Here is a 208,620-nt window from a genome sequence, read left to right as displayed (position 1 = left end):
GGGGGGGGGGGGGGGCGGCGCCGCCCCCCCCCCCCCCGCCCCCCCGGGGGGGGGGGGCACCGCCGCGACAAGCCACGACGACAGCCGCAGCCTGCAAGACATGGCACGGGGCAGCCCCTGTCCAGCCCTGATCCGCCGGACACGGCCTAGCCGAGCGCCGCCTCCGTGGCCAGTCGTACGGCGAGGGCTCGGGCCAGCAGCACCGGGAGCCCGGCGGCCTCGGCCGCGGCCGTACGCAGCGCCTCCGTGTAGCCGATGCAGTCGAGGACGAGCCAGCGGCTGCCGCCCTCCGCGAGCGCGCGGGCCGCGGCGGCGACCTGGGCCGTGGCGTCCCCGGCGTACGGGTCGGCGGGCTCGGCGCGGACCGCGCCGGGGAGCAGCAGGGACCAGCGGCGCTCGACGTCCGCGCGCTGCGCGGGCAGCGGGCAGACGACGCCGACCGGGTCGTCACCGGTGAGGGCGCGCACGCCGTGCTGGACGAGCGGCTCCGCGTACAGCACGGGGCGGGCCGCCGGTACGGGCGGGAAGTTGCCGGTGCAGAGCAGGAGCGTGGCGCCCGCGCCGTCCGCCTCGCAGCGGGCGACCGCGTCCGCCATGCGGGGCGCGAGCGCGTCGTGTCCGAGCAGCACGGAACGGCCGTCCCTGAGCCGTGAGATGAGCGGGGCCTCGCCCGGCTCGGGCCCGACCGCTTCTCGCGTACGGTCGCCTTCGGGGCCGTCGAAGATGTCGGCGTCCAGCGCTCCGTGCTCCACGGCTCGTACGCCCGCGAGGTACGGCCCGATGTCACCGGCCAGGTCCGTCCTGGGCGCCTGCCCGATGGTGACAAGCCCAAGAGTTGCGCTCACAGTGCTGGTTCCTCTCTTCCGTGGGCTGCGCAGGGGCTGCCCCTGCCGGTGCGTCGCAGACCGCGGGTGCGTCGTGGCTTGGCGCGCAGTTCCCCGCGCCCCTTCGGGGCTCAGGGGCGCGGGACTGTGTCAATATGCGGCTCCGCCGCGCGGGCGCGAGCACGCGAGACGGGGCCGTTCCGGGCACGGACAGTGCCCCGTCAGGGGCGCGGGGAACTGCGCGACCAGCCACAGCGCACCCGCAGCCCGCGATGCACGGCAAGGGGCTCCCCTTATATGGCCTTGTAGATCTGGCTGACGTCGTTCAGCGAACTGCCCGCGACCAGGCCCGCGCCGACCAGCGCGAGGTCGTTGTCGGCCTCAAGCTGGGCCTCCTTGGCGGCGAGCGAGCCCGTACCAGCTGTTCGACGGCGGTACCGGCTGTAAGCCACCCGCACCGCGAGGGCGATCAGCACCAGCCACCCCGCCTGCGGAGTGGCGACCAGCAGGCCCGTGGCGAGCAGTACGCCCATCTGGCGCGACGAACCCCCGAAGAACTGGATGAGCGCACCGGGGATCGCCCAGAGCCCCATCATCGCCAGCGCATGCGTATCCGTCAGGCCCGCCTTGATCGTGTCGACGTAGACCTGTGCGACCGGCGGCACCCGGCCGTCCTCGAAGAACGGCTTCCAGGCGATGACGACGACCAGGATCGCGACCGCGAAGCCCACGAGCTGGGCGATGTACTGCTGACGGCGCCCGGCCATCTCGTACGGGTGCCACGGCACCGCGCCCTTGCGGAGCAGCCAGCCCGCCTTGAAGTCGAAGCCGACGTCGGCGAAGGCGGGGCCCGTGGAGGCCGCGTAACCGACGAGGAGGGCGAGCGGCACCATCGGGATGCCCAGCACGAGGCCGAGGATCAGGAAGATCAGTGTCACGGCGAAGGCGGGGAACCAGCCCGAGTGCATCGCCGCGAGCCCCACGATGAGCTGGTGGATCAGCGCCGCCACGCCCGCGAGCAGGACCCAGCCGACGAGGCCGAGGCCGCCCATCTCGGAGTAGACGCCGCCCATCAGCGCGATCAGCATCGCGCCCGCGACGAAGAGGACGAGCCCCTCCAGCAGGCCGCGGCGCAGCCGCCGGGTGTCGACCGTACGGGCGTCCGGGTCGAAGCGGTCGCCGCGGTACGCCGCGTCCGTCCCCTCCCCGGGCGCCGCGTCACCGCCCTCCCGCTTCGCCTTGCGGTCCCGCATCATCAGCACGGCCTGGACGAGGGCGACGAGGCCCGCGCCGATCATGACGCCGTGCGGCACGTAGTTCGCGGACAGGTCGGTGTCGAAGATCCCCGGCGCGTACTGCGCGACGAGCAGGCCGATGCCGAACATCAGCAGCGCCCAGATGTTGCCGAGGAAGGCGACGCCGGCGGCGCTCGTCGGCAGCTTGAAGAGCGAGCCGACGAAGCCGACGACGGCGCTGACGCCGAGCAGCTTGGCCTTGCGGCCGCCCTCGTCGCCCGCCTTGATCGTCTCGGCCGCCGCGATGCCCGCGGGCCAGGCAGCGGAGGCGGGCAGCAGCTTGGAGTCGAAGACGCGGTAGAGCACCCAGCTGTCCACGGCGAGCCCGATGACCGCGCCGCCCAGCATCGGCCACACCAGCCCGGGGCGCCCGAGCAGGAACGGCACGGCGATGGGCGTGACGAGCGAGTTCGCGGCGGCGAACGTCGAGCCGGAGATCGCCGACTGGACGAGGTTCTGCCGGTGCGGGTCGCGCATCTTGGTGAGCGCGGCGAACGAGATCCGCCCGATGAGCATCGCGATGAGCGCGCCGATGACGGAGGTGTTCGGCGCGATGCCGAGGGTCGTGATGAGGACGAGGCCGATCACCGCGCCCAGTACGGAGAGGAGGACCGTCACCACGAGGGTGATCGGCTCCAGCGCTCTGGGGTGGGCCTTCTGCTCCGGTTCCGTGACCGGTGGGACCGGTGGGGAGGTGCTCATAGGGGATCCGTCTTTCGGGGTGCGCCTGCGCGGGGTGGGTGGTGCGGTCAGTCCTCGACCGCTCCTTCCGTGGACTGGAGCCGGGTCATCGGGCCGTACAGCTCGACCAGGCGGGCGAACTCGTCCTGGTCGTGGAAGCGGACGACTCCCCGTCCGTACTCCTTCGCGGTCTCGATCGCGAAGCGACCCGCCGCCGCGATGTCCGACTCGTGGCTGGCGCCCGTCGCGCAGCCCGCGACGGCGGACTGGGCGGTGAGGGCGAGGCCGACGACCGGCGCGGCGGTGGCGACGCAGGGCTGCATGATCGAGTTGATGTGGTGGACCCCGTTGCCGTACGGGGTGATGTCCTGCGTGGTGATCGGCAGGACGTGCGCGGCCTCGCCGGTCACCGTCTCCAGGACGCCGAGGAGGCTGTCGCTGACGCGGAGGATCCAGCCCTCCTTGACGGTGGGCGAGAGGGCGATGCCGCGGTGGTTGAGGAGCCGGTTGCCCTTGGTGGTGTCGATGGAGACGACGGCGTCCATGGCCTCGTCGATCTCCTCGCGGTTGCAGTCGAGGATCGAGACCGGGGAGTCCATGAACGGCACCGGGTCGTGCGGCCGGGTCGGCGCGTCGGGGCAGACGTGGGTGGAGACGATCACGTCGCCGTCCAGCACGTCCCCGCGGCCGTACATGTCGAGCAGCTTGGCGGCGGCCGAGAGCGCGGCGACCGCGCCGTCGGCGTCGGAGACGATGCCGGTGCGCTCGGGGCGGGCGCCGACGCCGCCGAGGCGGCCGAGGACACCGAGGGTCGGGGCCTCGCCGCCCGCGCGCCTGCCGCCGCGGCCCGGCACGACGACCTTCACGAAGTCGGTGCCGCCCTTGGCGCCCTCGACGCGGGTCACGGTGATCTCGGGCCCTGCGTCGCCCGCCGGGCCGCCGCCCGCCGCTTCGAGGACGCCGCGCAGGTGGTCGGCGAGGAGCTTGCCGCTGGTCTGCGGGCGGTCGAGGAGTTCGAGAACGTCGAGAACGTGCTTGAGCACTGCGGCTCCCTGGTGCGAGTGGTGCGTACGTTGCGTGTGATGCGTGCGTGATGCACGCGTCTTGCGTTTCCCGCAGGTTCTCTCCGCCGTTCCCATAACCGCAAGCTTTTCTCTATATGAGGGACGCCGTCTCACGAAGCGGTAGGGTGCGGTGCGTGACTACCGAAAGCGGAGCGCCGCCGCTCCAGACCGCCGACCGCGTGCTCCAGGTGCTGCTCGCCTTCTCCCACGACCGGGAGGAGTGGGGAGTGACCGATCTGGCCGCCGAGTACGGCTGGGACAAGTCCGTGGCCCAGCGGCTGCTGGCCTCGCTCGCCCACCGCGGCTTCCTGGTCTCCGACCCGGTGACCCGCCGCTACCGGCTCGGGCCCGCCGTCTGGCACATGGCCACGGCCTGGGAGCGGCACGGCGGCATGGCGGGGCTCGTGCGGCCCGCACTGCGCGAGCTGGCGGCGGCCACCGGCGTGACCGCGCTCTTCGCCGTGCCGGACGGCGCGCACCTGCGCTGCGTCGACTCGGCCTCCGGCTCCTCGGGGCCGCTGCGCGCCTACCGGCTCGCGGACGAGCTGTATCCCGGGCACGCGGGCGCCACCTCGCGCGCGTACTTCGGGATGCTCGCCCCCGGCGCCCGCGCCGCGCTGCTCTACGGGCGCCCGATGGCCCGCTTCAGCGAGCTGACGGTCACCGACCCCGGCGAGCTGGAGAAGCTGATGAGCCAGGTGCCGGCCCAGGGTTACGCGTACTCGGAGGGCGAGTACGACCCGGCCACCGCCGCGCTCGCCGTGCCCGTGCTCGTCCGTGCGCAGCCGGTCGGCTCGCTCACGCTCGTCGGCCCGCACGAGCTGCTGTCGGGCAAGCAGGAGCAGCTGCTCGTCCCCCTGCGCTCCGCCGCCGAAGGCCTCGGCGAACTGCTCACCCCCCGCCGCACCACCGTGTCCCGCGACAAGAAAGGCTGAACCACCCGATGTCCACGACGGCCACCATGCGTCTTCTGCTGCTCTCCAACTCCTCCGCGCCCGGCCGCTCCTACCTGGAGCACGCCCGCGACGTGATCGCCGGGCATCTGCGCGGCGTGGACGAACTCCTCTTCGTGCCGTACGCGCTCGCGGACCACGACGGCTACACGGCCAAGGTCGCCGCGTTCATGGAGGGCCTCGGCATCCGTGTCCGGGGCATCCACACGGCCGACGACCCGCGCGCCGCCGCGGCTTCGGCGCAGGCCGTCTTCATCGGCGGCGGCAACAGCTTCCGGCTGCTCAAGTCCCTCCAGGAACGCGGCCTGGTGGAGGCCGTCTCCGCGCGGGTGCGCGAGGGCGTCCCGTACATGGGCTCCAGCGCGGGCACCAACATGGCCTGCCCCACGCTCCGTACGACCAACGACATGCCCATCGTGCAGCCCGCCTCCTTCGACGCGCTGGGCCTCGTCCCCTTCCAGATCAACCCGCACTACCTCGACCCGTCGCCGGAGAGCGCGCACATGGGCGAGACGCGCGAGGAGCGGCTGACGCAGTTCCTGGAGGAGAACGACGTGCCGGTGCTCGGCCTGCGCGAGGGCACCTGGCTGCGCCGCGAGGACGGCACGCTCACGCTCGGCGGCATCGAGGCGGGCGCCCGCCTCTTCGCACCGGGCGCCGACCCGGTCGAGCACGGCCCGGGCACGGACCTGTCGCAACTCCTCGCGGCCAGGGCGACGTTCGACAGCCGCGGGGATCGGTCCTAGGGCAGCGGAGTGGCGGTGAACACCTGCTCGGGGTCGTAGGCGCGCTTGGCCTCGGTCAGGCGCGGCGCGTGGGCGCCGTAGGCGTGCGCGACCTGGTCCCGCTGCTCCGGCAGGAGGAAGTTGGGGTAGCCGCCGGGCAGGGCGTGCGGCTCCAGTGCGGACCGGACGCCTTCGGCCCACTTCCGGTACGTGTCCGCCGTGTCGTCCGCGTCGTCCGGTCCCCGCCCGGCGGAGATCTCGACGACGACGTGCGGGGCGCGCGTCCCGAAGGCCGTGTCGTCGGCGCCGACCCAGGTGGCGGCGCCGTGGAACTGCCGTACGCCGATCCCCGCTCCCGGCCCGGGGCGTGACTCCGCGGCGTCGAGCAGGACGCGGATGATTTCGGGCGTCAGCGCGGCGACGGTGCGGGTGCGCAGGTCCCAGTGCATGCCGGTGGGGACGGCCCGGTCGAACTGGCCGAGCAGCTCCCGCTGCGTGGTCGGGCCGACGGTGCTGGTGACCGGCGTGCCGAGGCGCAGCACGTCGGCGACGGCGGCGTCGGCCCCGCCCGGCGCGCCGGACCAGACGGGCACCGCGAGCACGCACGACCCGAGGTCGGGGACGAAGGTCAGCTCCAGCAGCAGCGTCAGCCCCTCGGGCGCGCTCGCGGTCAGCTCCGCGTACCGGGCGAGCACGGCCGGTGCCTCGTCCCAGGGGAACAGGGCGATCCCGCCGACGAGTCCGCGGTCGCGGTGGAGCCGGACGCGCATCCGCGTGACCACGCCGAAGTTCCCGCCCCCGCCGCGCAGCGCCCACAGGAGCTCGCCGTCGTCCTCGGTGGAGACGAGACGCCCGTCGGCGAGCACCACCTCGGCCCCGAGGAGGTTGTCGGCGGCCAGCCCGGCCGTGCCCAGCAGCGGGCCGTAGCCGCCGCCGAGGGTGAGTCCGGCCATGCCGACGAGACCGGCGGTGCCCGTGGCGACGTTCAGGCCCGCGGGTGCCGCCGCCGCGACGACGTCACCGGCGAGACTGCCGCCGCCCATGACGGCGGCGTCCCCCTCCACCCGCACCTCGCGCATCCCGCCGAGGTCGATCACCAGCCCGCCCTCGCGCAGTGCCCGGCCCGCCCAGTCGTGCCCGCCGCCGCGCACCGACAGCCCGACGCCGCACTCGCGCGCCGCGGTGACGGCGACGGCGACCTCCTCGGCCGTACGCGGCCGGACGACCAGGGCCGGGCGCGTGGTCACCGCGCCGTTCCAGAGGGCCGACGCCACGGCGTACGCCGGGTCGCCGGGGCGGTGCAGCCGTCCGGGTCGCAGCCGCGCCCCCAGGCGACCGGCGAGTTCGTCGGCCGCGTTCGCGGAACCCATCGTTCGTCCCTCCCGCTGTTCTCGCTGTTCTCGCTGTTCCCGTGCCGACGGTAGGAAGCGGCACGGCGTCTACGCTTGAACGCCAGTGCCAGAACGAGGGGACATCAGCGCCACCGCAGGGGGGGGACGGCCATGACGACGCCTGGACCGGACGCGTCCGGCGGGACGTTCGCCGCGGACGTCACCGCCTCCACCACCGTCGCGGCGCGCTTCGGCCGCTTCTGGCGCGAGTGGGAGGCGCAGTTGGGCACGGCGCATCCGACGCCCGACTTCACTCCGGGCAGCACGGGCGACTTCCGGCTCAGCGCCCGCGCCGTCACCGCGCACGACGCGGTGATCGCCGACGTCCACAGCGAGTCGCTCGTCGGCACCAACAGCGGTTCGCCCCAGCAGAACGACGAGCAGGTGGTGCTGCATGTCGTACGGCGCAACGCCTGGCGCTTCTCCCGGGCGCGCGGCGACGAACACACCGTCAGGCCCGGGCAGTTCCTGCTGCAGCGCAGCGGCCCGCCGACGTACGAGGAGGCACGGCACACCTCGGCGAAGGTGCTGCTCCTGCCCGCCTCCCCGCTCTCCCGGCTGATCCGCGACCGGCTCGTCGCGGGACCGACGTCCTCACCCGAGGCACGGCTGCTGCTGGGGCATCTGCGCCTGGTCGAGGAGACCGCCGGGGACCTCGGCCCGTCCGGCGCGCTGGCCGCCCGCGACGCGCTGCTCGAACTCGTCAAGGGGGTGCTGGGCCGCCGCGCCGACAGCGCCGACCCCCTGCTCGGCCCCGCGCTGGCGCAGGCGGCGCGGGACCTCGCGGACCGCCGCCTCACCGACCCCGGCCTCTCGCCCGCGGCGCTGGCGCGTGAACTCCACGTCTCCGTACGCACGCTGCACCGGGCCTTCGCGGCGTCCGGGGCCGACGAAGGGGCAGCCGCGTACGTCCGCCGCCGCAGGCTCGAAGAGGCCCGGCTGGCCCTGCTGGGCGGCGGGCCCGGCCCAGGACCCCGGCCGAGCGTCAGCGAAGTGGCGGCGCGCTGGCAGTTCTCCGACAGCAGCCACTTCATCCGCGCCTTCAAGAGGCGGTACGGCCACACACCGGCCAGCCGCGTCACCGGCCTCCCCGAACAACGCCCTTAGGCCGAGCGCCGGTCGTCCCGGGCGTCCCGGCCGGCCCTTTCGTGGTGCCCCGGGGGCAGCAGGTGGGTCCTCCCCCAGGCTCCCAGCGGGGCCAGCGCCTCGTTGAGGGAGACGCCGAGCGGCGTCAGGCTGTACTCGACGCGGGGCACCGTCTCCGCGTACGCCTCCCGGCGCACGATGCCGTCGGACTCCAGCTCGCGCAGGTGCGAGGCGAGGACCTTCTCCGTGACGCCCGGCAGCGCGCGCTTGAGCTGCCCGAACCGGCAGGTGCCCGCGTCGTCCAGCGCCCAGAGGATGAGCACCTTCCACTTGCCGCCGACGACGTCGATGGCCGCGTCGATCCCGCACACGTACGTGTCACGCCTGGTCATCCCCTCACTTTAAGGTAACCACCCACTAGTTTGTGCGTACTTGATCATGAAATGGGCCGGTACGAGTCTGGGGGCATGGCCAATGAAAAGACCCCTGTCGAAAAGACCCCTGTCACCCTGCTCGGCCTCGGCGCGATGGGTGCGGCCCTCGGCCGTACCTGGCTCGACGCCGGGCACCCCCTGACCGTATGGAACCGCACCCCCGGCAAGACCGACGCGCTCGCGGCGTACGGCGCCGAGGTCGCGGACTCCGCCGCCGAGGCCGTCGCCGCCTCCCGGCTCGTGATCGTCTGCCTGCTGGACGACGCGTCCGTGGGCGAGGCCCTCGCGGACGCCGACCTGACCGGCAAGGACCTGGTCAACCTCACCACCGGAACCCCCGCGGAGGCGCGCGAGCGGGCGCGCTGGGCCGAGGAGCGCGGGGCCCGTTTCCTCGACGGCGGCATCATGGCGATCCCGCCCATGATCGGCGTCCCGGAATCGGGCGGTTACATCTTCTACAGCGGCCCCCGCGCCCTCTTCGACGAGCACCGCGCGACCCTCGCCGTGCCGACGGGCACCTCCTACGCCGGGGAAGGGCCCGGCCACGCCTCGCTGCAGGACGTGGCGCTGCTGAGCGCCATGACCGGGATGACGGGCGGCATCCTCCACGCCTTCGCGCTGGTACGCGGTGAAGAGGACATCGCCCCCAAGGAGTTCGCTCCCCTCCTCTCGGGCTGGCTGACCGCCATGGCCCTCGCCGTCGACCAGACGGCGGCCCAGCTGGAGAGCGGCGACTACACCGAGGGCGTCGTCTCCAACCTCGCCATGATGACCGCGGGCAACGCCACCCTGCTGCGCACCGCCGAGGAGCAGGGCGTCAGCACGGAGCTGATCGCCCCCTTCACGGATCTGATGGCGGCCCGTCTCGCCGAGGGCGGCCACGACGGCGAGAGCGTCACCGGCATCGTGGACATGCTGCGCCACAAGTAGGCGGACTCGGAGGTTCCTACGAGCCGACGCTTCGGCGGAACGCACGCTAGGCACCCGGCGGAACGGCTCCCTACGGTGTGCCGATGCAGGACAGCACGCCGTTCGACGCGGGAGCAGCGCGGCGGTTCCGTGAGGCTCTCGGGCTGACGCCCGCGCACGTGGCGTACGGGATGCGCGCGGCGTTCGGCCAGCACGTCGATCCGCGGCTGGTGGCCGCGTGGGAGCAGGGCACCAGGGTGCCCGACGAGCGCCAGCTCACCGCGCTCGCCGGCGCGCTGTGGTGCTCGCCCGCGCATCTGCTCCGCGTGCCGCGCACGTTGCGCGAGCACCGGCTCGCGCACGGGGTCTCCGCGCCCGACCTCGCGCTGGAGATCGGGATGGACCCGGCGGCGTACGAGCGCGTCGAGGCCACCGGGCAGTGGACGGGGAACGCCCGCCAGGCGGAGGCCCTCGGCCGCGCGCTGCGCCTCCCCCTCCCCGCGCTGCTCGCCTTCACCGGCCGCGAGGAGGAGCTGACCGGGCTGCTGCGGCGCGCGGTCACCACGCGCTGGCAGGCGTACACGTCCCCGGTCGCCCGCCTCGTCCCGCTCCCCAAGGACCGGCTGGAGGAGGCGCTGCGCGAACTGCACGACGCCTACGCCTCGACGACCGCCGGGTCCCTCAACTGGGCCGCCGGGTCGACGGGTTCGGCCGGTCCTGCCTTCCTGGAGGAGATCCTGCGTCACTTCTGGGCGGCGCTGGAGGCCTGACCGGCCGTACGGGCCTCCAGCGCGCGCAGGACGGCGATCATGTCGGCACCGCCGTGCCCGAGCCGCACGGTCTCGGCGAACAGCGCGTGGCTCGCGTCCAGCAGCGGCGTCGCGAGCCCGGTGGCGCGGGCCCGCTCGGCGACCAGGCGGTTGTTCTCCAGCACGTCCAGCGCGGCGGCCTGCGCGGCGTCGTCCCCCGCCAGCAGCATCGCCGTCTTCACGCGGCTGACATCGCTGGCCATCGGCCCGGCGTCCAGCACGCTCCCGAACAGCTCCAGGTCGATCCCCTGCCGCGCGGCGAAGTGGAACGCCTCGGCGAGGCCCGTGACCATGGTGATCAGGTAGAGGTTGACCGACAGCTTCATCAGCAGCGCGTTCGGCACGGCCCCGCACACGCGGCTCTCGTGGCTGAGGGGCCGCAGCAGCGGCCGTACGTCCGCGACCGCCGCCGGATCGCCCGCCAGCATCGTCACGAGCCGCCCCCGCTCGGCCGGTACGCGCGAGCCGGAGACCGGCGCCTCCACGTAACGCCCGCCCGCCGCGCGGACGTCCGCCTCCAGCGCCTGCGAGTACGCGGGTGACGTCGTGCCCATGTGGACGACCGTGCGCCCGGCGACGCGCGCCCCGAACTCCGGCGTGCCACGCGCCAGCACGGCGTCCACGGCCGCGCCGTCCGCCAGCATCAGCAGCACGGTGCCCGCCCGCCGGAACACCTCCGCCGGGCCCGCCGCGACCTCGGCCCCTGCGGCGCGCAGGGGCTCGGCCTTCGCGCGCGTACGGTTCCAGACCAGCAGCGGTCCTTCGCCGTTCGCGGCGCCGTGCCGGGCCAGATGGAGCGCCATCGGCCGCCCCATGGTGCCGAGTCCGATGAATCCGATGCCCATGGCCCACCCCCGGTCACCTATGACGAGCGTCATAATAGCGAGACTTATGAGGGAGGGGAACGGACATGGCGTACGGGCCACGGGAACGGATCGTCTTCAGCGCGGCACAGCTCATCCGCCGCGACGGGGTCGCGGCGACGGGCCTGCGCCACGTCGTCGCCCACGCGGACGCGCCGCGCGGCTCACTCCAGCACTACTTCCCGGGCGGCAAGGAGCAGTTGGTCAACGACGCGGTGGCCTGGGCCGCCCGTTACGCCGCCCGGCGCGTCGACCGCTTCGTCACGGCCATGGGCGAATCCCCCACGCCGGGCGGCCTGTTCGCCGCGATGACCCGTCAGTGGACGGACGAGCTGGAGGCGGCGGACGGCACGCTCGCGGGGTGCCCGGTCGCGGCGGCGACGGTGGACTGCGCCGCCTCCGCGCCCTCGACCCGGACCGCGGTGGCGACCGCGTTCGCGGAGTGGGCGGCCCCCATCGCCCGGGCCCTCACCACGATGGGCGTCCCGGAGAACCGGGCCCCCTCCCTGGCCACCCTGATGCTCAGCACACTGGAGGGAGCGATCCTCATCTCCCGAGCGGAACGCTCCCCCCGAGCGCTGCAGACGGTGGCCGCGGAACTGGGCCCGATCCTGGACGCCGCGACCAGCACCTGAGTGCCGGGTGCCCCTTTGCCCTCAGGGGCGCGGGCCTGTGTTTGATATGCGGCTCCGCCGCGCCGGGTCCAAGGCATCGGGGCTTGCCCATACAGGGGCGCGGGGAACTGCGCGACAAGCCACGACGGACTCGCAGTCCGCAATGCACAGCCCGGGGCAACCCGAACCCGGCCCAGTACGCAGGGCACCCGGCGAAGGGGGCTGCGCTTGCCAACCCTGCGCCTTGCGCAGACTTCCCAAGCACAGTGGGGTGGAGGGAGCAGACTTCCCAAGCACAGTGGGGTGGAGGGAGCAGACTTCCCAAGCGCTGTGGGGCGGAGGGAGAAGCGAGTGGGGGCTCAGTTCGTTGAGGGGGAGGGCACCTTTTGGTGGGGGATCCCTTCTCCGGGTTCCATGGGATGGGTCACCGTCTCCTCGTCGCGGCGGCCCTTGCCGACATGGTTGAAGACGAGGTTGAGCAGAACGGCGGTGACGCACCCCGTGGAGATCCCGGAGTCGAGGATGATCTTCGCACTCTCCGGGAACGCGTGGTAGAAGTCCGGCGCGGCGATCGGGATGACGCCGACGGCGAGCGAGGTCCCGACGATCAGGACGTTGTTGTCCTTGTCGAGGCCCGCCTTCTGCAGCGTCTGGATGCCGCTCGCCGCGACGGAGCCGAACAGGACGACGCCCGCACCGCCGAGCACCGGCTGCGGTACGGACGCGATGAGCGCGGCGGCGATCGGACAGAGGCCCATGACGATGAGGATGCCGCCGCCCGCGGCGACCACGAACCGGCTGCGGATGCGCGTCATCGCGACGAGCCCGATGTTCTGCGCGAAGGCGCTGCACATGAAGCCGTTGAAGAAGGGGCTGACGAACGAGCCCGCGGTGTCGGCGCGCAGGCCCGCCGCGATGGTCTTCTCGTCGGCGGGGCGGTCGACGATCTCGCCGAGCGCGAGCATGTCGGCGGTCGACTCCGTCATGGACACCAGCATGACCACGCACATGGAGACGATCGCGGCGACCGCGAACTGCGGGGCGCCGAAGTGGAAGGGGGTGGGGAAGCCGACGACGTCGGCCTCCTTGAGGGCCGTGAAGTCGGTGATGCCGACGGGTATCGCGATCAGCGTGCCGACGAGCAGCCCCAGCAGTACGGCGATCTGCTTGAGGAAGCCGCTGGTGAAGCGGCGCAGCAGCAGGACGATCAGGAGGGTGAGGCCCGCCATGCCGATGTTGGCGAAGTCGCCGTAGTCCGGGTCCTTCTCGTTGCCGCCCTGGGCCCAGTTGAAGGCGACGGGCATCAGCGAGATGCCGATGAGCGTGATGACGCTGCCGGTGACGACGGGCGGGAAGAAGCGGACCAGTTTGCTGAAGAAGGGCGCGACGACGAAGCCGATCGCCGCCGCCACCATCGTGGCGCCGAAGATCACGGGGAGCGCGTCCTCGGGGCCCTCGGACTTGTTGATGGCGAGCATGGGCGCGACGGTCGCGAACGTCACGCCGTTGACGAAGGGGAGGCGGGCGCCGATCTTCCAGACGCCGAGCGTCTGGAGGAGGGTGGCGATGCCCGCCATGAAGAGGCTGGCGCCGGTCAGGAACGTCAGTTCGGTGACGGACAGTCCGACGGCGGCGCCGATCACGAGGGGCGGTGCGACCACCCCGGCGTACATCGCCGCGACGTGCTGAAGGCCGGTGGTGAAGAGCTTGACCGGCGGCATGCCCTGATCGACAGGGTGCTTCCGCGGCGCTTCTCCGCTCCCGTCCCCCTTCGCATCCGCTGCCGTGCCTTGCGCGGTGAACCTGGGCGTCTTGGCCACTGCGGTCCTCCTGTCGTTTTCCTGTGTCCTGGCGTGGACACTGAGTTTCGGGAGGTCGTGCGTCGTACGGGCTCACACGCCGTACGAGGTCGTGCCGGTGTGCAGTTGTTGCGCCCATGACATGTGTGCGGAGTGGAGGGGACGGAGAAGACCGGCCGGGAGCCGTCCCTCCCGGCCGGTGGCTCTCAGTGCGCGGCGATACGGGCGAGGCGCTGCGCCTCGTCCCGCGCGTCGCGCGCGATCTCGTCCTCGTCGGCGGTGGTCAGGTGGCCGTCCTCCACGACCGTCCTGCCGCCCACGAGGGAGAGGGTGACCGGTGCCGCGGCGCCGAGGACGAGCGCGGCGACCGGGTCGGCGATCGACGAGTGGCCGATGCCGTCGAGCTTCCAGAGCACCAGGTCGGCGAGCTTGCCGGGCTCCAGCGAGCCCGTCTCGTTCGCGCGGCCCAGCACCTGGGCGCCGCCGTGGGTGCCGAGTCGCAGCGCCTGGCGGACGTTCAGGGCACGTTCCTTGTGGCCGCCGAGGCGGTTGACGAGGAGCGCGTTGCGCAGTTCGGTGTGGAGTTCACCGGACTCGTTGGAGGCGGTGCCGTCCACGCCGAGGCCGACCGGGACGCCCGCGGCGAGCATGTCGGGGACCCGGGCGATGCCCGCGCCGAGGCGGGCGTTGGAGGACGGGCAGTGCGCGGCGCCGGTCCTCGTACGGCCGAACGCCTCGATGTCCGCGTCGGTCATGTGGACGCAGTGCGCCATCCACACGTCCTCCCCGAGCCAGCCCGTGGACTCGAAGTAGTCGGTCGGCCCCATGCCGAACAGCTCGTGGCAGAACTTCTCCTCCTCCGCCGTCTCCGAGCCGTGCGTGTGCAGCCGTACGCCCTTGCGGCGGGCCAACAGCGCTGCCTCACGCATCAGTTCGGTGGAGACGGAGAAGGGGGAGCAGGGGGCGACCGCGATGTGCAGCATCGAGTCGAACGAGGGGTCGTGGTGGGTGTCGACGGCCTCCTCGGTCGCCCGCAGCGCGTCCTCCAGGGACTCGACGGCGAAGTCCGGCGGCAGCCCGCCGTCCGACTCGCCGCGGTCCATCGAGCCGCGCGCGGCGGTGAAGCGCACGCCCAGCTCGCGCGCGGCGCGGATCTCGGCGCCGAGCAGGTCGCCGCTGCCGCGCGGGAAGACGTAGTGGTGGTCCATCGCGGTGGTCACGCCGCCGCGGGCCATCATCCCGAGGGAGCCGCGGGCCGCCGCGTACACCATCTGCTCGTCGATGCGGGACCAGGTGGGGTACAGCGCGACGAGCCAGTCGAAGAGGTTCGAGTCCGTGGCGAGGCCGCGGGTGAGCCACTGGTAGAAGTGGTGATGGGTGTTGACCAGGCCGGGCGTGACGAGGTGTCCCGTGCCGTCGATCCGCCGGGTCACCCCCTCCAGCCCGTCCGGTGCCCTGCCGGGTCCGACCGACTCGATGCGGCTGCCGGTGACGACGACGTGCCCGGAGGCGTGCTCCGTGTCCTCGGCGTCGACGGTGGCGACGGCGCAGTTCTCGATGACGATACGTGCGGGTGCTGAATCCGCCATGGTGGTCCTCGATGCGGTGGGTGTCGGTGGCGGCAGGGTCGCCCCTGTCCCGCCCTTGCGCCGTTTCCGGGGGTCCGACGGGCGGAGCCCCCAAGAAACGGGAAGGGACGGGACTCCGGCTGGGCTCCTACAGGTTGGTCATGTCCATCGGGATGCGCGCCTCCACGCCGTCACGCAGCACGGTGGCCTCGATCAGGCCGTACGGCCGGTCGGCGGCGTAGTACACGGCTCCGTCCTTCGCCTCGTTCTCGACGCCGCAGTACGAGAGGTCCACCCGGAAGTGGTGCTTGTTCGGCATCGAGAAGCGGATCTCGTCGATCTCGGAGCGGGAATTGATGACGCGCGCGCCCATCTGGTACAGCGTCTGCTGGAGCGAGAGGGAGTACGTCTCGGCGAAGGCGTGCAGCATGTGCTTCTTCGCCTGCGCGTAGGACTTCTCCCACTGCGGGGCGCGCTGGTCGTCGCTCGTCCAGTTGTGCCGCCACCAGGAGGAGACCGACGTGGCGAGGATGCGGTCGTAGTCCTCCTGGAGCGTCGTGTACCTGTCCTTGATGTAGCCCCAGAACTCCGACGACGTGCTGTTCATGACCGTGAGGTCCTTGAGGCCCGAGAGGACCTCGAACTCCGCGCCGTCGTAGGTGATCTGGGCGGTCCTGGTCTCCTGGCCCTTGCGGACGAAGGAGTGCTTGACCTCGTCGGCGCCGATGAACTTGGAGTTGGCGTCGGAGGTCTCGATCCGCTCCCACGCGTACTCCTCGACGCGGATGCGGGCGCGGTGGATCGGGCCGCAGGAGTCCACGAAGTGGCGGGCCAGCTTGATGCCGAAGTCCTCGGCCGAGTCGATGCCGTGCTCCTTGGCGAAGGCGAACACCGTGTTCTTGGTGGTGTCCGTCGGCAGGACATGGGCGTTCGAGCCCGAGTAGTGGACCTCGTCGAGGTCGCCGCTGAGGGCGACCGAGACGTTGAGGTCCTTGATGTGGTGCGTGTCGCCGTCCCGCGTGATCTTGACTACGCGGTTCTCCGCCTTGCCGTACTGGTTCTGGCCGAGAATCGTGGGCATAAGGTGTCAGCTCCCTCGGTACACGGAGTAGCCGAACGGGTTGAGCAGCAGCGGCACGTGGTAGTGCTCCCCCGGGGCGACGGCGAACGTGATCGTCACCTCGGGGAAGAACGCGCCGCTGTCCCGTAGCGCGGGGGCGTCCTGCTGTGCCTCGGCTTGCTGTTTGCCAATGAAGTACGGCTCCGTCTCGAAGAGGAGCCGCACGTGCGTGGTGCCTTCCGGCAGCGCCGGAAAGTCCTTGCAGCGCCCGTCCGCGTCGGTCGTGGAGACGCCGTGCTCCACCCACTTGTCCCCCTCTCGCAGGGAGAGGCGCACCCCGACGTGCGCGGCCGGGCGGCCGACGCTGGTGTCCAGGATGTGCGTGGACACGGACGTGCTGGTTCCCTCGCTCATGCCGTGGGTGCTCCTTCCTCCGCGAGCCGGGACAGGCGGATGCGGTTGATCTTGGCCAGTTCCTGCCGCACGATCTCCCGCTCCCGTTGCCGGGAGTTGTCGATCCTGTTGCGTACGGCGTCCCTCATCTGCTCGCCGGTCAGGCCGGTGGCGCAGATGAGGAAGACATGCCCGAACTTCTCCTGGTACGCCAGGTTGAGTTCGAGCATCTCCGCCTTCAGCGCGTCGGACGCTCCGGCCATGCCGCGCTGCTCGCGGCTGGAGGCCGGGTCGCCCGGCTTGGGGCGGCCGATGGGCGGGTGCCCCGCCATCGCCTCGTCGAGGCCCTCGTCGCCGAGCGCGGCGGTGGCCTCGTCGCTCGTACGGAAGAGGTCCTCCGCGGTGCCGTAGGGGCGGTGGGAGAGCAGGGCGCTCCCCCAGGCCCGTGCGGCGCACATCTCGTGGAGTGCGGCGCGAGCGGCACTCTCCTCGGCTGAGTTGAACCAGGAGAGACCTGGCGTGGGGCGCGAAGTCACGGAACCTCCGTGGCCGGTGCTGTTCGGGCTGGGAATAGCTAAGTCCTCGGACAACAACGCGTCAACACTTTGTTGAAGGCTTTTCGACATGATGGAAAACGAAGACCGCCATCCGGAAGGATGGCGGTCTTCATCTGGGGGATTTTGTCCGAGTTTCAGCCTTCCTTGGCTGCATTCTCCCGGTTGAGGTAGTTGTACACGGTGAACCGGGACACCCCCAGCGCGGCGGCCACGGTCTCCACCCCGTGCCGCACGGAGAACGCGCCCCGCGTCTCCAGGATCCGCACCACCGACTGCTTGGTCTTCCTGTCCAGCTCCGCGAGCGGCATCCCGTGCCGCCGCTCCAGCTCGGTCAGGATGTGGTCGAGGGAGTCCGACAGATGCGGCAGCCGTACGGCGACCACGTCCTCGCCCTCCCAGGCGAGCACCACGTCGTCGCCGCGCGCCTCGTCCGGCGCGACCATCTCGCCGCCCATCGCGTCCACCAGCGGCTTCACGGCCGCGACGAAGGGATGCCCCGAGGTGCCCGGCATCAGGCCTCGTCCTCCCCGACCACGTTGACCTGCAGGGAGACGCGCGTCGCCCCCGCCGCCAGCGACTCGCGCAGCAGCCGCTGCACCGCCTCCAGCACGGCCTCGGACCCGCCCTCAGCCGTATTGCCGAACGGGCCGACGTCCACCGCGTCCAGCGCCGCCCCCTCGACGATCTCCCGGGCCACGAGCGCGTGAGCCGGCGCCTCGTCCAGGTCGAACGGCTCGGTCGTGAACTCCACTCGCAATCGCGTCATGGACCGTACGTTAGCGACAGAGGGTGCGCGTCAGGGGCGCGGGGAACTGCGCGACCGGCCACGACGAAAGCCGCAGGCCGCAAAGCACCGCACGGGGCACCCGCTGCCCGGTCCCCGCACACCGCTCACTCTTCCAGCAGTCCCTGCAAAAATCGCACGGTCTCATCCGGCTGATAAGCCTCCGCGCTGAGGCGGTTCATGATCAGCGTGTACTGGTCCACATCCGTCTGCTTGTCCAGATAGACCGCGCTGGTCAGATGCTCCAGATAGACCTTGTCCGGCAGATCAGGGTCGCCGAAGCGCAGGATCGTGAGCGAGGACCCGGCCGCGGCGGCCGTCACGGTGAACGGCGCCACCTGCAGCGTCACGTTCGGCAGGTCCACCATCTTCAGCAGGTGCTCGATCTGGCCGCGCATCACGTCCCGGCCGCCGAACGGGCGCCGCAGCGCCGCCTCGTCCACGACCGCCCACAGCTTGGGCGCCTCGGCCCTGGTCAGCAGCCGCTGCCGCTCCATGCGCAGCCGCACGAGACGGCTGATCCTGCGCGGCGCGGTGTTCGGATACCCGAGACGGCTCACCGCGTACGCGTACTCCTCGGTCTGGAGCAGGCCGGGGATGAACTGCACCTCGTACGACCGGATCATGGAGGCGGCGTCCTCCAGGCCGATGTGCAGCTCGAACCAGTCCTCCAGCACATCGCTGTACTGATGCCACCAGCCCGGGGAGTTGGCCTGCTGGGCCAGCGCGAAATACTCCGCGCGCTCGTCGCGGTCCAGCACCCGGTAGAGCGTGAGGAGATCCGCGAGGTCGCGCTCCTTGGAGCCGACCTGGCCGCGCTCCAGGCGCGTGATCTTCGCGTGCGAGCCGCGGATCGCCTTCCCGGCGTCCTCGCGGCTGATCTCCAGATCCTGGCGCAGCCGCCGCAACTTGGCGCCGAGCACGATGCGCAGCGCCGTCGGCCCCGCCTGCTGCTCCGGGACCGCCATCGGCCCGCGCCCCCGAGGCGCGGGATCGCCGCCCGGCTGCGTCATGGCGGTCATGCGTGCTCCCCTGGTTCTGGCGTGCCCCTCGCTCCACGAAGCTCGGGGGAAGTCTCCACAGTCTGACACCGGCTCACCTGCCGGGTACAGACTACGATTTCGCGCACCAGCGAATCCGACGGCGAGAATCACGAGATCTGACGAAAGGGCCCAGCAATGGCCACAACCGATGAGAACCTGGGTGAGCGCGATCTCGGGCTCGACCGCCACCACAGCGCGCGGATCTACGACTACTTCCTGGGCGGCAAGACCAACTTCCCGCCGGACCGCGAGGTCGCCGAGAAGCTGCTCGCCGCCTTCCCGGGTTTCCGGAACGCGGCGCGCGCGAACCGCGCGTTCATGCACCGCGCGGCGCGTTTCCTCGTCGAGCGCGGTATCCGCCAGTTCCTCGACATCGGCACCGGCATCCCCACCTCGCCCAACCTCCACGAGGTGGCGCAGAGCATCGCCCCCGAGACCCGGATCGTCTACGCGGACAACGACCCGATCGTCCTCGCCCACGCCCGCGCCCTGCTGACGGGGTCGCCCGAAGGACGTACGGCCTACGTCGAGGCCGACATCACCGATCCGGAGTCGATCCTCACCTCCTCGCAGCTCACCGGGACGATCGACCTGTCGCAGCCGACGGCGCTGTGCCTGGTGGGGCTGATGCACTACATCACGGACGAGCACGACGCGTACGGCATCGTGGAGCGCCTGACCGAAGCCCTCGCGCCCGGCTCGTACGTGGTCCTCTCGCAGTGCACCCCCGACTTCGCGCCGGAGGAGTGGGAGCAGGCCATGGAGGTCTACAAGATGGACGGCGGCAGCGCGCAGGTGCGCAGCCGCGAGGAGATCAGCCGCTTCTTCGGCGGCCTGGAGCTGGTCGAGCCCGGCATCGAGGTCCCCCACCGCTGGCACCCCGACGCGGACACGAGCCAGGTGACCAGCATCGGCGACATGGACGACGCGCTGGTCAGCATGTGGGCGGGGGTCGCGATCAAGCGCTAGGCAGCACTAGGCATACTCGGGACGCCCTGTGGGCCGGTAGACCTGGATGGTCACGCCCTTCGGGGTGGACCGCGAGTCGACGAGTTCGAGCGCCGCGTCCGGGCCGGACTCCGGGAACAGCCGCGTGCCCTGGCCGACGACCACGGGGTAGACGAGCAGGACGATCTCGTCGGCCAGGCCGTTCCCCAGCAGCCACCGGACGAGCTCGCCGCTGCCGTGCACCTGGAGCTCACCGGCCGCCGTCCCCTCCTTCACCTTCCGCACGGCCGCGGCGACATCGCCGTCATCGCCGGAGAGCACCGCCGTGTCCGCCCAGCGCGGCTCGCTCAGCGTGTTCGACACGACGTACTTGGGGCGTGTGTTGAGCGCCGTCGAGATCGGGTTGGCGCCCTCGTCCGTCCCCCATGAGCCGGTCCCCCAGGAGCGCTCGAAGATCTCGTACGTCCTCCGCCCGAACAGGAACGCGTCGGCGCGTTCGTAGACCTGGCCGAGGAATCTCTCGCCCTCCTCGTCGAAGAGCGGCAGGGCCCATCCCCCGCGCTCGAAGCCGCCCCTGCGGTCCTCGTCGGAGGCGCCGAGCCCCTGCATCACCCCGTCGACCGAGACGTTCGTGACGGTCGTCAGCTTCATGGTCGCGTTCCCTTCCGGTGCCGGTCCGTTCGATGGGCAGACCGCCGGGGCCGCGAGAACTCATCGCCCGTCCTTCTCCCCGCACCGGCTCCCCGCACCGGGGTTCACGTATGTTCGATGTGGCACTATTCTGAATCTGAGAATAGTCGGAGAAGCAAGAGAGTCGGGGTGCCGCCGGTGACGGGTTCGTCGTCGTGGACACGCGCCGTGCTGCCGCTGTGCCTGCTCGGGGTGCTGGCGGACGAGGAGCGGAGCTACGGGTACGCGCTGCTGGGCCGCCTCACGGACGCCGGCCTGGCGAACGTCAAGGCCGCCACCCTCTATCCGGCGCTGACGCGCCTGGAGGAGGAGGGCTCGGTCGACGTCGAGTGGGGCGCGGGCGAGGGCGGTCCCGGGCGGAAGTACTACCGCATCACCGAGAGCGGCCGGGCGCGGCTGCGCGACGAGGGCGCCGCCTGGGCGCGGTTCGCCGCCACCGTCGGAACGCTCGTCGGGGACCACGCGAAGGAAGCGGAGGGAGAGTCATGACCTCGAAGGAGAAACTGGACTGGCCGCACGAGGACGACGCGAAGTGGGCGGCCGAGGTCGAGCTGCGTCTCGTCCTCGACCACGACGCGCCGTCCGGGCTGGCCGACACACTCCTCCCCGAGGCGTGCGCCGCCGTCCGTGAGGAGGGCAGACCCGCTCGCGAGCTGTTCGGTGCCCCCGGCGCGTACGCCCGTACGCTGGCGAGCGAGCACATCGGCGAGGAGCAGCGCGCGCTGCGGGACGCGCGCGGACTGACCCCGGGCGAGCGCCTCACCGGAGCCGTCCTCACGATCGGCTGCCTGGGCGCGTTCCTCGCGCTGCTGCGGTGGATCACCAACGGGCTCTGGGCAAGGCCGAGCTGGCCCTCGATCGCGGCCCTGAGCACGGTCGCGGCCGGCGCGCTGCTGGTCGCGCTGGCCGTCGCCGCGTGGTCGGCGGGCCGCCGCACGGGCACCTGGGCGTTCGCGGGCGGCGCGGTCGCGGCGGTGGCCGGGGGCGCGGCGGTGGCCGTGTCGCTGCCGGGCACGCCCCTCTTCTCGGTGCCGATGCCGGTGCTGGCGCTGCTCGGCTTCGGCGTGGCGGGGGCGGCGCTGTGGTTCCCGTCGCGGATCGCCGACGAGTGGTTCACGCCGAGGTTCGACGACGGGGGCTCCGGGGCGAGCGGCCCGGAGGCGGACGAGCGCTGGCTGCGGCGCCTGGAGTACGTGCTGCGCGGCAGGCACGCGCTGCGCGCCGCCGAGGCGCGCGGCCACGTGGAGGAGGCGCGGCAGCATCTCGCCGCGTCCGGGGAGAGCGCGCGGGACGCCTTCGGCTCGCCGGAGGTCTACGCGCTGCGGCTGGCCGACGGCGCGCGGAACGAGGAGCGCACCTCGCGCCGGAAGCTCTACGCCTACTCCCTCACCGGATTCGCCCTCGTCCTGCTCCTCGTCGGCGAGCTGGGCGACCCGGACCCGGCCTCACCCATGCTCTGGTTCTACCTGGCCGCCTTCGTGTACTGGACCGTGACCACGGCGCAGATGTGGCGGCGCACGCTGACGGCGAAGCGGCGCGCCTGACCGCTTGACCGCCTTACCGCCTGACCGCACCAAGGCCCCGGGGATCCCCCGGGGCCTTTCGCATGCCGGAAGAGGCCGGGAGCCCTTGACAGGCGGGGAGGTCACGGAGCAATCTTCCAGTACTTCCAGCAAACAGAATTCACTTTCCGCTATACGGAACTCTAACCCTCGAAGGGAGTGCGGTCGCTGTGCGGTACACCGTCAACGCCTCGATCCTCCTCACCGAACTTCCGCTCCTGGAGCGCCCCGCCGCGGCGGCCGCCGCCGGGTTCGGGGCGATCGAGCTGTGGTGGCCGTGGCCGGACGCGCCGGTGCCCGAGCGCGCCGAGCTCGACGCGCTGCGCGGCGCGCTGGAGGACGCGGACGTCCGGCTCACGGGCCTGAACTTCTACGCGGGCCAGCTGCCCGGACCGGACCGGGGCGCGCTGTCGATCCCCGGCGAGGAGTCCGAGAAGTTCCGCGCGAACATCGACGTGGCGGCCGAGTTCGCCCGCGAGGTCGGCTGCGGGGCGCTCAACGCGCTGTACGGGAACCGGGTCGAGGGCGTGTCCGCCGAGCGGCAGGACGCGCTGGCGCGCGAGAACCTCGCGCTCGCGGCCCGTGCCGCGGACCGCGCGGGCGCGGTGCTGCTCGTCGAGGCGCTGAACGCGCCGGAGTCGCCCCACTGTCCGCTGGTGAGCGCGCCGAGCGCGGTCGAGGTCGTCGACCAGGTCAACGCCGACACCGGCCTGGACAACGCCCGCTTCCTGATGGACCTCTACCACCTGTCCATGAACGGCGAGGACCTGCACGGCGTGATCGACACGTACACGCCGGTGACGGGCCATGTGCAGATCGCCGACAACCCGGGGCGCGGCGCGCCGGGCACGGGCGACCTCGACTTCTCCGATCTGCTGGGCCGCCTGGAGAAGGCGGGCTATGACGGGCCGGTCGGCCTGGAGTACAAGGCGCCGTACGGCGAAGGGGCGGACCCCTTCGCCTGGTTGCCGCGCGAGCAGCGCGCGGGCTGACGCGTTGCGCGCCGGAGCGTTGCGCGCCGAAGCGTTGCGTTTGCGTGCTGAGCAGGGGCTGCCCCTTGATGCGCGTCGCAGGCCGCGGCTGCCTCGTGGCCGATCGCGCAGTTCCCCGCGCCCCTTCGGGGCGCGAACACACGCCTCCGCGCTGTGCTTGGGAGGTCTGCGCGAAGGCGCAGGGCTGGCAAGCGCAGCCCCCCATGCCGGGCACTCCCAGGCCCCCCGACGTCATAGCGAAGCGAAAGGCACATCATGACCAGTTACACCCCCGGCAACGCCAAGATCGCCTTCATCGGGCTCGGGATCATGGGTGCGCCCATGGCCCGCAATCTCGTCAAGGCCGGTTACGACGTCACCGCCTACAACCGTGACGCCTCGAAGAGCGAGGCCTTCGGCAAGGACGGCGGCGACAAGGCGAGCGCCGCGTCCAGCATCGCGGCGGCCGTCCAGGACGCGGACGTCGTCATCACGATGGTCCCCGCCTCCCCGCAGGTCGAAGAGGTGATCCTGCACGACGACGGCGTGCTCGACCATCTCAAGCCGGGCGGGCTCGTGATCGACATGTCCTCCATCACCCCGCAGACCTCGATCCAGGTCGCCGAGGCCGCGAAGGCCAAGGGGATCAAGGCACTTGACGCGCCGGTCTCCGGCGGCGAGGCGGGCGCGGTCGAGGGCGTGCTCTCGATCATGGTCGGCGGCGAGCAGGAGGCCTTCGACGCGGCGCGCCCCGTCTTCGACGCGCTCGGCAAGACCGTCGTGCTGTGCGGTCCGCACGGCGCGGGCCAGACCGTGAAGGCGGCCAACCAGCTGATCGTCGCCGTCAACATCGAGGCCGTCGCCGAGGCCGTGGTCTTCCTGGAGAAGTCCGGCGTCGAACTGTCCACCGCGCTGGACGTGCTGAACGGGGGCCTCGCCGGGTCCACCGTCCTCACCCGCAAGAAGGACAGCATCCTCGCCGGGAACTTCCAGCCCGGCTTCAAGATCGACCTGCACCACAAGGACATGGGCATCGTCACGGACGCGGCCCGTGCCGTCGGCGCCGCCGTACCGGCGGGCGCCCTGGTGGCCCAACTGGTCGCCGCGCTGCGCGAGCAGGGCGACGGCGGCCTCGACCACTCGGCCCTGGTCCGCGGCGTCCAGCGCCTCTCGGGCGGCACCCCGCCCACGGCCTGACCCGAAGACTCCGGGCGGCGGCGTTGACACTGTCCTGTCGCGCCCATGGCGCCGCCGCCCGGGCCCCCTCTCTCCCTAGGAGCAGTCACCATGCCTCGTATGACCGCTGCCCGCGCGGCAGTCGAGATCCTCAAGCGGGAAGGCGTGGACACCGCGTTCGGCGTGCCGGGTGCGGCGATCAACCCCTTCTACGCGGCGCTGCGCGCCTCCGGCGGCATCGCGCACACGCTCGCCCGGCACGTCGAGGGCGCGTCCCACATGGCCGAGGGCTACACCCGCGCCAAGGACGGCAACATCGGCGTGTGCATCGGTACGTCGGGCCCCGCGGGCACCGACATGATCACCGGGCTCTACTCCGCGACCGGCGACTCGACGCCGATCCTGTGCATCACGGGCCAGGCGCCCACCGCCGTGATGCACAAGGAGGACTTCCAGGCCGTCGACATCGCCTCCATCGCCGCGCCCGTCACCAAGAGGGCGACCACAGTGCGGGAGGCCGCGCAGGTGCCGGGCGTCTTCCAGGAGGCGTTCCACCTGATGCGTTCGGGCCGTCCGGGCCCGGTGCTGATCGACCTGCCGCTCGACGTCCAGCAGACGGAGATCGAGTTCGACCCGGAGACGTACGAGCCGCTGCCCGTGCACCGGCCCGCCGCCTCCCGCAAGCAGATCGAGAAGGCGCTGGCCATGCTGGGCGCCGCCGAGCGTCCGCTGATCGTCGCCGGGGGCGGCATCATCAACGCGGGCGCCTCCGAACTGCTGGTCGAGTTCGCCGAGCTGACCGGGATCCCGGTGATCCCCACGCTCATGGGCTGGGGCACGATCGCCGACGACCACGCGCTGAACGCGGGCATGGTCGGCCTCCAGACCTCGCACCGCTACGGCAACGCGACGTTCCTGGAGTCGGACTTCGTCCTCGGCATCGGCAACCGCTGGGCCAACCGCCACACCGGCCAGGTCTCCGCGTACACCGAGGGCCGTACGTTCGTGCACGTCGACATCGAGCCGACGCAGATCGGCAAGATCTTCGCGCCGGACTTCGGCATCGTCTCCGACGCGAAGGCCGCGCTCGCCCTCTTCGTGGAGGTCGCGCGCGAGCTGAAGGCGGCCGGGAAGCTGCCGGACCGCTCCGCCTGGGCCGCCTCCGCGCAGGAGCGGAAGGCGAGCCTCCAGCGGCGTACGCACTTCGACGACGTGCCGCTGAAGCCGCAGCGCGTGTACGAGGAGATGAACCGCGCCTTCGGCCCCGAGACGCGCTACGTGACGACGATCGGCCTCTCGCAGATCGCGGGCGCGCAGTTCCTGCACGTCTACCGGCCGCGCCACTGGATCAACTGCGGGCAGGCCGGGCCGCTGGGCTGGACCGTCCCCGCCGCGCTGGGCGTCGCCACGGCGGACCCGGAGGCGAGCGTGGTCGCGCTCTCCGGGGACTACGACTTCCAGTTCATGATCGAGGAGCTGGCGGTCGGCGCGCAGCACCGGATCCCGTACGTCCACGTGCTGGTCAACAACTCCTACCTGGGCCTCATCCGGCAGGCGCAGCGCAACTTCGACATGGACTTCCAGGTCAATCTGGAGTTCGAGAACATCAACGCCCCCGAGCTGGGCGCGTACGGAGTGGACCACGTCAAGGTCGTGGAGGGCCTGGGCTGCCGCGCCCTGCGGGTGACCGAGCCGGACGCGCTGCTGCCCGCCTTCGAGGAGGCGAAGAAGCTCGCGGCCGAGCTGCGGGTGCCGGTGGTCGTCGAGGCGATCCTGGAGCGGGTCACCAACATCTCGATGAGCGGCAGCGACCTCGCGAGCGTCAACGAGTTCGAGGACCTGGCGACCGCGCCGGAGCACGCCCCGACGGCGATAGCACCACTGGCCTGATCCTCATTCTCCATCTTCAACAATCTGTTGACGCTCCAGGATGCGGAAAGTATCTTCCGCGTACGCGTATGCCCTACGAAAGGCCCCACTCGATGTCGAAGTCCACGCTGACGACCGAGTCCGGCGCACCCGTCGCCGACAACCAGAACTCCGCCACCGCCGGCATCGGTGGCCCCCTCCTCCTCCAGGACCAGCACCTGCTGGAGAAGCTCGCGCGGTTCAACCGCGAGCGGATACCGGAGCGCGTCGTGCACGCCCGCGGCTCCGGCGCGTACGGCTACTTCGAGGTGACCGACGACATCACGGCGTACACGCACGCGCACTTCCTGGGCGAGGTCGGCCGCCGCACGGAGACCTTCATCCGCTTCTCGACGGTCGCCGACAACCTCGGCGGCCCGGACGCGGCCCGCGACCCGCGCGGCTTCGCGCTGAAGTTCTACACGGAAGAGGGAAATTACGACCTCGTCGGGAACAACACCCCGGTCTTCTTCATCAAGGACCCGCTGAAGTTCCCCGACTTCATCCACTCCCAGAAGCGCGACCCGTTCACGGGCAAGCAGGAGCCGGAGAACGTCTGGGACTTCTGGGCGCACGCCCCCGAGGCGACCCACCAGGTCACCTGGCTGATGGGCGACCGCGGCATCCCCGCCTCGTACCGCCACATGAACGGCTACGGCTCGCACACGTACCAGTGGACGAACGCCGACGGCGAGGCCTTCTTCGTCAAGTACCACTTCAAGACGAACCAGGGCATCCGCTCCCTCTCCTCCGAGCAGGGCGCGGAGCTGGCGGGCAAGGACCCCAACTCGCACCAGACGGACCTGCTGCAGTCCATCGAGCGCGGCGTGTACCCGTCCTGGACGCTCTACGTCCAGGTCATGCCCGCGGCGGAGGCGGCCGACTACCGCTTCAACCCCTTCGACCTCACCAAGGTCTGGCCGCACGCGGACTACCCGCTCCAGCGCGTCGGCCGCCTGGTCCTCGACCGCAACCCGGACAACGTCTTCGCCGAGGTCGAGCAGTCCGCCTTCTCCCCGAACAACTTCGTCCCCGGCATCGGCCCCTCCCCGGACAAGATGCTCCAGGGCCGCCTCTTCGCCTACGCCGACGCGCACCGCTACCGCCTGGGCGTCAACCACACCCAGCTCGCGGTCAACGCCCCGAAGGCGACGGAGGCCCGCAACTACGGCCGCGACGGCCTCATGGCCACGAACCCCTACGGCCGCGGCGCCAAGAACTACGAGCCCAACTCGTACGACGGCCCCGCCGAGACCGGCCTCGCCCTCTCCGCGCCCCGCCCCGTCACCGGCCACACCGGCACCCACGAGGCCCCGTCCCACACCAAGGACGACGACTTCTACCAGGCGGGCGAGCTGTACCGCCTGATGTCCGCGGACGAGCAGGCCCGCCTCGTCGCCAACATCGCGGGCGGCCTCTCCCAGGTCTCGCGCGACGACGTGGTCGAGAAGAACCTCGCCCACTTCCGCGCGGCCGACGCCGAGTACGGCCGCCGCGTCGAAGAGGCCGTACAGGAGCTGCGCGAAGGCTGATTGGGAGGTCAGCCCCAGCGCGCCCCCGGAGGGGACGGCCCGAATGATGAGGGGTGTCCGTCCTTTCCGGGGGCACACACGCGTGGCACTGTGACCGCGGGTTCCCCTGGACTCGCTTCGCAAAAGCTCTCGTATCGGGGACGATTGAGCCGTCGGGTCGATCGTCACGTGGGCTCAGGAGCGGAGAACATGGCAGAGAGCGTGCTCGTGCGCTGCCCCGTGTGTCGGCGCGAGCACACGTACACCACGCCCGTCTATCCGTGCACCTGTGGGGCGCCCGTCGCGCTGCCCGTGCTGCGGGCGGGGGTTCCCGTGCAGGTCACGCACCGTACGTGGGCGGGATCCTGGGTTCGGGTGCGGTGCGGGGCCTGCGGGCGGGACGACGAGTGGCCGCAGCCGGAGCTGGGGTGCGACTGCGGGACCGTGCTGCGGTTGCCGGTCGCGGGGGCCGGGGGCGCGGTGCCGCCGAGGTCCCTTCCGGGCGGTGCCGGCGGTACGCCCGTGGTGCCGCCCGCCGTGCCCTCCGTGCCGCCGTCCCCGCCTCCGCCGCCGCCCGAGGCCGCGCGTACGCCGCGTACGTCCTCGCGGCGCCCGCCCCTGCCGCCGCTGCGGCGGCCCGCGTTCCGGCCCGTGACGATCCGTACGGCGCAGGACGCGAAGACGGCCGCCGCGCAGTATCTGCGCTGGCTGGGCTTCACGGAGATCCGCGTCACCGAGCGGACGCCCGCGTCCGGGATCGATCTGCGCGGGCCCGAGGTCGTCGCCCACGTCGACCCGACGACCTCGCCGACAGCCCTGCGCGAGATCGAGACGCTCTGGCTGAACGGGCTCAACGAGTCCGCCGTCGCCGTCTGCTTCTCCCTCGCCGGGTACGCGCGGGACGCCCGCGTCCGCGCCGACGAGCTGTCGCTCCCCCTCTTCGTCCTCGACCTCACGGGGACCCCGCAGCCGGTCAACGACCCGGCCGATGAGCTGATCCGCAGCACGCCGTAGTCGCGGACAGAGGGTGACCTCGATGCCCGTTAGCGTGCCCGTATGACGCCGACGACGCTCAGCACCCGCGCCCTCAGCCGCGCCACCCTGGAGCGGCAGTTGCTCCTGCGACGGGTGGACATGGACGCCGCTGAAGCCGTCACGCATCTCGTCGGGCTGCAGACGCAGCTCCCGCACAACCACTACACCGCCCTCTGGTCCCGCCTGGCCCACTTCGACGCAGAGGACTTCTCGCGGCGGTTCGCCGCGCGGGAGTTCGTGCGGATCAGCCTGCAGCGGTCCACGATCCACACCGTGACGGCCCGCGACTGCCTCGCGCTGCGGCCCGTGCTGCAGCCCGCGCAGCGCGGCAGCTTCAGCTCGTTCGCCAGGCGGCTCGCGGCGGCGGGCGTGGACGCGGACGAGGTCGCCGCGCGCGCCGCCGAACTGGTCGCCGAGGAGCCGGGCGAGCCCATGACGTTTCATCAGCTCGGCACCCTGCTCGCCGAGGAGTGGCCGGAGGCCGACGCGCAGGCCCTCGGCATGGCCGCCCGGCATCTACTGCCCATGGTCCAGGTGACGCCGCGCGGGCTGTGGGGCAGGGGCGCCGGGGGCGGGCTCGCCCGGCACACCACCGTGCGGGAGTGGCTGGGGGAGGACCCGGGTTCCGACACGTCGCCCGACGCGCTCGTGCTGCGCTACCTCGCCGCCTTCGGGCCCGCCTCCGTCAAGGACGTACAGATGTGGAGCGGCCTGACGCGGCTGCGCGAGGTCGTCGAGCGGCACCGGGACGCGCTCGTCACCTTCCGCGACCCGGACGGCGTCGAGCTCTACGACCTGCCGGAGGCGCCGCGCCCCAGCCCTGAGGCCGAGGCTCCGGCCCGGTTCCTGCCCGAGTACGACAACGTCTTCCTCGGCCACAAGGACCGTACGCGCGTGATCCGCGACGAGGACAAGGGGCGTACGTGGGAGGGCAACCGGCAGTTCCCCGTCTTCCTCTCCGACGGCTTCGTCGAGGGCACGTGGCAGCGGGACGGGGGCACGCTCACCCTCTTCCCGTTCCGCGTCCTCTCCCCCGCCGCGCGCGGCGCGCTGGAGCGCGAGGCGGGCGCGCTGCTCGCCTTCCACGCGCCCGACACGCCGCACGACGTGTGCTGGGCGGGGGCTGGCCAGCGGCCCGGACGCGCCCCATGATGGCGCCGGGACGATCTGGGGAGGAACGGATGCCGGAGCTGCCGGAGGAGTCGGCGCTGTCTGAGCTGTCTGAGCTGTCGTACGCGAGCGGGACCGGCGCTGAGCCGCTGACGGGCGACACCATCGGCGCGCGGCTGCGCCGCACCGCGAGCAGACTGCCGCACAGCCCGGCGCTGGTGGACGTCGCGGCCGGACGGCGGTGGACGTACGAGGAGTTCGCGCGGGACGTGGACCTGCTCGCGCTCGGGCTGCTCGGCAAGGGCGTGCAGCGCGGGGAACGCGTGGGGATCTGGGCGCCCAACTGCGCGGACTGGGTGCTCGTCCAGTTCGCCGCGGCGCGCATCGGCGCCGTGCTGGTGAGCGTGAACCCGGCGTTCAGCGTGGGCGAGCTGCGCGACGTCCTCCAGCGCTCCGAGACGGAGATCCTCTTCGCCTCGCGGGACTGGGAGGAGCAGGTCGAGAGGGTGTGGGAGGAGTGCCCCGCGCTGCGCGACGTCTTCCTCGTCGAGCCCGGCGAGAACGCGGGCTGGTCGGAACCCATGGACCTCGGGCTGCAGATGACGATGACGTACCCGGAGCGGCTGGAGGAGCGCGCCGCGGAGCTCTCCTGCGACGACCCCGTCAGCCTCCAGTACACCTCCGGCACCACCGGCTCCCCCAAGGGCGCCACGCTCTCGCACCACAACATCCTCAACAACGCCCTGGCGATCGGCACCCTCCTCGGCTACGACGAGAACGACCGGATCTGCCTGCCCGTGCCCCTCTTCCACACCTTCGGCATGGTGATGGGCACCCTCGCCGCCGTCGCCACGGGCGCCTGCTCCGTGCTGCCCGCGCCGTCGTTCGACGCGGGCGCCGTGCTGCGCGCCGTACGGGACGAGGGGTGCACCTCGCTCTACGGCGTCCCGACGATGTTCATCGCCGAACTCTCCGCGCTCGACGCCGGTACGACGGACGTACGGCCCCGGGAGCTGACCTCTCTCCGTACCGGGATCATGGCCGGGGCGCCCTGCCCGGTCGAGGTCATGAAGCGGGTCATGTCCGAGATGGGCATGGCGGGCGTCGCGATCTGCTACGGCATGACGGAGACCTCACCCGTCTCGCTGATGACCCGCGCCGACGACGACCTGGAGCGCCGCACCGCGACCGTCGGCACCGTGATGCCGCACCTGGAGGTCAAGGTCACCGACCCGGCCACCGGGCTCACCGTGGCGCGCGGGGAGCGCGGCGAGCTGTGCGTGCGCGGGTACAGCGTGATGCTCGGCTACTGGGAGGACCCCGAGCAGACCGCGGCGGCCATCGACGCCGCGCGCTGGATGCACACCGGGGACCTCGCGGAGATGGGCGACGACGGCTACGTCCGTATCGTCGGCCGCACCAAGGACATGATCATCCGGGGCGGCGAGAACGTCTCCCCACGCGAGGTCGAGGAGCTGCTGCACACCCACCCCAAGATCTCCGACGTCCAGGTCGTCGGCGTCCCCCACGAGCGGCTCGGCGAGGAGGTCGCCGCCTGCGTGATCCTCGCGCCCGGCGCGGACTCGCTGACCCTGGACGAGATCGCCGCGCACTGCGAGGGGCGGCTCGCCCGCTACAAGATCCCCCGGCACCTCCACGTCCTCGACGGCTTCCCGCTCACCACCAGCGGCAAGGTGCGCAAGGTCGAACTGCGCGCGACCCTGGCCGCCACGCTCTCGACCAGGCACGATGTGCCCCAGCCAGGCACACAGGAGGAACGATGACCCAGCCAGCCCCCGCCGGGGACGCCACCGGGGACGCCACCGAGGTCTACCGCGCGGCGCGCGACACGCTGCTGCGGCACAGGACGGACTACGACGCCGCGCGCGCCGCGTTCTCCTGGCCCCGGACCGAGCACTTCAACTGGGCGCTGGACTGGTTCGACCGGATCGCCGAGGGCAACGACCGCCCCGCGCTGCACATCGTCGAGGAGGACGGCGCCGAGGAGCGCGTCACCTTCGACGAGATGCGCGTCCGCTCCGACCGCGTCGCGAACTGGCTGCGCGGGCACGGCGTCGCGGCGGGCGACCGGGTCATCGTCATGCTCGGCAACCAGGTCGAGCTCTGGGAGACGCTGCTCGCCCTGATCAAGCTGCGCGCCGTCGCCATCCCCGCCACGCCGCAGCTCGGCCCCGACGACCTCACGGACCGCATCACCCGCGGCGCCGCGCGCCACGTGGTCGTACGGGCCGCCGACACCGGCAAGTTCGCCGACGTGCCCGGCGACTACACCCGCATCGCGGTCGGTACGGGTGGTACGGGCGCCGGAGATGAAGGCTGGCTCTCCTACGCGGCGGCGTACGAGGCCGACCCCGCCTTCACCCCCGACGGTCCCACCCGCGCCGACGACCCGCTCCTCGTCTACTTCACCTCCGGCACCACCGCCCTGCCGAAGCTGGTCCAGCACACGCACAGCTCGTACCCGGTGGGGCACCTGGCCACGATGTACTGGATCGGGCTCCGCCCCGGCGACGTGCACCTCAACATCTCCTCACCCGGCTGGGCCAAGCACGCCTGGTCGAACTTCTTCGCCCCGTGGATCGCCGAGGCGACGATCTTCATCCACAACTACACGCGCTTCGACCCGGCCCGGCTGATGGCCGAGATGGACCGCGCGGGCGTCACCGTCTTCTGCGCGCCGCCCACCGTGTGGCGGATGCTCATCCAGGCCGACCTGTCGCTGCTGGGAACGGCGCCCCGCGAGGTAGTAGCCGCGGGCGAACCGTTGAACCCCGAGGTCATCGAGCACGTCCGGGGCGCGTGGGGCGTCACCATCCGCGACGGCTTCGGACAGACGGAGACCGCCGTCCAGGTGGCCAACACGCCCGGCCAGCCCCTCAAGCCCGGCTCCATGGGCCGCCCCACGCCCGGCTACGACGTCACGCTCGTCGACCCCGTCACCGGCGAGGCGGGCGTCGAGGAGGGCGAGATCTGCCTCGACCTCTCCCACGACCCGGTCGGCCTGATGACGGGGTACGAGGCCGACGAGGAGCGCACCGCCGCCGCGATGGCCGACGGCTTCTACCGCACCGGCGACATCGGCTCGCGCGACGCGGAGGGCTACCTCACGTACGTGGGGCGGGCCGACGACGTCTTCAAGGCCTCCGACTACAAGATCTCCCCCTTCGAGCTGGAGAGCGTCCTGCTGGAGCATGAGGCGGTGGCCGAGGCCGCGGTCGTGCCCTCGCCGGATCCCGTACGGCTGGCCGTGCCCAAGGCTTACGTCGTCGTCGCGGAGGGGTGGGAGCCGGGGGCCTCCACGGCCAAGGCCATCTTCGAGCATGCCCGTGCTCGGCTGACCCCCTACAAGCGGGTCCGCATCCTTGAGTTCGCCGAACTCCCCAAAACGATCTCCGGCAAAATCCGCCGAGTCCAACTACGCGACCACGCCGCCACCACGCCGGGCACGGAATTCCGCGAGTAGCGCCCCAACCGGTTCAAGACTTCTGGGCTTGCCCCTTAAGGGGCGCGGGGAACTGCGCGCCCAGCCACGACGCGGGCGCGGCCCGCGAAGCACAGCCCGGGGCAACCCGAACCCGGCCCGTAGTGCACGCACTCGGCGTGGGGGGCTGCGCTTGCCAACCCTGCGCCTTGCGCAGACTTCCCAAGCTTCGCAGGGGGCGGAGGGAGGGGTTACGGCGAGCCCCGTGGGGATGAGGCATTATCGGGGGCGTGCTGACGGGGACTGAGGGTGGGCCTGAGGTGGGGGGAAGCGCGCGCACGCGCCCGCGCACCCGGCGCCATCCCGTGCTGGCGTTCTTCGCCGGCCTCTTCCTCCTCGTACTGTCGGTCCCCCTCGCACTGCGCGGGGCCGACATGGACGGCCCCTCCCCCGTGCCGCAACTGCTGGCGTTCCTGCCGTGGTTCCTCGTCCCGGCGTGGCTCGCGCTGCTGGCCGCCGCGTTCGCGCGGCGGCCGGTGCTGCTCGTGTGGGCCGTGGCCGTGCTCGCGGCGACGGGATGGTTTCTGCAGCCGTACGGGGACGACGCGCCGTCCGGCGCCAAGGACCGCCCCTCGAAGGCCCGTTTCCGGCTGCTGACCGCGAATCTGGAGTACGGCGGCGCCACCCCCGCCCTCCTCGACACGCTGCGGCGCGAGCGTCCGCAGCTCGTGTCCGTGCAGGAGTGCGACCACTCCTGCGCGAAGGCGCTGCGCTCGCGCGAGATGCGTGAGGCGTACCCGCACCGGCTGATCGTCGGCGGCGACGGGGCCGACGGTTCGGCGCTGCTCAGCAGCTATCCGCTGAGCAGCGAGCACAAGGTGCCGGGGCGGCTGTCGATGCCGGGCGCGATCGTCGAGGTGCGCGGCCACCGCGTACGGATCCAGGTCGCGCACCCCATGCCGCCGGACTTCAGCGGACTGGCCACGTGGCGGCGCGAGCTGGGCGCGCTGCGGGCGTACGCCGAACGGCGCGGCGACCTGCCCACGATCATCGCGGGCGACTTCAACTCGACGCAGGACCACGCCGCGTTCCGCGCGATCCTCGACACGGGCATGCATGACGCGGCCCGGATGCTCGGCCAGTCCCGCACCCCCACCTGGCCCTCGGTCACGGCCCCGCCGCTGGGCGCGCAGATCGACCACATCCTGCTGAGCAAGCCGCTGGTCCCGGTCGACGGCCGGTTCCTGGACTACCCGGGCACGGATCACCGGGCGTTCCTGGCGGACATCAAGCTGTTCTGAGCGCGTCAGCGCTGTCGGCTCTCGATCAGGACCGGTTCCTCGCCGAAGGCGAGGCGGGCGCCGGGGCGGGCCCGCTCCGTGCGTCCCGACATGTGCAGGACGCGGCGCGCGCCGTCGTCCAGCGTGGTCTCGGCCCGGCCGCGCTTCGTCCAGTAGAAGCGCAGGACGGTGTCGCCGCGCGTGAGGCGGCATGTGTACGCGTCCCGCGCGAGGCCCATCCGGCCGCCCCGGCCGCAGGAGCCGAGCTCGGCGCCGTCCATCCAGCGTACGAGGCGCTCGACGCGGCGCGCGGCCTCCGTCGGCGGGCCCTCCAGCAGCTCCAGCACGAGCGGCACCTCCGAGCTGCCCCAGCTGTAGAAGTACGTACGGCGCGTCCCCTGGTACCAGGTGTAGAGCGCGGAGAGGTAGAAGCGGGGCGCGTAGTCGCGGGCGCGGCGGCCGTCGAGTTCGGCGCGGAGCGCGACGTCCTTGTCGGGGCCCGTGTTCCAGAGCGGGGCGGGGCGGCGTACCCCCTCCTCGTACAGCAGCCGCTGCATCCGCAGGGTCAGGTCGATGCTCTCCTCCGGGGGGCCGTCGGCGCGGCGCGGGGGGAGCTTGAACGCGGCGGCCTCGCAGTGCCGGTACGCGCCGGTGCGCGCGAACTCCCGCACCAGTCTCCGGCCGCGCGCGGTCCACAGCTCCCCGAACGACGGGCAGACCACCGTCGCCTCGCCGTCGACGTCCTCGATGATCGCGGAGGCGCGGCGGACCATCGCCGCGAGGGTGTCCATGCTCCCGGCGAAGCTGGGCCGGTGGTTGGGGTAGTCCCACAGCTCGTACGCCTCGATGCGGCCCTTGTAGCGCGTGGCGAGCTTGCGGACGAAGCGGTCCCAGTCGGCGAGGTCGTCCGGGGGCGCGGCGACCGAGTCCCCGTAGTCGGACTGCTTCTTGGACTCGGTGGCCCAGGGGGGCGTGCCGCCGATGGTGAAGAGGACGGGGAGCTTCTTCTTCCCCGCCGCTTCGACCGTCCGGTCCAGGGTGTCCCACTCGTAGTCGCCGCGCCGGGGTTCGAGGGTGCCCCAGCGGCTGTCGCTCTGCCACAGGCGGACGGATCCGGTGCGGAAGCCGGGCATCTCGCCCGTACTGCTGGAGACGTTGACCCCGAAGAACGCGGACGGCACCTTCTCGCCCGTGACGCTCCAGTCGGGGCCCCGCTCGCCCTGCCTGCTGGGGGTGAGGGAGGGCCCGGGGCCGGACGGGCCGCCGCCCGGGTCGCGGTCCCGGTCGAAGGCGAGCGTGCTGGCCACGGTCGCGAGGACGAAGGCGAGGACCAGGGTGACGGTACGCAGCCGCACGTAGGCACGGAGGGGGTAGGAGGGATACGAGGGGTACGAGGGGTGCGCCGGGTCCGGCCCGGCGTCGGGGGGCGACGCGGATTCCGGTTCCGTTTCCGGTGCGGGCTCCGCTTGTTCCTCGGCCCCGGAGGCCCCGTCTCCGTCCGCGTCGTCCCCCTCCGCGTTGGCCCGCTGCCAGGCGCGGTAGAGGCGGTCCAGCTGGGCGTCGCCCGGGGCCACGCCGCAGGCGCGGGCGATGAGTTCGACGGCCCCGAAGGCGGGCGGAACGGTGCTGCCCTGGCAGTAACGGTGCACGCTGGAGCGGCTCAGGCCCGAGCGGTGGGCCAGCGCGGAGTAGCTCCTTCCGCTGCGCTGCTTCAATTCCTCCAGCAGATCGGCCAGTTCCGATCTGCCCACATCAGGCGCCATCGACCCGTCCCCCACGGCCCTCGTCTCCCCCGGCGGGACGCGTCCCCGCCGTCCCACCGCACCGGAAAACGGCAGGTGAGTCCCGTCTCATCGTCCCGTTATCCCATCTGCCGCCACCTTCTTGCCACGGAATCGACAAAACGTCGAAGATCCCCTCACGCACACATGGCATTTCGGGGGATACATGCTTCGCCTGCACTTCACGGCCGGTGATCTCGCGCGTACGCGCGTCGCCGACGGTCCTGATCCACTCTGGGAATGCGTCCTCAGCCTGCACAGGCTCCGCGACGAACGTCCCGAACCATTTCTCTCCGGCTGGCGGGAACACGTCCTGAGCCAGGCCGCCGCTCCGCTTCCGTTTCTGATGCCGCTCGTGCCGCCGCGCGGCTACTTCCCGGACTTCCTCACACCCGCGGCGGGCGCGTACGGCTTCGAGCCCGGCCTCGACGCGCTGCTCTCCACGCCGCGCGGCCAGCTCCGCGGCCAGGTCGAGAAGCTGGGCGAGGGCCGGAAGCTGACGCCGTGGCTGCGCGCCGTACGGGAGGGCGGGGCGCCCCCGCTGCACCGGCTCGGCGCCGCCCTGCGCGCGTACCAGGACACGGCGCTCTGCACGTGGTGGCAGCGCATCACGGCTCGCGTCGAGTCCGACCGTACGATGCGTGCCCGTACGCAGTGGGCGCGGGGCACCGAGGCGATGCTGCGGACCTTCGAGCCGGTCCTGCGGTGGCGGGCGCCGGTGCTGGAGGCGGAGTACCCGGTGGACCGGGACATCCATCTGGAGGGGCGGGGGCTGCTGCTGATCCCCTCGTACTTCTGCCGGGCCCGCCCGGTCGCGCTCGCCGACCCGGCGCTGCCGCCGACGCTCGTGTACCCGGCGCGCTCCTCCGTCCCGCGCGCCCGGCCGCTCACCGAACTGGGCGGCGCGCACCTGGCCCGGCTCCTCGGACCGACCCGCGCGGCCGTCCTGCAGTCCCTCGACGGCGACTGCACGACGAGCGAACTCGCCCAGCGCGCCGGGGTCTCCCTCTCCTCCGCCAGCGAACACGCCTCGGTCCTCCGCGGCGCGGGCCTGGTCTCCAGCAGCCGCCAGCGCAACTCCGTACGTCACGCGCTGACGCCGATAGGGCTCGCCCTCCTGGACGGCCACCCGGGCCTGGCGGCTCCGGCCGAGGCCTGACGTCGAGTCCTGACGTCGAGGCCTGACCAGGGCTCCTTCAGACGCCGCCGGTCGTCACCGGGTCCCCCGGTGACGGCCCCGGTGACGGCTCGTGGTGGATGGGGGTGTGGGCGCCCGTGAGGGGGACGCCCGTGCCCCCGTGGCGGGTGGCGACGATCTCGGCGGCGATCGAGAGAGCCGTCTCCTCGGGCGTACGGGCGCCGAGGTCGAGGCCGATCGGGGAGCGGAGGACGGAGAGTTCGCCCTCGGTGAGGCCCGCCTCGCGGAGGCGGGCGAGGCGGTCGAGGTGGGTGCGGCGCGAGCCCATCGCGCCCACGTAGGCCAGCGGCATCCGCAGGGCCCGTTCCAGGAGGGGGACGTCGAACTTCGTGTCGTGGGTGAGGACGCAGACGACCGTGCGGCCGTCCAGACCGGCCGACGGGGACTGCGACTGGGACTCCAGGTAGCGGTGCGGCCAGTCGACGACGATCTCGTCGGCCTCCGGGAAGCGGCCCGGGGTGGCGAAGACGGGGCGCGCGTCGCACACCGTCACGCGGTAGCCGAGGAACTTCCCGGCGCGGGCCAGCGCCGCCGCGAAGTCGATCGCGCCGAACACCAGCATGCGGGGCGGCGGGACCGAGGATTCGACGAGGAGTTCCACGGGGCGGCCGCAGCGGCTGCCCTCCTCGCCGATCTCGATCGTGGCCGTACGCCCGGCGTCCAGCAGGGCGCGGGTCTCGCCCGCCGCGGTGGCGTCGAGGGCCGGGTGGCCGCCGAGCGTGCCCTCCACCCGGCCGTCGGGACCGACGTGGAGCGCGGCGCCGAGCATCCCCGACGGGCCCTTCACCACGCGGGCCAGGGCCGTGGCCTCGCCCGGGCCGCCGGAGGCCGCGGCGGCGAGCGCGGACTCGGCGACCGCGCGGGCCGCCGTCCCCGCCCGCAGCGGCGTCACCAGGATGTCGATGACGCCGCCGCAGGTGAGGCCGACGGCGAAGGCGTCCTCGTCGCTGTACCCGAAGCGTTCGCACCGGGCGGTCCCGGACTCCAGGGCCTCCTGGCACAGCTCGTAGACGGCGCCTTCCACGCAGCCGCCCGAGACACTGCCGACGGCCTCGCCCGCCGCGTCCACGGCGAGCGCGGCGCCCGGCCTGCGGGGCGCGCTGCCGGTCACGCCGACGACCGTGGCCACGGCGAAGTCACGCCCTTCGGCGCACCAGCGGTTCAGCTCGTCGGCGATGTCCAGCATCCGTCGCTCCTTACTTCGCGCCCAGCCAGCCCTCGATGGGACTCAGCGCGAAGTACACCAGGAATACTCCCGCGAGCACCCACATCAGCCAGCCGGGCTCGCGCCAGCGGCCCTGCACGGCCTTGATGAGGACGTAGGCGACGACCCCGGCCGCGATGCCCGCCGTGATCGAGTACGCGAAGGGCATCAGCACCGTCGTCAGGAAGACCGGGACCGAGACCGCCGGATCCGTCCAGTCGATGTGCATGGCGTTCGTCATCATCATGGACCCGATGACGACGAGCGCGGCGGCTGCCACCTGCGGCGGTATCACCTGGGCCAGCGGGGTGAGGAAGAGGCACAGGGTGAAGCCCAGTCCGGTCACCACGCTGGCGAGGCCCGTGCGGGCGCCGTCGCCGACGCCCGCCGTGGACTCGACGAAGACGGTCTGCCCGGAGGCACCGGCGAAGCCGCCGACGACACCGCCCGCGCCGTCGATGGCCAGGGCCTTGTTGAGCCCCGGCATCTTGCCCTTCTCGTCGGCGAGTCCGGCCTGCTGGCCGATGCCGATGATGGTGCCGATCGCGTCGAAGAACCCGGCGAGGACGAGCGTGAAGACGATGACGCCCACGGTGATGGCGCCCACGTCCCCGATGCCCTTGAACGAGACCTCGCCGAAGAGCCCGAAGTCGGGCGAGGAGACGAGGGAGCCGCTGATCTCGGGCGCGTTCCTGCCGCCCCAGTCCTTCTTCGTCAGGTCGGCGAACTGGTGGACCAGCGCGGCCAGCACGGTCCCGCCGACGATGCCGATGAGGATCGCCCCCGGCACCTTGCGCACCTGGAGCGCGAAGATCAGCAGCACGGTGAAGGAGAAGCAGAGCACGGGCCAGCCGGTGAGCTGGTCGGCGGTGCCGAGCTGGATGGGCTTCTCGCCCGGCACGCCGCCGGGCCCGGGCATCGAGGTCACGAACCCGGCCTGCACGAGCCCGATGAGGCAGACGAAGAGCCCGATGCCCATGGTGATGGCGTGCTTCAGGGCCAGCGGGATCGCGTTCATGATGAGTTCGCGGAGCCCGGTGACGACGAGCAGGATGATGATCGTGCCGTAGATCAGACACATCGCCATCGCGTTGCCCCAGGTCATCTCCGGGGCGACCTGGAAGGCCATCACCGCTGAGACGCTGAGTCCGGCCGCGAGGGCGAGGGGCACGTTGCCGACGATGCCCATGACGAGGGTCGTCGCGGCGGCGGCGAAGGCGGTGGCCGTCGTCAGCTGGCCGCCGTCCAGCTTGTGGCCCGCCACGTCGGGGACCGACAGGATGACGGGGTTGAGCAGGATGATGTACGCCATCGCCATGAACGTGGTGATGCCACCGCGGACCTCGCGGCCGTACGTCGATCCTCTGTCGGAGATGTGGAAGTACCTGTCGAGCCAGCCGCGTCCCGCGGGGACGCGGGAGCCGGGTCCCGCGTCCTCCGGGGACGTGGCCGGCTCAGCCTTGTACTGGGTCATGTGTGCTGACTCCCAAGTTTCTTCAGGGGTTGGGTCCACACGACCCGGGGGACGGCCCGAGCGTCGTGCGCGTGCGGTGCTGCGGTGCTACCGCGTGCGGTTCCTACCGGTCGGTCAGGTCAGACCTCCACGAGGTGTTCGGGGCGGACGGGAACCCTCGGCAGGGCGAGGCCCGTCGCGGCGCGGACGGCGGCCATGACCGCCGGGGTGGAGGAGAGGGTGGGGGCCTCTCCGGCGCCCCGGAGCCCGTACGGCGCGTGCGCGTCCGCCAGCTCCAGGACGTCCACGGGGAGGGTGGGCGTGTCGAGGATGGTGGGGATCAGGTAGTCGGTGAAGGACGGGTTGCGCACCTTCGCGCCCGGGTCGACCACGATCTCCTCCATCACGGCGAGGCCGAGGCCCTGCACCGTGCCGCCCTGGATCTGGCCGACGACGGCATCGGGGTTCACGGCCTTGCCGACGTCCTGCGCGCACGCCAGCTCGACGACCTTGACGAGGCCCAGTTCGGTGTCGACCTCGACGACGGCGCGGTGCGCGGCGAACGAGTACTGCACGTGGCCGGAGCCCTGCCCGGTCTCCCGGTCGAAGGGCTCGGTGGGGCGGTGCCGCCACTCGTCGGTGGCCTCGACCAGCTCGTCCCCGAGCACCTCGGAGAGCGCGGCCAGCACCTCGCCGCCGTCGGTGACGACCTTGCCGTCCTCCAGCCGCAGTGCGGCCCGGTCCCACGCGGGGTGGAACGTGCCGAAGCGGGCGCGCCCGCGCTCCAGGACCCGCTCCCGCACCAGCTCGCACACGTGCTTGACGGCGCCGCCCGTGACGTACGTCTGGCGCGAGGCCGACGTCGAACCGGCGGAGCCGACGGTGGTGTCGGCCGGGCGCAGGGTGACCTGGGTGACGCCCAGCTCGGTGCGGGCGATCTGCTGGTGGACGGTGACGCCGCCCTGGCCGACCTCGGCGGCGGCCGTGTGGACCATGGCGACGGCCTCGCCGCCGACGACCTCCAGGCGGACGCGGGCCGTCGAGTAGTCGTCGAAGCCCTCGGAGAAGCCGACGTTCTTGATGCCGACCGCGTAGCCGACGCCGCGCACGACGCCCTCGCCGTGGGTGGTGTTGGAGAGCCCGCCGGGCAGCGCCCGTACGTCCGTGGGGCTGCCCTCCGACTCCCACTGCCTCTCGGGCGGCAGCGGCAGCGCCTTCACCCGGCGCAGGATCTCCGCGACCGGCGCCGGGGAGTCGACCACCTGGCCCGTGGGCAGGACGCTGCCCTGGGACATCGCGTTGCGCTGCCGCAGTTCGACGGGGTCCATGCCGAGCGCGGCGGCGAGCTTGTCCATCTGCGCCTCGTAGGCGAAGCACGCCTGGACCGCGCCGAAGCCGCGCATGGCGCCGCAGGGCGGGTTGTTGGTGTAGAGCGCGAGGGCCTCGATCTCGACGTCGTCGACGACGTACGGGCCCACGCTGAGCGAGGACGCGTTGCCGACGACCGCCGGGGACGCGGAGGCGTAGGCGCCGCCGTCGAGGACGATGCGGCAGCGCATGTGGGTGAGCGTGCCGTCCTTCGTCGCGCCGTGCTCGTAGCGGAGCGTGGCGGGGTGGCGGTGGACGTGCCCGAAGAAGGACTCGAAGCGGTTGTAGACCATCTTCACGGGCTTGCCGGTGCGCAGCGCGAGCAGGCAGGCGTGGATCTGCATCGACAGGTCCTCGCGGCCGCCGAACGCGCCGCCGACGCCGGAGAGCGTCATCCGCACCTTCTCCTCGGGCAGCCCGAGGACGGGCGCGATCTGCTTGCGGTCGGAGTGGAGCCACTGGGTGGCGATGTAGAGGTCCACGCCGCCGTCCTCGGCCGGGACGGCGAGCCCCGACTCGGGGCCGAGGAAGGCCTGGTCCTGCATGCCGACCTCGTACTCGCCGGTGACGATCACGTCGGCGCGCTCCGCCGCCGCGTCCGCGTCGCCGCGCACGATGGGCTGGCGGTGGACGATGTTGGGGTGCGGGACGTGTGCGGCGTGGTCGTCGTCGCGGCCCTCGTGGAGCACCGGCGCGTCCTCGGCGACCGCGCTCTCCTCGTCGTGCACGACGGGCAGCTCGCGGTACTCGACGCGGATCTTCGCGGCGGCGCGGCGCGCGGTCTCGGGGTGGTCGGCGGCGACGAGCGCGACGGGCTCGCCGTGGTGCCGCACCCGGCCGTGCGCGAGCGCGGGGGTGTCCTTGATCTCCAGGCCGTAGTTCTTCACCGCGGCCGGGAGGTCGTCGTAGGTGAGGACGGCGTGCACGCCCGCCTGCTTGAGCGCCTCGGTCAGGTCGATGGAGACGATCTCGGCGTGCGCGTGCGGGCTGCGCAGGGTGCAGCCCCAGAGCATGTCCTCGTGCCACATGTCCGAGGCGTACGCGAACTCGCCGGTGACCTTGAGGGTGCCGTCGGGGCGCGAGGCGCTGTCGCCGACGCGGCCCTCGGCCCGGTCGGTCTGTTCGGCGCGGGTGGATTCGGTGGTCTCGGTCGCCATCAGACCTTCTCCCCCGCGTCCTTCGCGTCCTTGCGGGCCGCCGTGAGCCGTACGGCGTCGAGGATCTTCTCGTAGCCGGTGCAGCGGCACAGGTTGCCGGAGAGCGCCTCGCGGATGTCGGCGTCGGACGGGCGCGGGTTGCGCTCGATCAGTTCGTCGGCGGCGACGAGGAGGCCCGGGGTGCAGAAGCCGCACTGGACGGCGCCCGCGTCGAGGAAGGCCTGCTGGACCTGGGAGAGCCCGCTCTCGGCCGTACCGGCGTCCCCGTCGCGCGCCTCGGCGTACGCGGCCAGGCCCTCGACGGTGACGACCTCGCGGCCCTCGGCCTGGCCCGCGGCGACGAGGCAGGCGCAGACGGACTCGCCGTCGAGGCGGACGGTGCAGGAGCCGCACTCGCCCTGTTCGCAGGCGTTCTTGGAGCCGGGCAGGCCGAGGCGCTCGCGCAGCACGTAGAGCAGGGACTCGCCCTCCCACACGTCGTCGGCCTCGTGGCGGCGTCCGTTGACCGTGAACGTCACGCGCATCGCGCACTCCTGTTCTCGCGCCGGTACTCGTCCCAGGTCCAGCCGAGGGTGCGGCGGGCCATGACGCCGACGGCGCGGCGGCGGTAGGCGGCGCTGCCCCGTACGTCGTCGATGGGGGCACAGGCACCCGTGCACAGCTCGGCGAACCGCCGGGCGACCGACGGGGCCGGGGGCCTGCCGCTCTCCCAGTGGCCGCCCTCCTCCAGCGCCGCGTCGAGGAAGTCCTCGGCGGCGCGGGCGCGCAGCGGCGTCGGCGCGGCGGAGCCGATCCCGGTCTTCACGGTCCGGGTCTCCGGGTGCAGGGCCAGGCCGAAGGCGCACACGGCGATGACCATCGCGTTGCGCGTGCCGACCTTGGAGAACTGCTGCGGTCCGTCGGCCTTGCGGATGTGGACGGCCCTGATCAGCTCGTCCTCGGCGAGCGCGTGGCGCTTCACGCCCGTATAGAAGTCCTCCACGGGGAGGAACCGGGTGCCCCGCACCGACTCCGCCTCGACCTCGGCGCCCGCTGCGAGCAGCGCGGGGTGGGAGTCCCCTGCGGGGGAGGCGGCGCCGAGGTTGCCGCCGACGCTGCCGCGATTCCGGATCTGCGGCGAGCCGACGGTGTGCGAAGCCAGTGCGAGGCCCGGCAGCTCGGTGGCGAGACGTTCGATGATCTTCGTGTACGGGACGGCGGCGCCCAGCCGGACGCTCTCCTCCCCGGTCTCCCACTCGTACAGCTCACGCACGCGGTTCAGATCCATCAGGTACGCGGGGCGGCGCTGGTCGAAGTTGATCTCGACCATGACGTCGGTACCGCCTGCGAGGGGCACGGCGGAGGGGTGCTCGGCCTTGGCGGCCAGCGCCTCCTCCCAGGTGCTCGGGCGAAGGAACTCCATGGTGGCTCTTCTCGACGAGATGAGGAATGCGCTCAGTAGACAGACAGGTACCCCTCCCGGTGCAGTCACGGAAAACATGAAGCGTTTGGCTGGTCGGGCACCGGGTCTTGTAGATTCGAACGAACGCCGGGAACCACTGGCCCCAGCACGACGGATCCACAACAGACAGAACGGCGGCGACGACGCGATGCGGCTGCGCGCACTCCTGGAGAACGATGCCCTGGGCCTGCGGCTCCTCGGCGGCGAGGACGAGCTCGACCGCACCGTGCACCGCGTCATGACGACCGACCTGCGGGACCCCAGCCGCTATCTCTCGGGCGGCGAGCTGGTCCTCTCGGGCCTGGCCTGGCGGCGTACGCCCGAGGACTCCGCGCCCTTCGTCCGCAACCTCGCCACCGCCGGGGTCGCCGGGCTGGCGGCGGGCACGGCCGAGCTGGGGCCGGTGCCGGAGGACCTGGTGGCGGCCTGCGCCCAACACCGGATGCCGCTGTTCGAGGTGGCGGAGTCCGTCGCGTTCGAGACGATCACGGAGCACGTGGTGCGGCAGGTCTCGACCGAGCGCGCCGGGGATCTCGCGGCCGTGGTCGACCGGCACCGCCGCCTGATGTCCTCCGGGCCCGGCGGGGGCGGCCCGGACGTCGTCCTGGACCTGCTCGGCTCCGACCTGGACCTGCCCGCGTGGGTGCTCTCGCCGACCGGCCGCCAGGTCGCGGGCCCCAGCGACGGCCCGTCCCTGCCGCCCGCGCTGGGCGCCCGGCTCGCGGGCGAGCACCTCGCGGCCGTACGGGCCGGACGGCGCACCCCGCACCGCTTCACGGCCGACGGCACGACATATTCCCTCTTCCCCGTGCGCGGCAACGGGGCCGGGGACCTGCGCGAGACGGTGCTCTCGGACTGGCTGCTGGCCGTCGCCGCCGACACGGGCGACTGGCCCGCCGAGCGGCTGGACCTCCTCCAGGGCGTCACCCAGCTGATCGCCGTCGAACGCGACCGCCGCGACGCGGCCCGTACGGTACGGCGCCGGCTCGCCCGCGAGGTCCTGGAGCTGGTCCAGTCGGGCGCCCCGCCCGCGGAGATCGCCGCCCGGCTGCGCGTCGCGGCCCCGGTCCTGCTGCCGGGCCTGGGCACGGCCCCGCACTGGCAGGTCGTGGTGGCCCGCGTCGAGTGGCGGTCGGCGACGGCGCAGGGCGAAGCCGGACCGGACGGCGGCGGGCTGGACGGCGGCGTCATCGCCCAGTCCCTCCTGGAGGAGGTCCTGGTCGAGCCCGGCTCCGAGGGCTCCGACCACATCGCCGTGGCCCACCTCGACGGCGAGGCGGTGGCCCTCGTCCCGCTCCCGGCATGCGCCGACGAGGAGCCGGAGCCCGCCGCGGACTCCCCGGATTCCCCGGACTCCGCCACGAACGGCCGGGCCCTGGACACGGCGGGTCTCCTCGCCGCCGTCCGCGAGCCGATGGAGCGGGGCCTCGCGGACGACGGGCGCCTCACGCTCGGCGTCAGCGCCGCCGTCCACTCCGCCGAGGGGCTGCGCGGCGCGCTGGAGGAGGCGCGCCACGCCCGCCGCGTCGCCGCGGCCCGCCCCGGCGCGGTCAGCGCGGCGGGCCACGAGGAGCTGGCCTCACACGTGCTGCTGCTCCCCTTCGTCCCCGACGACGTCCGCCGCGCCTTCACGGCCCGCCTCCTGGACCCGCTCCGCGAGTACGACACCAAGCACCGCGCCGAGCTGGTCCCCACCCTGGAGGCGTTCCTCTCCGCCGACGGCTCCTGGACCCGCTGCGCCGCGCGCCTCCACCTCCACGTGAACACGCTCCGCTACCGGGTCAGCCGCATCGAGCAGCTCACCGGCCGCGACCTCTCCCGGCTGGAGGACAAGCTCGACTTCTTCCTCGCCCTCCGCATGAGCTGACGCCGCCGGGCTCGTTCTGGCGAGGGCGCCCAGGGCCTGGGCGCGTATCACAGGGGCTTTCCGGCACGGACCGTGCCGTCTGATTCGCGGCTCCGCCGCGTGGGCGCGACCGGTCACAACACCTCGGGGCTTGCCCCTTCTCCCTCAGGGGCGCGGGGCTGTGTTTGTTTTGCGGCTCCGCCGCGGGGGCGCGCCCGGTTCAAGACTTTTGGGCTTGCCCCTTAAGGGGCGCGGGGAACTGCGCGCCCAGCCCCGACGCGGGCGCGCCCCGCGAAGCACAGCCCGGGGCACCCCGGGCGCGGCTCTTGCACGCGGGGCACCCGGCGTAGGGGGCTGCGCTTGCCAACCCTGCGCCTTGCGCAGACTTCCCAAGCACAGTGGGGCGGAGGGAGAAGCGAAGGTGCCCCGAGCTCCGTAGGAGGCGGAGGGAGAAGCGCGGAACTCCCGAGCTTCGCGGGAGCGGGAAGTGGGGGCACACTGGCCCCATGGCCGCATCCCTGTCGCTGCATCACATCGTCATCGACGCCCACGACCTGCCGGGGCTCGCCCGTTTCTGGTCCGCGGTGCTGGGCTGGCCGGTACTGTCCGAGCGGGAGCGGGAGGTCGTGGTCGGCCCGGACCTCGCCTCGCCGCTCGGCCTGTGCTTCATGCCCGTGCCGGACGGCGAGCGCAAGTCGCTCAAGAACCGCCTGCACTTCGACCTCAGCCCAGGACCCGGCGCGACGCCCGAGGAGCGGGAGGCCGAGATCGAGCGCGTGCTCGCGCTCGGCGCGCGCCGCGTGGACGTGGGCCAGACCGGCGAGGAGTCGTGGACGGTGCTCGCGGATCCGGAGGGCAACGAGTTCTGCGTCGTACGGCCGAAGCGCGATCTCGTGAGCTGAAATCCGCTGCCTCGGGCCCGATGAGAATCGGCGGGCCCGGCGGTCTCCTTCTCAGACACATTTTCCCGAGGAGAACCCATGACCGCGCAGCCCGAGACCCACACGCTCAACCTGTCCGACGTGACACTGCGTTACGACATCCGGGGCGATCTGCAGGACGCCGGACCGGACAACCCGCCGCTGCTGCTGATCGGTTCGCCGATGGACGCGGCCGGCTTCGTCTCCCTGGCCGGGCACTTCGCCGACCGGATCGTGGTCACCTACGACCCGCGCGGAACCGGCCGTTCCACGCTGACCGGGAGCGCGGCGGCGGACGCCGCGAAGGGCGTCGCCGAGTGGTCCCCCGACGACCACGCCGAGGACGTGCGCCGCGTGATCGAGGCGCTCGGCACGGGCCCCGTGGACCTCTTCGCCAGCAGCGGCGGCGCCGTGAACGCGCTCGCGCTCGTCGCCCGCCACCCCGCGCTCCTCCGCACCGCCGTCGCGCACGAGCCGCCGCTCGCGCGGGCCGTGCCGGACAGCGCGCAGGCGCTCGCCACCGTCGAGGACATCCACGCGACGTACCGGCGCGAGGGCATGGGCCCGGCCATGGCCAAGTTCCTCACGCTCATCGTGCTGCGGGGCCCGCTGCCGGACACGTACGCGGACCAGCCCGCGCCCGACCCCGCCGGCTTCGGGCTGCCGACCGAGGACGACGGCACCCGCGACGACCCGCTGCTGGGCCAGAACATGCTGGGCTGCTGCGGCTACGCCCCGGACTTCGCCGCGCTCTCCGCCGCCCCGACGCGGCTCGTCATCGCGGTCGGCGAGGAGTCGGAGGGCGAGCTCGCCGCCCGCGCCGGGGCGGCGGTCGCGGAGCGCCTCGGCCTCGCCCCCGCCGTCTTCCCGAGCCACCACGGGGGCTTCCTGGGCGGCGAGTACGGGCAGCAGGGCGAGCCGGAGGCGTTCGCCGCGCGCCTGCGGGAGGTGCTGGCCGGGAACTGACCGGGGGCGCTCGGAGGGCGCACTTGTTTCGTCGTACACGTAAATGCATGATGCACCTATGCGTGACGCACCGCGTGGCAAGGCCGTGAGCCCCTTCCAACAGCCCAAGGCCGTCTGGGTCGTGGCCTTCGCCTGCGTGATCTCGTTCATGGGCATCGGCCTCGTGGACCCGATCCTCCCCGCCCTGGCCGAGAGCCTGGAGGCCACGCCCAGCCAGGTCTCCCTGCTGTTCAGCAGCTATCTGATCGTGACGGCCGTGGCGATGCTGATCGTCGGCTGGTTCTCCAGCCGCTTCGGCGCCAAACGCACCCTCGTCGTCGGCCTGTCGGTCATCGTCGTCTTCTCGGCGCTGGCGGGCGCGTCCGGTTCGATCAACGGCATCGTCGGCTTCCGCGCCGGATGGGGCCTGGGCAACGCGCTGTTCATCGCGACCTCCCTCGCCGTCATCGTCGCCTCGGCCAGCGGCGGCATCGGCGGCGCGATCATCCTCTACGAGACGGCGCTCGGCCTCGGCATCGCCGTCGGACCGCTGCTCGGCGGCGAGTTGGGGGCGATCAGCTGGCGCGGCCCGTTCTTCGGCGTGGCCGTGCTGATGGCGATCGCGCTCGTCGCGACGCTCGCCTTCGTCCCCTCCCTCCCGAAACCGGAACGCCCCACCTCGGCGCTCGCCCCGCTCAAGGCGCTGCGCCACCGGGGCCTGCTGACCATGGGCATCATGGCGCTGCTCTACAACTGGGGCTTCTTCACGATGCTCGGCTACGCGCCGTACCCCATGGAGCTGGACGCGCACGAGCTCGGCCTCGTCTTCACCGCCTGGGGCCTGCTGGTGGCGGCGTTCAGCGTCTTCTTCGCGCCGCGCCTCCAGGCCCGTTGGGGCACGGCTCCCGTGCTCTACGCGAACCTGCTCGGGCTCGGCATCGTGATGGCCGTGATCGCCGCGGGCGTCGAGACGCCGTCGACGGTGATCGTGGCGGTCATCGTCTCCGGCGCGTTCATCGGCATCAACAACACGCTGACCACGCAGGCCGTCATGCTCGTCTCGCCGGTCGAACGCCCGGTGGCCTCCTCGGCGTACGGCTTCCTCCGCTTCATCGGCGGCGGGCTCGCCCCGTACGTCGCGGGCAAGCTCGCCGACGCGACCGACCTCGGCGTCCCCTTCTACCTCGGCGCCGCGACCTTCCTCGTCGCGATCCCCGTCCTGGCCAGCGGCCACGGGCTGCTGCGCGCGGCGGAGGGCCCGCCCGTCGAACCCTCCCTCACCTCCCACACCCCGGTCGGCCGGGAAGGACCGCGAAGTGCCGTGCCCGGCGGATCATGACTACCCCCCCGCCTCAGGGCTGGACAGGGGCTGCCCCGCACCGTGAGTTGCAGACTGCGACTGCGTCGTGGCTTGTCGCGCAGTTCCCCGCGCCCCTGACGGGGCGCAGCCGTGGCGCCCCGAAGCGCCCCGAAGGGGCTGCTTCAGGGGCGCGGGGAACTGCGCGAGCGACCACGACGCACGCGCGGCCTGCGATGCGCAGCAAGGGGCAGCCGCTGCCCAGCCCTGAAGTAGGGGGCAACCATGATCCGGCTGGACGGCCTAGGGTGCTGTCGTGTCCGTCGAGCTGGCTCTGTTGTCGCGTGTCGCCTGGCGTGGGCGGGAGGTCACCGCGCCGCGCCTGCGGGGGCTGCTCGCGCTGCTCGCCGAGGAGCCGCGCGCCGGGTGCGGCAACGAGCGGCTGGTGGAGGGGCTGTGGCCGGACGCGTTGCCCGAACGGCCGGGGAAGGCCCTGCAGATCCTCGTGTCCCGGGCACGCGCGCTGCTCGGCCCCGAGGCGGTCGTACGGACGCCCACCGGGTACCGGCTCGCCCTCGGCGAGGACCAGGTCGACAGCTCGGCGCTGCTGCTCCACGCCGCCGCCTGCGCCGAACGGGCCAGGGCCGGGGACCACGCGGGAGCGCTGGCCGAGGCCGAGGCGGGGCTCACTCTCTGGGAGGGGTGGGAGGGGCCGGGCGACGAGGGGGCGCCCGACGGGCCCGTGGGCGCGCTGCGTGCCGCCCGTACGCCCGTACGGGACGCGCTCGTTCGCGCGCGGGCCCTCGCGCTCGCGGAGCTGGGGCGGTACGCGGAGGCGGCCGGGCCGCTGGCGGCCCTCGCCGCCGCGCACCCGCGCGACGAGGAGGCGCTCGCCGGACTGCTGCGCGCCGAGGCGGCGACGCGCGGCCCGTCGGCGGCGCTGACGCGTTACGAGGCGTACCGCCGCGAGTTGCGCGACGCGCTCGGCACGGAGCCGGGCGCCGCGCTCCGCGCCGTCCAGCGGGAACTGCTGCGCGACGAGCCGCCCGTGGTCCGGCACGGCGTGCCGCACGAGCCGAATCCGCTGCTCGGGCGGGACGCGGACCTCGCGGCGGTCGAGGAGCTGCTGGGCGCCTCGCGCGCCGTCACCGTCGTCGGCACGGGCGGTCTCGGGAAGACGCGGCTCGCGCACGCCGTGAGCCGCCGGGCCGGGCAGCGGGTGGTCCACTTCGTGCCGCTCGCCGGGGTCACGGCGGACGAGGACGTGGCCGCCGAGGTCGCCTCCGCGCTCGGCGCGGGCGAGGGACGGCACGGAGGTGCCGTGCTCGGGCGCGCGCCCAGCGACCCGGTCGCGGCCGTGCGGGGCGCGCTCGGCACGGGGCCCGCGCTGCTGGTGCTGGACAACTGCGAGCACGTCGTACGGGGCGCCGCGGCGCTCGTCCACGCCCTCGTCTCGGCCTCGCCCTCGGGCGAGCTGCGGGTGCTGGCCACGAGCCGGGCGCCGCTGGGCCTGACCTCGGAGGCCGTGTACGCGCTGCCGGAGCTGGGGCCCGGCACGGCGGCCGAGCTGTTCGTCCAGCGGGCGCGGGCCGCGCGGCCCGGCGTGGAGCTGGCCCCGGACGCGGTCGCCGACGTGTGCCGCCACCTCGACGGGCTGCCGCTCGCCGTGGAGCTGGCCGCGGCGCGCGTACGCGCCCTGTCGGTGCCGGAGATCGCGCGCCGTCTCGCCGACCGGTTCGCGCTGCTGCGCGGCGGCCCGCGCGACGCGCCGGAGCGGCACCGGACGCTGCGCGCGGTCGTGGAGTGGAGCTGGAACCTGCTCACGGAGGACGCCAGGGCGGCGCTGCGCACGCTCTCCGTCTTCCCCGGCGGCTTCTCCGGCGAGGCCGCCGCGCATCTGCTGGGCGGGGACGCGCTGCCCCTGCTGGAGCAGGCCGCCGACCAGTCGCTGCTGACCGTCGCGGACACCCCGTCGGGGGCCGTGCGGTACCGGATGCTGGAGACCGTACGGGAGTTCGGCGCGGCCCGGTGCGCCGAGGCGGGCGAGGACGAGGCGACCCTGGACCGCTACCTCGCGTGGGCGCGGGACTTCGGTGCAGCCCACCACGAGGCGCTCGTCGGCTCCGACCCTCTGCCCACCTGGGAGCGGATCAGGGCCGAGCAGGACAACCTCGTCCTGGCCCTGCGGCACGCCCTGGCCCGTACGGACGGCCCGGCGATCGCCGCGCTCACCGCCGTCCTGGCCGCCCTGTGGTCGACGGACCTCAACTACCCCCGCCTCGTCGCCCTCGCCGCCGACACGGGCCCACCCCTGTCGCACTACCGCCCCGAACCCGCGTACGTCGAGGCCGCCCGCGCCGCCGCCGTGCTGTGCACGGTGAGCCTCTTCATGGACTACGGCCCGCGCGCCGTGCGCCAGCTCGTCACCCTCCGGCGGCTGCCCCCGGCCCCGCCGGACACCCCGGCGCGCGCCACGGCGGCCGTGCTGGCCGCGATCCCCGAGATGCGCCCGCCCCGCTACGAGGTCCTCGACTCCCTCCGCACCAGCGAACACCCCCTGGTCGTGGGCCTCGCCGAGTGCGTCGCCACGTACGTCTGGACGTACGAGCACGACCTCGACCGCACCCTCGCCTCGGCCCGCCGGATGATCGCCGCGCTGGAGCCCGTCGACATCCCGGCCGTACGGGTCATGGCCCACGCCCGGATGAGCGAGCTGTGCCTGCGCCTGGCCCGGGGCGACGAGGCGTACGCCCATCTCCACGCGGCCCACGCGCTCCTCCCCCGCCTCGGCGACGAGCACGACTACAGCGGCATCCACCAGGGCCTCGCCCTCGCCTGCCTGCAGCGCGGGGACCCCGACGAGGCCGAGGGCTGGCTCCGGCGCGCCGAAGCCCTCGACGCCCCGCCGGACGGCGCCTTCTACAGCCCCGAACCCGGCACCCACGCCGAGATCGCCCTCGCCCGTGGCCGTACGGAGACGGGCCTCGCCCTCTGGCGCGCCGCCGTCGACCGGCTGGGCGAGGCGGCCGTGCCCCACGAGGGCGACCCCTGGCTCGACCCCTGGGCGCTCGGCATCCGGTCGGCGGCGGTCACCGCCCACGCCCACGCGGGACGCCTCGACCTCGTCCCGGACACGCTCGCGGGACTGCGCCGGGCGCTCGGCACGCTGCTCGACGACACTCCCGGCCCATCTAGTACGCCCGTCGAGCTGCCCGTGCTGGGGACGGTGCTGCACGCGCTCGGCATGGCGGCCCTCTCGACGGAGGACATCCCCGCCGCCCGGCGCGTCCGGCTGCTCGCCCTGGCCGAACGGCTGTGCCCGCCCCGCGAGTTCCAGCCCACGATGTCCGCTGACCGGGCCCGCCGGGCGGCGGAGGCCGCGGACGCGGAGGCGTACGCGGCAGCCGTCACGGAGTACGCGCGGCTGGACCGGGAGGGGTTGCGCGCGGCGGCCCGCGCGCTCGGCCCCGTCAGGCAGACCCCAGCCGGGTGTTGAGTCGGGCGGCCTGGCGGGTGAGGTGGTCGCGTTCGGCGAGGTTGGGGGCCTGGTGGGCGGCCTCGGCGTACAGGCGGGCGGCCGTCGTCAGGTCGCCGTCGCGTTCGTGGAGGTGGGCCGCCACCGCCGTGCGGCGGGGCAGCGACTCGTCCAGCGCCGCGAGCGCCGCCAGCCCGGCGCGGGGCCCGTCGGCCTCGCCGACGGCGACCGCGCGGTTGAGCCGGACGACGGGGCTGTCGGTGAGGCGGGCGAGTTCGTCGTACCACTCGACGATCTGCACCCAGTCGGTCTCCTCCGCCGTACGCGCGTCGGCGTGCAGCGCCGCGATGGCGGCCTGGGCCTGGAACTCGCCCAGCCGGTCGCGGGCGAGCGCCGTCTGGAGGATGTCGACGCCCTCGGCGATCGCCGCGGTGTCCCACAGCGCGCGGTCCTGCTCGGCGAGCGGCACCAGGCAGCCGTCGGGCGCCGTACGGGCCGCGCGGCGGGCGTGGTGGAGCAGCATCAGGGCGAGCAGCCCCGCCACCTCGGGGTGGTCGAGCGCGGCGGCGAGCTGCCGGGTGAGGCGGAGGGCCTCGACGGCGAGGTCGACGTCCCCGGAGTAGCCCTCGTTGAAGACGAGGTAGAGGACGCGCAGCACGGCGGAGACGTCGCCGGGCCGGTCGAACCGTACGTCCGAGACGGTGCGCTTCGCGCGGCTGATCCGCTGCGCCATGGTCGCCTCGGGCACCAGGTACGCCTGGGCGATCTGCCGCGTGGTCAGCCCGCCGACGGCGCGCAGCGTGAGCGCGACCGCGGACGACGGGGTCAGCGAGGGGTGGGCGCAGAGGAAGTAGAGCTGCAGCGTGTCGTCCGCGCCGGGCACGGGGCCGGGCGCGGGCTCCTCCTCGACCGTGTCCTCCCGGCGCCGCCGTGCGGCCTCGGAGCGCGCCGCGTCGAGGAACTTGCGCCAGGCCACGGTGACCAGCCAGCCCTTCGGATCCCGGGGCCGCTCCCCCGGCTCCCCCGGCTTCCCCGGCCAGACCCGGAGGGCCTCCACCAGGGCGTCCTGCACCGCGTCCTCGGCCGCCGCGAAGTCGGCTCCGCGGCGGACGAGGACGGCGAGCACACCCGGCGTGAGGCTCCGGAGCAGGGCCTCGTCGAGCGGAGAGTCCGAGGTCATGCGGGGTGGCACTCCGGGTCGGTCGGCTGGGCGGTCATGAAGGGGCGGAGTTCGAGCCACTCGTGGATCGGGGCGCCGCCCGCGCCGGGGGCGGCCGACAGCTCCCCGGCCAGTTCGAGCGCGCGCTCGTAGGTGTCGACGTCGATCACCATCCACCCCGCGATGAGGTCCTTGGTCTCCGCGAACGGGCCGTCCGTGACCGGCGGGCGGCCCTCGCCGTCGTAGCGGACGAACGTCCCCTCGGGGGCGAGCGCCTGGCTGTCCACGAACTCGCCGGTCTCCTGCAGCCGGGACGCGAAGTCCCGCATGTACGTCATGTGGGCCGAGATCTCCTCCGGCGTCCACTTGTCCATGGGGACGTCGTTGGCGGAGGCGGGGGCGCCGCGGTAGTGCTTGAGAAGCAGGTACTTCGCCATGGTGATCTCCTCGGTGCGGGTGCGGCCCATTCTGGCCGCGTTCACACCGGGGACGGAGCCGGACGCGGGTTCTCGACATCCCGCGGCAGACTTTCTCGATTTTTTTTCTCGCTCGGGCTCAGCGCGGTTCGCGGTCGTAGAGCGACTTGGCCCAGACGTAGCCGAGGGCGGCCAGTGCGAGGCACCAGGCGAGGGCGAGCCAGCCGTTGTGGCCGATCGCGCTGCCCAGCAGCAGGCCGCGCAGGGTCTCGATGGCGGGCGTGAAGGGCTGGTACTCGGCGACGGGCTGGAACCAGCCCGGCATCGCCTCCACCGGCACGAAGGCGCTGGAGAGGAACGGCAGGATGATCAGCGGCACCGCGTTGTTCCCCGCCGCCTCGGGGTTCGGGCTGATCAGGCCCATGCCGACGGCGATCCAGGTGAGCGCCAGGGCGACGAGCGTGAGCAGGCCGAGGGCCGCCAGCCACTCCAGCGCTGTGGCGTCCGTGGAGCGGAACCCGATCACCACCGCGACCGCGCCCACGACGACCACGCTCAGGACCGAGCGCAGCACGCTCCCGGCGACGTGCCCGATGAGCACCGAGCCGCGGTGGATCGCCATCGTGCGGAAGCGGGCCACGATGCCCTCGGTCATGTCGAGCGCGACGGACACGGCCGTACCGACGAGCGTGCCGCCGATGGTCATCAGCAGGATGCCCGGCACGAGATAGGCGATGTAGTCCGCGCGCTCGGCGCGCTCGCCGTTGATGCCCGTGCTCATCACGTCGCCGAAGATGTAGACGAAGAGCAGCAGCAGGACGATCGGCGTGAGCAGGACGTTCAGGGTGAGGGACGGGTAGCGCCGGGCGTGCAGGAGGTTGCGGCGCAGCATGGTGGCCGAGTCGCGTACGGCGAGGGGCAGGGCGGGGGCGCTCATCGGACGGCCTCCTTCGTCCCGCCGCCGGTCAGGGCGAAGAAGACGTCGTCCAGGTCGGGGGTGTGCACGGTCAGTTCGTCGGCCTCGATCCCGGCGGAGTCCAGCCAGTCGAGGATCGCGCGCAGTTCGCGCTGGCTGCCGTCGCTGGGCAGCTGCAACGCCTGCGCCTCGTCGTCCACCTGGGCCTCGCTCAGGCTCGCGGCGGCCTTGCGGTACGCCGCCGGGTCCGCGAAGCGCAGCCGTACATGCCCGCCGGGGATCATCCGCTTCAGCTCGTCGGCCGACCCCTCTGCCGCGATCTTCCCCTCGCTCAGCACCGCGATACGGTCCGCGAGTTCGTCGGCCTCCTCCAGGTACTGGGTGGTGAGGAAGACCGTCACGCCGCCCGCCACCAGCTCCCGGATCACGCCCCACATCGAGTGCCGGGAACGCGGGTCGAGGCCGGTCGTCGGCTCGTCGAGGAAGATGATCCGCGGCGAGCCGACCAGCGTCATCGCGAGGTCGAGGCGGCGCTTCATGCCGCCCGAGTAGGTGAGGGCGGACTTCTTCGCCGCGTCCGACAGGTCGAAGCGCTCCAGGAGTTCGGCGACCACGCGCCGCCCCTCGCGCCTGGACAGATGGTGCAGGTCCGCCATCAGCAGCATGTTCTCCTCGCCGGTGATCAGCCCGTCCACGGCGGAGAACTGCCCGGTCACCCCGATCGCCGCGCGGACCGCCTGCGGCTCGGCCGCCAGGTCATGGCCCCCCACCCGCAGCTCGCCCGCGTCCGCGCCCGCGTCCGCGGAGATGAGCGTGGAGAGGATCTTCACGGCGGTGGTCTTCCCCGCGCCGTTCGGGCCGAGCAGGGAGAAGACGGTTCCCTCGGGGACGGCCAGATCGATGCCGTCGAGCACGAGCTTCTCGCCGTAGGACTTGCGCAAGCCGATGGCCTGGATGGCGTACGGCGGTCGAGGTGGTGGCGGTTTCGTCATGCCGCAGAGCGTGCGGCAGGGCGGGTTCAGCGCGGTTTCACTCCGGTTTCAGCGGCGGCTCCGGCCACCCACGAGGCGAGGATCCGCAGGCCGTCGTGGGAGGGGGTGCCCGGCTCGGCGGTCCAGACGACGAGCTGCTGGTCGGGATCGTTCGCGCAGGTCAGCGCGTCCCAGTCGAGCGCCAGCTCGCCCGCGACGGGATGGCGCAGCACCTTGCTGCCCCCGCGGTGCCCGGTCACCCGGTGGTGGCCCCACCAGCGGCGGAAGTCGTCGTCCCGCAGGGACAGCTCGCCGACGAGCCGCACCATGCGCGGGTCCCGCGGAGCACGCCCCGCCTCCCTGCGGAGAATCTCGACGCAGGAACGCGCGGTGTACTCCCAGTCGGCGTGGAGCGCTTTCATGGCGGGATCCGTGAAGACCAGCCACGCGTAATTGCGGTCCTTCTCCGGAAGGCGCGAGAAATCGGTGAGCAGCGCGGCGGCCATCGCATTCCAGGCGAGAATGTCCATACGGCGGCCGAGGACCAGCGCCGGGGTCGTCGTCAGCTCTTCCAGCACCCGGCGAAGCTGCGGCTCGACCTTCTGCACGGACTTCCGCGGCGTTCCCGACAGGCGGCCGGCGGCCTTTCCCGCCAGCTCGAAGAGATAGTCGCGCTCCTCCTCGTCCAGCCGCAGCACCCGCGCGAGGGTCTCCAGGACCGGCGTGGACGCCTGCCTGCGGCCCTGCTCAAGCCGGGTGTAGTAGTCGGTGCTGATCGACGCGAGCAGGGCGACCTCCTCGCGGCGCAGCCCTTTCACCCGGCGCTTGACGCCGCTGTCGGGCAGTCCCACGTCACGGGGGCCGAGCCCGGCCCTGCGCGCCTTGAGGAACGCGCCGAGTTCGACGGGGTGCGCTGCGCTGCTCATGCGGCAAGTCTCGCAGAGAACGCCTCGCGTGTGAGGGGGACAGTTCTGTCCCAGGGACAGGGCTGTCCCGGGCCGGAAGCGGCCCATTGTGGGCCCGGGAAACGCGTGTGAATCTCGAACCCGGAATTCCCGCTCCACGAACGAGGCGAGAGAAATGCAGACCGACGTCACCTTTCCCAGCAACGGAATACGGCTGGCGGCCCACCTCTACACACCCGCCGCCGCCGAAGGCGCCCGGCTCCCCGCCGTCGTCGTCGGCCACCCGACGACCGGCGTGAAGGAGCAGACCGCCGCCGTCTACGCCCGCCGCCTCGCCGCCGAGGGCTACCTCGCGCTGGCCTTCGACGCCGCGTACCAGGGCGAGAGCGAGGGCGAGCCGCGCGGCCTGGAGAACCCGTTCCAGCGCGCGGACGACTTCCGCGAGGCGGTCTCGTACCTGACCACCCGCGACGACGTGGACCCCGGGCGCATCGGCGTCCTCGGCATCTGCGGCTCGGGCGGCTACGTCCCGTTCGCCGCGCAGACCGACCACCGGATGCGGGCCGTGGCCACCGTCAGCGCCGCCGACGTGCCCGGCTTCTTCCGCGACGCCGACCCCGAGGGCTTCCGGAAGTGGGTCGCGCGGTCCGGGGAGCTGCGCTCCGAGGAGGCCAGGGGCGAGCCCGCGACGCTGGTCAGCGCGGTGCCGGACGAGGTGGACGCGTCGACCCCGGCGCCCGTACGGGAGTTCTACGACTACTACCGCACGCCCCGCGCCCAGCACCCCCGCTCGACCAACCAGTGGGTGCTGCGCAGCGTGGAAGGGATGGCCCACTTCGACTCGTACGCGAACGTACGCATGATCGCGCCGCGTCCGCTGCTGATGATCGTGGGCGGCGAGGCGTTCACGCGCCACTTCAGCGAGGACGCGGTCGCGAGGGCGGGCGAGGGCGCCGAGCTGTTCACCGTCGAGGGCGCCACGCACGTGGACCTCTACGACCGGGACGAGGCCGTCGCCCCGGCCGTCGCCAAGCTGGCCGAGTTCTTCGGCGAGCACCTCTGACCGTTCTCCTGGGGAGGGCTACCGGCGCAGATACGCCAGGACCGCGAGGACGCGGCGGTGGTCGTCCGGCGCGGGCGGGAGGTCGAGCTTGGTGAGGATCGACCGTACGTGCTTGACGACCGCCGCCTCGCTCACCACGAGGGCGCGCGCGATGCCCCCGTTGGAACGGCCCTCCGCCATCGCCGCCAGCACCTCGCGCTCCCGCGCGGTGAGCCGGTCGAGCGGCGAGTCGGCGCGCTGCCGGGCGAGCAGCCGCCGCACCACCTCGGGGTCGATGACGGTGCCGCCCGCGACGACCCGTTCGAGCGCGTCCACGAACTCGGTGACCTGGCCGACCCGGTCCTTGAGCAGATAGCCGACGCCGTCGCCGGTGGCGAGGAGTTCGGAGGCGTACGAGTTCTCGACGTACTGCGAGAGGACGAGCACGGGCAGCGCCGGGCGTTCCGCGCGGAGTTCGAGGGCGGCGCGCAGGCCCTCGTCGCGCAGGCCCGGCGGCATCCGCACATCGGTGACGACGAGGTCGGGCTCGTGCGCCGCGACGGCGTGGAGCAGTTCGGTGGCGTTCCCGACGCCCGCGCAGACCTCGTGGCCGAACCGGCCCACGATCTGTGTCAGCCCCTCCCGCAGCAGGACCGAGTCCTCGGCGATCACTACCCGCACACCCGCACGCCCTCTCCGTTCCCTGCCACCCGAACCCGGCCCTCATCAACCCGGCCCTCATTCAACAGGGCAGCTCCAGCCGCACCACCGTCGGCCCGCCCGCCGGGCTCGACAGCCGCAGCCGCCCGTCCTGCGCCGCGAGCCGGTCCGCGAGCCCCGTCAGCCCGGAGCCGCCCGCCGGGTCGGCGCCGCCCCGCCCGTCGTCCCTGATCTCGACGACCAGCAGGTCATGGTCGCCCGAAGGGGTGGGCTCGTAGCACGCGCGGACGCCCGCGCGCCCGGCCCCGCTGTGCTTGGCGATGTTCGTGAACGCCTCCGCCACCGCGAAGTACGCCGCCGCCTCCGCCGCCTCCGGCGGGCGCCGGTCCGCCAGCCCGGTCACGTCGACGTCGACGGGCACCGTCGAACGTTCCGCGAGGGACTCGATCGCGGCCCCGAGGCCCCGGTCCGTCAGCACGGAGGGGTGGATGCCGCGCACGAGGTCGCGCAGCTCGTCCAGGACCGCGCGCGCCTCGTCCTGCGCGCGGGAGACGAGCGCCGGGTCCGCGTCGAGCTTCGCGAGGCCGAGCGTCATGATGAGCCCCGTCAGCCGCTGCTGCGCGCCGTCGTGCAGATCGCGCTCGATACGGCGCCGCTCCCCCTCGAACGCGTCGGCCATCCGTGCCCGCGAGGCCGTGACCTCGACGAGCCGCGCGTCCAGCTCCTCCTCGCGGCGCGGCCGTACGAGCACGGCGCGGGTGAGGGCCGCCCGCGCGCCCGCGACGCTCGCGAGGAGGTACGCGCCGAGCACCGCGAAGACGGGCGTCAGCAGCAGCCAGGGCAGCACCTGCGCGGGGCGGGTGAGGACGATGTCCGAGCCGTACATCACCTGCTCGCCGCCGAGCACGAGGACCATCGCGAGCGGCTGGCTGAGGACGGCGAACCCGGCCACGAAGACGACCCCCAGGTCGACGGCCGCGAGCACCGCGTTGAGCAGCGCGAAGCCGAACTCCAGCCAGGTCCCGGGCGACTTGGCCCGCCGCCACAGCCGCCGTACCCAGCGCGTGCCCCGGCGTCCGCCCGGCGGCGGGGCGGGCTCCTCCTCGTCCGGGAGCGGCACCGCGCGGGGGTCGATCCAGCGCAGCCGCGTACGTTCGAGCGTGGCGAGCCCGACGGCGGTGACGGGGATGCAGAGCAGGGCCAGCACGCCCACGCCCACCGGGAACAGCAGCAGCCCGGCGGAGAGCAGCCCGAGCGCGAGGAAGAACCAGCCGACGCCGAACACGCCTCCGGCGAGCAGATAGCCGAAGGCCCGCCAGGGCCAGGAGGAGAGCAGGAAGCGCCGCGGCCCGCGCGCCAACGCCCGCCACACCCCGCTCCCGGCCGTGCTGGCAGTGCTGATGTCCGTCACGCCTTGACGGTAAGGGACCCGGTGAGGGAGTCGGTGCGGGACCCGGTGCGGGACAGCAGGTCCCGCAGCCGCCGCGCCGTGGCGTCCCAGCTCCACTCCCGTACGGCCCAGGCGCGGCTCTTCTCGCCCATCGCTCGCATCGCGCCGGGCGCGGTGAGCAGTTCGACGAGGCGGTCGGCGACGGCCCGTACGTCGCGGCCGTCGGCCACGTGCCCCGTCTCCCCCTCCCGTACGGTCGCGGGCGCGCCGCCCGAGCGCCCGGCGAGGACGGGCAGTCCGGCCGCGGCGGCCTCCAGGTAGACGATGCCGAGACCCTCCGCCTCCAGCCCGAGGCGGCGGTCGCGGCAGGGCATGGCGAAGACGTCGGCCGCCGCGTAGTACGGCGGCAGCTCGTCGTGCGGACGCCCGCCCGCGAACACCACGGCGCCGGGCGGCACTCCGGGCGTCTCCCGCGCGAGACGGCGCAGCCGTCGCCCGTACGGGCCCTCGCCGACGAGCAGCAGCGTCGTCCCCGGCACGGCCGAACGGACGCGGGGCAGCGCCCGGATGAGCGTGTCCTGCCCCTTGCGGGCCACGAGGCGGGAGACGCAGAGGATCACGGGCCGCTCACCGAGCCCGAACCGCCGTCGTACCTCGGCGCCCTCCCCCGTCGTGTCCCCGGGCGTGAACAGGTCCGGGTCGACGCCAGGCGCGAGCCGTTCCAGCCGGGCGCCGGGGCCGGGGCGGAGGGCGCGGGCGACGCGGCGGCGGGTGTGCGCGGTGAGGCAGGTGACGGTGTCGCACTCGTCGCCGACGCGGCGCAGCAGCTGCCGGGTGCCGGGGACGGCGGCCCACCACATCTCGTGCCCGTGCGTGGTCGCGACGGACGGCAGGCCGATCGGCCCGGCGAGCAGCCCGAGCGGGGCCGCGGCCCCGAACCAGACCCGGTCACAGCCGTAGCGGGCCACGAGCGCCCGCGCCGTCGCCGCCGTGCGCGGCGTCGGCAGCAGCCATCGCGCCCGGTCGCGGACGACGGGGTAGGGCTGGGCCGCGTCGAACTCCTCGACGGACGCGCGGCCGCACGGCCCACCGTCCGAGGTGTAGACGAGGACCTCGTCCGGCGGGAACCGGCGCGCCATCTCGTGCACGAAGGTCTCGATGCCGCCCCGGCGCGGCGGGAAGTCGTTCGTGACGATCAGCGTTCGGGGCATGGTCGCTCCTCCAGAGTGCGCACAGGGCGAGAACGGCGGGGTAGACGAGATAGCCGAAGCGGGAGGCGGGCATCAGCGCCATGGCGGCCAACAGTCCGATGGCAAGCCGCAGTTGGGCCGCGCGCACATCCGTCGGCGGCCGTACGACGAGGGAGCCGCCCACCACCAGCGCGGCGGCCACCAGCAGCGCCACGGCCGTCGCGTGCCCGTACGGGCCGAGCGAGGCGAGCAGCGTGCCCGGCAGGGGCGCGGCGGCGGGCGAGGCGGCGTCGGCGAGACCGAGGGGGTAACGCACGGTGTTGGCGACGAAGCCGCGCGGGTCGGCGAGCGCGGGCAGCGCCACCCCGCCCACCAGCACGGGCACGGCCACCGCCGCGTACCGCACCGCGCCCGGCCCTCCCCTCCGGACGGCGACGAGCACCAGCCCCACGGCGAGCGCGGGCCACGCGGTCGCCTTGAGCGTCCCCGCCACCGCGAGCGCGAGCCCGCCGGCCCCCGGCCGCCCCTCGCCCGCCAGCACGAGGCCGAGGCAGACGAGGCCGATGACGGGCAGATCGTCACCGCCGGTGGCGAGCGGCTGCGCGAGCAGCGGCGACCCGGCGAGCAGCGCGAACGCCCGTGGCCGCGCCCGCAGCGCGACGGCGAGCGCGCCGAGCGCCACGAGCGCGAACACCCACCGCGCGTCGACCCCGGCGACCCGGTGCGGCACCCCGAAGAGCGCCATCCCCGGCAGGTACGGGTTGTACGCCCCGTACCCCTCCCCCGCCAGCTCCTCCGGCCCGAGGTACGGCGTCCCGGCACCGAGCAGCCGCGCCCCCGCCCGCTGCACGACGCCGACCTCCTCCTGCGCGCTCCCCGTGGCGGCGAGCACGGCGAGCGGCAGCAGGGCCGCCCCGCAGAACACCCCGGCGGCGACCACTCCGCGCGGCACCCGCGACGCGACGGCCAGCACGACCGCGGCACCCCCGTACGCGCAAGCCGCGAGTATCCCCCACGTGCGGTGCGGCGGCAGCGAGGTGACGAGCGCGGTCCCCGCCGCGAACAGCGCGAACGCGGCGTGGAGCAGGGCGGATTTCCGCGCGGAGTTTCCCCAAGAGACGGTCACACCCCCACCGAACCGCCCCCGACCCCCCGCCCTCATTCCCACGAGGTGCCGAACAGGGGTAGAGCCAGCTCTACCGGGGAGTCGGGGGTTCCACGGAGGTCCCCTTGTGAACGGAAGAACAGGACGCCGGGTCGGGCGGCTACCCGGAACGGGTGAAGTCCCAAGAAGAGAGGGCCACTTGCCCACCACCGCCCCTCCCCCCTCACACCCGCCCCTCGTGACCCCCGGCACAGTTGTCACACACGCTCTCCGAGTAAAACTTTGTGAACTGATTCACACCAGCCCCTTGGCGGTGTGCCACACTCCGTGCTGAGATGCGCTCACATCCGGCTCAATGGCGCGCTTGGGAGGGCACTGTGGCGGACACCGCCATGTCACGTTCGGAACGGCTGGGCCCGGGAAGCCCACTCGGGCAAGCCGTGTGGCGGCTGCGCTCACGCGGCTGCTGGGACGACGCGGCGGCGCTCCTGGAGCCGCACTCCGAGAAGGTTCCGGACGCGGCCGTGGGGCGCGCGTCGCTCCTCGTCGAGCGGTGCATGTTCACCGCGGACGGCTGGGCGGAGGCCGAGGACGCGCTGCGCGTCGCCGAGGCGGTCGCGCAGGACGACGACGAGCGCGGCGCGGCGGCCTGCGAGCGCGGTCAACTCGCCTACGCCTCCACGGTCCTGGGCGTCCGCGACCGTACGGACGAGGCCCGCTCAGCGCTCGGCAGGGCCGCGGCACTCCTGGCGCCCAACGCGCCGGGCCGCGCCCTGCTCGACTTCCGCCGCGGGCTGCTCGCCGAGAACCTCAGCGACACCCCCGACGCGGCCCGCGCCGCCTACCGCCGCGCCCACGCGGGCGCGACCTCGCGCGACGACTTACTGCTGTGCTCCTTCACCTGGCGGCACCTGGCCGGGCTCGCTCTGCGCGAGGGCGAGACGGCTGAGGCGCGGCACGGGTTCGCGGAGTCTTTGCGCCTGCGCGAGGAGTTGGGCTTCCTGGTCGGCATGGCCCCGGCCCTCGCCTCCCTCGCCGACGTCGAGCCCGACCCCGAGGCGTCCCGCCTCCGCGAAGAGGCCCGCCGCCTCTTCCGCCTCCTGGGCGGAGTCCCCACCTGGCTAGCCGCCCGCCTCTCCCCCACGACGTGAGCCCCCCGCCGTTCAAGACGACGGGGCTTGCCCCTTCTCCCTAGTACTCCAGCCGTAGATCGTGATCTTCATGGCTGCAGGGTGGTCTGGCGGCGGTAGTGGCTGTGGCGGGCGCGGGCTTGATGGCGTCGGCGCCAGGTCGACCAGCGCAGTCGGTGGGCGGTGTCGAGGAAGGCGTGCGCGAGCAGGGCCAGCGTGACCCGCCGGTGCCAGGAGTCCCAGCGGCGCACTTGGTGCTCGTCCAGCCCCGCCAGGCCCTTCGAGCTCTGGAACGTCGCCTCCACGGTCCAGCGGCTTCCCGCGACCTTGACCAGCGTGGAGAGCGGCACTGGTCGGGGCGAGTAGCAGCGGTAGTAGGCCAGTTCGCCGGTGGTGTGGTTGCGGCGGATCATCAGGTGCTGATGGCCCGTCGGATCACCTGCGGTGATGGCGACCAGCGCCCAGTCGTACCAGCGGTGTCCCTTCGCGCCGCGTCCGGCGGACAGCTTCTGCCAGGCCCGGCGCGGGACGCGTTTGGCCAGGTGGTCGGCGCGCTGGGGACCGGCTGCGGTGAGGACACGGTGGGTGCACGAGACCGCGAGCACGTAGCCGAGTCCGCGCTTCTCCAGCGCGGCGCGCAGTTTCGGGTTGTCGCCGTAGACCTCGTCGCCGGCGGCGGTCCCGGTCGCCGGTCCAGGGCTTCGGCAGGTACAGGGCGCGGTCGATGCCCACGTGACCGTGGCGGGAGGTGTAGGTGAGGTAGACGGCAGCCTGGGAGTTCTCGATCCTGCCCGCAGTGCCGGTGTACTGGCGCTGGACGCCCACGGTGTGCGTGCCCTTCTTCAGATCGCCGGTCTCGTCGACCACCAGCACGGCCTCGTCATCGGCCAGGTGCTGCAGCCCGCCCGGAGTGGCGTCCCCGACGTGCTCGGCGATCGTCCAGCAGTTCTTGCGCGGCAGGTCCGCAAGCAGCCCCAGTACCAACTGCCGTGCCCGAGAACGGGGTTCGTCCCGGGCGAACCGGCCCGCGATCCGACCCATCAGGCCCTCGAACACATCCCGCCAGCCAGCAGGGACTACGCTGTTACCTGCGGCCACCGCATGATCTTCTGCATTCACACACCGATGATCAGCGGTGGCGCAGCCGTCTTCTCACCAGCCCTGACCAGCCAACCTCACGATCTGTGGCTGGAGTAGGCGGCTACCGAAGGGGCGATGCAGGCGCGCCGTCCCGTGTCAGGAGGACATATGCGACGTGGCGAAGTCTGGTGGGCAGATTTCGACGAGCGCAGGGCAGTCGTACTGCTGTCCGGAGAGGAGGCGTCCGGTTTCCTGGCGATGCAGGTCGTCGCTCCCGCGGGCACCGATCTCAGCGGCGTGGCCGTTGAGGTGACAGTAGGTGCCCCCGAAGGACTGCCCCTCGAAGGCGTCCTCAGAGTCGCACTTCCACGTCCCGGCCTCATCCCTTGCACTTGGCTGGTCACCCTGACCAGGGAAGACCTGATCGGGCAGGTGGGCGTCCTGCCGTCCGCGAAGCTCGGCGAGATCGAGGACGCCCTTCGCCTCGGTGGACTTGAGTAGGCGAAGAACGACGGACGCCACCGATGGCGCGGCCGATCTCGTCCAGATGGCCAACGGTGGCCACGCCCATATCAGCGGTGCCCCACCCGCAAGATCACGATCTACGGCTGGAGTACTAGGGGCACGGGCCTGTGTCTGATGTGCGGCTCCGCCGCGTGGGCGCGCCGGGCCCAAAACGTCGGGGCTTGCCCCTGCTCCCTCAGGGGCGCGGGGCTGTGTTTGATCTGCGGCTCCGCCGCGTGGGCGCGCCGGTCACGACACGTCGGGGCTTGCCCCTCTAGGGGCGCGGGGAACTGCGCGACAAGCCACGACGCACTCGCAGTCCGCGAAGCACAGCCCGGGGCTCCCCGGGCGCGGCCCCGTTGCGCGGGGCACCCGGCGTGGAGGCTGCGCTTGCCAACCCTGCGCCTTGCGCAGACTTCCCAAGCACAGTGGAGGGAGAAGCGCAGAGCTCCCAAGCACAGTGGGCGGAGGGAGAAGCGGGCCAGCACCCGGAGTTCGGTTAGCCAGAGCCGTAGTGGGAGCGGGTCAGGGTTTCTACCGAGGCGAGGTCGCGCGCGGCCAGGGCGTCGAGGAGGGCGAGATGGTCGGAGGCCTCAGCGAGAAGATCGGTCACCCCAGGACGCGGCGCGGCCCGCACCGCATAGCGCTGGGCGCGGACGTTGACGTCCTCGACGACAGCGACCAGCTGCCGGTTGCCGGTGAGCTCCAGCACCGCCCGGTGGAACCCCCGGTCCGCCTCCGCGTACGCGGCACGGTCGCCGCGCGCCGCCGCCTCCAGCGTGGCCTCGGCGGCGGGCCGCAGCTCGTCCCAGCGTTCGGGCTGCACGGTCCGGGCGAGGCGCAGCACCGCCGGGACCTCCAGCAGCGCCCGTACCTCGGCGAGTTCGGCGAGGTCGCGAGGGCTGTGCTCGGCGACGCGGAAGCCGCGGTTGGGGATGGTCTCGACGGCGCCCTCGCTCGCGAGCTGCTGCATGGCCTCGCGTACGGGGGTGGGTGAGACGCCGAAGAGGGAGGCGAGGGCGGGCGCCGAGTAGACCTCGCCGGGGGTGAGTTCGCCGGAGACGAGCGCGGCACGCAGGGCGTCCAGGACCTGCGCCCGTACGGAGTGCCGCTGCGGCAGTCGCGCACCGGGAGCCGGCGGCTCACTGTGCACATGCTCACCGCGCACGGCGACGCCGGCGGCGGCCTGCTCAGGAACGCGGGGCGCCGGACGCACGGCGGCCCGTATGGACGGCTCCGCTCGGGTCTGCTCCATCTGTCCCCTCCAGGTGTCGAAAAGCACGATAGGCGGACGGGACGCGAGATCAAACCTCACGGGCGATCCGCTAAGGTAAGGCTTACCTGCTAACGATCGTCGATTCGGTGGTCCCCATGACCGTGCCCACCCTCGCCTCCGCAGCCTCTGACCTCCCGCCCGTGTCTCCTCTCGCCCCCGCCTACGCCCGGTTGAACGAGGTCTTCCCCGCGCTGCGCGTGACGGAGACCACTCCCGGCGACGGCGAGCCGCTGCCCCAGGGCGAGGGATGGGTGCGCGCGGCGGAGCTGGCCGAGGGCGGCGAGGCGCTGGCCGGGTTCCTCTCCTGGGACGACGAGCAGATCCGCCGCGACTACGGGGAGCAGGCGCGGCCCGACGTGATCGCCAGCTTCGGCCTGCACCGTTACGCGTGGCCCCTGTGCCTGCTGGTGACGATCCCGTGGTTCCTGCACCGGCGCGTGCCCCGCGTCCCCGTGGAGGACGTCGCGTTCCAGCGGACGCTGGGCCGGCTCGTCGTCCGTACGGGTACGTTCGCGTGCCTGCCGGGCGACCCCGCCGCCGAAGCGCCGGGCGCGCGGGTCGTCCCCGACGAGGAGGCCCTGCGCGCCGAGGTGCGGGCGGCCGTCGCCGAGCACCTGGAGCCGGTGCTGGCCGGATTCCGCCCCCGGATGCGGCGCGGGGCACGGGCCCTGTGGGGCATGGCCTCGGACGAGATCACCGAGGGCCTCTGGTACGTCGGGCACCTGCTCGGCGAGGAGGAGCGTGCCATGCGGGAGGCCGGTGAGCTGCTACCGGGCCGCGCGGCGCCGTTCGCACAGGGTGCCGGGTTCCGCGAACTGACGGGCCCCCGGGGCGAGTCGCTGGCGACCCGCGACCGGGCGAGCTGCTGTCTCTTCTACACGTTGCGCCCCGAGGACACCTGCGTCACCTGCCCTCGCACCTGTGACACCGAGCGGATCGAGCGGCTGGCCGCGACCCGCTAGCCCGTTCGACCCAGAACGCCCCAATCCGAGGGCATGACCGCCCTTTAGCGGCCTCTTGCGCCGAAAACCTCTGACGGCCGTCACGATTCCGCCAGGATGCTCGGCGACAGCCACTACACCCGTGACACGACACCCGTGAACAGGCCGGCAAGGGGCACAGCCGCATGAGACTGACGGACATATCGCTGAACTGGGTGCTGCCGAGCGCCGTACTGCTCTTCGGCGCCCTGACAGCGGTGATCGTGATGGCGCAGTCGCGCTACCACGCGAAGCACAAGAAGGACGACAGCGGCCAGTCGGCGCCGCAGGATTCATGGGAACGCATGGAGGAACGCCGCCGTCGCAAGGAGACCGTCTACGCGACGGCCGCCTATCTTCTGCTCTTCTGCTGTGCGGCGGTCGCCGCCGCACTCTCCTTCCACGGACTGGTCGGCTTCGGCCGCCAGAACCTCAACCTCTCCGGCGGCTGGGAGTACCTGGTCCCCTTCGGTCTCGACGGCGCGGCGATGTTCTCGGCCGTGATCGCCGTCCGGGAGGCCAGCCACGGTGACGCCTCGCTCGGGTCCAGGCTGCTGGTCTGGATCTTCGCGGGGGCCGCGGCCTGGTTCAACTGGGTCCACGCGCCGCGCGGCCTCGGCCACGACGGAGCGCCGCAGTTCTTCGCCGGGATGTCGCTCTCGGCCGCGATCCTCTTCGACAGAGCGCTCAAGCAGACCCGTCGCGCGGCCCTGCGCGAACAGGGCCTGGTGCCGCGCCCGCTGCCGCAGATCCGGGTCGTGAGGTGGCTGCGGGCGCCGCGCGAGACGTTCGGCGCGTGGTCGCTGATGCTGCTGGAGGGCGTACGGACGCTGGACGAGGCCGTCGACGAGGTGCGGGACGACCGTCGGCGCCAGGAGGAGGACCGCACCCGCAGGAAGGATCAGGAGCGGCTCGACCGCGCCCGGGTCAAGGCCCTCAACAGACAGCACCGCATCTGGAACAGGGGCCGCGGGCCCCAGCACGTCGACGTCGAGATCACCGCGGGCACGCCGACGTCCGCGAAGGCCGCGGCGCCGCTGCCGCCCGCCGCCGCCCAGCCCCAGGCCCAGGCCCAGGAGGCCGACGGCGACGAGGGTCCGCCCGCCGGTCAGCTGCCGGTCACGGAGGTGGTGGGCAGTACGCCCCGGAGCCGCCCGGCGCTCCAGGCGGTCTCCGGCGACGGTGACGGCGAGGAGACGACGGGGAAGCGGACCCGCGGCGGACGCCGGGGCGACCGAGGCGAGCGGGGTGATGCCGCCCAGGCGTCCGCCGAGTCCAACCCGGCCAGTCCCCGGCTGGACTCCCTGGAGGAGAAACTCGCCGAGATCGAGCGGCAGTTCGGCTGATCCAGCGCCTGGCGCCCAGTACCCAGCACCTACGAGAGCCCTGTTCCCGGTCCGGCCTGACCGGGAACAGGGCTCTTCTCATGTCTGCTCCGTCACGACTCCCAGACCGCTACGGCCGTACGGTCGCCCCCGTACCCCTCGGCGGCCCGGTGCTGTACGTCCGAGAGGAACCCGGAGAGGCCCGGCGCCCCCTCCGCCCAGCGCTCCCTGAGCAGCTCCGCGAACGCGCGCTCCTCACGCACCGGCTCGGCCATCCCCGGGCCGCACAGCAGCAGGACGTCGTCCTGCCGGGCCTCGGACGCGCGGAACCGGAACGGTTCGGCGCGCGGCTCCTCCGGCGGCTGTTCGTGGAAGCCGTCGCGCGCCGCGGCGGCCCGCGCGGCGGGGTCGTCCAGCCGGGTCGTCCCGAGCTTCATCGTGGGCCGTGACCCCTGCGACAGCTCATCCTCGTCGTCGTCCTCCTGCTCGGCCTCCTCGACGCGCGGCTCGATGTCCTGCCACGCCCCGTCCCGCAGCCGGAACAGGCCACCGTCCCCGATGCCGAAGAAGACCCTCGTCCCGCACCGCGGGTCGGCGGGCAGCAGCAGGCAGCGCAGGTCGGCGGAGTGCGCCTCCGGGTCCAGGCCGAGGGCGGCGGCCTGCGCCCGGAGCTTGCCGTAGGCACGGTCCGTCAGCCGGTTCAGGCCCGATTTGAGCGCGCCCCTGCGGCCCGCGTGGATGTCCTCGGCGAGCCGCGCGTGGCTGCGCCCCACGGCGCCCCCGATCGAGTGGCAGACCTCGCGCGCGGCCCTGTGCCCGCCGCTCGCGACCGCCACCAGGAGCAGTGTGCTCCCGCCCGAGCCGAACCGCGCCGTGAGCAGCGCGTCGCCCCGCAGCGCCCCCGCCTCCCGCGCGGCCTCTCCGCGTGAGGAGACGGCACGCAGCGTGAGCGTCCCGTAGTGCGCCCCGTCCAGCGCCGTGTCCGGAACCAGCTCCCCCAGCGCGGCCGGATCCGCCATGGGCAACGTCGCGGGCGCCACCGCGTCGTCCGGCTCCCTCGCCGGAGAGACCGTGGCGAGCGGAACGGTCCCGGTCATCGACGGCGCGGGCCCGAACCCCGCCTGCGCCTCGGGCATCGAAGGCGGGTCCGGCAGCTCCGGAGCCTCCGGCAGCTCGGGCGGCGGGGGCACGTCAGGAGCGTCCGGCAGAGCCTCCGGCCGCGGCTCCGGCCCCGGCTCACGGGCGGGCTCGGTGCCGGGCCCCGGCACCGAGGGAGCGGGAACGGACGGCGGCCCGGGCACCGAGGGTGCCTCCGGCATCACGGGGGCCTCCGGCACATCGGGGGCCTCCGGCATCGCAGGAGGCCCGGGGACGTCCGGGGGCGCGGGCACGTCCGGGGACTCCGGTACGTCAGGGGGCGCGGGCGCCTCCCGGATCCCCGGAACCTCCGAAGGCTCAGGCACCCCCGGAGACCTGGGCACGTCCGGCGTGCTCGGGGGCCCGGGCTCCGGTCCCTGCGCCGGGACGCTCTCGTCGGGCTCTTCGGGCTCTTCGGGCTCTTCGACGGCTTCCGGTTCGCCCGGTGGCGTGCGGTCCTCGGCGACTCTCAGGCCGACTGTCTGTGTCACTGAGGCGAAGCGGTCGTCCATCGTGTCCCGGGCTCGAGAGCGTCCCGTGTCCGAGGCTTCCGCGTCGTACAACTGGGCCCACCAGTCATTGCGTTCGCCGGAGTCCGGGCCGTGCTGCTCCCCCTGATCGCTCATGCGGGCATTGTCTCGCGCGAAGAGCGCGCGGGAAGGCCGTACGGAAGAACACGGCGGGCGGAGACGCGTGTGTTCGGGCAGGCTTTCTCCATGGGCACCACGGGGACCCTGGGACTGGGCACGTCGCTGCCCGTGCTGGTGGGCCTGGTCATGCTGCTCGGCACGGTCGGCACCGTGCTTCCCGGCGTACCCGGTCCGCTCGTCGTGTGGGCGGCCGTCTTCTGGTGGGCGATGGACCGGCAGACGACGCCCGCGTGGTGGCTGCTGACGGGCGCGACGGGGCTGTTGCTGCTGAACGCCGCCGTGCAGTTGCTGCTGCCCCGGCGGACCCGCCCGCGCGACGCGACGGACGTACGGCGGCGGGCCCTGCTCTTCGCCGGGGGCACCGGGATCCTCGGGTTCTTCCTGGTGCCGGTCGTCGGCGTCGTACCGGGGTTCGTGGGCGGGATCTACGGCTGGGAACGGGTACGGCTCGGCAGCCACGGGGCCGCCGCCGCGTCCACCCGTACCGTCATGCGCGCGGTGGGCTGGCGAATGCTGGCCGAGTTGGCCGCGTGCCTTGTCGTGGCCGGAGCCTGGCTGGGCACGCTGATCTGGGCCTGACGGCACCGTGGCTACTGGGCAGGGGCTGCCCCGTCCTGTGTGTCGCAGACTGCGACTGCGTCGTGGCTTGTCGCGCAGTTCCCCGCGCCCCTGAAGGGGCGCTCCCAGGAGCGCCCTCAAGGGGCGCGGGGAACTGCGCGAGCAACCACCCACAACCCGCAGCCTGCAACACAGCAGGCGGGGCAGCCCCTGCCCAGTAGCCACGCAGAGGGCAACCCTGACTCGCCGGACACGCCCTACACGGCCACCCCCTCCAGCGTGAGGAGCCGCTCCTTCCGTTCCAGGCCGCCCGCGTACCCCGTGAGGGAGCCGTCGGCGCCGATGACGCGGTGGCAGGGGCGGACGATGAGCAGCGGGTTCGCGCCGATCGCGCCACCGATCGCGCGTACGGCCGCGCGCGAGGCGCCGATACGGGCCGCGATCTCGCCGTACGTCGTCGTCGCGCCGAACGGGATCGTGTCCAGCGCCTCCCACACCCGCTCCCGGAACTCCGTGCCGCGCGCCGCGAAGTCGAGCCGGAACTCCTTCAGTTCACCGGCGAAGTACGCGTCGAGCTGGCGGCGGGTCTCGGCCAGGACGGGCGCCGTGGACGACGGTGCGTCCCGCCGCCACTCCGGCTGGACGGTCGCGCCGCCGCGCTGCCCCGGGACGGAGACGGAGGCGAGGGCCGTGCCGTCGTCCGTGGCGACGAGCAGCAGCTCGCCCAGCGGGCTGTCGTAGGTCGTGTACCGCATGGGCGTCAGCCTTTCTCGGGGGTGAGGGAGAGCGCGTGCCAGAGGTGGTGCAGCGCGTACGAGCGCCAGGGCCGCCAGTGCTGGGCCCGCGCGGCGGTCGTGCCGGTGAGCTCCAGGCCGTGCCGTACGCCCGCGTCGCCGGGCAGGAAGACGTCGGGGTCGCCGAGCGCCCGCATCCGGATGTAGCCCGCCGTCCAGGGGCCGATGCCGGTGAGCGCGAGCAGGGCCCGCTCGGTCTCGTCCCGGTCGGCGCCGGGGCCGAGGGCGACGGCGCCGTCGGCGAGCGCGGTGGTGACGGTGCGCAGGGCCGTACGCCGGGACTCCGGCATGCCCAGCTCCTTCAGCGGCGCGTCCGCGAGGCTGCCCGCGTCCGGGAAGACGTGCGTGAGCCCGCCGTCCGGTGCCGCCAGCGGCTTGCCGTACGCGGCGACGAGCGTCCCCGCGAGCGTACGGGCCGCGCCGACCGTGATCTGCTGGCCCAGCACCGCGCGTACCGCCAGCTCGTGCGGGTCGGCGGCGCCGGGCGAGCGCAGTCCGGGCGTACGGGCGAGGAGCGGGCCCATCGCGGGGTCCTCGCCGAGCGTCTCGGCGACGGCGTACGGGTCGGCGTCCAGGTCGAAGAGGCGGCGGACGCGCTGCACGGCCGTCGTGAGGTCGCGCAGGTCGGCCAGGTGCAGCCGGCAGTCCAGCCAGCCCTGCCCCTGCCCCTGGCCCTGTCCCCGCCCCTCGGGGTCGGGACCCGTGTCCTCGTCGACCTCCGTGATCCCGATGCCGTACGGCAGGGACAGCGTCCTACGGTACGTACGGGCGCCGGGCTCGCCGCGGATCTCCTCGATGCCGGGGATCGCGCGGCGCTCCAGGAAGTCGAACACGTGCGCCGCCGCGTACGGCCCCCGGTACGCGAGCCGCAGCGTCACCCCGCCCGCCTCGGCCTGCGCGGAGCAGCGGATCTCCGGCCGCCCGGCCGGTCCGTGCCCGCCGCGCGCCGCCGCGTCGCGCAGGGCGCTGGGCGTACGGGCGTAGATCTCGCGGACCGTGTCGTTGAACTGCCGGACGCTCGCGAAGCCGGACGCGAACGCGACCTCCGTGACCGGCAGCGGCGTCGTCTGGAGGAGCACCCGCGCGGTGTGGGCGCGCTGCACGCGGGCCAGCGCGACGGGTCCGGCGCCCAGCTCGGCGGTGAGCTGCCGCTGCACCTGGCGCGAGCTGTAGCCGAGCCGACGGGCGAGCCCGGCGACGCCCTCGCGGTCCACGACGCCGTCGCCGATCATGCGCATCGCGCGGCCGACGAGGTCCGCGCGGACGTTCCACTCCGCCGAGCCCGGCACCGCGTCGGGGCGGCACCTGCGGCAGGCCCGGAACCCGGCGCCCTGTGCGGCGGCGGCCGTCGGGTAGAACCGGACGTTCTCCCGCTTCGGGGTCACGGCCGGGCAGCTCGGGCGGCAGTAGATCCCCGTCGTCCGCACGCCGAGGAAGAACACGCCGTCGAAGCGTGCGTCCCTGCTGCGGACCGCCTCATACTTGCTCTCCTCTGTCATCACGCTCTCCAGTCTGCGGTGCCCTCCGGGGGTTTTCTGGCGGGAATCGGACATGACGGTGCGTCGTGATGGGGCGGCTACGCACGGATGCGTAAATCCCCGGTGCCCTGCCGGGTGCCCGGTCTCGTGCGAACGCGCCCTACCGATCGCGGGCTACGGGAGGGGGGCGCCCGGCCGGGGCGCGCTCGGGGACGCGCGGGTGTACGCGGTGGCCGGGGCATCGTCCCGCCGCCGTCGCGGGGCCGGGGCGCGTGAGCCGATCTCCTGTCCGGTCGTGGCGGGCGGGGAGCTGGCTGCTGCCGCGCGGTGGTACCGGTCTCGTCCTCTCGCTCCGCTCGTGCCACGCCGGTGGCCGTGGGTCTCAGGGTGCAGAGCTAGATCCTTCTGCGGGGCGATGCGGGTTCCGTGCCGGTCGGAGAGGCTGCTGCGCAGGACCGGCGAGGCAAGGAAAGGGCCGCATGACAGCGACCACGTCACCCGACTGGAACACCGTGGGAATCCTGGGGGCCGCGCGCGGCGCGCGGCCGGACGCCGAGGGGCCCATCGGAAGCGAACACCTGCTGGCCGGGATCACCACGGCCAAGGGCGCGGCACGCGAAGCGCTCGCCGCTGAAGGGGCGACCAAGGTCGCGCTGCTGGCCGTGCTGCGGGACCGCGCGGAGCGGGACGGCGCGTGGAGCGTCGATGACGACGCGGAGGGGGCCGTCACCGGGAAGGACATCCTGGGAGAGGACGGCGAGGAGCGCATCCGTTACACGGGCGAGGCGGCCCGCGCGCTCACCGCCGCGCGGGAACGGGCAGGGCGGGCCGGTGCCAAGAAGTTCGGCGCCGAGCAGCTGCTGCGGGGGCTGTTGGACGGGGAGAACCGCGCGGTGGAGGTGCTGGGTGCGTGCGGCGTCTCGCCGCAGGCCGTGCTCGACCGTCTCGACGGTGGCGCCGGGAGTGCCGCGAGCGACGGGGGTCAAGGCGAAGATCTCGGGCCTCTGTTGCACGCCACCCGTGACGTTCTCCTCGGCCACCGTCACTACCGCCGGGCGCCCTGGTGGATGCGGTGGCTGCTCAAGCGCAGTGGGATCAACTGGGCCGCGCGGCCCGCCTGGTGGGTCCGGATGGAGACCTACGAGCAGGCGCGCCGTCTCGGCAGCGACACGGTCGGCACCGAGCATGTGCTGCTCGCGGTCCTGGCCACCCACGAGGTCGCGCTCCGGTACCCGCACCTGGCGGGCGAGGGCGACCCCGCTCCCGGCTCCCGGTACGCGGGCGGGGAGCGGCTGGCCCGCCTGGGCCTGGACCACGCCTCGGTGCACGGTGCCCTGGTCGCCGGTGACCGCGTTCGGCTGACGTCCGATGCCCGGCCCGTCGAGCAGTACATCGACGCGACCGCCGACGCCGACGGCCGGGAAACGGCGCCCGATCCGGGCACGGGGCCGCTGGTCGAGGCCCTCTTGGGAGAGGAGACGCGCGCGCGGCTACTGGTCGACGCGCTGACCGCCCGTCCCGACAGCTGACCGTCACGTCGCCCTGCGGTCCCGCCAGGCCGGGACGAGGGCGGTCAGCATGAGGAGGGCGGTCAGGGCGAACGCCCAGGGGTAGCCGATCAGGCCGGTCACCGTGCCGAAGCCGACCGCGCCGATGCCCATGCCCGCGTCGTAGGCGATGTTCCACAGGGCGCTGACCGTTCCGTAGCCGGAGGTCGTGACCCGGGAGTACATCAGGGTGAGGGTGGCGCTCTGGGTGACGCCGAACCCGGCCCCGAACACGGCCGCGCCCACGACGACCGCCACGGGTACGCCCGTGAGCGCGAGGACGAGGATGCCGACGGCGGAGAGGAGCAGTCCGGGGATCACCAGTCCACCGGCGCCCCGCCGGTCGGCGCGGCGTCCCGCGAACCAGCGGGAGGCGGTGGCGGCGGCCGGTTGGATGAAGAGCGCTGCGGCGACCACGGCCGAGTTGCCCGGCGCCACGGCCAGCGGCAGGAACGTGACGACGATGCCCGCGCCGAGTGACGTCACCGCGAACACCGCCGTGGGGCGGCCCAGCGCCCCCGAACGGGCCCCGGCGAAGATCCCCAACGGCGGTCCCGCCGACGCCTCCCGTCCCGGCAGGCCCGGCACGGCGGCGATGGCGAGCAGCGCGGCCAGCGCCGCCGCCGTGAAGACGGGGCCGTACCCGGCGTGCGCCGCGAGCCAGGTCCCGAGCGGCAGACCGATCAGCGACGGCACCCCGGCCATGATGCCGATCAACGCCAGTCCCTCCCCTCGGCGTTCGGAAGGGATGAGCGCCGCCGTCAGCGCGCCTCCCGCGACCAGCGTGAACGCGAAGCCGAACCCCCTGACCAGGCACACCGCCACGATCGCCGTCATGTTCTGCGACCCCGGCACGGTCAGCACCAGCGCCGGGGCGCCCAGCAGGAACAGCCCCACGCCCAGCATCAGCCGGTAGCCGCAGCGCGCGGCGAGCCACGGCGCCAGCACCTCGCCCGCCACCGTGGTCAGCATGAGCGATCCGGTGACCAGTCCCGCCCTGTCGCCCCCGCCGTCCCCGCCGCCCGGAGTGCTCGTGGCGTACATCGGTACGACCGACAGCAGCAGGAAGAAGCTCACCGAGGAGCCGATGACCGTGACGAAGCGCAGCAGGAGCGGGCGGGTCACGAGGGGCGGCTTCGGCTGCCGTGCCTCGGCTACGCGTTCCTCGGGCTCGGGATCGGGATCGACGGAGGGGGCCATGCCCGAAATCTAGGGGACGCCGGGACGTCTACGGGGCGTGCTGCGTGCCCTGTTCCTCGCGGACCAGGGCGGCGATCTCGGAGCGGGAGGAGAAGCTCAGTTTCGTGAGGATGTGCTCGACGTGGGCGTCGGCGGTCCGTTTGGAGACGACGAGCCGTTCGGCGATCTCGCGGTTCGACAGGCCCTCGGCGACGAGCGCGGCGACCTCCCGTTCGCGGCGCGTGAGCCCGTCGGTGCCCGTGCTGACGGGCGTCTCGCCGGAGGCGGCGGGCAGCGCGTCCCGGTCGTGCACGGCGAAGTCGACGGCGGCCGGGCGGGGCAGCGCCACGCCTTGGCGGTGCAGCAGCTCGTAGCGCCGCTCCCCGATGGCCTCCCGGGTGGCGGCCTCGAAACGGGCGTCCAGGGCCTGGAGTTTCGCGCTTCCGGCGAAGGGCGCGCCGCCCGCCAGCGCGTAGAGCGCCTCCGTCGCGCCGAACAGCCAGGCCGCACGGCGATGCCGTCCTTCCTGCGCGGCGGTCCAGGCCAGCAGGCCGCAGGAGGCGGCCTCGCCGAACGGGTCGTCGCGCGCGTGCTGGAGTTCGAGGGCGCGTCGCGCGGCCCGGCCTGCGGCGGCGGTGTCCCCGGAGACCACGTGCGCGATGGCGGCGCCGGTGAGGGTGAACCCCTGGACGTAGCTCTCCTCGCTCCCCTCGCCGAGCAGGCCGAGGGTCTCGGTGAAGGCGTCGAGAGCGGCGGGGATGTCGCCGAGGACGGTGTGGGCGAGCGCGGTGCGGAACGCGGTGAAGCACTGGCCGAAGGTGTCCCCGACCCTGCGGAAGGTCTGCTTCGCGTCGCGCAGCAGCTCCAGGGCCGCGCCGGGCTCGCCGGTGTACACCAGCACGGCACCCCGGCTCATGCGGGCGTATGCGACGAGCCGGGGGACGCCCAGCCGGTCGGCCAGTTCCTGCGCCTCGTCCGCGAAGTGCCGCGCCGCCGTGTGCTCGCCCCGGTGCATAGCGAACGTGGAGTTCCACACCAGGGTCATCAGCCGGTCGGCGGACGGTTCGGGCGCGCGCTCCAGCGCCCGGTCCATCCAGTGGCCCGCCTCCCGGGGCTTTCCGGCGCACGCCCAGTACGCCCACATCACCCCGGTCAGCGCCACGGCCTCACCTCCCTCGCCCTCCAGGGCGTAACCGAGCGCCGCACGCAGGTTCTCCAGGCCGGGGACCAACGCGCGGTACAGCGGCACCTGTTCGGAGGTGTGGAAGCGGTCGGCGAGGCGGCGTACGAGGGAGGTGTAGTGCGCGAGGTGACGGCGGCGGCAGGCGTCACGTTCGCCGTTGGCGCCCAGCCAGTCGGCGCCGTACTCGCGGATGGTGTCGAGCAGCAGGTAGCGGCTGCCGCTCTCCGTCACCCGCAGCACCACCGACTTGTCGACCAGGCTGATCAGATGGCCCAGCAGCTGGTCGGCGGGGAGTTCGGCGTCGGCGCACACCGCCCGCATGGCGGCCAGGTCGAACGGTCCGGCGAACACCGAGAGCCGCGCCCACAGCAGCCGTTCGGCGGGCGTGCACAGCTCGTGGCTCCAGCCGATGGTGGTACGCAGGGTCCGGTGCCGCGACAGCGTCGTCAGCCGACCGCCCGTGAGCAGGGCGAAGGTGTCGGTCAGCTGCCGCACCAGTTCGTCGAGGCCGAGCGCCCGCAGCCGTACCGTCGCCAGCTCGATGGCCAGCGGGATGCCGTCCAGGCGACGGCACAGGGTCACCGCCTGCGCCCGGTTGGCGTCGGTCACCACGAAGCCGCGCATCGCCGCCGCGGCCCGCTCGGCGAACAGTTCCAGCGCCCCGCCCCCGTTGTCGGGCGGCAGGGGCAGCGGCGGTACGGTCAGTACGTGCTCGCCCGGCACGTCCAGCGCCTGACGGCTCGTGGCCAGCACCGTGAGCCCCGGCGCCTGCGGGAGCAGCAGATCGGCCAGGAGCGCGCAGGCGTCGACCAGGTGCTCACAGGTGTCCAGCACGAGCAGCAACTCACGCGTGGCGAGGTGCTCCACCACGGCGTCGACCTGCGGACGGCTGCTCTGCTCGGGCAGGCCCAGCGCCTCCGACACGGCGTTGGGCAGCAGCTCGGCGCTCTTGAGACCGGACAGCTCCACCAGCCGAACGCCGTCCCGGTAGCCGTCGGCCACCTGCCGTGCGGCGCGCAGCGCCAGCCTCGTCTTGCCCACTCCTCCGGGGCCGACCAGCGTGACCATGCGGGTCCGTCCGAGCAGTCGGCGCACCTCCGCCATCTCGGAGGACCGCCCGACGAAGCTCGTGACCTCGACCGGAAGTCTCCCACCAGGGTGCCGACTCGCCCCGAACGCCATGACAGAACAGCCTAGTCAGCCGCGCCCCGACTGCGCCCGGATCCGCAAGTCGGCGCCCTCCGTACTTGACGGGCGGGGCGGCGCGTGCTCCCTGTGCGCACGCCCCTGCCGCCCCTCCAGCCCCTGGAACTCGCACCACACGATCTTGCCGGGATCCCGCTCCCCCACACCCCACTTGTCCGCGAGCACCGAGACGAGCAGCAGCCCCCGCCCGTGCTCCTCCTCGTCGCCGGGCACGGGCACCCGCACCTCGCCGTCCCCCGAGTCGTGCGCCTCCACGCGCAGCACGCCCTCGCCGTGCAGATAGAGGTGCAGCCGAAACCCACGGCCCGGCGGAACGCCGTGCACCAGGGCGTTCGTCGCCAGTTCACTGACGCAGAGCACGACGTCCTCGCCGCGCGCCTCCACACCCCAGTCGGCGAGCGCCCGGCGTGCGAACGCCCGTGCGCGCGGGACCGACCTGCGCTCGCGCCGGAAGAACGCCTCGCGGAAACGGGGGAGTTGGGTCTCATCGTTCACGAGGCCACTGTCACTGCCCGTACGTAGAGTGGCACAGTGCGTCGACTCGTACGCTTCCGGTGTACGGGCTGCGCGAGAGAAGAGAGACGCGCATGGACCATCCCAAGAAGCGCGGCAGCACCTGGGACGCGATCGGAGCATTGGTCGCCAATTTCCGCAAGTACGCGGGAAAGACTCAAGCTGAACTTGCCGACGAGCTCAACATCAGTTACGAGAAGCTGGCCTCCATCGAGCAGGGCCGCCGCCCCCTCCAGATCGCCCTCGCGATCCGGATCGACGACCTGCTGGACACGAAGCGCGCGCTGGAAACAGCCGTGAACAAGGTCCCCAAGCGCGAGAAGTACCCGCTGTTCGTGCAGGACTTCATCGACTACGAGCGGGATGCGCTCACGCTCCTTTCCTACGAGAACCATGTGCCGCCCGGAATGCTCCAGTGCGCGGAGTACGCGCGAGCGGTCTTCTCCTGCCTCTATCCGCCGCTGGACGACGACCAGGTGGACGAGTGGGTGGCGGGTCGGCTCGACCGCCAGAAACTGCTGGAGCGCAAGCCGCCGCCCATGGCAACGTACTTGATGGAGGAGAGCGTCCTCCGGCGTCCCATCGGCGGACGACATGTGCTGCGCGCGCAACTGCGACACCTGCGGGAGTGCGCCGATCTCCCGTTCCTCGGGGTCCAGATCATGCCGACGGATCGGGAGGTCCACGCGGGGCTGGACGGGTCGATGGTGCTGTTGGAGACCCCTGACCATGACCACTTGGCTTATGTGGAGGGGCAGTCGGTCAGCCACCTCCTCGATGATCCGGACGGGGTCAGTGTCCTCGCACAGAAATATGGGATGCTCCGGTCGCAGGCGCTCAGCCCCGAGGAGAGCAAGAACCTGCTGGAAAAACTGCTAGGAGAGACATGACCGGCGTCACTTGGTTCAAGTCCAGCTACAGCGGCAGCCAAGGCGGAAATTGCGTCGAAATCGCCTACGACTGGCGCAAGTCCAGTTACAGCGGCAGCGAGGGCGGCAATTGCGTCGAGGTCGCCAGTGGTTGCAGCGCCATCCACATCCGTGACTCCAAGGACACGGCGGGCCCGATCCTGACCGTACGGCCCGCCGCCTGGGCGGCGTTCACGCAGGCTGCTGCGAAGGGAGACGTTGCAGCAGGCCCCAGGTGAACTCGGCCACCACGGCGTGCGGTTGACCATCGGCGTCCGGCGCAGTGAAGGCCAGGCGCCATCGCGTAGGAGCCGATCCCTCCAGCGGACGTGCTGGAGGGAACGCGCGGGCCACTTCCTCCACCGTGCAGGACCAGGGCTCCAGGTCTTCGACCGTACGCAGAACCGGCGCGGAGGCATCGGGCGCTCGCACGAGCCATTCGTTCCAGACGGCGCCGCCCGCTCCGGCGACGACCTCGAAGCGGAGGTCGGGCCAGAGGGGGACGGGCCAGGTGTGGATCTCGGAGTCGAGGTCGCCGATGCGGCGGCGTACGGACGACTCCGGCGGGCCGAGGACGGAGCGGTAGCGGGCGAGGGCGCCGCGTCCCTTCGGGGAGCGGACCATCGCCTGCCACCTCTTGTTGGCCTCGCGCATGTCGGCGAGGGAGACGCCGAGTTCGCGGAGGGCCTCGTCCACGCGCGGGGCCTGGAAATCGGCCATCCTGCGGAGCAGGACGAGCTGGAAGGCGAGCGGGCCGAAGCGGTCCATGGGCATGGTCACAGGGGCCGGATGTTCTTGACGGTGACCTGGGCGCGGTGGAGGCGCCGGGCGAGGGGGCCGCTGTCGTCGGGGCGCAGCCGGAGGCCCGCGCTGCGGGCGACGGCCTCGGCGGCTCCGGACACCGTGAGGTGGTCGGTGGTGAGGTGTTCCCCGAACTCCGGCTTGGAGAGGGCCTCCAGGCAACGGTCGACGCGGGTGGCGGCCCACTGTTCGGAGCGCAGGCCGCGCAGGCCACGGCCCTGGAGCCGTCGCAGGACGGTCTCGCGGTGGGCGAGGAGGGAGAAGTGGCGTACGTCGTAGCCGTCGGCTCGTAGGCGTCCCACCGTCTCCTCGAAGTACTGGGGGACGACGACGGTCATGGGGACGATGACGGGGCCTCCGGCGGTGTGCTGGTCCAGGAGGTGGCTGAGCACCTCGTGGACGCCCTGCCGCCAGGAGGGGAAGTCCTGGAAGTCCCGCCGCTTGTCGCGGGGCAGCATGCGCTGGAGCCCCGTGCCGAAGTGCTCGGGGTCCGAGACGACGCTGCCCGGGAGGCGGCGGCACAGCTCGTACGCGGTGTGCGTCTTGCCGCCGCCGAAGGGACCGTTGATCCAGAGGAGCATGGGGAGGACGCTACCAACGCCCTCCCCGTGCTCCGGGCTGTCACCAGCCGCTGTGACCCTCGCCGCGGGGCCCGCGCTTGCGCTCCATCATGTGGCGCCCGAGGGCCGAGCGCTGCTTGAAGAGCTGCTTCTGCTCGGACCGCAGGCGTGCGTCCGTACGGGCCGCGAGGCGCTGGTTCTCGCGCAGGAGCTTGCGGTAGCTGTCCAGGCGGCGTTCCGGGAGGCTGCCGTCCTCGATGGCGGCGAGGACGGCGCAGCCCGGCTCGGTCTCGTGGGCGCAGTCGTGGAAGCGGCACTCCTCGGCGAGCGCCTCGATCTCGGAGAACGCCTGGCCGAGACCCTCCTCCGCGTCCCAGAGGCCGACGCCGCGCAGGCCGGGAGTGTCGATGAGGACGCCCCCGCCGCTCTCGGCGGGCAGCGGCAGCATGTCACGGGTGGTCGTGGTGTGCCGCCCCTTGCCGTCCTTGTCGCGGACGGCGTGGACGTCCTGCGCCTCCATGCCGAGCAGCGCGTTGGCCAGGGTGGACTTGCCCGCGCCTGACTGGCCGAGCAGCACGGAGGTGCCGCCCGCGAGGACGGCGCCGAGGACGTCGACGCCCTCGCCGGTCTCCGCGCTGACGGGGAGGACCTGGACGCCCGGCGCCGACTCCTCCGCGTCGGCCACGAGGTGGCCGAGCGTGGCGGGGTCGGGCACGAGGTCCGCCTTGGTGAGGACCAGGACGGGCTGGGCGCCGCTCCCCCAGGCGAGCGCGATGAACCGCTCGACGCGGCCGAGGTCCAGGTCGAGGCCGAGGGAGACGGCGATCAGGGCGTGATCGACGTTGGCGGCGAGGACCTGCGCCTCGGAGCGCTTGGAGGAGGTCGAGCGGAGGAACGCCGTACGGCGCGGGAGCAGCGTCTGCACGTACCGGGGGTCGCAGCCCTCGGGGTCGACGGCGGCCCAGTCCCCCGTGCACACGACCTTCATCGGGTCGCGGGGCACGACGAACTCGGTGTCGGCCCGCACGACGCCCTCCGGGGTGGCGACGTCGCACAGCCCACGGTCGACGCGGAGGACACGGCCGGGCAGCAGACCCTTCGCCGCGTACGGCGCGAAGGTCTCCTCCCAGTCGGCGTCCCAGCCGTAGGGAATGAGAGGTGAAGAAGAGGAAGAGAAGGAAGACAAGGGTGACCCTTCACAGGGGCAGCCCGGCTGCGAACGTGAGTGAGATCAGCCGGAGACTGCGGAGGTGGACTGGATGGACTTCCGAACGCGGGCAGCGCCCACCGCGACAACGGCCATCGGTCTACACCTCCCAGAAATCTCCGCAGCAACAGAACAGCGCCCTCAGGCTAGCCACCCGCCCCGACCCACGCCACCGGTTTTCCGACGGGCAAGGGCGAGGGCCTACGGCACCGTCGGCCCCGAGATGTACCGGCCCTTCTCGTCGTACGGCCAGGCGTTCGCCTTGCAGCCGTTCAGCCCGTCGATCTGCTGCATCATCGCGGGTGCCCGCTGGCCCGGCCCCGCGCAGCCCACGTGGCCATGGCCGAGGCGGTGGCCGACCTCGTGGTTGACGATCAGAGCGCGGTATTCGCCGATCGGCCCGTCGAACTGGTCCGAGCCCAGCACCCATCGCTTGAGGTTGACGACCACGTCGCTGCCGACGCTGCAATTGACCTCGCCCCGTGTGCGCAGACCCGCCCGCCCGCAGATCTGGTCCACCGTGCCCGGCGTCGCGATCCTCACCACGAAGTCGACGGGCCCCGAGTCGACCAGGCGGAACGAGTTGCGCCCGTCGGCGGTCCAGCCGCGCGCATTCGCGAGCACCGCCTGGACCTCTGCCGCCGCCTTCTTCGCGGACAGCTCGATGCCGTCCTCGACGAGCACCTTGTAACGCCGCAGGGTCGCGCCCTGACCGGCCGTGGCCCCGGTGGACCGGGCGGTGGCGAAGGTGCCGGGGCCCGTGGCGGGAATCGGGATCCGCTGCGGGTCCGCCGACGCCGGCTCGCTCGGCTTGTCCGAGGGGGAATTCGAGGGGGATTCCGGCGGGGAATCGGAGGGGGAATCCGAGGGAGAAGGTGCGGCCGATGGCTTGTCCTGGTCGGAGAGCGACGGCTCCGGGGTGGGCGTCGGCGGCTGCTCGGCCCGCGGTTCATCCTCGGCCCCGGCCGGGGCCCGGGCCTCATTCCTCTTGTCCCAGGCGACCGCGCCCCCGCCTATCAGGATCACCATGAGGAGCACGAGCAATCCGACGGTGCCGCGTTTCACGGCACTCCTCGGCTTCCGGCGTCGGCGCCCGCGCAGGGCAGAGGTGCGGTGACCCACTGCTGATCCCCTGAAGTCTGGGTGTGTTCGGACAGCGGGGGCGGCCTGAGAGACCGCCCCCGCAGCAACAGAACGGAACCCAGGCCCCAACGGTTCACTTCTCGCCTCTGGCAGTCCGCGACCAGTCCGGGACGACGGCTGCGCCGGAATTGTGACGGTCGCCACCATCGCGGGATTGAACCACCCGGGGCGCGGCCCCGTTGGAGCGGTGTAGCAGTCCGGTCTCGGAAATGGATTCCACGATTCCACGCTCTGCCTCACGTACCGCTTTGACGCACGAGTGACATTCCAGATCGCTGTCGCGCTTCGACGGGGGGATTTTCTTGAAAGGTCATTACGCGCCGAGCGACACGGCCCGAGAGAAGAGAAGAGAGGCGGGTGCGAGTACCGATGGTGAGTGAGGAAGAGCTGCGCTCCGTGGTGCTGTCCCACCCGGGCGCGCGCGAGGTCCCGGACTGGGGAATGAACCGGTTCCGCGTGCGGGGCAGGACGTTTGTGACGGTCAACGGATCGGGCACCCGCGCGACCGCCCGTATCCGCATGAGCCACTGGCTGCGGCTCCTCGTGCTGGAGGGCGCCTCCCGCAGGCCGTTCCACACCCTTCCCCGGCCGGGCTGGATCCGCATCGACCTCTCCCGAGTGAGCCTCGATGCCGTCCGCAACGTGGTCTGGGAGGCCCGCCTGTGGGCGGTGCCGCCCCTAGGGAACAGCCCAGTCCGCACCACCCGGGCTCCTCGCCCCTGAGAAGATCGAGGTCTGAACCATGTCCCAGCCCTTCCCCGACGGAAACGCCCCCCACAGCCTCCGTCCGGCCGATCCGGCCAACCAGTACGACGCCGCGGATGAGGATTACGTCCGGTACTGGGACGGCCGTGACTACGAGCACGGCGCCGAGACGATCGCGGTCAAACGCCTGCTGGGGGAGATGTCCTGCGCGCACGCCGCCGACGTGGGCGGCGGCTTCGGCAGACTCAGCCTGCTGCTGGAGCAGTACGCCGACGCGGTGACGCTGCTGGACCCCAGCCAGAAGCAGCTCGACGCGGCGGCCCATCATCTGAAGGGGCACCCGCGCATTCGCCCCCAGCTCATGCGCTCCGGCGCGCTGGGTCTGCCCGACTCCTGCGTCGATCTGCTCACGATGATCCGCGTCATGCACCACCTCCCCGACCCGCAACCGACCCTCCGCGAGATCTCCCGCGTACTGCGGCCCGGCGGCACGGCCATCATCGAGGTCGCCAACCTCACCCACGCGGTCAACAAGGTCCGCTACCTCGTCAAGCTCCAGCGGCCCCCGCGTGACCCCGTCGACATCCGTTCCGCCGACAAACGCAAGGAGAGCGGCATCCCCTTCGTCAACCATCACCCTGACACCGTCACCAGCCAGTTCGCGGCCGTCGGCCTCACTGTCGACCGTAAGCTCTCGGTCTCCAACCTCCGCAGCGCCCGCCTGAAACGCGCCCTCCCGGCCCGCGCCGTGCTCGCCGCCGAACGCACCCTGCAGGCCCCCCTCGCCTCCCTCGACTTCGGCCCCAGCCTCTTCTTCCTCCTCCGCAAGAACTCCTGACGTAACGGCCGTATCAGCTCTCGAAAGCCGCCGCGTACGCCGCGGCCGGGGTGATCGACTCGAAGGGCCAGCGCACCAGCGTGACCGTGGCGCGGTCGCCGACCGCCGCGTGCACCCGCGACGCCGTGGCCGCCGAGGTGCCGCCGCAGATCTCCACGACGTCCGCCCCGCTCTCGACCGCCTCCAGCGCGGCGGCGACCATGGCGTCGTCGTCGGGCGCCGGGGCCACGGTCGTCCTGGCCCCGTGCGGGTGCTCCACCGTGACCGTTTCGGTCAGCGGATCGGCTCCGGGGTCGCCGTACAGCGTGATCGAGCGCGGGTGCCGGACGCCGCCGAGGTCGCCCGCGAATCCGACGGGTGCGCGGCCCGCCACCGCCTCGATCACTTTTCCGGCCTCGGCCAGGCCGAAGCCCCGGTAGAGCTCCAGCAGGCCCAGGCCCGCCGCTGCCTGCTCGGCGGCGACGCGCGCCGCCTCGTCCGCGTCGGGCACCCAGACATAGGCCAGCGGACCGCCCGGCCCCTTCCGGTCGACGCGCTCGACCGCCGTGCCCTCGGCGATGAACAGGAACATCGTGTCAACAGACGGCATCTTGATCCCTCGTCTCGCTCGTTCTCGGTGTCCTGACGATCGGACAACCAGACGGAGGGGCGGGCACATTCCCAACTGCCGGGCCCCGAGGGCGTGATCAGCGGGAAGGGGCGGGAAGGGAGGGGCGAGGATAGCCCCCTCACCCGTGCCGCGCCACTGATTTCACCGGCCACCCGGCCGTCGGTATCCTCCCCACGAGTCCGCACCGGCACAGGAGCCGGGCCGAGGGGAGGACGACGCGCCGTGACACAGGGGACGGAGACGGGGACAGGGACGGGCACGGGGACCACCGCCGAGGCGCTGGTGGAGCGGGACGTCTCCGAGGCGGCGGAGAAGGAGCTGGTCGAGGCGCTGGCCCGGCACGGTGTCGCCCTCCGCACCCGCCGCGTACTGGCCCACCGCGGCCCCTCCGAACTGCAATGGGCCGTCCTGATCGCCCTCCCGCTGCAGGGCTTTCTCAGCGGGCTCGGCACCGAGGCGGTCAAGGACGCGTACGCGGCCCTGAAGAGCGCGGTGCGGCGCGTCACGCGCCGCGAACAGCCCGCGGACTCCCGTCCGTTGGTCCTCCAGGACGCGGCGAGCGGACTCCGGGTCGTCCTGGAGGCCGACCTTCCGGGCGAGGCGTACGAGCAGCTCGTGGGCATGGATCTGACCCCCTTCCGGCACGGCCCCCTGCACTACGACCGCGCGCGGCGGCGGTGGCGTTCGGAGCTGGACGAGGCGGCGGCCGAGACCGAGCCGGACGCCTGACCCGCTGACCCCGCTGACCTCGCTGACCCCGCTGACCGGCCGACGGGAGCGTGACGTTTGGGCCCCAGGGACGACCTCCTGAGCGACGCGCTCGCGGAGGCGGAGGCGGCACGCGAACGGGGTGACCGCGCGTCGGCTGAGTCCGCGTGCGAACGGGTGCTGACCCTGACTGAGGGCCAGGGGCCGATCGCGGCGGACGCCCTGATCTGCCGCGCCCGGCTGCGGCTCGCGGAGGACGCCGCGGAGGACGCAGCCGAGGAGCCACTGTCCCGGGCCCGTGCGCTGGCGCCCGAGGCGTGGGCCCCCTGGTACTGGTCCGGCTGCGCGGCGGCCCACCGCGCCGAACTCGACACGGCCGAAGGGCACTTCGACGCCGCGCTCGCGTGCGTGACGGAGGAGGACGACGCCGGGGTCGTCGCGCGCGTCCTCGTCCAACGGGCGTACGCACGCGCCCTCCTCGACAAGCCGGGCCCCGCCCTGGACGACCTCCGCCGGGCCGCTGACCTGCACGACCCCCTGCACGACCCCCTGGACGAGGCCGCGCGGCGTACGGCGGCCGTACTGGCGCGCGGGCGGTACGAGGAGGCGTGCCGCCTGGTGCGCCGTAAGGAGTTCGAGCCCGCGCTCGACGCGCTCGTGGAGTGCGAGCCCTGGTGGCCGGAGGGCGCGCTCAACGGGGCCATCGCCGAACTGCGGCTCTACGCCGTCTGGCAGCTCGCCGCGCGGCGGGCGCCCGGCGCCCGCGACCGCGCCCGTACCCACCTCGCCGACGCCCGCGCCCGCCTCCCCGACGACCCCCGCCCCCAGCACTGCGCCGCCCGCCTCGAATTCGCCGCCCGCGCCTACGAGGACTCCGCCACCCTGTGGTACGGCGCCCTCACCCGCCACCCCGACGACCCCACCCCCCGCCACGCCCTCGCGCTGTGCCGCGAACGTACGGGCGACGCGGAGGGCGCCGACCGGGAGTTGACGGCCCTGCTGGACACGGAGAGCGGCCCCCGGGCCCGACTCGCCCTCGCCGGGCTGCGCATGCGGGAGGGGCGGTGGGGCGCGGCGGGTGAGGTGCTGGAGGAGGGCGCAGAGTCGTCGGAGTCGGAGGTGCTCGCAGAGTGCCGTTACCGAGCGGGGGAACCGCCCGGTTCCGGGGGCGGCGCGTGGGCCGTTGCCGGGCTCGTGCGGGACGGGCGTACGGACGAGGCTCTCGTCGCGCTGGACGGCGTGGACGCCCGGCCCGGTGGGCGGGGCGAGCAGGAGGCTGGGCTGCTGCTGCGCGTGGCGGCGCTGCGCGAGTTGGGCGGAACCCGGTGGGCCGAGGCCGCCTCGCTGCTCGCCGCCGCGCGCGAACTGGCCCCGGGGCCCGCCCGTTCGGACGCGGACGCGCTCCACGCGGTCGTCCTCGCCATGGGCGGACGGCACGACGCCGCCGCCGCGCTGCTGACCGAGGCGGCACGGCGCCGCCCGGCGGACCGGCACCTCGCCCACCTGCGCGCGCTGGTGCTGCTGCACGCGCTGAGCGCGGGGGACGGTTCCGCGGCCGTACGGGAGCAGTGCGTCGCGGCATGGGGGACGCTGCTCCACGACGCCGGGTTCTGGGAGCGGCGCCGTACGGACGCCGAGCGGCGCCACCGGACCGGGATCGCGCCCGCGCACGTCGTCACGCTCCGCACGGACCTCCACTCCCACCTGGAGGCGTGCCTCCGGCCGCCGGAGGGGGACGACAGCGGGCTGCTGCTGCGGCGCGAGAGCGAGGCGGCGAGGGCGCTCGCGGGACTCGGGGGGTTCGGGGGGTTCGCGGTGGACGCGTCCGGGGGCGAGCGGCTGGTCTGCGGGCCGCTGCGGATCGTGGAGCTGGGGATGGCGCGGGAGTTCGGGGCGTACGTGTGCGCGCTGGGCGGCCCCCCGTCGCGGCGACTCTTCTCCCAACTGGGCTTCGCCCAGGTCGAGTTCATGGCCGACCGGCCGCGTGAGGCCCTCGCCGCGCTCGGCGATCTGCGCTGCGCCGCGTGCGCGGCGGCCGGGGACGGCACGCGCGAGGCCGTCGCCGTGTGCGCGCCCGGCTGCGACCGCTTCGACGAGATGAACCCGGGGTACGCGGGGCTGCCCGCGCCGGAGAAGCACGGGGCGCTGCGCGAGGACGCGCTCGCCCTGGCGGTGGAGGCGGCGCTCGCCGAGGGGCGGGCCGCGCTGACCGCCGCCGAGCCCGATCCCCGTACGGCGCACGCCTGCTGGCGTACGGCGCTGCGGTACGGCAGGGCGCTGGGCCGGTACCAGGACACGCAGCTCAAGGTGGCCGACGTGGCGCTGGGGTCGGTGGCCGCGCTGCGCCGCGCGGGACGGTTCGACGCCGCCGTCTCCGTGCTGGAGGCCGCGCACGCGATCCTCGGGGCGAACGAGCGGCACCGGCTGGTGGGGCCGCTGGCCGGGGTGCTGACCGACCGGGGCATCGTCGCGTTCAACGCCGCGCCCGGCGAACTCGACGGGCCGCTCGACGACTTGAGGCGCGCCGTGGAGTTCAACCCGCACCTCTCGCGGGCACAACACACTCTCTGCCTGTTGCTCAGGTTGCACGGGACACGGCAGCGGCAGGCGGGGAGCGTGACCGGCGCGCTGCGCACGCTGCGCGCGCTGCTCGGCAGGCTGGACGCGGCGCTCGCGCTCCTCCCCCACGACGCGGAGCTGGAACGGCTGCGGGACGGGGTCCGGTCGGACGTGGCGGGCCTCGCCGCTGCCGCGCCCGACCCGAGCGCAGCGCCCATCGCGCCCGACGACCTCGCTGGCGGGAGCTGAGAACCGTGTGGGAGTACGAGGAGCTGCGCGTCAGGGTGCGCCCGGTCGGCGACGGCCGCCATCTGGTCGCGGCCAGCGGTCCCGCGACGGCCGCCGAGGTGCGGGAGATCCCCGCCGACCGGGCGGGGGCGCTCGGCGCGCGCTGGGCGCGGCTGATCGCCTCGGAGCTGGGGACCGGCTTCGCGGAGGGCGGCCCGTCCCCGGTGACCGGGCGGGAGCTGGGCCGGGAGGTCTACGGGCTGCTGTTCGGCGAGGCGCTGGGCGCGTGCCTGCGGGAGGCGGTGGACCGCGCGCAGCGCGCCCGGCCCGAACGTCGGCTGCGTATCCGCTTCGACCTGCCGCCCGAGCTGCGCGACCTGCCCGTCGAGGCGCTGTGCGCCCCCGCCGACGAGCCGCTCCAGAACCTCGCCCTCGACCGCAGGATCTCCCTGGCCCGCACGCTGCCGGGCCGCCCGCTCGGCAACCGGCTGCCCGCGCCGGACGACCTGCCGAGCCGTATCCGCCTGGTGGTCGCCGTCGCCTCGCCGCCCGGCCTGCCCGAGCTGGACGGGGCGGCGGAGATCGCGGCCCTGCACCGCGAACTGCCCGACGTGCTGGTGCAGACGGTCGAGCTGAGGAACGCCGGACGGCGGGCGCTGGAGGCGCAGTTCGCCGCGTGCGGTGACGAGCCGACGGCCCTGCTGCTGATCGCGCACGGCACGTACGACCACGAGCAGGGCGCGGGACAGGTGTGCCTGGAGACGGCGAGCGGGGCCCAGGACTGGGTCCCGGCGGGGCAGCTCGCCGGGCTCCTGCTCAAGGCGCCGCAGCTGCGGCTGGCGGCGCTCAACATCTGCTCGGGCGCGGACAGTTCGCGGGTCGAGCCGTTCTCGGGCGTGGCCCAGGCGCTCGTCGCGGGCGGGCTGCCCGCCGCCGTGGCGATGCGGGGCCCGGTCACCGATGTGTGCGCCGGGAAGTTCAGCCCCGTACTGCTCGCGCATCTGGCGGCGAACGCCACCCTGGACGAGGCGGTGGCCGCCGCGCGCGCGGAGATCGGCCACGTGCCGGAGCACACGGACGTCGAGTGGGCGACCCCGGCGCTCTTCCTCCACGAGGAGTGCCGCCACGGCTGGCTCTTCAAGGCCCGCGTGATCCGCGACGCGCGCGGCGACTACGCCGACCCCGTGCGGGAGGGCGAGCGGGCGCTGCTGGCCGTGGAGAGCCTCACGGGCAACATCGACGCCTCCGACGTGATCGCCGCGGCCCGGCACCTGCGGACGCGGGGCGCGTGGGACCAGGTGCTGCGCAAGCTGCAGATGGAGACCGAGCAGTACGAGGCGGAACAGCGCTGGCTCCGCGAGGAGGCACAGCTCGAACTCGCCTGGCCCGCGACCCGCGACCTCTGCGCCCTGCTCGCCGCCGGGGCGGACGCGGACGCGGCCGGACAGCACCTGACCGCCCTGCGCGGGCAGGTGCCCCACGGCCATCTCGGCTGCCTGGACGCCGAGGTACGGGCGCTGCGCCTCGCCGAGCTGACCCGTACGGCGGAACGGGCGCGGGACGAGGGCGCGTGGGAGGCCGCGGCCGCCGCGTACGGCGAACTGCTGGCCGACCGCCCCGACGACGAGGAGCTGCGGGCCCGCGCCCACGACGTGGCGGGGCGGCTCGCGGAGGCGGCCGGGGACTGGGAGCGCGCTGCGGCGGAGTACGCGGACTGCGCGGACCGCGCCGGGCTGGACGGCGCGGCGGCGCGGGCGGCGTACGCGAGGGGCCGGGTCGCGGCGGCGGCGGGCTCCTGGCGGCGGGCCCGCGAGGAGTTCACGGCGGCGGCGAAGGACGGGGACGGAGGCGGGGACGGCTGGCTGGGCTATGCCACGGGGAGGGCCGCCGCCGCGGCCGGGGACTGGACGGCGGCGGCCGAAGCGCTGGCGGCGGACCCGGAGTTCGAGGACGCCGCCGACCTCCTGCCGTGGGTACGCGGACGCCAGGCGGCGGAGCGGGGCGACTGGGACGGAGCCCTGGAGCACCTCACCGAGGCCGCCACCCGGGGCCACGCCTGCGAACCCTGGCTGAGCGAGGCCATGGACCAGGTCCACGCGTCGGCGGCCGAGGCCGAGGAGTCCGGAGACTGGCCCCTAGCCGCCACCCGCTTCGCGGCGGTGTCCGCCGTAGGCCCCGCCGGGCACCCCAGACGTCCCGACGCCGTACCGCCCGACGCCGTACACCCGGACGCGGGGCTCCCCGACACCGGACACCCCAAGACCGGACGGCCCGACGCCGCACACCCGGACGCCAGACCGCCCGACACCGGACACCCCAACGCCGGACACCCGGACGCCGGACACCCCGAGACCAGGCACCCCGACGCCGGGCCCCGGCGCCGCTACGCCGAGGCCCGTGTCGCCGAGGCGCGTGCCGGCTGGGCGGAGGCGGCCCGTGCCTACGCCGCCTCGGGGCATGCCGACGCCCGCGCCCTCCACACGTACGCGCTCGGCCGCGCGCTGGAGGAGCGGGAGGACTGGGAGGGAGCCGGGGAGCAGTTCGCCGGGCTCCCCTCCCATCTGCGCGACGTGGCCGAACGCACGCTCTACGTCCGGGGACGCGCCGCCGACCGGCACGCCGACTGGCCCGGCGTCATCGAGGGCTTCGGCCGACTCCCCGACAGTTACGCGGACGGCGACGTGGGCACCCGCCGCCGCCACGCCCGCGCCCGTACCGCCGAGTCCGTGCACGACTGGGACTCCGTCCTCGGCCTGCTCACCGACCTCCCCGGCACCGAACGCGACGGCGCCGTCGGCCTCCTCCGCGCCAAGGCCACCGGCAAGCTGGCCGAGCAGACCGGCGACTGGCGACACGCCCACGAGGTCTACGCCGCCGGGGGCCCAGGAGACGGCGAGCTCGTGCTGCTCTGCCGGTACGCGCGGGGGCGGGCGCTGGAGCTGGAGGAGGCGTGGGACGGGGCGTTGGAGGCGTATCTCGGGCTGCCGGACGGGTGGGGGGACGCCGGGATACGGGGCGCCTACGCGGGGGCGCGGCTGGTGGAGGCCGGGGCCGAGGACACAGCGGGGTGGCGGCGGGCCGGGGAGGAGTACGGGGCGCTGCCCCGGGAGTTCGAGGACGTCGCGGCCCGCGCCGGTTACGTGCGGGCCAGGGAGGCGGAGGCGGCGGGCGACTGGGAGGGCGCCGCGCGGCAGGCGGAGGCGCTGGGCGAGGTGCGGGACGCGCCGGGCATCGCCGCGTACGCCCGGGCCCGTACCGCCGAGGCACGGCAGGAGTGGCGGCGGGCCGTGGAGCACTACCGGGCCTGCGGGGAGCGGCGGGACGCGGGCGAGCGGCTGGCGTACGCGGAGGGGCGGGTGCTGGAGGCGGACGGGCGGTGGAGCGCGGCGGTCGCGGCGTACCGGCGCGCGTGCGGCTCCCACGACCGGGCCGATGTGCGACGGCGGCGGCTGCAGCAGCTGCTCGGCCTGCTGCCGTGGGCCGACGGGCTGCCGTGCGCGCCGCTGGTGTGCGACCCGTTCGCGCTGCGGGACGCCACGTACCCGTATCTGGCGCTGCGGGAGGCGGGCGTCGATCCGGGGGCGCCGTGGTCGGCGGTGCGGGACGCGACGTACACGCTGATGGAACGCCGTACGGCCATGACGTGGCAGGAGCGGATGGCCTGGAAGCAGCTCCAGCTCCCGGCCCAGCGGCTGCTGCTGGACGCGATGCTCTACCGGCTGCACGACCCGGACACGCTGCGCGAACGGCTGGCCGAGCTCTCCCCGGAGGACGCCGACGGCGGAGCGGGGTTCGCCGAGGCGCTCTGCCGCGAACTGCCCCGGGACGCGCCGCTGCTCCTCCTGCTCGCCCGGGGCCGGGAGGCCGCGATCGAGGAGTGGGAGACCCGGCTGCGCGAGGCCCCCGGCGACATGGCCGTGCTGCACGGGCTGGCCGTGGCGCGGCTGTGGCAGGCCAAGGAGCTGGAGGAGAGCGGGGCGTGGGAGCACGCCGTGGTGGCCTGGGGGTACGCGGTGGCGTACTGGGCGACCCTGCTCGCCGACGACGGGCACTGGGAGCGCTGGCGGCAGGAGCGCGCCGCGTGCTACGGGCGCGGCGCGGGCCCCGAGGACGTGGCGCGGCTGCGGTGGAAGCTGGGGCAGTACCTCTCCGACCAGTTCAGCGCGTACGGGCAGCGGCACGCCGACGCGGACCGGCCGGGACAGGCGCGGGCCTACTGGGAGCTGGGGGACGCGCTGGAGGCCGAACTCGGCGGCGCACGGCAGCTCGGCGAGCTGGGCGGACTGCCCCTCGGGGCCGGGGCCGCGGGGACTGCGGGCGGGCGACTGGCCTGCGGTCCCGCCTATCTGCGGCTGCTGGGCCTGGGGCCCCGGCTGGGCGAGCTGGCCGCGCGGCTGGACGAGACGGTGCGCAGGGGCGAGGGGCCGGCCGAGTCGGCCGTACGGGAGCTGCGGGTGGCGTTCTCGGAACTGTCCACGGCCTTCGCGCTGTTCGGCATGCACAAGTTCGACGAGGCGCTCCGGGCGCTGCCCCCGCTGCGGGAGATGCGGGAGCTGCCGGAGGATTGCGAGGGGCCGCTGCCGGGGCTGGACCAGGACGCGCATCTGGAAGGCTGCGCGCACTGCGCCGACTACCTCGGGCGCAATCCGGCCTACCTCCGCCTCCCGGGCCGTGGCGCCCGGCTGCTCCAGGACACCGTGGACCTCGCGGCGCAGATGCGCCTGGCGCTGGCCCGTACGGCGCTGGCGTCCGGCGGTTCGGAGCGGGCGCTGGAGGAGTGGCGGGCGGCGGTGCGGACGTCGCGGCTCGCGGGGATGCAGACCCGTACGAAGGCTTCGGTGGTGCGGACGGCGCTGGGGCGCGCGAAGGCGCTCGCCGAGGCGGAGGGCGCGCAGCGGGGCGCGTGCCTGGACGAGGCCGTGGAGCTGATGGAGAACACGCTCACGCTGGGCCCCTTCGACCGCGAGTCGCTCTTCCAGCTCCGCACCCGGCTCTCCAAGCTGCTGTCGGCGCGCGGCGTCTGGCGCGGCAGCACCTGCGAACACTTCGGCCTCGTCGCGGACTTCGAGGCGGCGGAGGCGGATCTGCGCCGGGCGCTGGAGCACTACCCGGATTCCCTGTACGCCCGCGACAATCTCGCGCGGGCGCTCGTCTTCACGCTCGGCGAGCGGCAGTCGGAGATCTCTGGAAAACTGCCGGTGCTGCTCGAAGCGCTGGGCATCCTCGACTCGGGGCTGCGCGACGCGCCGGTGAACAGCGACTTCCTGAGCACGCTGCGCGAGGCGCTGGAGGCGCTGGAGGCGCTGCTGGTCGCGGAGTTCGCGCCCGGCGACTTCACCAGGATGATGCGCGACATCAACGAGGAGCCGGTCCCCGAGGAGGGGGCCGAGATCCGTATGACGGACTGGGCCCGCGAACTGGCGGCGAAGGCGGAGGACCGCGTCCGCGCGGGCGAGTTGCTGCGGGGCCTGCACTATCTGATCCGGGCGACGAGGGCCGATGCCGCGAACCCCGGCATCCGGCGGGCGCTCCTCGACGGGGTACGGAGCTGGCTGGACGAGGAAGGCAACGGAAGGGCGGGGGTCCGGAAATGATCCATGATCCGTCGGCCGCGTGGGACGGGCCGTTCCCGTACGAGGTGCTCGCCCCGGCCGGGGCGACCCCGGACACGCCGCACGCGGAGATGCAGGACCTCTCCTTCGAGCTGATGTCCCGGCGCCTGATGACCCCGCGCACCCAGCGCGCCTGGCACGAGCTGCGCACGACGCGCCGCCGCCTGCTGGCCGATCTCCTGCTGTACGACGTGGAGTTGGCGCGGGACGTGGGCGCGGCGCTGGACGAGGCCGAGGAGGAGCTGGCCACGCCGGGCGTGCCGCCGGAGGCCGAGGAGTGGCTGCGGCCCCCGTGGGACCCCGCCGACCGGCTGGCGGACGAACTGGACGGCGTCCCGCTGCCTCCCCCGCCGCCCTTGCCGCAGGACGGACCCCTCGACGCACTCGTACGGTTCGACCGGTGAGCGGAGAGCGGGGCGAGAGCCAGGCCCGCGAGCTGGCCCGGCAGGCGGCGGCGCACCACGCCCGGACCGAGCGGCTGATGCTGGGCCTCGTGGAGGTGCTGGACTCCTTCGACCGGCTGCTCGCGGGAGCCGGAGCGGGAGCCCTCGAAGAGGTCCCCGCCGCCAGCGTGCGCGCTCTCGCCCGGCAGTTGGAGCGGGCCCTCCAGGCGGAGGGGCTGGAGCCCGTCGGCGGGACGGGCGAGCGGGCCGACCCCTTCCGGCACCACGTGGTGGACGTGCGGCATCGGCCGGGGGCCGCCGAGGACGAGGTGGTGGAGGTCGTCCGGCGGGGTTACCGGTTCGAGGGACAGCTCCTGCGCCCGGCCCGCGTGGTGCTGGCGGACGGCGGCGCGGACAGCGGCGCGGAAGGCGGCGCGGGCCAGAAGACGGAACCGGAGACCGGAAGACCACAGGAGCACGGATGAGGGCAATCGGCATCGACCTCGGCACCACGAACAGCGCGACGAGCAGCTACGACCAGGAACGCAAGGAAGTGTCCGTGCTGACCAACGGCGCGGGGAAGAACCTCACCCCGTCGGTGGTCGGCCTCTACCGCCGGGACGGGGCCGAGCAGTTCCTCGTCGGCGACACGGCCGTCAAGTGGGCGGCGCGGCAGCCGCGGGAGACCGTGGTCTCGGTGAAGCGGCTGATGGGCCGCGTCTACGCCGACCCCATGGTGGAGCAGGCGCGGGAGAAGCTCAGCTACGAGATCACGCCGGGCCCCGACGGGGACCCGCGGGCGCGGGTGCGGATGGGCGACCGCGTCCTCTCCCCCGACCAGGTGTCGGCGCTGATCCTGCGGCAGCTGGCGCAGGACGCCTCGCGCAGCCTCGGCGAGGACGTGACGCACGCCGTCATCACCGTGCCCGCCTACTTCGGGGACGCGCAGCGCGCCGCCACGCGGGACGCGGCCGAGCAGGCCGAGCTGGTCGTGAAGAAGATCATCGACGAGCCCACGGCGGCGGCCGTCGCGTTCGGCCTGCACAAGAAGGCGGGGGAAAGGAGCCGGATCCTCGTCTACGACCTGGGCGGCGGCACGTTCGACATCTCCATCCTGCACGCGGTCAAGAACGAGGACGGGCACGGCCAGTTCCACGTCCTGCGCTTCGACGGCGACAGCTGGCTCGGCGGCGACGACTTCGACCAGGCCGTCGTGGACCGCGTCATCACCTGGGTGAAGGACACGTACGGCATCGACCCGAGCGGCAACAAGAACTTCCTGTTCACCGCCAAGGAGCACGCCGAACGGGCCAAGTGGGAGCTGAACCAGCAGCAGGCCACCGACATCGTCATCCTCGGGGCGCACGCCGCGGCCGACGGCACCATGGTGGACGTCGAGATGCCGCTGACGCGCGAGGAGTTCGACGGCCTGATCGAGCCGATGGTGAAGCGGACCATGACGCTCGTCGACAAGACGCTCAAGGACGAGGGCCTCACCTCCGACGACATCACCGACGTCCTCCTGGTGGGCGGCTCGACGCTGACCCGCTCCGTGTACGAGACGGTCGAGCGCCGCTTCGGCAGGGACAAGGTCCGGCGGAACATCAACCCGATGGAGTGCGTCGCGCTCGGCGCCGGGATCCTGGCGGGCACCCTGCACGCCATCGAGTGCCCGGACCAGGAGTGCCAGCAGCTCAACGGGGAGTCGGCCACGGAGTGCGAGAGCTGCGGCCGGAGCCTGGCGAACGCCCGCTCGGTCGGGGACACGGGGCTGCACGAGGTGACGGGGCCCGCGATGGGCATCGCGGCCGTGCGGGGCTCGCAGCGGGACGTCTTCGTCCCGATCATCCCCCAGGGCACCCCGTACCCGCTGCCCGAGCCCAGGCGGCAGATGTTCGAGACGACCGACGGGCGCCGCATCCGCGTCCCCGTCTACGAGGGCAATCACAGCGTCGCCAGCAGGAACGTCGAGCAGGGCGTCATCGAGTTCGAACTCCCGGAGGACATCGGGCTGCACCGCAAGGTCGAGGTGTCCTTCAACTACACGCTCGACCGGATCATCAAGGTGCGCATCAGCGTGCCGGGCACGGACCTCGTCAAGGAGGACGCCCCGAACCGGGACCAGCCCCTCACCGAGGGCCCCGCGCAGGCCGCGCACGAGGAGCAGGACTCCGCGGGGCTGGGCCCGACGCTGGACCATGTCGCCAGGGAGGCCCGGCAGTTCCTCGCCGACCACGAGGAGTACATGGAGCCGACCCAGCGGATGAAGGTCAGCCGGGACCTGGAGCTGGTGCAGCGGGCGCTGGACCGCGGGGAGAGCGGGGAGTACGCGCGGCTGACCGACCTGCTGCTCACGGACATGTACAACCACTGCGGCCTGGCCAGCAAGTTCATGCAGGCGGAGCGGGCCACGGACGGCGCCTCGCCCGAGCTGGCCCAGCAGATCGCCGAGGCCGTCGACCACGTACGTACCGCGCACGTGCGCGGCAACCGGGAGCAGGTCACCCAGCAGGCCCGCAACCTCACCAACCTGGTGGCCCGCGCCATGGACGAGCGCGCGGTCACCGAGGTGCCCACGGCGGAGGACTACGGCTTCCACCTCCGCGTCCCGATCGACCGACTCGACACATGACGCGCGCGGAGCGGTCCGCCCGGGTCCGGCTCGGCGTGGACCTCGGCAGCACGGGCCCGCGCGTCGCGTACGGGCTGCCGGGCGAGCCTCCCCGTACGCTGCGCCCGCGCCCGGAGGCGCCGCACGAGGTGCCGTGGCTGCTGTGCGAGCGGCCGGTGACGGGCCGGGGGCCGTTCGCCTTCCCGAGCCTCAAGCGGCGGCTGGGCAGCCCGCTGCCGGTGGTCACGGCGGACGGGGAGCGGAGCGCGGAGGAGCTGGTCGCCGCGGAGCTGCGGCGGGTGCGCGAGCAGGTCGAGGCGGCGGCTGGCGGGGCCGTCGCGCACACCGTGTTCACCGTCCCGGTGAGCTACGGCTCGGCGCAGCGCACGGCCCTGCGCGCGGCGGCGGAGGCCGCGGGGCTGGCCGCACCGCGGCTGATCAGCGACGGCGTCGCGGCCGTCATCGCGCACATGGACGGCCAGGGCAGCGGCACGTACCTCGCGTTCGGCGTGGGTTACGACGGCTTCGAGCTCGGCCTGGTGCGGGGCGCCCGGGGCCAGTACCGGACGCTCGGCGTGGAGAGCGCGGAGACCTCCGGCGGGCGTACGTTCGACGCGGCGGTGCTCGACACCGCGTACCGGCACCTGCGCGGGGGCGGGGGCGGGGGCGGCATGGACGAGGGCGCGTGGCGGCGGCTGCGGCGGGACGCGGAACGTGCCCGGGAGTGGCTCGGCGCGGCGCCCGGCGGCTTCGACGCGGTGGCCGAACTCCGCGTGGGGAAGGCCCCGTTCGAGATCGCGCTGCGCCGCTCCGACCTGGACGCCTATCTGGACCGGCACGTGGCGCGGATCCTCGCCCGCGCCAGGACGCTCTTCGAGCAGACCGGCACGGACCCCGCGGGCCTCGACGCCGTGCTGCTCTTCGGCGGCGCGACCGGCATGGAGCGGATCGGCGCGGGGGCCGCCTCGCTGGGCCGCCCCTGCGTGCGGCTGGCCCCGGACCGGCTCGCCCTGGGCGCCCTGGCGCACGCGGCACGGCTGGACGAGGCGCACCCGGCGGGTCCCGAGGAGAGCGCGACGGCACCGTGGGAGCCGGGCCACGACACGCTCGGCGACCTGCCGCCGCTCACGGCCACACTGCTGCCCGCGCCGGGCCGGACGCGGACACCGGAGGGATCGACGGAGGGGGCGGAGGGGCAAGGCGGGCCGGAGGGGACGGACGGGCGGGACGGGCCGGACGGGCCGGACAGGCGGGACCGGCCGGACCAGGTGGCGGAGGCCCGGCGGCTCGCGGCGGCCGGACGCGGCGAGGAGGCGGCGGAGCTGCTGCGGGGCCTCATCGAGGAGGCGCGGGAGGCGCAGGAGGCGCTCGACGAGCTGAGCGGCCCGCCCGCCCGTTCCGCCGCCGCTGCCGCCACTGCCGCCGCTACCGCCGCCGCCCGCCCGAGCACCGCCGCCGCGCGGCAGCTGGGGATGGCCAGGACCCTGCTCCAGCAGGGCCACCACGACCAGGCCGTGCAGGCCTCCCACGCCGCCTGGCGGGAGGAGCGGACCCGCCCGGCGGGCGCCGATGTGCTGGAGGCGATGATCGAGGTGCACTGCTCGGCCGCGATGGCCGCGGGCCCCGGCCGCTTCGCCGACGCCGAGCGCTGGCTCCAGTGCGCCTACAACCACGACCAGACGAACGGCCGTATCCGCGAGCTCCTCGCCGAACGCACCTACCAGCACGCGGTCGAGCTCCACGACAGGGGACGGCGCCACGACACGGCCGCCGCGCTCCGCAAGTGCCTCGGCTGGAATCCCGAACACACGGGCGCACAGGCTCTGTTGGGCAATCTGAACTTCGGACGATCACGCCCACGCGGCAGCACGTAGCCGGTTACGCTGTGGCGTCCAAGTGAGCCAGGTAACAGCGCACGGCCGGACCAGGAGAACCAAGGGGGACGGGACTTGCCACAGGCAGGACTGCTCGACAAGGACGTACTCGCATGCGAGCTGAAGGACCTGGCCGACACCCCCGCGCTCGCCCTCCGCAGCGGCGAACTCCACTCCCTGGCCGAGGACCTGGCCCAGGAGAAGGAGCTGGACAAGTGGGCGGAGGTGGACCTCCTCCAGGCGTTCGCGCGGCCCGAGAGCCTGGCCGAGGCGCCGCAGGACACCTCGGGTCGCCCCGGGCTCCTCCGGCGGATCGCGGACCTGCCCCGCACCCGCCCCTGGCAGGCGAAGGGCGTGCCGCGCTGGCTCCGCGACGAGCTGCGGGAGCGGTCCGTGCGCGACGGGCTCCTCGAAGCCGTGCTGGGCATGCTGGTGTTCGTCCCGCTGCTGATCACCTGGATCGGGCTGCGCGAGGCCGTGCGCGCGTACGGGGAGCTGAGCGAGGAGCACTCCAAGCAGGCCACCCGCCCCTTCCTCCAGCTCTGGCAGTCGGGGTTCGGCGGACATCTGAGCCCCGTCGGCCGGTTCGAGAACGTGGCGCTGACGGCCGCGACGCTGATCTTCCTGCTGGTGGTGCTCTCGGGCTGGCACAGCCGCGTCCGTTCGCGCGCCGAGCAAGGCGAAACGGTGCGGCACGAGGAGCGCGAACACGTCCTGGGCAGGCTGGCGTCCACCCTCACCCGGGTCCAGATGGTGGTCGCCGGGCACCGCAAGGCCGCGCCGCAGCAGTTCGTGGCCGAGCTGAGCAAGGCGGCGAAGCGCCTGGAGCGGATCGCGGCCAAGGCCGACAGCAGCCATCAGTCCCTCGTCGACACCGCGCAGGCCGCCCAGCAGGCGACGACGGCGCTGGAGTCGGCCGTGAACCGGCTCGGCGACGAGCTGCCCAAGCTCGGCGCGGCGACGACCCGTATCGAGGACGCGGTACGCGTGGGGCACCAGGCCGGTGCGGACGCCAGCAGGAGCAGCGCCGACGCCGCCAAGGACCTCGCCGTCCGGCTCAAGGCCGCGGGCGACACGGTCGAGGCCGCGCTCAGCTCCCTCACCACGGCGCAGAAGACGCTCGTCGCGAAGTCCGAGTCCGTGGCGGACGCGACCGACCGGGCCTCCCGCGCGCTGGTGGACAGCACGGGCCGCACGGGCGACGCCATCGAGGGAATGCGCCAGGCCACCGAGCGCTGGGACGCGGCGGCGGCCCACTGGCAGGACGCCGCGCAGCGGCTGGACGAGGGGCTGCGCGGCATCGGGGTGCGCGGCACGCTGGCCGCCGCGGCGGGCGTGCCCCCGCAGGGCGCGCAGAGCGGACCGGGCGCGCAGAGTGCGCAGAGTGCGCAGAGCGGCAACGGGCAGTCGTACGGCCCGTCCTCCGGTCTCCCGTCCTCCGGCCGTCCGCAGCAGGGGCCCGACCAGTGAACCGGCCCCTGCCGCCGCCGGGGCGCCCGCTGCGCTCCCGCTCGCGCGGCCGGCTGAGCCCCGTCATGCTGGCCGGCTGGCTCTTCGCGGACCTCCTGCTGGTCCTCGTCATCGTCACCATGGCCGACCGCTCCGACCCGCTGGCCGCCGCCGAACCGAAGCCCTCGAAGTCCGACGGCGCCTCCCCCTCCCCGACCCCCACCGGGCCGCGCTCGGTCGAGCGCAAGTGGGAGGAGTTCGAGGTGAGCGGCAGGAACGACAAGGGCCTCGTGCGGCAGATCAAGAAGGACACCGACCGGTGGTCGGGCCGTACGGCCGCGATCGTGCTGACCTTCGGCGGCACCATCCAGGGCGAGGTCTACGCGAAGAAGGTCAACCGCCTGCTCTCGCGGGCGCGTCCGGGGATGTTCGACAAGAAGGACACCGCGACGGACAACTTCCACAACACCGGCAAGCGCGCCAACTCGGCGACCGTCCGCGTGTACTTCTACACCGCCCCGAGGTGAGGTGACCGGTGCCGCGGATCTGGCGACTGCCCCAGTACCCGGGGATGCGCGGATACGCCGCGCTGGACGGCGGGCTCCGCGCGGCGGGGTTCCGGCACGCCGCCGAGGTGCTGCGGCCCCCGGAGCCGAGCGCCGCCGCCTCGATCTTCGCGACGCTGCGCGACACCGGCCGGGAGAGCGGCTTCAGGGTGCTGGACGGGCTCTGGTTCCCGGCCCGCGGCACCCGTTGGCGGCGCGTGGACCTGGCGTACGTACGGGAGTGCCGCGCGCGCTGGGAGAGCGGGGACGACCCGCGCGCCGACGCCGCGGTGCCGCTCCTGGACACCCTGGAGACCCTGCACCGCGACGACCCGGCCAATCTGCGCCGGATCGTCCTGTGGCAGCTCTGCTGCCAACTGCGCGACGCCGGTACGCCCGTGACCGGCGCGGCGGCCGAGGCGCTCGGCGTGCACGCCGACGAGGCCCAGGAGCTGGCCGACGCCGTCACCGCGGACTTCCCCGCAGCGGGCCCCGGGCGCGAGGCGGCGGAGGAGATCAGCGAGGTGTGGCCGGGCACCCGGGTGCGGCACGCCGTCCTGCTGGCGAAGCTCCTTCCGGCGCGCCCCGACGACCATGTCCTCGCCCGGCTCCTCACCGGCCTCCGGGAGCGGCACACGGCCGTACGCGGCCTCAAGGACGAGGCGGCGGAGCGGGAACGGCGCGGCGAAACCCGCGCGGCGGCCGACACCTGGCTCGACGCGCTCCGGCAGGCCACGGACGACCGCGACGCGCGCGCCGGGCTGTTCCGCACCGCCGCGCTCCTCGCGGACGATCCGCTGCTCGCGCCCGAGGAGACGGTGACGGCCGCCGTCACCGGGCACACGGCCCAACTGAGCTGGCGCCCCGCGCGGCGCCACCCGGCGGAGGTCGGCTACCGGCTCTTCCGCTTCCCCGAACGGGCCCCGGACCGCGCCGTCGAGCTCACCGTGCCCGAGGACGGACCCTGCGCGGCCGTGGACACCGGCCTGCCGCTCGGGGTGCCGCTGCGCTACGTCGTGCTGCCGACGCGCGGCGGCCGCCCCGCGGGCGTCCCCCGGGCCAGCGGCACCGTCCTCCTCACGCCCGAGGTGGAGGGGCTGTGCGCGCAGACGGTGCTCGACGGCGTACGGCTGCGCTGGCTGACGGACGACGCCGCGCGGGCGGTGAAGGCGGTGCGGACCGACCGGACGACGGGCCCGCCCGGCACCGGCACCCCGCTCCCCTGCGACCTCACCGGGCTCCTCGATACGGCGCTCCCGCCCGGCGACTACCGGTACCTGGTCTCCTGTGGCTACCCAGGACCGGGTCCCGACGGCGAGTTGGTGTGGTCCCCGGGGCGTACGGTCACGGCCAGGGCCGAGGTGTGGCCGTCCCCCGTGACCGAGCTGCGCGCCGGACCGCCCGACGGCGAGGGCCGGGTGCACGTGACCTGGCCGAGCCCCGACCGGGGCCGGACCCGGCTCGTGCGCTGGCGGACCCCGCCGGTCGGCCCGGGCGAGGACGTCTCGGCGCTGCTGGCCCGTACACCGGAAGGGGACGCGGACGCCGGGTCCGTGGAGATGCCGCCGCCCGGCACCATGGCCAGGGTCACGGCGGTGAGCACGCTGGACGGCCGTACCGTCTCCGGCCCCAGCCTCGTCCTCGAACACCCCGGGCCCGTCACGGGACTCGTCGCGCGCCGCCTGGAGACGGACCGCGCCGAGGTGCTGTTCGACTGGCCGGAGCCCTCGGTGCTCGTGGCGCTCCGCTGGGAGTGCGGGGCGCTGCGCGAGGAGCGCAGGGTGCCCCGCAGCAGGCACCTGGCCGAGGGGCGGGTGGAGATCCCCGTCTTCTGGCCGGAGTGCCGGATCACGGTGACCCCGCTGACGCGACCGGACGCCATCGGCGTGCCGGGCACCGGGGCGGCGGCCGTGCTCCCCGCCGTGCCCCCGCCGCCGACCACGACGGGCCGGCCCTCCTGGGTGCCGTGGACGCCCGCTTCGGGGCCCGGCCGGTGGCGCCCGCGGAATGCCCTGCTGGCCAGGATCCTCCGCTGGCGCCCGTGGCCCCGCCGTCGCTGAGGTGCAGGTCGGTTACGGATGCACCTCGGCCTCCGCGCCGCCCCCGAACTCCACCAGCAGGCCGGGACGGAGCGCGACCGTACGGCCCGGGCCGACGTCCTGCACGCTGCCGTCGTCGCGGCGCACGGTCCACACGCTCCCCGTGCGGTTGGTGAGCCCGAACCGCCCCGGCTTCGAGGGGTGCTCGGTCACCTCGCCCACGAGCTTGGTGAAGTCGTGCCGCTCCGTGTCGCCCTTCAGGTGGTGCGCGTACACCCGGGCCTGAGGGTCGAGGCGGATGGAGCGCCGCGTGGGGCGGGACGCGCCGTGGCTGATGGCGATCTCCATCCGCGGCGGCAGCCGCAACTGCCGTGCGCAGGCCCAGCATTCGAGCGCGGAGCCGTCGGAGGGAGTCAGTATCTGCTGGCCGCACCCCGTGCAGCAGGTGATGCCGTCGAGGACCTCGCTGAGCGCGCTCTGCCACTGCGTCTCGCGCACCCGGTCGCCCGGGCGGGCCAGGCCCTTGGTGAAGGCGGTGGTGAAAAGCGCGCGCAGGTTCATGGGCAGCAGGTTCCAGAGGGTGAGGACGGTCTGCTGCTCGGCGGGGTCGGGCCGGTTGGAGGTGTCGGAGGGGTCGAAGACGAAGAGCGGGTCGGCGCCGTACAGCCGCCGCATGGCGTGCTCGTCGAGGCTGTGGATCTTCAACAGCCGGGCCCCGTGCAGCGGATGGTCGTTCATCAGCAGCATGAACAGCAGCACCGCGAGGGAGTGCAGGTCGGTCTGGGTGCCCGGCTGCGTGCCGTCGTCGCCGCGGACCAGCTCCGGCGCCATGAAGTTCATGGTCCCGGCCACGGCGGCGAACTCGCCGTCCACCACCGCGTTGTCGTTGTCGCAGACGAGGACGTCGCCGTTGCCCGGGTCGAAGAAGATGTTGCCCCAGTTGATGTCCCGGTAGGCGATGCCCTTGGAGTGCAGGGTGCGGTACGCCTCGACCGTGTGCAGCGCCGCCGTGACCAGGACGCGCGGCGTCACGGCGGAGACGGAGGGGAGCCGCCGGAAGAGCGCGGGCAGGTCCTGGAAGCGCTCGGGCCTGATGTCCATCAGATAGCCGAAGCCCGCCTGCGGGCTCTTCGGATCGACCACGATGGCCGTCGGCCACAGGAAGCGGTCGTCGTCCCAGCCCCGGTCGATGAGCCCGTCGAGGATCTGCCGCTGCCGGGAGTCGGCCAGCTGCGGGTAGTACCACTTGACGGCGCGGTCGCCGCGCTCCGTGGAGACCCGGTACACCTCGCCCTGTCCGCCCGAGCCGAAGAGCTCCTCGACCGTCACCTTGCCCAGGGACTCCGCCTCCAGGATCTGCCCGGCCTTGAGCATGCCGTTCACAGTGCTGTCCCTCTCCCGTCGTCGTACGCCTCGTACGCCTCGTGCGTGTCGTGCGATGTGTCCTCGGAGGTGCTCTCCAGGCTGCCGGGCGCGAACGCCGCGACGAGGGTGGTGTCGTCGCCGGAGAACCGGCCCGCCCGCCCCAGCCAGTCGGCGAGCTGGTCCTGCACCGCCGGGACCCCCTGATCGGCGGCGCGCTGCGTGACGCCCCCGGCGAACTCCAGGAACCCCGCGCGGTCCGTGAAGCTCTTCGCCAGCCCGTCGGTGGAGATCAGCACCGCCGGAGGGAGGCCCCCCTCGCCGGTGACGGGCTCCCAGTGCGTACGGGTCTGGCGCCAGGCCTCCGCCTCGCACAGCGAGTCGGTCTCGTCCCCCAGCTCCTCCCCCACGTCCAGCGGGGCCCTGGGCACGCCGCCCGCGTCGACCAGCACCACGTCCCCGTCGCCCAGCTGCCAGCACACGGTGAGCCAGTCGGTCACCACGGCGCCGACGAGGGTCGTGCCGTACGGGGTGAGGTCCTGGGCCAGCGGTCCCGCGGGGGGCTCGGTGGGGCGCCCGGCCGCGTCGGTCGCCGGGCGGACGCGGGGGGACGGCAGGGGCGGGCCGCCCCGCGCCGGGGAGTTGGCTTCGTGCAGCAGGGCCTTCTCCCGCCATTGGTGCACCAGTTGCTGGGGCAGCGTCTGGGCCTCGGCCCGCAGCACGCCCCACCGGCGCTCCGAGGACCGGTGGCTCACGGCGCGCTCCGCGAAGCCGAGGGCGAGACCGGCGAAGACCCCCACCGCCCAGCGGGCGCCGAGGTCGCTGCGGAAGTGCGGCGCGGAGCCGTGGCCGTCGGCGACCGCCAGCACGACGGCCTCGCCGTCGGCGGTGCGCCGGACGACGTAGCGGTCCTGGCTGTACTTCTTGCCGGCGCCCCTGACCATTCCCTGAAGCGTCTGCCAGGCACCGGCTCGCGCTCCGGTGGCGGTCACGCGGCGGTCACCAGACGTCTTCGTCGTCGGCCTGCTTGTCGAACGAGAGGGTGGAGGCCGCGGGCGGCTGCTGGGCGCCGTCCGTCTTCGGCGTCGAGGCCGCCTTCACCGCCACCGTCGAGGCCCAGCGGATCGCGGCCACGAGCTGCCGGGGGTTCCTGGCCTGGAGGGGCTCCAGTTCGGGGTTGCCGAGGAACTCCTTCAGCATGTCCTTGTCCGCGTCCTCCCCGATCGCCACCGCGACCCGCATCGCGCGCTTCCCCCAGGGCGTGGCGTCGATCTCGCGGAGACCGGCCCGCCAGTCGTCCATGGGCTGCCCGTCGGAGACGAGCGCGACCACGGGGCGCAGCGCGCGGTCCGGCATGGGCGGGCTCTGGAGCGCCTTCGCCGCCAGCCGGAAGGCCGCGCCCATGTCCGTACCGCCGTAGGTGGTGAGGTCCGTCCAGGAGAACTGCTCGACCGGCGTCGCCTCGTCGATGTGCCATGTCGCGCCCGTGGCGAAGGAGATGGCCCGCACCATGAGCGCCGCCGACGGATTGTCCTGCGCCGCCTGCTGCATCTCCGGGATGGCCTCCCGGATGGCGAAGTTCAGCTCGCCGATCTTCCCGTTGATGCTCATGGAGCTGGAGCAGTCGAGCAGCCAGAGGAAATGCAGCGGGCGATTGGCCATCGGCCCGCCGGGAATCCTGGAAATCGTTTCGCTTTCACTCACGCGGGTCCTCCCCCGATGGCGGACTGCTTCCGTACCACGGAGATGTGTCGATGGAGTCGGTGTCGATGGAGTCGGTCTCGGCTGTGCGCGGCGCCGCGGGGACGCCAACAAGAGTGCGACGGCGGTGAGTTGAGGCTACCGCTTAAGGGGTGGGTGTGGCGCCCCGTCCTCGGTCGTACCCCTGGGGCGGACGTGGTCACCGCCCCCGTCGCTGATACGACCACTGGGCCCACTCGTCCCTCCGCTGCTTCCCCTCGAACTGGTAGATCCACGCCGTCACGGCGGCCACGTCGCGCTCGTCCATCCGCTGGACCGCGGCGCCGAGGAAGTTGTGCAGCAGCCCCTCGGCCACCGCGCGCCACTCGGGCCTGTCGCCCGGCGTCCTCGGAAACCAGGTCAGGAAGAGCGAGGCCACCCTGCGGTGCTCGCGGGCGAGCGCCCGCAGCCTCTCGTCCGTGCCGTACAGCCGCTCGACGGCCTCCTTGTACGGCTGCAGCAGCTCCTCGCGGGTCTGCTGGATGAGGTAGCCGTACGCGTTCTTCGCCCCCGGCACGGTGAGGTCCGCGTCGGCCAGGGCCCGGGCGAAGACCGTCAGGACGCCGGTCTCCACATGGCGCGGGAGGGGACTGACGGACGACCAGAGCCCGCCCGTACGCGCCACGGCCTCCGCGACCCCGAGGGCGCCCGCGTCCAGCTCGCCGGTGACCGCCAGCAGTTCGGCCCTGTCGCGGGCCAGGGGCGGCAGCCGGTGGTCGGCCCGCGCCTCCCGCGCGAAGTCGAGCAGGGTCCGGTCGAAGCGCGGCGGCTTGTTGATCCAGTTGGCGAAGAGGGGCGCGCGCCCGGCCTCGACGCACACCCGCGGCGAGCACACCTCCAGCAGCCGGGGCACGTCGGCGGGCTCGGGCTGGCCGTGCGGCCAGACGGCGTCCCACACCTGGTTGAGGAGCCCGGCGTCCGTGATCCGGCCCCGGGGCTCCAGCTCGCGGGCCAGCGCCGCGAAGAGCTCGACGCCCTCGGCCCGCGTCTCGGCACGCACCTCGGCGGCCAGCACGGCCAGGCGCACGGCGAACGGCACCTCGGGAAAGCTCCGCCGCCGCAGCCAGCCCCCGACGGCGGGCGAGCCGACGGCCCAGGCCAGCACGCGCGCGCCCCGGTCCGCGAGGCTCTTCAGGGTCAGCCGGTCCACCACCGGGCTGTCGAGGCGGTCCAGCAGCTCGACGGTGTGCGCGGCCACCTCCTCGCCCTGGTCGACCAGGGCCCGCGCGATGCGCTCCGCGCACTCCCGTACGAGCGTGCTCCCGTCGCCGCCCAAGTGCAGCGCCAGGGACAGCGCGTCGGCCCACGGGCCGTCCGTCCCCCGCAGCCTGCCGTGCAGCGCGTCGTCGATGGCGGCGGCGAACTCCTGGTGCAGCACGCGCCGGGCCTCGTCGTCCAGCGGCAGCCGCGCCAGGGCCGCCTGGTCGAGCCGGAGGTGCCCGTCGCAGGCCAGCGCGAGCCGCTTGCGGGCCAGTTCGGTCGCGAACGGGCGGAGCGCGGCCACGGGGACCTCGTCGGCGAGCTGCCCGCAGATGCGGATCAGCTCGTCGAGCTCGTCCAGCTCACCCGACTCATCTGATTCGTCCGACTCGTCCGGGCCGGGCAGCGTCAGGGCCTGCGCGCGCCGCGTGAGCGACCGTACGAGGTCGGGGTGCTGCTCGGGGCTGTTCCCGAGGGTGCGCCACATGTCGCTGTCCGGGGACGGCAGCTCGCCCTCGCCCAGCGTGTGGTCCAGCACGAACGGATCGCCCTTCTCCGGCTGCCGCAGCGGCGTGCCCATGGTCCACCGCCACGCCATGGCCTCCGCCCACGGGTCGACGACGGGCGGGCTGCCGGTGCCGCCCAGCCCGTCGTGCACCCGGTAGAGATGCTGGAGCAGCTCGGGGTCCTCGCGGTCGAAGTCGGCCTCGGGGCCGATGCCGAGGATCTGCTGCGGCGCCTCGTACGGCTGCGCGGTGCGGGTGACGAACGTCAGCGCGCGGGCGTACTCCCCGGTCAGCGAGGCGCAGGCGAGGGCGATCCAGTGCGCCACGGTCTCCTGCTCGCCCTCGGCGAGGACGATCTGCCGCCCGGCCCGGTCGCCGAAGAGCCGCCGTACGTCCGCGAGGAATGGCCCGACCCTGTCCTTGTGCTCCCGCGCGAACGCGACGAGCTTCTCCTGCGTGAACCCGCCTCCGGGGGAGGGGAGCTCGTCGACGGCGGCGCCCCACGCGTCGATGGGCCGGACCTCGCGCAGTTCCTCGCCCCCGGCGGGCAGGTGCAGGACGTCCATCCGCCGCTCGGACACCCCGCCCTCCCGCATGGTGCGGGAGGAGCACAGCAGGCCGGTGCCGTCGGGCAGTCGGCCGTAACTCAGCGAGCGGTCGAGGCCGCCCGGGTCCTCGGCGCCCGTCGCGCTCCCCCACGGGTGGCTCACCGCGACGAGGGGCCTCGCGCGCTCCCACAGCTCGGCCGACGTCTGCCCGGGTGCGGCGGGGTCCTCCGGACCGGCCGTCCACTCCCCCGGCCCGCCGTGGATGACGTAGCGCAGCCACTGTCCGCGGTCGCCCATGCCCAGCGCCGCCTCCCCCACCTCGTCGGGCCCGATCCGGCGTGCCCAGGTCACCCGGGGCCTCGCCGTCCGGCGCCATTCTTGCCAACCCGGCGGGGCAGCGCAGCCGCTCTGCCAACTTTCCCCCGGACAGTCGACGTTGCCCCTCTCCCCTCTCTCCCCTTCTCTCCGCCTCACAGCTCCCGCGGACACGGGCCGGGAGGGGCCCCGTCCGGGCCGAGGCGTGACGTTCCGGCTCAGCGGCGGTCGCGGGGGCGGAGGCGGCCGCGTACGTCGTCCGGCGGGAGGAACTTCGTCCAGCGTTCGGGGAACTCCGCGGGCGCGTCCTCCTCGTCGTCCGTCCCCTCCCGCGCGCGGCGGGCGGCGACGGCGGCGACGACCTCGGCCGCCAGCGCCTCCCGCACCCGCTCGTTCGCGCGGCGGGCCGCGGCCGTGGCGACGGACGGCCACACGTGGTCGATCGCCGCGTTCACCGCGGCGCCCACCAGGACCGCGAACGCGGAGACGCCGATCCACAGCAGCACGGCGACGGGCGCCGCCAGCGAGCCGTAGATCGTCGGGCCCTCGACCGTGTTGGTGAGGTAGAGCCGCAGCAGGAAGCTGCCCAGCACCCACATCAGCAGCGCGACGAGCGCCCCGGGCACGTCCTCCCGCCAGGGCGAACGGACGGGCACGGAGACGTGGTAGAGCGTGGTGAGGAAGACGATGGAGAGCAGCAGCACGACCGGCCAGTAGAAGACCGTCACCGCCCACTCCGTCTGCGGCACCAGTCGCAGCACGGCGTCGGGTCCGGCCACCATCAGCGGCAGCGCGATGGCGCCGATGACGAGCGCGACGAGATAGAGCCCGAAGGAGAGGATCCGGGTCTTGACGATGCCGCGCCGCCCGTCGAGCCCGTACATCACGGTGATCGTGTCGATGAACACGTTCACGGCGCGTGAGCCCGACCAGAGCGCCAGCGCGAAGCCGAGCGAGATCACGTCGGGCCCGCCGCCCCGGATCACGTCGTCGATGAGCGGCCGGGCGAGCTGGTCGACGCCCTTCTCGGAGAGCACGGTGGAGGAGGCGTCGAGGAAGTTGTGCCGGATCGAGTCGATCGTGTCGATGTTGATCCACGCGTCCAGGTAGCCGAGCAGCCCGATCAGGCCGAGCAGCAGGGGCGGGATCGAGATCAGCGTGAAGAACCCGGCCTCGGCCGCCAGGCCGAGCACCCGGTACTCCATGCAGGAGTTCACGGTGTCCTTCAGCAGCAGCCACGCCATCTTGCGCTTGGGTACGTCGCGGTACTTCACGCGCGCCAGGCGGGGCTGCCCGTGGCGGCGCTCTTGCGTCTGCTCAGGGGTCTGCTCAGGGGGTTCGTGGGCTGCGTGCACGTCTTTAACGTATCTGCCCCGGGCTGGCCGCCACACACCGTGACCGGGCTAGGGTCTGCGGGGAACACCCGTGTCAGAGGGGGAACAGACGTCTCGTGATGAGCGAACGGTGAAGGAACGGTGAGCGAACAGCAAGGGCACGACCAGCCGCAGGAACGGCTGGTGGCGGGGCGGTACCGGCTCTCCCGCCGCATCGGCCGCGGCGGCATGGGCACCGTGTGGCTCGCCGACGACACACTGCTGGGCCGCAGGGTGGCGCTGAAGAAGCTGCACCTGCCGCCCCACCTGGAGGACGACGAACGGGAACGGCTGTACGAGCGGACGCGCCGGGAGGCCCGGAGCGCGGCCCGTATCAGCCATCCGAACGTGGTCGTCGTGCACGACGTGGTCGAGGACGAGGGCCTGCCGTGCATCGTCATGGAGTACGTGCCCGCGCGGTCGCTCAGCCAGATCCTCAAGGAGGACGGCCCACTCGCGCCGCAGGCGGCGATGCGCACGGGCCTGGCGATGCTGTCCGCGCTCAGCGCGGCGCACGCGGCGGGGGTCCTCCACCGCGACGTCAAGCCCGCGAACGTGCTGCTGACCGAGGACGGCAGCCGCACGGTCCTCACCGACTTCGGCATAGCCGCCGCCTCGGGCACCTCGACGCTGACGCGGACGGGTGAGTTCGTCGGCTCGATCAACTACGCCGCGCCCGAGCGCATGCGCGGCGGCGACTCGGGCCCCGCCACCGACATGTGGGGACTGGGCGCGACGCTGTACGAGGCCGTGGAGGGCTTCGCGCCGTTCCGCCGCGACACCTGGATGGAGACGGCGTACGCGACGGCCAGCGATCCGCCCGACCCCATGGAACGGGCGGGCCACCTCGAACCGCTGATCTCCCGCCTCCTCGCGAAGGACCCGGCGGAACGGCCCGGCGCCACGGAGGCCGAGGAGCTTCTCGCAGGGACGACGACGATGCCGTACGTGGCGGGTACGGGGACGGGTACGGGCGTGGGGCCCACGCCCGTACCCACTCCCGCGCCTGCCCCCGAGCCCGACCTCGCGGGGACGGCGGTCACGACCCCGACAGGGCCCGTGCCGGTGCCCGCACCCGGGCCCGCACCCGTCGCGCCGCAGCCCCCGCAGCCGCACCCGCACCCGTCCCCGCCGCCGAGACGCGGCGGCCGGGCGGTCGTCTGGACGCTCGTGGCCGTGCTCGTCGCGGGCGGGCTCGGGGCCGGGGCGTACTGGTGGAGCGAGCGCGACTCCGGCGGCGCCCCTCCGCAGGGGAACGAGCCTCCGGCGTCCGCCTCCCCGACGCCCACCGCCTCCCCCAGCAAGCGCCCGCCCCCGCCCGCCGGGTACCACCGGGTGAAGGACCGGCTGGGCTTCTCCGTCGACGTCCCGAACGGCTGGCGCCGCAGCGAGAAGCCCGGGGGCACCGAGGTGAACTACATCTCGCCGTCGGGCAAGTCCGCGCTCAAGTTCAACGTGCTCGACTTCGCCGACTCCAGCCCCATCCGGCACTGGCAGGAGCTGGAGCCCAAGGTGAAGGAGATATCCCCCGAGTACGAGCGCCTGCGGATGAACCGGACGAAGTACCAGGGGAAGACCGCCGCGATCTGGGAGTACCGCTGGCAGGGCCGGGCCCGCGCCTTCCGCGCCATCGACCTCGGCTTCGGCGCGGCGGGCGGAAAGCAGTACGCGATCTACCTGTCCGCGCCGGACGCCCAGTGGCAGGAAGTGAAGGTGCGCTTCGACACCGCCACCGCCTCGTTCCGGGCCCGCCCGGAGTGAGCGGTGCGCGGCCTCAGCCCGGGTCGCAGCAGCTGTCCTTGCGGAGCTGGCGGCCGACCTTGTGCCAGTGGTCGTCGCCGTTCCCGTCCGTGCGGAGGCTCTTCGGCTCGGGGAAGGCGTCCACCAGGTCCTTCTGCTCGTGGACGACGCCTCCGCGCAGCACGGACGTCGTCCGGACGAGGGAGTCGAAGTCCGTGAAGGGGTCGCCGTCGACCAGGGTGAGGTCGGCGAGCTTGCCCTCCTCGACCGTGCCGAGGTCACGTTCGGCGCCGAAGGCGCGGGCGGCGAGGACCGTGGCGGTGCGCAAGGTCTGTGCGGGAGAGAGCCCGGAGCGGTGCAGCGCGCGCAGCGCCATGTGGAGGTGGAGGCCGACGGGGACGAGCGGCGCGTCCGTGCCGAGCGCGACGAGCCCGCCGCCCGCGAGCACCCGCTTGTAGACGTCCGTCTCGACGGCCAGCGTGGCGAGCTGCTCCTTCGTCGGGGCCTGCGCGGCGAGTTCGCGGACGGCCAGGGTGTCCCAGGGCGGCATGATCCGCGTGACGCGCGGGTCGTCGGCGAGCTCCGGGTCGGCGCCGACGAGGGGCGCGGCCGTGAACGGGGTCGCGACGAGGTGGAAGTCGCCGGTCGCCGTGTAGATCTCGATCACGTCCTGGTACGCATGGCCGCTCGCGGTCGTCGCGCGCCCGAACTCCAGCCGCTGCGTCGCCTGGAGGTGCGTCGTCAGGTCCTGCCCGAGCTGAATGCCGGGGGTGCACAGATGGCTGCCGGAGCGGACGCCCAGCTCGTCGTGGGCGAAGGCGGCGGCCTCCTTCATGACCCAGCCCGGCGCGCGGACGTACGTCTTGACGAAGTCCCAGTCGAGCGCGGCGGCCCGGCGCAGGGAGCGGCGCAGTCCGGCGCGGGTGCGGTGGGCGCGGCCCATGCTGTACGCGACGCGGGCGCCGTCGAGGAGTTCGCCGGTGGCCAGCAGCCGGGGCCCGGCGAGGGTGCCGTGCGCGACGGCCTCGCGGAGCCGGGCCTGCTCGTAGGCGAAGCCGCCGAGGGAGACGGCGGTGGTGATGCCGTACGCGAGCTGCGTCGCGGTCTGGCGCCCGCCGTAGGTCGTCTGCCAGGGGTGGGTGTGCGCGTCCCAGAGGCCGGGGATCACCGTCAGCCCGGAGGCGTCCACGCGGCGCGCGGCGGAGCGGCCCGCGCGGTGCGGGCCGACGGCGGCGATCCGCCCGTCACGGACGACGACGTCGACGTCCTCGCGGACCTTCTCCCCCGTGCCGTCCCAGAGCCGTCCGGCGTGCACGACGGTGTCGCCGCTGCCGCCCTTCGTACGCCGGTGGTCGAGGGCGACGCCGACCGTACGGGCCGTACCGGCGGCGACGTCGAGGCGGCGCAGGCGGCCCGCCGAGAGGTAGAGGACCGTACCGGAGTCGCCGGACCAGGAAGGGTGGTCGGCGGGCTCGGACGTGACCCGGCGGGGCTTGCCGTCCGGGGTGCCGTCGGGGCGTACGGGCAGGAGCCAGAGCGCGGAGTCGGAGACGAGGGCCATGGTGCGGCCGTCGGGGGACCAGACGGGCCCGGAGTCGTAACGGTCGGAGAGCGAGACGTGGTCGGCGAGGGCGTGCAGCCGGGCCTCGCCGGTGTCCGCGTCGACGACACGGATGAGGTTGTAGCCCTCGCGGAAGCGCTGGTTGAGCCGGTTGCGGTCGCAGAGCGCGACGTACCGCCCGTCGGCGGACCAGCTGGGTCTGCCGGGGATCCCGCCACCGCCGAGCGGCTTGGCGAGGACACGCTCCTTGCCGTCCGGCAGCTCACGGACGATCAGGTTGCCCGTCATGTCCAGATACGCGAGGCGCTTGCCGTCCGGGGAGAGCGCGGGGAAGACGCGCCCGCCGTCGGCGAGGACGGTGTCCTTGCCGGAGCCCAGCTCGTGACGGCGCACGGCGAGCAGTCCGCCCGGCGACTCGTGGTCCGAGGCGTAGACGAGGGCCTTGCCGTCGGGCGCCCAGACGGGCGCGAGGAGATAACGGGTGGGCGCCGCCTGGACGACCTTGCGGGGACGCCGCCCGCCCCGCCCTCCGGAGAGGTCCGCGACCCACAGCGCGTTGAGCGCGGCGAAGGCGACCTGGCGCCCGTCGGGCGAGAGCGCGGGCAGATGCACGCCGCGTACGGGACGCGCCGCGCCGCCGTCGAAGTCGTACTCCTTGACGCGGTAACGGGGCCGGTCGACGGGCAGCGTGGCCTCGAAGGGGATCTCGTCGGCGTCACCGGGTGCGGCGGGCCGTACGAGCGTGAACCGGCCACCGACGGTGAGCAGCAGCCTCTCCTTCCCGTCCTTGCCGGTCCAGCGTGGCGGTACGGGTTCGACGTCGCCCTCGACGGGGACGGGCTCGCCGTCCACGACGAGCGTGCAGGACCCGGCGGGCGCGGGCGTCGTACGCAGATACGCGAGCCGTCCGTCGGCGGCGACGGCGGGCGTCATCACCTGCGCCTTGCTCTTGTCGGTGTGCTCCGTCCGCACCGGCCCCTCCCCGTCGGCGGCGACGGAGGCGACCGTACGGGCGTCGAGCACCGGCCCCTCCTCGCCGGTGGTGACGGTGCCCCGGACGAACAGGACGCGCTTCCCGTCCGGCGACCAGGTGGGGTCGAAGTCCTCCCAGGCGCCGCCCTGGTCGGTGAGCTGGGTGAGCTCGCCGGTCTTCAGCTCCAGCACCCAGATCCGGTACGGGCTGCCCTTCACCGGGTCGCCGCCACGCTCCGAGGCGAACGCGAGCCGGGTCCCGTCGGGCGACCAGGCCGGGCCCCGGTCGTCCCAGGGCCCGTCGGTGCGCTGGGTCAGCCCGCTGCCGTCGGGGCGCATGGTCCAGATGTGGAATCCGCCGCCCTTGTACGCGCAGACGGCGAGCTGATCGCCGTCCGGCGAGAGGGTGGGCCTCGTGGGTTCGAGGTCCGGCTCGGTGAGGGCCTTGGCGGGACCGCCGCCGTCTCGGGGGACCGCCCAGAGCACGTTCTGCACCTCGGCGATCAGGGGTCCGCCGGAGGGGGCGAGCGTGGCGGCGCCGTTGGTGGCGGCCGTGAAGGAGAGCGAGGCGTGGCGGCTGCGCGCCGCGGCGACGGAACCCGGGGCCAGGGGCCCGACGAACCCGGCGGTGACACCGCCGGCACCTGCCTGGAGGAGACGGCGACGGGAGAAGTGCGGGGTGACCAACGGACCCTCCAAAGCGCGGAGTTGTGGTACCTGCGTGGCACGAGCGCCTGATCGTTGCACACCACACCATACGAGGGTCAACACCACGCGGTTCCGAGTACGGACTGCCCCGCCCTGTGCGTCGCGGACTGCGAGTGCGTCGTAGCTCGTCGCGCAGTTCCCCGCGCCTCTGAAGGGGCACTCCTCTACTCCTCCCTCGCGAAGCTTGGGAGGTCTGCTCCCTCCGCCCCTCTGAGCTTGGGAAGTCTGCGCAAGGCGCAGGGTTGGCAAGCGCAGCCCCCCACGCCGGGTGCCCCGCGTACAAGAGCCGGGTTCGGGGTGCCCCGGGCTGCGCTTCGCGGGCCGCGCCCGCGTCGTGGCTTGTCGCGCAGTTCCCCGCGCCCCTTAACGGGCAAGCCCAAGAGTCTTGGACCGCACAGCCCCGCGCCCCTGAGGGAACAGGGGCAAGCCCCGACGCGTCGTGACGGGTCGCATCTCTGAAGGGGGCCTCCTAAAACCAGCAGCGGAGATTTAATCTGGCTGGCATGTCAGCCTCGACACACACCGTGACCAACCAGCCCCCACCCCTCGTCGACTACGACCTCTTCGCGGAGGACCACGCACTCGCCGAAGCCGTAGCCCGGCACGTCGCGGACGAGAGCGCCGAGGAGGCGCGGGACGAGCTGAGCGCGCTGGGCCGCGCGGCAGGCTCGGCGGAGGCCCAGGAGTGGGGCAGGCAGGCGAACGAGTGCCCGCCGGTGCTGCGTACCCACGACCGGTACGGGAACCGGATCGACGAGGTCGACTTCCACCCCGCCTGGCACCGCCTGATGGAGCGCGGCGTAGCGGCGGGGCTCACCGATCCGTGGTCCCGGCCCGACGGCCAGTTGCGCCGTACGGCGGCGTTCTACGTCTGGTCGCAGGTCGAGCCGGGCCACGGCTGCCCGTTGTCGATGACGCACGCGGCGGTGCCCGCGCTGCGCCGCGAGCCGGAGGTGGCGGCCGAGTGGGAGCCGCTGCTGGCGTCCCACACGTACGACTACGGGCTGGACCGCCCCGCGTCCGCGAAGGCGGGCGCCATCGCGGGGATGGGCATGACGGAGAAGCAGGGCGGCAGCGACGTCCGCGCGAACACGACGGAGGCCGTGCCCCTCTCCGGCGAGGGGGAGGGCGCGTACGCGCTGCGGGGCCACAAGTGGTTCTGCTCGGCGCCGATGTCGGACGTGTTTCTCGTCCTGGGCCAGGCGCCCGGCGGGCTCACCTGCTTCCTCGTGCCGCGCGTGCTGCCGGACGGTACGCGGAACACGTTCCGTATCCAGCGTCTCAAGGACAAGCTCGGCAACCGTTCGAACGCGTCGAGCGAGGTCGAGTTCGACGGGACGACGTGGGCGCGGCGCGTGGGCGAGGAGGGGCGCGGTGTCGCGACGATCATCGAGATGGTCGCGGCGACCCGGCTGGACTGCGTGACGGGCTCGGCGGCGCTGATGCGGCAGGCCGTCGTGCAGGCCGCCCACCACACCGCGCACCGCGCGGCGTTCGGTGCGACGCTGATCGACCAGCCGCTGATGAGGAACGTGCTGGCGGACCTCGCGATCGAGTCGGAGGCGGCGACGGCGCTCGCGATGCGGCTCGCGGCGGCGTACGACGGCGCGGCGGCGGGCGACGCGCAGGACAAGGCGCTGCTGCGGCTGGCGGTCCCGGCCGCCAAGTACTGGGTGACGAAGCGGGCGACGCCGCTGGCCGCCGAGGCCCTGGAGTGCCTGGGCGGCAACGGCTACGTGGAGGAGTCGGGCATGCCCCGGCTGCTGCGCGAGTCGCCGCTCAACTCGATCTGGGAGGGCTCGGGCAACGTCCAGTCCCTCGACATGCTGCGCGCCCTGCAGCGCTCCCCCGACTCGCTGAACGCGTTCCTGAGCGAGATCGGCCAGACGCGGGGCGCCGACCACCGCCTGGACGACGCCGTGAAGGACGTGCTGACGGACCTCGGCGACCTGGACGGCATCGAGGGCCGGGCGCGGCGGCTCGCGGAGAACATGGCGCTGGTGCTGCAGGGTTCGCTGCTGGTGCGGTACGCGCCGCCCGCCGTGGCCGACGCGTTCTGCGCCTCGCGGCTGGGCGGCGACTCGGGCCTGGCCTTCGGCACGCTGCCGGTCGGCGTCGACACCGGGGCGATCGTCGAACGGACGCTGCCTACACCGCTCGCAGACCCCGCGAGCTGAACGCCTCCCGGGCCCGCGCGAGCTGGTCCGGCGTCGGCGTGGGGGTGTCCGCCAGGGGGAAGCGCAGGCCCAGCGCCTGCCACTTGGCGGCGCCCAGCTTGTGGAAGGGGAGGACGTCCACGCGGCTGACGTTGCCCAGCGACGCGGCGAAGCGGGCGATTCCGGCGACGTTCTCCTCGCCGTCCGTCAGTCCCGGGACGAGGACGAAGCGGAGCCACACCTCGTCGCCCCGGTCCGCGAGGCGGCGGGCGAAGTCGAGGGTGGGCTGCAGCGCGCGGCCCGTGAGCCTGCGGTAGAGGGCGCGGTCCCAGGACTTGAGGTCGAGGAGGACCAGGTCGGTGTCGGCGAGCAGCGCGTCGGAGGCGCGGGCGCCGAGGAACCCGGAGGTGTCCAGGGCCGTGTGGTAGCCCAGCTCGTGCTTGAAGCGGTGCAGGAGTTCGCCGGTGAAGACGGGCTGGAGGAGAGGTTCGCCGCCGCTGACGGTGGCCCCTCCCCCGGCGGCCCGCAGGAACGTTCCGTACTTCGCGGCCTCCTCGACCACCGCGTCCGCCGACATCCGCTTCCCGTTGCGCATCCGCATGGTGTCGGGGTTGTGGCAGTACAGGCAGGAGAGCGGGCAGCCCGCCAGGAACGTCACGAAGCGGCTGCCGGGCCCGTCCACCCCGGTCGACAGGTCCCAGGAGTGGACGGAGCCGTTCACGGTGCGCGCGGTGACGGCGCCCGCGAGGGTCGCGGCGGGGGTGACGGCGGGCCCCGGTGCGGTCATCACAGCGCCTCGTGGAACGTACGGGCGATGACGTCGCGCTGCTGCTCGGGCGTGAGGCGGACGAAGTTCACCGCGTACCCCGAGACGCGGATGGTGAGCTGCGGGTACTTCTCGGGGTGCGCCATGGCGTCCTCCAGGGTCGCGCGGTCCAGGACGTTGACGTTCATGTGGAAGCCGTCGCTGGCCGTGTAGCCGTCGAGGACGCCCGTGAGGTTGACGGTCCGCTCCTCGCGGGTCCGGCCGAGGGCTCCGGGGGTGAGGGTGTTGGTGAGCGAGATGCCGTCCTCGGCGTCGTCGTAGGGCAGCTTGGCGACGGAGAGCGCGGCGGCGAGGTAGCCGTGCCGGTCGCGGCCGTTCATCGGGTTGGCGCCGGGCGCGAAGGGCGTTCCGGCGCGGCGGCCGTCGGGGGTGTTGCCGGTCTTCCTGCCGTAGACGACGTTCGAGGTGATGGTCAGCACGGACTGGGTGTGCGTGGCGCCCCGGTACGTGGGGTGCTTGCGGACCTTCGCCATGAAGTCCCGCACGATGCGGCGGGCGAGCTCGTCGGCGCGGTCGTCGTTGTTGCCGTACGCGGGCCAGTCGCCCTCGGTGACGTAGTCGACGGCGAGTCCCGTGCCGTCCCGGATCACGCGCACGCGGCCGTACTTGATCGCGGAGAGCGAGTCGGCGGCGACCGAGAGGCCGGCGATGCCGCACGCCATGGTGCGCAGCACCTCCTGGTCGTGCAGGGCCATCTCCAGGCGCTCGTAGGCGTACCTGTCGTGCATGTAGTGGATGACGTTCAGCGCGTGGACGTACGTCTGCGCGAGCCAGTCGAGCATCGCGTCGTAGCGGGCCACGACGGTGTCGTAGTCGAGGTACTCGTCCTCGATCGGCGCGAAGCCCTCCGCGACGCGCTTGCCGGTGATCTCGTCGCGCCCGCCGTTGATCGCGTAGAGCAGGGCCTTGGCGACGTTCACGCGGGCGCCGAAGAACTGCATCTGCTTGCCCATGGCCATCGCGGAGACGCAGCAGGCGATGGCGGTGTCGTCGCCGTACTTGGGCCGTATCAGCTCGTCGGACTCGAACTGCAGCGCGGAGGACTCGACGGCGATCTCCGCCGCGAACTCCTTGAAGCCGCGCGGCAGCCGCGCCGACCACAGGACGGTGAGGTTCGGCTCGGGCGCGGGCCCGAGGTTGCGGAGCGTCTGCAGGGCGCGGAAGGCGGTACGGGTGACGAGGGTGCGGCCGTCCTCGCCGATGCCCGCGAGGGACCAGGTGACCCAGGTGGGGTCGCCGGAGTACAGCTCGTCGTACTCGGGGGTGCGGAGGAAGCGGACGATGCGCAGCTTGATCACGAAGTCGTCGATCAGCTCCTGCGCCTCGCTCTCGGTGAGGGCGCCGAGGTCGAGGTCACGCTGGAGGTAGACGTCGAGGAAGGCGTCGATGCGGCCGATCGACATGGCGGCGCCGTTCTGCTCCTTCACGGCGGCGAGGTAGCCGAAGTAGAGCCACTGCACGGCCTCGCGCCCGTTCTCCGCGGGCCGCCCGACGTCGTAGCCGTAGCGCGCGGCCATGTCCTTGAGCTCGCCGAGCGCCCTGATCTGCTCGGCGATCTCCTCGCGGTCGCGGATGACGTGCTCGCCGGGCCACTGCGCGTCGAGCCGGGCCCGGTCCTGCCGCTTGGCCTCGACGAGCCGGTCCACGCCGTAGAGCGCGACGCGGCGGTAGTCGCCGATGATGCGGCCCCTGCCGTAGGCGTCGGGCAGCCCGGTGATGATGCCGGAGGAGCGGCAGGCGCGGATCTCGGGGGTGTACGCGTCGAAGACGGCGTCGTTGTGGGTCTTGCGCAGGTGCGTGTAGATCTCCTTGACCGCCGGGTCCGGCTCGTAGCCGTACGCGCGCAGCGCCGTCTCGACCATGCGCCAGCCGCCGTTCGGCATGATCGCGCGCTTCAGCGGCGCGTCGGTCTGGAGGCCGACGATCAGCTCGCGGTCCCGGTCGATCCAGCCGGGCGCGAAGGCGTCGATCCGGGAGGGCGTGGCCGTGTCCACGTCGTACACCCCCTTGGCGCGCTCCTCCGGGAACTTCGCGAGGAGCCGCTCCCAGACGGCGGTGGTGCGCGCGGTCGGGCCCGCGAGGAACTCGGGGCCGCCCTCGTACGGCGTGCGGTTGCGCTGCACGAAGTCCCGCACGTCCACGGCGTCCCGCCAGGGCCCGCCCTTGAACCCGTGCCAGGCGTCACGGGTGATCTCGTCCTGTACGGCCATCTCTCTCACCTCCCCCATATTGTGAATACGTTCACAAGGGTGGCGGGAGAGCCGGAAGGTCCGGAGGCCCGGGCCATTGGTCCCTTGGTCCCTTGGTCCTTACTGGGGGGCGCGAGCGGGCCCGGGAGACATGTCCAGTCCCCCGGGCCCTGTGAGTGATGCCGTCCCCGGTTCACGCCTGCGACTGGCAGCCCGGGTCAGTCATGAGGCCGTCGCGCTCTTCCTTTGAGCTACAGCCACACGGAGAGCGGCTGGCCGGAGTCGAACCGGCATCCGACGGCGAGGGCCCGGGCCGAACCGTCCAGACGAGGGAACAGGCGGATGCTGAGTCTGGAGCGAGAGTCTGAGATTGATCACGCCCCCGCCTTCGGCGGCGGGGCCGTGCCGTCACGACAAACTTCCTTCTTCAGCTTGCGCTCCTCGCGCACCCTGGCCTCACGACTGAGCGCGGGCCAGGGGGTTCAGGGGTTTCAGGTGTGGTGCTACTCGAAAAGATAGCCGAACACGGCGTCGCCCACCCGCTGGTCGGTGATCTCCGCGCCGTTGGCCTCCTCGCGGGCGAACTTCACGGCCTGCTGGAGCTTTTCGAGCCGGTCCAGCAGCTCGCGGACGCGGCGCGCGGGAAGCGCGCCGGAGAACTTGACCGTCGTCCAGTACCCGACGGGGATGTCCTCGTAGTACACCTCGACCTGCGCCGGGTGCTTCTCCGTCGCCTCGGCCTTGACGTGGTTGCGCGGCACCTTCTTCGTCCGCACGGTGCGCACCGGCTCGGTCTTCCAGGCGTCGGTGGACGGGTCGAGGGCCCACGCCTCGGCGGCGTCCAGCACCGGCAGCTTGCGGATCACGTTGTGCAGCTCCGCCAACTGCTTCTCCAGGAACAGCAGATACGTCACCGGCGCCTCGGCGATCAGCACCCGCCCGTCCACGGTCACGTCCGCGCGGGCCGCGCAGTTCGCCCAGTCCTTGGTGGCGGTCACGTCGAAGAGCCGGGTGAGGGCCGAGGCGGAGTCCCGCAGCACGTCCTCGGCCTGCACCTGCACCCGCGTCGACTCGGGCGGCAGCTGCTCGCCCTCCTCGTCCTTGGGCTGGTACGTCCGCGAGATCCCGGCCAGCAGTGCGGGCTTCTGCAGCCCGCGCTGCGCCTCCGCCAGGTCCTGCTGCGCCTTGGTCTTGACGCCCTTCTCGACCGCGATGATCTGGTTCAGTTTCGCCACGTCCCGCACCGTACTGGCATACGAACCGTGCACGCGATCACTTTTCCTGATCGACAATGCGCGCATGAGCGTTGAACTCTTCCTCGCCATCAGCTCCGGCGTCGTCGCCCTCGCCAGCGCCGTCCTCAGTTCCCGCTCCAGCCGGGGGCAGGCGCTCCTCTCCGCGCGCCTCCAGGAACAGGCCGAGGCCCGCACCCGCGACGAGGCCCGCGAGGACGTGATGAGCCGGTACCGGGACCCGCTGCTGTGGGCCGCGTTCGACCTCCAGGCCCGCGTCTTCAACTTCGCGCGCGGCCCCGAGGCGTTCCTGACCCTCTTCTACGAGCGCGGCACGCCCCGCGAACGCGAGTACGCCCTCCGCAACACCCTCTTCGTCTTCGCCGAGTACCTGGGCTGGGTGGAGATCCTGCGCCGCCGCGTCCAGTTCCTCGACCTCGGCGACCGCGCGGACAACAGGCGCCTGGTCGAACTGCTCGACGGCATCTCGTCCACGTTCAACTACGGCGGCGCCAGCTTCCGCCTCTTCCGCGGCGAGCAGCGCGCGATCGGCGAGTCCGTCATCACGCCGGGCGAGGGCGACGCCTGCATCGGCTACGCGGAGTTCTCCCGCCGCCTCGACGACGACCCGACGTTCGCCGCCTGGTACGCGGGACTCACCGACTCCCTCCGGGAGTTCGCCGCCCACCCCGTCCCCCACGACCGCCTGCTCCGCCTCCAGCACGCCCTCATCGACCTGATCGACTTCCTCGACCCCCACGTGGAACGCTTCCCCTCCCACATCAGGGACCGCCTCCGGCACGACAACTGGTGACCCACAGGCTTTGATTTTGTATATGGCTTACACTTACATTAGTGTGCGGCATATACAAATGATGGCTGTCAGGGGGAGCACGACATGGAACTGCTGCATCGACACCGCGCGCCGGGCCGGCGCACCCTACGGCTCGGCACCGTCGGCGGCGTGGTGACGCTGCTGACCGCGGCGTTGCTCTCGACGGGCTCGACCGTCGGCGCGGGGGCGGCCGACGCGCCGTCACCGGAGCGCGGCGCCCACGGCCCCGCCGCCTCCACCGTGGTGCGGACCGATGACGGCGCCGTCCGCGGCAGGGCCGAATCGACGGCCAGGGTCTTCCAGGGGATTCCGTACGCCGCGCCGCCGGTGGGCGACCTGCGCTGGGCCTCGCCGCGACGGGCCAAGCCGTGGCAGGGAGTACGGGACGCCACCAAGCCCGGCAACCGCTGCGCCCAGGCCCCCGGCGTGATCGACGAGCCCAGCACGACGGAGGACTGCCTGTTCCTCAACGTCACCACGCCGCGCGCCACCGGGAAACGCAAACTGCCGGTGATGGTGTGGCTGCACGGCAACGGGTTCATCAGCGGCGCCGCCAGCCTGTACGGCGCACAGCGGCTGGCCGACAAGGGCGACGTGATCGTGGTCAGCCCGAACTACCGGCTCGGGATCTTCGGGTTCCTGTCCCATCCGGCACTCGACCACGGCAAGGCCCGGAACCTGTCCGGGAACTTCGGTCTTGAGGACCAGCAGGCCGCACTGCGCTGGGTGCAGCGCAACGCCAAGGCGTTCGGCGGTGACCCCGGCAACGTCACGATCTTCGGCGAGTCCGCGGGCGGGACCAGCGTCTGCTCCCAACTCGCCGCGCCGACATCGGCGGGACTGTTCCACCGGGCGATCGTGCAGAGCGCGCAGTGCACCGGCAGGAAGTGGTCGCCGGGGCCTCCGACCTGGTTCCCGCTGCCCCGCGCCGACCGTCAGAAGAACGGTCTCGACGTGGCGGCCAAGGCCGGCTGCGCCAAGCCGGAGACCGCGGCGGCCTGCCTGCGCGCCAAGCCCGCCGGGAAACTGGCCAAGTTGTCCGACGTCGGCGTCGGGTCAGGTCCCACCGTCGGCGGGGGCTTCCTGCCGCGCAGCCCGGAGCGCGCCTTCGCGACCGGCCGCTTCAACCGCGTCCCGGTCATGCAGGGCACCACGCGGGACGAACACCACCTGTTCACCGCGGCGATCGAGACCGCCACCGGAAAGGTCACCACTCCGGACAGCTACCGCGAGCAGCTCGCCGCGCTGTTCGACCCGGCCGACCTGCGGCGCGTGCTGGCCCGGTATCCGGTCGCCAAGTACCACTCCGCGGGCGAGGCGCTGTCGACGGTCGTGACCGACTGGGCCTGGGGATGCCCCGCCCAGGGCCGGGACCGCGCGCTCGCCGCGCACACTCCGGTCTACTCCTACGAGTTCGCGGACGGGACGGCGCCGTGGTTCAGCGCCCTGCCCAAGCCCAACTTCCCCACCGGCGCGTTCCACGGAGCCGAACTGGAGTACCTGTTCGAGGATGAGCAACTCCCCGGCCCGCAGACGCCTGCCCAGCGGCAGCTCTCCACCACCATGATCAGCTACTGGGCCCGGTTCGCCGCCACCGGAAACCCCAACGGCGGCGAACAGCCCCGCTGGAAGCCCTTCCAGGGCGACGGTTGGGTGCAGTCACTCGCCACCACCACCATCGGCCGGACCGACCGCGGCGCGGAACACCAGTGCGCCTTCTGGAAGACCATCGGTTCGTGACCCGCCGAGCCCCTGGCCTCGACTGACCAGAGGACGGGGCAGGGCAGGACAGGGCAGGACACGGTCTCAGCCGACGTCGACGCCGGGTTTCGCACCGGCGTCGGCGTCGGCGTCCGCTGCCAGGTCCGCCGCCCACGGCGGGTTCGCGCCGCGCACGGCGACGACCGCGGACGCGACGCGCGCGCCGAACTCCAGGGCCTCCCCCACCTGTTCAACGTCGAGCGCGGAGAGGCGGCCGCCGAGCGCGCCGTCCGCGTGCAGCGCGTGCAGGAAACCGGCCATGAACGAGTCGCCCGCGCCGACCGTGTCCACGACGTCCGTGTGCGGCGCCTCGACGCGGCGGAGCTCGCCGTCGAGCGAGGCCAGCACGCCCTTCGCGCCCAGCGTGATCACGACGAGCCGGGTCCCCGCGGCGTGGAAGACGTCCACGGCCCGCTCGGGCTCGGCACCCGGGACGAGGTGCTCCAGGTCGTCGTCGGAGAGCCGCATGATGTCGGCCGCCGCGCACCAGCGGGGCAGGGCCGCGCGGTAGACGGCCGGATCGACCAGCAGCGGGCGGACGTTGGGGTCGAGCGAGACCGTGGCCCACGGCCGTACGAGCGTGAGGAGCCGCTCGATCGCCTCGCCGCCCGGCGGCCGTACGAGCGCGAGGGAGCCGGTGTGCAGACAGGCGAGCGGCGCCTTCACCGCGCTGACCAGCTCGTCCGTCGTCCACTGCCAGTCCGCCGTGCCCTGGGCGTGGAACGAGAAGTCGGCGCGGCCCTCGTCGTCCAGGTCGGCGATGGCGAGCGTGCTCGACTCGGCCGCGTCGACGCAGCCGCTCAGGTCGACGTCGGAGGCGGCGAGGTGCTCGCGGAAGAGGCGGCCGAAGAGGTCGGCGGAGAGCCGCCCGACGAAGCGGGTCGGCGTGCCCAGGCGGCCCAGCGCCACGGCCGTGTTGGCGGGCCCGCCGCCGGGGAAGACCTCCAGCCCGAGCGGCGCCTCGCCGCCCCGCGTCGTGAACGCGTCGGCCACGCACTCACCGAGCACGGCGATGGGGGCACTGCTCTGACTCATCCGGCGGGCCTCTTCTCCCCTGGTGCGTACGGTCCGCTGCCGAGTATCGCTCACCACGCCGGGGCGGCCGAGTCCGATCCCCGCCCGTACGCGCCCGGGCCGGGTCCGTCCCCGTGGCTCAGCGCCCCGCGAGGAAGTCGCGCACCGCGCGGTAGACCTGCCGGTCGCCGATCAGCTCGACGTGGCCGAGTGCCTGCGGAACGGCGTGGTTGGTGGCGCCCTGGAGCGGGGTGCTGTCGGCGGGGACGATGTCGTCGGCCTCCGAGCGCCAGGTGGCGTAGCGGACGGGGCCCGGGGTCTCGTCGCCCGCGTTGAGCTTCTGGAGGAACTCGGAGTCCTCGCCCATCTGGCAGGCGTCCGTGTCCGTGCGGGGCCCGCAGTCGGCGGTGAGCGGGGTGTCCATGCCCTGGTTCGGGCCCGCGATCCCCGCGAACGCGCGTACGTGCGCGGTGCCGCCCAGCTTCTTCAGGTAGTGCCGCGCGGAGAGGTTGCCCATCGAGAACGCCACGAGGTCGGCCTTGTCCGCGCCCGTGTCCGCGAGCGCCTTCCGTACGGCACGGGCGATGACGCGGGCGTTCTCGTCGTTGGGCCGCCCGGCCGTGAGATCGACGGCGACGACGCGCTTCTCCTCGTACCCGTCCCGGACGAACCAGCGCCGGAACGCGTCCCAGTCGGCGGGACTCCCGCCCAGTCCGTGCACGAGCACCACGGGGTCGGGGTTCCCCCGCGGTTCGGCGGGGGACGTCTTGGGGCTCGCCTCCCGCCCGTTCCCCTGGCCGGGTTTCCCGTCCGCGCACCCGGCAAGCGACGGCGTCAGCACCAGCAGTCCCGTCAGTATCACCGCGCCCCAGAGTCGCCGCACACCGCCTCCTCGCCCCCGCAACCGTCACCGGACAGGACCGCCGTCCCTGCAGTATGCGCGTACGGGCGTACGTGCGGCATAGAGTGCGGCACGTGCTGACAGGGATAGACGACGTCGACTGGGCGTCCATGAACCATGCCTACGGCGACGCGTCGGACGTACCGGAGCTGCTGCGCGGACTGGCCTCGGACGACCCCGACGAGCGGGAGGGCGCGCTCGACGGGATGTACGGCGCGGTCCACCACCAGGGCGACGTCTACGACTGCACGGTCGCCAGCCTCCCCTTCCTCTTCGCGCTCCTCCTCGAACCGACGGTCCCCGACCGGGGCACGATCCTGGAACTGCTGTGCAGCGTCGCGGGCGAGACCGAGCCGGACCCCGACGAGATCTGGACCGACTTCGAGGACGAGGAGGAGCACGCCGCCTGGGTCGCCAACTACGTGACGGCCTCCGCCACCGTCCGCGGCCGCTCCGCCGAGCTCTTCCCGCTGCTCGACGACCCGGACCCGGAGCTGCGCGCCGTCGTGCCGGGCGCGCTCGTCCAGCTGCACGCGGACGGCGCGCGGGTGCTGGAGGCGCTGCGGGGACGGCTGGACGCCGAGCCCGACGCCGACGCGGTCCGCGCCCTGGTCACAGCCCTCGCCGAACTGGCCGTACGGCACGGCGGGGACGGCGCGGAGACGGCCGGGGACGCGGATACGGCCGAGGGCGCGGCGGACTGCCTCGTCCGCGTCGCGCACCAGGCGCGGCCCCGCCCCGAGCTGCTGCTCGCGGCGCTGACCGGGCTCGCCCGGTGCGCGCCCGCGCTGCTGCCGCCGCGCGCCGTGGAGTGGGTACGGGAGGCGATGCGCGAGGCCCGCGAGGCGCCGTCCCCCGTGCCGGAGCCCGGGGAGGACCGGCCGCGCACCGGCACGCCGACGACGATGGTGGCGTATCTGCGGGAGCTGCACGCGGAGCACCGCGCCGCGCTCGACGCCGACGAGGCGATCGAGCTGCTCCAGCGCCTGCACACGGCGCTCGCCGACCGTACGGACGCGCGACTGGAGCTGCTGGTCGACCAGTTGCGCAGTCCGTCGCGGGGACAGCGCCGTGCGGCGCTCGGCCAGGCGGGCCTGCTGCTGTCGGGCTGGCGGCTGCCCAGCGACGAGGCCATCGAGCTGATAGCCCGTCAGCTGACGGGCGGGGACGCGCGCGTGGCGTGCGAGGCGCTGCGCGAGCTGACCTTCCTGCACCCGCTGGCGCACGGCGTCGCGGACGTGATCGCCGCCTCGCTGGCCACGTACCGCCACGCCGTCGAGGGCGACGGGGACGGGCGCCACGAGCGCGCCGTGGAGGCGCTGGCTGCGCAGGGTGATCCACGCGCCGTCCCGGGGCTGACGAGGCTGCTGGAGGACGAGCCGCCCTCGCTGGACCTGAACGTGAGCGTACGCGCGGTCGCCGCGCACTCCGCGCCGCTGGGCCCGGTCATCCTGACCCGCCTCTCCCGCCTGCGCTCCGGGGCCCACCGGCGGCGTGCCCTGTTCCTCGACGCGCTGGCGGTGCCCGCGCCGCCGGAGGGCCTGCCACTGGCTGCGCGGTACGCGTCCAGCGCCGACGCCGGGACCCGCCACGCCGCGTTCCGCCTCCTCGCGCGGTACGGCCGGGAGGCGGCGCCGCACGCCGACACCGTACGGGCCCGGGTGACCGCCGAGGAGTCCCCGCACCGCGGCATGCAGGCCGCCGAGGCCCTCTGGCAGATCACCGGCGAGGCCGACCTAGACCTCGACCGCGACCTCGTGCTGACCGCCGTGACGCGGATGCTGCGCGCGGAACGGCCGAACGACCGCGCCCAGGGCATCGAGACGGCGGGCCGACTCGGCCGCCACGCCGCCCCGTTGACGCCCCTCCTCCGCGAGCGGCTGGCCGACGACAACCACCGGACCACGGCGGCGCTCGCCCTCTGGCGGATCGAGGGCGACGCGGAGGAGACGGCGGGCCTCCTCGTCGAGCAGTGGTCCCGTACGCCGTACCGGCTCCCGGCGATCGCCGCCTGCCTCGCGGGACTCGGCCCCGCGGCGGCGGCGGCCATCCCCCTCGCCCGCGCCGAACTGGCCCGCACCCGCCGCCACGGCAACAACGACGCCGCCACGCCCAACATCCGCTACCACGTCGACCAGGACGAGGCGCTGCGCGCCGACTGCCGCCGCATCCTCGCCGCCGCCGCTCAGGCCACCTGAGGGGTCGGTCGAGGGGTCACTTGCGCCAGAAGAGGTGGTGGGTCACTCCGCTGGAGCTCGGGACGACGTCGAGGTGGAAGCGGTCGCGGAGCTCGTCCGGGGACTCCCAGAGGCGCACGCCGCCGCCCAGTTCGACGTCGTCCACGACCGCCACGTGCAGGGCGTCCACGAGGTCCGCCTCCAGGAAGGCACGGATGACCGTGGCGCCGCCGCCGAGCCGTACGTCCTTGCCCTGCGCCGCCTCCTTCGCCTGCTTGAGGACGGTCGCCGGGTCGGCGTCCACGAAGTGGAACGTGGTGTCGGAGAGCGAGAACGAGGGCCGGACGTGGTGGGTCAGCACGAACACGGGCGTGTGGAACGGCGGCTCGTCGCCCCACCAGCCCTGCCACTCGTGGTCCTCCCAGGCCCCGCGCTGGGGGCTGAACTTGTTGCGCCCCATGATCTCGGCGCCGATGTTCTGCTGGTAGTCGCGCGTGAAGTAGTCGTCCAGGCCCCGGCTGCCGCCCGGATCGGTCCGGTTGGGCCAGTGCGCCGTGGCACCGGCCCAGGACATCATCGTGGCGGGGTCGGCATGACCGAACGGACGCTCCAGGCTCTGGCCCTCGCCGGCGGCGTAACCGTCACGCGAGACGGCGAAGTTCTGGACGCGCAGAAGCTGGCTCATGGGATTCCTCGCTCGTGCTGCTCAGTAGGTGCTGTTCAGTGAGTGTCGAGGGAGAGACCTGCGGCGTCGGCAGAACTCATCGCTCCGTCGAAGACATTTTCGATCCCCGCAGCGCGGCGAGCAACGCCTCCTCCGGCTGCTCCTCCGCCAGGACCGTCGAGGCCGTGCCGTCGCCGAAGCGGAAGACCGGGCCCGTCTCGCTGCCGAGGGCGCGGGTGCGGCCGAGTTCGGCGCGCAGCGCGTCCGTGCCCGCGTCACTGCCGCCGTCGCCGTCGGTCACGACTCCCGCCTCCTCCGCCAGGCGGGCCAGGACGGCGGGGTCGGAGAGGTGGAGTCCGTCGGTGAAGTACGCGCGGAAGAGGCGCTCGGTCATCGCGACCCCGCGCCCCTGTGCGACGGCGCGGGCGCGGAGGCGGTGCGCGGCCCACGTACTGGTGAAGAGCGCCCGGTCGAAGCGGAAGCGGAGGCCGTCGGCAGCGCCGAGGGTGGTGTCGGCGCGTATCGCCCGCGCGATCTCCTCGCCCCTGTCCCGCCGGTGGACCTCGAAGAGCGGCTCCGGTTCGGCCGGGGTGCCGGGCCGGATCTGGAAGGGGCGCAGCACGAGGCGGACGGCGCCGCCCTCGTCCTCGTAACGGCGGACGGCGCGGACGAGACGGGTGAAGCCGATGTACGAGCGGGCGCACACGAAATCGTGGACCAGCTCGACACGGCGTACGGGGCCGGAGGTGTTCGTCATGCCTCCAGCCTCGGTACCGGGGCACGGGCGAGGGAGTACCGGGCCCTTCCTGGGAACGCCGGTACCCCTCTCGCCCCTCCGCGCCCGGGCCCGCCGGGCCGATACTGGCCGGATGAGCACCGACCCCGCTGCCCAGGACCCCGGCACGGACCGCCGTGCGCTCAGCCGTGCGCTGCGCGGGTGGCGGGACCGGGTCGCGCCCGGGGACGTGGGGCTGCCGGTGGGGCGGACTCGGCGTGCGCCGGGGCTGCGGCGCGAGGAGCTGGCCGGGCTCGCGGGCGTCTCCGTGGACTATGTGATCCGGCTCGAACAGGGCCGCGCCTCCTCGCCGTCGGCGCAGGTGCTGACCGCGCTCGCCCGCGCGCTGCGGCTGACGCCCGAGGAGCGCGACCATCTGTTCCTGCTGGCGGGCCAGGCCCCGCCCCCGCCCCGGCAGGTCTGCGCGCACCTCACCCCCGGCGTCCTGCGGCTGCTCGACCAGCTGGACGCCACGCCGGTGGGAGTGCACGACGCGAGCTGGACCCTCGTCGCGTGGAACCCGCTCTACGCGGCGCTGATGGGCGACCCGTCCGCGCACGAAGGCCGCGAACGGAACGTCCTGTGGCGGCACTTCACCGGCCGGGCCGCGCCCGCCCGTGTCACGCACCACACGCCCGGGCAGACGGCCCGTTTCGAGGCGGCGATGACCGCCGATCTGCGGGCCGCCACCGCCCGCTATCCGGCGGACGCCGGTCTCCGCGCACTGGTCCGCGACCTCCGTACGGCCAGCGCCCGGTTCGCCGAGCTCTGGGACGCGCACGAGGTCGGCGCGCACACGGCCGACGCGAAGACCGTGCACCATCCGCGGGTCGGCCCGCTGGAGCTGAGCTGCGACGTGCTCACGGCGCCCGGCACCGATGTGCGGCTCGTGCTCTACACCCCGGTCCCCGGCACGGGCGCGGCCGACAAGCTACGCCTGCTCGGCGTCCTCGGTACGCAGGCCATGACCCCGGAGTCGGCCTGAACCGTCAGCTTTCCGGCCCCTCCGCGTCCTCCTGCCGACGGCTCGCGCCGATGCTCGTGCCCGGCTTGCGCGGCGTGCGGTGGCCGCTGACGGCCGCCCACACGACGCCCACCGCGGTGATGGCGAGCCCGGCGGCGGTCATGACGTTGGCGTAGGAGACCTCGCGGAGCACGTCCGGGTCCACACGGGTGCCGTCCAGCAGACCGTCGTGGATCACGTGCGAGGCACCGATCCCGGCGAGCGCGGCGCCGAGGACGACCGGCACCAGGAAACCGTCCCGCGCGCGCAGCCACAGCACGGCGACGGCGCCGAGCCCCAGCGCGGCGAGCAGGCTCGGCAGGGACGCCAGCTCGTCGGGCTCCACGGCGATGATGATCTTCGAGTCGACCCAGGCACCGGCGGCGATCGCCACGCACCCGGCGACGAGCAGGAGCACGCACCGCCACAGCGCTCCCCAGGCCGACCTGCGTTCCTCCAGGTCGTACGCGAGCGGTGAGCCGGAAGCGGCGGGTGAGGTCACCGGCTCATCATGGCGCACGCGGCCCCGGGCGTCACCAGCCCCCTGCTCCGGCCGACCCCTTGACCGCTACGCCCGCGTTTGCCCTTCTTCGCGCGGTTCATACGGTGGAAAGCGACGCCCCTCCCCGGCGCCACTCCCCCAGGAAGGCCCGCCATGAAGATCGTCCTGCTCGGTGCCACCGGCATGGTCGGCAGCCGTATCGCCGTCGAAGCGCTCTCCCGGGAGCACGAGGTCACGGCCATCACCCGTTCGGGCCTGGCGCCCGAGGACGGAAATCCGCGGCTGACGGCGGTGGCCGCCGACGCCTCGGACCCGGAGCGGATCGCCGAACTGGCCGCCGGGCACGACGTCGTGACCTCCGCGCTCGCGCCGCCCCGCGACGGCAGCGATCCGCGCGAGCCGTTCACCGCGCTCTACGACGGCATCCTGCGCGGCGTACGGCAGTCCGGGGTGCGCCGCATCGTGATCGTCGGCGGCGCGGGCAGCCTGCTCGTCGGGCCCGGCAAGATGCTGCTGGACACCCCCGAATTCCCCGCCGCCTACAAGGGCGAGGCGCTGGCCCACCACGACCTGCTGACGAAGCTGCGCGACGTCGACTACCTCGACTGGACGTACGTCTCCCCCGCCCCCGAGATCACCCCCGGCGTCCGCACCGGCGCCTACCGGATCGGCGGCGAACGCCTGCTGACCGGCGACGACGGCACCAGCTCCATCAGCGCGGAGGACTACGCGATCGCGTTCGTCGACGAACTGGAGAGCGCGGAGCACCCGAACGAACGCATCTCCGTCGTGCACTGACCCCTACGACGACGGGCCGCCCCCCGGTCCGCCCTCCCGGTACTCGTCCGCGAGCAGCGCGCCCATCGTGCCGCGCAGATCGTCGAGGAACTCCTCGAAGCCCCGCAGCCGCTCGGGGTCGTGGCGGGCCACCACCTCCGTCAGCCGCGCGCTGTAGAGACCGAAGAACTCCACGGCGCGCGGCCTGATCTCCGGGCTGCTGCGCAGCGTGACGATGCGGCGGTCGGCCTGCTCGCGGGTGCGGACGACGTGCCCGGCCCGTTCCAGCCGGTTGAGCAGCGCGGTCGTCGCGCCGGACGAGAGCGAGACGCGCTCGGCGAGCCGGGCCGGGGAGAGCGGGGCGCCCTTGTCCTCGGCGTAGAGGATCTCGGCGAGCGCGGCGGCGTCGGTGGCGTGCAGCCCGAGCCAGACCGCGAACCGCCGGGTGAACTCCGTGTAGTTGGCGCCGAAGGCGCGCAGCCCGTCCATGAGCCGGTCGCGCTGCTCCTCCGCCTCCACGTTCTCTCTCACCGCGCTCCGTCCTCTCCACTCGGGGTTTGACAATCTATCGCGGCCATGGAGTACCTTCACCATGAAGTTACTCACTCGTGGAGGTATTCATGGCCCGCTTGTGGTGCGGCCTCGTGGCGGTCTCGCTGGGCGTCGCGCTGATCGTCGTGGACCTGACGATCGTCAATGTGCTGCTGGCGCCGGTGATCGAGGACCTCGGGATCGACTCGACCGAGGCGCAGTGGGTCCAGGAGTCCTACGCGATCGTCTTCGCCGCGCTCCTCCTGCTCGCCGGACGGCTCTCCGACCTGTACGGCGCCCGGCGCGTCTTCCTGCTCGGCCTCGCCGTCTTCGGCGTGACGAGCCTGGGCGCCGCGCTCGCGCCCGACGGCGGGACGCTGATCCTCGCGCGCTTCGTCCAGGGCGTGGGCGGGGCGATGATCCTGCCGTCCTCGCTGGCGCTGGTGAACGCGTCGTTCACGGGACGGGCACGCGGCCAGGCGTTCGCCGTCTGGGGCTCGACGATCGGCGCGGCGGCGGCCGTCGGACCGCTGCTCGGCGGCTGGCTCGCGGACTTCTCCTGGCGCTGGGCGTTCGCCCTCAACATCCCCGCCGTCGCACTGATCGCCGTCGCCGCGCGCGCCTGCCTGCACGCCTCGCCCCGCACCCGCGGCCGGGTGGACGTCCGCAGCGCGGCGCTCTCCGCCGCCGGGCTCGGGCTGCTCTCCTTCGCGCTGGTCGAGGGGCGTACGTACGGCTGGCTGGCGTCCGTCGAGCCGCTGAGCGTGGGCGGCGTGACCTGGGACGGCGGGCCCTCGCCCGTACTCGTCGCGCTCCTCCTCGCGGCGGCGGTCCTGGCCACCTTCTGGCGCCGTCAGTCCGCGCTCCGGCGGCGCGGGGCCGAGCCGCTGATGGACGTGGGGCTCTTCGCGATCCCCTCGTTCCGGAACGGGAACGCGGTCACGCTGATCGTGGGGCTCGGCGAGTTCGGGATCGTGGCCGTACTGCCGCTCTGGCTGCAGTTCACGCTCGGCTACAGCGCGTTCGAGGCGGGGCTCGCGCTCGTGGCGCTCGCCGTGGGCAGCTTCTGCGCGAGCGGCGCCGGGTTCGCGATGGCCGCCACGGTGCCGCCGCTGGGGCAGGTGCGGCTCGGGCTGGTGCTGGAGGCCGCGGGGCTGACCGTGCTCGGCCTGTGCGCGGCGACGGACAGCGCCTGGTGGCCGGTCGCGGGGGCGCTCTTCGTCTACGGCGTCGGCGTGGGCTTCGCGACGGCACAGGTCACCAACGTCGTCCTCGCCGAGGTCCCCGGCGAGCGCGCCGGGCAGGGCTCGGGCATCCAGAGCGCGTCCCGCGAACTCGGCTCGGCGCTCGGCATCGCCGTCCTCACCACCCTCTTCTTCAGCACCCTCGGCACCTCCCTGCGCGACCGCCTCACCGATACGGGCACGCCGGAGGCGGAGGCCGCACACCTCAGCGGCGCGGTGACGGACAGCGCCGGGGCGGCGATCCCCTCGCTCGCCGAGGGCCCCGGCGGCGCCCGCGCGGCGGACGCGGCACGCGAGGCGATGACCACCGGACTGGAGGCCGCCAGCTGCGTCTGCGCCGGACTCCTGCTCCTCGCCCTGGCCGCCACCTGGTCCCTCACGCCGCGCACGGAGAAGAAGGCTGGGCAGGGGCTGCCCCGCGCCCCTGAGGCCTCAGGGGCGCGGGGAACTGCGCGAGCAACCACCCACCACCCGCGGTCTGCGACACAGCAGGCGGGGCAGCCCCTGCCCAGCCCCGAGACGGGGGCGCCGGACACGGCCTAGGGTGCGCCCATGTCTGCCGCAGCTCTCTCCTACGTCGTGAACGTCTGTGTCGCCCTCCGGCGGGCCGACCGCTGGCTGCTGATCGTCCGGCATCCGGACCTCGGGCACGCAGGGGGCACGCTCTCGGTCCCCGGCGGGAAGGTGGAGGACGCGCGTCCGCGCGACGACGTGCTGGAGGCGACGGCGCGGCGGGAGGCCGCCGAGGAGGTCGGGGTCGATCTCGACGGCGTTCCGCTGCGCTACGCGGAGAGCACGTTCTTCGTCTCGGACGAGGGAACGCCCGTCGTGAACGTCGTGTTCGCCGCGCACCTCCCCGACGGCGCCGAGCCGTACGCGGCGGCGCCCGCCGAGGTCTCCGGGCTGCGCTGGCTCACGCGCGAGGAGCTGGAGGCGGAGGCGGACTGCCCCTCGTGGACGGTCCGGAACATCCGCAGCGCGGCCGCGGCGCTTGTCATGGACCCCCCGAATTCCTAACCGGAATCCGCCGCCCGTAAGATCACCTCCGCCCGTGCGGCAGCCCGGCGCAGCAGCCACGCGCAGCAGCGCCGCTGCCGGAGCACGGCCACGGAGGACGACACCACCCGTCGACGGGTGGGAACGGGGAGCACCACATGCGGAACGGAATGACGTCCATGACGTCCACTGCTGTCCGGCGCGCGGTCTGCGTCGCGGCCTGCGCGGCGCTCGCGCTGACGGTCACGGCGTGCGAGGGCGGCAAGAAGAACAGGGGCGGCGGCTCGCACGGCGACTCGTCCACCCAGCAGGACGAGAAGCCGCAGGTCCTCAAGCTCGGGCAGCCCGCGCCCGAGCCGCAGACCTTCTCCGGCGCCAAGAAGGCCAAGTTCGAGGTCGCCGCCGCCAAGGTCACGATGGGCAAGCCCGGGGACCTCGCGGACCTCGATGACCAGAAGACCGCCAAGGGCAAGGTCCCGGCCTGGATCTACGTGAAGGCCAAGCAGGTCGAGGGCGGCGCCGTGAAGAAGCCCATGATCATGAGCGACTTCGGCGCGAAGGCGAGCGGCGCCTCGGCCAAGCGGCTCATCATGATCATGGGCGAGCTCAAGTCCACCCCGAAGGACTGCGTCGACGGCGACGACGTCGCCTGGACCAAGGGCAAGACGCAGACCATCTGCGACGTCTACCTGGTCCCGGAGGGCAAGAAGATCGACGAGGTGCTGCTCAGCCGCGGCTTCACGGCGGAGCCGCAGCGCTGGACCGTCAACAAGTAGCCCCTCCGGGCTGCCGAGGGCCCTCTCACCCGCCCAGGGTGAGGGGGCCCTTCTCCGTGAAGGCCAGTTCGGCGAAGCGCTCGCCGATCCGGCGGTGGGCGGCGGCGTCCGGGTGCAGCCCGTCCGGCATCGGCAGTTCGGCGTGGTCGGCCTCGCCGTACAGCTCGCGGCCGTCGAGGAGATGGAGGTGCGGGTCGTCGGCGGCGCGCTGCTCCACGAGGCGGGCCAGCTCGTCCCGGATGACGTTCAGCGTCAGCTTCCCCGCCGCGGTCTCCGCCGGGTCGCCGGTCGCCCGGAAGCGGAGCTTCCCCTCGCTCAGCGCGGCGAAGTCGAAGGCGCCGGGCCCCGGGGTGTCCTCGTGCATCGGGCAGTACACGGGCGAGACGACCAGCAGCGGCGCGGTCGGGTGCCCCTCGCGGATCGTGTCGAGGAAGCCGTGCACGGCCGGGACGAAGGCGCGCAGCCGCATCAGGTCGGCGTTGACGACGTTGATGCCGATCTTGACGCTGATCAGGTCGGCGGGCGTGTCCCGCATCGTCCGCGCCGTGAACGGGTCGAGCAGCGCGCCGCCGCCCAGGCCCAGATTGACCAGCTCCACGCCCCCGTACGAGGCGGCGAGCGCGGGCCAGGTCGTGGAGGGGCTCGCCGCGTCGGAGCCGTGGCTGATCGAGCTGCCGTGGTGCAGCCACACCGGGCGCCCCCGGTCGGGCACCGGCTCCACGGGCGCGTCGGTACGGAGCGCGACCAGCTCGGTGGTCTCGTGGTGCGGCAGCCAGATCTCGACGTCCTTGACGCCCTCGGGCAGCGCGCCGAACCGCACGGTGCCGACCGGCCCTTCGGTGATCTCCGCGCTCCCGGTGGCCAGGTCGATGGTCACGGTGTTCCCGCCGGAGACGACGGCCTGCTCCGCCAGGCGGCCGTCGACCAGCAGGTCGTACAGCCCCTCGGGGCGGGGCGGCGCGCCGACGTAGACCCGCTTGGTGGCGAGCGCGTCCAGCTCGACGGCGGTCGCGGCCGTACGGAACACGAGCCGTACGCCCGACGGCTGGGCCTCCGCCATCGCCAACTGCCCGTCGGGCGTCTGGGCGCGGGCCCACGCGGGCAGCCGGTGCGGCAGCAGGCCGCGCGGCGTGCGCTCCAGCTCGGCGGCGCCGCGGAGCAGCTCGGCGGGGGCCGTGGTGATCCACGGGCCCGGGTGGTGGTGCTCGGTGTGCATGACCTCAACCTGTCGTTCGTGACGTTACGGGGAGCCCTCTGCGGGCCAGTTGCGCAGCACGGCGTCGAGGGCGTCCACGACCCGCTCCCAGGACACCTGGGAGTCGGGGGCGCTGTGGCTGAACCCTCCGGCCAGCTCCAGGCTCACGTAGCCGTGGAAGACGCTGCCGAGGAGCCGGACCGCGTGCGTCTGGTCGGGCTCCTCCAGCTCGTAGCCCCGCAGGATGGCCCGGGTCATCTGCGCGTGCCGCACGCCCGCGCTGGCGGCGGCCGTCTCGGGGTCCAGCCGCGTCTGCGCGGCGGCGAACCGGCCGGGGTGCTCGCGGGCGTAGTCCCGGTAGACGTTCGCGAAGGCGGCGAGGGCGTCCTTGCCCGCGCGCCCCGCGAGCGCGGCGGAGACCCGGTCGGCCATCTCCTCCAGCGCGAGCAGCGCGATCCTGACCTTGAGGTCGTGCGAGCTCTTCACATGCGAGTAGAGGCTCGCGACCTTCACGTCGAACCGCCGCGCGAGCGCCGAGACGGTCACCGCCTCGAACCCCTCCTCGTCCGCCAGCTCGGCCCCCGCCCGCGCCAGCACCTCCCCGGACAACCCCGCACGCGCCATACCCTCACCTTTCGCCGCCTCGCCTGAACCCATCATGCACCCACCTAAAACCTTTAGGCAAATGCCATCACTATGCCCGCACGGGCCCGAAGGTGATCGCCCACGTCTGCAACGACCAGGGAGACTGGGGGAAAGGCTTCGTCCTCGCGGAGGTCCGGTGGGAGCGGGTCGAGCCGATGATCCGCTCCCGTCTGACGGCACGCGGCGTGCCCGTCACCGTCTACGACCAGTGACGCCGACGGGCGCGGAGGCTCAGTAGCCGATGGTCAGGCCCAGCGCGCCGAGGGGCTCGACGACGGGCTGGTAGTAGGTCAGGCCGCCCGACGCGCAGTCGCCCGTGCCGCCGACGAGCATGCCGACGGCGGCGTTCCCGGAGACCGCCGGGCCGCCGTTGTCGCCGGGTTCGGCGCAGATGTCGGCGCTGAAGAGGCCGTCGACCGTGCCCTCCGGGTAGTTGACCGAGACATTGATCTGCCGGATCGTCCCGCAGTGCCACCCCGTCGTCGGACCGGACCGGCAGACCGCCATCCCGACCTGGGGTTCGACGGCCCGCTCGATCCGTACGGCGCCGCCGCCCCCGTACGAGTTGACCTCGCTCGGGTACGTCAGGTCCGGGTTGGTGTAGCGGATCGCCGCGTAGTTGCCGCCGGGGAAGTGCGAGGAGACGGTCTCCCCGACCGGGACCGTACGCCCCGGGTCCGCGTACCAGCGCGTGCCCGTGTCGCCGCAGTACCCCGGCACGAGCCCGAAGAAGTCGGTGCCGTCCGTCGCGTTGAAGCCGACGGTGCAGCGCGTGCCGCTGTCACTGAAGAGCGCGTCCCCACCGCGTACGGCCCCGGCGGCCGTGTCCGCCGCACGCGCCACCCCCGGTACGGCGACCGCGCCGAGGAGCACGAGGAGTACGAGGAGTACGAGGAGCATGGCAGTACGTACGGCACGTGCGGCGCCCATAGCGCCTCCTACGGAAGTCAGCGGAATCCAGGGGCCGTGACGGACGGAGCGCGCTCATTGTGGCCGAGGTACGCCCGTGGGGTAAGCGCGCTTCCGGCCACCGTGCGGGCGCCGGGGGACGCCGGGAGAATGACGGGGGAAAGCACCGTCGGACGGCACGAGGAGGCGAGTCCCATGACCACCGCCGCCGACCTCATGAACCCGGGACCCCAGTGGATCCCGGCCACCGAAACCCTCGACAGGGCCGCGCAGTTGATGCGCGAGCTCGACGTGGGCGCACTGCCCGTCAGCGATCCGATGGACCCCGAGGAGCGCATGATCGGCATCATCACCGACCGTGACATCACGGTCCGCTGCGTCGCCGCGGGCCACGACCCCTCGCGCGTCACCGCGGGCGACCTGTGCCAGGGCACGCCCCGCTGGATCAGCGCCGACGCGGGCGTGGACGAGGTCCTCCACGAGATGGAGAGCCACCAGATCCGCCGCCTGCCCGTCGTGGACGACGACAAGCGCCTCGTCGGCGTGATCAGCGAGGCCGACCTCGCCCACCACCTCGACGACGAACAGCTCGCCCACTTCGTGGAACGCGTCTACGCCTGACGAGCCGGGCGACGCAGGAAGCGGAGAGCACACGGACGTCGAGGCGATCCGCTCAGCCACCGGGCACGCTCTGTCAGATCAGAGCTTGCCTTCGAGCAGTACGGTGCGGTGGCCGCCGAGGCGGCGTGTGAAGTCCTCGACGAACTCGGGGCGCAGCGTGGGCCAGTTCCAGAACGTGAAGCCGAGGTGGCCGAACGCGAAGTAGTCGTCGGCCCAGAGCCACGTGTGCACGGGAGCCGCCCGGTCGCAGGACGGGCACGCGACGGGCTCGTCGTCCCCGTCGGCCCAGGAGTTCACGGCGTCGCCGAACCGGTCCCAGTTCTCCTCGATGGGCGACCAGTATGCGTCGACGAGGGCGATCTCCGTCGTGCAGTGCGGGCAGGTGACGGCCGAGGGTTCGCCCTGCCCGGCGTCGAAGACCCGGCGCTCCACGGTGGCGTGCAGGCCGTTGCTCCACACCTTGACCAGTTCGGGATCCGGGTTCTCGACGGCTTCGCCGTGCCGCGGCCCCGGCGCGTGCCCGGCGTCGGCGCCGAGGACGCAGTCGGTACGTTCCGCTGCGACGAAGCCGTCAGCGATCAGCCAGTCGAGGACGCTCGCCGCGAGCCCCCGCGCCTCCTCCGGCGTGGCCTCGGTGTCGACGATCGTCTGGTACCAGTCGCCCATGATCTCCCCTCCGCGTTCGTGACTGCGTACCGTACGTCCTGCCTTCGGCACGGCGCCCTCCGGCCCGGTCTACTCTCCCCCTGTGTCCGCCCGCCAAGATCCCTTCGCCGCCTGCCTTCCCGCCCTGCTGCCCTGGGCGCCGCCCGCCCGGCGGGCCGAGCTCCACCGGGCCGTACGGACCGCCGTGGAACGTTCGTTCGTGGCCCTGCGGGGCCCCCTGGACGGGGCCAGACCCGCGACCGACGCCGACGTACGGGCGATCGTCGCCGCCTCCGAGGCGTACGTTCAAGGGTGGTTCGACGCGGTGATGCGCCCCGCCGCGGAGCACCCCCCGAACGGCTGGGGCTGGCCGTCCTCGCTGGGGGCGTGGCTGGACGCCTCCAGGAACCACGGCCGGGGCAGGGCCTTCCGTCCCACCCTCGCCGAGAACCTCGATTTTTTCGCCAGGTTCCCCTTCGAGGAGACGCTGATCCTCGTCGAGCATGCCGAGCACATCGCCCGGACGACGACGGGAACTCCCCGGCAGCGCGCCGCCGACGCCACCGCCGAGGCCCTGCGGTGGGCGTGGACCCGCCACGCCGACGGACGCGGCTGGGACGACGCCGAGTGGCACGAGTACCTCGACGTCGACGAGCTGATCGGCTGGACGACGGCGGCCCTGCGCCTCCCCGGCCTGCGGCCGTCCCGGGCCGCCGAGCGGGTGGAGGAGATCGCCGGGCAGGAGTGGGACGGCTGGTCGCCGTGGACGGCGGAGGAGTTGCCACCCCTGTTCCTCGCCCAGGCGTCGCAAGCCGTGGCGGACTGCGTGACCTAGCGGACGGCGGACCGGTCGTCCCCCGGCGCCGCCAGTTCGCACCACACCGTCTTCGCCCCCGCGTGCCGCTCCACGCCCCACCGTGCCGCGAGCGCGTCCACGAGCGCGATCCCGCGCCCCGACTCCGCGTCGGGGCGCGGCCCCTCCTGCCGTACGGGCACCGCGTCCGGCGCCGGGTCCGTCACGGCCAGCCGGGCGCGACCGCCGGTCCACGACAGCCGTACGCTCACCGGCGACCCCTCCCCCACGTGCGTGATCACGTTCGTCACCAGCTCACTCACGCACAGCGCCGCGACCTCGCCGAGCTCCTCGCACCCCCACGCCGCGCAGTGCAGCGCGACCCGTTCCCGTACGGCCGCGAGCGCGCTCGGCATCGCGAGGAGCGGGATCGTAAGTGCCTGCCGCGCGGTCGGTTCCAGTCGGCGGAGAACATAGTCGTGCATGTGTCGCACCCCATCTGTGCACTGCGTGACGAATCCCTCACACAATGACGTGAGCCGACGTACGGTGACAGCGCATTCAACTCCCGCGCGGCGTCAGGGGAATCGACCGCGCCCCACCGGAATCGGCGGTAACCATGCCTGGTCCCAAGGACATCGACGGCTCAGCGGGCGTCCCCACCTTCTACGGCAAGGAGCTGCGCTGGAAGCGCGAACAGGCCGGACTGACGCAGCAGCAGCTCGTGGACGGCAGCTTCTACGGCTCCAGCCACCTCAGCGAGATCGAACGCGGCGAGCGCCGCATGCCGTGTGATCTCGCCGAGCATGTGGATCGCGTCCTCAAGACCGACGGCTTCTTCAGCCGGCGCTGTGAGGATGTCCGCAACGCGAAGAGGGCCGGGCACGCCCTGTATTTCGAGCGGGCCCTCGATGCCGAGAAGCGGGCCGATTCCATCGAGGAGTGGTGCCCGACCGTGTTTCCGGGCCTGCTCCAGACGGAGGCGTACGCCCGAGCCGTCGTCGAGGCGACGCACCCTCTCGAACGACCGGAAGAGGTCGCCGCCAAGGTCAACGCCCGCCTGGCCCGGGCGCAGCTCTTCGAGGAAGACCACAAGAAGCCCATGTACTGGGCGATCCTGCACGAGTCGCTGCTGCGCCTGCCGCTCCTCCCGCCCGAGGGCATGGCGGAACAGCTCGACCGCGTCGCGGAGTTGGCGCGACGGCGCCGGATCGTTCCCCAGGTGCTTCCGTGGAGCGAGGGACCACACCCGTTCATGCTGGGCACCGCGAAACTCATGACCTTCGGGGACGCCCCACCAATGGTGTACACGGAGTCACTGCACAGTGGCGACACCATCGACGATCCAGCCCTCGTGAAGGACTACCGCAGGTCGTACGATCTGCTCAGGGCCGCCGCATTGCCGCCGGGGGCGTCCCTGGCCATGGTCGAGGCAGCGGCAGAGGACTTCCGAAATGGCAAGCATCCGAGTTGACTTGAGCGACTTCGAATGGCGTAAGAGCAGCTACAGCAACGGCAGCGGCGGCGACTGCGTCGAGATCGGCGCAGCCCGCTGGCGCAAGAGCAGCCACAGCAACGGCGACGGTGGCAATTGCGTCGAGGCCGCCGGGCACTGGCGCAAGAGCAGCCACAGCAACGGTGATGGCGGCGAGTGCGTCGAGGTCGGAACGGCCGGTGGCGTCGTGCCCGTGCGGGACACCAAGGACAGGGGCGCGGGGCCCATCCTCGTGTTCCCGGCGGACGCCTGGGCCCGATTCATCGCGCGGCTCTGAAGGATGCGGGCGTACGGCCCAGCAAAGTACGGGCCGTACGCGTGAGGTGGGGCTGATCCGCGAAGCCCGCGTCCGTTGCCGCCCTCGCGGGTGGGACGGACGACAAGGCGCCGACGGCATCCCGCAGGCGCGCCCAGCGGCGCAACCGTACGAGGGGGATGCCGACCGACTCGCGGACGAGGGTCCGTAGGCGTACGGGCGAGAGGCCGACCTCTTCCGCGAGGGCGCCGTACCGCAGGACATGGGCGACCCTGGGGTCCAGCCCAGCAGGCACGGCGCCCGTCAGAGCGACCAGCTCAACGTACGCGGAGTCGAGGTCGGGCAGGGCCGCGCGGAGGCGGCGTACCGCCGGGGCCGGCAGGGGCGTGATCTCTGTCGGCCCGGCGAGCAGCCAGGGGTCGAGGAAGAGCGCGGCGTACCCCGTCCTCGTACGGCAGGTGTGTGCGAGTTGCGGGGGAACGAGCAGGCCCGGGCCGGAGACGGCGCGTCCGCCCGTCGTCACGGCCTCGGCGTCCGCCAGGACCAGTTTCCAGGCGGGGTGGCGGTGGAGACCGACCTCGTAGGGGCGGGGCTCGGCGAAGAGGGTCAGACGGCGATCGTTCTGTTCAAGCGTCCAGGCGCGGTCGGCGGAGAGCATCGCGCCATGCACGTTATCGCCGCTGTCGCGCTCGCGTCACTCCTGATCGGCTCGGGGGTCGCGCACTTCGTCGTCCCCCGTTACTTCCGCGCGCTCGTACCGGAGTGGGTCGGGCACGCGGGGCCCGTGGTCGCCGTGAGCGGGGTCGCGGATCTGGTGGTGGGCGGGGCGTTGTGCGTACCGCAGTGGCGGGAGGGTGGGGCGTGGGCGGCGGCCGTGCTGATCACCGCGTATCTGCCCTCGCACGTGGACGCGCTGCGGCACGCCCGCCCCGCGTGGGCGCTCGCGCGACTGACCGTGAATCTCGGGTACATCGGCTGGGCGGTGGCCGTGGCGCTGACGGCGCCGGGCTAGGCCCCGTTCTCCCGAAGTCACGGCGAGGGCTGAGGCGCGAGCCGCAAGCGTGTCGCCTAGGGATGGGCGACGGTTCTCTCCAGCAGGCCCTGAAGGGCGCCTTGCTGCTCAGGGGTGAGGGCGGCCAACGGCGACTCCTGGGTGAGGAGTTCGAGGAGGCGTTCACGCAGGACGCTGCCCTCAGGGGTGAGGACGAGGTGCTTGGCGCGGCGGTCGGTGGGGTGCGCGCGGCGTTCGACCAGGCTCTGTTTTTCGAGTTTGTCGATGACGAAGGTGGCGTTGGAGGGCTCGCAGCTCATGCGTTCGGCGAGCTCTCGCATGGTCATCGGCCCGGTCATCTCCCGCAGCGCGGTCGCCTGGGCCGATGTGAGGCCCAGCGTGACGGCCCGTTGGCGGACGTGATCGGCGATCTGGTGGGCCAGTCCGGTCACCAGGCCGCACAGTTCCCGCTCGGCGATGGCCTGCGCTTCCGGGGGTGTCGTCATGCCTCCACCCTAGCAAGTCCATCAAGTCAGAAGAATTGCAGCTGGAATATTTCAAGCTTGATGCTTATGGTGGCGTGGCCGTCCGCGCACCAGACCCGGCGGCGACCTGACACGGGATGACGAACGAGGAGAGCCCCATGGTGAGTTCAGTGGCTGACCAGAACGAGCGACTGCGGCGACCGGCGGAACTCCGGTCGGTCCGGCTGGGCGACACGAAGGTGTCCTTCGTGCCGGACGGGGCGATACAGGGCCGCCCGAGCGCCTGGCTGCCGGACACGACCGACGCGTTCTGGGCGGCTCACCCGGAGTATCTCGACGCTTCCGGCTATCTGGTGGCGAGCCTCGGCGGCCTGCTGGTGGAGCATGGCGACCGCGCGCTGCTGATCGACGCGGGGTTCGGCCCGCACTCGCTCCCGGCCGATCCGGGAACACCGAACGGCACCATGCGCGGCGGCGCGCTGCTGGGCAGCCTGGCCGAACTCGGTCGCAGGCCGGAGCAGATCGAGGCGGTGGCCTTCAGCCACCTGCATCCTGACCACGTCGGCTGGGCCGCGCATCCCGCCCCGGGCGGTGACCGGCCCGTGTTCGCCCACGCCGACTACCTGGTGGCGGAGCCGGAATGGGCCCAGCGCGCACTGCTGGAGGCCGCGGGCACGCCCGGGGAGGTCCTTGCCGCCCTCGCACCACACGTCCGTACGGTGGCCGACGGTCAGGAGATCTTCCCCGGTGTGCGGGTCCGGATCGCCGCAGGCCACACCGCGGGACACGCGGAGTTCGTGATCACAGGAGGCGGGACGCGGCTGATCGCCTTCGGCGACTCCATGCATTCACCGATCCAGGTGGACCACCCTGGATGGTCCTGCGTCTACGACCATGACCCCGCCCGCTCCGCCGACCACCGCCGCCGTCTCGTCGCCGAGTTGGAGGAGCCCGGCACGATCGGCTTCGGCGTCCATTTCTCCGACGTCGTGTTCGGACAGGTCCGGCGGAACGACCACGGCCCCGCCTGGCGGCCCCTGGAAACCGAGGACGCCGCGGACGCTACGGACGCCGCGGACGCTACGGACGACCAGTGACAGCGGCCACGGCCCGCGTGCGGCGCGGCCCTCAACTCCGCTGCCGCCTGCCGCCCGCCGCCTTGCGGTGTGTCATCGCGCGGCCTCGACGGGCTGGGAGCGCAGCATGCCTGTTGCCGTGAGGGCAAGGAGGAGCACCAGGGCGAGGCAGGTGGTGAAGACGAGGGTCAGCGCATGCCCCGGGCTGCCGGTGCGGTTCAGGTAGACCGTGCCGAGCAGGGCCACGCCGAGTGTTCCGCCGAGTTGCTGGACGCTGTTGAGCAGTCCGGCGGCCGAGCCGGTCTCGTGCGGCCTGACTCGGGAGAGGGCCGTGGTGAAGAACGGCACGGTGAGGAGTCCGCCGCCGAGTCCGGCCACGGCCAGTGAGGCCGGGATCCACGGGGAGGTCGTCACAGGCGCGGCGGCGGCGACGCGGGAGGCGACCGCCCCGCCAAGGCAGCCGAGTGCCAGGATGCCGATGCCGGGGAGCATGAGCCTGGAACCCAGCCTGGGCAGGAGTTTCTGCCCGGCGATCAGTGAGGAGAGGGCGAGGCCGCCGGAGAACGGCAGCACGGTCAGGCTCGCCGCCAGCACTGAGCCGTGCAGGCCGTTCTGCACGTAGAGGACCACCGCGAACACCAATCCGGTGGAGACGGCGAAGTACACGGTGCTCGTCGCGAGCGCCGAGGGGAATCCGCGACCACGGAAGAGGCTGGGTTCGACGATGGGGTCTCGCCCCTTCTTGCCGAGCCGTCGCACATGGGCGATCAGGACGACGGCTCCGAAGAACGCCGGGAGAGCGGAGAGTGTCCTCAGTCGCGGTGACATCGACTCGCCGATCGTGGGCACGGTGATCGCGGCGGCGACGGCCGCGCTCAACAGGACTCCCACGAGATCGAGACCGGGCCTGCGGGCGGCCCGGTCCTCGGTCAAGCAGCACGCGCCGGCGAGCACGAGGGCCCCGAGCGGCACGTTGACGAGGAAGACGCCACGCCATGACAGGCCCGCGAGGTCGGCGTGGGTCAGCACACCGCCGAGCACCGGCCCGGCCACCCCTGTCAGGCCCATCACGGGGCCCATCAGGCCCAGAGCCTTGCCGAGCGCCGGGCCGCGGAACGCCGCTTTGATGAGCCCGATCGTCTGGGGAATCACGAGCCCGGCGCACACGCCCTGGAGGGCACGCGCCGCCAGCAACACGGACATGCCCGGCGCGGCGGCGCATGTGAGGGAGAAGACGAGGAAGCCGAGCATGGCGGCCACGAACACCCGGCGGCGGCCGAGGATGTCGCCCAGGCGGCCACCGGGGATCAGCGCGACGGCGAAGGGGAGGGTGTAGGCCGCGGCCACCCATTGGACGCTCGACGGCGATCCGCCGAGGTCGGCGCTGATCACCGGCGCGGCGACCGTCGTGATGCTCGCGTCCAGCAGATTCATCGCCTCGGCGAGCAGAAGCCCGCCCAGGGCGGCCCGCTGTCTCCCGGCATGGTGCACGGCATGGTGTTCGGCGTGATGCACGCCGTGAGCTGGAACGCGTCCAGCGTCGTTCTCAGTGGTCATGGGCTCAGGGTCGGCGGGGTTCGAGCGACAGGAGCCGTTCCTCGGTCCGATCTGCGGGAAACTAGCGTCAAGGAGCCCGTAGCGCGCGAACATGTTCAAGGAGGCCATGGCTGTGGACCGGCTCGACCACCAGATCCTGCACGCTCTGGGGGTGAACGGACGGATCGCGTTCCGCCAGCTCGCCACCGTCCTGGACGCCGGTGAACACACCGTCGCGCGCCGCTACCGCGCCCTGGTCGAGCGCGGCGTCGTGCGCGTGGTGGCCATGCCCTCACCGCGCGACGACGACAACGGCCAGTTGCTCAGACTGCACGTGCACCCGGGATCAGGCACCCGCCTCGCCGACGCGCTCGCCCGTCGCGACGACGTCGCATGGATCAGGACCGCGGGCGCGGGCGGAGAGATCCTCTGCGGAGTCCGCGCCGCCTCGGCACCCGAACGCGACCACCTGCTGCTCGAACAGCTCCCCAGGACGGGACGGGTCACCGCCGTCACGGTGTACGAGGTCCTCCACCACTTCCGCACACCCGGCCACGCCGACTGGGAAGGCTTCCCCCACCCGCTCGACGACGAGCAGCGCGACCGGATCCGCGCCGACGCGCCCCCCGAGCTCGAACCGCCCGGCACCGCCCCTCCGATGACGGCCGAGGACACCGCCCTGCTCAGGGCGCTCAGCCAGGACGCGAGGCAGTCCGCCGCCCGCGTCGCCGCCGCCACGGGGCAGACCGAAGCGACCGTCCGGCGACGCCTCGAAACCCTGCTGTCCTCCGCGGCGATCCGCCTCGACCGGGACCTCGACCCGCTGCAACTCGGCCACCCCATCGGGGCGACGCTCTATCTCGACGTGGCTCCCGGACACCTCCACCACGCCGGAGCCGCACTCGCCCGGCACGGACCGACCACCTTCGTCGCCGCCGTCACCGGGCCCGCCAACCTCTACGCGGGGGTCGTCACCAGGACCATCCACGATCTGTACACCTACGTGCACTCGACGCTGGCCGACATCGAGGGCGTACGGCACATCGAAACCAGCCTCACCGGCCCGTACGTCAAACACGCCCGCACTGTCCGGACCCCCGACGGCGTCAACAAGGTCCTGCCCCACGACAACTAGGCAGTCTGCGGCGGGGGAAACCACGGTCGTCCAGGGCCGCCGAATCCCTCGTGCGGCTGAGGCGGAAGCCGGAGGGGGCGCCGATACTGGCCGCATGCCCCCTTGGATTCGCGGTATCGGCGCACGGCTGCGGCTGCGGCTGCGCCCCGGCCCCGGTGCCGGCCCCGGTGCCGGTCCCGGTGCCGACCGGCTGGTGGATGTGCTGGTCGCGGCGGCCGTGGCCGTCCCGGTGTTCGTCCCGTTCGCGACCGCGCCCGAGGTGACGGCGTTCGGCGCGGTGGCCAATCTCGGCACCGTCGTGCCGCTGGTGTGGCGCCGCCGTGCGCCGTTCGCCGTGGCGCTGATCGTGGCGTGCTCCGCCATGGCCGTCTCGCTGCACCACCGGCCCGGGCAGATGCTGCAGTACGGCGCGCTGGTGGCCGTCTACACGCTCGCCGACCTCGGCAGGCACCGCTGGCAGCGCTGGGGGTTCATCGGCGCGCTCACGCTCTCCATCCCGCCGGGCGCGCTGCTGCTCAAGGGCAACAGCGCGGGCGAGTTCATGTTCACGCTGCTGCTGCCCATGACGGCGTACCTCATGGGCACGCTGGCACGTACCGCCCGGGAGAGGTCGGAAGCCCTGATGGAACGCTCCGTCCAGCTGGAACGCGAGCGTGAGGCCGAGGCGGCGCGGGCGGCGGCCGAGGAGCGGGCGCGTATCGCCCGGGACATGCACGACGTGCTCGCGCACGCGGTCAGCATCATGGTCGTCCAGGCGGAGGCGGGCCCCGTGGTGGTGCGTACGGACCCCGACCGCGCCGAGCGGTCCTTCGACGCGATCGCGGAGGCGGGGCGGGGCGCGATGGCGCAACTGCGCCGCACGCTGGGCGTCCTGAAGGAGGACCAGGAGAAGGGGGGCCAGGAGAAGGGGGGCCAGGACGCCGGGGTCCGCGCGCCCCGGCCGACCGTGGCCACACTCCCCCAGCTGATCGAGGACGTGGACCGCACCCGGGTCCGCGTGCGCCTCACCACGGACGGGGCCCGCCGCGAGCTGCCCGCGGACGCCGATCTGGCCGCGTACCGCATCGTTCAGGAAGCCCTCACCAACACGGTCAAGCACGCGGGGGCCTCCGCAGCGGAGGTACGGCTGCGCTGGACCGACGACGGACTGGAGATCACCGTGACCGACGACGGCAGGGGCGGCGACGGCGGGGCCGCCGCGGACTCGAACTGGCGGCGGGGCGGCGACGGCCTGATCGGCATCCGCGAACGCGCCCTCGCCTGCGGCGGCACGGCCGAGGCCGGTCCCCGGCCCGGCGGCGGGTTCCGCGTCCACGCCCGGCTCCCGTACGCCCCGGTCAACGCCCCCGCCACGGCGGTGATCCCGTGATCCGGGTGGTGCTCGCCGACGACCAGGAGCTGGTCCGCAGCGGCTTCGCGATGATCCTGGACGCGCAGCCCGACATCGAGGTCGTGGGCGAGGCCGGGGACGGCGCCGCGGCCCTCGCGGCCGTACGCGAGCACGCGCCCGACGTCGCCCTCCTCGACATCCGCATGCCCGGCCTCGACGGCATCGAGGCCGCGAAGGCGATATGCGCCGAGACCCCGGCCCGCGCGCTCATGCTGACCACGTTCGACCAGGACGACTACGTCTACGACGCCCTCTACGCCGGTGCCAGCGGCTTCCTGCTCAAGGACGTACGGCGCGACGACCTCGTGCACGCGGTCCGGGTCGTCGCAGCGGGCGAATCGCTGCTCGCGCCCGCCGTCACCCGTCGGCTCATCTCCGACATCACCCGCAACCGCCCCCGTGCCGCGGCGGCTTCCTCCGAGCGCCTGGCCATCCTGACCGAGCGCGAACGCGAGACCCTGCGCCTCCTCGGCCGCGGCCTGTCGAACGCGGAGATCGCCGCCGCCATGGTCGTCAGCGAGCACACCGTCAAGACGCACGTGAGCAACGTGCTGTCGAAGCTCGGCATCCGCGACCGGGTCCAGGCGGTCATCGCCGCCTACGAGACCCGGCTGATCGAACCGGCCTGACCCTCCGTCGTACGGGGGAGCCGGGCGCCGTTCTCCCCCGCGCGACCGATGCCGGAAGACCGCGAAGACCGCCCGTGACGGCGATCCGCCGGACCGTACGTTCCGCAGAGGATCGAGGACGTGGGAAACGCCCGTTCCGACCGTTCCGACTCTGGGGAGAACCGTTCATGACCAGGCTCGCCTTCCATCTCGCCCCCGCCCTCATGGGCGTGTACGGCGTCGTCCGCCTCATCGACGGCCGCGACGGCCAGCACGGTCCCGGGCCCGCCTGGACGATCGGTCACCTGTTCTTCCTCGGGTCGCTGCTCCTGTACGGGGTGGTGATCGCGGGAGTGCGGCGGCGCGTCCTCGCCGCGGAGGGCGGCGGCCGGGGGCGCCGGATCACCGTCGGCGTCCTCGCCGCCGTGGCGGGCGTCGGCCTCGCCGCCTTCGTCCGCGTCGCGGTCGTCGACATCGTCGTCGGCCTGCGCGCCGCCGACGCGGCCGAGAAGAGCGCACTGTCGGACCGGTACGCCGACGTGCCCGCCGTGCTCCCCCAGCCGCTCTACGAGTTGGGCCCGGTGCTCTTCATGCTGGGCCTGCTCGCACTGCTGGTCCAGTACGCGGTGACCGGACCCCGGCGCGGTGGGGCGGCAGCGTTGCCCCCGCTGCTGGTCCTTCTCGGCTTCGCGGCGATCATGGCCGACCTGAACCTCCTTCCCCTCGGCGCGGCCCTGCTCTGGCTGGCCCTCGCCTCCCTCACCCGCGAGAAGTCCGCACCGCTGCCCGGCGCCGAGCCCGCCCCGGCCGGGGTCTAGGGGGCTGCTGGGCAGGGGCTGCCCCGTGCCGTGCGTTGCAGGCTGCGGCCGTCGTCGTGGCTTGTCGCGCAGTTCCCCGCGCCCCTGAGGCCTCAGGGGCGGCGCCTACGATCTGCGGGTGACCACCTTGTTCCTGACGGTCGGCCTGCCCGGGGCCGGAAAGACCACGCGGGCCCGGCAGCTCGCCCGGGAGCACGGCGCCCTGCGGCTGACGCCCGACGAGTGGATGATCCCGCTGTTCGGCGAGCCGGACGCGGGCGGGAAACGCGACGTGTTGGAAGGCCGGTTGCTCTCGCTCGCCCTGGAGGCGGTCGGGCTGGGGACCGACGTGGTCCTGGACTTCGGGTGCTGGTCCCGCGACGAGAGGTCCGCCATCCGCTGGCTGGTGGAGCGGGCGGGGGCGTCCTGTCGGCTGGTCTACGTGCCGGTGGACCACGAGACCCAACGGGCGCGCGTCGCCCGCCGCCAGTCGGCCGCTCCGGAGCAGACCTTCCCGATGAGCGAGGCGGACCTCGCGCACTGGAGGACGCTCTTCGAGGAGCCCGACGCCGCCGAGCTCGACGGGCGGGAGAAGGATGACCCGCCGCCGGGATGGCCGGGGTGGCCGGAATGGGCCGCCGACCGGTGGCCGTCGCTCGTATGAGGGTGGAACCCATGGCGCTCGCGGCGCGGGTCGGCGCTCATGGGACGGTCTCCGACGCCCTCGCGCGGTGCGGTGACCGCGAGTTGGGCGCGCTGGTGGACGCGGCGGTGCCCGTCGGGTCCGGCATCGGGGGCACGTCGGCGCTGATGGAGGTCGCCGGGACGCCGGTGTTCGTGAAGCGGGTGCCGCTCACCGATCTGGAGCGGCGGCCGGAGCACGTACGGTCCACGGCGAATCTGTTCGGGCTTCCCCTCTTCTGCCAGTACGGCGTCGGCGCCCTCGGCACGCCCGGCTTCGGGGCCTGGCGCGAGCTGGCCGTACACGCGAGGACGACGGAGTGGGTGCTCGCGGGAGAACACGAGGGCTTCCCGCTGATGTACCACTGGCGCGTGCTGCCGGGCCCGACGCCCCTGCCCGAGGAACTGGCCGACGTCGAACGGGCCGTCGCCTACTGGGGCGGCGGGCCGCAGGTACGCGGCCGGATCGAGGGCCTCCAGCGGTCCTCGGCGAGCATCGCGCTCTTCCTGGAGCACATCCCGCAGAACCTGCACGACTGGCTGGCCGCCCAGGTCGCGGCGGGCGGGCGGACCGCCGCGCGTGCCTGCGCCATGGTGGAACGGGAGCTCGCGGCGGGCATCTCGTTCATGAACGGCCGCGGGCTCCTGCACTTCGACGCGCACTTCGAGAACATCCTGACCGACGGCCGCCGCCTCTACTTCGCGGACTACGGCCTCGCCCTCTCCTCCCGGTTCGCCCTGTCCCCGTCCGAGCGCGACTTCTTCGACCGGCACCGTTCCTACGACCGCTGCTACACCGCCACGTACCTGGTGAACTGGCTGCTCACCGCCCTGTACGGACTCGGGCGGGAGGACCGTGACACCCGCCTCGCGCTGGTGCGCGGTTACGCGGACGGCGAGCGCCCCACGGGCATCCCGATCCCGGAGGAGGCCGCGTCGCTCATCTCCCGGCACGCACCGGTCGCCGCGGTGATGTCCGACTTCAACCGCGCGTTCCAGCGCGGGAGCAGGGAGACCCCGTACCCGGCGGAGGAACTCCGCGGGCTCACCGGGGCGTACGGCTCCCGGTTCCGTAGGCGGCCATGAACATGTCCAGCAATCCGTCGACCGCCGCCTCGTCGATGGGGCGGGTCGACAGCAGACTGCGGTAGTACAGCGTGCCGCACAGCACCTCGGCGGCGAACTCCAGATTCGCCCCCGCGCTCAGTTCACCGGCGTGCTGGGCACGGGTGATCCGGTCGAGCGTGCTCTGCTCCACGGTGACCAGGAAGCGCTCGTGCAACGTCGCGCGCAGCCCGGAATCGGCCTGCGCCTCGGCGATGACGGCGCGGTAGACGGGGCCGATCGGCGGGCTGGTGAGGGCGAGGCCCGAGCGGAGGAACTGCTCGCGCAGATCCGCGCGGACGTCCCCGGTGTCGCGGTAGTCCAGGCCGCTGGTCCACACGCGGCTGAGCGCGTCGAGCAGCAGGTCGGGCAGGGACGGCCAGCGCCGGTAGATCGTGTGCTTCCCGACCCCGGCCCGTCTCCCGACCGCCTCGATGCTCAGCCCCGCGTAGCCGACCTCCGCAGCCAGATCGAGGGTCGCCTGCAGCAGCTCGTCGGTGCGTGCCGCGCCCCGGCGCCGCGGTGTGGCTGGCGTGGCTGGCGTGTTGGTCATGCCATCACCATAACGGCACGAGGCGTGCCGTTGACAATCCCATGGGCCGTGCGCAAGAGTCCCCCTTCATCGGCACGGCCCGTGCCGATAGACGATCGAGTCCAGTACGTCCGGCCTTCACAGGGAGATCTCCCATGAGCAGCACCGAACTCAGCACGCACGAGGGATTCACGGCCGAGGAACGAGCCGCGATGAAGGACCATGCCCGCGAGCTCAAGACGGCGGCACGCCGCAGCCGCAGCTCGCGCGCGGACAAGGCGGCGGAGGCGAAGCGGGACGTCCTCGCGAAGATCGCCGAGATGCGGGACTCGGACCGGGTCATGGCCGAGCGCGTCCATGCCGTCATCACGGCCAGCGCCCCGGCCCTCGCACCGAAGCTCTGGTACGGGATGCCCGCCTACGCCCTGGACGGCAAGATCGTGTGCTTCTTCCAGAGCGCGGAGAAGTTCAAGGCCCGCTACGCGACGCTCGGTTTCAGCGACCAGGCGAAGCTGGACGAGGGCACCATGTGGGCGGCCGGTTTCGCCCTGACGGAGGTGACGGCCGAGGCGGAGGCCCGGATCAGCGCCCTGGTGAAGCAGGCGGTGAGCTGACCGCTCGTCCCGGCCGGCCGCGCCGGACCGATGCCTTGCAGACGCCGTCGAGCGGTGCTCGACTCTGCCCATGACCAGTGCGTGGCTCGGCGTCATCGCCACCCTCGGCGGCGTCCTGCTCGGCGGCCTGACCACGTTCGCGACTCAGGAACGCGCGCGGACACGGGAGTCCCGCCGCCAGCTCTACGCGGCGTTCATCGGCGAGAGCCGGGTATGGACCGACTCACTCCTGCGCTTGATCTTCACGATTCGCAGCGGCTGGGAAGCTCCGCGTCGTGAGCCCTACTGGGAGTTGGCGAACAGCGGAAAGGCCCGGGTCCTCAGCCTCCGCGCCCAGATCGACCTGCTCGGAACGCGCGCGACCCGAGAGGCGGCCTACGCCCTGGAGCATCACCTGTTGGCGCTCAGTACGACGGTTTTCCACTGTTCGGAGACGCGCACCCGCCCTGATGAGGATCACGTCTACCAACAGGAATTCGATCAAGTCCTGGCAGGCTTCATCCGCGTGGCAGCGAGGGAGCTTCGGCTCGCCCGGGTGCGGGGACCGGCCTGAAGAGGAGCCGGAGCCGGACCGCGAAGGATGCGGTGCGGCTGCGGCGGGCGATCGCTGCCAACGCTGCCTGACAGGCAGCTCACCAGGGAACCGGGCCGTGCTCGTCGAAGAAGCCGCCGGTCGGCCCGTCATCGGGCAGCGTGGCGAGCCGGACGACCACGGCCGCGCCGTCGGCCGCGGTGCGGGTGAGACCGGGGAACGCGGTGGTGAAGTCGGTCGCACACGGCCCCGGATCGGCGGCGTTGACCAAGATGTTGCGGCTGCGCAGTTCCTTGGCGTACTGCACGGTCAGCGAGTTGAGTGCGGTCTTGGACGGGGCGTACGCGGCCAACGGGGGCCGGGTGGTGAAGTAGTCCTCGGGATCGGTCATCCGGGCGATGGAGCCCAGTCCGCTGCTGACATTGACGATCCGGGCGGCGGGAGAGCGGGCGAGCAGCGGCAGCATCGCGGTGGTCACGCTGATCACGCCGAACACGTTGGTCTCGAACACCTCGCGTACAGCGGCCAGTTCGGCACTGCCGGGGCTCTGGGCGGCGGGGTCGCCAGAGATGCCGGCGTTGTTGACCAGGATGTCCAGCCGCCCAACGCGCTCCTCGACGCAGCGGGCGGCGGACAGGACGCCGGCGCGGTCGGTGACGTCCAGGGTGACCGGGTGCACCCGCGGGCCCAGGTCGGCTGCGGCTGCCGCACCGCGGTGCGGGTCGCGCGAGGCCAGCAGGACGTTCACGCCGAGCGATGCGAGCTGGGCTGCGACCTCGCGCCCGATGCCCTTGTTGGCGCCTGTGACCAGGGCAGTCGTGGTTTCTGTCATGCGTTCAGCCCACCACGGTGGCGGCCGGGAGTTCCAACACCGACCAGATATGCAGCGATACCGTGCGGGTATGGAAAGACTGGAGGTCCGCGAGCTCGTCTACTTCAGCGCTGTCGCCGAAGAACTGCACTTCGGTCGGGCGGCCGCCCGGCTGGGGATGGCCCAACCGCCGCTCTCCCGCGCCATCCAGCAGCTCGAACGACGGCTGGGCGTGACCCTGTTGGAACGTGGCAGTCGCCGGGTCGCACTGACCGAGGCGGGGGCCGTCCTGCTCCGCGAGAGCCGTACGGTGCTCGACGCCGCGTCGGCCGCGGCGCACCGCACCCGGCGGGCCGGCCGCGCCGACCCGCGTCTGGTCCTGGCCATCAAGCCGGGCGGCGACGGTGGCCTGCTGCCGGCGATCCTCGACGCCTATCAGGCTGAGCCGGGTGCGCTGCCGGTCGAGCTGGTGTGCAGCTTCGGCGAGCGTGAGATCCTCCTGCGGGAGGGTCGTGCCGACGCCGCCCTGCTCCACCGCCCCCACCCCGAACTCACCGGCCTGGACACCCAGGACCTCCTGACCGAGACGCAACTTCTCGTGATGCCGCGTTCGCATCGCCTCGCGGTCCGTACCCGGGTCTGCCTGAACGATCTCGCCGAGGAGCCCCTGCCGCGCTGGCCGGGCGCATCTGAGGGTGGCTCACACGGACCCGAGGTCCACGACCTCGGGCAGCTTCTCCACCTCATCGCCTTGCGCCGCATGATCGCCGTCCTCCCCTCCTCCATCCGCGACCAGCTCCGCGACGACCTGGTCGCTGTCCCCGTCGACGATGCCGAGCCCACCACGCTCGTCCTCGCCTGGCCCGAGCACGCCACCTCCCCAGCCCTGGCCGCCTTCGTCCGCGCGGCGGTCGCCGTCGCGGGCAAGGCGACGGGCCACGGCGGATAGAGCGGGGAGACACGCGGGGCGGGACGAGCCACTAGTGCGCGGCGAGGCGCTCCACCAGGCCGATGCCCTGGGCCAGCAGCTCCCGTTCGCCGGGCGTCAGCTCCGCCTCGATCGCTCTCGCGAGCCAGTCCGCGCGGCGGCCGCGCTCTTCTTCCAGGAGGGTGCGGCCCGCGGCGGAGAGTTCGACCAGGGACTTGCGGCCGTCGGTGGGGTGGGCGCGGCGGGTGACGAGGCCCTGGTCCATGAGGAGGCCGACGGCGCGGGCCATGGACTGGGGGCGGACGCGCTGGTCGGCCGCGAGCTCGCTGGTGGTCATCGCGCCGCTGCGGTCCAGGGCGCCGAGGACGGCCACCTGGCCGAGCGGCATCTGGTCCTCAAGCTTCACGCGCCGCGTGAGCTTTCCCATCGCGGTGCGGAGCTCGGCTGCGACGGCGGCGGATTCCGTAGGGGGCATACCGAATTTTAACGCAGCGAGACTGCACAGCTGAACTGAGCAGCTGAACTGCACAGCACAGCTGCGCAGCATTGCTGTAGAGTTCTGCCGTGCCGGGGTCAGCGTCAGCGTCGCCGCAGCCGGACGGCCCCGGTTCGTACGCGAAGTACGAAGCGCACAGCGCGCAGCGCAAAGCGCGCAGACGGGAAGGACTGACTCCCATGACCGCCATCACCTCCGTCACCGGCCGCCGCGTCCTCGACAGCAGGGGCAATCCCACCGTCGAGGTGGACGTGGAGCTGGCGGACGGGTCCATAGGCCGGGCCGCCGTCCCCTCCGGCGCCTCGACCGGCGCCCGCGAGGCCGTCGAGCTCCGCGACGGGGACCCGGCCCGCTGGCACGGCAAGGGCGTCGACCGCGCCGTGCGCCACGTCAACTCGGAGCTGGCGTCCGCCGTGACCGGCCGCGAGGCCGAGGACCAGGCCGGGCTCGACGCCGCGCTCGTCGCGACGGACGGCACCCCCGCCAAGTCCCGGCTCGGCGCCAACGCGCTGCTCGGGGTCTCGCTGGCCACCGCCAAGGCCGCGGCCGCCGCGCACCGGCTGCCGCTCTACCGCTACGTCGGCGGTACGGACGCGCGGCTGCTGCCCGTGCCGATGATGAACATCGTCAACGGGGGCGCGCACGCCGACAATCCGCTGGACTTCCAGGAGTTCATGATCGCCCCGATCGGCGCGGAGACCTTCGCCGAGGCCGTACGGATGGGCTCGGAGATCTTCCACACCCTGCGCCGCGACCTCCTCGCCGCCGGGCACTCCACCGGCGTGGGCGACGAGGGCGGCTTCGCGCCGACGCTGCGCACCGCCGAGGAGGCGCTCGACTTCGTGGTGGCCGCCGTCGAGCGCACGGGGTACCGGCCGGGCACGGACATCGGGCTGGTGATGGACCCGGCCTCGTCCGAGTTCTTCCGCGAGGGGGTCTACGACTACGCCGGGGAGGGAGTACGCCGTACGCCCGCCGAACAGGCCGCGTACCTGGTCGAGTTGATCGACGGCTACCCCGTCGTCTCGATCGAGGACCCGATGGCCGAGGACGACCTGACCGGGTGGCGGGACCTGACCGCGCGGGTCGGCGGGCGCTGCCAGCTGACCGGCGACGACGTGTTCTGCACGAACGAGACCCTGCTGCGCGAGGGCATCGACACCGGCGTCGCCAACTCGATCCTGGTGAAGGTCAACCAGATCGGCACCCTGACGGAGGCCCTGGCCACCGTCCACGCCGCGCACCGGGCCGGATACACGGTCGTCATGTCGCACCGCTCGGGCGAGACGGAGGACACGACGATCGCGGACCTGGCGGTGGCCACGGGGTGCGGCCAGATCAAGACCGGCTCCCTCTCCCGCTCCGACCGCACCGCCAAGTACAACCAGCTCCTGCGCATCGAGGAGCGGTTGGGCGCCAGCGCCCGGTACGCGGGCGCGGAGGGCGCGCTGCGCCGCTAGGTCCCGGCGCGGCGGCGGGGCCAGTGCGCGCGGCGCCCAGGCAGGTGGTGGCCCCGCTTGCGGATATATATCGGGTGTCGATATATTCTCCACGCATGACGCGAAAGAACCCGTCGCTGACGGAGCCGCAGTTCTTCATCCTCGCCGCGCTCATGGACGGGCCGCTGCACGGCTACGGCATCATCAAGGCCGCCGAGGAGGCCACTGACGGGCGGCTCCGGCTCGCCGTCGGCACGCTCTACGGCGCGCTGGAGCGGATGGAGCGGGCCGGGCTGGTGGCCGCCGACCACGAGGAGATCGTGGAAGGGCGGGCCCGGCGGTACTACCGGCTGACCGAGGACGGCACCGAGCTGCTCGACCGCGAGGCGCTGCGGATGCAACAGGCGGCGGCCTTCGTCCTCGGGCGCTCGCGGAACCGAGGGGTGGCGGAGGCATGAACCGTCTGCTGCTCGCGGCCTACCCCGCGTCCTACCGTTCCCGGCAGGGAAAGGAGTTGCTGGACTGCCTGGCCGAGGCACATCCCGGCCGTTCCTGGCCGCCGCCACGGGAGATCGTCCCGCTGGTGCGCGGCGGTCTGGAAGCCCGCGCCCGTGCCGTCGCCGACGACACCGCACGGCCGTGGTGGCTGGACGGCATCCAGCTGGCCGCCCTCGCCCTCGCCGCGCTGGCACTCGTGCCGTATCTGCAGGACGTATGGCACTGGGTGCTGCACATCGACCCCGGCCAGCAAGCCATCGCCTTCCACTTCTCGGGCTGGTACCCGTGGGCCGAAGGGCCCGGCACGCGGACGCGGCTCCTGCCGTACGGGCTGCTGCCGCTGGTCTGTCTGGTGGCCCTGCTGCGCGGCAGGCCGTGGATCGCGCTGCCGACCGCGGCGGCGATGGTCTACGCGGGTGCCACGTTCCGCAGTTCCACGCTGTTCGGCCACGAGGGCAAGTACGGCCTGGGCTACTACGGGCTGGGCTCCCCGATAACGGCCCACGACATGGCTCTGCCGGTGACGCTGTGCCTCGCGTGCACCGTGCTGGCGGCCTGCCGTACCGGTCGGCTGCGGCGCCACTCGTACCGCTGGCTGGTGCCCGTCGTGCTCGCCATGTACGTGGCGGGGAGCTTGCAGCTCACCGCCGTCAGTCCGCTCTTCCAGCGCGGCCTGTTCACCCTCGAAGTCGCCGCGGTGCTCAACGCGTGGGCGGCGACGGCCGCCACCGGGGACCGCCGGTGGCTGATTCCCGTCGCGGCCGTCGTGTTCATCCGGACCCGGGCGATCGTCGCCGAGCCGGAGGGGTTGATGAACTCCCTGCCGGACCTGGTGGTCCTCGCCCTCCTGATCGCGCCTCTGCCGGCTCTGATCATCGCCGCTCAGCGCCGGCGGGACGGGCCGCTCGCCGGATAGCGGACCGGCACCACGCGCACGAAGAAGACACACGCAGAGCACGCACACAGGAAGAAAGCGATGCCTCAGCACCACAGCCCGACCGTGTCCCCACACCGCCCGGCCCCCTCCGGTCAGGCGGCCCCGGAAGTCCCTGCCGCACGCGGTTCCGCACGCGGTTCCTCGCGCAGGGAACGGCCGTGGATGCCGCCTCTGCTGTACGCCCTCGGACTCCTGGCGGTCTACCTCCTCGCCCTCTGCACCCCGATCGGACAACGGGCGGAGAACGCGATCCTCGACAGCACGGAGGGCTCACGGGAGGCATGGTTCTATCCCTTGTCGGGAGCGGAGTACGGCTCAACGCCGATGCCGCCCATGGAACTGAGCGCCGAGCGCACCCTGATGGTGGGCCTGGCCGTCCTCGTGCTCCTCATCCTGGTGCGAAGGTGCTGGTGGCAGGGGTGCGCGGCGCTCGGAATCGTCGTTGTCACGGCCGGGGGCGGTGAGGTGCTCAACGGGGTGCTGCCCCGCCCCGACCTCGTGAACGCCCCCGAGAACCTCCTCGGCCAGGGGTTCCCGAGCGGACACACGATCATCCCCGCCTCGCTGACCCTCGCTGCCGTCCTCGTCGTCGCTCCCCGCGTCCGCCCCTACGTCGCCACGGTCGGCACGCTGTGGCTCGCCTGCATCGCCGCCGCCTCCGCCACCATGGGCGGCCACCGGTCCAGCGAGGTGCTGGGGGCGGCCTTGATGGCCTGCACCTGCTCCGCGCTCGTGACATGGCTGCTGCCGCTGCTGCCGCGCGCCGCCGCACCGGACATCACGCCGGTCCCTCGTGCGCTGTCCGCCGTCGTCCTGGCGCTGTCAGCAGCCCTCGCCCTCGTCTGCGGAGCGCATGGCGAGTCCCTTCCACGGTCACTGACCTCGGGGGTGACGGGGTTCGTGTGCGTAACCCTGGTCTGGTACGCCGCAGTGATACTGCCCTCGCGGACCGCGCGCACGGCGCAGACCGCGCAGACCGCCGGGCGGCGTGCTGTCCGCTAGGACCGGGCCGGGGCGGGGTCGGTGTGGACGGTGACCTCCAGGTGTTCCAGGCCGCGCAGGCCGTTGTTGATCATCGGGGTCGAGGACACGGTCTCGAACCGGCTCACCCGGTCCGCCAGCCGCTCCAGCAGCGCGCCCATCTCCAGCCGGGCCAGATGCATGCCGACGCATACGTGTTCGCCGCGGCCGAAGGCCAGGTGGTCCGAGGGGCGGCGGGTGATGTCGAAGCGCTCCGGGTCCGGGTAGTGGCGCTCGTCGCGGTTGGCCGAGCCGTAGAGCAGCGCCACCCGGCTCCCGGCGGGGAGGGCGACCCCGTCGATCGTATGGTCCTCGGTCAGGACCCGGCTGAAGTGCGGGACCGGGGTCTCCAGGCGCAGCGACTCGTTGATCGCGTGCGGGATCAGCGAACGGTCGGCCCGCAGCAGCTCCCACTGCTCGGGGTGCGCGGCGAAGAGCGCGACGGCGTTGGTGATCGCGAGGATCGTGGTGTCGAGGCTCGGCGTGACGTAGTCGAGCATCAGCGCGGGGCACTTCTCGCGCGGCAGCTCGCCGCGGTCGGCGGCCTCGTGGAGGTGGGCCGCCCAGCCGTCCGGGGAGATGCGGCCCGGCACCGCCTCGTGGGCGACGAAGTCCATGAACTCCCCGACCACGGGCGCCGCCTTCTCGAAGCGCTCGTCGGCGGGGCCCTGCATGTCCCACATGGCCGCGGCCCACTCCAGCATCTTCTCGCGCCCCCGGTCGGGCAGGCCGACGAGTTCGGAGACGACGGCCATGGGCAGGTGCTCGGCCAGCTCCGTCGCGGCGTCGAACCGGCCCCGGCCGACCAGCTCCGTGACGATCCGCTCGGCCTCCGCCTCGATCGTGGGCCTGACCTCGCGCATCCGGTCCGCGCGCAGCGGACGGCCCAGCACCGCGCGCATCGCGGTGTGTTCGGGCGGGTCGCTGCAGAGCGTGATGCCTTCGAGTTGGGCGTTCATCCCGGGGTCCACGAACACGCCGCGCGCCGAGGAGAACGTCCGCCAGTCCGTGAGCGCGGCCCGCACCTCCTGGTACCGCGGGAGCGCGTAGAGGTCGTAGCGGGAGAGGTGCACCACGGGGCCGAGCGCCCGCAGTTCCTCGTAGAGCGCGTAGGGGTCGGTCCGGGCCTCGGGGGTGTAGAGATCGATGTCGCTGACCGGTATTGCGGACACGCTGGCTCCAGGGGGACGCGCGGCCCCGACAGTTGGTGGCCCGGTCCCGGCTCGTCATCGGCACGAAGGTCCCAGCGATCTTCGCACGCCGCCCCCGTCAGGCGGCGAGCGGCGGGCGCGCGGGAATCGCCATCCCGGCTCCCAGCGCGCAGCCGACGAGGATCCCCACGCCGTGGTTGTCGGTGAGGAGGCCGAGCACAAGGCCCGCCGCGGGTACGAGCGTTGCCGCGCGGCGCAGGGCGAGGACGTCGCCGCGCACCGCGTAGCGGACGGCGAGCGCGCCGACGAGGCCGCAGACCGCCACCGAGTCGCCGCCTCCCCGGGGGCTCCAGCTCGCCATGCTGACCGCCTGCGCCGCCACCCCGCTCGCCGCGAAGACGAACAGCGTCCGCCAGGGGCCGAACTTCCGCTCCGCGACGGGGGCTACGGCCGCGAGCGCGGCGAGATTGAAGAGGAGCTGGAACCAGCCCGACGACTGCACCGCCAGCGCGGTGACGGCTCGCCACCACGCCCCGTGCGGGTGCCGCTCCAGCGCCTCGACCATGGCGGGGAACGCCTCCTGGGCCACGCCGAGCACGACCATGGCGGCCACCAGTCCGGCGGCGGCTTTCGGGACGGGCCGCTGCCACGTCCGTAGCAGGGCGAGGGGCGGAGCCACCTCCGCGCCGCCCGGGCCGTTCGTGGTGGCGAACGCCGCGAGGAGCCGTACGCCAGTCACGACGACGACCGCGGCGCAGCCGTAGAGCAGCACGGTGTGCACGGTCAGGCTCCCCCCACTGGACCCGGCGAGCTCGACGGGCCCGGCGGCAGGTGGACGGTCATGATCAGGTGGCAGGAGGCGGAGCCCGCCCCCCGGTACGTGTGCGGCGCTTCGCCGTCGAAGGTGGCCGTCTGCCCGGCCTCCACGGGGTGTTCGGCGCCGTCGACGATCAGGGTCATGCGGCCGGTGGTGACGCTCAGGGTCTCCACGACCCCGGGCTGGTGCGGGTGGCTGGGGTACTCCTCCCCCGGCTCCAGCTTCCAGCGCCACACCTCGACGGGGGACGTGCCCGTGGGTGTGCCCGTGGTCGTCAGCATGAGGCGGGCCTCGCTGCCCCGCTCGCCGGTCCACAGCGGCGCCACCGCGTCGGCGGCCACGACGCGGACGCGGCCCTCCGCAGGGCCTTCCAGCAGCGCGGAGACCGAGACGCCGAGGGTGTCGGCCAGCCGGACGAGGGTGGCGAAGTTGGGGTTGCCCTGGGCCCGCTCCAGCCCGACGAGCGCCCCCTTGCTGACCTGGGCACGCCGCCCCAGCTCGTCCAGGGAGAGGCCCGCGCGGGCGCGGGCCGCCCTGACGTTCTGCGCGAGCGTCCGCAGGGCCGCGTCCGTCTCGGTCATCCGCTCACTCGCTCTCACTCACCCTCACGGTCACGGTCATTCCGTTGTACGGTTCAGTCGTTCCATTGTAAGGAGAAGTGCATGTTCATACACCCGTGGGACGCCGGTCTGGACGACGCCGAGTGGCGGAGCTGGCTCGCCGAGGGCCACGACTTCGGCCAGCTGAGCGTCAACGGCCTGCCCGGAGAACCGCCCTCCGTCGTCCCCACCCACTTCACGCACGAGGACACCCGGCCCCGGCTCCTGGTCCACCTCGCCCGCCCCAACCCCGTCTGGGCGGCGATCGAGCGCGACCCGCACGTCCTGTTCACCGTCATCGGGGACTACGCCTTCGTGCCGGGCCCCTGGCGCGCCAAGGACGGTGTCCCGCCCACCGACGGCGTCCCCACCAGCTATTACGCGGCCGTCCAGTTCACGTGCCGCGCCACGGTCGTCGACGACCCCGAGGCCAAGGCCGAGCTGCTGCGCCGCCAGCTCGCCCACTTCCAGCCCGAGGGCGACCACGCCCCCGTCGCCGTGGGGCAGCCGCCGTACGGCCGGATGCTCTCCGGCATCCGGGGGCTGCACCTGGACGTCACGGACGTACGGGCCAAGTTCAAGTACGACGACCACAAGCCCGAGGCGTACCGCGCGGGCGTCGCCGACCGGCTCACGGCGCGCGGCGAGGGCCTCGACGTCCCCACCGCGCGCCAGCAGCGCCGCCGCCTCGACCGCGTCGGCGACTGGCAGCCGCAGCCCTGAGACCCCGCCCCCCCCCGCCGTACGGACACCACCACCGGAAACGGAAACACCCCCATGACCACCTTCCGCCTCACCCCCGCCGTCGCCGACGGCTTCCCCGGCACGCTCATCGCCGTCGTCACCGCCACCGGGCTGCGCGGCCACGAGAGCTGGCCCGGGACCGTCGCGGCGCTGGAGGACCTGGAACGGCGGCTCGCCGACGGCAGCTGGCAGCCCGCCGACGAGACCGATCCGCGCATCGAGGCCTGGCACGCCGCCTACCGCTCCTTCGGCACCAACCCGCGCCGCGTCCGCCCCAGCGTCGACGCGCTCGGCCGCCGCCTCGCCAAGAAGGGGTCGCTGCCGCGCATCAACCCGGCCGTCGACTCGTACAACGCCGTCTCCGTCGGCCACGGCCTGCCCGCCGGGGCCTTCGACCTCGACCGGGTCGAGGGCGACGTGGAGATCCGGCCCGCTGACGGCACCGAGTCCTTCACGCCGCTCGGCGAGCCCGGGACCGTGGAACAGCCGAAGCCCGGCGAGATCATCTACGCGGACGCCACCGGCGTACTGACCCGGCACTGGAACCACCGCGACGCCCACCGCACCCGCGTCACCGAGGACTCGGCGCACGTCGCGTTCGTCCTCGAAACCCTCCGCGCCGCCGACGACGGGCACCTCCTCAAGACGGCGGCGGACGAGCTGTGCGAGCTGCTCGCCCCGCACTCCGAGGAGACCGCCGTGCACCACCTCAGCCCGGAACGTCCATCCGCTGCGTGCCGATGACGGAGAGCAGCCGCATGGCCTCCTCCGAGGGCGAGCCGGGGTCCGGGGTGTAGATCACGACGCGCTGATCGCGGTCGGCGATGTCCAGGACGTCGCAGCTGACGGCGACCCGGCCGACGAGCGGGTGGTGGAAGGTCTTGCAGAGGCTCGGCGCCACCGACACGTCGTGCGAGTCCCACAGCCGGGCGAACTCCTCGCTGCCGGAGCGGAGTTCGGCGACAAGCGCGGCCACCTCGGGGTCGTCGGGATAGCGGGCGGCCGTCGCGCGCAGCTCGCGGGCGGCGGAGGCGGCGAACTCGGCCACCTCGGAGACCCCGTACAGCCGCCGCCCCGCCAGGTTCGGGCCGAGGAACGCGCGCCGGGCGAGGTTGCGGTCGTGGCGCGGGAGCGCGGAGAAGTCCTCCATGAGCGCGGCGGCCAGCGCGTTCCAGGCGATCACCTCGTACGTCGCGGAGAGCACGATCGCGGCGGCCTGCGGCAGCCGGTGCAGCAGGTCGAGGATGCTGCGGCGCACCTCCCGCGAGGGCGCGGACGCGGGGGCCGGGGGCACGCCCGCGAGGTGGTGGAGATGGCCGCGCTCGGCGTCGGAGAGGCGCAGGGCCCGCGCGAGCCCGGAGAGCACCTCGCGGGAGGGCCTGGGCGCGCGCGCCTGCTCCAGCCGTGTGTAGTACTCGGCCGAGATGAAGGCGAGTTGGGCCACCTCCTCGCGGCGCAGCCCGGGGGTGCGGCGCCGGGGCCCGGCGGGCAGCCCGGCCTCCGCGGGGGCGATCCGCTCTCGCCTGCTGCGCAGGAAGGCGGCCAGTTCACGTCTGTCCACGCGCCCCAGTGTGCGGCTGCGTGCCGGACGGTATCCAGGTACCGCCGGTGCCTGGATGAGGCCTGGGGGCGGGCGGAGGCTCGCCCTCATGGACACCGCACAGGAGACACACGACGTACCCGCCCGGCCCCGGCCGGGCATGCTCGCGGGCAAGGTCGCCTTCCTCACCGGCGCGGGGCGCGGCATCGGCGCCGCCGCGGCCCGCCTGTTCGCCCGGGAGGGCGCGAAGGTGCTGCTCGCGGCCCGCTCGGAGGACCAGCTCAAGTCGGTCGCCGAGGAGATCAGGGCGGCGGGCGGCACCGCGGCGCACCTCGTCTGCGACCTCGCGGACACCGGCGCCGTACGGGCGGCGGTCGAGCGGACCGTGGAGCTGTACGGGCGGCTCGACGTCGCCTTCAACAACGGCGCGACGAACATCCCGCCCGGCCCGCTGGACGGCGTGCGCGAGGACGACCTCGACCACGTCTACGCCGTCAACCTCAGGGGCCCCTGGGCCGCGCTCGTCGCCGAGGTCGCCGCGATCCGGGCCACGGCGGGGCGCGGCGCGATCGTCAACAACACCAGCGTCGGCGCCCTCATGGCCAACCCCGAACTGCCCGCGTACGGCGCGATGAAGCGCGGCCTCAACAGCCTCACCGCGTCCGCCGCCGCCACGTACGGCCCCGAGGGCATCCGCGTGAACGCCCTCGCGCCCGGCCTCACGCTCACCGAGATGGTGCGCGACTGGGACGCCGCCGTCCCCGGCACCGTCGACCGGCACACCGCACGCGTCCCGCTCGGCCGCGCCGCGGCGCCCGAGGAGATCGCGGAGGCGGCGGCGTGGCTGCTGAGCGACCGGGCCTCGTACGTGACGGGGGTGGTGCTGCGGGCGGACGGCGGCATGCTCGCGTAGCTCCCTCGCTATATGCCTTGACGCGTATATACGCGCAGAGGCATATTGGAGGGGTGATCGACACGCTCCTGTCCGCCCTCGCGGACCGCCACCGCCGCGCACTGCTCGACGCGCTGCGGCGGCAGCCACGCGCGGTGGGCGAGCTGGCCGAGGAGCTGGGCGTCAGCCAGCCGACCGTCTCCAAGCACCTCCGGGTGCTGCGCGAGGCCGGGCTCGTCCGCGTCACCAAGCGGGCCCAGCACCGGATCTACGCGGTGGTGCCCGAGGCCCTCGCCGAGCTGGACGGCTGGCTCGCGCCGTACCGGGCGCTGTGGAACGACCGCCTGGACGCCCTGGGGGAACACCTCGACCGGACGGCACGGGAGCGTGCCCCCGATTCCGCCGAACCCCCCACCGAAAGGGAGCGAGACTGATGGACCTCGGTACCTTCATCGACTTCGACGGGCGCCCGGCCGTCCGTTTCACCCGTACCTACGACCACTCCGTCGAGCGCCTGTGGCAGGCGATCACGGAGCCCGGCGAGCTCGCGCACTGGTTCCCCTCCCCCGACGTGCGGATGGAGCCGCGCGTCGGCGGCAAGATCGAGTTCGCGGGGGACCCGAACATCAAGGACGACCTGTCCGTCGGCACGGTCCTCGCCTACGAACCACCGCACCGTCTCGCGTACGCGTGGGGCGACGACGAGCTCCACTTCTCGCTGCGCTCGGCGGGGGACCGTGGGTGCGAGCTCACCCTCGTCAATGTGCTGGAGCGGCGCGACGCCGCGGCGCGGAACGCGGCTGGCTGGGACGCGTGCCTGGCCGCGCTCGCCTCGCGGCTCCTGGGTACCGAAGATTCGGATTCCCTCGACTGGGAGCCGAGGTACAAGGCGTACCTGGCAGCGGGCCTCCCCTCCGGCGCACCCGTTCCGGGATCCGAGTAGGGGCTGCCCCTCTCCGCCTTCGCGGGCTGCGGGCACGCGGTGGCTGAGCGCGCAGTTCCCCGCGCCCCTTTGGCCAAAGGGGCGCGGGGAACTGCGCGACCGGCCACGAAGCACCCGCGGCCCGCGACGGCCGTAAGTGGCAGCCCCTACCCGGCCCTGACGGGGCTACCTTCCGCTCGGCACCAGATCCGCGAAGCGGCGGACAAGGGACGTCCAGAGGGGTGCCGCCTCGGCGTCGTCGGACTCTGCACGGGCGCAGAGGGCGGCGTGGTCGAGGCCCAGTCCCGACAGGCGGTCCAGGTCCCAGCCGCGCAGGCGGGACGGTGGGGCCTCGGGGTGGAACTGGACGCCCCAGGCCCGGTCGCCGACCCGGAACGCCTGGTGGGGGCAGTCGGCGCTCTCCATCAGCCAGACGGCGTCCGGCGGCAGCGCGGTGATCTGGTCCTCATGGTTCTCGATGGCCGTCACGCGAGGCGGCAGCGCCCCGAAGAGGGGATCGCGCGCGGCCTCCGGCCGTACGGTCAGCGGCGTGCTGCCGACCTCGGGGCGCCCGTGCCGGGCCGCGACCGAGCCGCCCGCCACATGGGCGAGGAGCTGGCCGCCCAGGCAGATCCCGAGCACGGGGGTGCCCGCCTGAAGCGCGTCGGTGGTCAGCGCCCGGAGGTCCGCGAGCCAGGGCGCCCGCGCGTCCTCGTCGGGCAGGTAGCCGCCGCCCAGCACGACCACCGCGCCGTGCTCCACCTTCCGGGGCACCGGCTGTCCCTCGTACGCGTGCGTGACCTCCACCGTGAGGCCGGTCTCCGCGAGGACCTCGCCGACCCTTCCGGGCCCGCCGGTCGGCGTGTTCTGCACCACGAGCACATCTGTCACGGCGACGAGCGTACGGGGGGCGGCGGGGGCCAGAATGGGCGGGCCAGGAAACACGAGAGGAAGGCGGGAAGCAGCGTGCGTGAACGGTCCGGAGGGCACAGGCGGGGCGGCGGACGCCCGTACGGCGGCCGGCCGAACGGCGAGCGCCGGGCCCGCACCTCGCACGACGAGCGCCCGCACGCGCCCCGTGGTCCCAGGAGCGGGCTCGCCGAGGAGCTGGGCGCGCTCGAAGGCGCCCAGTACGGGCGGTACAAGGGCCTCGTCGGCCGCTGGGAGCTGCCCGGCGGCCCCGGCGGTGTCTCGCTGGAGCTGGTGCGCGCGCAGTCCGACCCGTACGCGCCGCCCGCGCGCGTGGCCGTGCGCGTGCCCGGCGAACTCGCCGGGTTCCCCGAGGAGTTGTGGGCGACGGCCGTACGGCGCCGCGCTCTCGCCTCGTATCTGGCGCGGCGGGCGGCGGGCGCGCTGCGCGGCGAGAAGGCGCTGCGTGTGGACGCGGGCGGACAGGAGGTGCTGGACCGCAGTTCGTGCACCGTCGACGCGGAGGACGGCTCGGTCACGCTGCGGCTGGGCGCCGCGCTGCCGGGCCACGGGCGGCGGATCGACGGGCGCGAGGCCCAGCGGCTGCTGACCCGGGTGCTGCCGGAGGCGGCCGAACGGACGCTGCGCCACGCCCCGTCGGGCGCGGAGGGCACGGAGGGCACGAAGGACGCGGAGGCCGTGCGGCGCTTCGTCGAGACCGTCGAGGACTCGGTCGCGCTGCGCGACGCGCTGCCGGGGCTGGGCCTCGTCGGCTTCGTCGCGGACGGCGCCGTGCTGCCGCGCCGCAGCGGGGTGGACGACCGGCCCGCGACGGGCGGCGGCGTGATCCCGTTCGCCTCGCCGGACGCGCTGCGCGTCACCGTCGAACTGCCGCACGCGGGGCCGGTGTCGGGCATGGGGCTGCCGGAGGGCGTGAGCCTGGTCGTGGGCGGCGGCTTCCACGGGAAGTCGACGCTGCTGCGGGCGCTGGAGTCCGGCATCTGGGACCACGTTCCGGGGGACGGACGGGAGTTGGTCGTCGCCCGCCCGGAGACGGTGAAGCTGCGCGCGGAGGACGGGCGGCGCGTGGAGCGCGTGGACGTGCACGCGTTCGTCGACCACCTCCCCGACGGCTCCGACACCTCCGACTTCTCCACCGAGAACGCCTCCGGCTCGACCTCGCAGGCCGCGTCCCTGTGCGAGGCCGTCGAGGCGGGCGCCAGGGTGCTGCTCATCGACGAGGACACGGCCGCGACGAACCTGATGATCCGCGACGCGCGGATGCAGGCCCTCGTCGCCAAGGAGCGCGAGCCGCTGACCCCGCTCGTGGACTCCATCCGCTCCCTCCACCGCGACCACGGCGTCTCCACGGTCCTGGTGATGGGCGGCTCCGGGGACTATCTGGAGGTCGCCGACCGGGTGCTGATGATGGACGCCTACCGGCCGTCGGACGTGACGGAGCGGGCCCGGGAGATCGCGTCCGTACCGACGGGGCGGCGGGCCGAGGCCGAGTCGTTCCCCGGCGTCGTCCCGCGCGTCCCCGTGCCGTCCTCGCTCGACGCGGAGGTGCGCGGACGCCCCCGCATCCGGGCGCGCGGCGAGGACGTCCTCTCCTTCGGCGACCACGAGGTGGACCTGCGCGCGGTCGAGCAGATCGCCGACCCCCGGCAGGTCACGGGGATCGGCCTCGCCCTCGAACTCGCGGTGCGCCGGGGCCACGTGGACGGCGAACGCACCCTCGCCGCCGGACTCGACCTGCTCGGCGAGGAGCTGACGACGGCCGCGCTCCTCGCCGTGCGCGACGAGGACTTCGCGGTCCCCCGGCGCTACGAGATCGCCGCGGCCCTCAACCGCGTACGCGGCCTGCGCATGCGAAGGGCTTGACGCGGGCCCCCGCGACTGACGCGAGCCCCGCCCCTGACGCGAGCCCCGCGCCTGTCGCGGGCCCCGCGCCCGACTCAGGCGGATTCGAGGACCGGGCGGACCTCGATCGTCTCCGGTGTCGGCAGGCTCCTGGCCAGCTCGACGGCCTCCGCGCGGTCGGCGACCTCGACCAGGAACCAGCCGCCGAGCGTCTCCTTACCGCCGTACGCGGGCCCCTCGGTCACCTCCGACGCGCCGTCGAGTCCCGTACGGACGGTCACGGGGCCCTGCCTCTCGGTCTCCAGCGCCTCGCCGCCGACCAGCTTGCCGTCCGCGGCGAGGGTGCCGATCCAGGTCTCGTACTCCTTGCGGTAGGCCTCTCGGTCGTCCTGGATGCGGCGGCGGGAGGCGTCGGTCTCGAAGATCACGAGCGCGAATTTCATGAGGGTCCTCTCAAGACATGACAAGGTGCCGAAAAGGGCGGAAAAGGTACTGACTGAGTGAGGGCGGGCTTCAAGCGGGGGCGACGCGGACGAGGTCGCCGGTCTCCAGCGCCGCCCACAGCGCGCCGTCGGGACCGACGGCGATGCCGTGCGGCTCGGAGCGGGGCACGGGCAGGTCGTAGGTGGCGACGGCACCGTTCGGGGTGACCGAGCCGACGCGGTTGCCGCCCCACTCGGTGAACCACGCGGTGCCGTCGTCCGCGACGGTCACGGCGTGCGGGCGCGCGGCGCGGTCGGGCAGCGGGAACTCGGTGATCTTCCCGTCGGGCGTGCGCCGCCCGACCTGGCCCGCGGCGATCTCCACGAACCAGACGGCCCCGTCGGGGCCCGCCGCGACGCCCACAGGAGCCGCGTCCGGGGTCGGCAGCGGGTGGAGCTCGACGGCGCCGTCCATGCCGATCCGCCCGAGCGCGTTCGCCTGGTTGAGCGCGAACCACATGCCGCCGTCGCCGCCCGCGGCGATCGCGGAGGGGAAGGCGCCCGCGACCGGGAGCGGGAACTCGGTGACGTCCCCGTCGACCGTGATCCGCCCGATCCTGTCCGCCGCGGTCTCGGTGAACCACAGCGCGCCGTCCGGACCCGCCGCGATCCCGAAGGGACCGCACTCGGGGGTCGGCAGCGCGAAGCCGCTGACCGCGCCGTCCGTGGTGATCCGCCCGATCCGGTGCGCCCGGTACTCGGTGAACCACAGCGCGCCGTCCGGGCCCGGCGTGATGACGGTCGGCCCGCTCGCGGGGTCGAGCCGGTGGCTCGTGACCTCGCCGCCCGGGACCAGCCTGCCGATCCGCCCCGCGTGGACCAGCGTGAACCACAGGGCGCCGTCGGGCCCGGTGGTCAGGGCGTACGGCCCGGCCTCACCGTCGGACACGGTGCGCACGTCGAGCGTGAACTGGGGCTTGGACTGGGACTGGGACTGGAACTGGGGCCCGCTCATCGGCCGTCCTCCTCGCGGGACGCGGCGGCGACCCGGGCGATCTCCTCGGGGCCGCCGCCCATGAGGGTGCGGGCGTGCTCGGTGACGCGCTCGGCGGGCCAGTCCCACCACGCGATCTCCAGGAGCCGTGCGACATCGGCGTCGGAGAAGCGCTGCCGGATCGCCCGCGCGGGGTTGCCGCCGACGATCGTGTACGGGGGCACGTCCGCGGTCACCACGGTCCCGGCCGCGACGATCGCGCCGTCGCCGATCCGCACGCCGGGCATGACGGTCACCCGGTGCCCGAGCCAGACGTCGTTGCCGACGACCGTGTCCCCGCGGCTGGGCATGGACGTGACGAGGTCGAGCGTCTCCTCCGCCCACCGGCCGCCGAACATCGTGAACGGGTATGTGGACACACCCATCGTCGGGTGCTCGGCACCCGCCATCAGGAAGCGGACGCCCGCGGCGAGCGCGCAGTACCGGCCGATGACCAGGCGCTCGGGCCCGTACGCGTAGAGCACGTTGCGGTGCTCGAACTCCGTGGCGCCCTCGGGGTCGTCGTAGTACGTGTACTCGCCGACGGAGATGTTCGGCGAGGAGACAAGGGGCTTGAGGAACACCACGCGCTCGTGCGCGGGCAGCGGGTGGACGGTGTTCGGATCAGGTGCCAAGGCCGGGCTCTTCTCAGGCGATCATGGGATGTCGGTTGTCGCTCGGGAACGAGCCTCGTGCAGCCCTGAGGGCCGATCAACGACGGATTCCGCATGGCTGCCATTAGCAGGAGTGATCGACGGGACGATCGCCGGGACGATCGCCGGGACCCGGCCGTGGTGCGCCGTGATGAACTGGACGTATGAACGACACCGTGCCCGTGACGACCTGGTACCTGGAGCAGACGTCCCCCGACGATCTGACCCCCGCCCACATCCCGGACGAGACGTCCGGAATCCGGATCGAACGGGCCGGAACACCCAGCCCCGAGTTCAGCCGCTTCCTCTACGCCTCCGTCGGCACCGACGTGACCTGGACGGACCGGCTCCCCTGGACGTACGCGCGCTGGCGGGAGTTCCTGGAACGGCCCGGCGTCGAGACCTGGGTCGCCTACGAGGACGGGACCCCCGCCGGGTTCATCGAGCTCGACGGCGCGACCGAGGGCGTCAGCGAGATCAGCTACTTCGGCCTGCTCCCCGCCTTCCGCGGCCGGGGCATAGGCGGCCACCTCCTCTCCCACGGCACGGCCCGCGCCTGGGACCTGGCGACGCGCTGGGACGGATTCCCCGAGGTCAAGCGCGTATGGGTGCACACGTGCAGCAAGGACGGGCCGTACGCGCGGGCCAACTACGAGCGGCGCGGCTTCCGCGTCCACCGCGTCGAGGAGGGCCACGAGCCCGACATCACCCACCCCGGCCCCTGGCCCGGCGCGGGCCCCCTCGGATGAGGAGGAGGGGCTGATGGACGCCCTGCTCCCCCGCCCCCGTACGGTCGTCGCCCCCGGCGCCGTCCATGTGCCGGGCTGGCTCGGCCCCGACGCGCAGCGACAGCTCGTCGAGGCGTGCCGCGCGTGGGCGACGGGCCCGGTCCCGATGCGCCACACCCGGCTGCCGCGCGGCGGAGTCATGTCGGTCCGCACGGTCTGCCTGGGCTGGCACTGGAAGCCGTACGCCTACACCCGTACCGCCGACGACGTGAACGGGGCGCACGTCGCCCCCTTCCCCGCGTGGCTCGCGGAGTGGGGGCGGCGGGCGGTCGCCGACGCGTACGAGGACCCGGCGGCGGGCGCGGCGTACGCGCCGGACACCGCGCTGATCAACTTCTATGACGCGGCCGCGAGGATGGGCATGCACCAGGACAAGGACGAGCGCTCCCCCGCGCCCGTGGTCTCCTTGACGGTCGGCGACTCCTGCGTCTTCCGCTTCGGCAACCCTGAAACGCGGACGCGGCCCTGGACCGACGTCGAGCTGCTCTCCGGCGACCTCTTCGTCTTCGGCGGTGAGTCCCGCTTCGCGTACCACGGTGTCCCGAAGGTCCACCCCCACACGGCCCCGCCCGCCCTAGCCCTCTCCGGCCGCCTCAACCTCACCCTCCGCACAACAGGCCTCACAGACTGACAGACCCCCCTTCCAGGGACACGGCCCTGCGCGGTTCAAGACTTCGGGGCTTGCCCCTTTGCCCTAAGGGGCGCGGGGAACTGCGCGACAAGCCACGACGCGGCGGCAGCCCGCGAACCACAGCCCGGGGCACCCCGAACCCGGCCCCGTTACGCGGGACACCCGGCGCAGGGGGCTGCGCTTGCCAACCCTGCGCCTTGCGCAGACTTCCCAAGCGCTGTGGGGCGGAGGGAGCAGACTTCCCAAGCTCAGTGGGGGGGTGGGAAGGGCAGCTGAGACCTGCGTGGTCTCAGTCTTTAAGACGTTGACGTCCAGAGTGTGGAAGACGGTGGACCAGGCACGGCAGCACATGCCACGCTTCCCGCATGTCTCGCGCCGGAATCGCCTTGGTGAGTCGACGTCACGTCGACCTCGTTCGCGTGTCCAGCGCCATCTGTCCGGCGGGCTGACAGTCACAGCACCGCCGTTTCCCTGAGTCGTTCGTCAACGGCTCCTCTCCGCTGAGCCACGGCCGCCCCCATCGTCGCGGGCGGATCCCGCTCACGCGCGTCAACTCCGCCTGCGTACAGGCCCGTTCGCCCTGCCCGAAGGATCTCCCGTCATGGCCGACACCTCCGAGCGCCCCGCACCTCCCGCCCGCCGCAAGGCAAAGGCAGGCCGCCACCGCGGCGAAGGGCAGTGGGCCGCTGGTCACTTCACCCCGCTCAACGCCAACGAGCAGAACAAGAAGGACGACGACGGTCTCAACGTGCGGACACGCATTGAGACGATCTACGCGCACCGCGGCTTCGACTCGATCGACGGCTCGGACCTGCGCGGCCGTATGCGCTGGTGGGGCCTCTACACCCAGCGGAAGCCCGGGATCAGCGGCGGCAAGACGGCCGTGCTCGCGCCCGAGGAGCTGGACGACGAGTACTTCATGATGCGCGTCCGTATCGACGGCGGGGCGCTGACGACCCGGCAGTTGCGGACGGTCGGCGACATCTCGCAGGAGTTCGCGCGCGGCACCGCCGACATCACCGACCGGCAGAACGTCCAGTACCACTGGATCCGTATCGAGGACGTGCCGGAGATCTGGCGGCGGCTGGAGGGCGTGGGGCTCTCGACGACCGAGGCGTGCGGCGACGTGCCGCGCGTCATTCTCGGCTCGCCCGTCGCGGGGATCGCCCAGGACGAGATCATCGACGGGACGCCGGCGATCGAGGAGATCCACCGCCGCGTCATCGGCAATCCGGCCTATTCGAACCTGCCCCGCAAGTTCAAGACGGCCGTGTCCGGGTCCCCGCACATGGATGTCACGCATGAGATCAACGACGTGGCGTTCGTCGGCGTCGACCACCCGGAGTACGGGCCCGGCTTCGACGTCTGGGTCGGCGGCGGGCTCTCCACGAACCCCAAGATCGGCGTACGGCTGGGCGCCTGGGTGCCGATCGAGGACGTGCCGGACGTGCACGAGGGCGTCGTCGCGATCTTCCGGGACTACGGCTACCGCCGCCTGCGCAACCGCGCCCGGCTGAAGTACCTGGTCGCCGACTGGGGCCCCGAGAAGTTCCGGCAGGTGCTGGAGGACGAGTACCTGCTGCGGAAGATGGCCGACGGGCCGGCGCCCGAGAAGCCGGTGCACGAGTGGCGCGACCACATCGGCGTGCACCAGCAGAAGGACGGCAACTACTACGTCGGCTTCGCCCCCCGCGTGGGCCGGGTCGACGGCGCGACCCTCAGCAAGATCGCCGACCTCGCGGAGGCGCACGGATCGGGCCGCGTCCGTACGACGGCCGAGCAGAAGATGCTCGTCCTGGACGTGGCAGAGGACCAGGTCGATCCGCTGATCGAGGGCCTGGAGTCGCTGGATCTCAGCGCGCGGCCCTCCCCCTTCCGGCGCGGCACGATGGCCTGCACCGGCATCGAGTTCTGCAAGCTGGCGATCGTGGAGACCAAGGGCCGCGGCTCCTGGCTGATCGACGAGATGGAGCGCAGGCTCCCGGACTTCGACCAGCCCGTCACCATCAACCTGAACGGCTGCCCGAACTCCTGCGCCCGTATCCAGACCGCGGACATCGGCCTCAAGGGCCAGCTCGTGACGAACGCCGAGGGCGAGCAGGTCGAGGGCTACCAGGTGCACCTGGGCGGCTCCCTCGGCCTGGAGCCCGGCTTCGGCCGCAAGGTGCGCGGCCTGAAGGTCACCGCCGACGAACTGCCCGACTACGTCGAGCGCGTGCTGCGCCGCTTCGAGGAGCAGCGCGAGGACGGCGAGCGCTTCGCGCAGTGGGCCGCGCGGGCCGATGAGGGGGAGCTGAAATGAGCGAGCGCGCCGCGCCGTTCTACTGCCCCTACTGCGGCGACGAGGATCTGCGGCCCTCGGAGGAGGGCCATGGCGCGTGGGAGTGCGCCGCCTGCAACCGGGCGTTCCGGCTGAAGTTCCTCGGCCTGCTCGCCGCCGGTCTGCGCCCGGCGGCCATCGACGGAGAGGACCCCACCACCTCATGAGCACCGCACACATACAAGAGCAGCGCTCTCCCGCCGAGCTCAAGGAGCTCGCCGAGGCGGCGGGCCGGGAGCTGGAGGACGCGGACGCGGTGGACGTGCTGCGCTGGGCCGCCGACACCTTCGGGCACCGGTTCTGCGTCACCTCCTCCATGGAGGACGCCGTCGTCGCCCATCTGGCGTCCCGCGCCTTCCCGGGCGTCCATGTCGTCTTCCTCGACACCGGGTATCACTTCCCCGAGACGATCGGTACGCGCGACGCGGTGGAGGCCGTCATGGACGTGGAGGTGATCACGCTGACGCCCCGTCAGTCGGTGGCGCAGCAGGACGCGCAGTACGGCCCCAAGCTGCACGACCGCGACCCCGACCTGTGCTGCGCGCTGCGCAAGGTGCAGCCGCTGGAGGAGGGGCTGCGGGAGTACGACGCGTGGGCGACGGGCCTGCGCCGCGACGAGTCGCCGACCCGCGCGGGCACCCCGGTCGTCGGCTGGGACGAGAAGCGCAAGAAGGTCAAGGTCTCGCCCATCGCGCGCTGGACGCAGGAGGACGTCGAGTCCTACGTCGCGGAGAACGGCGTACTGACCAATCCGCTGCTGACCGACGGCTACGCCTCCATCGGCTGCGCCCCCTGCACGCGCCGCGTACTCGCGGGCGAGGACGCGCGCGCGGGACGCTGGGCGGGTCGGAACAAGACGGAATGCGGGCTGCACGGCTGATGGCAGGCCGGGAAGGAAGAGAGATGACCGGCGCCACCGTGTGGCTCACGGGCCTGCCGAGCGCGGGCAAGACGACGATCGCGACCGCGCTCGCGGAGCGGCTGCGCGGCGAGGGGCGCGCGGTGGAGGTGCTGGACGGGGACGAGATCCGTACGTTCCTCTCCGCCGGGCTCGGCTTCTCCCGCGCGGACCGGGACGCCAACGTCCAGCGCATCGGCTTCGTCGCCGAGCTGCTCGCCTCGCACGGGGTGACGGTGCTGGTCCCGGTCATCGCGCCGTACGCGGACAGCCGCGAGGCCGTACGCAAGCGGCACGACGCGGAGGGCACCCCCTATCTGGAGGTGCACGTCACGACGCCCGTCGAGGTCTGCTCGGAGCGCGACGTGAAGGGGCTGTACGCCAAGCAGGCGGCGGGCGAGCTGTCGGGGCTGACCGGGGTGGACGACCCGTACGAGGCCCCGGAGGACCCGGACCTGCGGATCGAGGCGCACGAGCAGAGCGTCGAGGAGTCGGCCACGGCACTCCACCGGTTGCTCATCGAGAGGGGACGCGCGTGAGTACGGCGACCACGGCACTGGAGGACACCGACAATCCCTATGCGCTGTCCCATCTGGACGCGTTGGAGTCGGAGGCGGTGCACATCTTCCGGGAGGTGGCCGGGGAGTTCGAACGCCCCGTGATCCTCTTCTCGGGCGGCAAGGACTCGATCCTCATGCTGCATCTGGCGCTGAAGGCGTTCGCGCCCGCGCCGCTGCCGTTCGGGCTGCTGCACGTGGACACCGGGCACAACTTCCCCGAGGTGCTGGAGTACCGGGACCGCACCGTCGCCGAGCACGGACTGCGGCTGTACGTCGCCTCCGTACAGGAGTTCATCGACAGCGGGCAGCTGCGCGAGCGCCCCGACGGCACCCGCAACCCGCTGCAGACCGTGCCGCTGCTGGACGCGATCACCGGCAACCGCTTCGACGCCGTCTTCGGCGGCGGACGCCGCGACGAGGAGAAGGCACGCGCCAAGGAGCGGATCTTCTCGCTGCGCGACGAGTTCGGCGGCTGGGACCCGCGCCGCCAGCGCCCCGAGCTGTGGCAGCTCTACAACGGCCGCCACGCGCCCGGCGAGCACGTGCGCGTCTTCCCGCTCTCCAACTGGACCGAGCTGGACGTGTGGCAGTACATCGCCCGCGAGAAGATCGCGCTGCCCGCCATCTACTACGCCCACCGGCGCGAGGTCTTCGCCCGCTCCGGGATGTGGCTGGCGCCCGGCGAGTGGGGCGGGCCCAAGGACGGCGAACGCGTCGAGCGCCGCCAGGTGCGCTACCGCACCGTCGGGGACATGTCCTGCACCGGCGCGGTGGACTCCGACGCCGACACGATCGAGAAGGTCATCGCCGAGATCGCCGCCTCGCGCCTCACCGAGCGCGGCGCGACCCGGGCCGACGACAAGCTCTCCGAGGCCGCCATGGAAGACCGCAAGCGCGAGGGGTATTTCTGATGACGAGCACCACCACGGACATCGAAAGCCTCCAGGCGGCCACCTCCCTGCTGCGCTTCGCGACCGCCGGGAGCGTGGACGACGGCAAGTCGACGCTGGTCGGCAGGCTGCTGCACGACTCCAAGTCGGTGCTGGCCGACCAGCTCGAAGCCGTCGAGCACGCCTCCCGCAACCGGGGCCAGGAGGCCCCCGACCTCGCTTTGCTGACCGACGGGCTGCGCGCCGAGCGCGAGCAGGGCATCACCATCGACGTCGCCTACCGCTACTTCGCCACCCCCCGCCGCCGGTTCATCCTCGCCGACACCCCGGGCCATGTGCAGTACACCCGCAACATGGTCACCGGCGCCTCCACCTCCGAGCTGGCCGTCGTCCTCGTCGACGCGCGCAACGGCGTGGTCGAACAGACCCGCCGCCACGCCGCCGTCGCCGCCCTGCTGCGCGTCCCGCACGTGGTCCTGGCCGTCAACAAGATGGACCTGGTCGGCTACCAGGAGTCCGTCTTCGCCGCGATCGCCGACGAGTTCACGGCGTACGCGACCTCGCTGGGCGTGGAGGAGGTCACCACGATCCCGATCTCCGCGCTGGAGGGCGACAACGTGGTGACCGCCTCCGCGCACATGTCCTGGTATTCCGGCCCGACCGTCCTGGAACACCTGGAGACGGTGCCGGTCACGCACGACCCCACCGGCGAGGTCGCCCGCTTCCCCGTGCAGTACGTGATCCGCCCGCAGACCCCCGAACTGCCCGACTACCGCGGCTACGCTGGCCAGTTGGCGTCCGGCGTGCTGCGGGTCGGCGACCGGGTGACCGTCCTGCCCTCCGGGCGTACGAGCACGATCACCGCACTCGACGTGCTGGGCCAGTCCGTGGACCTGGCCTGGGCCCCGCAGTCGCTCACCGTCCGCCTCGCCGACGACCTCGACATCTCACGCGGCGACCTCATCGCCCCCGCCGACGCCTCCGTGACCCCCAGCCAGGACCTGACCGCGACGGTCTGCCACCTGCACGACCGGCCCCTCAAGCCCGGCGACCGGGTACTGCTCAAGCACGCCACCCGCACCGTGAAGGCCATCGTCAAGGAGATCCCCTCCCGGCTGACCCTGGACGACCTCTCCCAGCACCCGGCGCCCGGCGCGCTGGAGGCCAACGACATCGGCCGCGTCGTGATCCGTACCGCCGAGGCGCTGCCCGTCGACCCGTACGCGGCCTCCCGCCGCACCGGCTCCTTCCTCCTCATCGACCCGGCGGACGGATCGACGCTGACGGCGGGGATGGCGGGCGAAGCGTTCACGGACGGCGACCAGGTGCCGCCCTCGGACGAGGGCTGGGACTTCTGAGCCATGGGGATCCCCGGAGAGGTCTTCTCGACCTTCGACCAGACAGGCGGCCGGATCGGCAGCGGTGTGCGCGGCAGCGGCCAGGGCGGAGTGGGGCGATGCGCGCCGTGACCCGCGCCCTCGCCCTGACCGCCCCTGCCCACCGACCCTGTCCATCCGAGAGGACCCTTCCGTGCCCCGCACCCGTACCGTTACCGCCCTGACCTCGCTCACCGTTCTCCCGCTGCTGCTCCTGACGGGCTGCGGCTACGGCTCGAAGGCCGTCGAGGACAACGAGCCCAAGGCCGCGGGCGGGAAGAAGGTCGACGGCCTCGACGAGGTGAAGGTCGGCTACTTCCCGAACGTCACCCACGCCACGCCCCTGGTCGGCCTCCGGAACGGCGGCCCCATCGCCAAGGAGCTGGGCGGCACGAAGGTCGCCACGCAGGTCTTCAACGCGGGCCCCTCCGCGATCGAGGCACTCAACGCCAAGGCCGTCGACCTCACCTGGGTCGGCCCCTCCCCCGCCATCAACGGCTATGTGAAGTCGGGCGGCAAGAACCTGCGCATCGTCTCCGGGGCCACCTCGGGCGGCGCCTCGCTCGTCGTCAACCCCGACAAGGTGAAGTCGGTGGACGACCTCAAGGGCAAGAAGATCGCCACCCCGCAGCTCGGCAACACCCAGGACGTCGCCCTCCTCAACTACCTCAAGGGCAAGGGCCTCAAGGTGAACGCGGAGACCGGCAAGGGCGACACCTCGGTGCTGCGGCAGGACAACAAGGAGATCCCGACCACCTTCCAGCAGGGCGGCATCGACGGCGCGTGGGTGCCGGAGCCGACCGCCTCCAACCTCGTCGGCAAGGGCGGCAAGCGGCTGCTGAACGAGAAGAAGCTGTGGAAGGACGGCAAGTTCGTCACCACGAACCTCGTGGTCAGGCAGGACTTCCTGAAGAAGCACCCGGACGTGGTCGAGGCGGTCCTGCGCGGCTCGGTGAAGACCAACGCCTGGATCGCCGGGCACAAGGACGAGGCCAAGAAGCACATCAACACCGCGCTGCAGCGGGACGCGGGCAAGCCGCTGCCCGGCAAGGTCCTCGACGCGGCGTTCTCCGAGATCGACGTCACCGACGACCCGCTGGCCGCGACCCTCAAGTCCCAGGCCGACCACGCCCGCGAGGCAGGGCTGCTGAAGAAGGCGGACCTGACCGGGATCTACGACCTGACCCCGCTGAACAAGGTCCTCAAGTCCGAGGGCCGCTCCCCGCTCCGCGACGCGGGGCTCGGACAGTGAGCACAGGCCACCTGGAGGTGAACCGATGAGCGCCACGATCGCTGAGAAGACGAAGACGGCACCCGCCGACAGCAGCACGCGCACGTCCGCCCGCTACTCGGCCCGTATCGCCCATGTGTCGAAGAGCTTCGGCACGCAGCAGGTCCTCGACGACATCAGCGTCGATGTCGCGCCCGGCGAGTTCGTCACGCTGCTCGGCGCTTCCGGCTGCGGCAAGAGCACGCTGCTCAACCTCGTCGCGGGCCTGGAGGCGCCGACGGCGGGCGAGATCGACGTGCCGGGCGGGCGGCCCGCGCTGATGTTCCAGGAGCACGCGCTCTTCCCGTGGCTGACCGCGGGCAAGAACATCGAGCTGGCCCTGAAGATGCGCGGACTGCCCAAGGCCGAACGGCCCGCCGAGGCCGAACGGCTGCTGGAGCTGGTCCGGCTGAGCGGCGCCCATCGCAAGCGGGTGCACGAACTGTCCGGCGGCATGCGCCAGCGCGTGGCCCTCGCGCGGGCGCTCGCGCAGGACAGCCAACTGCTGCTGATGGACGAGCCGTTCGCGGCGCTCGACGCCATCACCCGCGACGTGCTGCACGAGGAACTGACCCGCATCTGGGCCGAGACGGAGGTCTCGGTCCTCTTCGTCACGCACAACGTGCGCGAGGCCGTACGGCTCGCGCAGCGCGTCGTGCTGCTCTCCTCCCGCCCCGGGCGCATCGCGCGCGAGTGGGACGTGGACATCCCGCAGCCGCGCCGTATCGAGGACGCCGACGTGGCGCGCCTCTCGGTGGAGATCACGGAACAGCTCAGGGGGGAGATCCGCCGACATGGCCAGCACTAGTACGGAGACCGCCGCCGAGGAACCGCTCAAGGCCCCGGCGGGTGGCGACCTCGCGGGCCTGGAGGCCGGGCTCGACGCCCTCGACACCCGCGCCTCCGCCCGCCCGCCCCTCGCCCAGGTGCTCCGCAAGAAGGCGCTGCCGCCCCTCGTCGCGGTCGTCCTCGTGCTGGGCCTGTGGCAGCTCGCGTTCGCGCTGGACCTGAAGCCGGACTACCAGCTGCCGGGCCCGCTGATGGTGTGGGACGCGCTGGCCGAGGAGTGGTACAAGGGCACGATCCTCGACATCATCTGGCAGAGCGTCTCGCGCGGCGCGCTCGGCTTCCTCGTCGCGCTCGCCATCGGCACCCCGCTCGGCCTGCTGGTGGCCCGCGTCGCCCCCGTACGGGCCGCGATCGGGCCGATCCTCTCCGGGCTCCAGTCGCTGCCCTCGGTGGCCTGGGTCCCGGCGGCGATCATCTGGTTCGGGCTGACGGACGCCACGATCTACGCGGTGGTGCTGCTCGGCGCCGTCCCCTCGATCGCGAACGGGCTGGTGGCCGGGGTCGACCGCATCGACCCGCTGCATCTGCGCGCCGGGAAGGTCATCGGCGCCACGGGCCTGCGCGGAATCTGGCACGTGCTGCTCCCCGCCGCCCTGCCGGGCTACATCGCGGGCCTCAAGCAGGGCTGGGCGTTCTCCTGGCGCTCGCTGATGGCAGCCGAACTCATCGCGACCTCGCCCGAACTGGGCGCGGGTCTCGGCCAGTTGCTGGAGACCGGGCGCTCGTACCAGGACATGCCGCTGGTACTCGGCGCGATCCTGCTGATCCTGCTCGTCGGCATCGGCATCGAGCTGCTCATCTTCGCGCCGGTAGAGCGCCGCGTGCTGCGCGCCCGGGGACTGCTGCGCTGATGTCCGCCCCGCCTCCCGCCCTCCTCCTCGTCGCGCACGGCAGCCGCGACCCGCGGCACGCCGCGACCGTCGGGGCGCTGTGCGCCCGCGTGCGTGTGCTGCTGCCGGGTGTCCGGGTGGAGGCGGGCTTCCTCGACTTCGACGCGCCGACGGTCCCCACCGCGCTGGAACGGCTGTACGAGGAGGGCGCGCGGGAGATCGTCGCCCTCCCTCTCCTCCTCACCCGGGCCTTCCACGCCAAGACGGACATCCCCGCGGTGCTCGCCGACGCCGCCGCGCGGCTGCCCGGCGCCACCGTGCGCCAGGCCGACGTCCTCGGCCCCCACCCGCTGCTCACCGCCGCGCTGGAACGGCGGCTGCGGCAGACGGGCCTCGACCCGCGCCAGGCCCCCTCCACGGGGATCGTCCTGGCCTCGGCGGGTTCCTCAGACCCGGAGGCGATCGCGGTGATCGCTGAAGTCGCGCGGGAGTGGCGGCGCACCACCGGTTGGTGCGCCGTGCGGCCCGCGTTCGCCTCCGCGGCACTTCCCCGCACGGCGGACGCCGTCCGCGCGCTGCGCGCGGACGGCGTCCGCCGGGTCGCCGTCGCGCCGTACGTGCTGGCCCCGGGCCTGCTGCCGGACCGCATCGCGGCGGGCGCGCGGGAGGCGGGCGCCGACGTCCTGGCGCCCGTGCTGGGCGCGGCGCCGGAGCTGGCCCGCCTGGCCGCGCTCCGCTACGCGGCGTTGTCAGTGGGCCGTGGAACGCTGGGCCCATGCTTGACCACATCGGAATCCAGGCCGAAGACGTCACCGCCAGCGCTCGTTTCTACGACGCGGTCCTAGCTCCGCTCGGGGCCCGCCGCTGGCTGGAGTTCGAAGGAGGCCAGGTCATCTCCTTCGGCACCGAAGCGCCGGGCAACTTCTGGGTGAGCCCCGTCCCCGAAGAGCTTCGCGGCACTTCGGGGCGGGAGAACCATCTGGCGTTCACGGCGCCCGATCGGGCGGCGGTCGACGCGTTCCACGCGGCGGCGCTTGCTGTCGGGGCCGAGTCCCTTCACGCGCCCCGCCTCTGGCCCGAGTACCACGCCTCGTACTACGGCGCCTTCGTCCGCGACCCCGACGGCAACAACGTCGAAGCGGTCTGCCACCTCCCCTCCCCCTCCTAGCAGGGGGCACCCCCTCCGCGGCCACGGGCCCGTGCAGTTCAAGACTTCGGGGCTTGCCCCTTCTCCCTAGGGGCGCGGGGAACTGCGCGACAAGCCACGACGCGGCGGCAGTCCGCGAAGCACAGCCCGGGGCTCCCCGGGCGCGGCTCTTGTACGCGGGGCACCCGGCGTGGGGGGCTGCGCTTGCCAACCCTGCGCCTTGCGCAGACTTCCCAAGCTTCGCAGGGGCGGAGGGAGAAGCGCAGAACTCCCAAGCTTCGCAGGGCGGAGGGAGGAGCAGGGGTGCCCCTCGTCTGGGGTGGGGGGCGTGGGGGCCGGGCCCAGACGAGGGGCTGGGGCTTAGGGGGTGAACTTGTAGCCGACTCGGCGGACCGTCACGATGCGGGCCCGGTGCGCCGGCCCCAGCTTGCGACGGAGCCGCGCCACGTGCACGTCGACCGTACGCCCGTCGCCGACATGGTCCCCGTACCCCCACACCGTACTCACGAGCTGCTCCCGCGAGTGGACCTGCCGCGGATACGCCACGAGGTGCGAGAGGAGCTCGAACTCCAGGTATGTGAGGTCGAGTTCGTGCCCGTCCACGTGCACCGTGCGGCACGTGCGGTCGATCTCCAGGCCGCCGCCGGACTCGGAGGACGCGGCCCGGACCACCCTCAGCACCGTACGCGGCGGCTGAGCCCGCTCGTACGGCCTCGCGTTGCTCACCAGACTCATCGCGCACCCGCCAGCGGCGTGTAGTGCGCGGCCTCGTCGCCCGCGACGACGCGGCTGAGGCGCCCGTCCACGCCCACCGGCACGTCACCGGCGACGGTGACCCGGTGCAGCTTGCGCGGCAGGTCGTCGTAGTCGTCGGGCGCGTAGTGCTGGGTGATGCGGTTGTCGAAGAGGATCAGGTCACCCGGCGCCCACGTCCAGCGGACCGTGTTCTCGGGGCGGGTGACGTACGACTGGAAGATCCGCAGCAGGTCGCGGGACTCGGAGGCGCTGAGCCCCTCGATGCGCTGTGCGAAGCCGCCGATGAACAGGCCGCGTTCGCCGCTCTCCGGGTGGACGCGGACGACGGGGTGCGCGGTCTCCCAGGTGGTGGAGACGAAGACCCGCCGGTGCTCGGCCGCGGCCTCCGACTTCGGGGGCTCGGCGTAGTCGTGCGCGTTGGAGTGCACGGCCCACAGGCTGTCGGCCAGTTCCCGCAACGGCCCGGGCAGATCCCGGTACGCCGCGGCCGAGTTGGCGATGAGCGTGTTGCCGCCGTAGGGAGGGACGACGAGGCTGCGCAGGGTGCTCGCCTTGGGCGGCGTCCGTACGAACGTCACGTCGGTGTGCCAGCGGTTGGCCCGTACGCCGCTCTCGCTGTCGACGGGCAGGATGTTCGGCTGGTCCTCGACCGAGGGCACGGTGGGATGCGCCGTGGTCAGCTCCCCGAAGAGGCGTGCGAAGCGGATCTGGTCCGCGTCGTCGAGCTGCTGGTCCCGGAAGAAGAGGGCCTTGTGTGCGAGGAGGGCCGCGTTGATCTCCGTGACGAGCGCGCCGTCGAGCGGCGCGGAGAGGTCGACGCCGAGGATCTCGGCGCCGATACGGCCGCCGACCCGGCGGATGTCGAAGTGGCTGCTGCTCATGAGGGGTCTCCTTTGCTGCGGGGATCGGGGGAGGTCAGGCGGAGGTGGTCCGCCAGGACGTGAAGCGGCGTTCGAGGGCGACGAGCGCCTGGTTGAAGGCCACGCCGAGCGCGGAGACCGTGAGGATCCCCGCGTACATCTGCGGAATGGCGAAGTTGAACTGGGAGTTGTTGATGAGGAAGCCGAGCCCGGCCTTGGCGCCGACCATCTCGGCGGCGACGAGCACGAGGATCGCCACGGCCCCGGCGAGCCGGATGCCGGTGAACACGGCGGGCACGGAGGCCGGGAGGATCACCTTCTGGAAGAGCCGCCAGGGCGGCAGGTTCACGCTCCGCGCCAGCTTGAGCAGCGTGGGGTCCACGGTGCGCACGGCACTGACGGTGTTGAGCAGCACCGGCCAGGTGCAGGCGTAGAGCACGATGGAGATCTTCGAGGTCTCGCCGATGCCGAGGAGCAGCACGAAGACGGGCAGCAGCGCGAGCGCGGCGGTGTTGCGGAAGACCTCCAGCAGCGGGCCGAGGAAGTCGGCGACGGGCTTGTACCAGCCGATGAGCAGACCGAGCGGCACCGCCAGCGCCACCGCGAGCCCGAAGCCGGACGCCGAGCGGACGAGGCTGGCGCGGGTGTCGTCCCACAGCTGCCCGTCGAGCAGCAGCTCCCACCAGGCCGCCGCGACCTCTGAGAAGGGCGGCAGGAACACCCGGTCGGCGAGCCCGGCGCGCGGCGCGATCTCCCAGAGCGCGAGCAGCGCGAGCACGGCGGCCGTACGGGTCGCGACGGCACCGGCGAGGGAGAGCAGCCGGCGGGGCAGCGAGGGCCCGGCCTGCTCTTCGGCGAGGGCGGGGGCGAGGACGGCGGCCGGAGCCCCGTCCTCCACGCTCCGCTCCTTCGAGGCGGGCAGGGTGGCGCTCATACGGCGACCGCCTCCCTCTCCTGCCGCTGCGCGCGGTCGACCTCGTCGTGCAGCAGCTCCCAGACGCGGTGCCGGTAGGCGGCGAACTCCGGGCTGGAGCGCGGGTCGTCGGCGTCCGTACGGGCGCCGCCCAGCGAGACCGTGACGACCTCCTTGACCCGCCCGGGGCGCGAGGTGAGGACGGCGACGCGCTGCCCGAGCAGCACGGCCTCGTCGATGCCATGGGTGATGAAGACGACGGTCTTCCCGGTGCGCTGCCACACCCGCAGCAGCTCGTCCTGGAGGGACTCGCGGGTCTGCGCGTCGAGCGCCCCGAAGGGCTCGTCCATGAGCAGCACGTCGGGGTCGTACGCCAGGCTGCGGGCGATGGCGACGCGCTGGCGCATGCCGCCGGACAGCTCGTGCGGGTGCCGCTCCTCGAAGCCGTCGAGTCCGACGAGGGAGAGGAACTCCCGTGCCCGTTCGGCCCGTTCGCGCCGGGGCACGCCGATGGCTTCGAGCCCGAACTCGACGTTGCCGCGCGCGGTGCGCCAGGGCAGCAGCGCGTACTGCTGGAAGACGGTGCCCCGGTCGTGCCCGGGCCCCGTGACGGGCTCGCCGTCGACCAGGACCCGGCCCGAGGTGGGGCGGGTGAGGCCGCCGAGCAGATCGAGCAGCGTGGACTTGCCGCAGCCGGAGGGGCCGACGAGGACCGTGAACTCGCCCGGCGCGATGTCGAGGTCGACGCCGTCGAGGGCGGTGAAGGCGGCGGCACGGCGCCCCCGTTTCGCACGGGACCGGGAGCGGGGCGCCGGGAAGGTCTTGCCGACCTTCTCGAAACGTATCTTCGGCTCGCTCATCGCTGGGGACTCCTCGGATTCCTGGTGCTCGGATTCCTGTTGAAGGCGTTGGTGTAGATGTCCTCGATCCGGACGCGGTCGGTCTTGATGTCGCCGCGCTGCTCCAGCCAGCGGGCCCAGGTGGCGAGTTCGCGGGGCGCGATGCGTCCGCCCGTGCCCGCGACGCCGTAGGACTGCCAGTAGCGGAGGGGGCCGGTGTCCTCGCTGCGGTCGCGCCGCTTCACGATGCGCACCATGCGGGCGACGACCTTCTCGCGCGGCGTGCGCCGGGCCCATTCGAGGGCCCGCCCCACACCGGTCACGAACCGCCGGGCCACGCGCGGATGCCGGTCGAGGTAGCGGTCGGCCATGACGTAGGTGCCCGCGCTGAACGAGCCGAGGAGCTGGTGGTCGTCGAAGAGGGGGCGGATGCCGCCGCGTTCGAGGGCCTTGTCCCGCATGAGGTCGCCGAGCACCGCGACCTCGATACGGCCCTTGCGCAGGGCCTGCTCGGTGTTGACGGGCGGCAGCGCGATCCGCTCGACCTTGGCGGCCTCGCCGGAGCCGACGCCCTCGCGCTTGAGGTAGGTGTCGAGCATGGCCTCGGAGTGCGCGCCGAGGGTGTTCATGCCGACCTTGGCGCCGACGAGGTCACGGGCGTGCCGGAGAGGGCTGTCACGCAGCACGTAGAAGCCGTTGAAGCGCTTGGCGTCGACGCCGTAGTAGCTGATGACGGCCTTCACCGGGGCCTTGGCGGCGGCCATCTTGACGACGGCGCCGTTGAACGCGCCACCGAAGTCGACGTCGCCGGACGCGGCCGCCTGGAGGTCCTGCGGGCCGCTCGTCGTGTTGCCGACCCATTCGAGGGTCAGCCCGTCGAGATACCCGAGGTCCTCGGCGAGCTCGGCCGGGGTGACGGTGCCGGCCCAGCCCTGGTAACGGATGGTGGTCGCGGGAACGCCGTCCCGCCCGGCCGCGCTACCGCACCCGGCGGTGACGGCGGCCGCGCCCGTAAGGGCGAGGAATTCTCTTCGGGGGACAGAAAAGGGGAATTGACGCACGGGTGCCTTCCGTTGCGACGGGGGAACGCGAGAATTCGGGCACGCCGAATTCAAGAAATGCGCTCTGCGCAGGAATCAACGCACGCGCCACGGCGGTGAGCAGCGGCGATGCGGAGGGAGAGGAGAGAGGTGAGCGGCGCGCGCCTCAGGCGCAGCGGCAGGCACAAATGGCGCTGGCGTGACGTCGCAGATCGACGTGCAGGCGCGCTACGAGATTGCGGTGGGTGCTCACGACAATGGAGCATGCCAGCGATTGCCGGTAGCCGTCAACAATTACAGCGCTATGAAGAGAGCTCCTGCCCGCACGCGACGCGAGAGGGCGCGCCCGGTCACAACACATCGGGGCTTGCCCCCTTCTCCCTCAGGGGCGCGAGGCTGTGCGGTTCAAGACCTTTGGGCTTGCCCCCTCAGGGGCGCGGGGCTGTGTCTGATTTGCGGCTCCGCCGCGTGGGCGCGCCGGGTCCAAGACTTTTGGGCTTGCCCGATTAGGGGCGCGGGGAACTGCGCGACAAGCCACGACGCGGCCGCAGTCCGCGATGCACAGCCCGGGGCATCCCGAACCCGGCCCAGTTGCGCGGGGCACCCGGCGCAGGGGGCTGCGCTTGCCAACCCTGCGCCTTGCGCAGACTTCCCAAGCGCAGTGGGGTGGAGGGAGGAGCGTGGGCCCTCTCTGTCTAGGTCAGGGTCGCGTGGGGGACGACGACTGGGGAACCGTCGCTCGGGGAGGAGAGGATGTCCGCGTCCACTCCGTACAGCTCTTTCACGAGAGCGGGGGCGATGACCTCGCGGGCGGGACCCCGCGCGACGACCACGCCGGAGTTCATGGCGACGAGCGTGTCCGCGTAACGGGCGGCGCTCGCGAGATCGTGCAGCACCATCACGACGGTGCGCCCGGACGACGCGACCTCTCGGACGAGCGCGAGCACCTCGACCGCGTGCCCGAGATCGAGCGCGCTCGTCGGCTCGTCGAGCAGCACGATCGGCGTGTGCTGGGCCAGCACCATCGCGAGCCAGCACCGCTGCCGCTGCCCCCCGGAGAGGTGGTCGAGGCGGTGCCCGGCGAGCCCGGCGGTGCCGGTGGCGTCCAGCGCCTCGGTGACCGCATCCTCGTCCTCCTTCGACCACTGCCGGAACAGCCCCTGGTGCGGGTGGCGTCCGTAGCGGACGAGACCGGCGACGGTGATGGCCTCGGGCGCCTGCGGCGACTGCGGGAGCAGCGCGATACGGCGGGCGGCGTCGCGCGGCCGCAGCTGCCAGACGTCCTCGTCCCCGACCCGTACGGCGCCGGACTCGGGCTGGTGCAGCCGCGCGATCGTGCGCAACAGGGTCGACTTGCCGCAGCCGTTGGGGCCGACGATCGCGACGACCTGCCCGGCGGGGACGGAGAGGTCCACCCCGTCCACGGCGAGATGACCCGGGTACCCGGCGCGGAGGTTCTCGACGGTCAGATGCGTGGAGCGAGGCGACATGAGGTAAGCCTAGCCTAAGTAGGTACCGTCACACCCAAAGCCGGCCCGGAGCCATCCCGGAGTCACCCCGAAGCGGCCCCTCTGCCCCATTTCGCTCAACTCGTTCTTTTACCTTCGCTTTTCCCTGGCTTTGCCATGGGACTTGAAGGCGGCCCGCAAGAGAAGAAAGATTCGGCCATGGACACGGCGCGATTTCTCTGGCTAGCATCGAACCGCGCTACGGGGGATTCATCAGCGCTCCTTGACCAATTGGACCCCCTGTCGCGCTGTCCGACCACGGGGTTGACCAACCGCGTTCGGCAAGCGGTACGGAGCGCGCCTTTTGTCTGGACCAAGGTGTCTGGGGCCCCGCGATTCCGAATCGAGCACGGAGGTTCTGATGCTGCTGGAAAAGGTGAACCAGAACGCCGCGCTTTCGGGTTTTGTGCCCGTCAGCGTGAGCCCGGGTGAAGTGGCCCCCATCATGGCCACGTTCACCATCGCATGCCCCACGACCCCGGCCATCGGCGCGGGTCTGGCCAAGGCCGCGGGCGCGGTCGTGGGTGCGGGGGCCGTCACGGGCGCCGCCTATGTGGCGTACGAGGCCGCCAACAAGTAAGCACGCCGGTACCGGAGCACGGTTTACCGCTCTGTCTTCCGCGTGTTCTTCGAACGGTTCTCAGAACGGTCCCATCGTGAAACGTGAAGGATGGATCATGCCGATTCACGGAAATGTCAACGGCGCATTGCTGGCAAAGGTGAATGCGGGTCAGGCGGCACACGCCCTTCCCGCGGGCGTCCCCGTCATGGCGACCCCCGCCGCGTTCGTCGCGGGAGTCGTCTCCGGCGCAAAGGTGTGCGGTGCTCTCGTGGCCGCCGCCAGCGCCGGAGCAGCCGTGGGTAAAGCCGTAGCGTCCTGACAAGAGGTAGCCAACAGAGCAATGTGGTCTCGTCTTCGCAGACCTCTTGAGTTGGCACGCGCTCGGCCTCTCGAAACAGCGGAGAGGCTGAGCGCCGTCACCCATCTCTTGAGCAGTCTTGAGTACATGGCACGCAGGTCCGACCGAGAGCCCGGCGGTCTCAACGACTGGCAGTACCTCCGCCACCAGTTCCCCACCAAGTCCCGCTTCCTCCGCTCCCTCATGGACCGCGTCGCGAAGGAACCCGTGACGCAGGCCATCCACGGCTCCCGCGCCGTGGCCGCCGCGCTGCTCGTGCTGCCGGTCCGCAGCAACGGGCTCCGGCTGGCCTGCGACGCCTACCTCTCGGCGACCCAGCTCGCCATCTATCCCCGGCACTTCTTCGGCACGGACGGCTCGGACCAGGTCGCCTTCCTGGTCCAGACGACCGCGGCGCTCGGCCGCGCGGGCGGCACCGAGGCCTCGCGCACGGCCGCCGTCCAGTTCATCGGCGCCCAGGCCGTGCTCTCGTACGGGGCCTCCGGCTGGGCCAAGCTGCCCGGGCACCGCTGGCGCAGCGGCGACGCGCTCGTCAAGATCATGCGGACGCAGACCTACGGCGACCAGTGGTTCTTCGAGCAGCTCTCCAAGTACCCCGCCGCCTCCCGGGCGATCTGCCACGTGGTGCTCGCGCTGGAGAGCGGGTTCCCGCTGCTGCTGCTCCGGCGCGGGAAGTACATGGACGCCGGGCTGGTCGTGATGGGCGGCTTCCATCTGGCGAACGCCCGCTTCATGGGCCTCTCCCGGTTCGCCTGGGCGTTCGTCTCCACGTACCCCTGCATCCGGACGCTGGCCAAGGGCGGGAAGGACGGCTCCGTGGGAACGTCCGTACGGCGGGAGGTCACCGGCCGATGAACTCCGGTTTCACCAGGATGACCCTCGGCGCGCTCGCCGCCGCGGGCGCCGTCGGCGTCACGTACCAGCTCTACGCGGACGCCCGCGCCAAGCGCGCGACCGGCCATCTCGACCACCGCCAGCTCACCTGCGCCAGCGGCAACATCGTCAGCTACCACGTGCGGGAGGGCGCCCCCGGCGCGGACACCCTCGTGCTCGACGCGGGCCTGCTCAGCAGCTCGCTCGCGTGGCTGCTGGTGCTCGACCACCTCGACCCTGACCTGAGAGTGGTGCTCTACGACCGCGCGGGGTACCGGCGTTCGCTGCGCCGGTGCGCGGAGGACTACTGCTTCGAGGAGAGCGTCGGCGACCTCGTCGACGTCCTGGGCGCGGCCGTGGACGGGGACTGCGTGCTGGCCGGACACTCCCTCGGCGGCTATCTCGCGCACCGGGCGGCGGCGCGGCTCCCGGAGACCGTGCGCGGGCTCGTCCTCATCGACCCGATGCACCCCCGGCAGTTGCGCGAGAGCCGCACCCAGCGCGCCGGGGCCAACAACACCAACCTCACCGTCCGCCTCGCGCCGCTCTCGATCCAGTGCGGCGGCGCGCTCCTCCTGGACCGGCGGTCGCTGCTCTCGTACGCGGACGGCAGCCCGTACCGGCGTGCGCTGGGCTGGGAGCTGTCCTCCGCGTCCGCGTGGCGCGCCAGCCGCCGCGAGTGGGGCTACGCGTACGCGTTCATGCTCGACGGCGGCCGTCCCCTCGACACCCTGGAGGTGCCGGTCAGCGTGCTCGCCGCCGAGGCGACCGTCGGCGACGCACCCGAACAGCGCGCGCTGTACGAGGAGTACGCGCGCTCCGGCGCGGACGGCGGCTCCGGCGCGGACGGCGGCTCCAGCGAGACCCTGGCCGGGGCCTCGCACCTGTCGGTCCTGGGCTCGGCGGAGCACGCCCCGCGCACCGCGGCCCACCTGGAGAAGGCCCTCGCGGCCACGCGCGTACGGGAGGCGGCATGAGCAAGGCCGTCGACCGGGTGCTCCAGGGGACGTTCGCCGCGTGGTTCCTCGTGACGGTCGTCTCCCAGCACCCCGACCGCAGCTACGACAGGCTCAGGAAGTACGACAGGACCGGGATCCTCATCCCCAACTGGCGCTTCTTCGCCCCCGAGCCCGCCGTCGAGGACCAGCACTTCCTCTACCGGCTGGCCAGCGAGGACAAGACCTCCCACACCGAGTGGCGGTCCGTCTTCGAGGTCCAGCCGCGGCGCGCCGCGCACGCCGTGTGGTTCCCCGGGCGCCGCATCGAGAAGAGCATCTTCGACGTGGCCTCGACCCTCAACGCCAACCCGCACAGCACCAACCCGATGCACACGGAGGCCCGCAAGGCCTCGTACGGCATCATCCTCGACTTCGTCCGCGCCCGGCTCACTCCGGAACCCGGCCATCCGCTGCTCCAGCTCATGCTGGTCCGGTACTCGGGCTACGACCACAGCGAGGACCCCAAGTACGACCTGATCTCCGACTACGAGCCGGTGAACCCATGAGCGACGTCCAGTACGGCAGCGCGGTCTCCTCCGTCTACGACATCCTGCTCAGCGACCCGATACCCGCCAGGGACACCGTGGACTTCCTCCGCGACCGGGTCGCGGGCAAGGACGTGCTCGAACTCGGCGTCGGCACCGGCCGGATCGCCGAGCCCCTCGCGCCCCTGGTCCGCAGCCTGACGGGGGTGGACAACTCCCCGCACATGCTGGAGGGCTTCCGGCACAAGGGCGTGCCGGGGAACGTGACCCTCGTCGAGGCCGACTTCCGCGCCCCCGTCCCCGTCCCACTCCCCACCGGCGACAGGTTCGACGCCGCGTACAGCACGCTGGGCTCGCTGGCCTGCTGCCGCGACCGCGACGAGCTGCGTACGGCGCTGCGCGGCGCTGCCGGGCGGCTCAGACCCGGCGGGGTGCTGTGCCTGGAGTACTACTCGGCCGACACCTACCGGCTGATGCTCCAGGCCAGCCCCTTCGCGTCCCGTACGGCCGAGGGCCATCCGTTCGAGATACGGCTCGCCCTCGACCCCGTACGCACCGTGCTGACCTCGGCCACCACGATCAGCGTGCACGGCGAGAAGGTCGACTTCGCCGAGGACGTGCTGCTCCTGGAGGCCGACGAGGTCGAGCGGTGCCTGACCGAGGCCGGTTTCGCCGCCGTGGAGACGCTGCGGCAGCCCGGCCAGCCGTTCGACTGGTACGTGGCGCACGTGCCGTCCGGACCGTCCGAGTGAGGAGATCACCATGACACGCAGCACGGCTCTCTGGTTCGTCTTCGTCCTCGTCCTGACCACCCCCATCCTCCTCGCGACCTACCGGGGCGACGACGGGCTGACCGGAACCGTCTGGCTGACCAGCCTGGGCACGGCGGCGGCGATCTCCGCCATCACCGCCCTCGCGTGGGGGAAGAAGAAAGGAGCCCGATGACGTCCCTGACCGACCGGATCAGCACGACGGGCGAACGGGCCGGGCCCGGCGCGGACGCGCCGGACGCGGCGGAAGCGGCAGGCCCGGGCGCGGCGACCCATGACAGCGACCTGCGGGTCATCGACGTCACCAAGCGCTTCGGCGAACGCGTCGCCCTCGACCGGGTCGGCTTCACCGTCCCGCAGGGCACCATCACCGGCTTCGTCGGCAACAACGGCTCCGGCAAGACCACCTCGATCCGCATCATCACCGGCCTCCTCCACCCCGACGAGGGCCAGGTGCACGTCGGCTCCGAGGAGGTGAGCGACGCCTTCCGCGCCGCGATCGGCTACATGCCGGAGGAGCGCGGCCTCTACCCCGACATGAAGGTCGAGCAGCAGCTCGTCTACCTCGCGCGGCTCTACGGGATGCCCAAGAACGAGGCCAGGGACGAGGTCGCCGCGTGGATCGAGCGGCTGACGATCGACCAGTACCGCGCGTCCAAGCTGAACACGCTCAGCCTCGGCAACCAGCAGCGCGTCCAGCTCATCGCCTCGCTGCTCGGCGGCCCGCGCATGGTGATCCTCGACGAGCCGTTCTCCGGGCTCGACCGCGCGGCCGTGACGTCGATGTCGGAGATCCTCCACGAGGCGGCCGGCCGCGGCACGGGGATCTTCTTCTCCAGCCACCAGCTCGACCTCGTGGACAGCATCTGTGAGCGCGCGGTGATCCTGAAGGACGGCCGGGTGGTCGCCGAGGGCCGCGTCGACGAACTCCGCGACCGCGGCGGCGCCGTGGCCAGCGTGACCTTCGGCGACGGCAGCGCGCCCGCGGCCGAGGAGCTGGCGGCGGCCGTGCCGGGCGCCCGGCTGCTGCACGGCACCACGTTCGCCGTGCCGTGCGACACGGACAGCTCGGCCCGGGTGCTGCGCGAGTGCCTCCGGTTCGGTGACGTCACCGAGTTCTCCCGGCGCCGCCAGACCCTCAGCGACGTCTTCGCGGAGGTGAGCAGCGATGACGGCGACGAGGAGCAGTGAGCGCACCGGGGCCCTGACCACCCTGGGCCTCGTTCTGGCCCGGGAGATCAGGACCCGGACGTTCTCCCGTACGGCGCTGATGAGCATCGGCTTCAGCGTGCTGATCATCGCGGGCCTGATATTCGTCCCGAAGATCATCGGCGGGGGCGGCGCGGACCACCCCGAGGTCGCGGTCGCCGGGGCGAAGCCCGCGCAGGTCGAGCAGTACGCCAAGCTGCTGCCGGACAACGACGTCCGCGCGGCGCCCGCCGGGGCCACGCCCACCGAGGACCGGCCCCTCGTCGTCACGCTGAAGCCCCGCGCCATCGACGGCAAGGTGTACGAGAGTTCGCAGCTCTCCGAGCTGGAGAGCGTCACGGCCCGGCTCCAGCTCGCGCTGCTGAGCGACGGCTCCGGCGAGAAGGCTCCGGCCGTCCAGCTCAAGGCGGTGCACGACGACTCCGAGGACGTCTCCCGCTCCATGATCGGCTATCTGGTCGTGGTGCTGCTCTTCGGCCAGATCGTCGGCATGAGTTCGGCCGTCACGCAGGCGATGATGGAGGAGAAGGGCAACCGCGTCGTCGACCTGCTGCTGCCCAAGATCAAGCCGCTCTCCCTGCTCTGGGGCAAGGTGATCGGCGCCGGGGTCGCCGGGCTCGTGCAGACCGGCGCGATGGCGGGCGCGGCCCTCGGCCTGCTGCTCGCCAGCGGGGACAGATCCACGTTCGACATCGTGCTCGGCATCGGCTGGATCGTGCTGCTCTGGTACCTGCTGGGCTTCCTCTTCATGGGCGTCATCTACGGCGGCATCGGCGCGATGATGCGCAAGCCGGACGACGTGCCGAGCGTGACGGTGCCGCTGCAGCTGATCAACATGCTGACGTTCCTGGTGGGCGTCGTCGCCCTCCAGCAGCCGGGCGCCGCCTGGGTGGACGTCGTCAGCAAGATCCCGCCGTTCTCGGCGATCCTCGTCCCGCTCCAGTACATCACCCAGGAGACGACCACCGGCGACATGCTGACCAGCGCCGGCATCATCGTCGCCTGCGCCCTGGTACTGAGCCTCGCGGGGGCCCGCCTGTTCTCCCTGGCGGTCCGCACGGACTCCCCGAAGGACGCCCTACGGGCGTTCGTCACGCCGTGAGGGAAGGGGGCGCCCTCTAGGAGGAGGGCGCCCCCTCAGACCCCAGGGGCGCGGGGAACTGCGCGAGCAACCACGCATCACTCGCACCCTGCGAAGCACGGCCCGGGGCACCCCGGGCTCAGCACCCCTGGGAACCCAGCAGGGCGACAAGCCCAGCGCCAAGTTCGGTCCGCCACCACAACGCGTCGTGGCCGCCGTTGACCTCGCGCAAGGTCACCTCGCAGCCACGCGCCCGCAGCACATCGCGGAACCGCCGCGTAGGAGCCCCGAGCGCCCACTCCTGCTCCCCCACCGACAGGCGGAACCGCACGGGCAACGGGCCCGAGGCACCCGCCAGGGCCAGTACGTCCGAGAGCCACTCCCCCTCCTCGCCCCCGGGCCACCAGAAGGAGCCCGACTGGCTGAGGACGTTCCCGAACCGGTGCGGGGCACGTACGGCGGCGTACGCGGCCATCAGGCCGCCCAGGCTCTGCCCGGCCAGCACCGTGCGCGCGGGGTCGGCGGTCACCGGCCAGCGCCCGGCCGCCCAGGGCAGCAGCTCCTCCTCCAGGAAGTCCGCGAAGGCCTCGCCGCAGGCGAGTTCGGCCCAGCGCGTCCCGACGTCGACGGCGTCCGGCAGCAGCACCAGCGTCGGCGGGATCCGGCCGTCCGCGACGAGGCCGTCGAGCAGCGCGCCCACGCCCATCGGCCCGGCCCAGTGGTCACCGTCGAAGAGGACGGCCACGGGAAGCCCGTCCGCCAGGACACCCGGCGGCTCGTACGCCCAGACGCGGCGCCCCGCCACCTCGTACGGCGTCACGCTCCCCCGCGCGCTCACGTCCCGCCGGACGGCGAGGCCGACGGCCTCCGGCAGCTCCACCACCGACAGTTCGGGCCCGCCCCAACGCCGGGGCAGCGTACGGGGGTTGAGGGGATCCGGCAGGTCCTCACCGGCCACGCGGAACGCGTACGTCGCGCGCCAGTCGCGCCGCATGCGCAGCGTCCAGTGCCATACGTCCGTGCCGGGCAGGCGCTCCATCAGATTGCCCGCGAGGTCGCCGGGGTCGGCGACCTTGTTCGGCAGCACGTGGACCTCCTGGTCCGCGGTGCCGCGCCAGAGGAAGGTGACGGCGGCGTACCGGGGGTCGCCGCGGGGGTCGGTCTCGACGAGGGGCGTGCCCTCGCGGCGCACGGCGGCCCAGAACTCCTCGGTCCCGCCCGGCAGGGTGCGCGCCAGTTCCCGTACGCGGGGGCTCGCGCAGCGCGGCACGGGCGCGGGGCGCGGCGTACGCGGGGGACGCCGGACGGCGACGGCGGGCGGAGAGGGAAGGGCGTGCATGGGGACTCCGGTCGTACTGGGTAAGGGTCACCTTACCCAGTACGCACGAAGGCGGCCGCCGCGCCCCGTGGGGGAAGGACGCGGCGGCCGTTGGGCTCCCGGAGGAGCCGGGTGTTACTTGACGACGCGCAGGAGCTTGTTCGGCGTGCCCGCGCTCGGGTTCTTGATGGCGCCCTTCGTCGCGCCCTTGGTCAGGGCCGAGGCGACCTGCGCCGGGGTAGCCGACTTGTGCCCGGCGACGTAGAGCGCGGCGGCGCCCGCGACGTGCGGCGAGGCCATCGAGGTGCCGGACATGGTGGCGGTGCCGGTGTTGCTCTTGTTGCTCAGCGAGACGATGTTGACGCCCGGCGCGTAGAGGTCCACGAGCTTGCCGTAGTTGGAGAAGTCGGCCTGCTTGTCGGCCTTGTCGCTGGCGGCGACGGTGATCGCCTCCTTGACGCGGGCCGGGCTCTGCGTGGAGGCGTTCGCGCTCTCGTTGCCCGCCGAGACGGCGTAGGTCACGCCGGACGCGATCGACTTCTTCAGGGCCGCGTCCATCGCCGCGTCCTTGGGGCCGCCGATGCTCATGTTGGCGACAGAGGGGCCCTTGTGGTTCTTGGTGACCCAGTCGATGCCCGCGACGGCGGAGGCGGTGGTGCCGGAGCCGCTGTCCTTGAGGATCTTGACCGCGACGACCTTGGCCTTCTTCGCGACGCCGTACTTGCCGCCCGCGACGGTGCCCGCGACGTGCGTGCCGTGGCCGTGCCCGTCCCCGGCCTTCTTGCTGCCGTCGAACGCGTTGAAGCCGTAGGAGGCCCGGCCGCCGAAGTCCTTGTGACCGATGCGGATCCCGGTGTCGAGGACGTAGGCGGTGGCGCCCGCGCCCGCACCGGCCGGGTACGTGTACTTCTTGTTCAGCGTGGGCTTCGCCTGGTCGATCCGGTCCAGGCCCCACGGCGGGTTGCTCTGGGTGCCGGTGATGGTGAAGCGCTGGTTCTGGACGACCTTGTCGACCTTGTCGTCGGCGGCGAGACGGCGCGCCTCCTGGGCGCTGAGGCCGCTCGCCGAGAAGCCGTTGACGGAGGACTTGTAGGCCTGCTTGAGCTTGCCGCCGTACTCCTTGGCGAGGTCCTCGCCGTTCGCCGCGGCCTTGATGCCGGGGGCACCGCTGCCGTCCTTGAGCATCACGACGTAGCTGCCCTTGACCGCGTCCTTCGCGTCGGCGCCGTAGACGGTGCCCTCCGCCGGGGACGCGCCCGCGGGGAGCGTCAGCAGCGTCGCCCCGCCCGCCACGGCGACAGCTGCGCCGATGGCCAGGGATATCCGGCGCTTCTTGTTACGGGACACGTGATTCGCCATGCCGAGGGAGCCTCCGAAGTGGTGGGGGGACACAAGGGCTTTGTGAAGGGTTCCTTCACAAACCCGATCCAGTTTCGAAACCCTGTCTGATACGCGTGCCCCGGCTCAAGCTGATTCAGCAGGTGTGACGCACGCAACGTTTACGGGCTCCCGCAAATCCCCGCACTTCGGTCCAACTTGCCCCATGGACCCCGACATTCACTCTTCACACTTCAACGAACGGGCGCCACCCGAGGCAAGCCCTCAGCTCGTCGGCTCGATCAGCTCGTCAGCTCGATCAGCTCGTCAGCTCGATCAGCCGCTGCACCGTGCGCCAGTTGCGCCCCGTGGTGACCAGCGCTGGACGGACGCGGCCGAGCGCGTCGGGGAGCTTGCTGCGCCCCATGCCGTGCGGAAAATAGCAGTACACCGCGCGGCCGACGAGGTGGAACTCGTCCGGCTCGTACGCCCCCGCGTCGAACCCCGCGAAGCGGTCCTGCGGCGGCTCGTGCTCCAGGAAGAGGACGACCAGCTTGGCCGGGTCCAGCTCGGCGGCGGGCAGCGGACAGGCCGCGGCGACCTCCCGCAGCTCCTCGTGCGTGCGCGTCAGGCAGCGCACCTCGAAGCCGAAGTGCGCGGCGATCGCCCGCTCCAGCGTCGGCCCCGGGTCGGGGTCCTCGGTCGTGAAGACCGCGTTCCCGCTCTGCAGGTAGGTGCGGACGTCGGTCCAGCCGAGCCCCGCGATCAGCTCGCGCAGCTCGGCCATCGGCACCTTCTTGTGCCCTCCGACATTGATGCCGCGCAGCAGCGCCGCGTACGAGTTCATGGACCGCACTCTATGCGGCGGCTACGACAACGGCCCCAGGTCGAGCGCGTTCTTGGCACGCTCGACGGACTCCTCCGAGGCGCCCCGCCCCGGGTTCTCGGTCGCGAGCGCCTGATTGACGGCGACGAAGGGCCGCATCCGCGCGTCGTACCGCGCCAGCCCTGCCGCGAGGTCGCCCTCCGTCCCCTCCGCCCCCTCCTTCCCCAGCTCGTCCGCGAGGACGTACGCCCCGACCAGCGCCAGGCTGGAACCCTGCCCCGAGAGCGGCGAGGGGCAGTACCCGGCGTCCCCGACGAGCGCCGCCCGCCCCCTCACCCAGCTCTCCATCCGCACCTGGGCCATCGCGTCGAAGTAGAAGTCCGGCGCCTCGCGCATCACCTCCAGGAGCCGGGGCACGTCGCCGCCCAGGTGACCCAGCCGCTCGGCGAGCAGCGCCTTCTGGGCCCCGGTGTCCCGGTGGTCGTACTCCTCGGGACCCTCCGAGGTGAAGCCGATGGTGGTGCGCAGCTCGGCGTTGCCGGGCGCGGGGTAGACGCAGTAGCCCGAGCCCTCGTGCTGCATCCACACCTGCCAGTCCTCCAGCTTGAGGAAGTTCTCCGAGCTGAAGACGGCGACGTGCTGGCCGAGGTGGTGCAGGAAGTCGCCCTCGGGCCCGAACGCGAGCCGCCGCGTCGTGGACCGCAGCCCGTCCGCGCCGACCACGAGGTCGAACGTGCGCGGGGCCCCGTGCGCGAACTCGGCGTGCGCGCCGTCCGCGTCCACGGTCAGCGCGGTGAGCGAGTCGCCGAACACGAACTCGGTCTCGAACGCGTCCTCAGCCTCGTCCCGCACCCGCTCGTGCAGCAGCCGCGTCAGATCGTCGCGCAGCAGCTCGATGTCCTCGCCGTCGAGCCGCCCGCTGCTGAGCGCGACCTCGGTCGAGCGCCACTGCTCGTTGCCCTCGCCGTCCACCATCGACATGCCCCGCATCCGGGTGCGCAGGGCCCGCGCCTCCTCCAGCAGGTCCATCCGCTCCAGCACGTCGAGCGCGACGCCGCGCACGTCCACCGCCTGGCCGCCCGGCCGGAGCGCGGGGGCGCGCTCGACGACGGTCGGCGCGAAGCCGCGACGGCGCAGCCAGTACGCGGCGGTGAGCCCGGCGACGCTGGCACCGGAGATGAGTACGGTCCTCATGACTGCCTCCCTGATCTCTGAATGCCCTGAACGTACGCCGTACGCGTACGACCGCCAAGTGCGGTTTTCTCGCTTCTGTACTAGCTCAGTTGAGCTGCTCGACACCCTCGCCGCTGCTAGTCTCTGTGCTAGTACAGCCATCGAGAGGGGAGACGGGTGACGGAGCTCACACCGCCGTATCTGCGGATCGCGGCGGAGATACGGCGTCGGATCGAGGACGGCGAACTCGCCCCCGGCGCGCGCGTCCCCTCCACCCGGCAGCTCGCGGCCGAGTGGAACGTCGCGCTGGCCACCGCGACCAAGGCCCTCACCGCCCTGCGCCAGGAGGGCGTGGTCACGGCCCGCCCGCGCGTGGGCACGGTGGTCGCGGAGGCGCGCCGCCCACACCGGCCGACGCCTGCGCCCGCGCGCCGCCCCGAGCAGGAGGAGCTGAACCGTGAGCGCGTCGTCCGTACGGCCGTCGCGCTCGCGGACGCGGAGGGGCTCGCGGCGCTCTCGATGCGCGCCGTCGCCGCGCGGCTCGGCACGGCGGCGATGTCGCCCTACCGCCATGTCGAGGGCAAGGACCACCTCGTACGGCTGATGACCGACGCGGTCTACGGCGAGCTGGACCTGCCGCGCCCCGCGCCGGAGTTCTGGCGCGACCGGCTGGAGGCGGGGGCGCGCGCGCTGTGGTCGCTCCACCGCGCGCACCCCTGGCTCGCCCACGCGGGCCCGCTCAACCGACCGCTGATGGCGCCGAACGTCCTGACGTACTCGGACTGGATGCTCGCCGCGCTGGAAGGGCTGGACCTGCCGCCCTCCCGGATGTTCGACGTGAACGTCCTGCTCTACGGCTACGTGCAGGGCCTCGCCGTCCACCTGGAACGCGAGGCCCATGCGGAGGCGGCGTCCGGCGTGACCGAGGACGAGTGGCTCGCCGCCCAGGAACGCGAAATGGCGGGCCTCGTCACGCCGGACCGTTACCCCTCGTACGCCCGCTGGGTCTCCTCCCTCGGCGAGGACGGCTACGACCTCCACCTGGACGCCCTGTTCGACACGGGCCTCACAGCCATGCTGGACGGCCTGGCGGCCAGGCTCACCTGACGCCTCCGGCGAACGCCACGTGCCCGGCGTGGGGGCTGCGCTTGCCAGCCCTGCGCCTTGCGCAGACCTCCCAAGCACAGACAGGAGAAGCGGACGTCACGACACGTCGGGGCTTGCCCGTTAAGGGGCGCGGGGAACTGCGCGACAAGCCACGACACAGCCGCACCCGGCAACGTTCGGCAAGGGGCAGCCCCCACCCCGCGCCGTCCAAGCACGGTGAGGTGGAGGGCAAGCATGACGTGCCCCGTCAGGGGCGCGGGGAACTGCGCGGCCAACCACAACGCAGCCGCGCACGGCAACGGTCGGCAAGGGGCAGCCCCTACCCCGCGCTGTCCAACGCGGACTCGATGATGTCGGCGGCATGCGGGGCACCGCCCTCTCCCGCGGCCCGGGTGCGGGCCTCCGCGAGCCGTGACGCGACCTCCGGCGAAGAGGTGAGCTCCTCCAGGGCCTCGCGGAGTGCTTCCACGGTCGCCTTCTCCTTCGGCACGTGGCGGGCGACGCCGAGCCCCGCCAGGAGGTCCGCGTTCATGAACTGGTCGGCGGCCTGGGGGACGGCGATCATGGGGGTGCCGGTGGCGAGCCCCTCCTGGCTGCCGCCCATGCCCGCGTGCGTGACGAACGCGTCGGCCTCCTCCAGGATCGCGAACTGCGGCACCCACGCGTGCGTCTCCACATTGGAGGGGAGCGGGAGCGGCCCCAGATCTCCGGGCGTGACGTGCTTGCCGATCTGCAGGATCACGTACCAGCCCGGCAGCTCGCCGAAAGCGGCAACGCAGGCGCGATAGAACTCGGGCTCGTTCGTGAACGTCGAGCCGAGCGAGACCAGGAGCAGTCGCTTGCCCTCGGCCGCGGCAGGGCGCCGCCACTCCTCCCCGCCGTCCCCACGGCCCCCGGCCCTGGCGCAGGTGCCCACGAACGTGTACCGCTCCCGGTCGACGAGCTCCGCGTTCGGCTGCATCGCGCTGGGGATCAGCACCAGCGAGCGCTCGGGGACGCCGCTGAAGTCCTCGACGCTGAGATCGACGCCCTGCTCGTCGAGCCACGCGCGGAATCTGGCGAAGTACGCCTTGCCCTCCTCCGAGCGTCTCATCTCCGCGTACGCGGGGTGGATGTCCTCCATGACGAAGCCCTCCCACGCCACCATGTGCGGCGTGAGCTGGATCTGCGGGACGCCCCAGCGCCGCGCGAGGACCCGCGCCGGGTACGAGGTCGAGTCCGAGAGGACGAGGTCCGGCGCGTCCCCCTCGAAGGCCGCCGCCAGCTGGGGCAGGGCCTGGATGCCGTCGTCGAGGAAGGGGCTCATGTTGTCGAGGAGCCCCGAGCCCCAGTCGGCCGGGTCGTCGCTGGGGAGCGTCGAGGTGTACGTACGCGGCTCGGCGCCCGTCGAGGCGACGAGGTCGGCCATGGCGTGCGGAATCGCGTAACTCACCCGGTGGCCCCGCGCGACCAGCTCACGGACGACCTCCAGGCCGGGGTGCACATGGCCGGGAGCGGCGATGTTGAACATGGCGATGTGCGCGCTGCGGCGCGGTGCGGTGGGCATGCACAGCAACATAGACGAGACGTTGCGTCTCGCGCAAGCGGCAGCAAGAGAGCCCGCCACGATCGAGCAGCGGCGGGCCTCTCCTCAGGACACCGGGCGCGAATCCGTCCAGAAGGACTCGAACTCCTCGCGGTAGACGGGGAAGAGCCCGTTCTCCGCCTCGTCCAGCGGCTTGGCGCGCGCCCCGGCGCCCTGTTCCTGCACCAGGTCCCGGGAGCCGCCGCGCAGCACGAACACGGGCGCCTCCATGCCCCGCATGTGCCGCAGGTAGGACTGGACGACCGCGAGCCCGTCCGCGCCGTCCCCGTCGACCATGTACGCCGTGAAGCGCGGGGTCTCGTCGAAGACGTGGATCTCGAACGCGCCGGTGTCCCGCAGCCGCGAGCGCACCCGGCGCATATGGAGGATGTTCATCTCCACGGAACGGCTCAGCTCGCCCTTCTTCAGGCCGAGTTCCCGCTCGCGGCGGCGCACCGCGCTGCTCGCCGGGTTGAGGAAGAGCAGCCGCACCCGGCAGCCGGACTCCGCGAGCCGCACCAGGCGGCGCCCGCTGTAGTTCTGCACCAGCAGATTGAGCCCTATGCCCATCGCGTCCAGCCGCCGCGCCCCGGCGAACAGGTCCTCGGCGGGGAGCTGCCGCTGCAGCCGCACCCGGTCCGCGTGCACGCTCACGACGTCCGCGAACCGGTCCCCCACCAGCTCCTCGACCGCGTCCACGGGCAGCCGCCCGCCGGACGGCGCGTCCTCGCGCGCCGCGCCCAGCAGGTCCAGGAGCCGTGCGCACATCCGTTCGGCCTGCGCGAGCACCGTCTCGGAGAGCGCGCGGTTGCGGGCCACGGCGCTGCGCGCGACCTCCAACTCGTCGAGCGCGAGCTCGACGTCGCGCCGCTCCTCGAAGTACGGCTCGAAGCAGGGCCAGTGCTGCACCATCAGCTCCCGCAGCTGCGGGAGCGTGAGGAAGGAGAGGATGTTGTCGTCGGCCGGGTCGAGCAGATAGCCCTTGCGGCGGCTCACCTCCCGCACGGCGACCGCCCGCTGCACCCACTCCTGCCCCGCGGGCCCCGCCGCCGCGATGACCCACTCCTCGCCGTGCACCGGCTCGTAGATCGGGCGCAGCACGGCCGCGACGACGGCCCGCAGCCGCTGTTCGACCAGGTTCAGCCAGATGTAGGCCCGGCCCGCGCGCTGCGCACGCGTGCGCACCTCGGTCCAGGCGTCCGCTCCCCAGTAGAGGTCGGCCCCTATCTCCATCGGGCGCGCCAGCGGGACGGCACCCGGCTGCCGCTCTCCGAGGCCGCTCTCGGCCCCGGGCTCCCCGGTCCCGGTCCCCGTGGCGCCGCGATCCCCCTCGCCCCCTTCGCCGCCGTCGCCTGGGGGGAGTTCAAGCCCTCCCGCGCCCAACTGCGCACCGCCTTCCGCACCCCACTGTTCGATCAAGGAAGACTACTGCGCCCCCGGACGGCGTACACCCGGAACCCCCGTCAACTTCCCTTGCTCGTACGTCCGGCCGTACGTCCGCGCGGGGGAATACGGAGGGGAAGAGGTCGAGAGGGTTCGCCCGGCGGGCCGCGGCTACGCGAGGATGCTGCGGTGCTACGGGCGCTCCGCCGACGGGGCCGTGCCGAGACGACGAGCGGGAAGAGACGCACCCATGAAGGTCTGGCCGGGACAGGCGTACCCCCTGGGCGCCACGTACGACGGCGCCGGGACGAACTTCGCCGTGTTCTCCGAGGCGGCCGAGCGCATCGAGCTGTGCCTGCTGCACGAGGACGGCTCCGAGACGGCGGTGGAGCTGCGCGAGACCGACGGCTTCGTGCGGCACGCCTATCTGCCCGGCGTGATGCCGGGCCAGCGGTACGGCTTCCGCGCGCACGGCCCGTACGAGCCGGAGCGGGGCCAGCGGTGCAACAGCGCCAAGCTGCTGCTCGACCCGTACGCGAAGGCGGTCAGCGGCGGAATCGACTGGGACGAGGCGGTCTACGGCCACCACTTCGACGACCCCGAGCGGCGCAACGACCTGGACTCCGCCCCGCACACCGCCGCCTCCGTCGTCATCAACCCGTACTTCGACTGGGCCGACGACCGCCCGCCCCGGACGGACTACCACCGCACCGTGCTCTACGAGGCCCATGTGAAGGGCCTGACCATGCTCCACCCCGAGCTCCCCGACGACCTGCGCGGCACGTACGCGGCGCTCGCGCACCCCGCGGTGATCGCGCACCTGGCGGAGCTGGGCGTGACGGCGCTGGAGCTGATGCCCGTGCACCAGTTCGTCACCGACAACAGGCTCGCCGACGCGGGCCTCGTGAACTACTGGGGATACAACACGATCGGGTTCTTCGCCCCGCACAACTCCTACGCCTCCTGGGGCGACAGGGGGCAGCAGGTGCTGGAGTTCAAGCACGCCGTGCGCGCCCTGCACCAGGCCGGGATCGAGGTCATCCTCGATGTCGTCTACAACCACACGGCGGAAGGCAACCACCTCGGTCCCACGCTCTCCTTCCGGGGTCTCGACAACGCCTCGTACTACCGGCTCGCGGACGATCCGCGCTACTACATGGACACGACGGGCACGGGTAATTCACTGTTGATGCGCAGCCCCCACGTCCTTCAGCTCATCATGGACTCGCTGCGTTACTGGGTGACCGAGATGCACGTCGACGGCTTCCGCTTCGACCTCGCCGCCACGCTCGCCCGGCAGTTCCACGAGGTGGACCGGCTCTCCTCGTTCTTCGACCTGGTGCAGCAGGACCCCGTGGTCAGCCAGGTCAAGCTGATCGCCGAGCCCTGGGACGTCGGCGAGGGCGGCTACCAGGTCGGCAATTTCCCGCCGCTGTGGACCGAGTGGAACGGGCGCTACCGCGACACCGTCCGCGACCTGTGGCGGGGCGAGCCCCGCACCCTCGCCGAGTTCGGCTCCCGCCTGACCGGCTCCTCCGACCTCTACCAGGACGACGGGCGCCGCCCCCTGGCCTCCATCAACTTCGTCACCTGTCACGACGGCTTCACGCTGCACGACCTGGTGTCCTACGACCACAAGCACAACGAGGCCAACGGCGAGGGCAACCAGGACGGCGAGAGCTACAACCGCTCGTGGAACTGCGGAGCGGAGGGCGAGACCGACGACGAGGAGGTCCTCGCCCTGCGCCGCCGCCAGCGGCGGAACTTCGTCGCCACGCTGATGCTCTCCCAGGGCGTGCCGATGCTCAGCCACGGCGACGAGTTCGGCCGCACCCAGAAGGGCAACAACAACGCCTACTGCCAGGACAGCGAGCTGTCCTGGGTGCACTGGCCGGAACGGAACGGGGAGGGGGACGGGTCGCCCGACCCGTTCTGCGACTTCGTGCGCACCATGGTCTGGCTCCGCCGCGACCACCCCGTCTTCCGCCGCCGCCGCTTCTTCCACGGCGCCCCCCTGGAGGAGTCCCACGACGAGCTGTCCGACATCGCCTGGTTCACCCACGAGGGCGAGGAGATGGCGCAGCCGGACTGGCAGGCGGCGCAGGCCCGCTCCGTCACGGTCTTCCTCAACGGCAACGCGATCTCCGAGCCCGGCCCCCAGGGCGAGCGCATCACCGACGACTCCTTCCTCCTCCTCGTCAACGCCCACCGCGAGTCCCTGGACTTCGTGATCCCCGTCAACCACGGCCGCGAGTGGGAGGTCATCGTCGACACCGCGCAGGAGGAGCCGTACACGGCGGGCAGCGGGCGCAAGGTCCAGGCGGGCGAGACGGTCACCGTCACGGACCGCGGCCTGGTGGTGCTCCAGCGGCCCCTGTGAGACCCGTTTCCGCGACTGTCACACCCTCCTCGTAGGGTTGCCGCGTCCATCTTCGGCGAACGGCGCGAAACACGGGGGTACAGCAGTGCGGATCGAACGGCACCAGGTGGAGGAGGAGGCGCTCACGGCGGCCCGCGAGGGCTTCGTCGACCGGATCGGCTCGATGGTCAACACGATGTCGAAGGCCGGCCGGATGGGCACCTCCGACTGGGAGCTGATCTCCGCGGAGTTCCTCGACTGCCTGGGTGCGCTCTCCGTCGAGCACCCGGACCTGGACACGGCGGAGGCCAGGGCGCTGCTCGCCGACGCCGCGGAGGCCGCCACCGGCATGGTCTCCTACGCGGCCTACTTCCCCCGGGACTCCTTCAGCGTCTTCCTCAACTACGTCAACTTCGGGATGTCCTACGACCGCGAAGCCGACGGCGAGCGGGAGACCGTCGGCCTCTTCGACTGGCACGACGCCTTCTGCCTCGCGGTTCTCACGGACACCACGGCGCGGCACGGCGAGGCGTTCAGCTTCGCCCTGGAGCCCGCCCGGCAGGGGAAGGCGGGACAGCCGGGCGCCGAGCTGGCGGCGGGCCTGATGGCGTACGTGCTGGGGATCACCGAGGACGACGAGGCGCCCTGGCCGCTGCCCCCGGAGGACACCCTCGCCGCGCTCGACGCCGCACTCGCGCGCGTGGAGCGGCCCGACCACCCCGACACCCTCGCGCTGCGCGGCCTGCGCGCCCTCGCGGCGGGCGACCGGGAGGAGTTCGACGCCGCGCTCACGGAGCTGCTGCGCCACGCGGCCTGGGTCGGCGGCTCCTTCCCCCGGGCCCTGCTGCCCCTGACGCCCCTCGCGCTGGCGGCCCTCGCCCACCGGGACCAGGGCTGGGAGCCGCCGGTGGAGAGCGGCTATCTGCCGCGCGCGCTGGTGACCGGCTTCGAGAGCAAGGGGGTCCGCGTCGGCGCGTTCGGCCGGGACCGGCGGCCCGACGCGGTCGCCGAGCTGGCCGCCGGGCCCGTCACGTTCGAGCGGCCCGGCGATCTGAACATGTACTTCAGCATGGAGTCGGTGGAGCTCTTCGAGGAGTTCGTCGCGGACGCCCTCAAGCCCCTCAGGAGCGGGCTCGGGGACGTGGACTACCTGGCCGGCGCCGTCAAGAAGCTCCGCACCCTCGTGGAGTACCGCGCGCGGGAGGACGCCGAGGGCAGCGAGGGCCAGCTCGACACCGTGCGCCGCATGTCCCGCTTCGGCGCCGCCCTCTTCCGTACGATGCTCGCCGAGCCCGGCACCGAGGTCGAGGTGGAGCTCGACGGCACGACGCTCTCCTTCCCCGCCCACGACGGCCGCGAGGCCGGTCCCGAGCTCTGGCACGCGGCGCTGAACGCCGCGCTGATCACCGGCGCCCGTGAGGACCTCGCGCCCCTGGTCCTCTCCGGCCCCGCCCGGCTGCGCACCGACCGCTCGGGCCGCGCCCTCGTCTCGTACCGCCGCGCCCTCCTCGACTATCTGCGCGCCGAGGACGCCGGGCCCGCCGCCGAACGGGCCGTGGGCGCCGCCGAGAAGGCCCAGGGCCAGGGCTTCCTCCCGCCGCCCGCCGTGCTCCTCTCGCAGCTGGTCGAGGGCGACGAGGAGAGCTTCAACCTGGCGCTGCTCGACGCCCTGGAGGCCCACCGCGACCACTTCGCCGTCGCCGACCGGGGCCTGGACCCCGAGGCCGTGGTCAACCTCGACATCCTCGCCCTGACCTGCCACGCCCGCCGCCGGGGCTGGGCCCTGCAGGTCGTCACGCCGTACCTCCCGCCGCGCGTCCTCTGCGAGGCTCAGCCGCTTTAGGCCGCGTCCGGCGGATCATGGCTGCTCCCCGTCTCAGGGCTGGACAGGGGCTGCCCCGTGCCGTTCGTTGCAGGCTGCGGGTGCGTCGTGGCTTGTCGCGCAGTTCCCCGCGCCCCTGACGGGGCGCTCCGAGGAGCGCCGCGTACCTCTAGGGGCGCGGGGAACTGCGCGCGCAAC

The 208,620-nt window shown here is 73.0% G+C and carries 192 protein-coding genes and 3 pseudogenes; 106 read left to right on the top strand and 89 right to left on the bottom strand.

Annotated features, from left to right (window positions below):
- Positions 1-146 precede the first annotated feature (146 nt).
- From ACGF3A_RS32760 to ACGF3A_RS32750, 3 genes are all read right to left on the bottom strand, one after another.
- Positions 147-845, bottom strand: a complete 699-nt coding sequence (locus ACGF3A_RS32760) for an AroM family protein (RefSeq protein ID WP_393734046.1) — start codon at positions 843-845, stop codon at positions 147-149.
- A 272-nt stretch (positions 846-1,117) separates the two neighbouring features.
- A complete protein-coding gene (locus ACGF3A_RS32755; RefSeq protein WP_393734045.1) occupies positions 1,118-2,821 on the bottom strand; it encodes an OPT/YSL family transporter in 1,704 nt (567 codons plus the stop codon).
- A gap of 47 nt (positions 2,822-2,868) precedes the next feature.
- The gene (locus tag ACGF3A_RS32750) at positions 2,869-3,843 is read right to left on the bottom strand and encodes a DUF1177 domain-containing protein (protein ID WP_393734044.1); all 975 of its coding nucleotides are present in this window, start codon (positions 3,841-3,843) and stop codon (positions 2,869-2,871) included.
- A 155-nt stretch (positions 3,844-3,998) separates the two neighbouring features.
- On the opposite strand from ACGF3A_RS32750, the gene ACGF3A_RS32745 reads away from it, so the two are divergent.
- Positions 3,999-4,799: an IclR family transcriptional regulator gene (locus ACGF3A_RS32745; protein ID WP_393734043.1), complete on the top strand. Its 801-nt coding sequence runs from the start codon at positions 3,999-4,001 to the stop codon at positions 4,797-4,799.
- Positions 4,800-4,825: 26 nt separating this feature from the next.
- Positions 4,826-5,563, top strand: a complete 738-nt coding sequence (pepE, locus tag ACGF3A_RS32740) for a dipeptidase PepE (RefSeq protein ID WP_393734268.1) — start codon at positions 4,826-4,828, stop codon at positions 5,561-5,563.
- Here the strand turns inward: pepE and ACGF3A_RS32735 are convergent.
- Positions 5,560-6,912 (bottom strand): FAD-binding oxidoreductase, encoded by a 1,353-nt coding sequence (locus ACGF3A_RS32735; protein WP_393734042.1) that lies wholly within the window; start codon positions 6,910-6,912, stop codon positions 5,560-5,562. The genes pepE and ACGF3A_RS32735 overlap by 4 nt on opposite strands.
- 132 nt (positions 6,913-7,044) lie before the next feature.
- Here ACGF3A_RS32735 and ACGF3A_RS32730 point away from each other — a divergent pair, with 132 nt between their 5' ends.
- Positions 7,045-8,040 carry a helix-turn-helix domain-containing protein gene (locus tag ACGF3A_RS32730; RefSeq protein ID WP_393734041.1) on the top strand — a complete coding sequence of 332 codons (996 nt, stop codon included), beginning with the start codon at positions 7,045-7,047 and terminating at the stop codon, positions 8,038-8,040.
- On the opposite strand, the gene ACGF3A_RS32725 is transcribed toward ACGF3A_RS32730, so the two are convergent.
- Positions 8,037-8,411 carry a winged helix-turn-helix transcriptional regulator gene (locus ACGF3A_RS32725; RefSeq protein WP_393734040.1) on the bottom strand — a complete coding sequence of 125 codons (375 nt, stop codon included), beginning with the start codon at positions 8,409-8,411 and terminating at the stop codon, positions 8,037-8,039. The genes ACGF3A_RS32730 and ACGF3A_RS32725 overlap by 4 nt on opposite strands.
- Positions 8,412-8,486: 75 nt before the next feature.
- Between ACGF3A_RS32725 and ACGF3A_RS32720 the strand changes: the two genes are divergently transcribed.
- The gene (locus tag ACGF3A_RS32720) at positions 8,487-9,383 is read left to right on the top strand and encodes an NAD(P)-dependent oxidoreductase (RefSeq protein ID WP_393734039.1); all 897 of its coding nucleotides are present in this window, start codon (positions 8,487-8,489) and stop codon (positions 9,381-9,383) included.
- An 83-nt stretch (positions 9,384-9,466) separates the two neighbouring features.
- Positions 9,467-10,132: a helix-turn-helix domain-containing protein gene (locus ACGF3A_RS32715; protein ID WP_393734038.1), complete on the top strand. Its 666-nt coding sequence runs from the start codon at positions 9,467-9,469 to the stop codon at positions 10,130-10,132.
- On the opposite strand, the gene ACGF3A_RS32710 is transcribed toward ACGF3A_RS32715, so the two are convergent.
- Entirely contained in the window at positions 10,105-11,016 is a 912-nt protein-coding gene (locus tag ACGF3A_RS32710) for an NAD(P)-dependent oxidoreductase (RefSeq protein ID WP_393734267.1), read from the bottom strand. The two genes, ACGF3A_RS32715 and ACGF3A_RS32710, sit on opposite strands and share 28 nt — an antisense overlap.
- Positions 11,017-11,081: 65 nt before the next feature.
- On the opposite strand from ACGF3A_RS32710, the gene ACGF3A_RS32705 reads away from it, so the two are divergent.
- The gene (locus ACGF3A_RS32705) at positions 11,082-11,669 is read left to right on the top strand and encodes a TetR/AcrR family transcriptional regulator (RefSeq protein WP_393734037.1); all 588 of its coding nucleotides are present in this window, start codon (positions 11,082-11,084) and stop codon (positions 11,667-11,669) included.
- Between the two features lie 338 nt (positions 11,670-12,007).
- Here ACGF3A_RS32705 and ACGF3A_RS32700 read toward each other — a convergent pair whose 3' ends face one another.
- From ACGF3A_RS32700 to ACGF3A_RS32665, 8 genes are all read right to left on the bottom strand, one after another.
- Positions 12,008-13,468, bottom strand: a complete 1,461-nt coding sequence (locus ACGF3A_RS32700; RefSeq protein ID WP_393734036.1) for a nucleobase:cation symporter-2 family protein — start codon at positions 13,466-13,468, stop codon at positions 12,008-12,010.
- A gap of 185 nt (positions 13,469-13,653) precedes the next feature.
- On the bottom strand, positions 13,654-15,036 hold the full coding sequence (locus ACGF3A_RS32695) for an 8-oxoguanine deaminase (RefSeq protein WP_393734035.1): 1,383 nt from the start codon (positions 15,034-15,036) through the stop codon (positions 13,654-13,656).
- Positions 15,037-15,163: 127 nt separating this feature from the next.
- Positions 15,164-16,096 (bottom strand): factor-independent urate hydroxylase, encoded by a 933-nt coding sequence (pucL, locus tag ACGF3A_RS32690; RefSeq protein ID WP_393734034.1) that lies wholly within the window; start codon positions 16,094-16,096, stop codon positions 15,164-15,166.
- 6 nt (positions 16,097-16,102) lie between these two features.
- Positions 16,103-16,489, bottom strand: coding sequence for a hydroxyisourate hydrolase (gene uraH / locus ACGF3A_RS32685; RefSeq protein WP_393734033.1), 387 nt, complete (start codon positions 16,487-16,489; stop codon positions 16,103-16,105).
- On the bottom strand, positions 16,486-17,004 hold the full coding sequence (gene uraD, locus ACGF3A_RS32680) for a 2-oxo-4-hydroxy-4-carboxy-5-ureidoimidazoline decarboxylase (protein ID WP_393734032.1): 519 nt from the start codon (positions 17,002-17,004) through the stop codon (positions 16,486-16,488). Before uraD ends, uraH begins: the two co-directional genes overlap by 4 nt.
- 155 nt (positions 17,005-17,159) lie before the next feature.
- On the bottom strand, positions 17,160-17,537 hold the full coding sequence (locus ACGF3A_RS32675) for a helix-turn-helix domain-containing protein (protein WP_393734031.1): 378 nt from the start codon (positions 17,535-17,537) through the stop codon (positions 17,160-17,162).
- Complete coding sequence (locus tag ACGF3A_RS32670) at positions 17,537-17,791, bottom strand: hypothetical protein (RefSeq protein ID WP_393734030.1); 255 nt, start codon at positions 17,789-17,791, stop codon at positions 17,537-17,539. The genes ACGF3A_RS32675 and ACGF3A_RS32670 overlap by 1 nt, the downstream gene beginning before the upstream one ends.
- Positions 17,792-17,916: 125 nt before the next feature.
- Positions 17,917-18,831 (bottom strand): helix-turn-helix domain-containing protein, encoded by a 915-nt coding sequence (locus ACGF3A_RS32665; RefSeq protein ID WP_393734029.1) that lies wholly within the window; start codon positions 18,829-18,831, stop codon positions 17,917-17,919.
- A gap of 156 nt (positions 18,832-18,987) precedes the next feature.
- On the opposite strand from ACGF3A_RS32665, the gene ACGF3A_RS32660 reads away from it, so the two are divergent.
- Positions 18,988-19,821, top strand: a complete 834-nt coding sequence (locus ACGF3A_RS32660) for an SAM-dependent methyltransferase (protein ID WP_393734028.1) — start codon at positions 18,988-18,990, stop codon at positions 19,819-19,821.
- Between the two features lie 6 nt (positions 19,822-19,827).
- Here ACGF3A_RS32660 and ACGF3A_RS32655 read toward each other — a convergent pair whose 3' ends face one another.
- Positions 19,828-20,451 (bottom strand): dihydrofolate reductase family protein, encoded by a 624-nt coding sequence (locus ACGF3A_RS32655; RefSeq protein ID WP_393734027.1) that lies wholly within the window; start codon positions 20,449-20,451, stop codon positions 19,828-19,830.
- 177 nt (positions 20,452-20,628) lie between these two features.
- On the opposite strand from ACGF3A_RS32655, the gene ACGF3A_RS32650 reads away from it, so the two are divergent.
- The 11 genes from ACGF3A_RS32650 to ACGF3A_RS32600 all read left to right on the top strand — a co-directional run bounded on the left by ACGF3A_RS32650 (position 20,629) and on the right by ACGF3A_RS32600 (position 34,506).
- On the top strand, positions 20,629-20,979 hold the full coding sequence (locus ACGF3A_RS32650; RefSeq protein ID WP_393734026.1) for a PadR family transcriptional regulator: 351 nt from the start codon (positions 20,629-20,631) through the stop codon (positions 20,977-20,979).
- Positions 20,976-22,034, top strand: a complete 1,059-nt coding sequence (locus ACGF3A_RS32645; protein ID WP_393734025.1) for a hypothetical protein — start codon at positions 20,976-20,978, stop codon at positions 22,032-22,034. The genes ACGF3A_RS32650 and ACGF3A_RS32645 overlap by 4 nt, the downstream gene beginning before the upstream one ends.
- A gap of 188 nt (positions 22,035-22,222) precedes the next feature.
- On the top strand, positions 22,223-23,044 hold the full coding sequence (locus ACGF3A_RS32640; RefSeq protein ID WP_393734024.1) for a TIM barrel protein: 822 nt from the start codon (positions 22,223-22,225) through the stop codon (positions 23,042-23,044).
- A gap of 255 nt (positions 23,045-23,299) precedes the next feature.
- Positions 23,300-24,220 carry a 2-hydroxy-3-oxopropionate reductase gene (locus ACGF3A_RS32635; protein ID WP_393734023.1) on the top strand — a complete coding sequence of 307 codons (921 nt, stop codon included), beginning with the start codon at positions 23,300-23,302 and terminating at the stop codon, positions 24,218-24,220.
- A 90-nt stretch (positions 24,221-24,310) separates the two neighbouring features.
- On the top strand, positions 24,311-26,089 hold the full coding sequence (gene gcl, locus ACGF3A_RS32630; RefSeq protein ID WP_393734022.1) for a glyoxylate carboligase: 1,779 nt from the start codon (positions 24,311-24,313) through the stop codon (positions 26,087-26,089).
- Positions 26,090-26,181: 92 nt separating this feature from the next.
- Positions 26,182-27,639 (top strand): catalase, encoded by a 1,458-nt coding sequence (locus tag ACGF3A_RS32625; protein WP_393734021.1) that lies wholly within the window; start codon positions 26,182-26,184, stop codon positions 27,637-27,639.
- 189 nt (positions 27,640-27,828) lie between these two features.
- Positions 27,829-28,632: a hypothetical protein gene (locus ACGF3A_RS32620; protein ID WP_393734020.1), complete on the top strand. Its 804-nt coding sequence runs from the start codon at positions 27,829-27,831 to the stop codon at positions 28,630-28,632.
- 42 nt (positions 28,633-28,674) lie between these two features.
- A complete protein-coding gene (locus ACGF3A_RS32615) occupies positions 28,675-29,805 on the top strand; it encodes a winged helix DNA-binding domain-containing protein (RefSeq protein ID WP_393734019.1) in 1,131 nt (376 codons plus the stop codon).
- Between the two features lie 29 nt (positions 29,806-29,834).
- Complete coding sequence (locus ACGF3A_RS32610) at positions 29,835-31,547, top strand: AMP-binding protein (protein WP_393734018.1); 1,713 nt, start codon at positions 29,835-29,837, stop codon at positions 31,545-31,547.
- Positions 31,544-33,247: an AMP-binding protein gene (locus tag ACGF3A_RS32605; protein WP_393734017.1), complete on the top strand. Its 1,704-nt coding sequence runs from the start codon at positions 31,544-31,546 to the stop codon at positions 33,245-33,247. The genes ACGF3A_RS32610 and ACGF3A_RS32605 overlap by 4 nt, the downstream gene beginning before the upstream one ends.
- 278 nt (positions 33,248-33,525) lie before the next feature.
- Entirely contained in the window at positions 33,526-34,506 is a 981-nt protein-coding gene (locus tag ACGF3A_RS32600; RefSeq protein ID WP_393734016.1) for an endonuclease/exonuclease/phosphatase family protein, read from the top strand.
- 5 nt (positions 34,507-34,511) lie between these two features.
- Here the strand turns inward: ACGF3A_RS32600 and ACGF3A_RS32595 are convergent, their stop codons facing one another.
- Entirely contained in the window at positions 34,512-36,248 is a 1,737-nt protein-coding gene (locus ACGF3A_RS32595) for a helix-turn-helix domain-containing protein (RefSeq protein WP_393734015.1), read from the bottom strand.
- A 364-nt stretch (positions 36,249-36,612) separates the two neighbouring features.
- Between ACGF3A_RS32595 and ACGF3A_RS32590 the strand changes: the two genes are divergently transcribed.
- Positions 36,613-37,425 carry a helix-turn-helix domain-containing protein gene (locus ACGF3A_RS32590; protein ID WP_393734014.1) on the top strand — a complete coding sequence of 271 codons (813 nt, stop codon included), beginning with the start codon at positions 36,613-36,615 and terminating at the stop codon, positions 37,423-37,425.
- A 37-nt stretch (positions 37,426-37,462) separates the two neighbouring features.
- Here ACGF3A_RS32590 and ACGF3A_RS32585 read toward each other — a convergent pair whose 3' ends face one another.
- The 5 genes from ACGF3A_RS32585 to ACGF3A_RS32565 form a co-directional block, all read right to left on the bottom strand.
- Positions 37,463-38,650 (bottom strand): XdhC family protein, encoded by a 1,188-nt coding sequence (locus ACGF3A_RS32585; protein WP_393734013.1) that lies wholly within the window; start codon positions 38,648-38,650, stop codon positions 37,463-37,465.
- A gap of 10 nt (positions 38,651-38,660) precedes the next feature.
- A complete protein-coding gene (locus tag ACGF3A_RS32580) occupies positions 38,661-40,142 on the bottom strand; it encodes an NCS2 family permease (RefSeq protein WP_393734012.1) in 1,482 nt (493 codons plus the stop codon).
- 119 nt (positions 40,143-40,261) lie between these two features.
- Positions 40,262-42,646 carry a xanthine dehydrogenase subunit D gene (gene pucD / locus ACGF3A_RS32575; RefSeq protein ID WP_393734011.1) on the bottom strand — a complete coding sequence of 795 codons (2,385 nt, stop codon included), beginning with the start codon at positions 42,644-42,646 and terminating at the stop codon, positions 40,262-40,264.
- Positions 42,646-43,170, bottom strand: a complete 525-nt coding sequence (locus ACGF3A_RS32570) for a (2Fe-2S)-binding protein (protein WP_393734010.1) — start codon at positions 43,168-43,170, stop codon at positions 42,646-42,648. Before ACGF3A_RS32570 ends, pucD begins: the two co-directional genes overlap by 1 nt.
- Positions 43,161-44,048, bottom strand: a complete 888-nt coding sequence (locus tag ACGF3A_RS32565) for an FAD binding domain-containing protein (protein WP_393734009.1) — start codon at positions 44,046-44,048, stop codon at positions 43,161-43,163. Before ACGF3A_RS32565 ends, ACGF3A_RS32570 begins: the two co-directional genes overlap by 10 nt.
- A gap of 187 nt (positions 44,049-44,235) precedes the next feature.
- On the opposite strand from ACGF3A_RS32565, the gene ACGF3A_RS32560 reads away from it, so the two are divergent.
- The 5 genes and pseudogenes from ACGF3A_RS32560 (at position 44,236) to ACGF3A_RS32540 (ending at position 52,591) form a co-directional block, all read left to right on the top strand.
- Entirely contained in the window at positions 44,236-45,954 is a 1,719-nt protein-coding gene (locus tag ACGF3A_RS32560) for a PucR family transcriptional regulator (protein WP_393734008.1), read from the top strand.
- Between the two features lie 485 nt (positions 45,955-46,439).
- Positions 46,440-46,835: a VOC family protein gene (locus tag ACGF3A_RS32555; protein ID WP_393734007.1), complete on the top strand. Its 396-nt coding sequence runs from the start codon at positions 46,440-46,442 to the stop codon at positions 46,833-46,835.
- Between the two features lie 78 nt (positions 46,836-46,913).
- Entirely contained in the window at positions 46,914-47,819 is a 906-nt protein-coding gene (locus ACGF3A_RS32550; RefSeq protein ID WP_393734006.1) for an alpha/beta fold hydrolase, read from the top strand.
- 58 nt (positions 47,820-47,877) lie between these two features.
- A pseudogene (locus tag ACGF3A_RS32545) lies at positions 47,878-49,125 on the top strand (MFS transporter); the annotation flags it as partial.
- A 286-nt stretch (positions 49,126-49,411) separates the two neighbouring features.
- A complete protein-coding gene (locus ACGF3A_RS32540) occupies positions 49,412-52,591 on the top strand; it encodes an ATP-binding protein (RefSeq protein ID WP_393734005.1) in 3,180 nt (1,059 codons plus the stop codon).
- Here the strand turns inward: ACGF3A_RS32540 and ACGF3A_RS32535 are convergent.
- The 5 genes from ACGF3A_RS32535 to ACGF3A_RS32515 form a co-directional block, all read right to left on the bottom strand.
- Complete coding sequence (locus tag ACGF3A_RS32535; RefSeq protein ID WP_393734004.1) at positions 52,566-53,750, bottom strand: RNA polymerase sigma factor; 1,185 nt, start codon at positions 53,748-53,750, stop codon at positions 52,566-52,568. The two genes, ACGF3A_RS32540 and ACGF3A_RS32535, sit on opposite strands and share 26 nt — an antisense overlap.
- The gene (locus ACGF3A_RS32530; protein ID WP_393734266.1) at positions 53,747-54,166 is read right to left on the bottom strand and encodes a YciI family protein; all 420 of its coding nucleotides are present in this window, start codon (positions 54,164-54,166) and stop codon (positions 53,747-53,749) included. Before ACGF3A_RS32530 ends, ACGF3A_RS32535 begins: the two co-directional genes overlap by 4 nt.
- Positions 54,167-54,284: 118 nt before the next feature.
- Positions 54,285-55,082 carry an ABC transporter permease gene (locus ACGF3A_RS32525; RefSeq protein WP_393734003.1) on the bottom strand — a complete coding sequence of 266 codons (798 nt, stop codon included), beginning with the start codon at positions 55,080-55,082 and terminating at the stop codon, positions 54,285-54,287.
- The gene (locus ACGF3A_RS32520) at positions 55,079-56,053 is read right to left on the bottom strand and encodes an ATP-binding cassette domain-containing protein (RefSeq protein ID WP_393734002.1); all 975 of its coding nucleotides are present in this window, start codon (positions 56,051-56,053) and stop codon (positions 55,079-55,081) included. The genes ACGF3A_RS32525 and ACGF3A_RS32520 overlap by 4 nt, the downstream gene beginning before the upstream one ends.
- Positions 56,054-56,079: 26 nt before the next feature.
- Complete coding sequence (locus tag ACGF3A_RS32515) at positions 56,080-56,958, bottom strand: helix-turn-helix domain-containing protein (RefSeq protein WP_393734001.1); 879 nt, start codon at positions 56,956-56,958, stop codon at positions 56,080-56,082.
- Between the two features lie 154 nt (positions 56,959-57,112).
- Between ACGF3A_RS32515 and ACGF3A_RS32510 the strand changes: the two genes are divergently transcribed.
- Positions 57,113-58,000, top strand: a complete 888-nt coding sequence (locus tag ACGF3A_RS32510) for an alpha/beta hydrolase (protein WP_393734000.1) — start codon at positions 57,113-57,115, stop codon at positions 57,998-58,000.
- Between the two features lie 18 nt (positions 58,001-58,018).
- Here the strand turns inward: ACGF3A_RS32510 and ACGF3A_RS32505 are convergent, their stop codons facing one another.
- The 3 genes from ACGF3A_RS32505 to ACGF3A_RS32495 all read right to left on the bottom strand — a co-directional run bounded on the left by ACGF3A_RS32505 (position 58,019) and on the right by ACGF3A_RS32495 (position 61,240).
- Complete coding sequence (locus ACGF3A_RS32505) at positions 58,019-58,651, bottom strand: response regulator (protein ID WP_393734265.1); 633 nt, start codon at positions 58,649-58,651, stop codon at positions 58,019-58,021.
- A gap of 70 nt (positions 58,652-58,721) precedes the next feature.
- Positions 58,722-60,050 (bottom strand): sensor histidine kinase, encoded by a 1,329-nt coding sequence (locus ACGF3A_RS32500; RefSeq protein ID WP_393733999.1) that lies wholly within the window; start codon positions 60,048-60,050, stop codon positions 58,722-58,724.
- Positions 60,047-61,240, bottom strand: a complete 1,194-nt coding sequence (locus ACGF3A_RS32495) for a glycosyltransferase family 4 protein (protein ID WP_393733998.1) — start codon at positions 61,238-61,240, stop codon at positions 60,047-60,049. The genes ACGF3A_RS32500 and ACGF3A_RS32495 overlap by 4 nt, the downstream gene beginning before the upstream one ends.
- Positions 61,241-62,716: 1,476 nt before the next feature.
- Between ACGF3A_RS32495 and ACGF3A_RS32490 the strand changes: the two genes are divergently transcribed.
- Positions 62,717-63,475 (top strand): hypothetical protein, encoded by a 759-nt coding sequence (locus tag ACGF3A_RS32490; protein ID WP_393733997.1) that lies wholly within the window; start codon positions 62,717-62,719, stop codon positions 63,473-63,475.
- Between the two features lie 68 nt (positions 63,476-63,543).
- On the opposite strand, the pseudogene ACGF3A_RS32485 reads toward ACGF3A_RS32490, so the two are convergent.
- A pseudogene (locus ACGF3A_RS32485) lies at positions 63,544-64,495 on the bottom strand (IS701 family transposase).
- 207 nt (positions 64,496-64,702) lie between these two features.
- On the opposite strand from ACGF3A_RS32485, the gene ACGF3A_RS32480 reads away from it, so the two are divergent.
- Entirely contained in the window at positions 64,703-65,035 is a 333-nt protein-coding gene (locus ACGF3A_RS32480; protein ID WP_281618065.1) for a type II toxin-antitoxin system PemK/MazF family toxin, read from the top strand.
- A gap of 502 nt (positions 65,036-65,537) precedes the next feature.
- Here ACGF3A_RS32480 and ACGF3A_RS32475 read toward each other — a convergent pair.
- A complete protein-coding gene (locus tag ACGF3A_RS32475; RefSeq protein ID WP_393733996.1) occupies positions 65,538-66,293 on the bottom strand; it encodes a GntR family transcriptional regulator in 756 nt (251 codons plus the stop codon).
- A 116-nt stretch (positions 66,294-66,409) separates the two neighbouring features.
- Here ACGF3A_RS32475 and ACGF3A_RS32470 point away from each other — a divergent pair, with 116 nt between their 5' ends.
- Complete coding sequence (locus ACGF3A_RS32470; protein WP_393733995.1) at positions 66,410-67,276, top strand: (2Fe-2S)-binding protein; 867 nt, start codon at positions 66,410-66,412, stop codon at positions 67,274-67,276.
- 164 nt (positions 67,277-67,440) lie between these two features.
- Positions 67,441-68,640 carry a DUF2637 domain-containing protein gene (locus ACGF3A_RS32465; protein WP_393733994.1) on the top strand — a complete coding sequence of 400 codons (1,200 nt, stop codon included), beginning with the start codon at positions 67,441-67,443 and terminating at the stop codon, positions 68,638-68,640.
- A 92-nt stretch (positions 68,641-68,732) separates the two neighbouring features.
- Here the strand turns inward: ACGF3A_RS32465 and ACGF3A_RS32460 are convergent, their stop codons facing one another.
- The gene (locus tag ACGF3A_RS32460) at positions 68,733-70,082 is read right to left on the bottom strand and encodes a protein phosphatase 2C domain-containing protein (protein ID WP_393733993.1); all 1,350 of its coding nucleotides are present in this window, start codon (positions 70,080-70,082) and stop codon (positions 68,733-68,735) included.
- A gap of 390 nt (positions 70,083-70,472) precedes the next feature.
- Here ACGF3A_RS32460 and ACGF3A_RS32455 point away from each other — a divergent pair, with 390 nt between their 5' ends.
- Positions 70,473-70,985: a DUF456 family protein gene (locus ACGF3A_RS32455; RefSeq protein ID WP_393733992.1), complete on the top strand. Its 513-nt coding sequence runs from the start codon at positions 70,473-70,475 to the stop codon at positions 70,983-70,985.
- A 236-nt stretch (positions 70,986-71,221) separates the two neighbouring features.
- Here ACGF3A_RS32455 and ACGF3A_RS32450 read toward each other — a convergent pair whose 3' ends face one another.
- Entirely contained in the window at positions 71,222-71,719 is a 498-nt protein-coding gene (locus ACGF3A_RS32450) for a methylated-DNA--[protein]-cysteine S-methyltransferase (RefSeq protein WP_393733991.1), read from the bottom strand.
- 5 nt (positions 71,720-71,724) lie between these two features.
- On the bottom strand, positions 71,725-73,257 hold the full coding sequence (locus tag ACGF3A_RS32445; protein ID WP_393733990.1) for a DNA-3-methyladenine glycosylase 2 family protein: 1,533 nt from the start codon (positions 73,255-73,257) through the stop codon (positions 71,725-71,727).
- A gap of 458 nt (positions 73,258-73,715) precedes the next feature.
- Here ACGF3A_RS32445 and ACGF3A_RS32440 point away from each other — a divergent pair, with 458 nt between their 5' ends.
- On the top strand, positions 73,716-74,765 hold the full coding sequence (locus tag ACGF3A_RS32440) for a Clp protease N-terminal domain-containing protein (RefSeq protein WP_393733989.1): 1,050 nt from the start codon (positions 73,716-73,718) through the stop codon (positions 74,763-74,765).
- Between the two features lie 3 nt (positions 74,766-74,768).
- Here ACGF3A_RS32440 and ACGF3A_RS32435 read toward each other — a convergent pair whose 3' ends face one another.
- From ACGF3A_RS32435 to ACGF3A_RS32425, 3 genes are read right to left on the bottom strand one after another with little or no spacing between them, the layout of a single operon-like run.
- Entirely contained in the window at positions 74,769-75,983 is a 1,215-nt protein-coding gene (locus ACGF3A_RS32435; RefSeq protein WP_393733988.1) for an MFS transporter, read from the bottom strand.
- A 28-nt stretch (positions 75,984-76,011) separates the two neighbouring features.
- Positions 76,012-78,327, bottom strand: coding sequence for an ATP-binding protein (locus ACGF3A_RS32430; RefSeq protein WP_393733987.1), 2,316 nt, complete (start codon positions 78,325-78,327; stop codon positions 76,012-76,014).
- 15 nt (positions 78,328-78,342) lie between these two features.
- The gene (locus ACGF3A_RS32425) at positions 78,343-78,846 is read right to left on the bottom strand and encodes an ATP-binding protein (protein ID WP_393733986.1); all 504 of its coding nucleotides are present in this window, start codon (positions 78,844-78,846) and stop codon (positions 78,343-78,345) included.
- A gap of 92 nt (positions 78,847-78,938) precedes the next feature.
- On the opposite strand from ACGF3A_RS32425, the gene ACGF3A_RS32420 reads away from it, so the two are divergent.
- Both ACGF3A_RS32420 and ACGF3A_RS32415 read left to right on the top strand, forming a co-directional pair.
- Positions 78,939-79,754: a Scr1 family TA system antitoxin-like transcriptional regulator gene (locus ACGF3A_RS32420; RefSeq protein WP_393733985.1), complete on the top strand. Its 816-nt coding sequence runs from the start codon at positions 78,939-78,941 to the stop codon at positions 79,752-79,754.
- A complete protein-coding gene (locus tag ACGF3A_RS32415; RefSeq protein WP_393733984.1) occupies positions 79,751-80,011 on the top strand; it encodes a DUF397 domain-containing protein in 261 nt (86 codons plus the stop codon). Before ACGF3A_RS32420 ends, ACGF3A_RS32415 begins: the two co-directional genes overlap by 4 nt.
- Here the strand turns inward: ACGF3A_RS32415 and ACGF3A_RS32410 are convergent.
- From ACGF3A_RS32410 to ACGF3A_RS32395, 4 genes are all read right to left on the bottom strand, one after another.
- Positions 79,965-80,546, bottom strand: coding sequence for a hypothetical protein (locus tag ACGF3A_RS32410; protein WP_393734264.1), 582 nt, complete (start codon positions 80,544-80,546; stop codon positions 79,965-79,967). The two genes, ACGF3A_RS32415 and ACGF3A_RS32410, sit on opposite strands and share 47 nt — an antisense overlap.
- Positions 80,547-80,548: 2 nt before the next feature.
- Positions 80,549-81,154 (bottom strand): AAA family ATPase, encoded by a 606-nt coding sequence (locus ACGF3A_RS32405; RefSeq protein ID WP_393733983.1) that lies wholly within the window; start codon positions 81,152-81,154, stop codon positions 80,549-80,551.
- A 40-nt stretch (positions 81,155-81,194) separates the two neighbouring features.
- Entirely contained in the window at positions 81,195-82,319 is a 1,125-nt protein-coding gene (rsgA, locus tag ACGF3A_RS32400; protein ID WP_393733982.1) for a ribosome small subunit-dependent GTPase A, read from the bottom strand.
- A 222-nt stretch (positions 82,320-82,541) separates the two neighbouring features.
- Positions 82,542-83,405 carry a DUF3152 domain-containing protein gene (locus tag ACGF3A_RS32395; RefSeq protein ID WP_393733981.1) on the bottom strand — a complete coding sequence of 288 codons (864 nt, stop codon included), beginning with the start codon at positions 83,403-83,405 and terminating at the stop codon, positions 82,542-82,544.
- Between the two features lie 447 nt (positions 83,406-83,852).
- On the opposite strand from ACGF3A_RS32395, the gene ACGF3A_RS32390 reads away from it, so the two are divergent.
- Together ACGF3A_RS32390 and ACGF3A_RS32385 are read left to right on the top strand one after the other, a co-directional pair.
- Entirely contained in the window at positions 83,853-84,206 is a 354-nt protein-coding gene (locus tag ACGF3A_RS32390; RefSeq protein WP_393733980.1) for a hypothetical protein, read from the top strand.
- Between the two features lie 19 nt (positions 84,207-84,225).
- Entirely contained in the window at positions 84,226-85,026 is an 801-nt protein-coding gene (locus ACGF3A_RS32385; RefSeq protein WP_393733979.1) for a methyltransferase domain-containing protein, read from the top strand.
- 13 nt (positions 85,027-85,039) lie between these two features.
- Here ACGF3A_RS32385 and ACGF3A_RS32380 read toward each other — a convergent pair whose 3' ends face one another.
- Positions 85,040-85,615 carry a DUF6506 family protein gene (locus ACGF3A_RS32380; RefSeq protein WP_393733978.1) on the bottom strand — a complete coding sequence of 192 codons (576 nt, stop codon included), beginning with the start codon at positions 85,613-85,615 and terminating at the stop codon, positions 85,040-85,042.
- A 243-nt stretch (positions 85,616-85,858) separates the two neighbouring features.
- Between ACGF3A_RS32380 and ACGF3A_RS32375 the strand changes: the two genes are divergently transcribed.
- The 10 genes from ACGF3A_RS32375 to ACGF3A_RS32330 all read left to right on the top strand — a co-directional run bounded on the left by ACGF3A_RS32375 (position 85,859) and on the right by ACGF3A_RS32330 (position 103,665).
- Positions 85,859-86,365: a hypothetical protein gene (locus ACGF3A_RS32375; RefSeq protein ID WP_393733977.1), complete on the top strand. Its 507-nt coding sequence runs from the start codon at positions 85,859-85,861 to the stop codon at positions 86,363-86,365.
- Between the two features lie 57 nt (positions 86,366-86,422).
- The gene (locus ACGF3A_RS32370; RefSeq protein ID WP_393733976.1) at positions 86,423-89,152 is read left to right on the top strand and encodes a hypothetical protein; all 2,730 of its coding nucleotides are present in this window, start codon (positions 86,423-86,425) and stop codon (positions 89,150-89,152) included.
- Between the two features lie 5 nt (positions 89,153-89,157).
- On the top strand, positions 89,158-94,725 hold the full coding sequence (locus tag ACGF3A_RS32365; protein WP_393733975.1) for a CHAT domain-containing protein: 5,568 nt from the start codon (positions 89,158-89,160) through the stop codon (positions 94,723-94,725).
- Complete coding sequence (locus tag ACGF3A_RS32360; RefSeq protein WP_393733974.1) at positions 94,722-95,147, top strand: hypothetical protein; 426 nt, start codon at positions 94,722-94,724, stop codon at positions 95,145-95,147. The genes ACGF3A_RS32365 and ACGF3A_RS32360 overlap by 4 nt, the downstream gene beginning before the upstream one ends.
- Positions 95,144-95,611: a nucleotide exchange factor GrpE gene (locus tag ACGF3A_RS32355; protein ID WP_393733973.1), complete on the top strand. Its 468-nt coding sequence runs from the start codon at positions 95,144-95,146 to the stop codon at positions 95,609-95,611. Before ACGF3A_RS32360 ends, ACGF3A_RS32355 begins: the two co-directional genes overlap by 4 nt.
- The gene (locus ACGF3A_RS32350; protein WP_393733972.1) at positions 95,608-97,758 is read left to right on the top strand and encodes an Hsp70 family protein; all 2,151 of its coding nucleotides are present in this window, start codon (positions 95,608-95,610) and stop codon (positions 97,756-97,758) included. The genes ACGF3A_RS32355 and ACGF3A_RS32350 overlap by 4 nt, the downstream gene beginning before the upstream one ends.
- Positions 97,755-99,611: an Hsp70 family protein gene (locus ACGF3A_RS32345; RefSeq protein WP_393733971.1), complete on the top strand. Its 1,857-nt coding sequence runs from the start codon at positions 97,755-97,757 to the stop codon at positions 99,609-99,611. Before ACGF3A_RS32350 ends, ACGF3A_RS32345 begins: the two co-directional genes overlap by 4 nt.
- A gap of 75 nt (positions 99,612-99,686) precedes the next feature.
- A complete protein-coding gene (locus ACGF3A_RS32340) occupies positions 99,687-101,081 on the top strand; it encodes a hypothetical protein (protein WP_393733970.1) in 1,395 nt (464 codons plus the stop codon).
- On the top strand, positions 101,078-101,587 hold the full coding sequence (locus ACGF3A_RS32335) for a hypothetical protein (protein ID WP_393733969.1): 510 nt from the start codon (positions 101,078-101,080) through the stop codon (positions 101,585-101,587). The genes ACGF3A_RS32340 and ACGF3A_RS32335 overlap by 4 nt, the downstream gene beginning before the upstream one ends.
- 8 nt (positions 101,588-101,595) lie before the next feature.
- A complete protein-coding gene (locus tag ACGF3A_RS32330) occupies positions 101,596-103,665 on the top strand; it encodes a hypothetical protein (protein ID WP_393733968.1) in 2,070 nt (689 codons plus the stop codon).
- 12 nt (positions 103,666-103,677) lie between these two features.
- On the opposite strand, the gene ACGF3A_RS32325 is transcribed toward ACGF3A_RS32330, so the two are convergent.
- The 5 genes from ACGF3A_RS32325 to ACGF3A_RS32305 form a co-directional block, all read right to left on the bottom strand.
- A complete protein-coding gene (locus ACGF3A_RS32325) occupies positions 103,678-105,018 on the bottom strand; it encodes a protein kinase (RefSeq protein WP_393734263.1) in 1,341 nt (446 codons plus the stop codon).
- Between the two features lie 5 nt (positions 105,019-105,023).
- Positions 105,024-105,950, bottom strand: coding sequence for a protein phosphatase 2C domain-containing protein (locus tag ACGF3A_RS32320; RefSeq protein ID WP_393733967.1), 927 nt, complete (start codon positions 105,948-105,950; stop codon positions 105,024-105,026).
- Between the two features lie 55 nt (positions 105,951-106,005).
- Complete coding sequence (locus ACGF3A_RS32315) at positions 106,006-106,668, bottom strand: tellurium resistance protein (RefSeq protein ID WP_393734262.1); 663 nt, start codon at positions 106,666-106,668, stop codon at positions 106,006-106,008.
- A 238-nt stretch (positions 106,669-106,906) separates the two neighbouring features.
- Positions 106,907-109,351 (bottom strand): GTPase-associated protein 1-related protein, encoded by a 2,445-nt coding sequence (locus tag ACGF3A_RS32310; protein ID WP_393733966.1) that lies wholly within the window; start codon positions 109,349-109,351, stop codon positions 106,907-106,909.
- A gap of 182 nt (positions 109,352-109,533) precedes the next feature.
- On the bottom strand, positions 109,534-110,559 hold the full coding sequence (locus ACGF3A_RS32305) for a YihY/virulence factor BrkB family protein (RefSeq protein WP_393734261.1): 1,026 nt from the start codon (positions 110,557-110,559) through the stop codon (positions 109,534-109,536).
- A 231-nt stretch (positions 110,560-110,790) separates the two neighbouring features.
- Here ACGF3A_RS32305 and ACGF3A_RS32300 point away from each other — a divergent pair, with 231 nt between their 5' ends.
- The gene (locus tag ACGF3A_RS32300; RefSeq protein ID WP_393733965.1) at positions 110,791-112,449 is read left to right on the top strand and encodes a serine/threonine-protein kinase; all 1,659 of its coding nucleotides are present in this window, start codon (positions 110,791-110,793) and stop codon (positions 112,447-112,449) included.
- A gap of 13 nt (positions 112,450-112,462) precedes the next feature.
- Here the strand turns inward: ACGF3A_RS32300 and ACGF3A_RS32295 are convergent, their stop codons facing one another.
- Positions 112,463-115,648: an amidohydrolase family protein gene (locus tag ACGF3A_RS32295; RefSeq protein ID WP_393733964.1), complete on the bottom strand. Its 3,186-nt coding sequence runs from the start codon at positions 115,646-115,648 to the stop codon at positions 112,463-112,465.
- A 524-nt stretch (positions 115,649-116,172) separates the two neighbouring features.
- On the opposite strand from ACGF3A_RS32295, the gene ACGF3A_RS32290 reads away from it, so the two are divergent.
- Positions 116,173-117,846 carry an acyl-CoA dehydrogenase family protein gene (locus ACGF3A_RS32290; protein WP_393733963.1) on the top strand — a complete coding sequence of 558 codons (1,674 nt, stop codon included), beginning with the start codon at positions 116,173-116,175 and terminating at the stop codon, positions 117,844-117,846.
- On the opposite strand, the gene pflA is transcribed toward ACGF3A_RS32290, so the two are convergent.
- The 3 genes from pflA to ACGF3A_RS32275 all read right to left on the bottom strand — a co-directional run bounded on the left by pflA (position 117,818) and on the right by ACGF3A_RS32275 (position 122,075).
- Positions 117,818-118,612 carry a pyruvate formate-lyase-activating protein gene (gene pflA, locus ACGF3A_RS32285; RefSeq protein ID WP_393733962.1) on the bottom strand — a complete coding sequence of 265 codons (795 nt, stop codon included), beginning with the start codon at positions 118,610-118,612 and terminating at the stop codon, positions 117,818-117,820. The genes ACGF3A_RS32290 and pflA overlap by 29 nt on opposite strands.
- Positions 118,612-120,861 carry a formate C-acetyltransferase gene (pflB, locus tag ACGF3A_RS32280; RefSeq protein WP_393733961.1) on the bottom strand — a complete coding sequence of 750 codons (2,250 nt, stop codon included), beginning with the start codon at positions 120,859-120,861 and terminating at the stop codon, positions 118,612-118,614. Before pflB ends, pflA begins: the two co-directional genes overlap by 1 nt.
- Before the next feature lie 482 nt (positions 120,862-121,343).
- Positions 121,344-122,075 (bottom strand): hypothetical protein, encoded by a 732-nt coding sequence (locus tag ACGF3A_RS32275; protein WP_393733960.1) that lies wholly within the window; start codon positions 122,073-122,075, stop codon positions 121,344-121,346.
- 64 nt (positions 122,076-122,139) lie between these two features.
- Here ACGF3A_RS32275 and ACGF3A_RS32270 point away from each other — a divergent pair, with 64 nt between their 5' ends.
- Complete coding sequence (locus tag ACGF3A_RS32270; RefSeq protein WP_393733959.1) at positions 122,140-122,886, top strand: hypothetical protein; 747 nt, start codon at positions 122,140-122,142, stop codon at positions 122,884-122,886.
- Between the two features lie 84 nt (positions 122,887-122,970).
- Entirely contained in the window at positions 122,971-124,647 is a 1,677-nt protein-coding gene (locus tag ACGF3A_RS32265) for a carboxylesterase/lipase family protein (RefSeq protein ID WP_393733958.1), read from the top strand.
- A gap of 66 nt (positions 124,648-124,713) precedes the next feature.
- Here ACGF3A_RS32265 and ACGF3A_RS32260 read toward each other — a convergent pair whose 3' ends face one another.
- Both ACGF3A_RS32260 and ACGF3A_RS32255 read right to left on the bottom strand, forming a co-directional pair.
- On the bottom strand, positions 124,714-125,703 hold the full coding sequence (locus tag ACGF3A_RS32260; protein WP_393733957.1) for a carbohydrate kinase: 990 nt from the start codon (positions 125,701-125,703) through the stop codon (positions 124,714-124,716).
- Positions 125,704-125,821: 118 nt separating this feature from the next.
- The gene (locus ACGF3A_RS32255; protein ID WP_393733956.1) at positions 125,822-126,565 is read right to left on the bottom strand and encodes an esterase/lipase family protein; all 744 of its coding nucleotides are present in this window, start codon (positions 126,563-126,565) and stop codon (positions 125,822-125,824) included.
- A gap of 92 nt (positions 126,566-126,657) precedes the next feature.
- Between ACGF3A_RS32255 and ACGF3A_RS32250 the strand changes: the two genes are divergently transcribed.
- Positions 126,658-128,781, top strand: coding sequence for a HEAT repeat domain-containing protein (locus tag ACGF3A_RS32250; RefSeq protein WP_393733955.1), 2,124 nt, complete (start codon positions 126,658-126,660; stop codon positions 128,779-128,781).
- Positions 128,782-128,797: 16 nt separating this feature from the next.
- On the opposite strand, the gene ACGF3A_RS32245 is transcribed toward ACGF3A_RS32250, so the two are convergent.
- Positions 128,798-129,445: a dihydrofolate reductase family protein gene (locus tag ACGF3A_RS32245; protein WP_393733954.1), complete on the bottom strand. Its 648-nt coding sequence runs from the start codon at positions 129,443-129,445 to the stop codon at positions 128,798-128,800.
- Between the two features lie 76 nt (positions 129,446-129,521).
- A complete protein-coding gene (locus tag ACGF3A_RS32240) occupies positions 129,522-130,181 on the bottom strand; it encodes a DsbA family protein (RefSeq protein ID WP_393733953.1) in 660 nt (219 codons plus the stop codon).
- A gap of 112 nt (positions 130,182-130,293) precedes the next feature.
- On the opposite strand from ACGF3A_RS32240, the gene ACGF3A_RS32235 reads away from it, so the two are divergent.
- Positions 130,294-131,184, top strand: coding sequence for a helix-turn-helix domain-containing protein (locus ACGF3A_RS32235; protein ID WP_393733952.1), 891 nt, complete (start codon positions 130,294-130,296; stop codon positions 131,182-131,184).
- Between the two features lie 4 nt (positions 131,185-131,188).
- Here the strand turns inward: ACGF3A_RS32235 and ACGF3A_RS32230 are convergent, their stop codons facing one another.
- Positions 131,189-131,704, bottom strand: coding sequence for a hypothetical protein (locus ACGF3A_RS32230; protein ID WP_393733951.1), 516 nt, complete (start codon positions 131,702-131,704; stop codon positions 131,189-131,191).
- Positions 131,705-131,857: 153 nt separating this feature from the next.
- Here ACGF3A_RS32230 and ACGF3A_RS32225 point away from each other — a divergent pair, with 153 nt between their 5' ends.
- Positions 131,858-132,502: an NAD(P)-dependent oxidoreductase gene (locus tag ACGF3A_RS32225; protein ID WP_393733950.1), complete on the top strand. Its 645-nt coding sequence runs from the start codon at positions 131,858-131,860 to the stop codon at positions 132,500-132,502.
- Between the two features lie 3 nt (positions 132,503-132,505).
- Here ACGF3A_RS32225 and ACGF3A_RS32220 read toward each other — a convergent pair whose 3' ends face one another.
- Positions 132,506-132,970, bottom strand: a complete 465-nt coding sequence (locus ACGF3A_RS32220) for a MarR family winged helix-turn-helix transcriptional regulator (RefSeq protein WP_393734260.1) — start codon at positions 132,968-132,970, stop codon at positions 132,506-132,508.
- A gap of 131 nt (positions 132,971-133,101) precedes the next feature.
- Here ACGF3A_RS32220 and ACGF3A_RS32215 point away from each other — a divergent pair, with 131 nt between their 5' ends.
- The 3 genes from ACGF3A_RS32215 (at position 133,102) to ACGF3A_RS32205 (ending at position 136,028) form a co-directional block, all read left to right on the top strand.
- Positions 133,102-134,799: an MFS transporter gene (locus ACGF3A_RS32215; protein ID WP_393733948.1), complete on the top strand. Its 1,698-nt coding sequence runs from the start codon at positions 133,102-133,104 to the stop codon at positions 134,797-134,799.
- A gap of 9 nt (positions 134,800-134,808) precedes the next feature.
- Positions 134,809-135,273: an NUDIX hydrolase gene (locus ACGF3A_RS32210; protein ID WP_393733947.1), complete on the top strand. Its 465-nt coding sequence runs from the start codon at positions 134,809-134,811 to the stop codon at positions 135,271-135,273.
- Between the two features lie 158 nt (positions 135,274-135,431).
- A complete protein-coding gene (locus ACGF3A_RS32205) occupies positions 135,432-136,028 on the top strand; it encodes a hypothetical protein (RefSeq protein ID WP_393733946.1) in 597 nt (198 codons plus the stop codon).
- Between the two features lie 25 nt (positions 136,029-136,053).
- On the opposite strand, the gene ACGF3A_RS32200 is transcribed toward ACGF3A_RS32205, so the two are convergent.
- Together ACGF3A_RS32200 and ACGF3A_RS32195 are read right to left on the bottom strand one after the other, a co-directional pair.
- Positions 136,054-137,244: a GDSL-type esterase/lipase family protein gene (locus ACGF3A_RS32200; RefSeq protein ID WP_393733945.1), complete on the bottom strand. Its 1,191-nt coding sequence runs from the start codon at positions 137,242-137,244 to the stop codon at positions 136,054-136,056.
- A gap of 24 nt (positions 137,245-137,268) precedes the next feature.
- Complete coding sequence (locus ACGF3A_RS32195) at positions 137,269-137,847, bottom strand: TetR/AcrR family transcriptional regulator (protein ID WP_393733944.1); 579 nt, start codon at positions 137,845-137,847, stop codon at positions 137,269-137,271.
- Between the two features lie 92 nt (positions 137,848-137,939).
- Here ACGF3A_RS32195 and ACGF3A_RS32190 point away from each other — a divergent pair, with 92 nt between their 5' ends.
- Positions 137,940-138,080 (top strand): hypothetical protein, encoded by a 141-nt coding sequence (locus tag ACGF3A_RS32190; RefSeq protein ID WP_393733943.1) that lies wholly within the window; start codon positions 137,940-137,942, stop codon positions 138,078-138,080.
- Between the two features lie 19 nt (positions 138,081-138,099).
- Here ACGF3A_RS32190 and ACGF3A_RS32185 read toward each other — a convergent pair whose 3' ends face one another.
- Positions 138,100-138,798, bottom strand: coding sequence for a S1 family peptidase (locus ACGF3A_RS32185; RefSeq protein ID WP_393733942.1), 699 nt, complete (start codon positions 138,796-138,798; stop codon positions 138,100-138,102).
- A 174-nt stretch (positions 138,799-138,972) separates the two neighbouring features.
- On the opposite strand from ACGF3A_RS32185, the gene ACGF3A_RS32180 reads away from it, so the two are divergent.
- On the top strand, positions 138,973-139,398 hold the full coding sequence (locus tag ACGF3A_RS32180; RefSeq protein ID WP_393733941.1) for a CBS domain-containing protein: 426 nt from the start codon (positions 138,973-138,975) through the stop codon (positions 139,396-139,398).
- A 78-nt stretch (positions 139,399-139,476) separates the two neighbouring features.
- Here ACGF3A_RS32180 and ACGF3A_RS32175 read toward each other — a convergent pair whose 3' ends face one another.
- Positions 139,477-140,064 (bottom strand): hypothetical protein, encoded by a 588-nt coding sequence (locus ACGF3A_RS32175; protein ID WP_393733940.1) that lies wholly within the window; start codon positions 140,062-140,064, stop codon positions 139,477-139,479.
- Between the two features lie 82 nt (positions 140,065-140,146).
- Between ACGF3A_RS32175 and ACGF3A_RS32170 the strand changes: the two genes are divergently transcribed.
- The gene (locus ACGF3A_RS32170; protein ID WP_393733939.1) at positions 140,147-140,878 is read left to right on the top strand and encodes a hypothetical protein; all 732 of its coding nucleotides are present in this window, start codon (positions 140,147-140,149) and stop codon (positions 140,876-140,878) included.
- Here ACGF3A_RS32170 and ACGF3A_RS32165 read toward each other — a convergent pair.
- Complete coding sequence (locus ACGF3A_RS32165) at positions 140,875-141,321, bottom strand: ATP-binding protein (RefSeq protein ID WP_393733938.1); 447 nt, start codon at positions 141,319-141,321, stop codon at positions 140,875-140,877. The two genes, ACGF3A_RS32170 and ACGF3A_RS32165, sit on opposite strands and share 4 nt — an antisense overlap.
- Positions 141,322-141,455: 134 nt before the next feature.
- On the opposite strand from ACGF3A_RS32165, the gene ACGF3A_RS32160 reads away from it, so the two are divergent.
- Together ACGF3A_RS32160 and ACGF3A_RS32155 are read left to right on the top strand one after the other, a co-directional pair.
- Complete coding sequence (locus ACGF3A_RS32160; RefSeq protein ID WP_393733937.1) at positions 141,456-142,310, top strand: helix-turn-helix domain-containing protein; 855 nt, start codon at positions 141,456-141,458, stop codon at positions 142,308-142,310.
- 1 nt (position 142,311) lies between these two features.
- Positions 142,312-142,608 (top strand): DUF397 domain-containing protein, encoded by a 297-nt coding sequence (locus ACGF3A_RS32155; protein ID WP_393733936.1) that lies wholly within the window; start codon positions 142,312-142,314, stop codon positions 142,606-142,608.
- Here the strand turns inward: ACGF3A_RS32155 and ACGF3A_RS32150 are convergent.
- Complete coding sequence (locus ACGF3A_RS32150) at positions 142,592-143,245, bottom strand: helix-turn-helix domain-containing protein (protein WP_393733935.1); 654 nt, start codon at positions 143,243-143,245, stop codon at positions 142,592-142,594. The genes ACGF3A_RS32155 and ACGF3A_RS32150 overlap by 17 nt on opposite strands.
- A 6-nt stretch (positions 143,246-143,251) precedes the next feature.
- Here ACGF3A_RS32150 and ACGF3A_RS32145 point away from each other — a divergent pair, with 6 nt between their 5' ends.
- Complete coding sequence (locus ACGF3A_RS32145) at positions 143,252-143,599, top strand: hypothetical protein (RefSeq protein WP_393733934.1); 348 nt, start codon at positions 143,252-143,254, stop codon at positions 143,597-143,599.
- A gap of 56 nt (positions 143,600-143,655) precedes the next feature.
- Here ACGF3A_RS32145 and ACGF3A_RS32140 read toward each other — a convergent pair whose 3' ends face one another.
- Positions 143,656-144,084, bottom strand: a complete 429-nt coding sequence (locus ACGF3A_RS32140; RefSeq protein ID WP_393733933.1) for a MarR family winged helix-turn-helix transcriptional regulator — start codon at positions 144,082-144,084, stop codon at positions 143,656-143,658.
- A 137-nt stretch (positions 144,085-144,221) separates the two neighbouring features.
- Here ACGF3A_RS32140 and ACGF3A_RS32135 point away from each other — a divergent pair, with 137 nt between their 5' ends.
- Positions 144,222-145,160 carry an MBL fold metallo-hydrolase gene (locus tag ACGF3A_RS32135; RefSeq protein WP_393733932.1) on the top strand — a complete coding sequence of 313 codons (939 nt, stop codon included), beginning with the start codon at positions 144,222-144,224 and terminating at the stop codon, positions 145,158-145,160.
- 72 nt (positions 145,161-145,232) lie between these two features.
- On the opposite strand, the gene ACGF3A_RS32130 is transcribed toward ACGF3A_RS32135, so the two are convergent.
- The gene (locus ACGF3A_RS32130; protein ID WP_393733931.1) at positions 145,233-146,696 is read right to left on the bottom strand and encodes an MFS transporter; all 1,464 of its coding nucleotides are present in this window, start codon (positions 146,694-146,696) and stop codon (positions 145,233-145,235) included.
- A 106-nt stretch (positions 146,697-146,802) separates the two neighbouring features.
- Here ACGF3A_RS32130 and ACGF3A_RS32125 point away from each other — a divergent pair, with 106 nt between their 5' ends.
- The 6 genes from ACGF3A_RS32125 to ACGF3A_RS32100 all read left to right on the top strand — a co-directional run bounded on the left by ACGF3A_RS32125 (position 146,803) and on the right by ACGF3A_RS32100 (position 152,372).
- The gene (locus ACGF3A_RS32125; protein ID WP_393733930.1) at positions 146,803-147,810 is read left to right on the top strand and encodes an Lrp/AsnC family transcriptional regulator; all 1,008 of its coding nucleotides are present in this window, start codon (positions 146,803-146,805) and stop codon (positions 147,808-147,810) included.
- A gap of 94 nt (positions 147,811-147,904) precedes the next feature.
- Positions 147,905-149,179 (top strand): sensor histidine kinase, encoded by a 1,275-nt coding sequence (locus ACGF3A_RS32120; protein ID WP_393733929.1) that lies wholly within the window; start codon positions 147,905-147,907, stop codon positions 149,177-149,179.
- Positions 149,180-149,229: 50 nt separating this feature from the next.
- The gene (locus tag ACGF3A_RS32115) at positions 149,230-149,829 is read left to right on the top strand and encodes a response regulator (protein ID WP_393734259.1); all 600 of its coding nucleotides are present in this window, start codon (positions 149,230-149,232) and stop codon (positions 149,827-149,829) included.
- Between the two features lie 167 nt (positions 149,830-149,996).
- Positions 149,997-150,626 carry a hypothetical protein gene (locus tag ACGF3A_RS32110; RefSeq protein WP_393733928.1) on the top strand — a complete coding sequence of 210 codons (630 nt, stop codon included), beginning with the start codon at positions 149,997-149,999 and terminating at the stop codon, positions 150,624-150,626.
- 118 nt (positions 150,627-150,744) lie between these two features.
- Positions 150,745-151,269 carry an AAA family ATPase gene (locus tag ACGF3A_RS32105; RefSeq protein WP_393733927.1) on the top strand — a complete coding sequence of 175 codons (525 nt, stop codon included), beginning with the start codon at positions 150,745-150,747 and terminating at the stop codon, positions 151,267-151,269.
- Between the two features lie 11 nt (positions 151,270-151,280).
- A complete protein-coding gene (locus ACGF3A_RS32100) occupies positions 151,281-152,372 on the top strand; it encodes a protein kinase family protein (RefSeq protein ID WP_393733926.1) in 1,092 nt (363 codons plus the stop codon).
- On the opposite strand, the gene ACGF3A_RS32095 is transcribed toward ACGF3A_RS32100, so the two are convergent.
- A complete protein-coding gene (locus tag ACGF3A_RS32095; RefSeq protein ID WP_393733925.1) occupies positions 152,332-152,943 on the bottom strand; it encodes a TetR/AcrR family transcriptional regulator in 612 nt (203 codons plus the stop codon). The genes ACGF3A_RS32100 and ACGF3A_RS32095 overlap by 41 nt on opposite strands.
- Before the next feature lie 134 nt (positions 152,944-153,077).
- Here ACGF3A_RS32095 and ACGF3A_RS32090 point away from each other — a divergent pair, with 134 nt between their 5' ends.
- The gene (locus tag ACGF3A_RS32090) at positions 153,078-153,536 is read left to right on the top strand and encodes an iron chaperone (RefSeq protein WP_393733924.1); all 459 of its coding nucleotides are present in this window, start codon (positions 153,078-153,080) and stop codon (positions 153,534-153,536) included.
- A 70-nt stretch (positions 153,537-153,606) separates the two neighbouring features.
- Complete coding sequence (locus ACGF3A_RS32085; protein ID WP_393733923.1) at positions 153,607-154,089, top strand: hypothetical protein; 483 nt, start codon at positions 153,607-153,609, stop codon at positions 154,087-154,089.
- Positions 154,090-154,168: 79 nt separating this feature from the next.
- Here ACGF3A_RS32085 and ACGF3A_RS32080 read toward each other — a convergent pair whose 3' ends face one another.
- Entirely contained in the window at positions 154,169-154,900 is a 732-nt protein-coding gene (locus tag ACGF3A_RS32080; protein ID WP_393733922.1) for an SDR family oxidoreductase, read from the bottom strand.
- 70 nt (positions 154,901-154,970) lie between these two features.
- Between ACGF3A_RS32080 and ACGF3A_RS32075 the strand changes: the two genes are divergently transcribed.
- Positions 154,971-155,828: a LysR family transcriptional regulator gene (locus tag ACGF3A_RS32075; RefSeq protein ID WP_393733921.1), complete on the top strand. Its 858-nt coding sequence runs from the start codon at positions 154,971-154,973 to the stop codon at positions 155,826-155,828.
- Between the two features lie 31 nt (positions 155,829-155,859).
- Here the strand turns inward: ACGF3A_RS32075 and ACGF3A_RS32070 are convergent, their stop codons facing one another.
- Complete coding sequence (locus ACGF3A_RS32070) at positions 155,860-156,282, bottom strand: MarR family winged helix-turn-helix transcriptional regulator (RefSeq protein ID WP_393733920.1); 423 nt, start codon at positions 156,280-156,282, stop codon at positions 155,860-155,862.
- A gap of 200 nt (positions 156,283-156,482) precedes the next feature.
- On the opposite strand from ACGF3A_RS32070, the gene eno reads away from it, so the two are divergent.
- From eno to ACGF3A_RS32050, 4 genes are all read left to right on the top strand, one after another.
- Positions 156,483-157,763 (top strand): phosphopyruvate hydratase, encoded by a 1,281-nt coding sequence (eno, locus tag ACGF3A_RS32065; RefSeq protein ID WP_393733919.1) that lies wholly within the window; start codon positions 156,483-156,485, stop codon positions 157,761-157,763.
- A 95-nt stretch (positions 157,764-157,858) separates the two neighbouring features.
- Positions 157,859-158,200, top strand: a complete 342-nt coding sequence (locus ACGF3A_RS32060; protein ID WP_393733918.1) for a PadR family transcriptional regulator — start codon at positions 157,859-157,861, stop codon at positions 158,198-158,200.
- Positions 158,197-159,156 carry a hypothetical protein gene (locus ACGF3A_RS32055; RefSeq protein WP_393733917.1) on the top strand — a complete coding sequence of 320 codons (960 nt, stop codon included), beginning with the start codon at positions 158,197-158,199 and terminating at the stop codon, positions 159,154-159,156. The genes ACGF3A_RS32060 and ACGF3A_RS32055 overlap by 4 nt, the downstream gene beginning before the upstream one ends.
- A gap of 183 nt (positions 159,157-159,339) precedes the next feature.
- A complete protein-coding gene (locus tag ACGF3A_RS32050) occupies positions 159,340-160,179 on the top strand; it encodes a phosphatase PAP2 family protein (RefSeq protein WP_393733916.1) in 840 nt (279 codons plus the stop codon).
- Here ACGF3A_RS32050 and ACGF3A_RS32045 read toward each other — a convergent pair.
- From ACGF3A_RS32045 to ACGF3A_RS32035, 3 genes are all read right to left on the bottom strand, one after another.
- Positions 160,176-161,369: a cytochrome P450 gene (locus ACGF3A_RS32045; RefSeq protein WP_393733915.1), complete on the bottom strand. Its 1,194-nt coding sequence runs from the start codon at positions 161,367-161,369 to the stop codon at positions 160,176-160,178. The two genes, ACGF3A_RS32050 and ACGF3A_RS32045, sit on opposite strands and share 4 nt — an antisense overlap.
- Before the next feature lie 97 nt (positions 161,370-161,466).
- Entirely contained in the window at positions 161,467-162,129 is a 663-nt protein-coding gene (locus tag ACGF3A_RS32040; protein ID WP_393733914.1) for a rhomboid family intramembrane serine protease, read from the bottom strand.
- Between the two features lie 2 nt (positions 162,130-162,131).
- Positions 162,132-162,746 carry a helix-turn-helix domain-containing protein gene (locus tag ACGF3A_RS32035; protein ID WP_393733913.1) on the bottom strand — a complete coding sequence of 205 codons (615 nt, stop codon included), beginning with the start codon at positions 162,744-162,746 and terminating at the stop codon, positions 162,132-162,134.
- A gap of 81 nt (positions 162,747-162,827) precedes the next feature.
- On the opposite strand from ACGF3A_RS32035, the gene ACGF3A_RS32030 reads away from it, so the two are divergent.
- Positions 162,828-163,487, top strand: coding sequence for an FMN-binding negative transcriptional regulator (locus ACGF3A_RS32030; RefSeq protein ID WP_393733911.1), 660 nt, complete (start codon positions 162,828-162,830; stop codon positions 163,485-163,487).
- Positions 163,488-163,541: 54 nt separating this feature from the next.
- Positions 163,542-164,252, top strand: coding sequence for a B3/4 domain-containing protein (locus tag ACGF3A_RS32025; RefSeq protein WP_393733910.1), 711 nt, complete (start codon positions 163,542-163,544; stop codon positions 164,250-164,252).
- Here the strand turns inward: ACGF3A_RS32025 and ACGF3A_RS32020 are convergent.
- Entirely contained in the window at positions 164,218-165,069 is an 852-nt protein-coding gene (locus tag ACGF3A_RS32020; RefSeq protein ID WP_393733909.1) for a helix-turn-helix transcriptional regulator, read from the bottom strand. The two genes, ACGF3A_RS32025 and ACGF3A_RS32020, sit on opposite strands and share 35 nt — an antisense overlap.
- Before the next feature lie 88 nt (positions 165,070-165,157).
- Here ACGF3A_RS32020 and ACGF3A_RS32015 point away from each other — a divergent pair, with 88 nt between their 5' ends.
- Genes ACGF3A_RS32015 through ACGF3A_RS32005 form a run of 3 tightly spaced genes read left to right on the top strand, consistent with a single transcriptional unit; the run spans position 165,158 to position 166,883 of the window.
- Positions 165,158-165,961 carry an SDR family NAD(P)-dependent oxidoreductase gene (locus tag ACGF3A_RS32015; RefSeq protein WP_393733908.1) on the top strand — a complete coding sequence of 268 codons (804 nt, stop codon included), beginning with the start codon at positions 165,158-165,160 and terminating at the stop codon, positions 165,959-165,961.
- Positions 165,962-166,014: 53 nt separating this feature from the next.
- A complete protein-coding gene (locus tag ACGF3A_RS32010) occupies positions 166,015-166,374 on the top strand; it encodes an ArsR/SmtB family transcription factor (RefSeq protein WP_393733907.1) in 360 nt (119 codons plus the stop codon).
- Positions 166,374-166,883, top strand: coding sequence for an SRPBCC family protein (locus ACGF3A_RS32005; RefSeq protein WP_393733906.1), 510 nt, complete (start codon positions 166,374-166,376; stop codon positions 166,881-166,883). The genes ACGF3A_RS32010 and ACGF3A_RS32005 overlap by 1 nt, the downstream gene beginning before the upstream one ends.
- A 165-nt stretch (positions 166,884-167,048) precedes the next feature.
- Here ACGF3A_RS32005 and ACGF3A_RS32000 read toward each other — a convergent pair whose 3' ends face one another.
- Positions 167,049-167,753, bottom strand: coding sequence for a type 1 glutamine amidotransferase (locus ACGF3A_RS32000; protein WP_393733905.1), 705 nt, complete (start codon positions 167,751-167,753; stop codon positions 167,049-167,051).
- A 75-nt stretch (positions 167,754-167,828) separates the two neighbouring features.
- Between ACGF3A_RS32000 and ACGF3A_RS31995 the strand changes: the two genes are divergently transcribed.
- Entirely contained in the window at positions 167,829-169,655 is a 1,827-nt protein-coding gene (locus ACGF3A_RS31995; RefSeq protein ID WP_393733904.1) for a P-loop domain-containing protein, read from the top strand.
- A 74-nt stretch (positions 169,656-169,729) separates the two neighbouring features.
- On the opposite strand, the gene ACGF3A_RS31990 is transcribed toward ACGF3A_RS31995, so the two are convergent.
- The 3 genes from ACGF3A_RS31990 to ACGF3A_RS31980 all read right to left on the bottom strand — a co-directional run bounded on the left by ACGF3A_RS31990 (position 169,730) and on the right by ACGF3A_RS31980 (position 171,724).
- A complete protein-coding gene (locus ACGF3A_RS31990; RefSeq protein ID WP_393733903.1) occupies positions 169,730-170,077 on the bottom strand; it encodes a YciI family protein in 348 nt (115 codons plus the stop codon).
- 70 nt (positions 170,078-170,147) lie between these two features.
- The gene (locus tag ACGF3A_RS31985) at positions 170,148-171,071 is read right to left on the bottom strand and encodes a virginiamycin B lyase (protein ID WP_393733902.1); all 924 of its coding nucleotides are present in this window, start codon (positions 171,069-171,071) and stop codon (positions 170,148-170,150) included.
- Positions 171,068-171,724 (bottom strand): CatB-related O-acetyltransferase, encoded by a 657-nt coding sequence (locus ACGF3A_RS31980; RefSeq protein ID WP_393733901.1) that lies wholly within the window; start codon positions 171,722-171,724, stop codon positions 171,068-171,070. The genes ACGF3A_RS31985 and ACGF3A_RS31980 overlap by 4 nt, the downstream gene beginning before the upstream one ends.
- Positions 171,725-171,906: 182 nt before the next feature.
- Here ACGF3A_RS31980 and ACGF3A_RS31975 point away from each other — a divergent pair, with 182 nt between their 5' ends.
- The 14 genes from ACGF3A_RS31975 (at position 171,907) to ACGF3A_RS31910 (ending at position 183,322) form a co-directional block, all read left to right on the top strand.
- Positions 171,907-172,491: a GNAT family N-acetyltransferase gene (locus tag ACGF3A_RS31975; RefSeq protein ID WP_393733900.1), complete on the top strand. Its 585-nt coding sequence runs from the start codon at positions 171,907-171,909 to the stop codon at positions 172,489-172,491.
- Between the two features lie 13 nt (positions 172,492-172,504).
- A complete protein-coding gene (locus ACGF3A_RS31970; protein ID WP_393733899.1) occupies positions 172,505-173,161 on the top strand; it encodes an alpha-ketoglutarate-dependent dioxygenase AlkB family protein in 657 nt (218 codons plus the stop codon).
- A 365-nt stretch (positions 173,162-173,526) separates the two neighbouring features.
- Positions 173,527-173,610, top strand: coding sequence for a putative leader peptide (locus tag ACGF3A_RS31965; protein WP_312000843.1), 84 nt, complete (start codon positions 173,527-173,529; stop codon positions 173,608-173,610).
- Positions 173,611-173,762: 152 nt separating this feature from the next.
- A complete protein-coding gene (locus ACGF3A_RS31960) occupies positions 173,763-175,463 on the top strand; it encodes a nitrite/sulfite reductase (RefSeq protein ID WP_393733898.1) in 1,701 nt (566 codons plus the stop codon).
- Positions 175,460-175,648, top strand: a complete 189-nt coding sequence (locus ACGF3A_RS31955) for a hypothetical protein (protein WP_393733897.1) — start codon at positions 175,460-175,462, stop codon at positions 175,646-175,648. The genes ACGF3A_RS31960 and ACGF3A_RS31955 overlap by 4 nt, the downstream gene beginning before the upstream one ends.
- On the top strand, positions 175,645-176,361 hold the full coding sequence (locus ACGF3A_RS31950; RefSeq protein ID WP_393733896.1) for a phosphoadenylyl-sulfate reductase: 717 nt from the start codon (positions 175,645-175,647) through the stop codon (positions 176,359-176,361). Before ACGF3A_RS31955 ends, ACGF3A_RS31950 begins: the two co-directional genes overlap by 4 nt.
- A 23-nt stretch (positions 176,362-176,384) precedes the next feature.
- On the top strand, positions 176,385-176,918 hold the full coding sequence (gene cysC / locus ACGF3A_RS31945) for an adenylyl-sulfate kinase (protein ID WP_393733895.1): 534 nt from the start codon (positions 176,385-176,387) through the stop codon (positions 176,916-176,918).
- On the top strand, positions 176,915-177,850 hold the full coding sequence (gene cysD, locus ACGF3A_RS31940) for a sulfate adenylyltransferase subunit CysD (RefSeq protein WP_393733894.1): 936 nt from the start codon (positions 176,915-176,917) through the stop codon (positions 177,848-177,850). The genes cysC and cysD overlap by 4 nt, the downstream gene beginning before the upstream one ends.
- Positions 177,850-179,187: a sulfate adenylyltransferase subunit 1 gene (locus tag ACGF3A_RS31935; RefSeq protein ID WP_393733893.1), complete on the top strand. Its 1,338-nt coding sequence runs from the start codon at positions 177,850-177,852 to the stop codon at positions 179,185-179,187. Before cysD ends, ACGF3A_RS31935 begins: the two co-directional genes overlap by 1 nt.
- A gap of 172 nt (positions 179,188-179,359) precedes the next feature.
- Entirely contained in the window at positions 179,360-180,457 is a 1,098-nt protein-coding gene (locus ACGF3A_RS31930; RefSeq protein ID WP_393733892.1) for an ABC transporter substrate-binding protein, read from the top strand.
- A 25-nt stretch (positions 180,458-180,482) separates the two neighbouring features.
- On the top strand, positions 180,483-181,283 hold the full coding sequence (locus tag ACGF3A_RS31925) for an ABC transporter ATP-binding protein (RefSeq protein WP_393733891.1): 801 nt from the start codon (positions 180,483-180,485) through the stop codon (positions 181,281-181,283).
- Entirely contained in the window at positions 181,270-182,175 is a 906-nt protein-coding gene (locus ACGF3A_RS31920; protein WP_393733890.1) for an ABC transporter permease, read from the top strand. Before ACGF3A_RS31925 ends, ACGF3A_RS31920 begins: the two co-directional genes overlap by 14 nt.
- Complete coding sequence (locus ACGF3A_RS31915) at positions 182,175-182,999, top strand: sirohydrochlorin chelatase (RefSeq protein WP_393733889.1); 825 nt, start codon at positions 182,175-182,177, stop codon at positions 182,997-182,999. Before ACGF3A_RS31920 ends, ACGF3A_RS31915 begins: the two co-directional genes overlap by 1 nt.
- Complete coding sequence (locus ACGF3A_RS31910) at positions 182,930-183,322, top strand: VOC family protein (RefSeq protein ID WP_393733888.1); 393 nt, start codon at positions 182,930-182,932, stop codon at positions 183,320-183,322. The genes ACGF3A_RS31915 and ACGF3A_RS31910 overlap by 70 nt, the downstream gene beginning before the upstream one ends.
- Positions 183,323-183,661: 339 nt before the next feature.
- Here the strand turns inward: ACGF3A_RS31910 and ACGF3A_RS31905 are convergent.
- From ACGF3A_RS31905 to ACGF3A_RS31875, 7 genes and pseudogenes are all read right to left on the bottom strand, one after another.
- A pseudogene (locus ACGF3A_RS31905) lies at positions 183,662-183,931 on the bottom strand (winged helix-turn-helix domain-containing protein); the annotation flags it as partial.
- 101 nt (positions 183,932-184,032) lie between these two features.
- Positions 184,033-184,938 carry a TauD/TfdA dioxygenase family protein gene (locus ACGF3A_RS31900; RefSeq protein ID WP_393733887.1) on the bottom strand — a complete coding sequence of 302 codons (906 nt, stop codon included), beginning with the start codon at positions 184,936-184,938 and terminating at the stop codon, positions 184,033-184,035.
- A gap of 34 nt (positions 184,939-184,972) precedes the next feature.
- Complete coding sequence (locus tag ACGF3A_RS31895; RefSeq protein WP_393733886.1) at positions 184,973-185,851, bottom strand: ABC transporter permease; 879 nt, start codon at positions 185,849-185,851, stop codon at positions 184,973-184,975.
- Entirely contained in the window at positions 185,848-186,690 is an 843-nt protein-coding gene (locus ACGF3A_RS31890; RefSeq protein ID WP_393733885.1) for an ABC transporter ATP-binding protein, read from the bottom strand. Before ACGF3A_RS31890 ends, ACGF3A_RS31895 begins: the two co-directional genes overlap by 4 nt.
- Positions 186,687-187,730 (bottom strand): ABC transporter substrate-binding protein, encoded by a 1,044-nt coding sequence (locus ACGF3A_RS31885; protein ID WP_393733884.1) that lies wholly within the window; start codon positions 187,728-187,730, stop codon positions 186,687-186,689. Before ACGF3A_RS31885 ends, ACGF3A_RS31890 begins: the two co-directional genes overlap by 4 nt.
- Before the next feature lie 145 nt (positions 187,731-187,875).
- Complete coding sequence (locus tag ACGF3A_RS31880; RefSeq protein WP_393733883.1) at positions 187,876-188,070, bottom strand: putative leader peptide; 195 nt, start codon at positions 188,068-188,070, stop codon at positions 187,876-187,878.
- 334 nt (positions 188,071-188,404) lie between these two features.
- Positions 188,405-189,199, bottom strand: coding sequence for an ABC transporter ATP-binding protein (locus ACGF3A_RS31875; RefSeq protein WP_393733882.1), 795 nt, complete (start codon positions 189,197-189,199; stop codon positions 188,405-188,407).
- A gap of 379 nt (positions 189,200-189,578) precedes the next feature.
- Here ACGF3A_RS31875 and ACGF3A_RS31870 point away from each other — a divergent pair, with 379 nt between their 5' ends.
- The 8 genes from ACGF3A_RS31870 (at position 189,579) to ACGF3A_RS31835 (ending at position 195,574) form a co-directional block, all read left to right on the top strand.
- Complete coding sequence (locus ACGF3A_RS31870) at positions 189,579-189,797, top strand: hypothetical protein (RefSeq protein WP_344530526.1); 219 nt, start codon at positions 189,579-189,581, stop codon at positions 189,795-189,797.
- A 427-nt stretch (positions 189,798-190,224) separates the two neighbouring features.
- A complete protein-coding gene (locus tag ACGF3A_RS31865; RefSeq protein WP_393733881.1) occupies positions 190,225-190,992 on the top strand; it encodes a hypothetical protein in 768 nt (255 codons plus the stop codon).
- Positions 190,989-191,987, top strand: a complete 999-nt coding sequence (locus tag ACGF3A_RS31860; RefSeq protein ID WP_393733880.1) for an alpha/beta fold hydrolase — start codon at positions 190,989-190,991, stop codon at positions 191,985-191,987. The genes ACGF3A_RS31865 and ACGF3A_RS31860 overlap by 4 nt, the downstream gene beginning before the upstream one ends.
- Positions 191,984-192,514, top strand: coding sequence for a hypothetical protein (locus tag ACGF3A_RS31855; protein WP_393733879.1), 531 nt, complete (start codon positions 191,984-191,986; stop codon positions 192,512-192,514). Before ACGF3A_RS31860 ends, ACGF3A_RS31855 begins: the two co-directional genes overlap by 4 nt.
- On the top strand, positions 192,511-193,245 hold the full coding sequence (locus ACGF3A_RS31850) for a class I SAM-dependent DNA methyltransferase (RefSeq protein WP_393733878.1): 735 nt from the start codon (positions 192,511-192,513) through the stop codon (positions 193,243-193,245). The genes ACGF3A_RS31855 and ACGF3A_RS31850 overlap by 4 nt, the downstream gene beginning before the upstream one ends.
- Before the next feature lie 10 nt (positions 193,246-193,255).
- Complete coding sequence (locus ACGF3A_RS31845) at positions 193,256-193,438, top strand: hypothetical protein (protein ID WP_393733877.1); 183 nt, start codon at positions 193,256-193,258, stop codon at positions 193,436-193,438.
- Positions 193,435-194,454, top strand: a complete 1,020-nt coding sequence (locus tag ACGF3A_RS31840) for an ABC transporter ATP-binding protein (protein WP_393733876.1) — start codon at positions 193,435-193,437, stop codon at positions 194,452-194,454. Before ACGF3A_RS31845 ends, ACGF3A_RS31840 begins: the two co-directional genes overlap by 4 nt.
- Positions 194,432-195,574 carry an ABC transporter permease gene (locus ACGF3A_RS31835; RefSeq protein WP_393733875.1) on the top strand — a complete coding sequence of 381 codons (1,143 nt, stop codon included), beginning with the start codon at positions 194,432-194,434 and terminating at the stop codon, positions 195,572-195,574. Before ACGF3A_RS31840 ends, ACGF3A_RS31835 begins: the two co-directional genes overlap by 23 nt.
- Positions 195,575-195,692: 118 nt before the next feature.
- On the opposite strand, the gene ACGF3A_RS31830 is transcribed toward ACGF3A_RS31835, so the two are convergent.
- The 4 genes from ACGF3A_RS31830 to ACGF3A_RS31815 form a co-directional block, all read right to left on the bottom strand.
- Complete coding sequence (locus ACGF3A_RS31830; RefSeq protein WP_393733874.1) at positions 195,693-196,892, bottom strand: alpha/beta hydrolase-fold protein; 1,200 nt, start codon at positions 196,890-196,892, stop codon at positions 195,693-195,695.
- 114 nt (positions 196,893-197,006) lie between these two features.
- Positions 197,007-198,230, bottom strand: coding sequence for a S8 family serine peptidase (locus ACGF3A_RS31825; RefSeq protein WP_393733873.1), 1,224 nt, complete (start codon positions 198,228-198,230; stop codon positions 197,007-197,009).
- A 277-nt stretch (positions 198,231-198,507) separates the two neighbouring features.
- Entirely contained in the window at positions 198,508-199,035 is a 528-nt protein-coding gene (locus tag ACGF3A_RS31820; RefSeq protein WP_393733872.1) for a DUF1697 domain-containing protein, read from the bottom strand.
- A 21-nt stretch (positions 199,036-199,056) separates the two neighbouring features.
- Positions 199,057-200,208 (bottom strand): FAD-dependent monooxygenase, encoded by a 1,152-nt coding sequence (locus tag ACGF3A_RS31815; RefSeq protein ID WP_393733871.1) that lies wholly within the window; start codon positions 200,206-200,208, stop codon positions 199,057-199,059.
- Positions 200,209-200,364: 156 nt separating this feature from the next.
- Between ACGF3A_RS31815 and ACGF3A_RS31810 the strand changes: the two genes are divergently transcribed.
- Positions 200,365-201,294, top strand: a complete 930-nt coding sequence (locus ACGF3A_RS31810) for a GntR family transcriptional regulator (RefSeq protein WP_393733870.1) — start codon at positions 200,365-200,367, stop codon at positions 201,292-201,294.
- A gap of 319 nt (positions 201,295-201,613) precedes the next feature.
- On the opposite strand, the gene ACGF3A_RS31805 is transcribed toward ACGF3A_RS31810, so the two are convergent.
- Together ACGF3A_RS31805 and ACGF3A_RS31800 are read right to left on the bottom strand one after the other, a co-directional pair.
- Positions 201,614-202,852, bottom strand: coding sequence for a macrolide family glycosyltransferase (locus ACGF3A_RS31805; RefSeq protein ID WP_393733869.1), 1,239 nt, complete (start codon positions 202,850-202,852; stop codon positions 201,614-201,616).
- A gap of 72 nt (positions 202,853-202,924) precedes the next feature.
- On the bottom strand, positions 202,925-204,241 hold the full coding sequence (locus ACGF3A_RS31800) for an SAV2148 family HEPN domain-containing protein (RefSeq protein ID WP_393734258.1): 1,317 nt from the start codon (positions 204,239-204,241) through the stop codon (positions 202,925-202,927).
- Between the two features lie 250 nt (positions 204,242-204,491).
- Here ACGF3A_RS31800 and glgX point away from each other — a divergent pair, with 250 nt between their 5' ends.
- On the top strand, positions 204,492-206,621 hold the full coding sequence (gene glgX, locus ACGF3A_RS31795; RefSeq protein WP_393733868.1) for a glycogen debranching protein GlgX: 2,130 nt from the start codon (positions 204,492-204,494) through the stop codon (positions 206,619-206,621).
- Positions 206,622-206,706: 85 nt separating this feature from the next.
- Entirely contained in the window at positions 206,707-208,443 is a 1,737-nt protein-coding gene (locus tag ACGF3A_RS31790) for an Imm49 family immunity protein (RefSeq protein ID WP_393733867.1), read from the top strand.
- Positions 208,444-208,620: the final 177 nt, after the last annotated feature.

Source organism: Streptomyces sp. NPDC048172 (genome assembly GCF_043202595.1).
In the GTDB taxonomy this organism is placed as follows: Bacteria; Actinomycetota; Actinomycetes; order Streptomycetales; family Streptomycetaceae; genus Streptomyces.
Note: the sequence above shows the minus strand (reverse complement) of the source record. Positions and strands in the feature narration are given on the sequence as shown.

Bases quoted from the DNA above. Each gene is read 5' to 3' on its own strand.
- ACGF3A_RS32470 (WP_393733995.1), top strand. From the start codon at position 66,410: ATGACCGTGCCCACCCTCGCCTCCGCAGCCTCTGACCTCCCGCCCGTG.
- ACGF3A_RS32205 (WP_393733946.1), top strand. From the start codon at position 135,432: ATGACGTCCACTGCTGTCCGGCGCGCGGTCTGCGTCGCGGCCTGCGCG.
- ACGF3A_RS32710 (WP_393734267.1), bottom strand. From the start codon at position 11,016: ATGGGCATCGGATTCATCGGACTCGGCACCATGGGGCGGCCGATGGCG.
- ACGF3A_RS31815 (WP_393733871.1), bottom strand. From the start codon at position 200,208: ATGAGGACCGTACTCATCTCCGGTGCCAGCGTCGCCGGGCTCACCGCC.
- ACGF3A_RS32075 (WP_393733921.1), top strand. From the start codon at position 154,971: ATGGAAAGACTGGAGGTCCGCGAGCTCGTCTACTTCAGCGCTGTCGCC.
- ACGF3A_RS32510 (WP_393734000.1), top strand. From the start codon at position 57,113: ATGCAGACCGACGTCACCTTTCCCAGCAACGGAATACGGCTGGCGGCC.
- ACGF3A_RS32175 (WP_393733940.1), bottom strand. From the start codon at position 140,064: ATGGGCGACTGGTACCAGACGATCGTCGACACCGAGGCCACGCCGGAG.
- ACGF3A_RS32160 (WP_393733937.1), top strand. From the start codon at position 141,456: ATGCCTGGTCCCAAGGACATCGACGGCTCAGCGGGCGTCCCCACCTTC.
- ACGF3A_RS32050 (WP_393733916.1), top strand. From the start codon at position 159,340: ATGCCGCCTCTGCTGTACGCCCTCGGACTCCTGGCGGTCTACCTCCTC.
- ACGF3A_RS32515 (WP_393734001.1), bottom strand. From the start codon at position 56,958: ATGAGCAGCGCAGCGCACCCCGTCGAACTCGGCGCGTTCCTCAAGGCG.
- uraH (WP_393734033.1), bottom strand. From the start codon at position 16,489: ATGAGCGAGGGAACCAGCACGTCCGTGTCCACGCACATCCTGGACACC.
- ACGF3A_RS31850 (WP_393733878.1), top strand. From the start codon at position 192,511: ATGAGCGACGTCCAGTACGGCAGCGCGGTCTCCTCCGTCTACGACATC.
- ACGF3A_RS31955 (WP_393733897.1), top strand. From the start codon at position 175,460: ATGAGCGAGCGCGCCGCGCCGTTCTACTGCCCCTACTGCGGCGACGAG.
- ACGF3A_RS32165 (WP_393733938.1), bottom strand. From the start codon at position 141,321: ATGCACGACTATGTTCTCCGCCGACTGGAACCGACCGCGCGGCAGGCA.
- pucL (WP_393734034.1), bottom strand. From the start codon at position 16,096: ATGCCCACGATTCTCGGCCAGAACCAGTACGGCAAGGCGGAGAACCGC.
- ACGF3A_RS32380 (WP_393733978.1), bottom strand. From the start codon at position 85,615: ATGCCGTCTGTTGACACGATGTTCCTGTTCATCGCCGAGGGCACGGCG.
- ACGF3A_RS31865 (WP_393733881.1), top strand. From the start codon at position 190,225: ATGGCACGCAGGTCCGACCGAGAGCCCGGCGGTCTCAACGACTGGCAG.
- ACGF3A_RS32670 (WP_393734030.1), bottom strand. From the start codon at position 17,791: ATGACGCGATTGCGAGTGGAGTTCACGACCGAGCCGTTCGACCTGGAC.
- ACGF3A_RS32070 (WP_393733920.1), bottom strand. From the start codon at position 156,282: ATGCCCCCTACGGAATCCGCCGCCGTCGCAGCCGAGCTCCGCACCGCG.
- ACGF3A_RS31875 (WP_393733882.1), bottom strand. From the start codon at position 189,199: ATGTCGCCTCGCTCCACGCATCTGACCGTCGAGAACCTCCGCGCCGGG.
- pucD (WP_393734011.1), bottom strand. From the start codon at position 42,646: ATGGCGACCGAGACCACCGAATCCACCCGCGCCGAACAGACCGACCGG.
- cysC (WP_393733895.1), top strand. From the start codon at position 176,385: ATGACCGGCGCCACCGTGTGGCTCACGGGCCTGCCGAGCGCGGGCAAG.
- eno (WP_393733919.1), top strand. From the start codon at position 156,483: ATGACCGCCATCACCTCCGTCACCGGCCGCCGCGTCCTCGACAGCAGG.
- ACGF3A_RS31835 (WP_393733875.1), top strand. From the start codon at position 194,432: ATGACGGCGACGAGGAGCAGTGAGCGCACCGGGGCCCTGACCACCCTG.
- ACGF3A_RS32520 (WP_393734002.1), bottom strand. From the start codon at position 56,053: ATGACGAAACCGCCACCACCTCGACCGCCGTACGCCATCCAGGCCATC.
- pflA (WP_393733962.1), bottom strand. From the start codon at position 118,612: ATGACCGCACCGGGGCCCGCCGTCACCCCCGCCGCGACCCTCGCGGGC.
- ACGF3A_RS31825 (WP_393733873.1), bottom strand. From the start codon at position 198,230: ATGGCGAATCACGTGTCCCGTAACAAGAAGCGCCGGATATCCCTGGCC.
- ACGF3A_RS32440 (WP_393733989.1), top strand. From the start codon at position 73,716: ATGACAGCGACCACGTCACCCGACTGGAACACCGTGGGAATCCTGGGG.
- ACGF3A_RS32085 (WP_393733923.1), top strand. From the start codon at position 153,607: ATGACCAGTGCGTGGCTCGGCGTCATCGCCACCCTCGGCGGCGTCCTG.
- ACGF3A_RS32450 (WP_393733991.1), bottom strand. From the start codon at position 71,719: ATGCGGTACACGACCTACGACAGCCCGCTGGGCGAGCTGCTGCTCGTC.
- ACGF3A_RS31805 (WP_393733869.1), bottom strand. From the start codon at position 202,852: ATGTTGCTGTGCATGCCCACCGCACCGCGCCGCAGCGCGCACATCGCC.
- ACGF3A_RS32385 (WP_393733979.1), top strand. From the start codon at position 84,226: ATGTCCCAGCCCTTCCCCGACGGAAACGCCCCCCACAGCCTCCGTCCG.
- ACGF3A_RS32200 (WP_393733945.1), bottom strand. From the start codon at position 137,244: ATGCACACCGAGCACCACCACCCGGGCCCGTGGATCACCACGGCCCCC.
- ACGF3A_RS32195 (WP_393733944.1), bottom strand. From the start codon at position 137,847: ATGGCGCGTGCGGGGTTGTCCGGGGAGGTGCTGGCGCGGGCGGGGGCC.
- ACGF3A_RS32390 (WP_393733980.1), top strand. From the start codon at position 83,853: ATGGTGAGTGAGGAAGAGCTGCGCTCCGTGGTGCTGTCCCACCCGGGC.
- ACGF3A_RS32715 (WP_393734038.1), top strand. From the start codon at position 9,467: ATGCAGGACAGCACGCCGTTCGACGCGGGAGCAGCGCGGCGGTTCCGT.
- ACGF3A_RS32235 (WP_393733952.1), top strand. From the start codon at position 130,294: ATGAGCACCGACCCCGCTGCCCAGGACCCCGGCACGGACCGCCGTGCG.
- ACGF3A_RS31985 (WP_393733902.1), bottom strand. From the start codon at position 171,071: ATGAGCGGGCCCCAGTTCCAGTCCCAGTCCCAGTCCAAGCCCCAGTTC.
- ACGF3A_RS32185 (WP_393733942.1), bottom strand. From the start codon at position 138,798: ATGGGCGCCGCACGTGCCGTACGTACTGCCATGCTCCTCGTACTCCTC.
- ACGF3A_RS32495 (WP_393733998.1), bottom strand. From the start codon at position 61,240: ATGCCCCGAACGCTGATCGTCACGAACGACTTCCCGCCGCGCCGGGGC.
- ACGF3A_RS32095 (WP_393733925.1), bottom strand. From the start codon at position 152,943: ATGACCAACACGCCAGCCACGCCAGCCACACCGCGGCGCCGGGGCGCG.
- ACGF3A_RS31920 (WP_393733890.1), top strand. From the start codon at position 181,270: ATGGCCAGCACTAGTACGGAGACCGCCGCCGAGGAACCGCTCAAGGCC.
- ACGF3A_RS32725 (WP_393734040.1), bottom strand. From the start codon at position 8,411: ATGACCAGGCGTGACACGTACGTGTGCGGGATCGACGCGGCCATCGAC.
- ACGF3A_RS32290 (WP_393733963.1), top strand. From the start codon at position 116,173: ATGTCAGCCTCGACACACACCGTGACCAACCAGCCCCCACCCCTCGTC.
- glgX (WP_393733868.1), top strand. From the start codon at position 204,492: ATGAAGGTCTGGCCGGGACAGGCGTACCCCCTGGGCGCCACGTACGAC.
- ACGF3A_RS32610 (WP_393734018.1), top strand. From the start codon at position 29,835: ATGCCGGAGCTGCCGGAGGAGTCGGCGCTGTCTGAGCTGTCTGAGCTG.
- ACGF3A_RS32270 (WP_393733959.1), top strand. From the start codon at position 122,140: ATGAGCGTTGAACTCTTCCTCGCCATCAGCTCCGGCGTCGTCGCCCTC.
- ACGF3A_RS31960 (WP_393733898.1), top strand. From the start codon at position 173,763: ATGGCCGACACCTCCGAGCGCCCCGCACCTCCCGCCCGCCGCAAGGCA.
- ACGF3A_RS32695 (WP_393734035.1), bottom strand. From the start codon at position 15,036: ATGGCGGATTCAGCACCCGCACGTATCGTCATCGAGAACTGCGCCGTC.
- pepE (WP_393734268.1), top strand. From the start codon at position 4,826: ATGCGTCTTCTGCTGCTCTCCAACTCCTCCGCGCCCGGCCGCTCCTAC.
- ACGF3A_RS32410 (WP_393734264.1), bottom strand. From the start codon at position 80,546: ATGCCCATGGACCGCTTCGGCCCGCTCGCCTTCCAGCTCGTCCTGCTC.
- ACGF3A_RS32345 (WP_393733971.1), top strand. From the start codon at position 97,755: ATGACGCGCGCGGAGCGGTCCGCCCGGGTCCGGCTCGGCGTGGACCTC.
- ACGF3A_RS32120 (WP_393733929.1), top strand. From the start codon at position 147,905: ATGCCCCCTTGGATTCGCGGTATCGGCGCACGGCTGCGGCTGCGGCTG.
- ACGF3A_RS32025 (WP_393733910.1), top strand. From the start codon at position 163,542: ATGACCACCTTCCGCCTCACCCCCGCCGTCGCCGACGGCTTCCCCGGC.
- ACGF3A_RS32130 (WP_393733931.1), bottom strand. From the start codon at position 146,696: ATGACCACTGAGAACGACGCTGGACGCGTTCCAGCTCACGGCGTGCAT.
- ACGF3A_RS31975 (WP_393733900.1), top strand. From the start codon at position 171,907: ATGAACGACACCGTGCCCGTGACGACCTGGTACCTGGAGCAGACGTCC.
- ACGF3A_RS32265 (WP_393733958.1), top strand. From the start codon at position 122,971: ATGGAACTGCTGCATCGACACCGCGCGCCGGGCCGGCGCACCCTACGG.
- ACGF3A_RS32315 (WP_393734262.1), bottom strand. From the start codon at position 106,668: ATGGCCAATCGCCCGCTGCATTTCCTCTGGCTGCTCGACTGCTCCAGC.
- ACGF3A_RS32420 (WP_393733985.1), top strand. From the start codon at position 78,939: ATGGACCATCCCAAGAAGCGCGGCAGCACCTGGGACGCGATCGGAGCA.
- ACGF3A_RS32035 (WP_393733913.1), bottom strand. From the start codon at position 162,746: ATGACCGAGACGGACGCGGCCCTGCGGACGCTCGCGCAGAACGTCAGG.
- ACGF3A_RS32585 (WP_393734013.1), bottom strand. From the start codon at position 38,650: ATGCTGGACATCGCCGACGAGCTGAACCGCTGGTGCGCCGAAGGGCGT.
- ACGF3A_RS31845 (WP_393733877.1), top strand. From the start codon at position 193,256: ATGACACGCAGCACGGCTCTCTGGTTCGTCTTCGTCCTCGTCCTGACC.
- ACGF3A_RS31970 (WP_393733899.1), top strand. From the start codon at position 172,505: ATGGACGCCCTGCTCCCCCGCCCCCGTACGGTCGTCGCCCCCGGCGCC.
- ACGF3A_RS32150 (WP_393733935.1), bottom strand. From the start codon at position 143,245: ATGCTCTCCGCCGACCGCGCCTGGACGCTTGAACAGAACGATCGCCGT.
- ACGF3A_RS32635 (WP_393734023.1), top strand. From the start codon at position 23,300: ATGACCAGTTACACCCCCGGCAACGCCAAGATCGCCTTCATCGGGCTC.
- ACGF3A_RS32240 (WP_393733953.1), bottom strand. From the start codon at position 130,181: ATGACGAACACCTCCGGCCCCGTACGCCGTGTCGAGCTGGTCCACGAT.
- ACGF3A_RS32665 (WP_393734029.1), bottom strand. From the start codon at position 18,831: ATGACCGCCATGACGCAGCCGGGCGGCGATCCCGCGCCTCGGGGGCGC.
- ACGF3A_RS32055 (WP_393733917.1), top strand. From the start codon at position 158,197: ATGAACCGTCTGCTGCTCGCGGCCTACCCCGCGTCCTACCGTTCCCGG.
- ACGF3A_RS32595 (WP_393734015.1), bottom strand. From the start codon at position 36,248: ATGGCGCCTGATGTGGGCAGATCGGAACTGGCCGATCTGCTGGAGGAA.
- ACGF3A_RS32660 (WP_393734028.1), top strand. From the start codon at position 18,988: ATGGCCACAACCGATGAGAACCTGGGTGAGCGCGATCTCGGGCTCGAC.
- ACGF3A_RS32145 (WP_393733934.1), top strand. From the start codon at position 143,252: ATGCACGTTATCGCCGCTGTCGCGCTCGCGTCACTCCTGATCGGCTCG.
- ACGF3A_RS32030 (WP_393733911.1), top strand. From the start codon at position 162,828: ATGTTCATACACCCGTGGGACGCCGGTCTGGACGACGCCGAGTGGCGG.
- ACGF3A_RS32730 (WP_393734041.1), top strand. From the start codon at position 7,045: ATGACGACGCCTGGACCGGACGCGTCCGGCGGGACGTTCGCCGCGGAC.
- ACGF3A_RS31855 (WP_393733879.1), top strand. From the start codon at position 191,984: ATGAGCAAGGCCGTCGACCGGGTGCTCCAGGGGACGTTCGCCGCGTGG.
- ACGF3A_RS31840 (WP_393733876.1), top strand. From the start codon at position 193,435: ATGACGTCCCTGACCGACCGGATCAGCACGACGGGCGAACGGGCCGGG.
- ACGF3A_RS31935 (WP_393733893.1), top strand. From the start codon at position 177,850: ATGACGAGCACCACCACGGACATCGAAAGCCTCCAGGCGGCCACCTCC.
- gcl (WP_393734022.1), top strand. From the start codon at position 24,311: ATGCCTCGTATGACCGCTGCCCGCGCGGCAGTCGAGATCCTCAAGCGG.
- ACGF3A_RS32320 (WP_393733967.1), bottom strand. From the start codon at position 105,950: ATGGTCAGGGGCGCCGGCAAGAAGTACAGCCAGGACCGCTACGTCGTC.
- ACGF3A_RS32605 (WP_393734017.1), top strand. From the start codon at position 31,544: ATGACCCAGCCAGCCCCCGCCGGGGACGCCACCGGGGACGCCACCGAG.
- ACGF3A_RS32180 (WP_393733941.1), top strand. From the start codon at position 138,973: ATGACCACCGCCGCCGACCTCATGAACCCGGGACCCCAGTGGATCCCG.
- ACGF3A_RS32480 (WP_281618065.1), top strand. From the start codon at position 64,703: ATGCGACGTGGCGAAGTCTGGTGGGCAGATTTCGACGAGCGCAGGGCA.
- ACGF3A_RS32580 (WP_393734012.1), bottom strand. From the start codon at position 40,142: ATGACCCAGTACAAGGCTGAGCCGGCCACGTCCCCGGAGGACGCGGGA.
- ACGF3A_RS32220 (WP_393734260.1), bottom strand. From the start codon at position 132,970: ATGGACGGGCTGCGCGCCTTCGGCGCCAACTACACGGAGTTCACCCGG.
- ACGF3A_RS32720 (WP_393734039.1), top strand. From the start codon at position 8,487: ATGGCCAATGAAAAGACCCCTGTCGAAAAGACCCCTGTCACCCTGCTC.
- ACGF3A_RS32060 (WP_393733918.1), top strand. From the start codon at position 157,859: ATGACGCGAAAGAACCCGTCGCTGACGGAGCCGCAGTTCTTCATCCTC.
- ACGF3A_RS32405 (WP_393733983.1), bottom strand. From the start codon at position 81,154: ATGCTCCTCTGGATCAACGGTCCCTTCGGCGGCGGCAAGACGCACACC.
- ACGF3A_RS31910 (WP_393733888.1), top strand. From the start codon at position 182,930: ATGCTTGACCACATCGGAATCCAGGCCGAAGACGTCACCGCCAGCGCT.
- ACGF3A_RS32565 (WP_393734009.1), bottom strand. From the start codon at position 44,048: ATGGAGTTCCTTCGCCCGAGCACCTGGGAGGAGGCGCTGGCCGCCAAG.
- ACGF3A_RS31915 (WP_393733889.1), top strand. From the start codon at position 182,175: ATGTCCGCCCCGCCTCCCGCCCTCCTCCTCGTCGCGCACGGCAGCCGC.
- ACGF3A_RS32645 (WP_393734025.1), top strand. From the start codon at position 20,976: ATGACCTCGAAGGAGAAACTGGACTGGCCGCACGAGGACGACGCGAAG.
- ACGF3A_RS32430 (WP_393733987.1), bottom strand. From the start codon at position 78,327: ATGGCGTTCGGGGCGAGTCGGCACCCTGGTGGGAGACTTCCGGTCGAG.
- ACGF3A_RS32525 (WP_393734003.1), bottom strand. From the start codon at position 55,082: ATGAGCGCCCCCGCCCTGCCCCTCGCCGTACGCGACTCGGCCACCATG.
- ACGF3A_RS31900 (WP_393733887.1), bottom strand. From the start codon at position 184,938: ATGAGCAGCAGCCACTTCGACATCCGCCGGGTCGGCGGCCGTATCGGC.
- ACGF3A_RS31830 (WP_393733874.1), bottom strand. From the start codon at position 196,892: ATGCACGCCCTTCCCTCTCCGCCCGCCGTCGCCGTCCGGCGTCCCCCG.
- ACGF3A_RS32015 (WP_393733908.1), top strand. From the start codon at position 165,158: ATGGACACCGCACAGGAGACACACGACGTACCCGCCCGGCCCCGGCCG.
- ACGF3A_RS32210 (WP_393733947.1), top strand. From the start codon at position 134,809: ATGTCTGCCGCAGCTCTCTCCTACGTCGTGAACGTCTGTGTCGCCCTC.
- ACGF3A_RS32140 (WP_393733933.1), bottom strand. From the start codon at position 144,084: ATGACGACACCCCCGGAAGCGCAGGCCATCGCCGAGCGGGAACTGTGC.
- ACGF3A_RS32135 (WP_393733932.1), top strand. From the start codon at position 144,222: ATGGTGAGTTCAGTGGCTGACCAGAACGAGCGACTGCGGCGACCGGCG.
- ACGF3A_RS32435 (WP_393733988.1), bottom strand. From the start codon at position 75,983: ATGGCCCCCTCCGTCGATCCCGATCCCGAGCCCGAGGAACGCGTAGCC.
- ACGF3A_RS32705 (WP_393734037.1), top strand. From the start codon at position 11,082: ATGGCGTACGGGCCACGGGAACGGATCGTCTTCAGCGCGGCACAGCTC.
- ACGF3A_RS32465 (WP_393733994.1), top strand. From the start codon at position 67,441: ATGAGACTGACGGACATATCGCTGAACTGGGTGCTGCCGAGCGCCGTA.
- ACGF3A_RS31990 (WP_393733903.1), bottom strand. From the start codon at position 170,077: ATGAAATTCGCGCTCGTGATCTTCGAGACCGACGCCTCCCGCCGCCGC.
- ACGF3A_RS32125 (WP_393733930.1), top strand. From the start codon at position 146,803: ATGGCTGTGGACCGGCTCGACCACCAGATCCTGCACGCTCTGGGGGTG.
- ACGF3A_RS31880 (WP_393733883.1), bottom strand. From the start codon at position 188,070: ATGTGTTGTGACCGGGCGCGCCCTCTCGCGTCGCGTGCGGGCAGGAGC.
- ACGF3A_RS32305 (WP_393734261.1), bottom strand. From the start codon at position 110,559: ATGGCGTGGCTGCTGCTGAAGGACACCGTGAACTCCTGCATGGAGTAC.
- ACGF3A_RS32005 (WP_393733906.1), top strand. From the start codon at position 166,374: ATGGACCTCGGTACCTTCATCGACTTCGACGGGCGCCCGGCCGTCCGT.
- ACGF3A_RS32475 (WP_393733996.1), bottom strand. From the start codon at position 66,293: ATGGAGCAGACCCGAGCGGAGCCGTCCATACGGGCCGCCGTGCGTCCG.
- ACGF3A_RS31820 (WP_393733872.1), bottom strand. From the start codon at position 199,035: ATGAACTCGTACGCGGCGCTGCTGCGCGGCATCAATGTCGGAGGGCAC.
- ACGF3A_RS32550 (WP_393734006.1), top strand. From the start codon at position 46,914: ATGACCGCGCAGCCCGAGACCCACACGCTCAACCTGTCCGACGTGACA.
- pflB (WP_393733961.1), bottom strand. From the start codon at position 120,861: ATGGCCGTACAGGACGAGATCACCCGTGACGCCTGGCACGGGTTCAAG.
- ACGF3A_RS31950 (WP_393733896.1), top strand. From the start codon at position 175,645: ATGAGCACCGCACACATACAAGAGCAGCGCTCTCCCGCCGAGCTCAAG.
- ACGF3A_RS31925 (WP_393733891.1), top strand. From the start codon at position 180,483: ATGAGCGCCACGATCGCTGAGAAGACGAAGACGGCACCCGCCGACAGC.
- ACGF3A_RS32625 (WP_393734021.1), top strand. From the start codon at position 26,182: ATGTCGAAGTCCACGCTGACGACCGAGTCCGGCGCACCCGTCGCCGAC.
- ACGF3A_RS32245 (WP_393733954.1), bottom strand. From the start codon at position 129,445: ATGAGCCAGCTTCTGCGCGTCCAGAACTTCGCCGTCTCGCGTGACGGT.
- ACGF3A_RS32560 (WP_393734008.1), top strand. From the start codon at position 44,236: ATGCGGCTGCGCGCACTCCTGGAGAACGATGCCCTGGGCCTGCGGCTC.
- ACGF3A_RS32090 (WP_393733924.1), top strand. From the start codon at position 153,078: ATGAGCAGCACCGAACTCAGCACGCACGAGGGATTCACGGCCGAGGAA.
- ACGF3A_RS32115 (WP_393734259.1), top strand. From the start codon at position 149,230: ATGATCCTGGACGCGCAGCCCGACATCGAGGTCGTGGGCGAGGCCGGG.
- ACGF3A_RS32360 (WP_393733974.1), top strand. From the start codon at position 94,722: ATGATCCATGATCCGTCGGCCGCGTGGGACGGGCCGTTCCCGTACGAG.
- ACGF3A_RS32100 (WP_393733926.1), top strand. From the start codon at position 151,281: ATGGCGCTCGCGGCGCGGGTCGGCGCTCATGGGACGGTCTCCGACGCC.
- ACGF3A_RS32570 (WP_393734010.1), bottom strand. From the start codon at position 43,170: ATGCGCGTGACGTTCACGGTCAACGGACGCCGCCACGAGGCCGACGAC.
- ACGF3A_RS32415 (WP_393733984.1), top strand. From the start codon at position 79,751: ATGACCGGCGTCACTTGGTTCAAGTCCAGCTACAGCGGCAGCCAAGGC.
- ACGF3A_RS32590 (WP_393734014.1), top strand. From the start codon at position 36,613: ATGCCGCTCGTGCCGCCGCGCGGCTACTTCCCGGACTTCCTCACACCC.
- ACGF3A_RS31870 (WP_344530526.1), top strand. From the start codon at position 189,579: ATGCTGCTGGAAAAGGTGAACCAGAACGCCGCGCTTTCGGGTTTTGTG.
- ACGF3A_RS31965 (WP_312000843.1), top strand. From the start codon at position 173,527: ATGTCTCGCGCCGGAATCGCCTTGGTGAGTCGACGTCACGTCGACCTC.
- ACGF3A_RS32735 (WP_393734042.1), bottom strand. From the start codon at position 6,912: ATGGGTTCCGCGAACGCGGCCGACGAACTCGCCGGTCGCCTGGGGGCG.
- ACGF3A_RS32620 (WP_393734020.1), top strand. From the start codon at position 27,829: ATGGCAGAGAGCGTGCTCGTGCGCTGCCCCGTGTGTCGGCGCGAGCAC.
- ACGF3A_RS32555 (WP_393734007.1), top strand. From the start codon at position 46,440: ATGGCCGCATCCCTGTCGCTGCATCACATCGTCATCGACGCCCACGAC.
- ACGF3A_RS32080 (WP_393733922.1), bottom strand. From the start codon at position 154,900: ATGACAGAAACCACGACTGCCCTGGTCACAGGCGCCAACAAGGGCATC.
- ACGF3A_RS32325 (WP_393734263.1), bottom strand. From the start codon at position 105,018: ATGCTCAAGGCCGGGCAGATCCTGGAGGCGGAGTCCCTGGGCAAGGTG.
- ACGF3A_RS32530 (WP_393734266.1), bottom strand. From the start codon at position 54,166: ATGGCGAAGTACCTGCTTCTCAAGCACTACCGCGGCGCCCCCGCCTCC.
- ACGF3A_RS32490 (WP_393733997.1), top strand. From the start codon at position 62,717: ATGTCACGTTCGGAACGGCTGGGCCCGGGAAGCCCACTCGGGCAAGCC.
- ACGF3A_RS32655 (WP_393734027.1), bottom strand. From the start codon at position 20,451: ATGAAGCTGACGACCGTCACGAACGTCTCGGTCGACGGGGTGATGCAG.
- ACGF3A_RS31890 (WP_393733885.1), bottom strand. From the start codon at position 186,690: ATGAGCGAGCCGAAGATACGTTTCGAGAAGGTCGGCAAGACCTTCCCG.
- ACGF3A_RS31860 (WP_393733880.1), top strand. From the start codon at position 190,989: ATGAACTCCGGTTTCACCAGGATGACCCTCGGCGCGCTCGCCGCCGCG.
- ACGF3A_RS32535 (WP_393734004.1), bottom strand. From the start codon at position 53,750: ATGACCTCGGACTCTCCGCTCGACGAGGCCCTGCTCCGGAGCCTCACG.
- ACGF3A_RS32455 (WP_393733992.1), top strand. From the start codon at position 70,473: ATGGGCACCACGGGGACCCTGGGACTGGGCACGTCGCTGCCCGTGCTG.
- ACGF3A_RS32615 (WP_393734019.1), top strand. From the start codon at position 28,675: ATGACGCCGACGACGCTCAGCACCCGCGCCCTCAGCCGCGCCACCCTG.
- ACGF3A_RS32260 (WP_393733957.1), bottom strand. From the start codon at position 125,703: ATGAGTCAGAGCAGTGCCCCCATCGCCGTGCTCGGTGAGTGCGTGGCC.
- ACGF3A_RS32445 (WP_393733990.1), bottom strand. From the start codon at position 73,257: ATGACAGAGGAGAGCAAGTATGAGGCGGTCCGCAGCAGGGACGCACGC.
- ACGF3A_RS32215 (WP_393733948.1), top strand. From the start codon at position 133,102: ATGGCCCGCTTGTGGTGCGGCCTCGTGGCGGTCTCGCTGGGCGTCGCG.
- ACGF3A_RS32755 (WP_393734045.1), bottom strand. From the start codon at position 2,821: ATGAGCACCTCCCCACCGGTCCCACCGGTCACGGAACCGGAGCAGAAG.
- ACGF3A_RS32350 (WP_393733972.1), top strand. From the start codon at position 95,608: ATGAGGGCAATCGGCATCGACCTCGGCACCACGAACAGCGCGACGAGC.
- ACGF3A_RS31895 (WP_393733886.1), bottom strand. From the start codon at position 185,851: ATGAGCGCCACCCTGCCCGCCTCGAAGGAGCGGAGCGTGGAGGACGGG.
- ACGF3A_RS32225 (WP_393733950.1), top strand. From the start codon at position 131,858: ATGAAGATCGTCCTGCTCGGTGCCACCGGCATGGTCGGCAGCCGTATC.
- ACGF3A_RS32110 (WP_393733928.1), top strand. From the start codon at position 149,997: ATGACCAGGCTCGCCTTCCATCTCGCCCCCGCCCTCATGGGCGTGTAC.
- ACGF3A_RS32675 (WP_393734031.1), bottom strand. From the start codon at position 17,537: ATGCCGGGCACCTCGGGGCATCCCTTCGTCGCGGCCGTGAAGCCGCTG.